General features: G+C 39.7%; 202 protein-coding genes, 4 tRNA genes, 5 pseudogenes and 1 CRISPR repeat array (1 of these 212 cut by a window edge). Of the genes and pseudogenes, 90 read left to right on the top strand and 121 right to left on the bottom strand.

Annotation, left to right across the window (positions count from 1 at the left end; translation table 11 throughout):
• From V6E90_RS19165 to V6E90_RS19125, 9 genes are all read left to right on the top strand, one after another.
• On the top strand, positions 1-150 hold the end of the coding sequence (locus V6E90_RS19165) for a TonB-dependent receptor family protein (protein WP_332606210.1). 2,058 nt of this gene lie to the left of the window's left edge; the window shows 150 of its 2,208 coding nt (coding positions 2,059-2,208); its start codon lies beyond the left edge, outside the window; the stop codon is at positions 148-150.
• Positions 151-390: 240 nt separating this feature from the next.
• On the top strand, positions 391-2,571 hold the full coding sequence (locus V6E90_RS19160) for a TonB-dependent receptor family protein (RefSeq protein WP_332606209.1): 2,181 nt from the start codon (positions 391-393) through the stop codon (positions 2,569-2,571).
• A gap of 244 nt (positions 2,572-2,815) precedes the next feature.
• Positions 2,816-5,440 carry a type VI secretion system Vgr family protein gene (locus tag V6E90_RS19155; protein WP_332606208.1) on the top strand — a complete coding sequence of 875 codons (2,625 nt, stop codon included), beginning with the start codon at positions 2,816-2,818 and terminating at the stop codon, positions 5,438-5,440.
• Positions 5,441-6,346, top strand: coding sequence for a DUF4123 domain-containing protein (locus V6E90_RS19150; RefSeq protein WP_332606207.1), 906 nt, complete (start codon positions 5,441-5,443; stop codon positions 6,344-6,346).
• Positions 6,347-6,504: 158 nt separating this feature from the next.
• On the top strand, positions 6,505-6,933 hold the full coding sequence (locus V6E90_RS19145) for a hypothetical protein (protein WP_332606206.1): 429 nt from the start codon (positions 6,505-6,507) through the stop codon (positions 6,931-6,933).
• Positions 6,934-7,035: 102 nt separating this feature from the next.
• Positions 7,036-7,458 (top strand): hypothetical protein, encoded by a 423-nt coding sequence (locus V6E90_RS19140; protein WP_332606205.1) that lies wholly within the window; start codon positions 7,036-7,038, stop codon positions 7,456-7,458.
• 102 nt (positions 7,459-7,560) lie between these two features.
• Positions 7,561-7,980 (top strand): hypothetical protein, encoded by a 420-nt coding sequence (locus V6E90_RS19135; RefSeq protein WP_332606204.1) that lies wholly within the window; start codon positions 7,561-7,563, stop codon positions 7,978-7,980.
• Between the two features lie 115 nt (positions 7,981-8,095).
• The gene (locus V6E90_RS19130) at positions 8,096-8,521 is read left to right on the top strand and encodes a hypothetical protein (RefSeq protein WP_332606203.1); all 426 of its coding nucleotides are present in this window, start codon (positions 8,096-8,098) and stop codon (positions 8,519-8,521) included.
• Positions 8,521-10,209 (top strand): T6SS phospholipase effector Tle1-like catalytic domain-containing protein, encoded by a 1,689-nt coding sequence (locus V6E90_RS19125; protein WP_332606202.1) that lies wholly within the window; start codon positions 8,521-8,523, stop codon positions 10,207-10,209. Before V6E90_RS19130 ends, V6E90_RS19125 begins: the two co-directional genes overlap by 1 nt.
• Positions 10,210-10,268: 59 nt before the next feature.
• Here the strand turns inward: V6E90_RS19125 and V6E90_RS19120 are convergent, their stop codons facing one another.
• Complete coding sequence (locus tag V6E90_RS19120; RefSeq protein ID WP_332606201.1) at positions 10,269-10,730, bottom strand: GFA family protein; 462 nt, start codon at positions 10,728-10,730, stop codon at positions 10,269-10,271.
• 29 nt (positions 10,731-10,759) lie between these two features.
• On the bottom strand, positions 10,760-11,389 hold the full coding sequence (locus V6E90_RS19115; RefSeq protein ID WP_332606200.1) for a TetR/AcrR family transcriptional regulator: 630 nt from the start codon (positions 11,387-11,389) through the stop codon (positions 10,760-10,762).
• A 110-nt stretch (positions 11,390-11,499) separates the two neighbouring features.
• On the opposite strand from V6E90_RS19115, the gene V6E90_RS19110 reads away from it, so the two are divergent.
• Positions 11,500-11,967 (top strand): hotdog fold domain-containing protein, encoded by a 468-nt coding sequence (locus V6E90_RS19110; protein WP_332606199.1) that lies wholly within the window; start codon positions 11,500-11,502, stop codon positions 11,965-11,967.
• 52 nt (positions 11,968-12,019) lie between these two features.
• Here V6E90_RS19110 and V6E90_RS19105 read toward each other — a convergent pair whose 3' ends face one another.
• Both V6E90_RS19105 and V6E90_RS19100 read right to left on the bottom strand, forming a co-directional pair.
• Positions 12,020-13,114, bottom strand: coding sequence for a fatty acid desaturase family protein (locus V6E90_RS19105; protein WP_070076810.1), 1,095 nt, complete (start codon positions 13,112-13,114; stop codon positions 12,020-12,022).
• Positions 13,115-13,128: 14 nt separating this feature from the next.
• Positions 13,129-14,196, bottom strand: coding sequence for a ferredoxin reductase (locus V6E90_RS19100; protein ID WP_332606198.1), 1,068 nt, complete (start codon positions 14,194-14,196; stop codon positions 13,129-13,131).
• Between the two features lie 140 nt (positions 14,197-14,336).
• Between V6E90_RS19100 and fabR the strand changes: the two genes are divergently transcribed.
• The 3 genes from fabR to dps all read left to right on the top strand — a co-directional run bounded on the left by fabR (position 14,337) and on the right by dps (position 16,847).
• Complete coding sequence (gene fabR, locus V6E90_RS19095; protein ID WP_016541284.1) at positions 14,337-15,032, top strand: HTH-type transcriptional repressor FabR; 696 nt, start codon at positions 14,337-14,339, stop codon at positions 15,030-15,032.
• An 86-nt stretch (positions 15,033-15,118) separates the two neighbouring features.
• The gene (locus V6E90_RS19090) at positions 15,119-16,135 is read left to right on the top strand and encodes an AI-2E family transporter (protein ID WP_005323024.1); all 1,017 of its coding nucleotides are present in this window, start codon (positions 15,119-15,121) and stop codon (positions 16,133-16,135) included.
• Between the two features lie 217 nt (positions 16,136-16,352).
• Entirely contained in the window at positions 16,353-16,847 is a 495-nt protein-coding gene (gene dps, locus V6E90_RS19085; protein ID WP_004801316.1) for a DNA starvation/stationary phase protection protein Dps, read from the top strand.
• Between the two features lie 56 nt (positions 16,848-16,903).
• Here dps and rapA read toward each other — a convergent pair whose 3' ends face one another.
• From rapA to V6E90_RS19025, 12 genes are all read right to left on the bottom strand, one after another.
• Complete coding sequence (rapA, locus tag V6E90_RS19080; RefSeq protein WP_332606197.1) at positions 16,904-19,741, bottom strand: RNA polymerase-associated protein RapA; 2,838 nt, start codon at positions 19,739-19,741, stop codon at positions 16,904-16,906.
• 144 nt (positions 19,742-19,885) lie between these two features.
• Entirely contained in the window at positions 19,886-20,530 is a 645-nt protein-coding gene (locus tag V6E90_RS19075) for an RluA family pseudouridine synthase (protein WP_332606196.1), read from the bottom strand.
• Between the two features lie 142 nt (positions 20,531-20,672).
• Entirely contained in the window at positions 20,673-21,089 is a 417-nt protein-coding gene (locus tag V6E90_RS19070; protein WP_262757575.1) for a GlcG/HbpS family heme-binding protein, read from the bottom strand.
• A 356-nt stretch (positions 21,090-21,445) separates the two neighbouring features.
• Complete coding sequence (hemL, locus tag V6E90_RS19065; protein WP_332606195.1) at positions 21,446-22,744, bottom strand: glutamate-1-semialdehyde 2,1-aminomutase; 1,299 nt, start codon at positions 22,742-22,744, stop codon at positions 21,446-21,448.
• A gap of 82 nt (positions 22,745-22,826) precedes the next feature.
• The gene (gene thiE / locus V6E90_RS19060; RefSeq protein ID WP_332606227.1) at positions 22,827-23,438 is read right to left on the bottom strand and encodes a thiamine phosphate synthase; all 612 of its coding nucleotides are present in this window, start codon (positions 23,436-23,438) and stop codon (positions 22,827-22,829) included.
• A 343-nt stretch (positions 23,439-23,781) separates the two neighbouring features.
• A CRISPR array of direct repeats spans positions 23,782-27,410; the repeat unit is 28 nt; unit sequence TTTCTAAATGGCGTATGCCGCCATGAAC.
• Between the two features lie 131 nt (positions 27,411-27,541).
• The gene (cas6f, locus tag V6E90_RS19055; RefSeq protein WP_332606194.1) at positions 27,542-28,153 is read right to left on the bottom strand and encodes a type I-F CRISPR-associated endoribonuclease Cas6/Csy4; all 612 of its coding nucleotides are present in this window, start codon (positions 28,151-28,153) and stop codon (positions 27,542-27,544) included.
• A gap of 2 nt (positions 28,154-28,155) precedes the next feature.
• A complete protein-coding gene (gene csy3 / locus V6E90_RS19050; RefSeq protein ID WP_332606193.1) occupies positions 28,156-29,169 on the bottom strand; it encodes a type I-F CRISPR-associated protein Csy3 in 1,014 nt (337 codons plus the stop codon).
• Between the two features lie 25 nt (positions 29,170-29,194).
• Positions 29,195-30,079: a type I-F CRISPR-associated protein Csy2 gene (gene csy2, locus V6E90_RS19045; protein WP_332606192.1), complete on the bottom strand. Its 885-nt coding sequence runs from the start codon at positions 30,077-30,079 to the stop codon at positions 29,195-29,197.
• A complete protein-coding gene (gene csy1 / locus V6E90_RS19040) occupies positions 30,079-31,329 on the bottom strand; it encodes a type I-F CRISPR-associated protein Csy1 (RefSeq protein ID WP_332606191.1) in 1,251 nt (416 codons plus the stop codon). The genes csy2 and csy1 overlap by 1 nt, the downstream gene beginning before the upstream one ends.
• A gap of 15 nt (positions 31,330-31,344) precedes the next feature.
• A complete protein-coding gene (gene cas3f, locus V6E90_RS19035; protein ID WP_332606226.1) occupies positions 31,345-34,722 on the bottom strand; it encodes a type I-F CRISPR-associated helicase Cas3f in 3,378 nt (1,125 codons plus the stop codon).
• Entirely contained in the window at positions 34,722-35,684 is a 963-nt protein-coding gene (cas1f, locus tag V6E90_RS19030) for a type I-F CRISPR-associated endonuclease Cas1f (RefSeq protein WP_332606190.1), read from the bottom strand. The genes cas3f and cas1f overlap by 1 nt, the downstream gene beginning before the upstream one ends.
• 116 nt (positions 35,685-35,800) lie before the next feature.
• Positions 35,801-36,172 (bottom strand): DUF962 domain-containing protein, encoded by a 372-nt coding sequence (locus V6E90_RS19025; RefSeq protein ID WP_005145109.1) that lies wholly within the window; start codon positions 36,170-36,172, stop codon positions 35,801-35,803.
• Between the two features lie 177 nt (positions 36,173-36,349).
• Between V6E90_RS19025 and V6E90_RS19020 the strand changes: the two genes are divergently transcribed.
• The gene (locus V6E90_RS19020) at positions 36,350-37,804 is read left to right on the top strand and encodes a CYTH and CHAD domain-containing protein (protein WP_332606189.1); all 1,455 of its coding nucleotides are present in this window, start codon (positions 36,350-36,352) and stop codon (positions 37,802-37,804) included.
• A 330-nt stretch (positions 37,805-38,134) separates the two neighbouring features.
• Here V6E90_RS19020 and V6E90_RS19015 read toward each other — a convergent pair whose 3' ends face one another.
• Complete coding sequence (locus V6E90_RS19015) at positions 38,135-38,767, bottom strand: hypothetical protein (RefSeq protein WP_252727897.1); 633 nt, start codon at positions 38,765-38,767, stop codon at positions 38,135-38,137.
• 105 nt (positions 38,768-38,872) lie between these two features.
• Here V6E90_RS19015 and V6E90_RS19010 point away from each other — a divergent pair, with 105 nt between their 5' ends.
• A complete protein-coding gene (locus tag V6E90_RS19010) occupies positions 38,873-39,256 on the top strand; it encodes a DUF3144 domain-containing protein (protein ID WP_016541274.1) in 384 nt (127 codons plus the stop codon).
• Between the two features lie 49 nt (positions 39,257-39,305).
• Here the strand turns inward: V6E90_RS19010 and V6E90_RS19005 are convergent, their stop codons facing one another.
• Both V6E90_RS19005 and V6E90_RS19000 read right to left on the bottom strand, forming a co-directional pair.
• Positions 39,306-42,074 carry a M16 family metallopeptidase gene (locus V6E90_RS19005; protein ID WP_023271480.1) on the bottom strand — a complete coding sequence of 923 codons (2,769 nt, stop codon included), beginning with the start codon at positions 42,072-42,074 and terminating at the stop codon, positions 39,306-39,308.
• Positions 42,075-42,218: 144 nt separating this feature from the next.
• Positions 42,219-43,037 (bottom strand): PhzF family phenazine biosynthesis protein, encoded by an 819-nt coding sequence (locus V6E90_RS19000; protein ID WP_023271479.1) that lies wholly within the window; start codon positions 43,035-43,037, stop codon positions 42,219-42,221.
• 274 nt (positions 43,038-43,311) lie between these two features.
• On the opposite strand from V6E90_RS19000, the gene V6E90_RS18995 reads away from it, so the two are divergent.
• From V6E90_RS18995 to V6E90_RS18980, 4 genes are all read left to right on the top strand, one after another.
• Positions 43,312-43,923 (top strand): DJ-1/PfpI family protein, encoded by a 612-nt coding sequence (locus V6E90_RS18995; protein WP_262757563.1) that lies wholly within the window; start codon positions 43,312-43,314, stop codon positions 43,921-43,923.
• Positions 43,924-44,179: 256 nt separating this feature from the next.
• Positions 44,180-44,782, top strand: coding sequence for a PAAR domain-containing protein (locus V6E90_RS18990; RefSeq protein WP_262757562.1), 603 nt, complete (start codon positions 44,180-44,182; stop codon positions 44,780-44,782).
• Entirely contained in the window at positions 44,779-45,489 is a 711-nt protein-coding gene (locus V6E90_RS18985; protein ID WP_065343392.1) for a hypothetical protein, read from the top strand. The genes V6E90_RS18990 and V6E90_RS18985 overlap by 4 nt, the downstream gene beginning before the upstream one ends.
• A 1-nt stretch (position 45,490) precedes the next feature.
• A complete protein-coding gene (locus V6E90_RS18980; RefSeq protein ID WP_065343393.1) occupies positions 45,491-45,808 on the top strand; it encodes a hypothetical protein in 318 nt (105 codons plus the stop codon).
• Between the two features lie 404 nt (positions 45,809-46,212).
• On the opposite strand, the gene V6E90_RS18975 is transcribed toward V6E90_RS18980, so the two are convergent.
• Together V6E90_RS18975 and icd are read right to left on the bottom strand one after the other, a co-directional pair.
• Positions 46,213-46,833, bottom strand: a complete 621-nt coding sequence (locus V6E90_RS18975; RefSeq protein ID WP_332606188.1) for a pentapeptide repeat-containing protein — start codon at positions 46,831-46,833, stop codon at positions 46,213-46,215.
• 138 nt (positions 46,834-46,971) lie between these two features.
• Positions 46,972-48,228 carry an NADP-dependent isocitrate dehydrogenase gene (icd, locus tag V6E90_RS18970; RefSeq protein WP_065343395.1) on the bottom strand — a complete coding sequence of 419 codons (1,257 nt, stop codon included), beginning with the start codon at positions 48,226-48,228 and terminating at the stop codon, positions 46,972-46,974.
• Between the two features lie 193 nt (positions 48,229-48,421).
• On the opposite strand from icd, the gene V6E90_RS18965 reads away from it, so the two are divergent.
• Entirely contained in the window at positions 48,422-49,240 is an 819-nt protein-coding gene (locus V6E90_RS18965; RefSeq protein WP_023271474.1) for an rRNA large subunit pseudouridine synthase E, read from the top strand.
• 62 nt (positions 49,241-49,302) lie between these two features.
• Here the strand turns inward: V6E90_RS18965 and V6E90_RS18960 are convergent, their stop codons facing one another.
• The gene (locus tag V6E90_RS18960; RefSeq protein ID WP_262757558.1) at positions 49,303-49,947 is read right to left on the bottom strand and encodes a hypothetical protein; all 645 of its coding nucleotides are present in this window, start codon (positions 49,945-49,947) and stop codon (positions 49,303-49,305) included.
• Positions 49,948-50,061: 114 nt separating this feature from the next.
• Entirely contained in the window at positions 50,062-52,293 is a 2,232-nt protein-coding gene (locus V6E90_RS18955) for an NADP-dependent isocitrate dehydrogenase (RefSeq protein ID WP_005202278.1), read from the bottom strand.
• A gap of 571 nt (positions 52,294-52,864) precedes the next feature.
• Between V6E90_RS18955 and paaI the strand changes: the two genes are divergently transcribed.
• A complete protein-coding gene (paaI, locus tag V6E90_RS18950) occupies positions 52,865-53,248 on the top strand; it encodes a hydroxyphenylacetyl-CoA thioesterase PaaI (protein WP_016541265.1) in 384 nt (127 codons plus the stop codon).
• A gap of 122 nt (positions 53,249-53,370) precedes the next feature.
• On the opposite strand, the gene V6E90_RS18945 is transcribed toward paaI, so the two are convergent.
• Positions 53,371-55,071, bottom strand: coding sequence for a M61 family metallopeptidase (locus V6E90_RS18945; protein WP_332606187.1), 1,701 nt, complete (start codon positions 55,069-55,071; stop codon positions 53,371-53,373).
• Between the two features lie 438 nt (positions 55,072-55,509).
• On the opposite strand from V6E90_RS18945, the gene V6E90_RS18940 reads away from it, so the two are divergent.
• From V6E90_RS18940 to V6E90_RS18900, 9 genes are all read left to right on the top strand, one after another.
• Entirely contained in the window at positions 55,510-56,829 is a 1,320-nt protein-coding gene (locus V6E90_RS18940; RefSeq protein ID WP_332606186.1) for a D-alanyl-D-alanine carboxypeptidase PBP6B, read from the top strand.
• Between the two features lie 95 nt (positions 56,830-56,924).
• The gene (locus V6E90_RS18935) at positions 56,925-58,211 is read left to right on the top strand and encodes an NAD(P)/FAD-dependent oxidoreductase (RefSeq protein WP_016541262.1); all 1,287 of its coding nucleotides are present in this window, start codon (positions 56,925-56,927) and stop codon (positions 58,209-58,211) included.
• Between the two features lie 125 nt (positions 58,212-58,336).
• Positions 58,337-58,819, top strand: coding sequence for an FKBP-type peptidyl-prolyl cis-trans isomerase (locus V6E90_RS18930; protein ID WP_004652066.1), 483 nt, complete (start codon positions 58,337-58,339; stop codon positions 58,817-58,819).
• 120 nt (positions 58,820-58,939) lie between these two features.
• A complete protein-coding gene (locus tag V6E90_RS18925; protein ID WP_332606185.1) occupies positions 58,940-60,379 on the top strand; it encodes a cryptochrome/photolyase family protein in 1,440 nt (479 codons plus the stop codon).
• A gap of 187 nt (positions 60,380-60,566) precedes the next feature.
• Positions 60,567-61,316, top strand: a complete 750-nt coding sequence (locus V6E90_RS18920; protein WP_332606184.1) for a hypothetical protein — start codon at positions 60,567-60,569, stop codon at positions 61,314-61,316.
• Positions 61,316-62,221 carry a hypothetical protein gene (locus V6E90_RS18915; protein ID WP_016541259.1) on the top strand — a complete coding sequence of 302 codons (906 nt, stop codon included), beginning with the start codon at positions 61,316-61,318 and terminating at the stop codon, positions 62,219-62,221. Before V6E90_RS18920 ends, V6E90_RS18915 begins: the two co-directional genes overlap by 1 nt.
• A complete protein-coding gene (locus V6E90_RS18910) occupies positions 62,208-63,458 on the top strand; it encodes a glycosyltransferase family 2 protein (protein WP_332606183.1) in 1,251 nt (416 codons plus the stop codon). Before V6E90_RS18915 ends, V6E90_RS18910 begins: the two co-directional genes overlap by 14 nt.
• The gene (locus tag V6E90_RS18905) at positions 63,459-65,306 is read left to right on the top strand and encodes a hypothetical protein (protein ID WP_016541257.1); all 1,848 of its coding nucleotides are present in this window, start codon (positions 63,459-63,461) and stop codon (positions 65,304-65,306) included.
• Positions 65,284-66,162, top strand: coding sequence for a hypothetical protein (locus V6E90_RS18900; protein ID WP_332606182.1), 879 nt, complete (start codon positions 65,284-65,286; stop codon positions 66,160-66,162). Before V6E90_RS18905 ends, V6E90_RS18900 begins: the two co-directional genes overlap by 23 nt.
• Positions 66,163-66,177: 15 nt before the next feature.
• Here the strand turns inward: V6E90_RS18900 and wecB are convergent, their stop codons facing one another.
• Both wecB and V6E90_RS18890 read right to left on the bottom strand, forming a co-directional pair.
• Positions 66,178-67,305, bottom strand: a complete 1,128-nt coding sequence (wecB, locus tag V6E90_RS18895) for a non-hydrolyzing UDP-N-acetylglucosamine 2-epimerase (RefSeq protein ID WP_332606181.1) — start codon at positions 67,303-67,305, stop codon at positions 66,178-66,180.
• A gap of 2 nt (positions 67,306-67,307) precedes the next feature.
• Entirely contained in the window at positions 67,308-68,522 is a 1,215-nt protein-coding gene (locus V6E90_RS18890) for a tetratricopeptide repeat protein (RefSeq protein WP_016541254.1), read from the bottom strand.
• A 230-nt stretch (positions 68,523-68,752) separates the two neighbouring features.
• Here V6E90_RS18890 and V6E90_RS18885 point away from each other — a divergent pair, with 230 nt between their 5' ends.
• On the top strand, positions 68,753-69,454 hold the full coding sequence (locus V6E90_RS18885) for a VIT1/CCC1 transporter family protein (protein WP_016541253.1): 702 nt from the start codon (positions 68,753-68,755) through the stop codon (positions 69,452-69,454).
• A 115-nt stretch (positions 69,455-69,569) separates the two neighbouring features.
• Complete coding sequence (locus V6E90_RS18880; protein WP_332606180.1) at positions 69,570-70,613, top strand: NAD(P)H-dependent flavin oxidoreductase; 1,044 nt, start codon at positions 69,570-69,572, stop codon at positions 70,611-70,613.
• 47 nt (positions 70,614-70,660) lie between these two features.
• On the opposite strand, the gene ppk1 is transcribed toward V6E90_RS18880, so the two are convergent.
• A complete protein-coding gene (gene ppk1, locus V6E90_RS18875; protein WP_016541251.1) occupies positions 70,661-72,739 on the bottom strand; it encodes a polyphosphate kinase 1 in 2,079 nt (692 codons plus the stop codon).
• A 112-nt stretch (positions 72,740-72,851) separates the two neighbouring features.
• Positions 72,852-73,526: a monofunctional biosynthetic peptidoglycan transglycosylase gene (gene mtgA, locus V6E90_RS18870; protein WP_016541250.1), complete on the bottom strand. Its 675-nt coding sequence runs from the start codon at positions 73,524-73,526 to the stop codon at positions 72,852-72,854.
• 72 nt (positions 73,527-73,598) lie between these two features.
• Between mtgA and V6E90_RS18865 the strand changes: the two genes are divergently transcribed.
• A complete protein-coding gene (locus V6E90_RS18865; protein ID WP_065343404.1) occupies positions 73,599-74,405 on the top strand; it encodes a rhomboid family intramembrane serine protease in 807 nt (268 codons plus the stop codon).
• Here V6E90_RS18865 and V6E90_RS18860 read toward each other — a convergent pair.
• Both V6E90_RS18860 and V6E90_RS18855 read right to left on the bottom strand, forming a co-directional pair.
• Entirely contained in the window at positions 74,402-76,885 is a 2,484-nt protein-coding gene (locus V6E90_RS18860; RefSeq protein WP_332606179.1) for an ABC transporter permease, read from the bottom strand. The two genes, V6E90_RS18865 and V6E90_RS18860, sit on opposite strands and share 4 nt — an antisense overlap.
• The gene (locus V6E90_RS18855; RefSeq protein ID WP_065343406.1) at positions 76,882-77,586 is read right to left on the bottom strand and encodes an ABC transporter ATP-binding protein; all 705 of its coding nucleotides are present in this window, start codon (positions 77,584-77,586) and stop codon (positions 76,882-76,884) included. Before V6E90_RS18855 ends, V6E90_RS18860 begins: the two co-directional genes overlap by 4 nt.
• A gap of 36 nt (positions 77,587-77,622) precedes the next feature.
• Between V6E90_RS18855 and V6E90_RS18850 the strand changes: the two genes are divergently transcribed.
• Positions 77,623-78,252: an arylesterase gene (locus tag V6E90_RS18850; RefSeq protein WP_332606178.1), complete on the top strand. Its 630-nt coding sequence runs from the start codon at positions 77,623-77,625 to the stop codon at positions 78,250-78,252.
• 25 nt (positions 78,253-78,277) lie between these two features.
• On the opposite strand, the gene aac(6')-I is transcribed toward V6E90_RS18850, so the two are convergent.
• On the bottom strand, positions 78,278-78,718 hold the full coding sequence (aac(6')-I, locus tag V6E90_RS18845) for an AAC(6')-Ighjkrstuvwx family aminoglycoside N-acetyltransferase (RefSeq protein WP_332606177.1): 441 nt from the start codon (positions 78,716-78,718) through the stop codon (positions 78,278-78,280).
• A 100-nt stretch (positions 78,719-78,818) separates the two neighbouring features.
• Entirely contained in the window at positions 78,819-79,433 is a 615-nt protein-coding gene (locus tag V6E90_RS18840; protein WP_004652048.1) for a carbonic anhydrase, read from the bottom strand.
• A gap of 233 nt (positions 79,434-79,666) precedes the next feature.
• On the opposite strand from V6E90_RS18840, the gene V6E90_RS18835 reads away from it, so the two are divergent.
• Both V6E90_RS18835 and V6E90_RS18830 read left to right on the top strand, forming a co-directional pair.
• On the top strand, positions 79,667-80,683 hold the full coding sequence (locus V6E90_RS18835) for an alpha/beta fold hydrolase (RefSeq protein WP_332606176.1): 1,017 nt from the start codon (positions 79,667-79,669) through the stop codon (positions 80,681-80,683).
• 24 nt (positions 80,684-80,707) lie between these two features.
• A complete protein-coding gene (locus V6E90_RS18830; protein ID WP_332606175.1) occupies positions 80,708-81,709 on the top strand; it encodes a hypothetical protein in 1,002 nt (333 codons plus the stop codon).
• A 5-nt stretch (positions 81,710-81,714) separates the two neighbouring features.
• Here V6E90_RS18830 and V6E90_RS18825 read toward each other — a convergent pair whose 3' ends face one another.
• The 3 genes from V6E90_RS18825 to nfuA all read right to left on the bottom strand — a co-directional run bounded on the left by V6E90_RS18825 (position 81,715) and on the right by nfuA (position 86,081).
• A complete protein-coding gene (locus V6E90_RS18825; RefSeq protein WP_332606174.1) occupies positions 81,715-83,025 on the bottom strand; it encodes a class I SAM-dependent methyltransferase in 1,311 nt (436 codons plus the stop codon).
• A gap of 93 nt (positions 83,026-83,118) precedes the next feature.
• Positions 83,119-85,218, bottom strand: coding sequence for a TonB-dependent receptor domain-containing protein (locus V6E90_RS18820; RefSeq protein ID WP_332606173.1), 2,100 nt, complete (start codon positions 85,216-85,218; stop codon positions 83,119-83,121).
• Positions 85,219-85,442: 224 nt separating this feature from the next.
• Complete coding sequence (gene nfuA, locus V6E90_RS18815) at positions 85,443-86,081, bottom strand: Fe-S biogenesis protein NfuA (RefSeq protein ID WP_004652044.1); 639 nt, start codon at positions 86,079-86,081, stop codon at positions 85,443-85,445.
• Positions 86,082-86,234: 153 nt separating this feature from the next.
• Between nfuA and V6E90_RS18810 the strand changes: the two genes are divergently transcribed.
• From V6E90_RS18810 to V6E90_RS18790, 5 genes are all read left to right on the top strand, one after another.
• The gene (locus tag V6E90_RS18810) at positions 86,235-86,852 is read left to right on the top strand and encodes a rhomboid family intramembrane serine protease (protein ID WP_016541241.1); all 618 of its coding nucleotides are present in this window, start codon (positions 86,235-86,237) and stop codon (positions 86,850-86,852) included.
• Between the two features lie 134 nt (positions 86,853-86,986).
• On the top strand, positions 86,987-88,669 hold the full coding sequence (locus V6E90_RS18805; protein WP_016660212.1) for an arylsulfatase: 1,683 nt from the start codon (positions 86,987-86,989) through the stop codon (positions 88,667-88,669).
• A complete protein-coding gene (locus tag V6E90_RS18800) occupies positions 88,666-89,667 on the top strand; it encodes an SUMF1/EgtB/PvdO family nonheme iron enzyme (protein WP_332606172.1) in 1,002 nt (333 codons plus the stop codon). The genes V6E90_RS18805 and V6E90_RS18800 overlap by 4 nt, the downstream gene beginning before the upstream one ends.
• Before the next feature lie 95 nt (positions 89,668-89,762).
• Positions 89,763-89,924, top strand: a complete 162-nt coding sequence (locus V6E90_RS18795) for a hypothetical protein (protein ID WP_023271466.1) — start codon at positions 89,763-89,765, stop codon at positions 89,922-89,924.
• A gap of 197 nt (positions 89,925-90,121) precedes the next feature.
• The gene (locus V6E90_RS18790) at positions 90,122-91,249 is read left to right on the top strand and encodes a helix-turn-helix transcriptional regulator (RefSeq protein ID WP_332606171.1); all 1,128 of its coding nucleotides are present in this window, start codon (positions 90,122-90,124) and stop codon (positions 91,247-91,249) included.
• Between the two features lie 9 nt (positions 91,250-91,258).
• Here V6E90_RS18790 and epmA read toward each other — a convergent pair whose 3' ends face one another.
• Together epmA and V6E90_RS18780 are read right to left on the bottom strand one after the other, a co-directional pair.
• On the bottom strand, positions 91,259-92,242 hold the full coding sequence (gene epmA / locus V6E90_RS18785) for an EF-P lysine aminoacylase EpmA (RefSeq protein ID WP_332606170.1): 984 nt from the start codon (positions 92,240-92,242) through the stop codon (positions 91,259-91,261).
• A complete protein-coding gene (locus tag V6E90_RS18780) occupies positions 92,239-93,306 on the bottom strand; it encodes a 4-phosphoerythronate dehydrogenase (protein ID WP_332606169.1) in 1,068 nt (355 codons plus the stop codon). The genes epmA and V6E90_RS18780 overlap by 4 nt, the downstream gene beginning before the upstream one ends.
• Before the next feature lie 190 nt (positions 93,307-93,496).
• Here V6E90_RS18780 and V6E90_RS18775 point away from each other — a divergent pair, with 190 nt between their 5' ends.
• Positions 93,497-93,871, top strand: a complete 375-nt coding sequence (locus V6E90_RS18775) for a diacylglycerol kinase (RefSeq protein ID WP_332606168.1) — start codon at positions 93,497-93,499, stop codon at positions 93,869-93,871.
• Positions 93,872-93,928: 57 nt separating this feature from the next.
• Here V6E90_RS18775 and V6E90_RS18770 read toward each other — a convergent pair whose 3' ends face one another.
• The 5 genes from V6E90_RS18770 to V6E90_RS18750 form a co-directional block, all read right to left on the bottom strand.
• Positions 93,929-94,666 (bottom strand): hypothetical protein, encoded by a 738-nt coding sequence (locus tag V6E90_RS18770; RefSeq protein WP_332606167.1) that lies wholly within the window; start codon positions 94,664-94,666, stop codon positions 93,929-93,931.
• A gap of 141 nt (positions 94,667-94,807) precedes the next feature.
• Positions 94,808-96,442, bottom strand: a complete 1,635-nt coding sequence (gene groL, locus V6E90_RS18765; RefSeq protein ID WP_016541222.1) for a chaperonin GroEL — start codon at positions 96,440-96,442, stop codon at positions 94,808-94,810.
• Between the two features lie 58 nt (positions 96,443-96,500).
• Positions 96,501-96,791: a co-chaperone GroES gene (locus V6E90_RS18760; RefSeq protein ID WP_004801462.1), complete on the bottom strand. Its 291-nt coding sequence runs from the start codon at positions 96,789-96,791 to the stop codon at positions 96,501-96,503.
• Between the two features lie 175 nt (positions 96,792-96,966).
• Positions 96,967-97,734, bottom strand: coding sequence for a metallophosphoesterase family protein (locus V6E90_RS18755; protein ID WP_023271433.1), 768 nt, complete (start codon positions 97,732-97,734; stop codon positions 96,967-96,969).
• A complete protein-coding gene (locus tag V6E90_RS18750; RefSeq protein WP_016541220.1) occupies positions 97,715-98,653 on the bottom strand; it encodes a diacylglycerol/lipid kinase family protein in 939 nt (312 codons plus the stop codon). The genes V6E90_RS18755 and V6E90_RS18750 overlap by 20 nt, the downstream gene beginning before the upstream one ends.
• Before the next feature lie 398 nt (positions 98,654-99,051).
• Here V6E90_RS18750 and V6E90_RS18745 point away from each other — a divergent pair, with 398 nt between their 5' ends.
• The 3 genes from V6E90_RS18745 (at position 99,052) to V6E90_RS18735 (ending at position 104,138) form a co-directional block, all read left to right on the top strand.
• Entirely contained in the window at positions 99,052-100,881 is a 1,830-nt protein-coding gene (locus V6E90_RS18745; RefSeq protein ID WP_016541219.1) for a phosphoenolpyruvate carboxykinase (GTP), read from the top strand.
• Positions 100,882-101,075: 194 nt separating this feature from the next.
• Complete coding sequence (locus tag V6E90_RS18740) at positions 101,076-101,783, top strand: hypothetical protein (protein WP_332606166.1); 708 nt, start codon at positions 101,076-101,078, stop codon at positions 101,781-101,783.
• Positions 101,784-101,945: 162 nt separating this feature from the next.
• Positions 101,946-104,138, top strand: a complete 2,193-nt coding sequence (locus V6E90_RS18735; RefSeq protein ID WP_332606165.1) for a TonB-dependent siderophore receptor — start codon at positions 101,946-101,948, stop codon at positions 104,136-104,138.
• A gap of 51 nt (positions 104,139-104,189) precedes the next feature.
• On the opposite strand, the gene glpD is transcribed toward V6E90_RS18735, so the two are convergent.
• The 3 genes from glpD to glpK all read right to left on the bottom strand — a co-directional run bounded on the left by glpD (position 104,190) and on the right by glpK (position 108,296).
• Positions 104,190-105,710 (bottom strand): glycerol-3-phosphate dehydrogenase, encoded by a 1,521-nt coding sequence (gene glpD / locus V6E90_RS18730; RefSeq protein ID WP_332606164.1) that lies wholly within the window; start codon positions 105,708-105,710, stop codon positions 104,190-104,192.
• A gap of 261 nt (positions 105,711-105,971) precedes the next feature.
• Entirely contained in the window at positions 105,972-106,730 is a 759-nt protein-coding gene (locus V6E90_RS18725; protein WP_004652022.1) for a DeoR family transcriptional regulator, read from the bottom strand.
• A gap of 51 nt (positions 106,731-106,781) precedes the next feature.
• The gene (gene glpK / locus V6E90_RS18720) at positions 106,782-108,296 is read right to left on the bottom strand and encodes a glycerol kinase GlpK (RefSeq protein ID WP_016541215.1); all 1,515 of its coding nucleotides are present in this window, start codon (positions 108,294-108,296) and stop codon (positions 106,782-106,784) included.
• A gap of 261 nt (positions 108,297-108,557) precedes the next feature.
• Here glpK and V6E90_RS18715 point away from each other — a divergent pair, with 261 nt between their 5' ends.
• Positions 108,558-108,980: a hypothetical protein gene (locus tag V6E90_RS18715; RefSeq protein WP_016541214.1), complete on the top strand. Its 423-nt coding sequence runs from the start codon at positions 108,558-108,560 to the stop codon at positions 108,978-108,980.
• Positions 108,981-109,041: 61 nt separating this feature from the next.
• On the opposite strand, the gene V6E90_RS18710 is transcribed toward V6E90_RS18715, so the two are convergent.
• The 3 genes from V6E90_RS18710 to folD all read right to left on the bottom strand — a co-directional run bounded on the left by V6E90_RS18710 (position 109,042) and on the right by folD (position 111,035).
• Positions 109,042-109,326: a GNAT family N-acetyltransferase gene (locus V6E90_RS18710; protein WP_332606163.1), complete on the bottom strand. Its 285-nt coding sequence runs from the start codon at positions 109,324-109,326 to the stop codon at positions 109,042-109,044.
• A gap of 143 nt (positions 109,327-109,469) precedes the next feature.
• Entirely contained in the window at positions 109,470-110,138 is a 669-nt protein-coding gene (locus tag V6E90_RS18705; protein ID WP_004801487.1) for a class I SAM-dependent methyltransferase, read from the bottom strand.
• 48 nt (positions 110,139-110,186) lie between these two features.
• Positions 110,187-111,035 carry a bifunctional methylenetetrahydrofolate dehydrogenase/methenyltetrahydrofolate cyclohydrolase FolD gene (folD, locus tag V6E90_RS18700; RefSeq protein ID WP_005208138.1) on the bottom strand — a complete coding sequence of 283 codons (849 nt, stop codon included), beginning with the start codon at positions 111,033-111,035 and terminating at the stop codon, positions 110,187-110,189.
• Positions 111,036-111,187: 152 nt separating this feature from the next.
• On the opposite strand from folD, the gene V6E90_RS18695 reads away from it, so the two are divergent.
• Positions 111,188-111,261 (top strand) — tRNA-Cys (locus V6E90_RS18695).
• Positions 111,262-111,269: 8 nt separating this feature from the next.
• Positions 111,270-111,355, top strand: a tRNA-Leu gene (locus V6E90_RS18690).
• Between the two features lie 129 nt (positions 111,356-111,484).
• Here V6E90_RS18690 and V6E90_RS18685 read toward each other — a convergent pair.
• Complete coding sequence (locus V6E90_RS18685) at positions 111,485-112,057, bottom strand: DUF4339 domain-containing protein (RefSeq protein ID WP_332606162.1); 573 nt, start codon at positions 112,055-112,057, stop codon at positions 111,485-111,487.
• Between the two features lie 170 nt (positions 112,058-112,227).
• Between V6E90_RS18685 and V6E90_RS18680 the strand changes: the two genes are divergently transcribed.
• Complete coding sequence (locus V6E90_RS18680; RefSeq protein ID WP_016541210.1) at positions 112,228-112,425, top strand: hypothetical protein; 198 nt, start codon at positions 112,228-112,230, stop codon at positions 112,423-112,425.
• Positions 112,426-112,623: 198 nt separating this feature from the next.
• On the opposite strand, the gene V6E90_RS18675 is transcribed toward V6E90_RS18680, so the two are convergent.
• From V6E90_RS18675 to V6E90_RS18655, 5 genes are all read right to left on the bottom strand, one after another.
• Positions 112,624-112,884 carry a YkgJ family cysteine cluster protein gene (locus tag V6E90_RS18675; RefSeq protein ID WP_016541209.1) on the bottom strand — a complete coding sequence of 87 codons (261 nt, stop codon included), beginning with the start codon at positions 112,882-112,884 and terminating at the stop codon, positions 112,624-112,626.
• Positions 112,881-114,530: a DNA repair protein gene (locus V6E90_RS18670; protein WP_332606161.1), complete on the bottom strand. Its 1,650-nt coding sequence runs from the start codon at positions 114,528-114,530 to the stop codon at positions 112,881-112,883. The genes V6E90_RS18675 and V6E90_RS18670 overlap by 4 nt, the downstream gene beginning before the upstream one ends.
• A gap of 59 nt (positions 114,531-114,589) precedes the next feature.
• Entirely contained in the window at positions 114,590-115,675 is a 1,086-nt protein-coding gene (locus V6E90_RS18665; RefSeq protein WP_016541207.1) for a hypothetical protein, read from the bottom strand.
• A 30-nt stretch (positions 115,676-115,705) separates the two neighbouring features.
• Positions 115,706-116,605, bottom strand: coding sequence for a helix-turn-helix transcriptional regulator (locus V6E90_RS18660; RefSeq protein ID WP_065343422.1), 900 nt, complete (start codon positions 116,603-116,605; stop codon positions 115,706-115,708).
• 321 nt (positions 116,606-116,926) lie between these two features.
• Entirely contained in the window at positions 116,927-118,687 is a 1,761-nt protein-coding gene (locus V6E90_RS18655) for an alkaline phosphatase D family protein (protein ID WP_332606160.1), read from the bottom strand.
• 212 nt (positions 118,688-118,899) lie between these two features.
• Between V6E90_RS18655 and V6E90_RS18650 the strand changes: the two genes are divergently transcribed.
• A tRNA-Leu gene (locus V6E90_RS18650) sits at positions 118,900-118,985 on the top strand.
• A gap of 143 nt (positions 118,986-119,128) precedes the next feature.
• Here the strand turns inward: V6E90_RS18650 and pgaD are convergent.
• The 7 genes from pgaD to V6E90_RS18615 form a co-directional block, all read right to left on the bottom strand.
• Complete coding sequence (gene pgaD / locus V6E90_RS18645; protein ID WP_016541204.1) at positions 119,129-119,545, bottom strand: poly-beta-1,6-N-acetyl-D-glucosamine biosynthesis protein PgaD; 417 nt, start codon at positions 119,543-119,545, stop codon at positions 119,129-119,131.
• Positions 119,546-119,578: 33 nt separating this feature from the next.
• Positions 119,579-120,835 carry a poly-beta-1,6-N-acetyl-D-glucosamine synthase gene (gene pgaC / locus V6E90_RS18640; RefSeq protein WP_016541203.1) on the bottom strand — a complete coding sequence of 419 codons (1,257 nt, stop codon included), beginning with the start codon at positions 120,833-120,835 and terminating at the stop codon, positions 119,579-119,581.
• A gap of 13 nt (positions 120,836-120,848) precedes the next feature.
• Positions 120,849-122,846 (bottom strand): poly-beta-1,6-N-acetyl-D-glucosamine N-deacetylase PgaB, encoded by a 1,998-nt coding sequence (gene pgaB, locus V6E90_RS18635; RefSeq protein ID WP_332606159.1) that lies wholly within the window; start codon positions 122,844-122,846, stop codon positions 120,849-120,851.
• A 254-nt stretch (positions 122,847-123,100) separates the two neighbouring features.
• Positions 123,101-123,502: a hypothetical protein gene (locus V6E90_RS18630; protein WP_016541201.1), complete on the bottom strand. Its 402-nt coding sequence runs from the start codon at positions 123,500-123,502 to the stop codon at positions 123,101-123,103.
• A gap of 365 nt (positions 123,503-123,867) precedes the next feature.
• Complete coding sequence (locus V6E90_RS18625) at positions 123,868-124,209, bottom strand: FKBP-type peptidyl-prolyl cis-trans isomerase (RefSeq protein WP_004652009.1); 342 nt, start codon at positions 124,207-124,209, stop codon at positions 123,868-123,870.
• A 30-nt stretch (positions 124,210-124,239) separates the two neighbouring features.
• The gene (locus tag V6E90_RS18620) at positions 124,240-124,770 is read right to left on the bottom strand and encodes a YaeQ family protein (protein ID WP_016541200.1); all 531 of its coding nucleotides are present in this window, start codon (positions 124,768-124,770) and stop codon (positions 124,240-124,242) included.
• A 54-nt stretch (positions 124,771-124,824) separates the two neighbouring features.
• On the bottom strand, positions 124,825-125,859 hold the full coding sequence (locus tag V6E90_RS18615) for a CobW family GTP-binding protein (RefSeq protein ID WP_332606158.1): 1,035 nt from the start codon (positions 125,857-125,859) through the stop codon (positions 124,825-124,827).
• 479 nt (positions 125,860-126,338) lie between these two features.
• On the opposite strand from V6E90_RS18615, the gene V6E90_RS18610 reads away from it, so the two are divergent.
• A complete protein-coding gene (locus tag V6E90_RS18610) occupies positions 126,339-126,533 on the top strand; it encodes a hypothetical protein (protein ID WP_016541198.1) in 195 nt (64 codons plus the stop codon).
• Positions 126,534-126,673: 140 nt separating this feature from the next.
• On the opposite strand, the gene V6E90_RS18605 is transcribed toward V6E90_RS18610, so the two are convergent.
• The 3 genes from V6E90_RS18605 to V6E90_RS18595 form a co-directional block, all read right to left on the bottom strand.
• Positions 126,674-127,189 carry an acyl-CoA thioesterase gene (locus V6E90_RS18605; protein WP_016660206.1) on the bottom strand — a complete coding sequence of 172 codons (516 nt, stop codon included), beginning with the start codon at positions 127,187-127,189 and terminating at the stop codon, positions 126,674-126,676.
• Between the two features lie 225 nt (positions 127,190-127,414).
• Positions 127,415-128,038 carry a MarC family protein gene (locus V6E90_RS18600; RefSeq protein ID WP_016541197.1) on the bottom strand — a complete coding sequence of 208 codons (624 nt, stop codon included), beginning with the start codon at positions 128,036-128,038 and terminating at the stop codon, positions 127,415-127,417.
• 72 nt (positions 128,039-128,110) lie between these two features.
• Positions 128,111-128,521 carry a J517_1871 family lipoprotein gene (locus V6E90_RS18595; RefSeq protein ID WP_016660205.1) on the bottom strand — a complete coding sequence of 137 codons (411 nt, stop codon included), beginning with the start codon at positions 128,519-128,521 and terminating at the stop codon, positions 128,111-128,113.
• A 348-nt stretch (positions 128,522-128,869) separates the two neighbouring features.
• Here V6E90_RS18595 and V6E90_RS18590 point away from each other — a divergent pair, with 348 nt between their 5' ends.
• A complete protein-coding gene (locus tag V6E90_RS18590; protein ID WP_016541195.1) occupies positions 128,870-129,205 on the top strand; it encodes a hypothetical protein in 336 nt (111 codons plus the stop codon).
• A 112-nt stretch (positions 129,206-129,317) separates the two neighbouring features.
• Here the strand turns inward: V6E90_RS18590 and V6E90_RS18585 are convergent, their stop codons facing one another.
• A complete protein-coding gene (locus V6E90_RS18585; RefSeq protein ID WP_332606157.1) occupies positions 129,318-130,205 on the bottom strand; it encodes an ArgP/LysG family DNA-binding transcriptional regulator in 888 nt (295 codons plus the stop codon).
• A 247-nt stretch (positions 130,206-130,452) separates the two neighbouring features.
• Positions 130,453-131,616, bottom strand: a complete 1,164-nt coding sequence (locus V6E90_RS18580) for an MFS transporter (protein ID WP_332606156.1) — start codon at positions 131,614-131,616, stop codon at positions 130,453-130,455.
• Between the two features lie 390 nt (positions 131,617-132,006).
• On the opposite strand from V6E90_RS18580, the gene V6E90_RS18575 reads away from it, so the two are divergent.
• Positions 132,007-132,603, top strand: a complete 597-nt coding sequence (locus V6E90_RS18575) for a LysE/ArgO family amino acid transporter (RefSeq protein ID WP_332606155.1) — start codon at positions 132,007-132,009, stop codon at positions 132,601-132,603.
• A 279-nt stretch (positions 132,604-132,882) separates the two neighbouring features.
• Positions 132,883-133,113: pseudogene (locus V6E90_RS18570) on the top strand (hypothetical protein); the annotation flags it as partial.
• A 134-nt stretch (positions 133,114-133,247) separates the two neighbouring features.
• Here V6E90_RS18570 and V6E90_RS18565 read toward each other — a convergent pair.
• The 7 genes from V6E90_RS18565 to V6E90_RS18535 form a co-directional block, all read right to left on the bottom strand.
• Positions 133,248-133,982 (bottom strand): pirin family protein, encoded by a 735-nt coding sequence (locus V6E90_RS18565; protein ID WP_332606154.1) that lies wholly within the window; start codon positions 133,980-133,982, stop codon positions 133,248-133,250.
• Positions 133,983-134,175: 193 nt separating this feature from the next.
• Positions 134,176-134,760: a TMEM175 family protein gene (locus V6E90_RS18560; protein ID WP_332606153.1), complete on the bottom strand. Its 585-nt coding sequence runs from the start codon at positions 134,758-134,760 to the stop codon at positions 134,176-134,178.
• Between the two features lie 10 nt (positions 134,761-134,770).
• Complete coding sequence (locus tag V6E90_RS18555; protein ID WP_442881270.1) at positions 134,771-135,475, bottom strand: YoaK family protein; 705 nt, start codon at positions 135,473-135,475, stop codon at positions 134,771-134,773.
• A gap of 23 nt (positions 135,476-135,498) precedes the next feature.
• Entirely contained in the window at positions 135,499-136,848 is a 1,350-nt protein-coding gene (locus V6E90_RS18550; RefSeq protein ID WP_332606151.1) for a carbohydrate porin, read from the bottom strand.
• A 103-nt stretch (positions 136,849-136,951) separates the two neighbouring features.
• Complete coding sequence (locus V6E90_RS18545; RefSeq protein ID WP_017394405.1) at positions 136,952-137,119, bottom strand: DUF1427 family protein; 168 nt, start codon at positions 137,117-137,119, stop codon at positions 136,952-136,954.
• A gap of 54 nt (positions 137,120-137,173) precedes the next feature.
• Positions 137,174-139,042, bottom strand: a complete 1,869-nt coding sequence (locus V6E90_RS18540; protein WP_008941016.1) for an amidohydrolase — start codon at positions 139,040-139,042, stop codon at positions 137,174-137,176.
• A gap of 66 nt (positions 139,043-139,108) precedes the next feature.
• A complete protein-coding gene (locus tag V6E90_RS18535; protein WP_005081173.1) occupies positions 139,109-139,795 on the bottom strand; it encodes a hydrolase in 687 nt (228 codons plus the stop codon).
• Positions 139,796-139,974: 179 nt separating this feature from the next.
• Here V6E90_RS18535 and V6E90_RS18530 point away from each other — a divergent pair, with 179 nt between their 5' ends.
• The 4 genes from V6E90_RS18530 (at position 139,975) to V6E90_RS18515 (ending at position 146,177) form a co-directional block, all read left to right on the top strand.
• Complete coding sequence (locus V6E90_RS18530; RefSeq protein WP_332606150.1) at positions 139,975-140,871, top strand: LysR family transcriptional regulator; 897 nt, start codon at positions 139,975-139,977, stop codon at positions 140,869-140,871.
• Between the two features lie 714 nt (positions 140,872-141,585).
• Positions 141,586-143,271, top strand: a complete 1,686-nt coding sequence (gene aspT, locus V6E90_RS18525) for an aspartate-alanine antiporter (protein ID WP_332606149.1) — start codon at positions 141,586-141,588, stop codon at positions 143,269-143,271.
• A gap of 56 nt (positions 143,272-143,327) precedes the next feature.
• Positions 143,328-144,923: a bifunctional aspartate transaminase/aspartate 4-decarboxylase gene (locus V6E90_RS18520; RefSeq protein WP_332606148.1), complete on the top strand. Its 1,596-nt coding sequence runs from the start codon at positions 143,328-143,330 to the stop codon at positions 144,921-144,923.
• Positions 144,924-145,526: 603 nt separating this feature from the next.
• The gene (locus V6E90_RS18515) at positions 145,527-146,177 is read left to right on the top strand and encodes an isochorismatase family protein (protein ID WP_332606225.1); all 651 of its coding nucleotides are present in this window, start codon (positions 145,527-145,529) and stop codon (positions 146,175-146,177) included.
• A gap of 667 nt (positions 146,178-146,844) precedes the next feature.
• Here the strand turns inward: V6E90_RS18515 and hisC are convergent.
• The 5 genes from hisC to V6E90_RS18490 are packed head-to-tail and all read right to left on the bottom strand — an operon-like array spanning position 146,845 to position 154,025.
• Positions 146,845-147,993: a histidinol-phosphate transaminase gene (hisC, locus tag V6E90_RS18510; protein WP_332606147.1), complete on the bottom strand. Its 1,149-nt coding sequence runs from the start codon at positions 147,991-147,993 to the stop codon at positions 146,845-146,847.
• A 10-nt stretch (positions 147,994-148,003) separates the two neighbouring features.
• The gene (locus tag V6E90_RS18505; RefSeq protein ID WP_332606146.1) at positions 148,004-149,416 is read right to left on the bottom strand and encodes an MATE family efflux transporter; all 1,413 of its coding nucleotides are present in this window, start codon (positions 149,414-149,416) and stop codon (positions 148,004-148,006) included.
• Complete coding sequence (locus tag V6E90_RS18500) at positions 149,410-150,426, bottom strand: hypothetical protein (protein ID WP_332606145.1); 1,017 nt, start codon at positions 150,424-150,426, stop codon at positions 149,410-149,412. Before V6E90_RS18500 ends, V6E90_RS18505 begins: the two co-directional genes overlap by 7 nt.
• Positions 150,423-151,814 carry a hypothetical protein gene (locus V6E90_RS18495; RefSeq protein ID WP_332606144.1) on the bottom strand — a complete coding sequence of 464 codons (1,392 nt, stop codon included), beginning with the start codon at positions 151,812-151,814 and terminating at the stop codon, positions 150,423-150,425. The genes V6E90_RS18500 and V6E90_RS18495 overlap by 4 nt, the downstream gene beginning before the upstream one ends.
• A gap of 12 nt (positions 151,815-151,826) precedes the next feature.
• A complete protein-coding gene (locus tag V6E90_RS18490; protein ID WP_332606143.1) occupies positions 151,827-154,025 on the bottom strand; it encodes a TonB-dependent siderophore receptor in 2,199 nt (732 codons plus the stop codon).
• Positions 154,026-154,242: 217 nt separating this feature from the next.
• Between V6E90_RS18490 and V6E90_RS18485 the strand changes: the two genes are divergently transcribed.
• The 6 genes and pseudogenes from V6E90_RS18485 to V6E90_RS18460 form a co-directional block, all read left to right on the top strand.
• Positions 154,243-155,004, top strand: coding sequence for an ABC transporter ATP-binding protein (locus tag V6E90_RS18485; protein ID WP_332606142.1), 762 nt, complete (start codon positions 154,243-154,245; stop codon positions 155,002-155,004).
• Positions 155,001-156,434: an ABC transporter permease gene (locus V6E90_RS18480; protein ID WP_332606141.1), complete on the top strand. Its 1,434-nt coding sequence runs from the start codon at positions 155,001-155,003 to the stop codon at positions 156,432-156,434. Before V6E90_RS18485 ends, V6E90_RS18480 begins: the two co-directional genes overlap by 4 nt.
• Positions 156,431-157,801 (top strand): DUF3526 domain-containing protein, encoded by a 1,371-nt coding sequence (locus tag V6E90_RS18475; RefSeq protein ID WP_332606140.1) that lies wholly within the window; start codon positions 156,431-156,433, stop codon positions 157,799-157,801. Before V6E90_RS18480 ends, V6E90_RS18475 begins: the two co-directional genes overlap by 4 nt.
• Before the next feature lie 59 nt (positions 157,802-157,860).
• Positions 157,861-158,829: a PLP-dependent cysteine synthase family protein gene (locus V6E90_RS18470; protein WP_332606139.1), complete on the top strand. Its 969-nt coding sequence runs from the start codon at positions 157,861-157,863 to the stop codon at positions 158,827-158,829.
• 76 nt (positions 158,830-158,905) lie between these two features.
• A protein-coding gene (locus V6E90_RS18465; RefSeq protein WP_332606138.1) for an IS3 family transposase occupies positions 158,906-160,056 on the top strand; the annotation gives its coding sequence in 2 pieces (ribosomal slippage) (positions 158,906-159,146 and positions 159,146-160,056; 1,152 coding nt in all).
• 309 nt (positions 160,057-160,365) lie between these two features.
• Positions 160,366-160,514: pseudogene (locus V6E90_RS18460) on the top strand (IS3 family transposase); the annotation flags it as partial.
• A gap of 48 nt (positions 160,515-160,562) precedes the next feature.
• On the opposite strand, the gene V6E90_RS18455 reads toward V6E90_RS18460, so the two are convergent.
• Genes V6E90_RS18455 through V6E90_RS18445 form a run of 3 tightly spaced genes read right to left on the bottom strand, consistent with a single transcriptional unit; the run spans position 160,563 to position 162,986 of the window.
• Positions 160,563-161,150, bottom strand: a complete 588-nt coding sequence (locus V6E90_RS18455) for an isochorismatase family protein (RefSeq protein WP_065343444.1) — start codon at positions 161,148-161,150, stop codon at positions 160,563-160,565.
• A 13-nt stretch (positions 161,151-161,163) separates the two neighbouring features.
• Positions 161,164-161,892 carry a pirin family protein gene (locus tag V6E90_RS18450; protein ID WP_332606137.1) on the bottom strand — a complete coding sequence of 243 codons (729 nt, stop codon included), beginning with the start codon at positions 161,890-161,892 and terminating at the stop codon, positions 161,164-161,166.
• A gap of 29 nt (positions 161,893-161,921) precedes the next feature.
• Positions 161,922-162,986 (bottom strand): alkene reductase, encoded by a 1,065-nt coding sequence (locus V6E90_RS18445; protein ID WP_065343446.1) that lies wholly within the window; start codon positions 162,984-162,986, stop codon positions 161,922-161,924.
• Positions 162,987-163,124: 138 nt separating this feature from the next.
• Here V6E90_RS18445 and V6E90_RS18440 point away from each other — a divergent pair, with 138 nt between their 5' ends.
• Together V6E90_RS18440 and V6E90_RS18435 are read left to right on the top strand one after the other, a co-directional pair.
• Positions 163,125-163,997, top strand: coding sequence for a LysR family transcriptional regulator (locus V6E90_RS18440; RefSeq protein ID WP_332606136.1), 873 nt, complete (start codon positions 163,125-163,127; stop codon positions 163,995-163,997).
• 18 nt (positions 163,998-164,015) lie between these two features.
• Positions 164,016-164,435 (top strand): annotated as a pseudogene (locus tag V6E90_RS18435) (ATP-binding cassette domain-containing protein); the annotation flags it as partial.
• On the opposite strand, the gene V6E90_RS21915 reads toward V6E90_RS18435, so the two are convergent.
• Genes V6E90_RS21915 through V6E90_RS21910 form a run of 4 tightly spaced genes read right to left on the bottom strand, consistent with a single transcriptional unit; the run spans position 164,422 to position 165,492 of the window.
• On the bottom strand, positions 164,422-164,718 hold the full coding sequence (locus tag V6E90_RS21915) for a metal-dependent hydrolase (RefSeq protein WP_159725352.1): 297 nt from the start codon (positions 164,716-164,718) through the stop codon (positions 164,422-164,424). The pseudogene V6E90_RS18435 and the gene V6E90_RS21915 sit on opposite strands and share 14 nt — an antisense overlap.
• A gap of 34 nt (positions 164,719-164,752) precedes the next feature.
• Positions 164,753-164,983, bottom strand: a complete 231-nt coding sequence (locus V6E90_RS18430; protein WP_332606135.1) for an alpha/beta fold hydrolase — start codon at positions 164,981-164,983, stop codon at positions 164,753-164,755.
• A 48-nt stretch (positions 164,984-165,031) separates the two neighbouring features.
• On the bottom strand, positions 165,032-165,292 hold the full coding sequence (locus tag V6E90_RS18425; RefSeq protein ID WP_332606134.1) for a hypothetical protein: 261 nt from the start codon (positions 165,290-165,292) through the stop codon (positions 165,032-165,034).
• Positions 165,280-165,492, bottom strand: a complete 213-nt coding sequence (locus tag V6E90_RS21910; protein WP_081409003.1) for an alpha/beta fold hydrolase — start codon at positions 165,490-165,492, stop codon at positions 165,280-165,282. The genes V6E90_RS18425 and V6E90_RS21910 overlap by 13 nt, the downstream gene beginning before the upstream one ends.
• A 296-nt stretch (positions 165,493-165,788) precedes the next feature.
• Here V6E90_RS21910 and V6E90_RS18420 point away from each other — a divergent pair.
• A pseudogene (locus V6E90_RS18420) lies at positions 165,789-165,992 on the top strand (IS3 family transposase); the annotation flags it as partial.
• Between the two features lie 599 nt (positions 165,993-166,591).
• Positions 166,592-166,966, top strand: a complete 375-nt coding sequence (locus V6E90_RS18415) for a hypothetical protein (protein ID WP_332606133.1) — start codon at positions 166,592-166,594, stop codon at positions 166,964-166,966.
• Positions 166,967-167,063: 97 nt separating this feature from the next.
• On the opposite strand, the gene V6E90_RS18410 is transcribed toward V6E90_RS18415, so the two are convergent.
• The 12 genes from V6E90_RS18410 to cpaA all read right to left on the bottom strand — a co-directional run bounded on the left by V6E90_RS18410 (position 167,064) and on the right by cpaA (position 176,854).
• Entirely contained in the window at positions 167,064-167,558 is a 495-nt protein-coding gene (locus V6E90_RS18410) for a CC0125/CC1285 family lipoprotein (protein ID WP_065343450.1), read from the bottom strand.
• A 246-nt stretch (positions 167,559-167,804) separates the two neighbouring features.
• Entirely contained in the window at positions 167,805-168,701 is an 897-nt protein-coding gene (locus tag V6E90_RS18405; RefSeq protein ID WP_065343486.1) for a recombination directionality factor, read from the bottom strand.
• A gap of 142 nt (positions 168,702-168,843) precedes the next feature.
• Positions 168,844-169,971, bottom strand: a complete 1,128-nt coding sequence (locus V6E90_RS18400) for a YqaJ viral recombinase family nuclease (RefSeq protein ID WP_065343451.1) — start codon at positions 169,969-169,971, stop codon at positions 168,844-168,846.
• A 160-nt stretch (positions 169,972-170,131) separates the two neighbouring features.
• Complete coding sequence (locus V6E90_RS18395) at positions 170,132-171,181, bottom strand: DUF932 domain-containing protein (protein WP_065343452.1); 1,050 nt, start codon at positions 171,179-171,181, stop codon at positions 170,132-170,134.
• Between the two features lie 27 nt (positions 171,182-171,208).
• Positions 171,209-171,499 carry a hypothetical protein gene (locus tag V6E90_RS18390; protein ID WP_065343453.1) on the bottom strand — a complete coding sequence of 97 codons (291 nt, stop codon included), beginning with the start codon at positions 171,497-171,499 and terminating at the stop codon, positions 171,209-171,211.
• A 107-nt stretch (positions 171,500-171,606) separates the two neighbouring features.
• A complete protein-coding gene (locus V6E90_RS18385; protein WP_159725354.1) occupies positions 171,607-171,939 on the bottom strand; it encodes a hypothetical protein in 333 nt (110 codons plus the stop codon).
• 66 nt (positions 171,940-172,005) lie between these two features.
• On the bottom strand, positions 172,006-172,629 hold the full coding sequence (locus V6E90_RS18380) for a hypothetical protein (RefSeq protein ID WP_332606132.1): 624 nt from the start codon (positions 172,627-172,629) through the stop codon (positions 172,006-172,008).
• Between the two features lie 14 nt (positions 172,630-172,643).
• On the bottom strand, positions 172,644-173,138 hold the full coding sequence (locus tag V6E90_RS18375; RefSeq protein WP_332606131.1) for a hypothetical protein: 495 nt from the start codon (positions 173,136-173,138) through the stop codon (positions 172,644-172,646).
• Positions 173,139-173,190: 52 nt separating this feature from the next.
• Complete coding sequence (locus tag V6E90_RS18370) at positions 173,191-173,340, bottom strand: hypothetical protein (RefSeq protein ID WP_171257972.1); 150 nt, start codon at positions 173,338-173,340, stop codon at positions 173,191-173,193.
• A gap of 10 nt (positions 173,341-173,350) precedes the next feature.
• Positions 173,351-173,608 carry a hypothetical protein gene (locus V6E90_RS18365; protein ID WP_065343457.1) on the bottom strand — a complete coding sequence of 86 codons (258 nt, stop codon included), beginning with the start codon at positions 173,606-173,608 and terminating at the stop codon, positions 173,351-173,353.
• Positions 173,609-174,430: 822 nt separating this feature from the next.
• The gene (gene cpaB / locus V6E90_RS18360; RefSeq protein ID WP_065343458.1) at positions 174,431-175,060 is read right to left on the bottom strand and encodes a metalloprotease secretion chaperone CpaB; all 630 of its coding nucleotides are present in this window, start codon (positions 175,058-175,060) and stop codon (positions 174,431-174,433) included.
• A 15-nt stretch (positions 175,061-175,075) separates the two neighbouring features.
• Entirely contained in the window at positions 175,076-176,854 is a 1,779-nt protein-coding gene (gene cpaA / locus V6E90_RS18355) for a metalloendopeptidase CpaA (RefSeq protein WP_065343459.1), read from the bottom strand.
• A 516-nt stretch (positions 176,855-177,370) separates the two neighbouring features.
• Between cpaA and V6E90_RS18350 the strand changes: the two genes are divergently transcribed.
• Positions 177,371-177,691 (top strand): pyrimidine/purine nucleoside phosphorylase, encoded by a 321-nt coding sequence (locus tag V6E90_RS18350; RefSeq protein WP_065343460.1) that lies wholly within the window; start codon positions 177,371-177,373, stop codon positions 177,689-177,691.
• A 23-nt stretch (positions 177,692-177,714) separates the two neighbouring features.
• Here the strand turns inward: V6E90_RS18350 and V6E90_RS18345 are convergent, their stop codons facing one another.
• Complete coding sequence (locus tag V6E90_RS18345) at positions 177,715-178,551, bottom strand: hypothetical protein (RefSeq protein WP_065343461.1); 837 nt, start codon at positions 178,549-178,551, stop codon at positions 177,715-177,717.
• A 1,012-nt stretch (positions 178,552-179,563) separates the two neighbouring features.
• On the opposite strand from V6E90_RS18345, the gene V6E90_RS18340 reads away from it, so the two are divergent.
• From V6E90_RS18340 to V6E90_RS18315, 6 genes and pseudogenes are all read left to right on the top strand, one after another.
• Positions 179,564-180,775, top strand: a complete 1,212-nt coding sequence (locus tag V6E90_RS18340; protein ID WP_332606130.1) for a hypothetical protein — start codon at positions 179,564-179,566, stop codon at positions 180,773-180,775.
• The gene (locus V6E90_RS18335; protein WP_332606129.1) at positions 180,775-181,818 is read left to right on the top strand and encodes a hypothetical protein; all 1,044 of its coding nucleotides are present in this window, start codon (positions 180,775-180,777) and stop codon (positions 181,816-181,818) included. Before V6E90_RS18340 ends, V6E90_RS18335 begins: the two co-directional genes overlap by 1 nt.
• Positions 181,819-181,897: 79 nt before the next feature.
• The gene (locus V6E90_RS18330; RefSeq protein WP_065343464.1) at positions 181,898-182,164 is read left to right on the top strand and encodes a helix-turn-helix transcriptional regulator; all 267 of its coding nucleotides are present in this window, start codon (positions 181,898-181,900) and stop codon (positions 182,162-182,164) included.
• Positions 182,165-182,572: 408 nt separating this feature from the next.
• Positions 182,573-182,836 carry a type II toxin-antitoxin system Phd/YefM family antitoxin gene (locus V6E90_RS18325; RefSeq protein ID WP_065343465.1) on the top strand — a complete coding sequence of 88 codons (264 nt, stop codon included), beginning with the start codon at positions 182,573-182,575 and terminating at the stop codon, positions 182,834-182,836.
• Positions 182,820-183,083: a Txe/YoeB family addiction module toxin gene (locus tag V6E90_RS18320; protein ID WP_065343466.1), complete on the top strand. Its 264-nt coding sequence runs from the start codon at positions 182,820-182,822 to the stop codon at positions 183,081-183,083. Before V6E90_RS18325 ends, V6E90_RS18320 begins: the two co-directional genes overlap by 17 nt.
• A gap of 54 nt (positions 183,084-183,137) precedes the next feature.
• A pseudogene (locus tag V6E90_RS18315) lies at positions 183,138-183,224 on the top strand (helix-turn-helix transcriptional regulator); the annotation flags it as partial.
• A 681-nt stretch (positions 183,225-183,905) separates the two neighbouring features.
• On the opposite strand, the gene V6E90_RS18310 reads toward V6E90_RS18315, so the two are convergent.
• The 3 genes from V6E90_RS18310 to greB form a co-directional block, all read right to left on the bottom strand.
• Positions 183,906-185,117, bottom strand: coding sequence for a tyrosine-type recombinase/integrase (locus tag V6E90_RS18310; protein WP_065343468.1), 1,212 nt, complete (start codon positions 185,115-185,117; stop codon positions 183,906-183,908).
• A 170-nt stretch (positions 185,118-185,287) separates the two neighbouring features.
• Positions 185,288-185,377: transfer RNA gene (locus tag V6E90_RS18305), tRNA-Ser, on the bottom strand.
• A gap of 96 nt (positions 185,378-185,473) precedes the next feature.
• Complete coding sequence (gene greB, locus V6E90_RS18300) at positions 185,474-185,962, bottom strand: transcription elongation factor GreB (RefSeq protein WP_005202026.1); 489 nt, start codon at positions 185,960-185,962, stop codon at positions 185,474-185,476.
• Positions 185,963-186,335: 373 nt separating this feature from the next.
• On the opposite strand from greB, the gene V6E90_RS18295 reads away from it, so the two are divergent.
• Entirely contained in the window at positions 186,336-187,445 is a 1,110-nt protein-coding gene (locus V6E90_RS18295; protein ID WP_016660197.1) for a transglycosylase SLT domain-containing protein, read from the top strand.
• A 55-nt stretch (positions 187,446-187,500) separates the two neighbouring features.
• Here the strand turns inward: V6E90_RS18295 and V6E90_RS18290 are convergent, their stop codons facing one another.
• A complete protein-coding gene (locus V6E90_RS18290; protein WP_004651955.1) occupies positions 187,501-187,884 on the bottom strand; it encodes an SCP2 sterol-binding domain-containing protein in 384 nt (127 codons plus the stop codon).
• A 196-nt stretch (positions 187,885-188,080) separates the two neighbouring features.
• Positions 188,081-188,986 carry a tRNA 2-thiocytidine(32) synthetase TtcA gene (gene ttcA, locus V6E90_RS18285; RefSeq protein WP_004651954.1) on the bottom strand — a complete coding sequence of 302 codons (906 nt, stop codon included), beginning with the start codon at positions 188,984-188,986 and terminating at the stop codon, positions 188,081-188,083.
• Positions 188,987-189,483: 497 nt separating this feature from the next.
• Between ttcA and V6E90_RS18280 the strand changes: the two genes are divergently transcribed.
• Both V6E90_RS18280 and htpX read left to right on the top strand, forming a co-directional pair.
• Positions 189,484-190,362 (top strand): lytic transglycosylase domain-containing protein, encoded by an 879-nt coding sequence (locus tag V6E90_RS18280; protein WP_081401612.1) that lies wholly within the window; start codon positions 189,484-189,486, stop codon positions 190,360-190,362.
• Between the two features lie 217 nt (positions 190,363-190,579).
• Positions 190,580-191,485 carry a protease HtpX gene (gene htpX, locus V6E90_RS18275; protein WP_016543056.1) on the top strand — a complete coding sequence of 302 codons (906 nt, stop codon included), beginning with the start codon at positions 190,580-190,582 and terminating at the stop codon, positions 191,483-191,485.
• 58 nt (positions 191,486-191,543) lie between these two features.
• Here the strand turns inward: htpX and V6E90_RS18270 are convergent, their stop codons facing one another.
• The 3 genes from V6E90_RS18270 to V6E90_RS18260 form a co-directional block, all read right to left on the bottom strand.
• On the bottom strand, positions 191,544-192,137 hold the full coding sequence (locus tag V6E90_RS18270) for a DUF4112 domain-containing protein (protein WP_023271418.1): 594 nt from the start codon (positions 192,135-192,137) through the stop codon (positions 191,544-191,546).
• A gap of 77 nt (positions 192,138-192,214) precedes the next feature.
• A complete protein-coding gene (gene mgtE / locus V6E90_RS18265) occupies positions 192,215-193,552 on the bottom strand; it encodes a magnesium transporter (RefSeq protein ID WP_016543054.1) in 1,338 nt (445 codons plus the stop codon).
• Between the two features lie 293 nt (positions 193,553-193,845).
• A complete protein-coding gene (locus V6E90_RS18260) occupies positions 193,846-196,950 on the bottom strand; it encodes an efflux RND transporter permease subunit (RefSeq protein WP_332606128.1) in 3,105 nt (1,034 codons plus the stop codon).
• A gap of 332 nt (positions 196,951-197,282) precedes the next feature.
• Here V6E90_RS18260 and V6E90_RS18255 point away from each other — a divergent pair, with 332 nt between their 5' ends.
• Together V6E90_RS18255 and V6E90_RS18250 are read left to right on the top strand one after the other, a co-directional pair.
• Positions 197,283-198,896 (top strand): phosphoethanolamine transferase, encoded by a 1,614-nt coding sequence (locus V6E90_RS18255; RefSeq protein ID WP_332606127.1) that lies wholly within the window; start codon positions 197,283-197,285, stop codon positions 198,894-198,896.
• A gap of 172 nt (positions 198,897-199,068) precedes the next feature.
• Positions 199,069-200,211, top strand: a complete 1,143-nt coding sequence (locus V6E90_RS18250) for a glycerophosphodiester phosphodiesterase (RefSeq protein ID WP_332606126.1) — start codon at positions 199,069-199,071, stop codon at positions 200,209-200,211.
• Positions 200,212-200,254: 43 nt separating this feature from the next.
• Here the strand turns inward: V6E90_RS18250 and pnuC are convergent, their stop codons facing one another.
• Positions 200,255-200,860: a nicotinamide riboside transporter PnuC gene (gene pnuC, locus V6E90_RS18245; RefSeq protein WP_332606125.1), complete on the bottom strand. Its 606-nt coding sequence runs from the start codon at positions 200,858-200,860 to the stop codon at positions 200,255-200,257.
• 371 nt (positions 200,861-201,231) lie between these two features.
• Here pnuC and V6E90_RS18240 point away from each other — a divergent pair, with 371 nt between their 5' ends.
• Both V6E90_RS18240 and V6E90_RS18235 read left to right on the top strand, forming a co-directional pair.
• Positions 201,232-202,182 (top strand): DMT family transporter, encoded by a 951-nt coding sequence (locus V6E90_RS18240; protein ID WP_332606124.1) that lies wholly within the window; start codon positions 201,232-201,234, stop codon positions 202,180-202,182.
• A 123-nt stretch (positions 202,183-202,305) separates the two neighbouring features.
• On the top strand, positions 202,306-203,907 hold the full coding sequence (locus V6E90_RS18235; RefSeq protein WP_332606123.1) for an alpha/beta hydrolase family protein: 1,602 nt from the start codon (positions 202,306-202,308) through the stop codon (positions 203,905-203,907).
• A 32-nt stretch (positions 203,908-203,939) separates the two neighbouring features.
• Here the strand turns inward: V6E90_RS18235 and V6E90_RS18230 are convergent, their stop codons facing one another.
• The 7 genes from V6E90_RS18230 to rlmE form a co-directional block, all read right to left on the bottom strand.
• Entirely contained in the window at positions 203,940-204,254 is a 315-nt protein-coding gene (locus tag V6E90_RS18230) for a DUF5713 family protein (protein WP_016543046.1), read from the bottom strand.
• A gap of 188 nt (positions 204,255-204,442) precedes the next feature.
• Entirely contained in the window at positions 204,443-205,351 is a 909-nt protein-coding gene (locus tag V6E90_RS18225) for a pyridoxal-phosphate dependent enzyme (protein ID WP_332606122.1), read from the bottom strand.
• 86 nt (positions 205,352-205,437) lie between these two features.
• The gene (locus V6E90_RS18220) at positions 205,438-207,078 is read right to left on the bottom strand and encodes a vWA domain-containing protein (protein WP_332606121.1); all 1,641 of its coding nucleotides are present in this window, start codon (positions 207,076-207,078) and stop codon (positions 205,438-205,440) included.
• 134 nt (positions 207,079-207,212) lie between these two features.
• A complete protein-coding gene (locus tag V6E90_RS18215) occupies positions 207,213-207,971 on the bottom strand; it encodes an SIMPL domain-containing protein (RefSeq protein WP_004801588.1) in 759 nt (252 codons plus the stop codon).
• Positions 207,972-208,064: 93 nt separating this feature from the next.
• On the bottom strand, positions 208,065-208,916 hold the full coding sequence (gene folP, locus V6E90_RS18210; RefSeq protein ID WP_016543041.1) for a dihydropteroate synthase: 852 nt from the start codon (positions 208,914-208,916) through the stop codon (positions 208,065-208,067).
• Positions 208,917-209,049: 133 nt separating this feature from the next.
• A complete protein-coding gene (gene ftsH / locus V6E90_RS18205; RefSeq protein ID WP_016543040.1) occupies positions 209,050-210,945 on the bottom strand; it encodes an ATP-dependent zinc metalloprotease FtsH in 1,896 nt (631 codons plus the stop codon).
• 136 nt (positions 210,946-211,081) lie between these two features.
• Positions 211,082-211,732: a 23S rRNA (uridine(2552)-2'-O)-methyltransferase RlmE gene (gene rlmE, locus V6E90_RS18200; protein WP_016543039.1), complete on the bottom strand. Its 651-nt coding sequence runs from the start codon at positions 211,730-211,732 to the stop codon at positions 211,082-211,084.
• A gap of 228 nt (positions 211,733-211,960) precedes the next feature.
• Between rlmE and yhbY the strand changes: the two genes are divergently transcribed.
• Both yhbY and V6E90_RS18190 read left to right on the top strand, forming a co-directional pair.
• Positions 211,961-212,287 (top strand): ribosome assembly RNA-binding protein YhbY, encoded by a 327-nt coding sequence (yhbY, locus tag V6E90_RS18195; protein WP_332606224.1) that lies wholly within the window; start codon positions 211,961-211,963, stop codon positions 212,285-212,287.
• Positions 212,288-212,292: 5 nt separating this feature from the next.
• Positions 212,293-212,829, top strand: a complete 537-nt coding sequence (locus V6E90_RS18190; protein WP_065343479.1) for a DOMON-like domain-containing protein — start codon at positions 212,293-212,295, stop codon at positions 212,827-212,829.
• A gap of 57 nt (positions 212,830-212,886) precedes the next feature.
• On the opposite strand, the gene V6E90_RS18185 is transcribed toward V6E90_RS18190, so the two are convergent.
• Positions 212,887-213,468 carry a hypothetical protein gene (locus V6E90_RS18185; protein ID WP_016543037.1) on the bottom strand — a complete coding sequence of 194 codons (582 nt, stop codon included), beginning with the start codon at positions 213,466-213,468 and terminating at the stop codon, positions 212,887-212,889.
• Between the two features lie 360 nt (positions 213,469-213,828).
• Between V6E90_RS18185 and carA the strand changes: the two genes are divergently transcribed.
• From carA to greA, 3 genes are all read left to right on the top strand, one after another.
• Positions 213,829-214,968 carry a glutamine-hydrolyzing carbamoyl-phosphate synthase small subunit gene (gene carA / locus V6E90_RS18180; protein WP_065343480.1) on the top strand — a complete coding sequence of 380 codons (1,140 nt, stop codon included), beginning with the start codon at positions 213,829-213,831 and terminating at the stop codon, positions 214,966-214,968.
• Positions 214,969-214,982: 14 nt separating this feature from the next.
• Positions 214,983-218,216 (top strand): carbamoyl-phosphate synthase large subunit, encoded by a 3,234-nt coding sequence (gene carB, locus V6E90_RS18175; protein WP_016543035.1) that lies wholly within the window; start codon positions 214,983-214,985, stop codon positions 218,214-218,216.
• 92 nt (positions 218,217-218,308) lie between these two features.
• Positions 218,309-218,785, top strand: coding sequence for a transcription elongation factor GreA (greA, locus tag V6E90_RS18170; protein ID WP_016543034.1), 477 nt, complete (start codon positions 218,309-218,311; stop codon positions 218,783-218,785).
• A 37-nt stretch (positions 218,786-218,822) separates the two neighbouring features.
• Here the strand turns inward: greA and V6E90_RS18165 are convergent, their stop codons facing one another.
• On the bottom strand, positions 218,823-219,170 hold the full coding sequence (locus tag V6E90_RS18165; RefSeq protein WP_332606120.1) for a hypothetical protein: 348 nt from the start codon (positions 219,168-219,170) through the stop codon (positions 218,823-218,825).
• A gap of 217 nt (positions 219,171-219,387) precedes the next feature.
• Here V6E90_RS18165 and V6E90_RS18160 point away from each other — a divergent pair, with 217 nt between their 5' ends.
• Together V6E90_RS18160 and V6E90_RS18155 are read left to right on the top strand one after the other, a co-directional pair.
• Positions 219,388-220,008: a CatB-related O-acetyltransferase gene (locus V6E90_RS18160; RefSeq protein ID WP_332606119.1), complete on the top strand. Its 621-nt coding sequence runs from the start codon at positions 219,388-219,390 to the stop codon at positions 220,006-220,008.
• Between the two features lie 233 nt (positions 220,009-220,241).
• Positions 220,242-220,679, top strand: coding sequence for a universal stress protein (locus V6E90_RS18155; RefSeq protein ID WP_016543031.1), 438 nt, complete (start codon positions 220,242-220,244; stop codon positions 220,677-220,679).
• An 81-nt stretch (positions 220,680-220,760) separates the two neighbouring features.
• Here the strand turns inward: V6E90_RS18155 and V6E90_RS18150 are convergent, their stop codons facing one another.
• Together V6E90_RS18150 and V6E90_RS18145 are read right to left on the bottom strand one after the other, a co-directional pair.
• Positions 220,761-221,261, bottom strand: a complete 501-nt coding sequence (locus V6E90_RS18150) for a hypothetical protein (protein ID WP_016543030.1) — start codon at positions 221,259-221,261, stop codon at positions 220,761-220,763.
• A 97-nt stretch (positions 221,262-221,358) separates the two neighbouring features.
• On the bottom strand, positions 221,359-221,679 hold the full coding sequence (locus tag V6E90_RS18145; protein WP_016543029.1) for an MGMT family protein: 321 nt from the start codon (positions 221,677-221,679) through the stop codon (positions 221,359-221,361).
• A gap of 90 nt (positions 221,680-221,769) precedes the next feature.
• Here V6E90_RS18145 and V6E90_RS18140 point away from each other — a divergent pair, with 90 nt between their 5' ends.
• A complete protein-coding gene (locus V6E90_RS18140) occupies positions 221,770-222,495 on the top strand; it encodes a metalloprotease (RefSeq protein ID WP_262758318.1) in 726 nt (241 codons plus the stop codon).
• Here the strand turns inward: V6E90_RS18140 and V6E90_RS18135 are convergent.
• The 3 genes from V6E90_RS18135 to V6E90_RS18125 all read right to left on the bottom strand — a co-directional run.
• Positions 222,492-224,228 (bottom strand): CapA family protein, encoded by a 1,737-nt coding sequence (locus tag V6E90_RS18135; RefSeq protein WP_332606118.1) that lies wholly within the window; start codon positions 224,226-224,228, stop codon positions 222,492-222,494. The two genes, V6E90_RS18140 and V6E90_RS18135, sit on opposite strands and share 4 nt — an antisense overlap.
• 11 nt (positions 224,229-224,239) lie before the next feature.
• A complete protein-coding gene (locus V6E90_RS18130; RefSeq protein ID WP_065343484.1) occupies positions 224,240-225,913 on the bottom strand; it encodes a poly alpha-glucosyltransferase in 1,674 nt (557 codons plus the stop codon).
• Positions 225,914-226,030: 117 nt separating this feature from the next.
• The coding region (locus tag V6E90_RS18125) for a beta strand repeat-containing protein (RefSeq protein ID WP_332606117.1) at positions 226,031-230,686 on the bottom strand (4,656 nt) is incomplete at its 5' end.

Here is a 230,686-nt window from a genome sequence, read left to right as displayed (position 1 = left end):
TTTAGTAATCAGCTCAAAGGCTTAAAAATAGCGGGTGGGATAAAGAATGTGTTTGACAAGCAATACTATACCCGCTCATCTGACTCTACAGGGGGTAAATATGTGGGTCAACCGCGGACCTTGTTCCTGCAAACTTCATATGATTTCTAAATATCAAACGCCGAACGTTTAAGTTCGGCGTTTTTATCTCTTTTGCAGTGGATAATACCCCAAACCAACAACCTTAATTAAATCAACACGTTTATTCAGTCTATCTCGCTACATTTCTCTCTTAGCAAAAAAAATTATATCTTTTATGTAATAATTGAATTAATTTTAACTAAACAATAGCTATAAATGAGAATTATAATCAATTAATATAGCGGCGCAAAATAACTCCTCCAATTTCAGATGCTCGGCAATCAACTTATGAAGTGTTCGTTTTCTCATCCTGTTGCTTTTTCAAAATTTAAACCCTCTACCCTAAGCTGTGCTATCACAGCACTGATCAGCTGCGTTGCTACGACAACATTTGCAGATGACAGCCAAAGCAATACCATACAAACACTGGCAACCATTTCCATCCAAGCTGAGGGCAACTGGTTAGAACAAGCCAATGCCAAAAAAGTGCTCAACCACCCTGGCGCTCGTACTGTAGTTGATCAACAAAGTTTGGAAGCACGCGGCACAACCTCAGTGAAAGAAGCGTTGCGTACCGTTCCCGGTGTTCAGGTCTCTGAGAACTCAGGCACCTCTGGCAGCGATGCATCTTTAAGTATTGGTGTTCGTGGTCTGACCTCAAGATTTTCACCCCGTTCGCAATTGATGATCGATGGTGTACCTTTAGCGGTAGCACCCTATGGACAACCCCAACTTTCATTAGCCCCAACGACTTTAGGCAATATGGAGTCGATTGATGTAGTTCGTGGTGCAGGCTCCGTCCGCTTTGGGCCGCAAAACGTTGGTGGAATTATCAATTTTAATACACGCAGCATTCCAGAAAATTTCGCAGCCAGTATTGGCATGACCACAGAAGTGGCTGAAAATGGCAACTTAAAAGTCAATCCCAATCTTTTTGTTGGCACAACGTTAGACAATGGCCTCGGTCTTGCTTTGCTCTACTCTGGGGTGAATGGCGATGGATATCGCGATCAAAACGACTATGCCAATATCAATGATCTACGGTTAAAAGCCCGCTATGCCTTAGATGATTATTCAAGCATTGAAGCAAATCTACATCGTTATGAAGCCAAGGTCGATATGCCTGGCGGTTTAACCCCTGCACAGTATGCGCAAAACCCATATCAGTCTTTACGCAACCATGACTATATGGAAGGCAATCGTAATGACATCTCACTCAAATATAATTATAAAAAAGACAACAATGCCTTTGAGGTCCTCGCCTACCACCTCGACAGTTATCGTGATGCAGGTGTAGAACGCAGCGGTTCTAGCCTCTATCAAACTGCCCCACGTGATTATAAAGTGACCGCCATTGAACCGCGTTATTCACATGCATTTCAGTTGGGCGATACGCTGAATGAAGTGTCTGTCGGTTATCGTTATTTAAAAGAAACGAGCAGTGAATCCGTTGATCGCGCCAATTATAACCGTAACACAGGCCCAACTGATTTTTATGGCTGGACCAAAGCGGATGGCGACACCGAAGCGCATGCCGTCTATGTCGATAACCGTACCGATTTAGGCGCATGGTCCTTCACACCTGGGGTTCGTTTCGAGCGAATTAAAACCAATGAAAACATGTATAAGTTAAACCGTGACTATTCAGTTCTGAATGGCGTAAATGCCAGCAAGTCCTATGACGCTGTGCTGCCAAGCTTTGCGGTGATGTACAAAGCCAATGATCAATGGAATATCTTTGCCAACTATGGCAAATCATTTGCACCACTGCAATATAGTCAAATGGTCAATACCGATGGCAAGAAGGGAGCTGTTTTGACTATGGATGGTTTAAATCCTGAAAAAGCAGATAATTATGAAATCGGCACCCATTATCTGGACGATTATTTATCACTTGAATTCACCCTGTTCTATATTGATTTCGCCGATCAGCTCAAGCGAGATGATGCCACACAAACCTATTCAAATTTGGGTGCAACCAAACATAAAGGTGCTGAACTCGGCTTTAAATATAATCTAGGCGCAATCAATGATACGCTAGCCAATATCTCAATGTATGCCAATACCACCTATACCAAAGCAACCGCATCAGCAGGTCAAGATTCAGGTAATGAACTGGATTTCTATTCAAACTGGATCGGCAATGCTGGGGTTGATTACAAACGTGATCAATGGACCTTCAACACCAATCTCTATGCGCAGTCGCGTCAAACTGCCTCAGGAAATAACAATGATGGTACGGGTCGTTATGGCAATATTCCGGGCTACGGTATCGTTGGTGTTCGTGCCGCTTATGACTTTGCTGATACCTCTCTATCAGGCTTAAAAGTTGGCTTAGGTGTGAAAAACCTATTCAATCATGACTATTACACCCGTTCCGCAGATCAGGTAGGCGGCATCTACGTGGGTCCTTCTCGTACCTACTATTTACAAACCTCGTTTGATTTTTAATTCGATAGAGCCGAACTTAAAAGTTCGGCTTTTTTACATCATTGAAATGATCTATCGCATTGGTTCATTTAGAACATCAGAATAAGGCAACAATTAAATAAATCACAAAAAATATTTACTTAGAGATAGGTTTATCCTTTCTTACATAACTTTTAATCTAAATGAAACAAAATGAAAACAGTTTAGAATTGTAACAGACAGGTCTTTCTGTTAAGTTTTGCCGATCAATAATAAGGCAATAATAATGTTGAATAATATCTTTAACGTCTTAGATAAATTAGGCGTTGGCACTCAAAAACGTGCGATGAGTATGCGGTTTTCAAATACAGCTCTAAATACTCAAATCATGCTGCAACGCCTAGAGGGTTATCATGGCATTAATGATGGATTATCTGTAGAACTGATCTGTTTATCGACTAACCCTTATATTGAACTCAAACAATTTATTGGATGCCAAGTTGCTGTAGATCAAGTGACAGATTCAGGCCAGCTGTTTAGAACCACGGGGATTATTACAGGCGCAAGCCAAGGGCAAAGCGATGGTGCCTTGAGTCTTTATCGACTGACGATGCAGGACGCGACCAGCTTATGGCATAAAAGACGCAACAGCCGTGTATTTATGAATAAAAGTGCGGTGGAGATTTGTGAAATCATTTTTAAGGAATGGCAAAGTAAAAGCCCATTATTTGCAGCTGGTCTTAAATTAGATAGCAGTGGTTTAAGCAAAAACTACGATATTCGTCCTTTCTCAATGCAATCGAATGAAAGTGATTATGCCTATTTAACCAGAATTTTACGCGAAGAGTCGATTAACTTTTTAATTGATGAATCGAATTATATTGTCTCAAGTAATAGCCAAAGTATCGAGCCACAAAAATTACGTTTAATTGATGATAATGCACAATTTAAGGCGCTTGAACGTCGAAGCATTCGCTATCATCGCTCTCATGCCACAGAGCAGGCTGATAGTATTACCAGCTTTATTGCACAACGCCAATTGCAACCCACCGCGATTCATGTACAGCGCTGGCAGGCGGACAGTTTAAGCCAAGAAGATGCCAGTGGTTCAGTGATCAGTTCACATCAGCACAGTGCTCAGCGAGATAATGAAAGTTTAAGTCTGGAACAAGCATGGAGTATTTCACCAGCTTGGATTAGTGATCTAAAAGGAGAAGATCAGGCCACGGCATCAGGAAATAACCAACTAGATAAACTCAATAAACAGCTGAACCAATATCAGGCCTTACAAGCAAAATATTTTACTGCGCATAGTAGTGTGCGGGATACACAGGTTGGCTATTGGTTTCTGTTAAATGAGCACCCTGAACTTGAAAAAAATCACCAAGAAGATAAAGCGTTCTTAATCCTAAGCAAGCATTTTTATAACCAGAATAACCTTCCTAAAGAGATTAAAGAGCAAGTTGAAAAACTATTAAGTCTCAGTCATTGGGCGATCAGTAAAGACAGTGAACAAGAACGCCAAGCCAATGAATTGATGCTGGTACGTCGAACGATTGCTATTGTGCCTGAATATGATCCATTGACTCACCGTCCGACCGCACATGTCCAACGTGCTAAAGTGGTGAGTGATGGTGAAGAAATCCATGTCGATGAATGGGGGCGGATCAAGGTCCGTTTTCTATTTACCCGTACAGAAGATCATGCGCATGATGGTGGTGCAGGATCGAATGACAGTGATACGGATTCGGCATGGGTGGATGTGCTCACCCCTTGGGCGGGTGAAGGTTATGGTGCGCGCTTCTTACCACGTAAAGATGAGATCGTGGTGATTGACTTCTTTGATGGCAATATCGACCGTCCCTTTGTGACTGGTCGCATCCATGAAGCACAGCGTTCACCGACTAAATTTGATCTTAAAGGCCAGCTTCCCGATACCAAAAAACTCAGTGGAATTCGTTCCAAAGAAGTTGGTGGCGAAGGCTATAACCAATTGAGGTTTGACGATACCACAGGACAAATCAGTGCCCAGTTACACAGCAGTCATGGTGCAACCCAACTGAACCTAGGCAATTTAAGTCATCCTAAAGACAAGCCTGAAAGTGAAGGTCGTGGCGAAGGTTTTGAACTCAGAACCGATCATGCAGGTGCTATTAGAAGTAAAGGACTCTATATCTCAACATTTGTCCAAGACAAAGCAACTGATATACATTTAGAGGCAAAAGAAGCCGTCCAAAACTTCACGGAAAGTTTGGATAGTATGAAAGCTCTTTCCGAATATGCAGTTAAACAGAAAGCTGAAGCTGCAGATATGCTTGCGAATATCGATCAATATATTAAAACTATTGAATCACAATGGTCTGATTTAAAAGCAACGAAAGATGCCCTAATGCTCTTGGCATCACCAGAAAGCATATCGTTAGTTTCAGGAAAAGATGTTCATATCAATGCTTTGGACAGTATTACTATGGGTGCTGGCCAATCAGTCAATGTCAGTACAGATGAACACCTTATCTTGAATGCCAAGAAAAAAGTCAGTGTTTTTGCTGGTGAAGAAGACCTAAAAATTTATGCAGCAAAAGGTAAATTTGATCTACAGTCACAAGACAATGTATTGGATGTTGCTGCGCGACTAGACGTCAAAATAACCTCCTCTGAAGGTAAAGTAGAAATTCATAGCCCGACCGAAATTGTATTTAAAGCAAAAGACAGCGCCTTAAAAATTAATGGTGATGGCGTCACTGTGATTACCCCAAATAAATTTACCGCCAAAGCTAGTCAGCACCTATTTACAGCTGGTGCAAGTGAAAGTCCTACGCTCCCATTGTTCCCGAATAATATTTGCTGGGAATGCCTCGCTCGACGGGCCGCACAACGTGGTGCTTTTATTAATAAAGGAGATGGAATGTAAATGCTGAATAATCAAAGTCTCCAAATCTTATTTAAAACATTTGAAAAGTATCCACTAGATCAGGTTGGATTAAACATTTATGCATTGGCCGATTCGGCGCAGGATAAAAAATTCTTAAAAGTTTTAGAGCACTTAAGGCAAAAATGCCTTTTGAAAGAAGCAAGTGGTGAAAAGGCGAGAGAAATCTCTCCACATTTACTGCAATTACCAAAAGACTTTACTGCACACGAATGGGAGTGGATAGAAAAGAAGATTGCTGGCACAACCAAAATGACGATTATTATCACTCCCCTGTCATTTGATTATTTATACCAACACTTACGCCATTTTTTAGATGTCGAATTCGACGGCGGCCTAGAAATGATGTTGGCTTTTTGGGATCCGCTAATCTTAGCAACTTTGCTTGGTCACAAAGCAGATACAACATTATATGTACCAGGCCCTGTACTTAATCCGCAACAAATTGAAGCTTTACTCAAACCACTTCAAAGTTGGTGGTACTGGGATCGTTCAGGCAACTTGCAAGGCATATTTGGGTTAAATGAGCGAGTTGAAGTACTTCCACTTGTAGAAACGCCACTACAGTTTTCAGTTGATCAAGAAGAAATGATGGTCGAAGCAACCTTTCCTGACAATCTGATTTATTACCTCAAACTCAATAACTCGTTTTTAGTCGATAAAATTGATGATGAAACATTATATCAGCTGGTGGTTAAGAGTATTCCTGAAGCAAGGGCTTATGATCTTTCTGGTACCCGTGATATTTTAAATTTCATCTGTTTAAAGCTGATTTATAAAGATCAATTTGAATCAAACCATGATTTACAGTATCAATTGATTCATTTGAAAGATAAAAAGTTCACAATGGATCAAGTCATGAATAACGTAATGGCAAAAACGGCCTAATACAATTTCAGTTATTTTTTAGGCCTTATTAGAATGGATCGAAATAGATTACCAAGAGAGAGAAAATGAATCACAAAGTATTATTTTTTACACTTATCATTATATCTTCGATGTTATCTGGTTGTATCGGCAACTGGGCATATGGACAAATTTAAGTCATGACACCGGTTGATCATAAAAAAGGAGTTTTAATACTTGTGCTTACCTTTGGATTAATTGGCTGTACTAGCATTGGACCAAATGCAACCTATTATATGGGAACAACCTCTTTTCATTATGATCCAAGTTATAACGCTTATATGGTCAAGCTTAATGGACATGAAATTGGTGGCGGCTTTGGAGGTGGCATGAATACCTCTCCTGTCAAAATTGGTCCACAAGAAATTACATGGGAGGAATCCAATAGTTATAAACTTCATCAAGCAAAAAACCAAGTAACTTTAACTAAAGAAGACTTAAATGGAATGAAGTACTTAGCAGTTCATCTCTATCCAGATGATACAGTTGAAGTTACGACATCTAACAATTGGCCAAATCCAACTGAAAAAGGGGTTAAACAGCTCAATCAATTAAAAAATAATAGATAGTGAGTTTATATAAATTTCTCAGGAATAATTAAAGCTATTTAATCCATATAAATCAAATACGTTTATATAGATTAAGTATTTTAAAGTAAGGAAGGAATTCCCATGAATCTAAAGAAGCTACTCCTCCTCCCGATCAGCTTAGTTGTTAGTGCTGCAGGTTGTGCAGGGATTGGACCAAATGCAACATATTCTATGGCTACTACCTCATTTAAATATGATCCAACTTATGTAAGCTACATGGTTGAATTAAATAATCATGAAATAGGAGCTGGTTTTGGTAGTGGAATGAATACATCGCTTGTAAAAGTTGGACCACAAACTATTACATGGAAGGATGCAAAAACAGGTGAACTCCACTCTGCTAAAAATCAAGTAATCATTATAAAAGAGCAATTAAAAGGTAAGAAATATTTAGCGGCACATTTATATCCAGATGATACTGTAGAAATTACGACATCTAACAACTGGCCAAATCCAACCCCCAAAGGCCTAAAATGGCAAGATGAAATGAGAAAGAATAAGTAATGGAGCTAAATAATTTTTAAGAAAATGATTAAAGCTATTTAACCCATATAAATTAGACATGTTTATATAGATTAAATATTTTAAAGAAAACAAGGAACTATCATGAATCTAAAGAAGCTATTCCTCCTCCCTATCAGCTTAGTTTTTAGTGCCGCAGGTTGTGCAGGTATTGGACCAAATGCAACCTATAATATGGGAACGACTTCATTTCATTATGATCCTTCATATAGCCCTTATATGGTAAAATTAAACGGAAGTGAAATAGGTGGCGGTGGTGGTGGAATGAATACATCGCTTGTAAAAGTTGGACCACAGACTATTACATGGAAAGATGCAAAAACAGGTGAACTCCACTCTGCTAAAAATCAAGTAATTATTACGAAAGAGCAATTAAAAGGTAAGAAATATTTAGCGGCACATTTATATCCAGATGATACAGTAGAAATTACCACGTCAAACAATTGGCCAAATCCAACCGAAAAGGGGCTAAAATGGCAAGAAGACATGAGAAATAATAAGTAATGGGGTTTAATAGTTTTTACAATACAATCATAAAATGTCTTACAAAGTTATTTAACCCATATAAATTAAACATGTTTATATAGATTAAATATTTTAAAGAAAGTAAGGAATTACCATGAATCTAAAGAAGTTACTCCTCCTCCCTATCAGCTTATTTTTTAGTGCTGCAGGTTGTGCAGGTATTGGAGCAAATTCAACCTATCATTTAGGAACAACATCAGTTAATTACAATCCAACTTATAATACTTATGACGTCAAATTAAATAATCATATTATTGGTGGAGCCATTGGATCCATGAATACATCTGCCGTAAAAATTGGTTTACAAGACGTTACATGGAAAGATGCAAAAACTGGTGAATTACATAAAGCAAAAAATCAAGTTTTTTTGAATAAAAATGATGTTAAAGATAAAAAATACCTTGTTGTTCATTTATATCCTGATGATACAATTGAAATTATAACCTCTCTTAATTGGCCAGTCCCAACGGAGAAAGGATTAAAGTGGCGAGAAAAAATTAAAAATAATGGAGCTAAATAATGTTTACAAAAACAATAATAAAGAGAACAACAGAAACCAATAGTGATGTTTCCAATACACCGCCTACCGCAAAACAGGATTGTTCAGATGTAGTCCATATTTCAGTTTTTTTTGATGGTACTGGTAATAACAAAGATGCTGATGAAGAAAAAAAGAAATGGTCGAATCCCGCTAGGTTGTGGAAATCTGCTGATCAACATGCACAAGAAAGTGAGAGTAATGGGTGTAAATCAAATTATGCAATCTATATATCTGGTGTAGGCACACGTTTTAATGGTGAATTAAGTATTTTTGAAAAAGCGTATGCTTGGGCTAGAGATAACTCTATAACTGGAGGTGGAACAGGTGCTGGGGGAAGTCGACGTTTAGATTATGGTGAAGACCAACTGAATGATGCTTTAAAGCAAGTCATGATCATCAATGCGAAAAAAGCAGAAATAGACACGGCTAAATATGCCAACGAAAAAAAAGTGTATAGCTTTGCAGAGGTCGATAATAGTTTAAAGCAACATCGTCTCATTAAAAAAATCAATATTTCTACATTTGGTTTCTCTCGTGGTGCTGCTTTAGCACGCGCATTTACCAATCAATTTATGTGGCAATGTGAATCTGATTGCGATGGTTTAACCTACGGTACAGGGAAATATCCCATCGAATTTAAATTTATGGGAATTTTTGATACCGTGGCCTCATTTGGCTTACCTGCGACCAACTTAAATAATAATTTAACTTTTGAAGGTCGGGATATGGTCATTGATGAACGCGTCAAAATGTGTGTGCATCATGTTGCAGGAAATGAGCTACGCTTTGCCTTCCCTGTTGATTTAATTCATAAAGAAAATGGGCAAATTGCCAATTCAAACTGGAAAGAACTCGTTTACCCAGGCATGCATTCCGATGTGGGGGGGGGCTATACGCCTGGCAGTCAAAATGTAAATGATAACTTTGCCCGTATTCCACTGAAAGACATGCTGGAAGATGCTGTAAGTGCGGGTGTCCGAATGTTTGACTATGACCAATTAAAAGAAAAATACGGGGCATTATTTGCTGAACAGTTTGAAATTCAGAACGAAACACAGCGTCTGTATGATGCAGTCAAAGCACAAATGCCAGCGACAGGAAAAGTTCAAGATCAAATTATCACTTCAATGAAAGTCTATTATGCGGCGTATGGGGCTTTAGCGAAACAGAAAACTGCTTCTGTCAGTCAACAAGCGCGTAGTAATAATAAAATCCGTGAATTTATTCCTATTGGCCCTTCAGATATGGCCACTGAAATGGAACGATTAGACAAACTAAAAAAACTTACGGAATCAAATAAATCTGGGGGAATAAATATCTTTAGATTATTATCCCCAGTTTCCAAAGCCTATGAATATTACTTAGGAATTGCGGATTGGCAATTTCAAAGCTGGGAAAACGGCTCAACACCAGAGATCATGGACTTTTATCAAAACTATATACATGATTCTAAATATGGTTTTATCAGCAATGCCGAACCTTTTAGTTATTTCCGTCAAAGGACTGTTTACGAGTCCCGTCGTAGCGGAAAAGGTAAAGAGGTCGACCAAAAAACTGCTGAAGATAAAGCCGTATGTAGTGTGGTCAATCAAGAAGTTAAACAAGAGGAACTTTTTGATGCTTACCAACAAGCTCAGAAAGAACAGCAATTGTTGGTTGCCTCTTAAACTTCCTCACAATAATCTCCATAAACTAAAAAGCAGAAAACACCTGTTTTCTGCTTTTTTTATTGATTGATTTCAAAATAATGTGTCAGCTCAATGCTATTGGGTAACTCATCAAATTCAGTAAGTTTTTGATGCGTCTCAGCCCAACTGGTTTTGGAGTTTACGCAAAAATTTAACTCAAGCGCTGCAACAAAATCCTCCTGAACCAGTCCCAAAGGAATCCACATCACCTTTGGGTTGATCGTTAGCGCATTCGGTACAGGTGATCCGCATTGTTTACAGAAGCTACTATTAAAGCCCGTATCTTTGATATAAGTCTGAATCAATGATTGACCTTGCTGCCATTGAAAGGATTCTGTCTGCACAAAAGTTGCAGCATTCGATGCAGCGCCACTCTGCTTGCGACATAGGCTGCAATAACAACGATACATCATTTTGATGTTTGTCAGATGGAACTGAAAGCTGATCGCCCCACACAAACAAGCCCCTGTAAATTGTATCTTCTGATGGTTTGCTCTCATCAATAATGATCCTGATCGTTGTTATCTGATTAAGCTTGGCTCAAATGTTGTAATGAATCCCAAGCTGCTTGAGCCAAAGTCTCACGATACGCTTTGGGATTAGTCACGACTTTTTCAGAGAGCCAAGCGCGGCAATAACTTTCAGTTGCACCAATCACCAAAGACATCATTAGCTCTGTTGGCACTGATTTTAATAAACTGGCATCAGCATAGTTTGAAATATAGCCAATGATGTTTTGATTTCTCAGTTTATTTTTGTCATTTAAGACTTGTCGATATTCACCCTGCCGTACACTCAAGTGAGCAAATAATAGAAACTGCGCAAACTTGGGCTGATTAGAAACCCAGTCGATATAACTATAAATCAGCGCATAGAGTAGTTCTTTGAGTGATTTTGCTTCTTTTAAGTATTGGTCACGCAATTGTGCTTGATCATCCAACGCAGCAAACACCAGTGCTGCAATCACCCCTTCTTTATTCTTAAAATGATGATAAATCGCCCCCACGCTACTGTCAGATTTGTCACGAATCATTTCAATACTGGTGGTGTCCAAACCATATTCAAGAAAGCACGACAAAGCATCCAGCAAAATCTGTCGTTTTAATAAAGACCTGCGTTGTGGATATAAACGTTCTAATAATTGCTGAGCTGCCTGCATGCTTTCATCAAAATAACCAATAATCGGAACTATTGTGTATGACTTGACCACAGCTTGTAAACAGAATTATATTCTGTTTAAGAATTTAATTCCGTATTAGGACATTTAAAATGGCAAGCACTTTAGATTTATGGAATAAAGTATCGGCCTTACCTGCAGGTAAATGGACATTCACCCGAATGTTGTGCCTTAAAGCGCCGTATTTCAGCAGTATCTCTCCCTTATTTGAGGAGCTAAAACCCAATTCTTGCAAAATCAGTATCAAGAAAAAGCGGAGCGTGCTAAATCATATTGGTACGGTGCATGCGATCGCGATGTGCAATATGGCAGAACTTGCGGGTGGGACCATGACTGAAGTGACGGTACCCACAAGCCATCGCTGGATTCCCAAAGGCATGACGGTTGAATATTTAAAGAAGGCTGAAACCGATCTGATTGCGATTGCTAGCCCTGTTGATGAGCATTACGATTGGGACAAAGCTGGTGAATACTTGGTCAATGTTGATGTCGTGGATCAGCAGAATGAAAAAGTTTTCCATGCCACTATCACCATGTGGATTTCAAAAAAGAAGAAATAAAATAAAAAAGCCCTGAAGCAAATGCATTCAGGGCTTTTTTCAACCTTATGGCTTACTTTTTAAAAGGCAGTGCATATTTAAAAATACGCCCGACCACTTCACCAAACTGCTTCACAAAGCTGGCATTGTTATAATGCAACCCATATTTTTCACACACCGCCTGTACTTTCGGTGCAACTTGACGATAGCGACGCGCAGGAATATCAGGGAATAAATGATGCTCAATTTGATGGCTCAAATGCCCCGTTAAGATATGAAAGGCTTCTGAACCAGTCAGATTGGATGAACCACGGATCTGACGCATATACCAATGCCCACGGCTTTCATCTTGCAATACGGCTTTCGGGAATACTTCAACATCTTTGGTAAAGTGACCACAGAAAATAATACTGAAGGTCCAGACATTACGAATCCCATTCGCTACCAAGTTGCCAGTAAATACTGGAATCGCAGCAGGGCCAGCAATTAATGGAAAAAACACATAGTCCTTAAACATTTGCTTGAGGATTTTCTTTTGCGCAGGCTGCCATTCACGCTTGAATTGCGCCATGGTTTTACGCTTATACAGTACTTTACCTAATTCAAGGTTTTGCACTGCAACTCCCCATTGGAACAGCAGACTGAATGGCACGATATACATCGGCTGAATCAAAGTGAATTTCGACCAACGCTGTTCAGGGAACAAACGAAATACGCCATAACCGACATCATCATCCATACCTTTTACATTGGTATAGGTATGATGCTTATAGTTATGGGTTTGACGCCAGTTATCTGAGGTTCCGACTGTATCCCACTCATAGGTTTGACCATTGAACTTCGGATCATTCATCCAGTCATATTGACCATGCATAACATTATGACCCAACTCCATGTTTTCCATGATTTTGGCGAAACCAAGCAAGCCTGTCCCGAGCAACCAAGCTGGCGGAAACCAACCTAGAAACAAACAAGCGCGCCCAGCCAAACTGCTATATCGAATGGTGGAATAGACACGGCGGATATATTTGGCATCTTTCTCGCCTAAATCGTCTAATACTTCTTGTTTGATTTGATCCAGTTCACGAGCAAAAGCATCTAATTCTGCAGCAGTTAAATCACGATTTTTGGGATTTTTAAAAAATTCCATCTTAACAGGCATGTTCATAATCAATTACTCTCTTATAGATCAATCACAAGATCAGACTGGGCTGAATTGACACAAATTTTTAATAGCTGTGTTGGTTCATTATTGGCAGCACCATTCAATAAATTTTTGGTTGCGCCTTGTGCTTTATTACAGGCACATTTATTACAAATCCCCATACGGCAACCATGATTTGGCTTGATGCCTTGATGTTCTAAGCTAGACAGAATCGATTGGCCTTTAGGAATGGCAATGGTTTTATTCGACTGCGTCAACGTAACATTCACAAAGCCCGTATCTGTGGCATCCACATCAAATTGACTCAAGCTAAAAGCTTCAGTTTGTAAGGCTGCAGCCTGTTGAAATAGGCTTTCTGCTGTTGCCGCAAAACCAGATGGTCCGCAAGCATAGACTGTGGTTTCAGCTAAACCACTGATTTGATCAACATGGCTTTGATTTAAACGTTGATCTTGTTCTTGGGTATAAAAAATTTGATAACTAAAGTTTGAAAAATTTTCAGATACTTCTTTCAGATATTCTGCATAAGCTGCATCTGCATGGGTTTTCACCCAATACATCAACTGGACGGATGTTGTATTCAATTGTTTTGACTGACATAACGCTTCAATCAAACTTAGCATTGGTGTGATACCACTCCCCGCTGCCAACAATACTAAATGAGGAGTCGCAACGGTCTGCTGCATCTCACCATAAGGTTGGCCCAAACGTAAGATATCCCCAGTCTGGCTGTCTTCAACCAACCACGAACTGACTAGGCCTTGATCCACTTTTTTCACGGTTAAACAGAGATGATCGGCATCCACCTGCATCAAGCTATAAGTACGCTCATAGTGGCGACCTGCAATATCGACCGTCACAGGGTGATGCTGCCCAGCAACACCACGAGCAACATGTCGGTTGCATTGCAGAATAAGGCTGACGGTGTCTTTTGCCACGATTTGTTTTTTTACGATTTTGGCTAGAGACTGATTAATGGACCACAATGGATTGATTTTCTGTAACCAAAAATTGGCGTCATGGCTGTTCATCACACTGTGAGCCAACGAATTAAATAGAGAATTTCTCTTTTCAATTGCTTGCATGAGCAGGTTTACTCTGGTTGTTTGCTAATTATTATACATATGTATATATATTTGTATATACACTCGTATAAGAATTTACATTTCACAAGTCCACAGACAATCGTTATAATCCCGAGTAGCTTACTTATATATTGAAAACAATGGTTCATTCTTCTTTTTTACCACTCGGCCATGACAACTTAAACGAACAAGATGTCATTCCTATGAAAACTCCTGTGCGCTCAGTAGGTAGAAAAGCAACCATTACCAAAGAAGAGTTGTTTCAAGCCACGCTCAATTTGATTGGCCCACAAAAAAGTATCGCCTCACTCAGCTTACGTGAGATTGCACGCGAAGCAGGTATTGCACCAAATAGTTTCTATCGTCATTTTAAAGACATTGATGAACTGGCAATTGCCTTGATTGATCAATCTGGCTTGGTACTACGCCGTATTATTCGTGAAGCGCGTTTACAGGCTTCAAAGCAGCAAAGCATTATCCGTAGTTCGGTTGAAGTGTTTATTCAACAATTGAATACCGACGAAGGCAATCTGAGTTTGTTATTACGCGAAGGCTACACGGGTTCTACTTCTTATAAAGCAGCGGTTGACCGTCAACTCAACTTCTTTCAGCAAGAGCTGCAAGAAGACCTAATTCGTTTAGAACGTTTGAATAACAGTAAGCTCAGTCATGCTGATCTTGCAGCCAAAGCTATTACGCAATTGGTGTTCAACATGGGTGCAAAAGTGCTGGATCTGCCTGCGGAACAACGTACTGAAGTAGCAGAACAAACCATGGTCATGATTCGTATGATTCTAGAAGGCGCGCGTCATATCAATGAAATGGAAATTGATTAATTGATCGCAGCACAATAGGATAGATGTCATCAAAATCATATGTTTGTTCTTTAACATAACAACAACTTAAACTAGGCATCTAGAGCATGAATCTACTCAGTGACCGTCAAAGTATCATCGCCAGCTTTATCCTGATGGCTTTGTTTTTAATGATGGTCATTCCCCTGCATTTACTTCCGAGTTTTTTTGCAGGTTTTCTGGTCTTTGAAATTATTAACAGTTTAAGTTCAATTGTTGAAAAACATATTGATGGTCAACGCGCACGTATCTTTATCAGTATTATCCTGGGTATTTTAACCACCTTCCTGATTGGCTTTTTTATTACCAGTTTAATTAGCTTTGTGATCTATGATTTAAAAGGGACTGGACTGAATTCCTTTAACTTTAAGATCGATCAAACACTAATTAAATTCCAAGAGGAAATGAGTCATTACCTGCCAGGTTATTTGCCGCATAGCGTGGCGGATATCAAGAATCAGATTCTGTCTTTTATCAAAAATAATATTTCGATCGTCAAAAATACAGGGACCGATATTCTGCATAATCTGGCGACAATGGTGATTGGTCTGATTGTCGGGATTTTGGTGTCGATCCAGAATTTTAAACAACATGCGCCACAACCTGCATTTAAAGCGGCTGTGCTGCATCGTATTCAAAAGCTTTCCGTTTCTTTTAAAAATGTGGTCTTTGCTCAAGTGAAAATTTCACTGATCAATACCGTATTATTTATGATCTTTGTCTTTATCGTTCTGCCAATCTTCAATATCCATTTACCTTTTGCCAAAACACTGACCATTCTGACCTTTATTTTTGGTCTACTGCCGATTATTGGCAATTTGATTTCAAATACCTTGATCATTATGGCGGGTTTGACCATTTCCCTGTCCGTGGCGGCCATCGCATTGGCCTATCTGGTGATCATTCATAAGCTGGAATATTTCGTCAATGCTAAAATCATTGGTACCAAAATCAATGCCAGTGCATGGGAAGTGTTATTGGCGATGCTGATTTTTGAGTCGATTTTTGGACTTAGCGGTCTGATTGTTGCGCCGATTTTCTATGCTTATATCAAACTGGAATGTAAAGATGCAGGGCTGATTTAAGCCTTTTTTTAACAATTCTAAAAGAAGTCTAACAGATGGAAGCATCATTCCATCTGAATCAAAACCAATAAAATCAAAAACAAAATTGATGATAAGTAAACTTACAAAAGCCTAGACAACGAAAACACTCAAGCCTCGATTCAAGCGATAAGCTAGTCATGAAATGAATGGTTTTTATTCACGATGTTTCATCACATTATAATTGAATGAGGTAACTATGAATTCTTCAACAGCGAAAGCTTTAAAAGTATATACACGTAATAATTTAGATGACTCAATTAAAGAGTCCACGGTAAAAATTTTAAATCAAATCCTTGCCAACCTGATTGACCTGTCCTTATTGACCAAGCAGGCGCATTGGAACATGCGGGGTAGCAACTTTATTGCAGTACATGAAATGTTAGATACCTTCCGTACTTCGCTCATCACCCATTTAGACAACGTCGCAGAGCGTGCGGTACAGATCGGTGGAACCGCATTAGGAACAACACAAACAGTTGCAGAAACCTCACACCTCAAGCCGTACCCTGTTGCCATTCACGCGGTACAAGACCATCTTAAAGAATTGGCGGATCGTTATGGTGTGGTCGCCAACCATCTACGCGATACCATTGACGAAATTCAAGACCCAATTTCTGAAGATATTATCCATGCAGCACTCGAGGATCTAGATCAGTACTTATGGTTCTTGGAAGCCAATATTGATCACTAAATCCATAGACATAAAAAAGAGGACCTTTGTTGTCCTCTTTTTTATTGTCGTTTCAATTAAGGCTTAACCACAACCAACACTTGAATCGCTTCTGGTGTCACAGACAGACCATCTAACAGACCTAAGCCTTCTTTCTGGAATTTCTGTAGCCGCTCAATTTCATCTTGGCGAATACTTGGGTTAAATTGTTTGAGATAGCTTAAACGGTCAATTTCATACTGCCATTTACCACTGTAGTGCTCTTTAGCCTGTTGCATTAATTCAGGCAATGATCCCTTCGCAATCTCTAAAGCTTGCGCATAGCGTGACTCAATCACTTCACGGCGTGCTTTCACCACTTGACGGCAACTATTACCATCTAGATGATGCAGGTACGGACGTAAAATACTTGGGTCGATCTTGGCAGACAAGTCCTGACCATTTTCACTGAGCAATACGCGAATCAATTGCTTCGGTAAGCTTGATGGCAAGTTCAATGCCTTCGGTGCAACCACATCAACCTTAAACCACACTTCCAACAAGACTGAACCTTGTTTTAGTGCATTCGATTTCAATAAGGCCACATTGGTACTACCGAATGATTGTGTGCGGATCATTTCCATCACACTTTCAATAAACGGATGTTCCAAAGTCAAATATTGCGCATCTTCACGAATTTGTGCCTGATCACGATAGAAGGTCGCCGTCATGCCCTCTTCATCCAAGCTAATGCCTTGAACTTGCATCTGATCAGTCGGCTTGATGATCACCGTACCATTGCTTTGCTCATCAAAGTCAATATTGGTGGATGACATGAAACGCTTCACAAACATTGGCAAAGTGGTGTTGTCATCATAATCTTCAAGCGCTTGTACAATGCCTTGCGCAACCACTGGACGACACGAGTTGTACTCAAGCAAACGGTCACGACCTGCCTGTAACTCAGCTTCCAAGGCTTGGCGCTGTACATTAACTTCTTCAAGTAGATCTTCAAACGTCTGACCTTGATCGGCCAATAAACAATCTTTTAATTCAACAATAAAATTCTCTTGTAGCGTTTGCGCCGTCGGAGAAATACTGCTGAAAATATTGAGTGCTTCGTTGTACCAACGGAACATACGTTCTTGTGCTGTGCCCATCAAATACGGCACATGAATTTGAATACGATTTTCCTGACCAATACGGTCCAGACGGCCAATTCGTTGTTCCAATACATCAGGGTTTGCAGGCAGATCAAATAAGATCAAATCACTGGCAAACTGGAAGTTACGCCCTTCCGAACCAATTTCTGAACACAATAGGATTTGAGCGCCATAACTATCTTCCGCAAAATATGCTGCAGCTTGGTCACGCTCTAATAAACTCATGCCCTCATGGAACATTGCGGTACGAATACCCGCATGTAAACGCAGAACATTTTCCAATGCTTCTACCACTGGCCCGCTGCGTGCAATCAACAACACTTTTTTGTGTTTTAAATCTTTGCGCAGCACTTCCATCAACCAAGGCACACGCGGATCATTTTCCATCCATGCGCCATCGAGTTGACCTTCTTCTGGCCACATTTGCTCACGCATTTTGCCATCAAATGACCAATCTTCTGGTGCTGGTAAAGGTGCTGGCTGACAATCACGACCTGGGAAGCCTTGAATCGCTTCACGGGTGTTACGGAACAAGATACGACCTGTACCATGACGGTCTAATAATTCATGAATCGCACGCATACGCTGTTCAGGCTGATCATCAATACGATGACCCAATAAGCCGTCCAATGCAGCAAGATGCTCTTCTGTTAATGCTTGATCTGACATCAACACTTCTGCAATTTTTGCAGTGTGTTGATATTGCTCTTCTTCATCAAGGAAACGGTCTAGACTGCTAAAACGCTGTGGATCAAGCAAACGAAGACGGGCAAAATGACTTTCAACGCCTAATTGCTCAGGTGTTGCGGTGAGCAGTAATACCCCAGCAGTTTGTTCAGCGAGTTCTTCAACCAGATCATAACGATCATTACCGCCTTCTTCTTCACTCCACATCAAATGATGGGCTTCATCGACCACCAATAGATCAAAACCTGCTTCCATGGCTTGTTCACGTAAATCATCGTGGTCAACCATCAAATCGACGCTGGCAATAATGCATTGCTCAGTCAGGAATGGATTCAGGTCAGGATCATGTTCTTTGATCGAAGCGGTACGGGTTAAGTCGAACAGGGAGAATTGCAAATTGAAACGGCGACGCATTTCAATCATCCACTGATATTGCAATGAATCAGGGACTAAAATCAGGATACGTTCTGAACGCCCTGTTTTTAGTTGTTGGTGAATGATCAAACCTGCTTCAATGGTTTTACCCAAGCCAACTTCATCGGCCAATAAAACACGTGGCGCAAAACGCTTACCCACTTCATGCGCGATATAAAGCTGATGTGGAATCAAGCCTACACGCGCACCGAGAAAACCACGTAAAGGACTGGTGTGCATTTGTGCTTGCAACAGCATCGCTTCAATACGAAGGTCATACCACTCTTTATAATCAACTTGGCTGGCTAACAGACGCTCTAAAGGTTTCGACAGCTGAATCTGCGCACCGATACGGGTTTCGTTCAGTGACTTACGTTCTTGTTCGCCATTTTCAAGGCTACGAACCACATCGTAACGCAGTACGCCATGACGATCTTCAATCGACTCAACAGTCCACTTGATGCCTTCTTGGTCTTGGACTTCATCATTAACGTTAAAGATGATGCGAGATAAAGGCGCATTGTTACGTGCATAGACACGAGTTTCATCACTTTTAGGGAATAAAATGCTGATAGAACGTTCATCTACATCAATAAGAACCCCTAAACCGAGTTCAGTTTCAGTATCTGATAACCAACGTTGACCAATAGCAAACTGCTGCAATTTTTCCACCTTTATCTCAAGTTAGCCTACATATTTTATGCCCTGACCCAAATAAAAGTTAAGGCATTTTATGTAGTTTTCAACGATGTATTTTGACACAAAGCGTAATCAAATAGCGTGCATCACATCGTGTTTCATAAAAAAGTTTTTAGACTAAAACGGTACTGCACAATCAAAGCTGAGTTGTGCACCTGTCTTAGGATGAGTGAAGCTTAACTGCGTGGCATGTAAGCACAAACGCGGATAAAGCTGTTGTTGTTCGGGTGTGGCATATAAGGTATCACCCAGAATCGGATGACCTAAATATTGCATATGCACACGAAGCTGATGTGAACGCCCTGTAATCGGAATAAGTTTAACTCGAGTTACAGCTTGCCCTTGAATTTCTAAATGTTCGATGGCTTGCCATTCGGTTAATGCCGGCTTGTGATAGGAAGCATCAACAATATGCAATGGCGGGCGGCTTGGATCATAAATCACAGGAATATCGACTGTGCCCTGACCTTCTAAATGGCCAGCAACCAAAGCTTGATAAATTTTTGAGGTTTGACGATCTTGAAATTGGCGCGAAATATTGCTCTGTCCGAATTTGGATAAACCAAACACCAAGATGCCAGAAGTATCGCGATCTAAACGATGAATCAGTAAAGTTTTTGGTTCTAATTCTAATAAACGATTGATTAAACAATCTTGTAAATCAGGTGTTTTCCCCGGCACAGTGAGTAAGCCTGCAGGTTTATGGATGACCATAAAATCTTCATCACGATGAATCAAATGTTCACTTAGAAAATCATTCAAGGTAGCCTTCCAACGACTGGATGAAAACAAGCGGGCAATCATAAAAAGCTTAGCGCTGAATTACAATGCATGACACGTATTTTTACTATTTTTTTTCGTGTTTCTCTCGATATTTCATCCAGAATCGGATTTAAAAGATGTTTTAGGCTTGTTGCTCTAGAAAATGTTGAATTGCATGTTGGGCAATTTCTGCATCTTGAAATGATTGCACGCCTGAAACCCCAACAGCCCCAACAACCTGCCCTTGATAGACAATCGGCTCACCACCTTCTAACATGCCTTTTGCTGCATTGATCGTTAAAAAGCCAATTTTTCCATCACGGATCATATCTTCTGATGCCTTGGTGGCTCTTCGGCTGACTGCGGCAGAATGTGCTTTTTCTTGGCAAATCTGTGTCGATAATACCGATGCACCATCCATACGCTTCATTATCAACAGCGTTCCACCATCATCGACAACTGCCACGCTGACATTAAAGCTGTGTGCAGTTGCATACTGCAAGGCTGCATCAACCAAAATTTCCACATCTGCGGCAGTTAAATAATGTTTAGTTTTCATCTTTTTTACTCCATTCCTATGAGTTTCTTATCAAAAGTTTGTCTAGCATACAATCTCTAGCAACGCCATACACAGCTAGCATCAGCCACAACGTTCGCCCTTGAGAACAACCGAAGACAAACGCAAAGATAGTGGATTATTCAATCATATTTAACCTGATAATACAGTAAAGATTATTTATCTTTACTGCTATTCAGAGCTTAGATAGAGCCTACAAATACATGAGAACGTAGTGAGCGTTCATGACGATCCACCCTTATTGTTTAATCAGTTAAGGGCGACCTGTTTTGAGAACTACCGAAACCATCGCCATAAAAAAAGCCCGAATAAATCGGGCTTTTTTGTGCATCACAGCGTTATTTCATTTCAGCAAAGGTTTCTTTTGCTGCCTGAATGGTCTCTGCAATATCTTGATCAGAATGCATCGATGAAATAAATCCTGCTTCAAATGCCGATGGTGCAAGATAAACACCACGCTTTAGCATGCCGTGGAAGAATTTCTTAAATGCTTCAACATCACAGGCCAACATTGAATCAAAACTGGTGATGTCTTCTTGATCGGTAAAGTACAAACCAAACATACCGCCAACTTGCTGGGTTTTAAATGGAATACCCGCTTCGTCTGCCGCAGCCTGTAAACCTGCAAGCAATTTGGCTAACTGTGCTGCAAGCTTGTCATAAAATTCAGGCTCACGAAGATGCTTGAACATCGCAATACCAGCACGCATTGCCAATGGATTCCCGGACAATGTACCTGCTTGATAAACACCGCCTAAAGGCGCGATGCATTCCATGATTTCACGTTTACCGCCAAAAGCACCAACAGGTAAGCCAGCACCAATGATTTTACCCAAAGTGGTCAAGTCAGGTTTAACGTTATAGACCGATTGTGCGCCACCTAAAGCAACACGGAAACCTGTCATCACTTCATCAATGATAAATACTGATTTGTATTCATCACAGACATCACGAATCGCTTGCAAGAAACCATCAATTGGCGTTACCAGATTCATATTGCCTGCAACAGGCTCAATGATGACACCCGCAATCTCATGACCAAATTTGCTAAAGCATTCTTTCAGCGCTTCAATATTGTTATACGGTAGCGTTAAGGTATGTTTGGCAAAATCTGCTGGTACACCTTTTGAGGTTGGCTCGCCCTCACCTAAAGTCAGCAAACCAGAACCCGCTTTGACCAAGAGTGAATCTGAATGACCGTGGTAACAGCCTTCAAATTTTACAATCTTGTCACGGCCTGTATATCCACGTGCCAAACGAATCGCAGTCATGGTCGCTTCTGTGCCTGAGCTGGTCATACGGACCAATTCAATGGATGGCATAATTTCGCAAATCGTATCTGCCAGTGTAGTTTCGTGCACGGTTGGTGCACCAAAACTTAGGCCATCTTCTGCTGCGGTTTGTACCGCTTGAATAATATCTGGATGCGCATGACCTAAAATCATTGGTCCCCATGAGCCGACATAGTCCACGTAACGCTTACCATCGACATCCCACAAATACGCACCTTTGGCCTTTTCAATAAAGACAGGCGTACCACCAACACCGTTAAATGCACGTACCGGTGAATTTACGCCACCTGGAATATGTTTACTTGCTTGTTTAAATAGCTGTTCTTGCTTTGGAGATAAACTCATAAAAGACTCAACCTAGAATCGAGGACGAGGAACGTTGTGGTTCCGAGAAACAATAAAAGTTCCGCAAAGCGGATGCATCTAATTAGTCAAATAACGTTGCCCATGCATGTACACGAGCAGGAATTTCGGCTGTTGATCGCCCTAATATATCACTAATTACCGCGCAAAGGCTTGCCCCAGCCTCAATCACGACTTGAGAATTTTCCACAGTCAGACCACCAATGGCACAAATCGGCACAGCAAATTTTTGTTTCGCCTGTTTAATGACTTCGATACCTACATTGCCCGCTTCAGGTTTGGTTGAGGTCGCATAAACCGCACCAAAGGCCACATAAGTTGCACCGTCAGCAATCGCCTTCTCCGCCAGCTCTAATGAGTTTAAGCAAGTCCGACCAATAATTACACCTTGTGCTAAACGTGTGGCAGCATCACTTATTTCACCATCAGATTGCCCAAGATGTACACCTAGACCAAATTGTTCAGCCAAAGCCAAATCATCATTAATCACAAACGGGACTTGATGCTTTTCACAAAGTGCTTTGATCTGCTCTACTTCACTTGGCTGATCTGCTTTTGCCACTTTCTTACGACGGTATTGCAGAATGGCAATCTGCCCTGTCGCTAATGCAACGTCTAATTTTTCTAATAATAGTTGGATTGGATCGTCATTGGTAATGAGATAAAGACCGCGCATGAACGTTTCACTATTCACTATAATTACATTAGCTTCAGAGTATATTCTCTTAGTGAAAATTTAAAGATAGGGAGTGTATAAGTTCTTATTAATTAACCTATCTACTCTTTGCCTCACAAATAAATAGCGTATGCCGCCATGAACTTTCAGTTGAGATCACAGGAAGTAATACGACTTTTCTAAATGGCGTATGCCGCCATGAATGACGAAGTTAAAGCCCTTGTTGCAGATCATGATTTCTAAATGGCGTATACCACCATGAACACTACGCCTTTGGACTCCTTCGCACAGCTACGTTTCTACGCCATGAGCCGCTACGTGGCGTGTTTGGATTTACCTTTTTATTTCTAAATGGCGTATACCGCCATGAACATCATCACTGCTCACATTCAAAAAAATAAAATTTTCTAAATGGCGTATGCCGCCATGAACTTGATTCTTATGACCTGACGCACCCACAAGCATTTCTAAATGGCGTATACCGCCATGAACGCTTTCTTCTGGTTTGTATTTAATCGCTTTGATTTCTAAATGGCGTATACCGCCATGAACGTGATACTACGTTCTCGATCACTGAGCAGCAATTTCTAAATGGCGTATACCGCCATGAACATGTGACCGTTTCTTATGGTTTTCTTTTCGCTTTTCTAAATGGCGTATACCGCCATGAACCATAGCTACCTCGTTACCATCCCGCACATCACTTTCTAAATGGCGTATACCGCCATGAACTTAAAAATAGAATCGTGATCTGTAAGTTTCATTTTCTAAATGGCGTATACCGCCATGAACTTTGATAGTTTTCGGGCAATTGCGCTTCATAATTTCTAAATGGCGTATACCGCCATGAACGTTTTATTCATAACCACGTATTAAGCCTTGTATTTCTAAATGGCGTATACCGCCATGAACCAATTGGCATCGTCTGCTTTTTGTTATCAATCTTTCTAAATGGCGTATACCGCCATGAACTCAAAAGGGTTAAAAATAACGTCCCCTTTTCTTTTCTAAATGGCGTATGCCGCCATGAACTCAGTATTAATTTACGGCCATATTTAAGAAATTTTCTAAATGGCGTATGCCGCCATGAACTTGCTCTTACGCCTTCGGGTGTGGATGTTGGGTTTCTAAATGGCGTATGCCGCCATGAACTCAGATTCAAAGGTGGACATAAAAATATCACTTTTCTAAATGGCGTATGCCGCCATGAACAATGGGTCTTGAGACTCTTGGCGACCATTTATTTTCTAAATGGCGTATGCCGCCATGAACACACAATCAATTCACCAGCTACGACGCCACTATTTCTAAATGGCGTATGCCGCCATGAACTACAGCCGGCACGCGTCTAGAATTTGGGTTGCTTTCTAAATGGCGTATGCCGCCATGAACACGGCAAGCAAATCTGTGTTAAGTCTGGCTCTTTTCTAAATGGCGTATGCCGCCATGAACAAGAAGCGACACGGGCAACCAGTGAAGGCGTATTTCTAAATGGCGTATGCCGCCATGAACTGCCCGTGATATCCGTGTAAACCTTACGCTCATTTCTAAATGGCGTATGCCGCCATGAACAAAGCACTGTTCACGTTCAGAGATCTGATCAATTTCTAAATGGCGTATGCCGCCATGAACTTTTAGGTGTTACTGATGAATGGCTGCTTACTTTTCTAAATGGCGTATGCCGCCATGAACGGCTGATATGCACAGTTGTATCAAGCCTTGCATTTCTAAATGGCGTATGCCGCCATGAACGTTTTGCACTTGAAATACACCTTTAAATCAGATTTCTAAATGGCGTATGCCGCCATGAACTTTTTGCGCCAAGTTCACTGGTTCTGGAGAGATTTCTAAATGGCGTATGCCGCCATGAACGCAGGTGCAGGTCGTGTGGCTACTGGAACAAATTTCTGAATGGCGTATGCCGCCATGAACGAAGAATCAACAGCTGCGGCAAGTGAGTCATTTTTCTAAATGGCGTATGCCGCCATGAACTGTTTGCGATTCATACACAGCATTTTTTGCTTTTTCTAAATGGCGTATGCCGCCATGAACGACATTCAGGAATTGACCATCAAAATCATCATTTTCTAAATGGCGTATGCCGCCATGAACATTCCGATGAAATGTAATATTTATACAAATACTTTCTAAATGGCGTATGCCGCCATGAACTCTGCCCAGTCTGGGCAAGCTGTTGTCCAGTCTTTCTAAATGGCGTATGCCGCCATGAACAAACCCCAAAAGGTACAACTGAACTTGTACCTTTTCTAAATGGCGTATGCCGCCATGAACGGAGTTATCAGCAACCTCTTTTGTTGGTGCAATTTCTAAATGGCGTATGCCGCCATGAACACTCTATGGCCGTCAAAGTAATGCATTGGATTTTTCTAAATGGCGTATGCCGCCATGAACAATCCGGATCTGCTCTTATTGCGTCTCGAATATTTCTAAATGGCGTATGCCGCCATGAACCGATAATTTCCGTGCTATGGGTATTTGCTAATTTTCTAAATGGCGTATGCCGCCATGAACGGTTTTTGCCCCTGGTTCCAGGTCTCACACCATTTCTAAATGGCGTATGCCGCCATGAACATGCATCTGCTGCATTACTTTGGTATGTCCTCTTTCTAAATGGCGTATGCCGCCATGAACTGTTGATGCTTATTTTGACTATTTTTTTTGTTTTTCTAAATGGCGTATGCCGCCATGAACTTAATTGAACAGCCCGATCAAAAACAATCTTGTTTCTAAATGGCGTATGCCGCCATGAACTAGTCATACATCTGTTCGATTCAGTTTAAATTTTTCTAAATGGCGTATGCCGCCATGAACTGCAAGAATCAAGTTTATTGATTTCTATGATTTTTCTAAATGGCGTATGCCGCCATGAACATACACAGAGCTGTCATAACGTTTATTACTTATTTCTAAATGGCGTATGCCGCCATGAACTTAAAATCCTGTACCATTTCTGCGTGATCTAATTTCTAAATGGCGTATGCCGCCATGAACTACCAGTAAAGTGAGTTGGTACTGATTCATAATTTCTAAATGGCGTATGCCGCCATGAACACATATCTAATTCGTTTACCGCATCAATCAATTTTCTAAATGGCGTATGCCGCCATGAACAAGATGGTCTCGATGGCAAAGACGGCTTAGATTTTCTAAATGGCGTATGCCGCCATGAACCATTATTAGAGCAGCCTGTTTTAACATCAGGTTTTCTAAATGGCGTATGCCGCCATGAACATAATGCAACTTACTGTGAACGCCCAGCTGGTTTTCTAAATGGCGTATGCCGCCATGAACTCATTGCTGTATTTATTTTAGGGCTTCTGACTTTTCTAAATGGCGTATGCCGCCATGAACACTACGCCTTGCGACCCTTCCGCACGGCTACATTTCTAAATGGCGTATGCCGCCATGAACCATCGAAACGAGTGAAAGACCAGCGCCAACAATTTCTAAATGGCGTATGCCGCCATGAACGCTTGGACCCATCGGCAAGAGCGCGTTTAACATTTCTAAATGGCGTATGCCGCCATGAACTTTTCATTTACAACTGCCTTCGCCCACTTGTTTTTCTAAATGGCGTATGCCGCCATGAACCAATTCAGGAAGAACGAACAGCACGTGCAGCATTTCTAAATGGCGTATGCCGCCATGAACGTATTGGCAGTGTTCTTTGCTTCATCTGCTTTTTTCTAAATGGCGTATGCCGCCATGAACTTGAACTTGTGACATGTTGAAGCTCCTAGTTATTTCTAAATGGCGTATGCCGCCATGAACACAGCGTGGTTGATGGCTCCGCTTGCTGCAAATTTCTAAATGGCGTATGCCGCCATGAACCGAGATTGATTTTAACCAGCAATTGCCTGAGTTTTCTAAATGGCGTATGCCGCCATGAACCTTTAATTAGGGTGTTCTTATGTTTGCCATAATTTCTAAATGGCGTATGCCGCCATGAACTATAAAATTATAGTAAAAATATAAGTTACAACAAGTAGTTAATATAGATTTAGGCATTTTACCCAATCAAAAAACCACTTACTGTAACTCATTGATTTTATTGAGCTGTTAAAGAGTCAAAAAATATTGGGTTAAAACTCTGGTACAGTTGAGAAACGACTTAACCCATAAGTTCCAAATGTTCCATCTTTTGCCTCATCAGCAACAGATTTACCAATATATAGGCGATATGGTCGATCTATATTTTCTTCTCGCCTAGCACTAAGACTTTTTAAACTTACATACGGCTCAACTACAGGCTGATCAATATATTGCTTAAAGTGCTGTCTAGCTTGATCCAAAGAAATATTGTGGCGTTGGGCCTGATGAGCAATACGCTCTTCTAAATTCATTTTTGGATTAACTCGAAAATAATGAGCGTAACCCGTGATTTTAGCTTGAGGTACTTCACGTGGTTGAGTGAAATGGACATAGTCCACAAACCATTCCAACCACTTCCCCATATTAAGTTGCTGTAGTTCGGCTTCTGTATTGGCAAAAATACGAATTTTCTTACCCAAAAACCCAATATTCTTCTGCTGGTTAATACGATATTGAGGAAAAGAGACACCCAAGCGGCTCTTATCTTGCTCATCGCTATGCTCTGCAAAAGCAATATGAAGTTGGGTATACACTTTTGACCAAATAAAATAAGGTGAAATTTCATCCTGATCAATTAAAGTGATTTCTTGATAATATTGCATTATTAATCCTTCGCACTTTGACCGAACACCCCACCACGTACTAAAACAGCCATAACATAATGTTCTTGTTCCAGATTTTCTAATGGCTCACCTAAAGCATATTTATCAAATAGAGTAAAAAAGTCTTTTTTCTCTTTAGGAGTACGATAAGCTTTTCCAAGATTTGTGACCGCACCATAAGGTTCAATCGCGATTGCGGTTTTTTTGTCGTCAAACTCAGTATACCAAGTATCGATTGTACGTAGCGCATTACCAATTTTTTGAGAGTGCATTGCAGCAACATCATTGACTTGATAAAGGATTTTACTCTTATCACCCTTACCTTTATCCAAAACCAATTCTTCGCTTGGATAAACTTCTTGCGCTTTACCCACCAAGGCATAAGCCTCAACTTTAATCAATAAATATGATGTTTCACCTTTTAGAGCCTGAGCGATTTGATCAGCTAATTTTTTTAATTTTTCATCAACATGATCAAAATCATGCAATGGATATTCCAAAGCATTAAATGTTATAGCGGGTTGATCATTTATTGTTACCACAACCTCTACTTTTTCTGCACCGACACGGTTACGCCATAAAAAACGAGCATTAGCAATATTGAGCGCATAACGTTTCGCAAGCTCTGTAAAGCCATATTTGTTAATATAACTTTTGGCCACAGCTTGATAAGAGTTTAAAAAAATTTCATTATTACAAGCAGATGGATTTTCAACACCACCTAATACTTTCAAAGTAAACCCAACTTTTAAAGTATCTTGATGCTCACCTAAGGCACAGGCATCTACTGTTTGTGGATTGGCATTAGTAATATCCATATCCAATTTAAGCATATCTTTATCAGTTTTATTTTTCAGACGATGTGATACTGTTCCTCGGACTGATTTAGGAATGAGTTTTAAAGCTGTTTGTTCATTGCGATTATCCCAAGTCGTTCCATAAAAATATCCATCAGATGGAACAAGTTTCTTTTCAAATGCGAGTACACTTGCGACTGCTTTTTCATTTTTAGCCATGAGTCTTTCCTTTTTCAATATCAAATTAATTTGTTGTAGCGTTTTGGCAGAGATATAAATTCTTTTCTGAATCAAAATGGTATTGCCATAACATTTGATCAAGATGTTCTATGCGATACGGCATCAAAAACTCACCCAAAGTTAAAACACTTTCGGCAAACCGATGTGGTGTATTGGCATCCCTTTGATTTTTTGCGAATCCCAACTCAGAAATTCCTTGAAAGCCAACAGCGACAGGTACAAGCCAACCTTGAGCTTTACGCTTTGAAGTCCATGTCACTTTGTTATCATCATCTACATTAGAACTATGCGTTACGTGTAAATATTCTAAAACCGCATCTAAAGCATCTTTACCTTGATTCATACTGTCTATTACGAGATCACGGCGCTCGATCAGTACATGCCCAAGCATGAGTTTATTGAGGATTGGTTTTAATTCCTTGTCATGATCTTCATCATCATCAAAATCCAGTATTTGGCAATTCTTCACCGTAAGAACATCTCCACTAGCAAATTTCATACTACAAATTAGCTCAGAAGCAAGTTCTAACAATTGCTCTCTTTTTTTGTTATTCAGACCTTCAATTTCAACTAAAAGTGAAACTTCCAAATGGCAACGGGCTTCCTCAATAAAAGCGGGGCGACTTCCATCCTTATCCAATGGATTTGCTGTACCTATAATTGAATGGACAAAATCGCCCCGTCCTTTATAGGTTTGCAAATTAAACTCATGACAACTTACCGCAACTTTAGTTAAAGCCACATCACATGCCTTAGCTTGTAATTTACGTTGCAAAGCGTGGACTGCGCCAAGCCAAGCTGTCATTGCTGGAAATCCAATAGTATATGGGCTACTCATGGCATTAGCATTGTGAAGTTTTAAATGAGAAATCAATAAAAAGTGACGCATTAGAAAAACTCCTTTGCTTGTTGTAATGAGTTTTCTACACGCTGTTTAACCTCAGCCAACTCTACTGTTCCCAGCATATAAGCATCACTAATTACTTTTTCATAACTTCGTAATATCCAACGCGCTATTTCTCGACTTAATTCGTCACGCCAGTCACCATTTTCTGCTCGCTCGACTTGATAAGCTTTATCTAGCCAAATTCGCTGTATTTTCGGTAAATTTGCGTAATAATCTTGATTTGTCCACCCTTCAATTGCATATTGTCTAGTCTTTAATGCCTGTAGTAACACTTGATCAATCACAAATTGAATAATATTTTTTACCGCATTTCTAATATCAGTATTATTTAGATCAAGCTGAATAAATTTATGTAGCTGAATAAAGCTATCATGATAATTTTTTAGATATAAACACTGCATAAAGAAATCAGTTTTAGGCAATCGAATCGTTCTTTTTTCTAATACTGGTGGGCGACTCGACAGTAAATAAGCTCGTCCTGCATTTTGGCTATTTAAAACACTAACATTCTGTGGTTGAGTTCCACCATACGCTGTTATTGTTAAATCAAATATATCCGTATAACCTATTTCGTCATGTTCATTTTTCTGACGCAATTCTTTAGATTTTTTGGTTTCTTCCGAAAAACGCATAGCATCAATTGCTTGTTTGAGTCGAGTAATTAAACCAGATGGCGTTAAAATGGATAATAAATGATATTCAGATTGATTAATTGGAAAATAGACCTGTTTTACTAGATGGTCTGTTTTTACTGAATGATCTGCGGCTTTAATTTTTAAAAATTCTGAACTCAATGCTTCAAAATTTAAATCTGCATGCGTAATTAAAGCCCGCAACTCTTGGTTGTCTTGTTCGAAGCCATCCAAAACCGTCATTTTTTCAGTAAGTGGTAAAGACAAAAACTTAAATACGTCCATTGCGGCAGCATTACCAAATACATCCAATGAGTATTCCACATTACCACTACGTAAGTAGCCATCATTGCAATGTTTCGCCTTAGCAATAAGGCTTGAAGTCTTGGCACTTGGATGACTAAACTTACTTGGGTGACTCACCATTGCAAGCTGGGTTACGCGCTTTGCTGCATCAGGTAACCATTCATTTAAACTAAATTTATCATTTGCCTGATGTTGCAAAGTTGAAGTTTCAACATCACTTTCTGCTCTTTTTAAACGATCTTTTAGCCAAAGTTCTTTACGTTCATTTAAAAATGCATGAATACTTTCTGCCATATCCTTTCCATCTTATTATTTATTTGAAACCACCAAGCCAAACTGTTCTGAATACATCAATCGTTTATTCTCATCGTACTCTAGCAACATAATCTCACCATAACGTTCCGATAGTCTTTCAATCTTTGCTTCAATATCTTCGTCATTCTCACTTAAATGATCAAGTGTCAAGCGACACAAAATGTCGTAATAATTCCTATTCAACCATAATCTTTTTTGTTCCAAATTATTTAGTTGCAAATAATAAATATTATAAAAACCGCTCCGATCAATATAATGACCAAAATCATTTTTTTCACAGAGTAGCAGTTTATGATCTCTCCAAACAACAAAAATCTGAATATTCGGAGAGCTTTGCCTAAATTGTATAAATTTTTGAGGTAAAGCTGTTAAAAACCATTTTTGGGTTAACCATGAATTTAATGGTTTTGCTCCAACTTTATTGTATGAGGTTAATATATCAGCCATTACTGCATGCTCAAGATCTGCTAGTCTTTTTCTTGCTTGTAATGGTCGATTCGTTTTTATTCTTGGTATGGCATTAATATTAAAACTCACATCTGAAATATCAAGTAACTCTTTTAAATCTTTAGTGTGTAATTGAAATTTATCATTATTAAGTTCAAAACCAGGCTTTTCAAAAGCAACCTTAGCTTTTCTTAATCCTTTTAAATTATATTGCATTAAAGCAATATTTGGCTTTTCGATATTCTGCGCCAATTTTCTGTGACGTAACACTCGCCCTGCTAATTGAATAATCGAACGATAAGATGATGGCTCTACAATTGCCCAATCAAAATCATGGTCTCGCCCAACCTCCTCCACAGGGGTTGCAACCAAAATAAAAATCACATGTTCATCTTCAATTGAATCTAGATGCTGACGAATCACATCATTTGAGAATGCCGTCGCTTGTTCGCCCTCTTTCTCTTTACGCTTTAAAACCTGATCTAAGTGTCGCTCCTGCTCACTACGTAACAACAAAACTTGACGACTATGATAGGCCATAACACGAGGCGCTATGCCCTGCGACCATTCTGCATTGAGTAAGTATTGAGTTAAAGCAACACAGGGGGGAATATTGGCAACACGTACCACACCAAAAGAGACTTTTTTACCTGTCTTAAGATCGATACTGTGATGACTCAAATGTAATCGTTCAGCATTCTGCTGAATCCGTTCAAAATACTGAGACTGCAAACTGTGATCTAAACGTTGGACTTCTTTTTCAACTACAAGATCAGCACAATCTACAATATAGGCTTTATGTTTAACAACTTGCTGAACTAATGCTGCTGTCCGAAGATCTACAAATTGATCATGTGTATTTTGATATTGTTGTATAAGCTCTTTTGGTGTATTCGAATCAGTGGTTTGAATTTTTGTTTTGAACTCATCAACCCACATCGAAACGATATTTTTATTTTTTAGCTTTTTAAAGGCAGAGTACAAAGCCCAGCCTTGCTGATAGGCATTAAAAAACCCCTCAGCCAATGCTGGAGGTATGGTTGCTGACGATATCATCACTTTTCGACCCAACATGCCTGCAAGATGCACCAGTCGGGCAATAGCAACTAAGTCTTGAGCATTAAAATCATCCACTTCATCAATGACCAAGTCTGAGGACGAAAGTCTTAAGCTCGGTAAAATATATTTGCCACCACGCTTGGTTTCAGTCGCTGCCATAATATGATCAATAGTACAGGTTAAAACAGGTTTATACAGAAATGCTTTATTACGTTGTTCTTGATTTTTAGGGAATAAAGCATTCATAAAATCGGCTTGAGGCATTGTGTCGTAATCCAGTTCATTCTCTAATAACGCCTCTAACGACTCTGAACCGATTTCCTCAATATTTAATTCGTCCTGTTGACCATTTCTAGCATGTTGATAATGCAACTCCTGCACAGCTTTTGAACCAATTAAAACGGCTAGTTCATCATTACTTAAACCAATATCATGACGGTATGAATCCCCTGTTTGTAAAGTTAATGTTCTCAAACCTAGTGCTAAAATATAACGTAATGATTGTCCGTCCTTAGATAAGGCTTGCATAATTTTCGCATTGGCAATGGTTTTTCCTTTCCCGGTACTTGCCATATTGACAACAAACCAACCCTGTTTCTCAGCCCCTTCATTTTTTTGAATGAATTGCTGAATCCCTTTAGCAGCCTGATCCTGCCATTCAAAACCTGATGGACTTTTCTTCTTTAATTTTTGAATATCGTATGCAGATTCCATATCATCTGCTAAACGGCTTAAAGACTGAGCCACACGCATAGCATTGTCACTAACTCGAACTAAATGCTCATCTAAATACTGTTTCGCTTGTTTCGTTTTTGGATCAGTATTTGCAACAAGTGATAAATTCGTTTTCCATGCTTTATCTGCTTCGCACGATGAATAATAATGATCACCCAACATTAGACATAAGCGTGCATGATGTAAAATGACTCGCCAACTCCCATCAACAAAAATCTGTTCTGATGCTTGAGCTTCCTGTAATAAACGTAAAGACCATTTTTTAATTTCTTTTGTCCATTCAACAGATTGGCTTAGCAAACCTTGCTCAAACTGAAAACACAATTTAAGTCGTTGTTGGTAATCCTTTTCCTCAAATTTATTTTGATAGCCCCAGTTTGCTTCGATACATTCAAATAATTCTGCAATACTATTTGCAGGTTCAGCAGCATATCTTTTTGAATCTTTATCTTCTTTTAAATTAGGTAAGCGATGGTGTGAAATGATCAGCCACGCGACTAATTGAGCAAATGGTGGAAGCTGAGCTAAAACTTTGGATTGATCTGATTTTTTTACAATCGTTTGCTTAAGAAGTGCCTCATCCCAACTTTGATTAATAAATAAATTTAACCATGCTTCATCAGATTCAATATTGCCTGATGATTGCACCAAAGCATTTAATAATAGGCATGAAATCCATTCATGACGTAAAGGATCACCTTTAAATTGGTTATTTTTATCGAGTAGTTTTTGCTGGAATAATACTGTTGCTTTACCCCAATCATGAAGTAAAGCAGAAACTGCAACTAATGCCTTAATTAAAGGTAAATAATGCCAGTCATTTTCCCATTTATTTTGAGCCAAACTTTTCTTTGTGGTATTCACAGGTACAATCCCCTGTTCATTAAACTTATTACGATTTCCTACAACCCACATCAATTCACTTCTACGGCGTCCACGTATCCAATGACATGAAACCGCTGTACTTTTCGTCGCAGTTTTTCTAAGTAATTTTTTGACCGCCAACAATCCATCTTCAGTGATCACCGTTTGCCATGTGTTATCACCAATCCGATCTGCAAAAGCATCGAGCACACGACGAGTTCGAGCAATCGCTTTCTTTTCACACTGAGATATAAAAGTGACTATCATCATTCGCTCTCCTGACTTGGAAAGCTTTTACACGCTTGCAACTTCACCTGCTCAAACATCCAATCCAGACAGCGATATTCTGTGAATTTTTGCAACAGTTGCTGACGGAACGCTTGTTCAGACAGCCCATCTTTGGCACAAATAAACGCCCACGGTAAAACTACCGCATCCTTGATTAAATCAGCCACATCAAAGACCAATGCACCGCGTCGGGTTTTACCATGCATAACTGCAAATGAATGACTAATACCTAAGACCCAAAGCGTTGTCGCACTGAGACCATAAGCCAAATAATTGCCATGATTCAAAAAATCATTGGCTAAATCCCCTTGCTCTGGATTACGTTCAAAACTCAACTTACAACGAGTTGCTGCAATTTTATAAAGTTGCTTGGTCATCTGCGCTTCGGCGAGGAGTAAATCACCCACTTTGGCCATATTAGGAATTTTCTTTTCATAACCAGCTAAAGCTTGCTGAATATCTAAATCATCCAGATAAAAACCTTCATCCTTTAAATCTTTGTCTCTAGCCCAAATTTTGCGGATAAATTCGATACGAGCAAATTGAAATTGCTTTGCAACATCTAAACGTTTGGCATCATCAAACCAGAAGCTCATCCAGCCCTGCATATATTCAGTTGGGCGATATTCACTTTGTGGCATTAACCATTCCACCTCACTGCCCGCAAATAATGGCGTGCCACCACCACCACAAAAACCCACCAACACACCTGCGCTACACAACATTCGCATCGCAGCCTGTGTAATGGAGGTTCCTGTGCCCAGCAAAATCACCGTGGTATTAGCAATGGGAATATTCCAATATTGGTTTTCGTTTTTTGCTTCGGTGAGATATAACACTCGCCCATCTTTTTGCATCACTCGGCAATGCTCTAAATAATAAAGATTGGCGCGTTTAGAATGTAAGATTGCTTTTAAATCAGATGGGTTCAGTTGTTCCATTCTTGTATTTTCCCTCATTTTTTTATGATCTTACTGAAACAGCGAACAATAAAAAAGCTGCCGAAGCAGCTTTGCGACACCTAATGTCGCTTTATAATTTTTAAATATACGTTGACTTAAGAATCAATTTTATCAAACTGACGATCAATCAGACTTAAACGACCACGTGCAACATCTGACAACATGCGCCAATCTGAAATAAAGCTATATAGCGGTTGTTTAAAGCTGGCAGGCTTATTATGTTCAAAGAAAAAATGCCCAACCCAAGCACAGGCATAGCCTGATACCAAGCCATACACAGCATATTTTGCCTGACGTTTACGAATGGCTTTACTAAAGAAATATAAACCAATAGAGCTGCCTGCGACATGCAAACGACGGCTGGCAATACTGCGATGTTCTGTTAAATAAAAGTGATAAAATTCATCATAGTTTTTAATCGGTAATGAAAATTCCACGGGCTTGGTAATATTCGCTGGTGCATTCATTTTAAGATCATCCTAATCGTGCAAGACTCTCCACACGTTAATGCATTTTCTGTACAAAATAAAGTCATTGCGTGCCATCCTTTTCCTGCTTAAAACAACTTTACAATGATTTTTGAGATCAACAAGTTATACTATTTTTTATATTTATCATTCTCGGTGGTCAGGAGTCATAACATCATGGAAATAGAGCTAAAATTTCAACTGCCTGAATCTAAGAAAAAAAGTGTATTACAGCTGTTAAGCAAACAAAAAGCACAAAAAATTCAGCTACAAGCAAAATACTATGATACGGCCGACCGTTTACTGGCAAAAAATTATGTGGCCATTCGTCTGCGTCAGGAAGGTGAACATTGGGTACAAACCTTTAAAGCAGCCAGCAAAAATCATTTGCAACGCATCGAAGAAGATATCTATTTAGGCAAATGTACAAAAGAACCCGAACTGGATTTATCTCTATATAAACATAATCAAACAGTCCAAACTGTACTGCGTGATGTCCTAGGCGATTCACCTGCTGAGTTATTGCTACAGTTTCAAACTGACGTCCAACGCACATTTCATGTCTTCGAGTTTGCAGGTTCACAGATTGAAGTTTGCTTGGATGATGGCGAAATCCGTACGCCAACTGATCAAGCTAAAATCTGTGAAGTTGAATTTGAATTAAAACAAGGATCAGCACAGTCTCTGATTGATTTTGCCAAAACTTGGGTCGACAAATACCAACTCTGGCTCGATGTGAGAAGTAAGGCTGAACGTGGTAATTTATTGGCTATGGGCAAAATGGTATCCCCTGCCAGCAAAGCGAAATCACTAAGCTTAGAGAAAAATGTCAGTGCTGAACAAGCAATCAAACTGATTATCGAAAATACCCTCAATCATATCTTACCGAATGCAGCAGCAATTGCCGATGGTGTAGCCGAAGCCGATCATATTCACCAAGCTCGTGTTGGTTTACGTCGTTTACGTTCTGCTTTAAAACATTTTTCGAACTGGTCTGCGCAAATTGATCCTACTTGGGAAAGTCTGTTAGCAGATATTTTTAGAGCTTTGGGACAATCACGTGATAATGATGCAATTCAAGATTCCGTTATTCCTTTAATTAAAGAAGTCTGTGATTTTGATTTTCCATTCCCTGATAATCTTGACAGTAGTGTTTCTCAGTTATTAAGCCACACTCAAACCACACAGCTATTTTTGGCATTACTCAGCTTCACTTATAGTGAGGATGAGTCTAAATCTAAACTTTCCAAACAGGCGGCGAAAAGCTTAAGTAGGCTATATCAAAAAATTCTCAAAGATGCAGCCCAATTTTCTAAGTTAGAAGTCGAGCAACAACACCGTACCCGTAAACGCGTCAAACAATTGCGTTATTGCATCGACTTTATTTCAGCGCTGTATCCAGAAAAGCAGGTTCAACAATTCTTAAATAAGTTACAGCCAATTCAGGAATATTTAGGCTTTTATAATGACCTGTTTGTTGCTGAGAAAATCTTTGAGCAACAGGCTGTGAAGCATCCGCAGTTTTTATTTGCTTTAGGTTGGGTCAAGGCACAACAACCACATGTGGCAAAAAAAGCAGATAAAAAGCTACAGGGTTTATCTGCTAAAGATATTTTTTGGGATGAGGATTGATTACTGCGCAAGGGAAAATCACTTCACTCTATTATCGTGCTGGCGGCATTGATGCCGCCACAAATAATTTAAGTCCTACAAAAAGCGGATACTCGGAAACGTCATCAGCAACCTGCGTGATATAAGCAACGTAATGTTTCTGCGATACATTTTAATAAATCCAAGAAATAGACAGGTTTTGCTGATGACAATGGTTTTGCCTACTTTGTCCGAAAACAAAGTAGGAAATCGCCTACGCGAAAACCTCCAAACTTTATATAGCTCTTGTGGCTGTGCTGTTATTTTTTAATGAAAACTAGAGTGTTAAACTATTTATTCCACTTAAATCATTTACCGATACTTCCCAAAAATCTTCCACGTTCCATTATCTGCAATCGGATCGCTATAACGATCATTACGCTGCTTACGCGGCTTATCCCGTGCATCCACCAATTTAAAATGTGGTTCTACACTCAAAATCACCCCATTCATATAAAACCGCGTTCGGGTATAGTCACTTTGACCATGCTGAAAGACATAGGTGCGCAAATCAATAAATTCACGATGCGCCACCAAAGCAGCACTATCATCACTGCCCAACCATTCCTGCATTGCAAAAATCTGATCCGTCTCAAAGTGTCCACATTTTTCTAGTAATGCTGCCACACCACGGAAAGTTTTCGACTCTTTAGCACGAGTTTTATTAATCCGAATCCGATCGACATGAAAGAAAAACAGCGGCAGATTTAAATGACTGGGTAAATGAATCGCATCTACCACGTCATCTTCCATAAAAGGCTGACATAACTGTTGTGCCCGTTCAATCAAGGGTTGCCATTGTCGATAATATTCATCCACATCTTGTTGCAGCCCATAATAAATCGGCAAGCCTTCGACATGCTCTAAATATTGGGGTGGATAAATATGCTGGCGTAATAAGGCAATATCCGTTTTTAAGCTTTGAATCGCGATCGCATCTTGCATAGTGATTATTCTAATTGCTTAGGCTATTTTAGGTTAAGGCAAAGGTTTAGTTTCGACAAGGCTTTGTCTATAATAATGTGTCTTAACTTGTCGCTGGGAAAAACCATGTCTCAAAAAATTAACGCCACTGATGTGACGGAAGAAGAAGCTTTAAATGCAGTCTTTTTTGAGCGTGCAGATGAGTTCATTAAGCTTGCCAATGATTTCTGCCGACCACCTAAAGGTCAGCAAACCAAGCCAGAAGAATTACGGGGTCAGGTCAGCGCAGCCATGTTATTCGCCACTGCCCGTTTTAATACTTGGGTCGCAGCCAATAACTTCAAAGACGGCGAAGAAATGCGTGCTGCCAAAGAACAAGTGATGTCTTATCTGCTGCAACAATTCCAAATGATGCTGGAAGATAACTTTGACGAATACTGCGAACAGTTTGAAAACTACCTACGTTTCCGCAAAAATGAAGATTTTCATGCGCATAAACATGATCACTGATTATCTCCAATAAAAAAAGCCACCTCATCGGTGGCTTTCTTTTTATGATTTACTTCAAGTCTTGTGCTTGACCATATTGGTCAGCCATGACTTCGACAAACTGATCAAGTTTGATGTATTTCTGGATGGCAGCATTGACATCTTCTTTACTCAGTTTTGCAAGCTCTTGATCTCGTTCAGCACGATCCAACAAAGTCTTGTTGCGCTCTAACTGACCTGTCAACATACCATGAATATTGCGCTCATCTTCCAAAGCCGTCACACGTTTCTTCATGATATCTGCTTTGGCTGCTTCCACTTCCTGCTCAGTCACGCCTTTGCTCAGCAACTCATTCAATACCTTGTGTACTGATTGCGAAACTTGCTCTGAACGACCAGAAGTATAATTTGCAGTGATACTCAACGTACCATCATCAATATCTGGGTCGAGGTCTAAGCCACTGCCAAAACCATACACCAGCGCATTTTTCTCACGTAACTCTTGAGCCAAACGTGATGACAATTGTGAGTTACCCAAAATATGACTGAGAATAATCAAAGCAGGCGCATCTTTATGGTACGAACCAACAGGCAATGCCAATACACTTTGATAGCTACCGAACTCACGCTGCTCTGATAAAGCATGCACTTTCTGTGCTTTATATACGGTATATTGACCGGTCACTTTTGTGAATGGTTGTTTTGCCTTCCAAGAACCAAAGGCCTTTTGTAAGGTCTTTTGCATTTTCTTGGCATCAAAATCACCTGTTACCGCAATTTGTGCATGATCGGTCTCAAAGAATTGATCATAGAATTGTTTGACTTGTGGCTGAGTGACTTCACTAATCTGCTTTTTGGCAAGCTCAGGTTCAAAGTGATAACGCATATCCCCTGGTTGATAGATTTCCAAAATTTTAGATAAAGTCATTGATGACACAACCGCAGGTTCTGTATATGGACGATCCAGTACCGACAAACTTTGATTTTTTGCCAAATCAAATTCAGTTTGCGAGAATTTCGGCTGTTTGATGACATCAATAATAAAGTTTAAGAAGTCTTCAAATTTGTCTTTTTTCGCTTGAACAACGATGGTAAAACCATTGCCATTTGAGCTGACCGATGCGCCACCGCTCGCCGCAATCGCCTTATCGGTAATTTCCTGCAAGGTATGCTTCTCAGAACCCCGTAGCATTAAATAGCTGGTTAAATCTAAAGTGACTCCTTTACCAAACAGCGCTTTCTCATCACCAAAATCCAAGCTAATGGTGGCATAAGTTTTATCATCACGTGTAGGCGTTGGGAATAACGCGTAACGAATACCATTCTTTAATTCGCCGCGCTGAATTTTCTGCTCATTTTTTTGCAATTGCTGAGCAGACTGTGCCATAAACTGGCTAACTTCTTGCTTATACACACTGGCATCTTTTAAAGGCTCAGGCTTTTCCGCAGTTTGGTCGAGCGTTTTTGGCTTTTGTTCAGCTTTCAACGTCATCGCTTTTTTCTGATCTTCAGGCGTCGGTAAAATATCACCTGAAATACGATGGGATGACACTAAAAAGTCTTTTAAGGTTTGGTTGGCATCTTTTAATTTTAAATCTTTAACAGCCTGCAAATCTTTAAAGTATTGATCCCATTGACCATGAGATGAAACTGCATAATCGCTTAGACGTGAACCCAAAGCCACCGCATCATTCATAATCGTATCCGCATCATTCTGCGTGATATTTTTAATCCGTTGCAACTCTGCTTCACTAAACTCATGGCTATTTTCTACACCTGCCGTGAGTGCATCATTGACCTTTTTGGCATCATGATTCGGTGCGTAAATTGCACCCATAAACACCAAATTAAAATCTTGATCTAACCATGTGGTCGATTGCACAGCCGTACTAATACCTGTCTCTACCATACTTTTATACAAAGTACCGCTTGGTTGCATGGTATACAGTGCAGGTGCCAAAGCTAACGCAGGCTGCAACTTGGTGTTCTTGCCATTCATATAAATATGGAATTTGGCCAAATCACTGCCCTTGTGCACCGTAAATTGACGCTGTTCAATTTTACTTGAATCCAGTACAGGCACTTGTACTTGAGCTGGTACAGCACGCGCGGGAATTGGACTAAAATATTGATCAATCTTATTCAACACTTCAGTCTTATCAAATTTACCCGAAATCACCATTACCGCATTATTCGGCGCATACCAGGTTTTATAAAACTGATTCAATTCATTCAGTTGAATGGATTTTAATTCAGGCAGATCACCAATCGGCAAACGACCCAAATATTGGTTGCCATACGCTGCTTTCCACATTTGATCCATTAAAACCGCAAACGGTTGATCCATACGGATTTCACGTTCGCGTTTTACAATTTCAATTTCAGAAGGTACAAATTTTTCTTGCAGTACCAATTTGTCCATACGTTCAGATTCGAGATATAGAATCTCATTCAACGCATTCTTTTCAGGGCGAACAATATTTAAATATTTGGTCGAGTAATAATCCGTGCTGGCATTGGTCATCAAAGTAAATTGATCTAAACGGCGCTGAAACTCATCCCCTTTGACATTCTGCGTACCTTTAAATGCCAAATGTTCCAACAGATGTGCCAAACCACCTTTACCTTTTGGATCATTCAATGAACCTGTAAAATAAACCGTATTGACGTAAACTTTGTTTTCTTTATCGTTTGGCGCAAGAATAACTCTGAAACCATTATCTAATTTATATTCTTCAATATTTTTTTCACTTTTTACGAGTACTGTCTGAGACCAAGACGTCGCACTCAACCCGATCAAACAAAGCGAGAGAGTAAGCTGCTTAAACCGCATTAACATAATTTATCCAAGTATTTATGGTGATTTAAATAAAAACGTCAAGCTATAGTAGAGAACGATTCGCATTTTTAATAGTTATGTTTTGAAAAAAGCTGTTTATTTAAACAGCTTTTATCTTTGTTTTTGCACAGTTTAAGTAAAAATTCAGATTGCCAGTTCAGCTTGCAGATACAGTTTTGCATAACCTGAAATTTCAATACGATCTTCAGATACAATGACACATTCTAAAATTCCACCTCGTTGAGACGCCTGAAAGGCCGTTAATTGAGTCTGATTCAATTTTTCAGCCCAAAGTGGAACAATCGCCGTATGAATTGATCCTGTTACAGGATCTTCATCAATGCCAATTGCTGGCGCAAAATAGCGAGACACACAATCAAACTGTCCTTCACCTCTAGCAGTAATTGCAACGTCTGGCTGAGAAGCTGTAATCGCAGTACGAATTTGTCCAAGTTGTTTTAATTTTTCCATATCAGGTTGTTCATCTAAGACATCCTGAACGGTTTCATATTCAATAATATAGGCTTGGACATTACGATAGACCGCTTTAAACGGCTTGGTGAGTCCTTCACGTAATACTTGAGGATAATCAGCAACCAATTCTGCTTTACGAATCGGGAAATTCATTTTAATTTTGCCATCAGTGTCTTGGCTAACGATAAAAATTCCCAAATCGCGTACATGAAACTGGATGGTTTCTAGCTTAGTAAAATCTTTAAATAAAACAAAAGCACTGGCTAAAGTGGCATGTCCACAAAATGCAACCTCATTGAGTGGAGAAAACCAGCGAATTTCATAATTATGCTCATCAATGATTTTCACAAAAGCCGTTTCAGATAAATTGTTTTCCATGGCAATATTCTGCATCAAATGCTCATCCAACCATTCATCAACGATGATTACACCTGCAGGATTGCCTTTGAATAATTCTTGGGTAAAAGCATCCACTTGATACATCTTCATAACACGGCACTCGCTCTATTTTTCAGTTATTTTTGAACATCTAGTCCAGAAATTATAGATACAGATTTTTCTAAATTTACGATACACCACTGCTTTTCTCATTCAGGATGCTTAAGCGTTTAAATTTTAAGCCAAAAATACGTTTCGCTTGCTAACAGATCAGGCCAAAAGTCCACTGATTTAGCATAATTCAAAATAAGCCATACAGAATATTCACAATAAAAAATTTGCAGCTGACTATGGTGTTAGCCAGATTTAATTCGTGAGAAAAGAAATGCCTATTTCTGTAAATGCCATCGTCTTTGAGGACTTTGAAACCCTCGATATTATGGGGCCTGTTGAATTATTTGGCTTACTGCAACAGCACTATCAAGTCCAGTTTTATAGTCTAAATGGCGGTCTGGTTTCCAATAAACATGGTGTTTGCATCCACACCAAATCATTCCGTGAAATCGAAACCAATGCAGAAAGCATTTTGCTGATTCCGGGCGGTATCGTGACGTTTGAACTGATCAAAAACCACGAATTTCTTGACCAACTCAAAAACTTAGCGGCACAAAGCAGATATGTTCTAACCATTTGCACAGGCAGTTCATTGCTAGCAGCGACGGGTCTTTTAAATGGCGTTAAAGCAACATCGAATAAAATGGCCTTTGAGTTTGTACAAAAACTCAATGATCAAGTGTTGTGGCAAGCTCAGGCCCGTTGGGTGATTGACGGAAAATTCTATACGTCTTCTGGTGTGAGTGCGGGTATGGATATGACCCTCGCCTTTATTCATAACACACAGGGTGAAAAAGCAGCTCAACTTTGTGCTGAAGAGGCAGAATATATTTGGAATAGCAACCCGAACATTGATCCCTTCTGTAAAGTAAAAGCTGACTAACCAACAACTGGATATCAAGATTTATGTATTATCACTTGCTGTTGGTGTGTTGGATTTCTAAACTACCTACAGCAAGACACTTATTTTAAATAAAAAAATTAACAATTTTTTTATTTTCACATTACGGATAAATAGGTACGCATACAATTCAGATAGCCTATTTTTATTAATGAAAGCTGACAACTCTATAATAAGTTAAACATGATTCCAACCCATTATATAAAAACCAATTTAATATACATAAAACACTTAATTCATGAACAAATCAGGCAATTCTTTGCATAAAAATTATAAAGGTGACAATCTTTATCCAATTATTTTAATAATCCTGGATATTCATAATATGCAAGCATTTATAACAAGAGGATGTTTTACTAATCACGGTGGCAAGATCATTGAAGGAGATGATTTTTGGCTAGTAGATGGTAAAGCGGCTCATTTAGAGGGAATGAAACATTATTGCCCTAAATGTAATGTGATTTCAAAAGCCATAGCAACGCAACGAGGTTTTATGCAGGTTAATGGCCGTAATTTAATTGTGGCTGGTGACCAAGCAACATGTGGCGCAAAGTACATGAAGATTTCAGATTTAGCTGTGCGAACTGGTGGCTCTGGTTCGGGTGCCAGTTCAGGGCAAGCAAGTAATGTTCAGAATATTATTGATCAATTAAATTTTGATGAACGTGTTCAATTGATCGATAGAGATGATAATGAACCCTTGGCAAACATCCCCTATCACCTCAAAGACTCTACTGGTAGTGTCGTAGCTTCAGGAACCACAGATGAAAATGGATATACAGAAAGGTTTCATACGACCAAAGCTGAAGATATTCACATTTTTATCGGAGAGCTGGAGTGACACAAGGAATCTGCAAAACCAATACAAAGGCTGAATCTGTACATAAACAGCCCATCAAGTTAAAAGAATATTTAATATGTGTTTATTACTACAAACCATCAAAGAGCGATGACAAGGCTTTTCAAAGAGCATCAAATCACTGGCTATCCCAACTGAAGCTAAAAAACTGCGGTGATAACTATGTATTTAAAGAGTACCAAGTTACGTCAGGACAGGACTTTAAAAAGGTTTGGGCCGAGATCTATGACGAGATAAATAAAACCGTTGCCAAAGTAAAAGAAATGCACGTTTTTAGCCACTCTAGCAAAACAGACGGCGGTAACGATGGTTTAGAGTTTTTAGGCACCAGAAACGCGAGTAATGAAGTTTTAGAGGACGGTACAATTTCCTATACTGAAATATCCCAATTAGAGAAATTGCGCTGGTCTCCAAATGCTAACTTAGTTCTACATGGTTGCAACACAGGTCTTAGAGGAACGTCTGTACAATCTATTGCGGATGTATTTGCAATTAGACAAGAAAAATGTAGAGTGCACGGTCAAAAAGGCTGGGCTTATTTTTCTCGAAAAGAAGCTGTTTATAAACGAACTTCGCCAACAGATAAAGAGATCTATTTATGGGCCTATAGTAGAGGGAATAACAGCTATGTAGGTAACGTAATCGGTGGGGAACGAATCCCAGCGTTAATTGTAGAAAAGAAGAAGTGATATGAAAGTTAAAATCTTATTTTGGGTTGCTCTCCTAAACATTATTGGAGTTGTATTCATTTATATCCTGTCTTTTATGACAAATAACAATCACTATGCTGTTTCAATTGATACATTTTTCATTTCCACCTCAGCTTTAATATTAATTATTACATTAATTCTGAAGCAGAAAATAGCAATTCTAGTTAGCATTATGGCGTTATTACTGAGTATAAGTATGAATTTATTTAATATCAGTATTAGCTATCAAAATTGGTTAGAGCGAGAGCAGCCAGAATTAGGTCATCGAAATTCAGATTTGAATAGCGAAAAAATATAATCAAAAAATAGCCTTAATAATTAAAGTTGAGGCTGTTTTAGCAAGGTATTAATTTAATTAGTTCTCAATTTGCAATATGTCACCTATTACATATCGGTCAATACTCCTATTTCCCATATTGTTTAATTTCCTATTGACCTTCAAAAAAGAGATAATACGCAAGTTCTTGAACTGTGGCGTGTCTAATATCACATATAGCCAATGTGCTATCTCCACAAATACAAGCGGTATTATTACAGATAATCTCTACACGCATTGAATTTAAGTAACCGTTTAACGGGCTTCTTTAGATCACAATGAGTCCCTTTTATCAGACTGTATTGGTCTTAAAAGGATTTAATTTCTTTTCCCATAAAAATTAGTGGTTTAGGCCACTCATTTTTATATTCAACATTCGGAGCGCTTCAATTAACCCTGACATCGAAGCCTAAATTTTCTGCAATCATTAAGGTTTGGTCAAGATTGATAATCGCCTCCTTAATCTGTGTTTCTTTCGGATCTAAAGCACTCAAATCACTGCCTCTTAAATCACACTCGGTAAAATCTGCACTATGAAGCCATGCACCAGATAAGTCGCTCTCTCGAACTGAGCTTCCATGACAACGTGCACCTGTCAAATCAGCCTCTCTTAAGCGTGTTCTCAAAAAAGAAGCTTTTTCTAAATCAGCACCTGGCAATCCAACAAAAGCCCAATCACTATCCTCCACTCGCATATGATGAAATTGGCAATTGCTAAACATACTGCCGACAAATTTACAGTCGATAAATTTACTGTCAAAGAAATTGCAGAAATGAAAAGTACAATTTAAAAATGCGCTATGCTGATGAACTGAGGCATTAAAACGTGCCCGACGGAAGGTACATTCATTAAAAATAGCCCCTGTGCTTTGTGCTTCTGATAAATCTAAGTCAACAAACAAAGTCCGCTCATATTTTTGATTACTCAGTATCTGCCCATAACAATCTAAACTGGTGATAGTCTCTGTAGTTTTTGGTGCAGCTGCACCATATTTTCGTTCAGCCATGATGTTCAATTTTTATTTTCGAATAGATCAACATATGCCATGGACGCTCGTTTGTATATGCTTTTCTTATGACTTACTGATCTCAAATTCAAATAAAAAAGAGCAGTTATACCGCTCTTTTCATTTCACATTTAGACCTTAATCTTCCATGTGTTGAATTATGGCTTGTCCAAACTCAGAACAACGCAACAAGGTTGCATTTGGCATCAAACGTTCAAAGTCATAAGTCACGGTCTTTGCTGAAATCGCACCCGAAACACCTTGAATAATCAAATCTGCTGCTTCCGTCCATCCCATATCTCGCAGCATCATTTCAGCAGAAAGGATGATAGAACCCGGATTGACTTTATCCTGTCCCGCATACTTTGGTGCCGTGCCGTGTGTCGCTTCATACACCGCAATTGCACCCCCTATATTCGCGCCCGGTGCAATTCCGATTCCGCCCACTTCGGCGGCAAGTGCATCCGAAATATAGTCACCATTTAAGTTCAGCGTCGCGATCACCGAATAATCTGCTGGGCGCATCAAGATTTGCTGTAAGAAGGCATCGGCAATCACATCTTTAATAATGATATCTTTGCCCGTTCTTGGATTTTTGATTTTTACCCAAGGCCCACCATCCAATAACTGGCCACCAAAACGCTCCATGGCGAGTTCATAACCCCACTCTTTAAATGCACCTTCGGTGTACTTCATGATGTTGCCCTTGTGTACCAAGGTCACCGAAGGCTTGTCATTATCAATCGCAAACTGAATTGCTTTACGCACTAAACGCTGTGTACCTTCTTTAGAAACAGGTTTAATCCCAATCCCACAATCTGTCGGAAAACGGATTTTGGTTACCCCCATTTCTTCTTGCAGGAATTTAATCACCTTCTTTGCTTCTGGTGAATCTGCTTTCCACTCTATCCCTGCATAGATATCTTCCGAGTTTTCACGGAAAATCACCATATCGGTCAGTTCGGGATGTTGAACAGGTGATGGAACACCTTCAAACCAGCGGACTGGACGCACACAAACATAGAGGTCGAGTTCTTGACGCAATGCGACATTTAAAGAACGAATACCGCCACCAACGGGTGTCGTCAATGGCCCTTTTATTGATATAATAAATTCACGTAAAGCATCAAAAGTTTCTTCTGGCATATAATTGCCATAAATTTTATCTGCTTTTTCACCGCAGTAGACTTCCATCCATTCGATTGAACGTTTGCCACCGTAAGCTTTTAACACGGCGGCATCTACTACTGCCTTCATTGCTGGTGTAATATCCACACCAATACCATCACCTTCAATAAAAGGGATGATTGGACGATTTGGAACATTCAGTGACAGGTCTGCATTTACTGTGATTTTGTCTCCATCAGCAGGAACCACAATCTTCTGATAACCCATTTTGTAGGTTCTCCCTCATGTATTTAGCGATTATCTCTATGCCTTCTATGGCATACTTTCGTTTTTTATTGCATGAAACAGTTTAGTTCAAAACTGGTTTTTTTGAGATTTATACGGGAAATAACAACATTTTCCCATTAAATAGAAACCGTTATTGTTATGATGCCGCCCATAACCAAAGTAGTATATTCATATGAAAGTAGTCGTATTTAACAAACCTTTTGACGTTTTGTCACAGTTTCGCGAAGATGAAAAACATCTAACAGTTTCAAGTTTTATCAAAGATCCTGAACTTCGTATTGCAGGACGTTTAGATTTAGACTCTGAAGGTTTAATGTTTCTTACGGATCATGGTGGTTTAAATCAATTCATCACTCATCCAGACAATAAAAAATATAAAACCTATCTTGCTCAAGTTGATGGTGATGTCACAGAAGAAGCAATCGAAAAACTGCAAAAGGGCGTTGAACTTGCAGATGGTATGACTTTACCGGCCAAAGCACGGAAAGTCGATCAACCTGAATGGCTATGGGAACGTAATCCACCTGTGCGTTATCGCGCCAATATTCCAACGACGTGGATCGAACTACAAATCTGCGAAGGTCGTAATCGTCAAGTACGTCGTATGACCGCTGCTGTTGGTTTCCCAACTTTACGTCTGATTCGCACTCAAATTGGTACAATTGATCTGGTCAAACTAGGTTTACAGCCAGGAGAACAACTGGAAATCGAACCTTTGCTTTATCCTGATTTTAAAGATGTTCCTGCCGATAAGCCTTATGAAGGTCGTTCTTTCGCGAAAAAATCGAATAATAAACCGCACTTCTCACGCGCTAAAGATAAAGCTCGAGAAGAAAAAGGTGAAAAACCATTTAAAGGCAAGAAAAAAGCAGGTGGTGGTACAACCCGTATTTGGCAAACTGACGATGCCGATAAACCACGTCGCAAGACCAATGGCACAACCCGTCCAAATACCAAAGCACCGCGTGGCCGTAACCGTAATGGGCGTTAGAGTTTAGATGTTTTAAAGCCCACTTTCGTGGGCTTTAAAACATGCGCTAAACAACAGATGATTCAGAATACAAACGAATAAATATCAAAAATACATTTTATGAAATAACCCAACATAAGTAAGGGACAACCATAAATTATAAAGTAATCATATTTATATTTATTTAGCTGTCTTTCACGAAGAATTTTACACCAATAAATCAAGATCGAAAGATTTACGCAGAGAGCAAAAATAAGACTGATCACTAATTTACCAACAAGTGTTGATAATGATGGAGAAAAAAACTCCCTATTATTTATAATTTTATATTTATCATTATTAATTAAGTCAAAATATTTAACTCTAACCGACTTCACCTCACCTAAATCATTAACTCGGGCTTCGTAGGCTAAATTTTCGACTTTAAAGCCATACTGATAATCACTCCACTCCCGACATAAATGAATCATAGTAGCACCACAGAAAATATCTCCGAGATAAGAACCATCATTGTAAAGCTCAAAATAGTATGTCGTTTTTTTAGCTGGGTATTTTTCTATATAAACTCTTATTTTCTCATCTGCTTCAACATATTCTTGTTTCTTTTGATAAATATGATTTTCAATAAAACTGTAAGTGGATTCCGAAACGATATAATAAGCTAGATGTAACAATAAAACAGCTGCCATAAAAACAGAGGAATGCGTATCAGCCCGAGTTTGTTCCATCTTTTACTTTAAAACCCCAAAAATCGAAAAATCCGACTCATATTAATAAAAAGCCGATGTTTTCACATCGGCTTTTTTATATCACCGACAATGTTGTCGGTGATATATCAACAATTAAAGTGACGCAAGTGTCGTATTAAACGTTGCACTTGGACGCATTACTGCATTTACTTTCGCTGGGTCGATTGCATAATAACCACCGATATCAGCAGCTTGGCCTTGAACTTGAGCAAGTTCAGCAACAATCTTCTGTTCGTTTTCAGCAAGCGATTTTGCAAGCGGAGCAAATTTCGCCTTTAACTCAGCATCTTCGTCTTGAGCAGCTAATGCCTCAGCCCAGTACAATGCTAAGTAGAAATGGCTGCCACGGTTATCTAACTCACCTGTACGACGTGATGGAGACTTGTCGTTATCAAGAAGTTTACCTGTTGCTTGGTCAAGCGTCTTCGCAAGCAATTTCGCACGGTTATTATCTTCTTTGATGCCAAGCTCTTCTAAAGATACCGCCAGTGCAAGGAACTCCCCGAGAGAATCCCAACGTAAGTGGTTTTCTTCAACTAACTGCTGTACATGCTTCGGTGCTGAACCACCAGCACCTGTTTCGTACATGCCACCGCCAGCCATTAACGGCACGATCGACAACATTTTCGCTGAAGTACCCAATTCCATAATCGGGAACAAGTCAGTTAAGTAGTCACGTAAAATGTTACCAGTGACAGAAATGGTATCTAAACCACGCGCTACACGTTCAAGCGTATAACGCATTGCACGTACTTGTGACATGATTTGAATATCAAGACCTGTGGTGTCATGATCTTTCAAGTATTTTTCAACTTTTTTGATCAATTCATTTTCGTGTGGACGGTACGGGTCAAGCCAGAAGATCGCAGGCATGCCTGAGTTACGTGCACGTGTTACTGCAAGTTTCACCCAGTCACGGATTGGTGCATCTTTCACCTGACACATACGCCAGATATCGCCTTCTTCTACATTTTGTGACATCAACACTTCACCCGTGTCTAAATCAGTAATGTTGGCAATACCCGCCTCTGAGATTTCAAAAGTTTTGTCGTGTGAACCGTATTCTTCTGCTTTTTGCGCCATCAAACCAACGTTCGGTACTGTGCCCATAGTACGTGGGTCGAAGTTACCATTCCACTTACAGAAGTTGATCATTTCTTGGTAGATACGCGCGAAAGTTGATTCTGGCATCACAGCTTTACAGTCGTAAGGTTTGCCGTCAGCACCCCACATTTTACCGCCACCACGAATCATTGCAGGCATAGAAGCATCGACAATCACGTCATTTGGTGAATGGAAGTTGGTGATGCCTTTAGCAGAATCCACCATTGCAAGTGCAGGACGGTGTTCTTGGCAAGCATGTAAATCTTCGATGATTTCTTCACGTAAAGATGTTGGTAGAGTTGCGATCTTTTCATAAAGACCAGCCATACCGTTGTTCACGTTAATACCGAGTTCGTCGAATAATTTACCGTGTTTTTCAAAAGCGTCTTTGTAGTAAATTTTCACACAGTGACCGAATACGATCGGGTGTGACACTTTCATCATGGTTGCTTTCACGTGTAATGAGAACAAAATGCCCGCTTCACGACAGTCTTCAAGTTCTTTCTCGTAGAAATCACAAAGCGCTTTCTTGCTCATAAACATTGAGTCAATGATTTCGCCATCTTGAAGTGCGACTTTTGGCTTCAGCACAATGGTTTCACCAGACTTAGTGATGAGTTCCATTTTCACATTACGTGCACGGTCTAAAGTCATTGATTTTTCACCGTGGTAGAAGTCGCCTTCATCCATGTGAGAAACGTGAGTTTGAGACCATTGTTTCCACTCGCTCATTGAATGCGGGTGTTTTTTTGCATAATTTTTCACAGCAGCTGGCGCACGGCGATCAGAGTTCCCTTCACGCAATACAGGGTTTACTGCTGAACCAAGGCATTTACCATAACGTGCCTTGATCTCTTTTTCTTCTTCAGTGGTTGGATTTTCTGGGTAATCAGGAATCGCATAACCCTTCGACTGGAGCTCTTTAATACATGACACTAACTGAGCAACAGACGCACTGATGTTTGGAAGTTTAATGATATTGGTATCTGGATCTTGTGTAAGACGACCTAACTCTGCAAGGTTATTGTTTACCTTTTGCTCATCTTTAAGGTAATCTGAAAATTCTGCGAGTACACGTACTGCAACTGAGATGTCACTTTTAACAATCTCAATGCCAGCAGGTTTTGTAAAGGTCTCAATGATCGGTAGCAATGAATAGGTCGCTAATAACGGCGCCTCGTCAGTCAGTGTGTAAATGATTTTTGACTTTCCACCAGCCATATATAGCCCCTTGTGTTGGATTGAGTTACGGATAACTGTGCTTGTGGCCCAGCTCCTAGAACCGATTTGCTTAAACAAACTTGAGAGTATCAGTGTTCATCACATGCGAGTCAACGCAATATCCAGTGATAACGACATTTCGATAAAAAATACTACAAAATGATATAATAGTAGCATCTCGCCATATATATATGCGGTCAAGTTTTGGCTTTTCAAATACAAACCACTGTCTGCTTTAAATATAGATACCGAATTGATCATTTAGCAAACAAATACATAAATTGCTAAATAACTCGTCCTATTTTGACAGGCTTAGATGAACAATTCGTTAATTCTTTAGTGGTAGGTTCAATGTAATCGACACACTTTTAAATCGATTTTATCTTTGTTAACTCACGATTTAATGACCTATACATAAGCCCAGCGAAACTCAATCACGACCTGCTTGAACGTCAAAAATATTGCGCTTTTTATCAGATCTTATCGATCATTTATCAAAACAGCATTTATGATTCGAAAAAATTAATTTATATTTAAAACCATATCATATAAAAAGATGGATCTTGCCAAGATGAATGCACTATTTCAACAAGATGCTGTGATGCAAATGATCGGTGCAAAACTAACAGCCTCAGGTCATCGTTCAGCCGCAGTCTCTTTAACAGTGAAAGAAAATCATACTCAAGGGCATGGCACCTGCCACGGTGCCATTATTTTTGCGATTGCAGACAGTGCCTTTGCGATTGCATGTAATAGTGAACAACCTGCTGTCGGACAGCATTGCAATATCAGCTATATCAAACCAGGAAAAATTGGCGATACTTTAACTGCAACAGCAAGCTTCAAAGCGCCAAGTGGACGATCTGAAATTTATGATATTACAATCGCCAATCAGCACAATGAAATTATTGCCGAGTTTAGAGGAATTTCACGCTTAGTGACTAAGCAGAAATAGATGTGCCTTTTAACGATTCACTCTCTCAAAATCAAAGTTTCAGCAGGAATAAATCCACGCTCATACCAAAATTAAATACAAAAAAGGAAGAGATTCAGCTCTTCCTTTTAATCAACACATGATTACTTCAACCAACGATCCAGCTTATTTTGATCTTCAACTTTGAGTTCAACTGTTGTCAGTGCATTCTCACCTGCTTCCAGTTCAAATTGTAAAAACTCATCACGGCGGAATGCATAAACAATAAATTTACCTTGTTGCTTTGCATACTTTGCCAACAGTTTTTCCGAAGCCTTGATGCCATCAATCGCAATAATCACATCATTGGCAGACAATCCAGCCCTTGCCGCAGCACTCTCTCGACGAAGCTGTTGCACTACCACACCTTCAGCTTTATCAACAACTTTTAAGCCAAATGGCAAAGCCTTATCTTCTTTGGTGCTATAACTTAAACCAAATTCAGGGAAGAGTTGATCCAGTGGCAATTCATCTGTGGTGTTGATCAAATGATTGATTTGCTCAATCCAGTTATCCCCTGTCAACTCATGACATAAGTCAAAAATCGTCCGATCATTCACTTGAATCCCATTTTGGGTATTTTCATATAGACGACGCATCAAGGCATCTAAATTTGAACCACGTAAGCGCAACCCCAAATCCAAACAAAGTGCCACCAAACTGCCTTTATTATAGTAGCTCGTGCCTGCATTATTCGAGTTTTCATCTTGACGATAAAACTTGATCCAAGCATCAAAGCTTGACTCAGCAACAGATTGCACCAAACGCCCTGGGTTTTGTAAATAACGGTCAATTTGCGCTTTAAGTAAATCCAGATAAGATTTTTGTGAAATCACGCCACTACGCAACAAAATCAGATCATCATAATATGAAGTAAAGCCTTCAAAAATCCACAGTAAGCTCGTGTAGGCTTCTTGATGCAAATCATAGTTGGTAAAATTTTCAGGGCGAATAAATTTTACTAACCATGAATGAAAATATTCATGGCTGCATAGACCTAAAAAGCGTTGATAATCTTTAGACGGTTCTTCTGCCTCATCCGCCTTAGGTAAATCATCACGAGGTGTAATTAAACTGGTGCTATTGCAATGCTCTAATCCACCATAACTATTACCAGTTGCCATGGTCATAAAGGTATAGTTTTGAAATGGTGCTGAACCAAAGATGTCGATTTCAGTTTGGCAAATCTTTTTAATATCTGCCTCTAAACGAGTTAAATTGGTCGTGTGCTTGCCAGAAATCACAAACTCATGCGCAATACCATTGGCTTCAAAACTAAAACGACTTTGCTCAGCCAACTCAAATGGACTATCAATCAACTGATCGTAGTTATCTGATTTTAAAGTAAAACGTCCTTTAACTAAGCTTTTGGTTGGTAAACCCGTCGCAATTTGAAAATGCTTGAGTTCATCTGGGAGAAAGATTTCCACTTCACACGGCGCTTGCTCTTGATCTTTTAAACCCAAACAAACACAAGCTGGATTGACGTATAAACGGGTTTGATCAACATAGGCCCCGCGTACCGATAAATCATAAGCATAGACATCATATTCCACCGTAATCAGTTCATGATCGGTATTGAATAAACGCCAGCGATTTTTCTCTGTTTTTTTAATGCTGAGTAAACGCCCTGCTTCATCAGATGCTTTTACCGATTCAATGTGTTTGGAAAATTCTCGAATTAAATAGCTGCCTGGAATCCAAGTTGGCAACCAAAGTTCTTGATTGGGATTGGCAAGGAAACGTAAGGTGACATGAATCAGGTGTTGGCGATAATCGTCGAACTCAATTTGATAGTGCAACATAATTTCTAATCATAAAAAATAGGAACAATTTCACACAGCTTAGCATTTTTTTACAAAGTCATGCGTAGATGTCGTAATTGTCAGCAAAAGTTTAGGGGCCATTGTCACTTTATCTGTGGTTGCGACAATGGATATTTTTTAGGCGATACAAGGCATGTCTTGTGAAATTTAGTCATTCTAAATGAACAAGGCATAACGTAGTAGCGACAAAAAATGCCACTGTCCCAAAGGGTTGTGGCTAAAATACCCTCATACTTCGTTATGAAACTTGGCAAGGGAATAGCCATTCCCTGCGTTTCATGCCTCGTCTGATTGATTTTTAGCCTACAACGCAATTCATATATAAAATGTCAATAGCCCCTAGATTCTTCAACAAAAAAGTCATAGCATTCTCCTCTCACATTTAAGGCCACCGGATCGGCACTACAAGGTATTCACGTGAAATTTCTCCTCCCCCTCTTTACGTTGTTTAGTCTCATTTGTGCAAACCTTGCACATGCAAATTTACTCAACATTGCCCCTGAAACCGTTGAAGCTCAAGCATGGTCTGTGATTGATGCTCAATCCGGACAAATTATTGCTGAGCATAATAGTCATGTTCAGCGTGCACCAGCCTCACTCACCAAGATGATGGTGGCCTATATCGCGCTAAAAGAAATTGAGGCGGGTAAATTACGTAAAGAAGACATACTGACCGCAACGCCTGTTGTTAGCACAGTCATGTGGGATGAGTCACAAATGTATTTAAAAGCAGGTGAACAGATTTCTGTTGACCAGCTTTTAGCAGGCCTCATTGTGATGTCTGCCAATGATGCAGCCGTCACGCTTGCAGAAAAAATCTCGGGCAGCGTACCGCAATTTGTGGCGCGTATGAATCTAGAGGCGCAAGCCTTGGGCATGAAAGATACGCATTTTAGTAATCCAGCTGGGATTACCATGACCGATCATTATTCTACAGCTGCTGATCTCAGCCTGCTTGCGAAAGCCATTGTGAAGCAAACCCCTGAATATTTATATTATTCAAAAATGCCAAGCTTTAGTTATAACCAACGCTTCCATCATGCAACTAATCTGGCTTTGAAAATGGACCCAACCGCTGATGGTCTAAAAACAGGTTTTACCAAAGCGGCAGGTTACAACTTAGCCCTCACTGCTGAGCGTCCAACCTTTAATCGGCATGTTGAAAAACGTCGTTTGATTGTGGTGGTGTTAGGCACACCAAGCGCAGTAAAGCGTGCAGAAGTGGCACATAAATTGATGAATTTGGCTTATACCTATACCCGAGATGAAGAAGTAATTCCAAAACAACGACTCATTGCCGAACTCCCTGTAATTAAATCGACTTTGAAAATGTTTAAAGTTGAAACACAGCAACCAACGATTGTCACCACCTCACTTTATGGTCAAGCAGCGCCGATTGATTTAAATACTTTTGATTTATTGACACAACGTATTCATTTGACTGATGCCAACCAGCAAGTCACGACCGTTGAACCGCTTCAAACGACGAATACACATATCAATATCGAACTGAATGAACAGCATTTAACTGCACCTTTGACTCAAGTCATGAACTTGGCCACGGTATCGATTTATCAAAACAACCAATTGATTCGTAGCTTACAAATTGAGAATGATGTTCAGATTGAAGAAGCCAACATTTTTCAAAAAATTATGATCTGGTTTTCTAATCTGTTCAGTTTTTTTTCAACCAACGATACTCAAAACCCGAAACTTTATCCTTTAAATCAAGGTTAAAAAAAACCTACTTTTTCTATCAAGATTACCAATACAATATTGAAAAAAGGATGGCATAATCCTGCCATCCTTTCACAAAAAAAATTAGGTTAATCATGAGTAAAACCTTACATCATATCGTGATTGTAGGCGGTGGCGCAGGTGGTTTAGAACTTGCGACACAACTAGGTGAACGTTTTGGCCGACGTAAGAAAGCCCGAATTACCCTAGTCGACCAAAACCTCACTCACATATGGAAACCACTTCTTCACGAAATCGCAGCTGGCTCACTCAACCCCCACGAAGAACAGACCAATTACTTTGCTCATGCAGAAAAACATCATTTTGAGTTCGTCCTTGGTACCCTCACTGATGTCAATAAAGATAAAAAACAAATTACGCTCTCTCCTCCACAACTTTCCAAAGAACACACCCCACTGATCCAGACACTTAACTACGATACGCTAGTGCTTGCTGTTGGCTCTGTGTCCAATGACTTCGGTACCGAGGGTGTGCGTGAATACTGTCATTTCCTTGATAGTCGTCAACAAGCTGACATCTTCCAACAGGATTTGTTCCATCTGTATATCGAAGCACAAAACCAGCCAACTGAACGTGCCTTAAATATTGGCATTGTCGGCGCAGGGGCAACGGGGGTTGAACTGGCAGCTGAACTGATTGAAACCACCAAAAACTTTTATCGTTATGGCTTAAAGAAAATTGACCCTAAACAAGTCAAAATTACCTTGATTGAAGCTTCTGATCGTATCTTGCCTGCACTGACTGAGAAAACCGCTGCACATAGTGCCAAGCAACTCAAGAAAATGGGCATCGACATTTTGACGCAACACAAAGTACAGAAAGTCGATGAATCCAATGTCTATTTTAGCAATGGCAGTGTTTTACACTCAGATATTACGGTTTGGGCCGCAGGTGTTAAAGCGCCTAAAGTTTTAGAATCATTCCATGATTTTAAACGGGACAAGATTAATCGCTTAATGGTCTATGCAACGCTGCAAACCTACTCTGATCCAAATGTATTTGCTTTCGGCGACTGCGCCAACTGTCAGTTGGATGCACGCCAACCTCCACTAGGTCCACGTGCGCAAGTGGCAAGTCAGCAGGCCACCTTCTTGGTAGATGCCATGGCTGCGCGTTTGTCGGGTTCACCTCAGCCAATGTTTAGCTTTAATGAAAAAGGGTCTCTGGTGTCATTGAGCCACAATCAAGCGGTGGGAGAACTGTTGGGCGATGTTAGCGTACAAGGTTTTATTGCCAAAACTATGTACGTCTCTTTATACCGACTACATCAAGCCAATATTCATGGTTATACCCAAGCGGGCATGCTCACCATGAAAGATTTCCTAACGCGTCGTGTCCGTCCAAAAATTAAACTGTATTGAGTTGAAATTTGATATTTCGACTCAATATTTAAGTAAATCGTTTCAAAAAGTGGAAAATAGTCAACAAAATCTATTTTTCACTTTATGATATACAGCTAAAACTATTGATGACATGGATTCAAAACATGACTGCTATTGCAAATAACCACGTGGTTTCATTCCACTACACTTTAACAAACGCTGAGGGTGAAACACTTGATCAATCTCAAGGTGAACCACTTGCATATTTGCACGGCGCGGGCAACATCATTCCAGGTTTAGAAAATGCTCTTACAGGTAAAACTGTTGGTGAAAAATTCACTGTAAACGTTCCAGCTGCTGAAGGTTATGGCGAATACAACCCTGACCTCGTTCAAGAAGTTCCAGCTCAAATGTTCCAAGGTGTGGACAACATCCAACCTGGTATGCAATTCCAAGCTCAAACTGATGACGGCGTTCAAATCGTAACCGTTAAAGCAATTGAAGGCGACAACATCATTGTTGATGCGAACTTCCCACTTGCTGGTCAAGATCTTACTTTCGAAGTTGAAATCGTTGAAATCCGTGATGCTTCTCAAGAAGAATTAGATCACGGTCACGTTCACGGTGCAGGTGGTCACCACCACTAATTCATGATTTGAATTAGATGCAAAAAGCAAAGCTTCGGCTTTGCTTTTTTATTGCCGAGCACTTTTACTAAATCAGAAAATCGCTTAAGGTCATTTCAATCACCATCTACGTTGTCAACTATGTCTCATCCCTATCAATTGATTTGGTTTCGCCAAGATTTAAGAATCCAAGATCATGCTGCGCTTTGGCATGCGACTCAGGCTGGTTCATGTCTGGCATTGGTGATCTTATCGCCTGCGCAATGGCAACAACATAATGATGCGCCCATTAAAATCGAATTTTATTTACGCCAACTGCAAGAATTAAAAAAACAACTGCATCAACTCAATATTCCTTTAATGGTTCAGACCATTTCACTTTGGAAAGATCTACCTGATTTTTTTGCTGATTTGCTCCAACGACTTGAGATTGAACGTGTCTATGCCAATGTCGAACTCGGTGTCAATGAATTAAAGCGCGATCAGGCCATCCAACAACAACTCCATCAGCAGCAAAAAGAATTCATACTTTTTCATGATCGAACCTTATTTCCTGTGGCTTCGATCCGCAATCAGTCTGCCTTACCCTATAAAGTTTTTAGCGCATTTAAAAAAACCTGTTATCAACGTTTACAGCATGGTTTACCACAATGCTACCCGGCTCCTACGCAGCAGCAACCACTCTCGCTCGATGTGTCCTATTTTCAGCTAGATAACATTCAACAATTACATCACGATTATCTAGAACAGATCCAACATCCGCATTTTGCTGAATGGCAAGTGGGTGAAGACTATGCACTCACCTTACTCGACCAGTTTATCCATACTCGCTTAGCAGATTATAAAACTGCACGTGATTTACCAGCTGTTTCAGGCACCAGTCAGTTATCTGCCTATTTAAATATCGGGATTCTTTCCATTCGACAATGCCTGCAAGCCCTGTTTAGACAACAACACGGGCATTTTGAAATTCAGTCTGAAGGGCAACAAACTTGGTTAGATGAGCTGCTGTGGCGAGAATTTTATCAACATATCTTGTTTGATTTCCCCCAAGTTTCAAAGCATCTACCTTTCCAATCTTCCACTGCAAAAATCAGTTGGCGTAATGATCATGTTGCGCTAGCAAAATGGCAACAAGGGCAAACAGGGATTCCGATTATTGATGCGGGCATGCGGCAAATGTTGGCGACAGGTTGGATGCATAATCGAGTACGTATGATCTGTGCCATGTTCTTAAGCAAGAACTTGTTGATTGACTGGCGTAAGGGAGAACAATGGTTTATGCAGCATTTAATCGATGGCGATTTAGCAGCAAATAATGGGGGTTGGCAATGGTGTGCCTCAACAGGTACCGATGCGGTCCCCTATTTCCGAGTGTTTAACCCTGTTACACAATCACAAAAGTTTGATCCCGATGGCGTTTATATTCGCCAATGGATCCCTGAACTGGCTCATCTTGATCACAAAACAATCCATGACCCTTATGCAAAGAATCAAGCCTTAGTACTAGATTATCCTAAGCCAATGGTTGATTTAAAGCACAGCCGTCTACGAGCCATAGCAGCATTTAAAACAATCTAACTCAGCTTACATAAATTAAAAATTCTTATCATTTTGACTACTGTTTATTACTCTGAAATACAGGCTATACTGTATGTTACTGTTTATAAAATTATTTTACAAAGCTAACAACAGAAAAACTATCGTCAAAACCGTAAAATAATGCTAACTTTTCCACAAAAGACATATATTAAAACTAAAAACGATTATGCAAAAAAATCCAGCTCCAGCACTCGTCTTATGGATTATCTCAGCCCAAATCTTTATGGGCATTGTTGCGTATGAATGGCTACCAGCAAGTTATCGTGGAAGTTGGGTATTTCTACTCATCTTGTTAATCTCAGGTGCGTTCTTAAATGTTGGCATGGCCATCATCGTGGGTTTACTCACGTTTATAGGCGTTGCCGTTTACTTTTTCCTCGACTTGGCCAATCAGACTTATGTCGAACGCCAATTGTTATTGTTGTTTGTACTTCCAATTACCCCGATTTTTTTGAGTGCTATCCGTCATAATATTCAAAATGCATTAAAAAGTTTCCGAGCCATTCAAAGTTATGACCGCAATTATCAACACGATATCTTGCCGCTCACTGCGTTGAAACATTTCCAAGGCGAATTAAAAAAGTTACTTCAGCTTACCCAAAAAGATCACTATAAAATCATTACGACACGTATTAGCAACACTGTCCTGATTCGTGAAATGCTGGGTGAAGATATTTGGAAAGACACACAAAATAAAATTATGGAAATCCTATCTACTGAGCGTGACAGTGTAATTTACCACTTCATCAATGAAGAACTCAGTGAAATTCAAAGTATCGTGATTCATGAAACAACCTCAGATGATACTCAAGGATTTCCTCAGTTTATTCAAGACCTTCAAGAGCTTACCGTCCTTAAACTCCAGATCGAGCTACATACTGAATACTTAGCCCCTCCAAGTAGTGAGGTGAGCTAATGTCGGTACTCCTCAATATTTGTGGTGTTTTGGTCGCCACCAGTCATTTTCCAGATACCACCTTGCAGCAATTTTATCAGCAGTATTATCACTGCCAGATTGAAACAGCTAAACAAGATCTCAGTACTCAAGTTCAAACGCCCCAAACTGTAGCAGAGCTCTTTCCACAACCTGCCACGTGGTGGCCAATTTTCACTTCCGATCAATTAGACTCTGAAAGCTTTAAACAATTGCTTGAACAAGGGATCAAGCCCGGTGTGATTTTACCCAATGAATATTTTAGCGTAGTGAAATATTATAAAATTAAAAAAGCCGTCAATGAAGGCGCTATTCCTGTTGCCTTATATCAGATGACCCATGCCAAATATTTTGCCGCCAAAGCCACGTTTTCAACGGCAATTGGCTTACGCCCTTTAGCAGCATTGATCGAAACAGGTTGGGATGAAAACATCATTGCGCAGCCTGCTGGAAGTTATATTATTCAGTCCGATCTTCCTGATGAATTGCGTATTCCCGCACGTAAAATTCAGCATCATCAGCATTATTTTTATCAAGCCATTACTGACTCCTCACAAAGCTCAGGTTATCAAGTCGTGATTAATCCACCACTTGGGATGCCCTTAAATACTATTCAATATCCTCAATTGGGTATTTCCTGGGATCTGAATCGTACAAAATTTACCAGCAGCACCGAAGGGGTTAAAACTAGTTTATTTGGCTATATTTTAATTGGGTTAAGTACAGTGGTCATTCCACTGGATTATATCTATTCAGCACATTATCCAAGTCTTCTCAGCTCCTTTGGTAGTTCGATCTCTTGGGTTTCGCTGCTGCTCGGTGGTGGACTCCTCCTGATCTTGATTATTTCAATTATCCGCAGGAGAAGAATAAATGCCCGCAATTGATATTCTTTTCTTATTCGGTTTTTTAGGCATCTGGATTCCTCAAGCCTTCTGGGCTTGGCTCAGTTTTCAGGCATGGAAGTATTCAAAAAATGCAGCCAAGGAACTGGAAAACATGCCTGTTCCCGAGCACTGGCCCATGTTAAGTGTTTTGATTCCTGCCTATAACGAAGGTGTGGTGATCGAAGATACCCTACATGCGATTGCCCAGCAGGATTACCCTGCCCATGCCTATGAAGTGCTACTGATTAATGATGGTTCAAAAGACAATACACTAGAAATTGCGGAACGGATGGCGGCCATTTATCCCTGCATTAAAATTGTCAATGTGCCGAAAGGAATGGGCGGTAAAGGTAAATCACGCACCCTAAACAATGGTTTACCCCATGCCAATGGTGAACTTATTGTGGTCTATGATGCCGATAGTACCCCTGAACCCGACTGTGTCCGTTTATTAGCCCAGACCTTACTGGCGGATAAAAAATTAGTCGCCGTGAACGGTAAAGTCCGTACCCGTAACTGGCGCGACAGTATTTTGACCCGTTTTATTGCGATCGAATTTATTTTCTTCCAATGGATTTTCCAAGGGGGTCGTTGGCAACGTTTTGAACTGTCCACCTTGATGGGCACCAACTATGTAATCTGGCGCGATGCTTTGGAAACACTGGGTGGTTTTGATGAAAAATCATTAGTCGATGATACCGAAATGAGCTTTCGTATCTTCCTTGGCCAAAGACGAATTAAATGGGTACCGTATGCAGTTGGTTGGCAACAAGACCCACCCTCGTTAAGTGTCTTTGTCAAACAGCGCTCACGCTGGACGCAAGGAAACTTTTATGTCACCAGTAAATATCTGCCAATTGCGTTGAGAAAACCGTTTCCAATCGGCATCGAAATTTTCAACAACATCATGTGCTATGTTCTCTTTGTACCGGCACTGATCTGGAGTCACATTACCTTAGCTTTAGGATTACTTGGGATTGCTGGGATTACTGTTCCCGGCCCATTCACCCTGCTTTGGGGCTTATCCTTCTGTTTATATGTCGCACAAATGTGGTTCACCTTATCTTTAGAACGAGCTAAACCTCAACTATATTTCTTCTCGGTCTTATCTTACGTAACCTATTCACAAGTGTTCTTATTTATCGTGTTTAAAGCTGCTTATGACATGCTGAAAAATAAGATTCAGGGAAATTCGTTACAGTGGTATAAAACTGAGCGTAGCAAGGAGAAAAAATAAATGAAAAATAGAACTTTACAACATCCACTTTTAAAAGCTGTAGTTGCCAGTGTCGCCCTCTCCTTGCCAGTATTTGCTTTTGCAGATACCTTGAATACATGGACCTTTGACAACATCAACACGTCCAATAAATATACCATTGAGCCGCATTTCTTCTATGTTGGCAAAGGCTCTGAATGGCAGAACATCCGTTTTAGCAGTGATTACTCTACCGAGCATTTCACTACTTTATTGGTGAAATTTGATGACAAACTGATTTATAACACCACCTTGAATGGTGATGGTACTTTGAGTTTCGATATCCCAGCAACCCAAAGCGGCTTCCATCGCCTAGATTTTATTTTACAGCAGTATTCACCCAACACTTCGCCTGCGGCTGATCGCACTACCTTCTGTAGTGAGGATGTCGATCAAGTGACTTATTTAAGCAATTCTAAGATTGAGTATATCCGTCATCGCCCCATTTATCGCTTAAAAGATTTACCTGATGCCTTGTTCAATCCTCAGGTTGTGCGGCCAACGCCTTTTGTCGGTGTGTTAAAATATAACCCAGCCAATCTCAATGAAGCTGCAATGTTAGGGCGTCTCATCAGTGCTTGGGGTTCAGTCACGCCAATCCAATGGTATGAGCAAAATGCACCAACGGAACAAGCACCCAACTTTTATATTGAAATTGTCAAATCAGCGACAGCCTTACCGAAAGGAACACTGGTTCAAATCAGTACGGCAAATGATATTCCGACCTTACAAATTCAATATGACCAACCAGAAAAACTGGTCTCCGCAATCAATGGCTTACTTAACTCAGACTATTTACAACAACTCAATACTTCGGCAACCTTTCTTCCCAATAAACTGGCAGCACCGAACTGGGCTAAAATCAAACAAATCCATACCCTTGCTGACCTCGGAATTAGCGATTTCCGTTTGAATCAAGCTGAAAAAAATCTCTTCCTTAATTTCCCTGCAGTTTGGCAACCAACCGACATTTTACAAGGCCAAATTGCATTGCGTGTGCAAAGTGGTTTATTGGAAGGCTCAAATATTACCACTTGGATTGATGGCGGTTTTGCGGGGAGTTTGAAAACAGCCAATTTAGATTCAGACCCTGTTAACCGCCAATTTAACTACTTTGCCAAGACCATTTCAGATAATACCACCTTCAACCTAAAGCTTGAAAACTCGGTTATCGTCAACTCACAATGTTTACCGACTGCGAAAGGTTCTCTGTGGATTGATACGCAAAAATCGACGGTGAAATTACCGCACAAATTGAAAAATGGTGTTGCATCTTTATCGATGACCTTTGCAACACATCCCACTATTGCGATTGACGGTAATGCGGGAAGCTTAGAAGTTGCGATGATCATCAGCCAAGTGGCCAAAAAAATGCTGATGACCAATGACCCGATTCCACTAAATCTGGTCAAGTTGGATCCAGCCAAACCTGAACTGCTCAATGTACAGGTCAATCCCAACATTTATCGCCAACAGGTTTTAATGCATCAGAGTACGCTGTACGCACCAGCAACCGTGAGTGGCTTCTTGGTAAGTTTCCATGATCAACGCTTTGATATTATTACCGACTCAATGCAAGGGGCACAAAACTTCACCAAGCTTTGGGAAAAGATTCAACAAAACATCCCAAACAATGCCAGCAAAATATTGGTGACTGAAAGCGGACAAGTCTTTATTTTACAAAAGATTATGGTCGGAAATCAAAAAGCACCTCTGGTAAAACAATCCTCCTTCTTTCTCTTGGTCGTTATAATCTCTGCTATCATGATTGTTGCAATCTTGCTCTGGTACTGGCGACAAAGACCAAATGCTAAAAATAAGGCTGACTAAAACAACGTTTTTAATCACATTTACATTATCAGCACTCTTATTTTTAGGAGGTTGTATTCATCATCTCAAAACAGATGTACACGCTCCGCACATTGAAGGTATATTCTGGCAGCCTGACTTGGCAACCACGCCACCGTCAGGCAATTGGGACTTACTTGGTGTTTCTACTTTTGTGCCACAATGGTCAGTAGTACAATCTAAATCATGGTTTGATCATGACATCGGTTTAGAAAAATGGGATAAAAACATCAATCTAAAACAGCTCCAGCAAAAAGCATGGGCTCAGCATATTTTACTTGGCCTAGCAGGAGAATATGATGAGAAGTTAGCTCGCGCCAATGTCTTAAAACTTGCTGAGAGCTCCCAAAAAATCATTAAAAACACCCAAATTATTCCCCTTAAAGGTTATTATTTTCCTGTAGAAGCCGACCCAACCTGGATCGGTGTTGATGATCTGGCCCATGCCATCCGAACTTTGCCCAAACCGCTGTGGATCAGTATCTATAGTGGAGAGCAGGCACCAGAGCATCTAGATTCTTGGCTTAAAAGCTGGTTACCAAGCCATACTGGCGTCTTCTTCCAAGATGGCGTTGGCGTTGGAACGCGTACACCACAACAAGCGCGTGTTGTATTAGAAGACCTTCAAAAAGAGTTTGGCAAAGACAATATTGTGATTGTATTAGAAGCATTTCGTCCCGTGAAAGGCGGAAAATTTCGCTCCGCCTATCCTTGGGAAGTCATACAGCAGTTGAAAGCCTACGAAGGGCAAACTGTCTATATTTTTGACGGCCCACATTATATGAACCGTATGACCGTTTATGCAGTTGCGTTGTGGTATAAACTCCGATACAACTAGAATCGACAGCGCGCATTAACGCGCCGCGATTTGGTCTAAAATGCGTTGCGAAGCCTTCCCATCTCCAAAGGGATTTGGGACATTGGCCATACGTGTATAATGGGCTTGGTCAGATAATAATTTTTCAGCTTCAGTGACAATCTTTGCTTGATCTGTCCCAACCAATATCCCTGCACCCACTTGTACGACCTCGGGACGCTCCGTTGTCTCTCTTAAAATCAATACAGGTTTATGGAATGAAGGACTTTCCTCTTGTAGTCCACCTGAATCAGTTAATATAAAAGTCGCCCGATCAATAACAGCAAGTAAGCTTGGATAATCAAGTGGCTTCACCAAATGTACTTGTGTATGTCCATCAAATTGAGCATGAACAAGGTCATGCACAGCAGGGTTTAAATGTACAGGCCAAACAAAATGCACATCCTTATATTTCTGAGCTAAATGCTGAACGGCATGGCAGATGTTCTGAATGCCCTCACCAAAATTTTCACGGCGATGAGCCGTAATTAAGACCACTCGTGCATCGGGAGGAAAATTCAAATTATGTTGCTGTAAATAATTTTGTTCAGCTCCTTTACGCTGAATCAGTTCCCGACCTAAATAGACAGCATCAACTACTGTATTACCTGTGACCGTAATTGTATTGGCAGCAATATGCTCCTGCAGTAAATTTTGCTTAGACTGTTCTGTGGGTGCGAAATGCCATTGAGTAACTCGTGAAACCAGTTGTCGATTGCCCTCTTCGGGAAATGGGTGCGCTAAGTCATAAGAGCGTAGGCCCGCCTCGACATGTGCAACTGGAATTTTCATAGAAAATGCAACCAATCCTGCCGCTAAAACAGTTGTGGTATCCCCTTGGATGATGATTGCATTACGCTGTTGTCCATCATTAAAAATACCTTCTAACTGACTTAGCCCCTGTATTAATAATTGATTTAGGCTTTGGCCTGCATTCATCATTTTCAAACGATGATCGATTTTTATTTGGAAAAAATCGATCGCATCACGAACCAACTCATCATGCTGACCAGTAAAAATAACTTCGACCTGAAAACGAGGATCTTGTTGGGCCTGCAAAATAACAGGTGCTAATTTAATCAGTTCAGGTCGTGTTCCAAACACAATTGATATTCGTTTTTTCATTGTTAGAAATCCTTATAAAAAACCAGTTCAGTGCGGGTGTTGTTATAATTTTCAGTACCATCAGCGAGCGCATCTTTGAAATAGTGTCCATACAAACGCTCAACGCGGAGTTTCACAGGCATATAATTAAACGGTTGCCATGCAACACCAGCACCATATTCAAATAAATTATTGTAATTTTCACCTTTAGAATCAGCTAAGGTATGTAGTTTTCCATAGGCTTGCACCGTACCCGCCTCACCCCGGTACAGATTAAAACCTGAACGCAGTCGCAAATCAGCAATCACGTTATAGTCCTCCCGAGAGTAACTCGCCACATTGCCATACAGATCCGTGAAATAATCATTCCATACTGTGCGTTGTTCTATCGCTGGATTGGCATACCACTCTTGATAACCGGTTACCCCACCCACCACACTTTCTCTGAACTTATCTCGATTGCGATCGATCAGATCATAACTGCCCCCCACTTCTAAATAGGCCCGAACAGGAATCGATTGCCATGGTTGATAGTTTGCCCCCACGCCAATGGTTACTGCATTTTCATCAATAATTTCTGGACGCACGCCACCTTTAGATTTGGTATCACGGTTCAAATTCACAAAGCCATAGACTTGTGCTCGACCACCCTCCAAATTTTTCCCATAGCGCATTTTTAGAGGAAAAATGAAATCGTCATAACGTGACTCATAAGACGGGGCAAAATACACATCTTTAAACGTCGCGGGAACAGATGAACCACTTAAATTCTGTACGGCTTGCTGTGCTTTCGTAGCAATTTCAGTATCTGAGGAGGTCGATAATCCTTTAAAAATGACTAAGGCTTCTTTGTTCCTTTTTTGCTGATTCAGTAAATACCCTTCTTGTAATTTCAATTGATCATCTTCAGGTGCAAGCTGCTCAGCTTTGCGCACACTCTGAATGGCCTCATCGTGTTTATTTAAACGAATCTGCAAATAGGTCAAACTTTTCCAGACTTTGATATCTAGTGGTGTGAGTTGTCCTAATTCAAGCAAAATTTTCTCAGCGTCTCGTGGCTGGCTTTGTTCAATTTTATAAAATTTATCCCAACGATCGTAAATGGGGTTGCCGGGTTTATAAGCAGCATCCCCTTCCTTTACAAAATCAGCTTCAGCGCTGAATATCTGTTGTGCAGGTAGAATTAGGCCCAAGAATAGTAGTGTATGACTCAGCAGCTTATTTTTGGAATTGTTCATCGCAAATCTCAACTAAATATACTCAGAATATAGACAATAAAAACTCAATGTAATCTAAAGTTAAAGTGTTAAATTATTCACATATTATAACCAAGTCATGGTTATGCTATCGTTAAAATACGTTATTTTATAATAGATTAAGTTTATGAATCAGCAATAGAATTTTACAAACATTCGCTACATTCACCTTTATAAATAATTAAATTCACTCGATCAAAAAGAGCAAGATTATGTCCTACTCCCAACATGCAGAACCGCACGTAATCCAACGTTCAGGCTGGCTAAGAGCCGCTGTTTTAGGTGCCAATGATGGCATTATTTCCGTCACCAGTTTAATTATGGGTATGGCTGCCAGCGGTGCCAGTTCACATACCTTATTGATTACCTGTATTGCAGGTCTCATCTCAGGTGCGACCTCAATGGCGGCGGGTGAATACATCTCGGTTAAATCACAGGAAGATATCGAAAAATCTGATCTGCGCTTTGAAGCCAAAGAACTGGAAAAAAATCCACATGCCGAACTAAAAGAACTGACGCAAATTTACATTTCACGTGGCCTAAATCCAGCACTTGCCGAAGAAGTTGCCAAACAACTGACTGAACACGATGCCCTCGGTGCGCATGCACGAGATGAAATCGGGATCCATGAAAATACTGCTGCCAATCCTGTTCAAGCGGCACTTTCATCCGCAGCATCATTTTCATGCGGTGCAGCCTTACCGATGTTGGCGATTTTACTGAGCCCTAGTTCATGGGTCGCAGGTTCTGTACTGATCACAGGGGTGATTTCTCTGGCTTTATTAGGTGCCTTATCCAGCTATTTTGCCCGTACCTCCATGCTCAAAGGCAGTTTACGCATTACTTTATGGGGCATGCTCGCTATGGCCTTTTCCAGTTGGGTCGGTTCTCTGTTTAATGTCACACCGCTTTAACATTCCTTTTAGATTTGAAAATACTGTCTATATTCAATAATTAAATAGCGATTATTATTTGCAAGCCTTTTTGTTTTTACGTTATGGTGATTGAAAAGGGAATGAGTATAGCAGCATGTCAATTTTAGAATTAGTAGAAATAAAACACCCGATTTTACTTGCGCCGATGGCAGGTGTTTCCACGCCTGAACTTGCAGCTGAGGTCTCTAACCAAGGCGGTTTGGGCTCTTTAGGACTTGGAGCCAATACCCCTGAAGCCGCCAAAGCACAAATCTTAAAAACTCAAGAACTCACAGATCATCCATTTCAAGTGAACTTCTTTTGCCATCAATCCGAGTCATTGAATCAGGAAACAGCGCAACAATGGATTGACTACATTCGTCCACAATTTGAAAAATTTGCTGCACAAGCACCGACTCAACTCAATTGTATTTATCCCAGTTTTTTAGATAATGATGACTTTCTCAATGTGGTACTGGAAACCCATCCCAAAGCCGTGAGTTTTCATTTTGGTATCCCCCATCCACATCAAATCCAAGCCTTGAAACAAGCTGGGATCATAACCATGGTATCTGCCACCAATTTAATTGAGGCGCAAGCGATTGAAGCTGCGGGCATTGATATCATTATTGCACAAGGGATTGAGGCAGGAGGGCATCGAGGTATTTTCAATCAACAATTTGATGCAGCCATCAAGACCGCTGATTTAGTACAACTGCTCGTAAAACATTGCAACACGCCTGTGGTTGCAGCGGGTGGAATTATGAATGGCGAACAAGCCAGAGCCATGCTAAAACTCGGTGCTGTGGCGGTACAATTGGGTACAGCCTTTGTTCAATGCAAAAGTTCCAGTGCCAATGCGGCCTATCGCAAAGCTTTGTTTAGCCAACCAATTACTCAAATCAGTGCAAGTCTGTCTGGTCGTCCAGCACGTGGTTTACTCGGGACTTGGCATACCCAGATTGACAGCCCTCAACGCCCGAAAGTACCAGCCTACCCTTATACCTATGACCTTGCCAAACAACTCATGAGCATTGCTGGCGGACAGCATGATTTTAGCTATGGTGCCTTTTGGGCAGGGAGTAATGTAGCGCAAATCCGAGAATTAGAAGCCGCAGATCTCGTCAATCAACTGGTCTTAGAAATGAAATCCAACTAAACCCTGCCATAAAAAACCGACCTTTAGTAGGTCGGTTTTTTATGATCTTACTTGATCGCTTCTAATAAGGTATGTTGTGCATTATGTGGCTCTTCACCTTCCACAGGTCGTGCACGATCCCAAACTCCATCGCCTTGTAATAGCCATGCTTGCTGATTATCTTTGAGATAATTCAATAAACCGAGTTGGTAGATCCGCTTTTTCAATGCTGGATCTTCAATTGGAAAACAAGCTTCAACACGGTTGAATAAATTACGATCCATCCAGTCCGCACTCGAACCGTAAATGCGTGGATTGCCATTATTACTGAAATAGTAAACGCGAGTATGTTCCAAGAACCGTCCAACAATCGAACGTACACGAATATTTTCAGATAAATTTGGCAAACCTGGGCGTAGGCAACAAATAGAACGAATAATCAGGTCGACCTGAACACCAGCTTGCGATGCTTCATACAATTTATTAATCAACTGAACTTCAGTTAAGGCATTAACTTTAATAATAATTTGCGCAGGTCGGCCTTCTTTGGCATTGGCAATTTCGTCATCAATATAATTGATCAATTGTGCATGCAAAGTGAAAGGTGCATGGAGTAGCTTTTTCGGCTTCGCCATTTTCCCCATACCAGTTAATTCTTGAAAAATACGATGTACGTCTTCGCACAGGTCTTTGTCTGTGGTCATCAAACCATAGTCGGTATAGATCCGTGCATTCGTAGCATGATAGTTACCCGTCCCCAAATGTACATAGCGGACTAACTTATTATTTTCACGACGCACAACTAAAATCATTTTGGCGTGGGTTTTATAACCCACAATACCGTATACGACCACGGCGCCCGCTTCTTGCAAAACGTTGGCCACTTCAATATTGGATTCTTCATCAAAACGAGCACGTAGTTCAATGACGGCTGTCACTTCTTTCCCATTTCGTGCTGCTTCGGCAAGGACTTGCACAATTTCTGAATCTGCACCACTGCGGTAAAGCGTTTGCTTAATTGCTAACACTTGTGGATCACGTGCCGCTTCACGTAACAGTTGAATCACAGGCGCAAACGACTCAAATGGATGGTGCAATAAAATGTCCTGCTTTTGCATTGCCGCAAAAATACTTTCCGACTTTTTAAATGCTTTTGGAATCACAGGGGTATGCGAGTCATAACGTAAATGTGGACGCTTAAAGTTCGATAACAAACGTGCCAAGTTCACTGGCCCATCAACGCGATAAAGTTGCTCTTCGTTTAAATCAAACTCATCCAGCAAGTATTCGTAAATATGCTTTGGACAGTTATGTGTCACTTCCAAACGTACAGCACGACCAAAACGGCGTGAACTTAATTCACCTTTGAGCGCTTTGGCCAAATCTTCGACATCTTCATTCAAGGCTAAGTCAGCATTACGCGTGACACGGAACTGATAACAACCTGTTGCAGTCATACCTGGGAACAAATCAGAGACATGTTCATGAATAATTGCAGACAGCATCACATGATGTTCTTTGCCATCAGTGAGTTCATCTGGTAAACGTACTACACGAGGTAATGAGCGCGGCGCTGGGACAACAGCAAGATCAATCTGACGACCAAACGCATCCTTGCCTTCCAAGGTCACAATAAAGTTTAAGCTTTTATTCACTAAGCGTGGGAATGGATGTGCAGGATCGAGGCTAATCGGAGTCAGTACAGGTGCAACTTGTTCTTGGAAATATTTCTTGATCCATGCCGATTGGGCCGGTGTTAGTTCTCCACGGCGTAAAAAGCAAATATCTTCTTCACGTAATTTTGGCAAAATTTGTTCATTTAAAATACGATATTGGCGTTCAATCGCAGCATGTGTCGTTTTTGAAATTTGATCTAAAACCTGTTTAGGTGTTAGCCCATCTGGCGTACGGCTTTCATTGCCTAAGGTCAGTTGCTCCATTACCCCTGCAACACGAATTTCAAAGAACTCATCTAAGTTACGTGAAAAAATCAGAAGGAAATTCATCCGTTCTAACAGTGGGTGAAGTGGATCGACGGCCTGTTCAAGTACACGAAGATGGAAATCGAGAATCGAAAGTTCACGATTAATATAACGGTCGTTGTAACTATATTCTATGGGCGCTGTTGTCGTCACTGCAGTATTCATACCGAACCTTGTCGCATTATCATTCATCAAGTGATGATTTAAGTATGCTGCAAAATTATGTCAATTTGGTAAAAAAGCCCAAAAATATTGGGCTTTTTTAAAATTTATTTAATTATTCTGGAATTTGTATCGCATTCATATATTTCAAAATCACTCGTTTGCGAAATTGCAGCTTGCGATCGTTGCGATTGTCTTGATAATACTTCGGATTAGGCAGTAATGCCGCCAAGAACGCGGCTTGTTCTCGACTTAAACTTTTTGAACTTTTGCCATAATAAAATTGTGCCGCTGCCTCGACCCCATAGATATTCTGACCAAATTCAACCGAATTCATATACACTTCTAAAATGCGGCGTTTTGACCACATTCGTTCCATCATCCATGTGGCAATGGCTTCTTGCCCCTTACGAATAAACGAACGTTTGTTATAAAGAAAAAGGTTTTTTGCCAGTTGTTGCGAAACCGTTGAACCGCCTGCAACCAACTCCCCTTTTTCACTATTGCGTTCCAATGCAAATTGAATCCCCGCCCAATCAAAACCATGATGATGGATAAACTTGGCATCTTCACCCGCTAAAATGGCACGCTTGAAATTATCACTAATATTGTCATAGTCACGCCATTCTTGTTTGATTGGCTTAAAATCGGTTAAATAGTCTGCCCGCATAAACATTGTAGTTTCAACAGGATGGGTACGCCACCAGACCAGACTACCAAAGATCCATAATTGAATCAGTAGAATGACGCCGATAATCAACATTACTGCGCGTGCTAAAAAGGCTTTCATTAAAGTGCATCACTCCATCGTGCAACTAATTCATGCTAAGCTATTTTTTATATCAATAACTAGCGTAAACACATGACTGAAACGACTCCACCACAAATTAATCAAAAATTGCAAATACAAACATGGTGGTTTACTGCGCTATTGATTGCAGTCAATGTCGGATTATTTGGCTGGCAGATTCTTTCAGGGGTGAATATTACCGACCCTACCCCTGTAGATGCAATTGCTTGGGGTGCAGATTTTACCCCACTCACCTTTACAGCTGAACCTGAGCGCTTATTCAGCAACATGTTTTTTCATTTTGGCATGATTCATTTAATGTTAAATATGTGGGCTCTGTATATTTTCGGCAGTGTGGCCGAACAGCTATTTGGTCGAAGCTACTATATTGGTCTGTATTTTCTAGCCGGTTTAATGGGCAGTGTATTATCAAGCTATTTAAGCATTCGTGATGGCTATGAATTGTTGCAACACTTTGATCCAAACCTCCTGCCACGGATTAGTGCCGGTGCATCAGGTGCTGTCATGGGTCTTGGTGCAGCACTGACGGTCGTATCCTTATTTCCGCCCTTGCCACAGCAACGTTTCTGGCTTGATAAGAAATCATTACTGATAATCATGGGGATTAACTTAGTCTTTGGTTTTACTGTTTCAGGCATTAATAATGCTGCACATATTGGCGGTATGATCATGGGAGCTTTGTTAGCCTCGATGTGGTATTTCAGTCAAAAAGTACAAAATAAAGGCCTATTCCAAATGATCGCCATAGGGGTTGGACTGCTCCTACTTGCTGCATTTTATTGGTATTGCACGGTGTTAAGCACAGGACTTAATCCTTTATGGCATGAAATCCTGCACCAAAACCAATTAAGTTTTTAAGACTGATTCATTTCTCTTAGGCTTTGTAAGGGTGGAATATCGCATAAATAACTCAGGCGATAACGACCAATCAAAGTACAAATAATCATCATACTCAGCGGTAAGATCAACCAAATCTCAGGATGCCATTGCACGGCCATTTGCATCCTGTGACTGGCAATCGCACTAATCACTTCAGCAAATAAACACGCCACCACACCTGACAATAATCCAATAAAACCAATCTCAAGACTGAGCATCCGTTTGAGCTTATTCTTAGCAACGCCAAATGAACGTAGCAACGCAACTTCTTTACGACGCTCATCCATCAGCACATTTAAACATGCGATCAGTACTAATATGCCTGAGAAACCAACTAAGGCAGCCAGTACTGTGACAATCTGTACCAGTACATTCACCAAGCGTTTAATTTCATCCAGAATCCGTCCGACATCAATAAATACCGTATTGGAAAATTGCTGAATCAATTGCACCATTTTCTGCTGATCAGCAGGTGGCAAATAAAAGCTACCTAAATAACTGCCTGCGTTTTCATCCATCGTTTCTGGTGAGAAGATGAAGAAAAAATTCGGACTAAAGCTTTCCCATTCGACGCTACGCAAATTCACCACTGTGGCTTCTAAGCTACCTTCAGGCAGGCTAAAACTGAGTTGATCACCAATTTGAATGCCAAGCTCATGTGCAGTTTTTTCCTCAACCGACACTTGTCCTGCTTTGCTAAAATGAGCTACGCCTTGGGTAATCACATTGTCTTTAGGATAAAGACTGGCTTGAGTCAGATTAAGCTCACGGCGTAATGAATTGTTTTGCTTAACCAACTCAGCTGCAAAGGCATGACCGTTTTTAGCAACCAATCGCCCACGAATATTGGGATACAGTGGCGTTGATTGCCAACCATTTTGCTCAATCTGTTGCTTAAACTGCGGCATATCAAATGGCGGTAAACCGTAGACAAATTGGTTCGGCGTACCCACAGGCAATTGCTGTTGCCAGCGTTGCAATAGATCCGTTCTCAATACACTCAATACCGTAATCAAGCTCAGGCCTAAAGCCAGTGCGGTGATCTGCAAAGCAGTTTGATGTGGAATCCGCACATAAGCCGCGAGAGGATGTTTCAGTTGTTTAATCGCCTTGAGGAACAGCCAAATCACAGCATACATCATTGTGCAAAGTAGTAAGATTGCACTGAGTACCAACAAGCTCAACTGGAGGTTATCACTCAGCACCAAACTAAACAAAACCAAGCTGACAATACCAATCGCAAACATTGCCACATAAGACTTGCGTGAACGCTCCTGTTGGCGAATCACCCGAATCGGAGGTGTGTTTAATAATTCCCAAATGCTTGGCAAAATAAAACCAATCAACACCATCACACTGGTAAAAATCGCAATCGGCAAGGCATAAAGTAGATCGATGACTGCGAAACTCAATTGCAGTTGTGGAATCAATTGCAGCATCAGTTGCAATAAACCATAACCCAAAGCAATCCCAATCAGACTTCCTAACACAATCGACAAAGCACTGACGATTCCAAGCAAGGCAATATAGGCCAATAAAATTTGTCGCTTACTGGCACCCAAGCATCGCATCAAAGCAATATGATCTTGGTTTTGTTGGACATAACGTTGACTGGTTAAGGCAATCGCAATACCGCAAAGTAAAATGGTCAATAGATTAGCCAGCTGCAAGAAGGTATCCAGATTTTCAATTGGTTTCATTAAGCGGGTATTGGATTGACTGGCATCTCTGAGTTTCAGTGAACTTTGCTCGCCTTCAAATTGTTGATCTGCCTGCTGTTCGGTGTCTTGTTCATTTTTTTGAGATTGTTTAAAAATCTTTTTATAGGCCTTGATTGACTCAGGTTCTCCTGCAAGCAGCAGTCGATATTCAATTCGACTTCCAACTTGAATTGCATTGGTCTTGGCAATATCAGCTTGGTGAATAATCACTGTCGGAGAGAAACCTGAAAAACCTGTCTCTTGATTAGAATCACGCTCGATTATGCCCGTGACTTTAAACTGAGCATCGGCAATTGCCAGTGGTTCACCCAGCTTGGCATGTAATAAATCCATGGCACGCTGACTTAACCAGACTTCTCCTGCTTTTATCGCCTGTGCTTTGGGTTGAATCACCAACTGACCACGCAATGGGAAATGTCCATCTACAGCTTTGACATTGACCATCACAAACTGATCTTGGGTATGTGCCATCGAGCTAAATACCGTCACAGGAGCATGCTTTAACTTCAGTTCATCTGCCTGTTGCAGCCAATTCGGCTGAATAGGGTCCTTGTCTGATAGGACTAAATCACCACCCAACATTTCGGCAGCCTGTAATGCCACCGCATTTTGGACTTGAGTATTACTAAACTTGAGCGCCGTGGTTGCACTGATTGCCAAAGACAAGGCTATAATCAGTAGATATAAGCCCCCAGTACGAAAACTTTGTAACAGTAAGGGTTTCAGGACTGAACTCATACCCCCTCCTGCAACTTGACGATTTCCTGAATTTGACCATCGGCGAGTTTGACGTGGCGTTGGCACAATGAAGCCAAGTTTTGATCATGGGTGACCAAGACTAATGTGGTGCCGAGTTCTTTATTTAAATCAAATAATAGTTGTTCAACCTCTTCCGCAGTTTGCCCATCCAGATTGCCTGTGGGTTCATCGGCAAAAATGATTTTCGGCTCGGCAATCAAAGCTCGTGCAATTGCAACACGTTGCTGCTCTCCACCTGAAAGCACTTTCGGCGTTTGCTGTGCTTGTCGAATCAGTCCAACCCGTTCCAACCATACCAATGCTTTTTGTTCAGCTTGTTTGAAATTAAAATCTGGCTGTAGCCGCAACGGCAACATCACATTTTCCAAGGCACTTAACTGCGGCAACAATTGGAAAGATTGAAAGACAAAACCAATATTTTCTAAACGGACACGGGCACGTTGTTCTTCAGTAAGCTTATGAACGGCTTCTCCACAGACCCATAATTCCCCCAGACTTGGTCGATCCAATGTCGCAAGAATACCTAATAGTGTTGATTTCCCCGAGCCCGAACGGCCAGTAATGGCAATCTGTTCACCTTGATAGATATCTAAATCTATGTCTTTTAAAATGCTCAGACTTTGCTGATTGATTTGAATGTTTTGTGTAACTTTTTGGGCAGAGATAATCGGTTGTGGCATGATGTCACGTATCCTTTAGGACAAATTTGAAATACGATGCAAAAATCTAAAGTTATCTGGTCACTATCAAAAGCAGTTGGAATCATCGCCATTGGCTTGATCCCAACACTGGTATCAGCAAAGACTATTTTAATTTTGGGTGATAGCCTGAGCGCAGGTTATGGCATCGATGTAAAGCAAGGTTGGGTGCAATTATTACAACAACGCCTAGACCAACAGTATCCGAAACAACACAAAGTGGTCAATGCAAGTGTCAGCGGTGAAACCACCAGCGGTGCATTGGCAAGACTTCCGAAGTTATTGCAAACCTATAAGCCTGAAATCGTGGTGATTGAGCTTGGTGGCAATGATGGCTTACGTGGTCAACCACCACAAATGATTCAAAAGAATCTCGCTCAATTGGTACAACTGAGCCAAAAACAGAACGCCAATGTTTTACTGTTTGGTATGAAAATACCACCGAATTATGGGACCGCCTATAGCACAGCTTTTGAAAATAATTACAAAATTGTAAGTCAGCAATATAAAGTAAAACTCTTGCCGTTCTTCCTTGAAGGCGTGGCTGGGCATAAAAACTTAATTCAGAATGACCAGATTCATCCCAATGCCAAAGCGCAACCGATTATGCTGAATGTGGCTTATCCCTATATCAAAGGCGCCTTATAGGCACCAGTTGAGTCGCTAAAGCCGCTTAGCCGATATTTTTCTTAAAATACACCACACGTTCAGTTTCATAAAAACCGAGTGCTCGATGCATGGCGTGGCTGATCTGATTATCCAACGCTGTATCCGAAGCAAACTCTGTACATGCAAACTGTTTCGCCCAAATTTCTACTTGTTGAACCAACCCCGTTGCGATACCTGAACGGCGATATTCAGGCAATACATAAATCCCTTCCAAAAAAGCCACAGGCGATGTTTGTGTGCCATTCACATATTCATACCGAATTGAAGCTTCCAACATGGCAATTGCTTGTTGGGTGTCGGTATAAGCCAATAATTGTAAGCAATGTGCCTGTGTGATCAGTTGACGCATTTCCTGTAAATGCGCTTCTTCATGATCAGGCCAGAGCAAACTTCTTAATGCCAGCCAATCTGATAATTGTGATTCAGATATCGGCATAATATTCATAGTGGAACTACGCTTTGATTGAAACACCTAAATTTTATCAATAAAGAATATAAAGTATGAATGATAAAATAATGGCGAGTCTCTCAACTCGCCATCTGCTTTAAAAATCGAAGAAACTGACTTCACCTGTTTCCAGTGAATATTCTGCTCCGACTACAATCATTTTGCCTTTCTCGATCAAACTTTCCAACACTGCCGAACCATGACGTAATTGATTCACTGAAGCAAATACATTGGAACGAACCGCATGAGCTGACAGTTTTTTCAAATCATTTTTTAAATCTGTTTGCATCAAGATTTCAACCGAAGGACGTACCCGATTAACAATCGACATCAAATTTGACGATGGCGGTTGCTGCGGGTTCATCAAGGTATCAATCGTCGCTTGAATCGCACCACAGTGACTATGCCCTAGCACCACTACGACAGCACAATCATAACGTTCTGCTGCAAACTCAACACTCCCCACCTGTGATGGCGCAACGATATTGCCGGCTACACGAATCACGAACAAGTCACCTAAACCTTGGTCAAACACCATTTCCGCAGGGACTCGGGAATCAGAACAACCTAAAACAATTGCAAAAGGATTTTGTTCACTTGCCATTTCGGCACGTTCTTGGTGAGACAATAATTTTTGTTGAACTGCCTCTCCCTTTACAAAACGAGCATTACCAGCTTTTAAACGTTCTAGGGCTTCTTGAGCAGTGAGCATGCTTAAATCCATCTATGGTTGACATGAGCAAATAGTGTAATGTGCGCCTGTTTGAAAGTCACTGACAAAAATAAAAACTCTCAGTATGTCTGCTAATGTTTTAATCAGGAAAATAATGGAAAATTGATGATTTCATTGGCAAGAATTTCCATACAGCTGTAGATTATGCAAATGACTCCTTTAGCACTTTCCCCAATAATCAATGGGCGTAAAAATAGATCAAGGACAGAACAATGAATACAAAAAACCAATTTGCAATGCCCTTTCGTAGGACACTCACTGCAGCTTTACTGACATGCAGTTTGACTACAGTTGCAATCAGCACCACACAGGCTGCGGAAATTGAAATGAGTTTCCAAAACCTACTGCAACAAGAACGTGCTTGGGCAGGCTTACAAAGTAAAACCCTAAAAGTAGGTGACATCACTTGGTCCTATAGTGAGGGCGGGCAAGCAGGTAAACCGATTGTGATTTTAATTCATGGTTTAGCAGGCAGTCGCGATAACTGGAACCGTGTCGCACGTGCTTTAACAGCAAACTACCATGTGGTCATCCCTGACTTGCCTGCCAGTGGTGAAACGCAGGTACCGAAAGATTTTGATTATTCAGTTCCCAACGTGACTGAAAAACTACGTCGTTTTGTCGAAGCAGCCAACCTCACTGGTCCAGCCCATGTGGCAGGCCATTCACTGGGTGGTTCAATTGCGATGCTGTATGCAGGTCAATATCCATTTGAAACCAAGAGCCTGTTCTTGATTGATGCGGCTGGGGTATATAAATCTGCTACCACGCCTTATCTCAAAGATCCAACCCAAGTAAGAAACATGATTGTGAGCAAAAAAGGAGACTTTAATTTCTTGATGCAACAAGCCATGCATACACCACCCTTCATTCCTAAGGAAATTGCACAAGCGCAAGAGAAAATGATGATTGGTCAGATTGAGCAAACTCAAAAGATGGTGGATCAAATCATTGCCTTGAATAAACTCTACACACCTGATTCATTTGCCTTATTGGCACGCTCAATTGATGCACCCACCCTAATTTTATGGGGTAAACAAGATAAAATTATCAATGTTGAAGTTGCACCTGAGTTAAAATCACTGCTGAAAAATGCGCAAGCGCCTGTGATCTTGGACAATGTTGGACATATGCCAATCTTGGAAGCAGATCAATTGGTGGTACAGCAATATCTACCTTTCCTCAGTAAGATTCAGGCACAAAAGCCTGCAGCAGCACCTTCACCCTAAATTTAATTAGCGATTTGAGATTTTATGTCGAAACAACCCATGATAGAACAACTGATTGATGCACAACTTGATTTTCTAGAGCAGGAGTTTGCACAAGCAGAAACGATTCAATACGAGTTTAAACAGTTCTATCATTGGTTGCGCTTACAACAATTACAGCATCTTTGGTCGTTTGAACAAATCTTTGAGCTGATTGACAAGCAGATTTTGGCCACACCAGCCAGTCAATTTTTAATCGAACAAATTGCGGAACATATTCGTTTTGCCCTGATTCATCCGATCAATGATCAAACCACGATTGAACAGGTCATTCCTGTTCTGACCATTGACTCGATTGCACAATATGTAGCAAGCAAAAGCGGCCATCGACAACGTTTGATTAAAACAGTAGTCAACAACCCTGCTTTTTCTGCATTGATTACCCAACTGATTCAGCACTCAATCCAAGATTATCTGGATAATTCCATGTCAAAACGTGTTCCTGGGGTTGGACATTTTATGAAAATGGGAAAATCAGTTTTAGAAACAGTGACCGATTCCAACTTGAATGACACGATTAACCACTATCTACAAAAGAACATTCTAAAAATCAGTCAAATGAGTGAAAAAGTATTAAATCAACATTTTAATGATGACAAGCTTTATCATTTTCAGGCCAACCTCTGGCATAAAATTAAAGTCATGCCTTTATCGGTTTTGCGTCATTATGTCGAAGTTCAGGACCTACCTAAAACAGTGGCTATGGGGCATGAAATTTGGGAACATATCCGTCAAACGCCTTACCTAAAACAGCAAGTACATGATGGCGTCTATGCATGGTATGCCCGTAATCAGGAACGTACTTTTGACCTGTTACTGCGTGACCTGAATATTGATGAGGAATTGGTTGAAAATGAACTGAGCCATTTGCTCAGCCCTGTTTTACAGCAAGTCATTACAACAGGTTATTTAAGACAACGTGCTCGCGCGTATTTAGAGAAATTTTATTATTCGGATAACATTCAAAAAATTTTAACTATTGAGTAATTAAATCATAATTTTCTATTCTCCCCCTCTCTCTGAATTGCTGTGCCGTATTGTGTTACGCATAACCAATCCAGTTGTTGATCAAACATCCATTGATTCATAGACCTCTCAAACTTGGAGAGAGTTTCGCTGTGTTGACAAGGATGAATATAACCCGCCCACATCAATACCAGCACAATTTCTGTGAGCTGTTTTAAAGGTAAATTTTGTTTAAGCATACTGGATAACTCAAGCATTGAAAGCACATTTTTATTGAGCAGCTCAAGTATCTGTTCAAATATCTGGATTGCATCTTTTATTCTACCCAGCTTAGGATCAAGGCTTAGGTCCTTTCTAACTGGAGCTGCGGGTAATAGTCCAAATTTCACCGTTGAATAATAGTTTTCTAACTGTTGTTGGTTAAGCGGCATTCTATTTTTTACATAGATATCTTGTCTCTGCAAGGTATAGCGTGCGATATCCTTAACGGTCTCTTGCAAAGTAATTAAGGGTAAGGTTTTTACCACGTTTTGAACTTCTGGTGGCAAACTGATCTTATCTAAGTTTTCAATAATCCCTGCTCCACCCACATAAGAAAGTCCTAACTTTCCAAAGCGCTGGATCATATCGGCAGAATGCTGAGGTTGCCAGTGTTCCGATAAAAAATCATGGGCAATGTAGTTTGGCTTATCCTGAGCAAGTTCAGATAATTCTTGATTCAAACTTGGAATTTTTTCAAATAATCCACTCTTCGCTGTACCAATTTTCCGAACTAAATTGAGGCTTTGGACGGCTTTGGTGGCGGAATCCCCTTGCAAATTCTTAGACGTTTCCAGCATTAACTTCTGAACTGATACCAAAGAAGTAGCACCAGGGTGGCTCATATAACTACAGTATAAAATTCCATCTTTTTTTAAAAATTTATCAACAATTTGCGCAACAATATTCTGGTTTTCAGATGAGATCCAAGACCAGACCCCATGCGTTACAATAAAGTCAAATGGCTCTATGTCAGCATTTAAAAAGCTTTCAAAATCTGCATGAATAAATTCAACATTATCAATATTGGTCGTTTCTAAACCTTCTTGTGCAACCATCAAATGCTGTTGATTAAAATCAACACCCACAAAATGACCGAGAGGATTTGCAGCGGCCGTAAGGTGTAAATGAATTCCCATTGCACAGCCAAGTTCCAGATATCGATACGGTGTTACAAGATCAGGAGCAGAAAAGCCTTTTGATTGAACAATCATATTCAGCCACAACGGCATCGTTTGTCTATGTACAAATGTTGGATAAGGTACATCTACAATATAGCCGTCTTGCGAAGAGTTCATTCAATTTACCTAAGCAGAATAATCTAATAATTCAAAAAATAGATCAGCCCATTACTTAAATAAGCTGATCTGTTTCACTACTCAAATATCGATCTAGAATCGAGTGGTGAAACCTACGTAATATGTCGCTGGCGGAGCATCACCATAATCGACACTTCCTTTGTTGACTTTGTCACCACCGATATTTTCAACGCCCGCTCTCAAGCTGAGTGAATCACTATAATCAAAATTCACACCCACGGCTCCCGTTGTTGTGGCATTTGAGAAGTATAATTCTTTCCCTGCTGAACCCGATCCTGCAACGAGATCGGCTTCGGTAAATGCTTGTTTACCTAAATATTGTACACGGGCAAATGTATTCACACGATCCGTAATATCCCAATAAACCGCCAAGTTTGTAGTAAACTCAGGAACTTGGGCCAATGATTGACCCGTTGCTTTATTTTCGGACTCTATCATATAAGTGGCATTACCCGTCACTCGTAGATAATCATTCAATGGAAATTTATAAGTCAGTTCCAATCCACTTGTACGTGCCTTTTCAACATTCGATTGACGTGTATACCAGATACCGTTAATTCGCCCGTAATAGTTGTTTACGATCATATCTTTGTAATCACTGAGGAAGTAGGTGAAATCAACACCATAACCATCCTCTTCGTAACCAAAACCAATTTCATAATTGGTACTGGTTTCTGGATCAAGATCTGGATTACCTAACATGTAGCATGATTGACCCGATTGCCAACCATAAGGTGCTAAACTTGTACAGCCCATTCCCATTGAACTTGTGCCAGATGAACCTGAACGCTCTTTTAAATTTGGCGCTCTGAAACTACGCGAAACCCCACCTTTAACAGTCCAAGCATCTGTCGGATGATAGACCCCATAAATACGTGGACTAAAGTTAGGATCATAATCATTGCTACCATCAACACGGCCGCCAAGAGTTAAAATAAAATTATCTTGTAAATAAATTTGGTCTTCAGCAAACAAAGACCAAGAATAGTCATCTGGGTTCTTATCAGGTGTTTGAATATTGCCATTTTCATCAGGGACCAATTGATTACCGATATTTGATGCATTAGAGACCTGTTCATATTTTCCTTGTGCGCCCAAGGTCAAATCATGTTTACGGTCCCAAAGCGTCAAAGGTTTATTAGCTTTTAGATCCAGAACTGTTTCACTACTTTTAGAACCACCGTCTACAGCAAAATCAGGTGTCTTATTTTCATATTGATTATAGTAAAGGTCCGCATTTGTGACTAAACCATCAGCGAAACGCCCTTCATGTCCGATACCAACATTGTAGTGCTCCATTTTATCAGCACCAAAATGTTCGGTGCCTAATTCAGCTTGCTCAGCCTCACTCAACTGTGGATTCTTCTCAATGCCATAGCCTAGATCAAAGTTAAAATCTTGGTTATCAGAAATTTTCCAGTTTAAACGGCTGGAAATATTTTGCTCTTGGTTCTCGCCAGTACCATTCTGAATACCCTCATCTGCATTTCTTTTCTTAATATTTCCGCCAAGTCTAAAACCTAAATTATCCGTAATTGGTCCAGCAATGTTTGCAGCGACATTAATCGTATCACCTCGAGAGCTACCATCAGGCTGGCTATAATCCGTTCTTAATGAGCCCGTAAGCTTATTGGGAATTTTCTTGGTAATAATATTAATCACACCACCAGCTGCTTCAGAGCCGTAAAGTGTTGACATTGAGCCTCGTACCACCTCAATTCGATCAATCATTTCTGGAGAAATCCAATCAATATCTTGCGAAATTGTATCAGGACGATGGCCTAACAATGATGAATTACCAACGCGCTTACCATCTACAAGAATTAAAGTATATTTGTCAGGGGCGCCACGAAATGCAATTTTTGAACCAGGCCCAACGTTTGAATAGCCTCCCACTGCTCCTGGTAATTCACCTAGTAAATTTGCAATACTAGAAACAGGACGTTTTGCAATTTCTTCAGAGGTAATCACACTAATCGAAGCTGGCGCATCTTTGACATTAACACCAGAACCACTCGCAGTGACAACAATCGTTTCTAACTTAACAGTTTCATCTGATTTATCGAGTGATTTACTATCTTCGTTTATGCTTTCTGCAGCATTTGCAAAGGTCATCATGCTACTTATAACTGAAACAGCGAGTAGAGATTGTCGAACTACGTGCTTGGTCATATTCCCACCTAAATCAGATTAATATTAAAATTTACTTAAAAAATCATGAGAATTTTAACAAAAATTAAATAAATAACAATAAAAATGATAATTATTATTATTTATGTATTTTTTATTTTCAGCATACACCTATTTATAGAGTAAAGAAAAATCATCTCAGTTTTGATGAGGTAATAAAAAAAGCCCTTAAAAGGACTTTTTTTATTACGTTAATTTTCTAGCAATTATTTGAAATAAGCGCCTTCTGCTTGTGTATGATCGGTTTGATCCACCACACGTTGCAACTCAGGCACATGCTGTCTTAAGGTGGTTTCTACACCTTGCTTCAAGGTGACATCAATCGCAGAACAACCTTGGCAACCACCACCGAATTTCAATACAGCAGTAAGACCGTGTTCTGGATCATTATTGACTTCTACCAAACTACAGTTACCGCCATGCCCTTCAAGACCTGGATTAATTTCAGATTGCAATACATAAGTAATGCGCTCTTCAATTGAAGCATCTGGGCCGACACGTGGCACTTTTGAGTTTGGTGCACGGAATGTTAATTGCCCACCAAAACGGTCTTTATTGTAGTCAATCACCGCATCAACCAAATACGGAATTGATGGTGCATCAACATAAGCAGGAAAATTAGGATAATCCTGTTTATAGTCCGTTGGCACCACTTCTTCAGGTGCGCTATATGCCATACAACATTCAGCACGTGGAGTACCTGGATGCTCTACAAAAACACGAACGCCAATTCCTGGGGTATTCTGCTTTGCTAATAAATCACCTAAATACTCTTGTGCAGAGGGAGTAATTAAAAGGTTTGGAATTTCTTCTGCGACAGCAGTGTTGGTGTTCTCAGTCGACATAACAATAATCCTCAAGCTGATGTCGTTATATTAACCGAAGATGGAGGGTAATAAAAAAAAATCAACCATTTTTGTAGGAATTCTATGCAAGATCATTGTTTATTAAGTTTTTAATGGCATTATTGCTTAGACACTGATCAATTTAAAACCTATATGTTACATCTACCCTTTGGTCACACTGTGACTCTGATCATTATTACCGTTGCAATCTCCTTATTGGCCTTCTCCAATCAGGCGGTGATGAACCGTTTAATTTTCTGGCCTCCGGCCATGCAGCGTGGACAATATGATCGTTTTATCACGCATGGCTTTATCCATGCCGATGGTATGCACCTCCTGTTCAATATGATTACGCTATTTTTCTTTGGCAATATCATTGAAAGCTTCTATCGTCAGTTTTTCTATGACATGGGCTTTGTTTTATTCTATTTGGGCGGACTAATTGTTGCCATTTTACCAAGCTATTTAAAACATCGCCACGATGCACGATGGGCGAGCTTAGGGGCTTCTGGTGCGGTTTCAGCAGTCCTGTTTGCTTATATCCTGTTCCAACCTTGGAACTTGATCTTCGTGTTCTTTATCCCTGTTCCTGCGATTATTTTTGCGATTTTGTATGTGGCTTACAGCATTTGGTCGGGCAAACGTGGCAATAGTAATATTAATCACAGCGCGCATCTCTGGGGTGCCGCTTATGGTGTAGTGGTCACTATCATTTTAGAGCCACGGGTTATTCCACATTTCTTGAATCAACTCAGCAAAATCCCATTTTAAATCATCTTAGAAATAAGCTCCTGTATTGGGGCTTTTCTTTTTTTTAGATTAATAATCAAATTTTAATTATTTTTATCATAAAAATCATCTCTCTAAACTCGCCCTAATTCTTCTATAAAATTAAGTCGACTCTCATGTCTCGTAACAGCCTCTTGAGCACACTTTCAATTGCATTATTTAGTCTGTCAATTTCAGCTTGCAGTGATAATGATTCCGATAATTCCAACACTGTGGTTGAAACCAAAAAACAACCCAACATTTTATTCATCATGGCCGATGACTTAGGCTATTCAGACTTAGGGGCGTTTGGTGGTGAAATTCATACCCCCAATATTGATGAACTGACCCGAGCAGGTCGTATTTTAACGGATTATCATACCGCACCAACCTGCTCACCAACACGTTCACAATTGATTTCGGGGACTGACCATCATTTAGCAGGAATTGGGGCAATGGCGGAACTCACACCAGAGCATTTAAGAGGCCAACCTGGTTATGAGGGCTATTTAAATGAGCGTTCACTCTCTATTGCTGAAGTCCTCAAAGACAATGGCTATCGAACCTATATCAGTGGCAAATGGCACTTAGGCTTAACCAATGCAACCAACGCACATGCCAAAGGTTTTGATCATTCTTTTACGCTATTGCAAGGCTTAGACCTGCATTTTAAACAAGCACCGAGTGCCTATAAGCGTAATGCAACGTATACCGAAGACGGCAAACAAGTTCCGATTTCATCCTTACCTGATGATTTCTTCTCTACCAACTACTTCACAGATAAACTGATCAGTTATTTAGAGTCAGGCAAGAACTCAGGCAAGCCATTCTTTGCCTATGCAGCGTATACAGCGCCCCATTGGCCCTTACAGGCACCTGCTGAATATCGTGATCGTTATCGTGGTGTTTATGATGCAGGCTATGATGTGATTCGCGATGCTCGGATTGCCCGTCAAAAACAACTCGGATTAATTCCAGCAAACTTTAAAGCAGCTGAACCAATCGCCACACCAAATGCACCGCAAAAATATGGCAAGTGGAATGAACTTTCAACTGAGCAAAAAGCGCTGGAAGCCCGCAGAATGGAAATCTATGCAGGCATGGTCGAAAATCTGGATGCCAATATTGGTCGTGTGATTCAATATCTAAAACGCAATAACTTATATGACAACACTTTAATTTTCTTTGTCTCAGATAATGGTGCAGAAGGCTTTATCCGTGGCAATTATGGAGCTGAGTCAGGTTTTGATAACAGCGTCAATAATGTCGGTACCTCGAGTTCATATCATTATGTCGGCCCCCGTTGGGCAGAGGTCAGTGCTGCGCCCTTCCACCTCTGGAAAGACACTGCGGGTGAAGGTGCAACCACCGCACCTGCCATTGTAAAACTGCCATACCAAACCAAGGCTCAAGCCACGCATCATGGCTTTGCCTCAGTCTTAGATGTGTTCCCAACCGTACTCGACTATGCCAATATTGCCATCCCACAAGGTCAATACAAAGGTCGTCAAATCAATACGCCAAGTGGTTACTCTTGGAAATCTGTACTCGAAAATAAAACCCAAGCCATTCGTCCAGCCAACTTTAGTTTTGCCGACGAATTACATGGCAGTAAATACGCGCGCCAAGGAGACTGGAAAATTGCACTACAAGGCAAATCAGAACTTGGGACTGGGTCTTGGGAACTGTATAACCTGAAAAATGATCGTGGTGAAACCCAAAATCTCGCTCAAGACAATCCTGCCAAGTTACAAGAGCTTGTCGATGTCTATAACCAATACACCCAGCAAAATGGGGTCAAGGAATATTTCCTTAAATGAAGTGGATTAGTTTATTTATTTCACTGAGTAGCCTGTCCCTTGTGGCAGGCTGTAGTAAAGTTAAACCCGATACAAACCTCTCCCCTCTAGATAACACGATAGTCGCGCAATTGGGTTCATTACCACAATGCCAACAGTATTCGGGTTTACCTGAGGCATGGCAAAAGAGGCAAACTGCGGGGATGGTGTGGGTTCCTGAAGGTTCATTTCAATTGGGATCAAATTTGGCCTACCCTGATGAGCTGAATTTTGGAAAATCTCAACGTCAGGTCAAAGGTTTTTGGATCGATCAAACCGAAGTCACTGTGGCTCAGTTTTCCAGTTTCATCAAAGCGACAGGCTATATCACTGATGCTGAAAAACAAAAGCAGGCTGCAGTATTTTCGCCTGATGCGAATAACCCCAAACAATGGTGGCAACTGAAAGCAGATTACACATGGAAAACGCCAAATGGTGTAGCTGGTCAGCCCCCATCACCCTCTGAGCCAGTTCGCTATGTCACTAAAAATGATGCCGAGCACTATGCCGTTTGGTTGGGTCGAGATTTACCCACAGAACAAGAATGGGAATATGCAGCCAAAGCAGGTTCTAAAACAGATACGCCTTTACATCAAGCGCCACAGGATGCGCATCAACATCCACAGGCCAATTACTGGCAAGGGGAATTTCCTTTCAACAATACAGTTGAAGATCATTTTCAAAGTGTCGCACCTGTCGGCTGTTATCCTGCCAATGCCTTTAAACTCTTCGATATGATTGGCAACGTCTGGGAATGGACCTCCTCTGTTTATCATGGCGCACATGATCAACATATGGGCAATTATACTGAACTCCGTCAGCAAGACACCGTCACGACACAGTATGTCCTTAAAGGTGGCTCTTTTTTATGCGCTTCCAACTTTTGCGCCCGTTATCGGAATAGCAGCCGCTATCCACAAGAATTTGATTTGGCCGCAACGCATGTCGGATTTAGAACCGTTTTACGCACAACCAAATGATACAAATCTCTGTTAAAAAGCTGCATCGTTCTGCTAGCTGAAACCTACTGCTCGATTTACAGTAGAAGGGAAAGCAATAACAATAGGATGTAATGATGAAAATAATACTACTTTGCTTCAGCACTTTACTGACATTGGGTTTATCCGCCTGTGCTGTGCATACCCCTCATGGCAGTGTGATTGTTGATCCAGACAACCATCATGATGGAGGTGGTGATTTTTGTCCCCCAGGACAGGCTAAAAAAGGACGCTGCTAAATTCTTCTCTGCTTAAACTCCTATTGAGTTTAGGCAGAGTCATACGCCTCACTGTTTATCCATGATTTAACACCAAACACCTTTCTGTCAGATAATTGCATAAAAAATCACATTTTTTTTCATTTAGTAATTTCATTTATTAAAAACCCATATAGACTATATGGAATATATTCAATTTATTTCGATGGGATTCTTAGATGAATTTGACCCAGCATCGCACTGTTATGGACATCTTGAATAAAGTTCAACATGCAGATGATTGGATCTTTTTTCTAGAGCAATTAAATCACTATTTTAATGTACAAGCTTCGCAACTGTTGGCTGTGGACCTTGAAGTCCAAGCACTTTCTTTTAGCGTGCATCACGGCGTCAATCTTGATACACATCAACTCGAACAAGCGGCACTCACCCAAATTCGTTTAGATATTGATGACGATCCACGTCTAAAAAAAATGCTCATCGCACCGATGAGTGGATGGATGCATTGTGCACAACATTTTCAAGAACAGGAAATAACCCAAACCCAGGTCTATCAACGCGTATTACAACCGCTCGATCTACGTTTTTGTTCAGCCATTCAGATTATTTACGATCAAAAAGTCTGTGTATTACTGGCCTTTCTCACTAATCCTGAACGCGGTGCTTTAAGTTGTACTGAACTTCAGCCAATTCATGACATTTTGCCCATCGTACAACAAAAAATTCAGCAGTATCGTCATCATTTTGAATATTCAACCATGACCTTGCTGGGCTCGCAGTTGATTCAGAAAATGAATCAACCGATTGCAATTATTAATCTGAATGGGGATATCTTAGAAATTAATAATGAAGCTGAGCAGTTACTGAAAAATAATACACAGATCCAAATCCAACAACGCCGATTTATTTTTAATGAAGATAAGCAAATCCAATTTGATCAAAACCTAATTGAACTGGAAAGAAATTACAAAAACAATCCCGCACAGACGCATCATGAACGGTCTAAAATCATGCTGCTGGATCAACATTTATTCTTAACGCTAGATTTACTCAGCCCAGATAAAACCCATAAGATTTTTGGTCTCCGCCCCGTACTACTTGCCACTTTCTCGGGACTCAAATATAAACCCAAATATCAGAAAGAGATCTGCACCCAACTGTTTATGTTCACGCCCGTCGAACATAAAATATGTGAGCAACTGCTTGAGGGCAAAACCACCAAAGAAATTGCCCTATCATATGAAATTCAGGCTGATACTGTGAAGAAGCATCTGCAAGCGATTTTCAAAAAAACCAACACCCATAGACAAACTGAATTGATTCAATTGTTGATGCAGATTTTATAAACATTGTAATTAGGCAATCTCAGCAGGAAATGCAATCACTTGGTCAATTTTGACCTGATTTATCGACACCATCAGCAAACGATCAATTCCCAAGGCAATACCCGAAGATTCTGGCATATTCGGCAAAGCTGCCAACAGATACTGATCAGTTGGGATGACTGCCAAACCCTGCTTCGCACGCTCGGCATTATCCGCGTCAAAACGAGAAGCTAAAATACCTGCATCCAAAAGCTCATCGTAGGCATTGGCTAGCTCTAAACCCTCAATATATACCTCAAACCGTGCTGCAACGGATTCACCATCCTCATCTTGTTTTACTTTTGCCAGTGATGCCATTTCAGGTGGAAAATCAGTTAAAAATACTGGGGCATCAAAACCCAGACTTGGCTCAACAAAATGCGAGAACAATAAATCCATATAAGCCAAGCGGTCATCGCCTAAGTCTAGATTCAAACCCACACGATTGGCCGTGTCTTTGAGCTGTTTCAAGCTTGCCTGTAAAGGATTAATGTCTAAACGATCCTGAAACGCATGCTTATAACTAAGAACAATAGGACGAATTTCGCCAAAACGATGTACCAAACAGGTTTCTAACAGCTCCGCAGTTTCATGCATCAAGCCTTTTAAATCCAGACCCGGTCGATACCATTCCAACATGGTAAATTCACTATTATGCTTACGACCATGCTCATCATCACGAAACACTTTACAGATTTGATAAATCGGACCACTGCCACTGGCCAATAAACGTTTCATTGGAAATTCAGGCGAGGTCTGTAAATACTGGGTATTTAATTTGCCATGAATATGACGCTGTACCTGTACCGAAGCCAAATGCACATCTGTAACGCCTGCCTGCGATAAAATCGGAGTCTCTACTTCCAAAACATTACGTTGTGCAAAGAACTGACGAATCTTGTGATACATTTCTGCACGTGCTTTTAAGGCCTCAATTGAACAGGTTGGTTGGTAGCTTTTCATTACTTGACTCATGCTTTTGGTCCACCATGTGCAGCCCATTCACGGCGTAAAGGATAATTTTTGCGGAGTAAATCAAATGCTGTTTGTTCTACTTTGCCATTTTGGATACAGGCACGAAGTTGTTGATCATCAGCTTTAATATCATAAATTTGAGTGAGATGCTGTTTAAGCACAGTTTTTAAATCTTGCTGTTTAAAATAGTGCTCTACGCTTGGCAATTGGCTTTCAAATTGCTTCGATACCTCATGCTGAAAAGTATTGCAAAAGGCTTCATAAATCATCTGCGTACCTCTGGCCTTACCTTCCAGACTATAACCCGCAATATGTGGGGTTGCTAATGCCAATAGATCCAGCAATTGCTCAGGAATCTCAGGTTCAAACTCAAATACATCTAGTATCACTTGGCGTTGAGTGTTCAAAATATCTGCCATTAATGCAGACTGTTGAATCACGGGTCCACGCGCACTATTGATTAAAATAGCAGATGGTTTCATTGCAGCTAAAGCAGCTGCATCAAATAAATGCTGTGTGGGAAAATCACCTGATCTGGTCAGGGGCACATGAATCGAAATGGCATCAGCACGTTTTAATAGTTCATCAAAAGAAACATTTTCGATGTCTGCTAGCTGTACATAAGGATCATAACCAATCACATTCCAGCCGAGGAGTTGCGCCATCACAGCAAGACGACGACCGACATTGCCAAGCCCCACAATAGCTAAAGTAAAGGCTTTATTTTTTTCCAAGAGATTGATATCTAAATGTAGCAACGCCGTAATCACATATTCTGCAACAGCTTGTGCATTACAGCCTGCGGCATTACTCCAAGCAATATGTTGTTGTTCGAGTGCCTGAATATCTAGATGATCGGTGCCAATGGTGGCACTGCCTACAAATTTAATTTTCGTTTGATCAATTAAAGCATGATTCACTTTGGTGACAGAGCGCACCAACAATGCATCGGCATCCTGTACATCAACATGGGTCAGGGTACGCCCTGCCCGATGTTGTATTTCTGCAAATTCCGCGAAGAAATAATCGGTAAATGCCAAATTTTCATCAGCGATAATTTTCATGCAGAAATGTCCTTCAATAAGTCTGCACTTATTATCCTTAGCGTGATCCCAATTGACAATTCTTAAATACATCACAGTGCCGATTAAATGACAGAAAAAGTCTAACCTTCGTACACGCATACGACATATTGCCAATTTACTGCAACATCTTTGCTCTTATACTAGAGCTTTCTATCATTCCTCAATCGTAATGAAGCAATACTCTCCCTATAAAGGCAAAAATGGCATTAAACGGATTTTAAATGCAACAGGCTATTCAGTTGCTGGGTTTAAAGCAGCTTTTCGCTATGAAGCCGCCTTCCGACAAGTCCTATTGCTGAACGTGATTCTCATCCCACTTAGTTTTTTCCTCCATGTCTCAGCTGTTGAACAGGCCCTGATGGTTGCTGTCTGCTTATTGGCGATTATTGTGGAACTGTTTAACTCAGCAATTGAAGCCGTGGTTGATCGCGTTTCTTTAGAAAAAAATCCGCTGTCTAAAAATGCCAAAGACATGGGCAGCGCCGCGCAATTTGTCTCTTTAGCAATTATTTTCTTTACATGGATGATTATTTTATTGAAATAATTTTGAGATCGAGAAGAAACAGGATGACTATTTCTTCTCTTCATTTATTTCATCGGCTTAGAATCCAACCCCGATACCAATGACAGGACCTTGTTGTACCGTATCCCATTTAAAACTGCCATTTTTATAGTCTTGGGATACATAACGGTAACCCACTCTAAAGTTTACAGGTGCTGTAAATACTTTTTGACGATAACCTAAATATGCCTGTGCGATTTGAGTCTGTTCCGTACCATAGGTATATTGAGCAGCAAGATTCCAAGGTGAATCATTATTGTAGCGAAGCCTTACTCCACCAAAATATTCATACCAATCCTCTCCAACAGAAACTTGCTTACCCAACGCCCCTAACACACCTTCTAAGTCGGTATAATTCACACCTAAACTCGGCTCAATAACCAGCCCCTGACCATCGGGAAATTGTTCATAGGCTCGGTAATAAATACCTAAATTACTAAGATTAACTTTAGTCGATAAAACCACAGGAAATGAATAAACTTGTTTTTTCTCTTCAGTTTTCACATATTGAATATCAGAGAAAATCCCCCACTTGCCTTTATTTATTTCTAAATGTCCCATGAGAGCCTGATCAAGGGCATCAGCTGTATCTTTGAAGGGCTGATCAAGTTGATAGTTCAAACCTTGATAGCCAATCACTCCATCAATATCGGCAGCAAATCCATAGATATTCAAAAAGACTTTGGTCTCCCCCGCAAAAGATTCTTTAATGCTTTCAGCATGGGCTTGGAATCCCGATAGACTGCACATCACAATGAAACAGCAAGATTTATACATGTATAGGCTCCCAGCAATTTATGTTCTATTAAATTTTTAAAGTTATAAATATGAATTAGCGTATTATCTTGGCTTTTACCATTCTACAAACGTAAAAAATCCCTGCATATGCAGGGATTTTTTGATCTAGGCTTAGATGTATTACATCATGCCGCCCATACCACCCATGCCACCCATATCTGGAGCAGCAGGTTTATCTTCTGGGATATCAGTAATCATACATTCTGTGGTTAACATCAAACCAGCAACAGAAGCTGCGTGTTCAAGTGCAGAACGCGTTACTTTAGCAGGGTCAAGAATACCCATTTCTAACATATCGCCATATTCACCAGTTGCAGCGTTATAACCAAAGTTACCTTCACCACCTTTCACCGCGTTAATTACAACTGAAGGCTCATCACCTGCGTTTGCAACAATTTGACGAAGTGGCGCTTCAATCGCACGGCGTAAAATGTTGATACCCGCAGTTTGATCTTCGTTTGCACCTTTTAAGCCATCCAATACGTTTACAGCACGTACCAGAGCAACACCACCACCCGCAACAACACCTTCCTCAACTGCTGCGCGAGTTGCATGAAGTGCATCGTCTACACGGTCTTTCTTCTCTTTCATTTCAACTTCAGTTGCTGCACCAATTTTGATGACTGCAACACCGCCTGCTAATTTAGCAACGCGTTCTTGAAGTTTTTCTTTGTCATATTCAGAAGTAGATTCTTCGATTTGCGCACGGATCTGTTGAACACGTTCAGCGATTTGTGCAGCATTACCAGCACCATCAACAATCACAGTATTCTCTTTAGAAACAGTGATTTTGTGTGCAGTACCTAGATCTTGAAGAGAAGCTTGCTCTAAAGACATGCCGACTTCTTCAGAAATCACAGTCGCGCCAGTCAAGATCGCGATGTCTTGAAGCATTGCTTTACGACGATCACCAAAACCAGGTGCTTTAACCGCACATACTTTGATAATACCGCGCATGTTGTTCACAACAAGTGTCGCAAGCGCTTCGCCTTCAACATCTTCAGCGATGATAAGCAGTGGTTTACCTGTTTTAGCAACAGCTTCTAATACCGTAATCAATTCACGGATATTGCTGATTTTTTTATCAACAAGAAGGATGAACGGATTTTCAAGTTCAGCAGTTAAAGTATCTTGCTTGTTCGCAAAATATGGAGAGATATAACCACGGTCGAACTGCATACCTTCTACAACATCTAAAGCGTCTTCGAAGCCAGAACCTTCTTCTACAGTGATAACACCTTCTTTACCGACTTTTTCCATCGCTTGAGCGATCAGTTTACCCACAGTTGTATCAGAGTTCGCAGAGATTGAACCCACTTGTTCAATTGCTTTGAAATCATCCGCTGGTTTTGCATTGGTACGGATATTTTCAACAACTGTTTTTACAGCGATGTCGATACCACGTTTTAAATCCATTGGGTTCATACCAGCAGTCACTGATTTGATCCCTTCATTTAAGATGGCTTGAGCAAGTACAGTTGCCGTTGTTGTACCGTCACCCGCGATGTCATTAGTTTTAGAAGACACTTCACGAACAAGTTGAGCACCCATGTTTTCAAACTTGTCTTTCAATGAAATTTCTTTCGCAACTGTTACACCATCTTTAGTGATGTGCGGTGCACCGAAAGAACGATCGATGACAACGTTACGGCCTTTAGGACCTAAAGTAACTTTTACTGCATCTGCAAGTGTGTTTACGCCTGCAATCATTTTTGAGCGAGCTGAATCACCAAATTTTACGTCTTTAGCTGACATGTGAAACTCCGAATCTTTTTAAATTACTGTATCTGATAATTTGTGAGTTATGTGCCGATTAGCCTTCAAGTACCGCTAAGATGTCAGACTCTTTCATGATCAAGAGCTCTTCACCGCTTACTTTTACCGTTGTACCCGCATAAGTACCAAACAATACTTTGTCGCCAACTTTAACGTCTAAAGCACGAATGCCGTTGTCAGTGATTTGACCATTACCTACTGCGATTACTTCACCTTGCGATGGTTTTTCAGCAGCAGAACCTGGAAGTAAAATACCACCAGCCGTTTTAGTTTCTTCTTCTACGCGACGAATCACAACACGATCATGTAATGGACGAATGTTGCTCATAGTTAACTCCATCAGACTTAGTCTTTTTGATTAATGTGTATCGCCAATGCATGGCAATACATAAAATTTTGATATGCCACTTTTGTGGGGTTGAAAAAAATAGCTTCAAGGGGGAAAAGAAAAAAAATTGTACTTATTAGATGTTTTTTTAAACACAACAACGAAAGCTGCTGAATTAAACAACAATTTGAGATGGGACAAAGATTTGTTCTTTCTCATCAAACCAATAATGCTCAATCTTTCCATCATCTGAAATCACATTAAAACTATTGGTTAATCCAAAGCGTAGTCGATTTGAAGTCGCTGTCCCCGCATGGATATCTAAAATTGGGTGATCAAATCCTAACTGAAAAATTTGATTTAAATCATGTACAGCAACTTTATGTAAATGCCCATGTAATAGACCGAATAAACCAGTTGCCCCCCAACGTTCTAAAGCAATTTTTCCAAGTACAGGGCAATCTTTATCACCATGCTCATTCGGAAAGGTATAAAAGGGCTGATGAAAAACCACCAGTTTTAGTTTATTCGCAGGTGCATGATTGAGCTTTTCATAGGTTTCATGAATTTGATCAAGCGAAATATGCCCACGCGTATGATATCTCCGCCGAATACTGTTCATTCCCACTATATAAAAATGTTCAGTTTCTAAAGTTGTTTCTAAGCGGCCAAAAAATGCCTGATAACGCACAAAGGGAGAGAAAAAACGATTCCAGACATGATACAGCGGAATATCATGATTACCAGGGACAACAATATAAGGAAGATTGAGAGAGTCTAGAAATTGCCGACATGCATAAAACTGCTTAAAACGCGCACGTTGTGTCAAATCTCCACTCACCACGATGGCTTCTGGGCGATGTTGCTGGCAAAATTGCTTTATCGCTTGAATGCAGCCTTCACGTTCAGTACCAAAATGCAGATCAGACAGATGTAACAGCATTCGGAACCATCACTTTTAAAGCTGATTTTTTAACTGAAAATTTTAATGGCGTGTCCATCTCCATAAGCTCTCCATCTATTGCCACCGTTAATTTTGGCTTTTTACAGTTCACCTGTATATGTTCGGCACAAAATGAATACACATCCGAAGCTTGATCAATTTTACCCTGAACCAATTTCCATAACATTTTCATTAAACTGAGACGGTCACTTTTTGCAACAACAACCCCTGCTAACTTGCCATGTGCAGCACACTCTGCAATCCTTAATTTCATATCACTCAGTTGTAGTTGGTTATTACCAAAAAAAGCCAAAGGTGTCGCAACGGGATATTGCTGCTCATCAATGGTTACCGCAAGTTTTAAAGATTTATATTCACGCAGCAATACATCTAAACCGGATGTATATGCATTCAAAGGGAATCGCCCAAAACGTTGATTATAGCGTTCCCGCTTTTTTATAAATAAGGGATAGAGCCCTAAGCTCGCATTATTCAGATAGATCTGGTCATTGATTGCAGCAACATGGACTTCTTGTATCGCCCCAGTCGCAATTACTGCTGCAGCCTGAGCAACATCAATTGGAATATTCAATGCCCGAGCCACATAGTTAAATGTCCCCAATGGCATAATTCCCATTGGGATATCCGTATGCATTAACTTTTTTGCTACGGCATTCAGTGTACCGTCTCCTCCTGCCGCAACGACGACGCCACGTAAATCCGCTTGCTGATGTCGAACTAAAACCGTTGCCATCATTTCTTCAAAGTTGATCTGTGGGTTAAGCTCAAACACCTGTATCTCAAATCCATATTGCGTCCACAAAGTCATGAGGCGTTCATATTCTTCATCCTGCTGTGCAGCATGGAATCCTGATTTTTGGTTATAAATAATCGATAAAGGCTTTAAATTTTGGCTCATGAACATCAACCTCTAGGGCGAGAATAATCATATTTTTGTTTACAAAATCAACAAATAAAAGCTTGTTTATGTAAATTTTGAATGAGCTTCATTCATATAATCAATAACAATTCTCATAAAAATAAAAATAAAATCAAGTTATTGTTTTTATTGGTGATTTATAACAAAAATAACATATATAAATAAACAAAATAGTAAAATATAAAATATAAAAACTGATAAAAAACAATTATATAAAATTAAATATACATTTTTGCATTAACAGTACCACCTATTCTTTAGTCTTATATTTTTTATGATTTTATGCTTTAATACAGCCACTTTTTTTACTTCATCTGTCTTACTGCCATCCAGTAGATAGAATTTGTACGTTGTACACACTTTAAAAAGGCATCACCATGACCCAAGTGAACGCACCAGAATTCGTTCGTCACCCTAAGCTTATTGCATGGGTGGAAGAAATTGCAAAATTAACCAAACCAGCAAAAATCGAATGGTGTGACGGAAGCGAAGAGGAATATCAACGTCTAATGGACTTGATGATCGCTAACGGCACCATGCAAAAGCTCAACCAAGAAAAACATCCTGGTTCTTATCTTGCAAATTCTGACCCTTCTGACGTTGCTCGTGTTGAAGATCGCACTTATATCTGCTCTCAAAATCAAGAAGATGCTGGCGCAACCAATAACTGGGTTGCTCCTGCTGAGATGCGCGCAAAATTAAATGGATTATTTGACGGTGCAATGGAAGGCCGTACCATGTATGTGGTTCCCTTCTCGATGGGTCCTTTAGGAAGCCACATTGCTCACATCGGTATTGAGTTAACAGATTCTCCTTACGTTGCTGTCAGCATGACAAAAATGGCACGTATGGGCAAAGCAGTTTATGACGTGTTAGGTACAGATGGCGAGTTTATCCCATGCGTACATACCGTTGCTGCGCCACTTAAAGATGGCGAGAAAGATGTTGCTTGGCCATGTAACAATGAAAAATACATCGTTCATTACCCAGAAACACGTGAAATCTGGTCTTACGGTTCTGGCTACGGCGGTAATGCACTTCTAGGCAAAAAATGCTTAGCATTACGTATTGCTTCTGCAATGGGTCGTGAGCAAGGCTGGTTAGCTGAACACATGCTTATTTTAGGCGTGACCAATCCGCAAGGTGAAAAACACTACATCGCAGCAGCATTCCCTTCTGCTTGTGGTAAAACCAACTTTGCAATGTTGATTCCACCAGCAGGCTACGAAGGCTGGAAGATCGAAACTGTAGGTGACGATATTGCTTGGATTAAACCAGGTGAAGATGGCCGCTTATATGCAATCAATCCAGAAGCTGGTTTCTTCGGTGTTGCGCCTGGTACAAATACCAAGACTAACCCGAACTGTATCGCAACCATGCATAAAGATGTGATTTACACCAACGTTGCAGTGACTAAAGATGGCGAAGTATGGTGGGAAGGTCTGACTAAAGAAGTTCCAGCAGACCTGATCACCTGGAAAGGTCAACCATACGTTGAAGGCGAAAAAGCAGCGCATCCAAACTCACGCTTTACCGTTTCTGCGGGTCAATGCCCTTCAATTGACGCTGACTGGGAAAATCCAGCAGGCGTACCAATCTCTGCATTCATCTTCGGTGGTCGTCGCGCAGATACAGTGCCTTTAGTTTCTGAAGCATTTGACTGGGTTGATGGCGTTTATAAAGCTGCAACCATGGGCTCTGAAACCACTGCGGCGGCTGTTGGCCAACAAGGTATCGTTCGTCGTGACCCATTCGCAATGCTTCCATTTGCGGGTTATAACATGGCTGATTACTTCGGTCACTGGTTAGACATGGGCAAAAAAGTAGGCGAAAAAGCTGAAGCTGCTGGTAATAAATTACCAAAAATCTTCAACGTAAACTGGTTCCGTCGTGATGCTGAAGGCAACTTCGTATGGCCTGGTTTCGGTCAAAACATGCGTGTTCTTGAATGGATCATTGATCGTTGTGAAGGCCGTGCTGATGCGACTGAAACACCAATCGGTTTGGTTCCAACTTACGAACAGTTGAACTGGACTGGTATCGATTTCTCTAAAGAGCAATTCAATACCGTAACAGCGCAAGATAAAGATCAATGGATCAAAGAACTTGAAAGCCACACTGAGTTATTCACTAAACTTGGCGCTCGCTTACCTCAAGCACTTAAAGATCGTCAAAATGAATTATTAGCAGCTGTTAAATCTGCTTAATCATAATTGACATAAAAAGGTCGCTACGGCGGCCTTTTTTATCATCTTAAATTGCAAAACTATAATAAACTAACAGCCTCAAAAGTGATTTTCATCCAGCAAAGATGAACAAATGAAGACTTTAAGATGCCAGCAAAAGTCCATTAAAAAATATAAAGAGATCCGTATCTTATCCATTTAAGCAGGAAAAAGTTATGCAACAAGACCTTACAACCGCACAAGATTTTTTAAAATTACTCCCAGACCCAGGCACTGTTTTTACAGCCAAAGACAATTTTCTGGCAAAGCATTTACTCCCCCTCATTTCGATTGACCTTGCTCAGGTCAATCCCGAATGGCAAGGCTGGATCCATTTAGTCAATCCAATTGAGCCTTATGAGTGCTACATCGGCTCAGAAACTGCTGAGTTCTATAATCAATTTGCGCATGAAAATTGGTTTATTTTACAGTTGGATGAGCAGTCTCAATATCATTGGCTGGCTGATCAACACTATTTTATTTTAGAAAATAAAAATCACCCTTTATACGCTGAAGTTTTGACTCATAGCCAAGAAATGCATGAAGATTTTCGACAGGTCAAACAACGCTTCTTAGAACAAAAAAGAGTGATTAGTACATCTGATGTCAATTATCAAAATAAAGAACCCACCATTTTACTCAATCAACTGGGTGGTGATGCTGAATACGGTAACTGGTGCTACCCAATTGAGGAACAGCTTAAACTGCAAAATATTGAACAAGATGACAATTGTTTTGTACAGATCGTTGATCAACACGAACGGCGTTACTATTTTATTGCCTCCGCATCGGGTTGGGAATATTGCAATCATGGTGCCGACAATATCTTGATGTTTTATCAACCCGAAACTCGACGCGTCCTATTTACCTTTGATTGGACATAACTTGCTCATAGGTCGCTTCTGCGGCCTTTTTCTTACTCTCTTTTCGAAAATTCCTATTAAGCCTCAAACTCGGAGTCAGTAATTCTATCGAGCTTCAGACGAAATAAATTGCAAAACCAACAAACATTAACAATAATTATAACAATAATATTTCTCATTTACATGGTTGTAGATATGAGCTTCTCCCCGCTATTCAAACGCACCCCTCTTTTTTTAGCCATCTCCACATTCGTCAGCATCAGTTCATACAGTCATGCACTTGAGGAAGGATCACAACAACTTCCAACCATCAAAGTTCAAGCATCACAAGACAGCGATGCCAGTGAAAAAACCAAAGCATATGCTATTAAAAATAGTGCAAGCGCCACCAAACTCGATATTGAAGCCAAAGAAATCCCACAAACAATTAATGTAGTAACACGCCAACAAATAGAAGATTTTGGCTTAACCAGTTCTAGAGATGTGCTCAACAATACCCCAGGCGTGACGGTTAATTCCCTTGAAACCGAACGCTCTGTTTATATGGCACGTGGTTTTGAAATTTCCAACATTTTGGTTGATGGGATTGGATTTCCTTCAGGCGAATGGAATTATAACGACACCAATCCAGACAGCTATTTTTATGATCGCATTGAAGTGATTAAAGGTGCGGATGCACTCACCAATGCTTTTGGTGATCCAAGCGCAACCATCAACTATATCCGTAAACGCCCCACCAAAGCATTCCAAGCCAATGCTGGGCTGAGCTATGGCTCATGGGATACGCAACGTTATGAGGCCGATGCCTCAGGTAGTCTGTCATCAAATGGTGCTGTACGTGGTCGTATATCTGGTTTCCAACAAACTGGTGATTCTCACTTAGACCGCTATTCTTCTGAGAAAAATGGCATTGCAGGAATTTTAGAAGCCGATCTAAGTGACTCCACCTTATTCACAGTAGGAGCTAGCCAAGAAAAAAATAAGCCCAATGCCAATAACTGGGGTGCTTTACCATTAATGGATTCAAATGGTAAACAAATCAGTTATGATCGCTCTTACAACCCTAATCCAGATTGGGCCTATTGGGACAACACATCTCGAAATGCTTTCTTTGAACTCAAACAGAAACTTTCCGAGTCCTGGTCAGCCAACCTAAACTATAACTATAATGAAAAAAATCGCGACAGCCGACTGCTCTACTATTATGGTTATCCGATGGCAAACGGCGCAGATGTCGATCTTACCGCCAAGGGCTTTCATGAAAAAAACAAACAACACAGTGTTGATCTTAATCTAAATGGAAAATTTGAATTATTTGGTCAACAACACGAAGCCATTATTGGCTATAGCTTTACCCAGAGCAAACAAAATGATGCTCAAATTGTAGGCGATATTCAAGACAGTAATATTGGCACATGTGTACGTGGTACAAGCCCAAATACTTACGAAGCCCAATGTACAACAGACTGGGCAAGTTGGACACCAAGTAATGTGTCTTGGGGCGCATTTACAAAAACAGCTGACTATACACAACGCAATCAATCAATTTATGCAGCGACACGCCTACACTTCAATGAGGATTTAAAATTAACCCTCGGTGCAAATTACGTCCAAGCCAAGAGCGAAGGCATAAGTTACGATGCACCTATGGTTTACGATGAAAATAAAGTTTCACCTTATGCAGGCATTACCTATAACTTCACTCCTGAATATACCGGTTATATGAGTTATACCTCGATTTTCCGCCCACAAACCGCCGTTGACAAAGCAACGGGCAAAGTTGCGGATCCAATTGAAGGTAAAAGCTATGAAGTCGGCTTTAAGAGTTCTTGGCTAGACAACAAGCTTACTGGGACACTGGCTGTATTTAGAACCGAGGAAAATAACTATCCGCTTCGCTCAACCGATAATCCTTCGATCAATCGTAAAGTTGAAATTAGTGACTTGCGCTCACAAGGTGTAGAAGTTGGTTTAGCCGGACAATTAACAGATCAAGTCAATGTTTCTCTCGGCTATACCCAGTTTAGCCTGCAAGATCTGAAGAATGGCGGAGCTGCACGAACTTACAACCCAACACAAAGCTTTAATCTATTAACGACCTACTCCCCTGCTCAGCTACCAAAATTAAAAGTCGGTGCAGGTGTGAAATGGCAAAGTAAAATCACCCGTTTTGACCCAAGCTATAGTACTTATCTTAAACAAAGTGATTATGCACTGCTCAATTTGATGGCAAGCTATGACATTAGTCCAAATCTTTCTATTCAAGCCAATGCCATTAATGTTACGAATAAAACATATTTAAACAGCTTTACTGATGGACAAGCCTTCTATGGCGCACCCGCCAATTACACTGTAGCATTCCGCTTTAAATACTAATTAAGCTCAATAAAAAGCCCCTTATTCAAAGGGGCTTTTTATTGAAAACTTTTAAGCCGCAACCGTGGTATTTGGCTTATTTGCTAAATAGGCATCTAAGCTTTCAATTTCAGTTGGTGCAAAGTTGAGACCCAATTTAGAACGTCTCCACAAAATATCTTGACTGGTCGTTACCCACTCAAAGCGGCATAAATAGTCCACTTCTTTGGCATACAAACCTTGACCAAAATGCTGACCTAACTGCTCAACCGACGTTGCCTCACCTAAAATATTCCAAATACGTGAACCATAAGCAGATGCCCAACGTTTTGCTAACGCTTCAGACGTATCCGTCACTTGTGCACGGATTTCATTTGCCAACTGCTCAGCAGATGCCATATTTTCGCCACCAGGCAAAGCTTCTGTTGCGGTCCAACTGCCCTTCATCTCAGGGAAGAAAGCTTTGAGCTGCTGCATGGCAGACTCAGCCAACTTACGATACGTGGTTAATTTCCCGCCAAAAACTGAAAGCAACGGCGCTTGATCATCAGACTCTTGTGACAATGCTAAAGTGTAATCACGAGTAATTGCAGATGGATTGTCCGACTCATCATCACATAATGGGCGTACACCAGCAAAAGTCGAAATAATATCAGCTTGTGTCAATTGGCTCTTAAAGTGTGCATTACTTACTTCAATTAAGTAATCAATTTCTTCTTGGGTAATTTTGACTTGCGCAGGATCACCTTGATATTCACGATCCGTGGTACCAATCATGGTGTATTGATCTAAATACGGAATTGCGAACACAATACGACGGTCATCATTTTGCATGATAAAGGCTTTATCACCTTCATACAGCTTCGGCACAATGATATGACTACCTTGAATCAAACGAATGCCATACGGTGATTTAAGCTGTAAATCTTGCTTAATGAATTGTGCCACCCAAGGGCCAGCCGCATTCACTAAAGCCTTGGCTTTGATCTGGAATTGACCTTTTTCATTTTCCAAATCAACAATCCAGTATTGACCTTCACGCTGTGCTGATAGGCAACGAGTACGTGTCACAATATCAGCGCCTTTTTCGCGGGCATGCATAGCATTTAGCACAACTAAGCGAGAGTCATCTACTGCGCAGTCTGAATATTCAAAACCACGAGTAATTGCAGTATTTAATGGACTGTCTTCTTTAAAATAAACGTTGTTCGAACCCAATAGTTTTTCACGCTTGCCCAAGTGATCGTAAAAGAACAATCCAGTACGAATCAACCATGCTGGGCGCAAATGTGGACGATGCGGCATGATAAAACGCATTGGACGGATAATGTGGGGTGCTTTTGCCAACAATACTTCGCGTTCAGCCAAGGCTTCACGTACCAAGCGAAACTCTTTATGTTCAAGGTAGCGTAAACCACCATGAATCAATTTACTGCTTGCAGAAGATGTATGGCTGGCCAAGTCATCTTTTTCACATAGGAATACAGATAAGCCACGACCCGAAGCATCTGCTGCGATACCAACACCATTGATACCACCACCGATCACAGCAAGGTCGTATATTTTGTCATTTGACTGAGGAGAAGTTTGCATAAGTCACCGCAAATGTTCATTATTGTTCAATAACGAACATTTAAACATGTAAAATGAAAACAAACAATAAAAAAACGTCAAAAAAATGCCAATTTCTAGGCATTTTTAGATAAATGGTCAAAACTGAAAATAGCAGCATTAAAACGAAGAGAATCTTTCAATATAAAGGCGGCGGATGCTTAGCGCTTAGTTCTTATTTGAAAAGACTTGAGCCAAATAGTCCTGACTCAAGAAAAGTAACAATTTTTCGAAAATGAAGATTTATTGGGCAACAATCAAGCCAACATCTAAATCGCGAATGGTTTTCATAAATTCATCATTTGGTTGTTGGTCGGTAAAAATACAATCGACTTGCTTGAGTGAGCCCAAACGAATCATGGCATTACGACCAAACTTACTGCTATCCGCAGCAAGGAATACCTGACGGGCACTCGATACAATCTCTTGCGAGACACAGACTTCTTGGAAATCAAAATCCAGCAGGGTGCCATCTTCTTCAATGCCACTAATTCCGACTAAAGCATAATCCGCTTTAAACTGTTTAAAGAAGTCTGCCGTCGCCTGACCAATCACCCCACCATCCGGACGGACACGTCCACTGGCAATCAACACCTCAAAATCTTCTTTGGTACTGAGGATTTTAGCGACATTAAGATTATTGGTAATAATTCGCAAACCCGTATGATTCAGCAATGCGTGAGCAATGGCTTCCGTAGTAGTACCAATATTGATAAATAAAGAGGCATAATCAGGAACAGCTGCAGCCACTGCGGCTGCAATCGTTCTTTTTTGTTCCAACATATGGCCAACACGCATCGTATATTCCGTGTTTTCCACACTTGAATCATGCGCTGCACCACCATGATAACGGCGAAGTAAGCCTTCATCGGCCAGTTGATTAATATCACGACGGATGGTTTGCGGCGTGACATCAAAATGCTGAGCAAGCTCTTCAATACTAATATAGCCACGCTCTCTCACTAATTCGAGGGTTTTCTGTTGGCGTAGTATCAAGCTCATGCTCATCCATCCTATGTTGTTTTAGTCATCTTTAATTGGGGTTATTTTAACTTAATCTTCCGCCCAATCACGAGTACGTCCGACTGCTTTTAACCAACCTTTATAGAGTTTTTCAGTCACATCCTGACTGCACTCTGGGGTAAAGGTATTCTCGATGGTCATTCTACTCTTCAATTCATTTAAATCCGACCAGAAACCGACCGCCAGACCCGCCAAAAATGCTGCACCCATACCTGTGGTTTCTTTCATCGCTGGACGTTCTACTGAAGTGCCCATGATATCGGCTTGGAACTGCATCAAGAAGTTATTCGCAGTTACACCACCATCGACACGTAAAGTACGCAATTTCTCACCCGAATCTTGCTGCATGGCATCTAGGACATCACGAGTTTGATAAGCAATCGACTCCAATGTGGCACGAATAATATGTTCGATGCTCACACCACGGGTGATCCCCAAAATCGCACCGCGCGCTGTTGGATCCCAATACGGTGCACCTAAGCCCGTAAAGGCTGGAACGACGTAAACCCCATTACTGTCTTTTACTTTAGTTGCATAATATTCAGAGTCGTGCGAATCATTAATCGCTTTCAGCTCATCACGCAACCATTGCACACAAGAACCGCCATTGAACACCGCACCTTCCAATGCATAGTTCACTTCACCACGTGGACCGCAGGCGATTGTGGTCAGTAAACCATGATCAGATTGAACAATGCGTTTACCTGTATTCATAAGCAGGAAGCAACCTGTACCATAGGTATTTTTTGCTTGCCCCACTTCTACACACATTTGTCCAAAGAGTGCAGCCTGCTGATCACCAGCAATACCAGCAATTGGAATCCCAATTTCTTGTCCGCTAATGGTATGGGTATAACCGTAGATTTCTGAAGAACTACGCACTTCAGGTAACATCGCTTTTGGAATATTCAGTGCTTTAAGTAACTTGTCATCCCACTGCAAAGTCTCAATGTTGAATAACATGGTGCGAGATGCGTTGGTATAGTCAGTGACATGCACTTGGCCATTGGTCAATTTCCATAGTAACCAAGTGTCAATCGTACCAAACAGCAACTCACCACGTTCTGCACGTTCGCGACTGCCTTCAACACGATCCAGAATCCACTTAATTTTTGTTGCAGAAAAATACGGATCAAGGACCAAACCAGTGACTTTATGAACATAAGCCTGCCAACCGTCTTGACGCAGTTGATTACAAATTTCATTGCTTTGACGGCTTTGCCATACAATTGCATTGTAAATAGGTTTGCCGGTCTGCTTATCCCAAATCACAGTGGTTTCACGCTGGTTAGTGATTCCAATTGCTGCAATCTGCTCACTAGAAATACCTGCTTGCGCTAAAGCTTCAACCCATACGGCGCTTTGTGTCGCCCAGATTTCCATTGGATCATGCTCAACCCAACCTGGTTGTGGGTAAATTTGCGTAAATTCACGCTGAGCAATACTGATGACATTCGCATCGTGATCCAATACGATCGCACGTGAACTGGTTGTACCTTGGTCAAATGCAACCACGTATTTCTTTTGACTATCTGTAGAGATCATGACATACCTATCCAGACTTGCTTATGTATAGTGCAATAAATTAAATGCCCGTTAAAAAACGGGCTCAAATACTACAAAAAAGCAATGACTTCTGTATTAAATAAAAAACTTGGCAGATTATATGCAAAATTGTTCGAAAACGAAAATTCTTTCTTGATATTTGAAGCTAAAAAACGATGAATAGCCTGTGTTTTAAAGATTCCTCACAATAAAAAACTTATTTTATGCGATACTAAAACCAGAAATAACAGGATCATTGATATGAAAAAAACCAATTTATTGTTAATTATGAGCGGTGCTCTTGTTCTTGCAGCCTGTCAAAGCAGTCCACATCAATACAATGGCACAACGGGTTATCAAATCGAAAATAAAACGGCCACTTCCGCGACTGTTGCCTATACTCTCGCGGCACGGAGCAATAGCGATTTAGATGAAAAGAAATTACAACATGCCTGCAAGCAAATTTTAGGTGCAGACAAGACCTATAAACTTGCAGTATTGAGTGTCAATGAGATCGTTAACCCAACCCAACAAGAGCAATACGGCGTAAAAATCGGTAATAGCCGCGCAACATTTGGCTTATCGAACTCACCCGATTTAAATAATAGTGAAGGCTATGCAACCCGTCAGGCACTTGAGGCACGTCCAAGCACTCTCAAAGTGGTTCGTTATACCTGTTCTTAATTTTATGACTTGATCAATAAAAATGGATGTATTCCATCATTGAGAATACATCCAACTCAGCCTAGCCTTTCAATACGTCATGAATCGAAAGATCTTTATCGAACACCGATTTTGCAAACGGGCATAGAGGAATGACTTTCACCTGACGTTCACGCACAAAACTAATCAACTCTTTTAACAACTTATGTCCGACACCTTGCCCACGAAATTGATCACTCACATCGGTATGATCAATAATGAGCATACTGTCTCCCGCCCATGTATAAGCCATTTCACCTGCGAGCACCTCGCCCTCAAACAGCTTAAATGCACCATGTTTCCCATCATCAGTCTGCTGGATACTCATACACCTTCCTTTTTTAAACATTCTTCTCTATAACAGCCCGAAGGCTATCTGTTTATTTCGTCTGAATGTTTTAGCATGCATACTGAACAGAGTGTGTTGAGATTTGATAACCTCAATACAATATAGCTTTTCACTAAGGCGTATTATTTGGTTCGGTAAAAACTAACATTTCTAAACTCTTTGGCTTCATCCAAATCTGGCCAAGTGCTTGCGCTACGCTCATCAATTTTTAGATATTGAGGATGACTAAAGTTTTTGACTCGACTATCCGCGACCCAAACCTCAGGTGCAAATTTTAAAAACTCATCCAGAAAGAAACGATTGGATTGGTCATACAGTACATCTGCCGCCAATAACACATCAACTTGTTCGGACTGGTACAAATCGTCCAGATACTCGAGTTCAACATCATTCAGCAAGGCATTTTCACGACATGATGCAAGACTTACGGGATCGATATCACAGCAAATGACGCGTTTAGCACCTGCCATTTTTGCCGCAATCGCAACGACACCCGATCCAGCGCCAAAATCTAACACAACCTTGTCTTTAACGTGATGCGGCTCAGCCAACAACCATTGCGCCATTGCCAGACCAGAAGCCCAACAAAAAATCCAATACGGTGTTTCATTCCAAATCCGTCGAATCACTTCATCATCTAAGCGGTCTGTTGGAAATACTGGCGGAATTAACCACAGTGAAATCGGCGTTTCAGGTAACTGCTGTGCGAGTAAATCAGTATTGGGAATCACCTGATGCAAGGCCTGTAACAAATGTTCAGGTGCTTTGGCAAATTGAAAAGTGCAACTCATATTTGTTTAATTCTAAAAAAACCCCTCTTCGCGAGGGGTTATTAATCGTTACGCTAATGCTTTTTCAGCAGCTTCTACAGTTTGACGAATCAAAGTCGTGATTGTCATCGGACCCACACCACCCGGCACTGGAGTATAAGCAGATGCGATTTCTTCGATACCAACCAATTGGATATCACCGACCCCACCGCCATCACGCGGATGGAAACCTGCATCAACTACAACTGCACCTTGCTTGATCCAGTCTTTTTGGATCAACTCAGCTTTACCGACTGCACCAACGATAATATCGGCTTGTTTAACCAATTCTGGCAGATTTTGAGTACGCGAGTGGCAAATCGTCACAGTGGCGTTGGCTTGTAAAAGCATCATCGCCATTGGCTTACCTAAAATAGCAGAGCGGCCTACCACGACAGCATGCTTACCTGCAATTTCAATTTTGTTTTCTTGCAAAATGGTCATGATGCCCGCTGGCGTTGCAGAACCATATGCAGCCTCGCCCATTGCCATACGACCAAAACCTAAACACGTCACGCCATCGACGTCTTTCGCCAACGAAATCGCATCGAAACATGCTCTTTCATCAATTTGTTCAGGCACTGGATGTTGCAACAAGATGCCATGTACATCTAGATTGGCATTTAATTTTTCAATTTCAGCCAATAATTGTTCAGTTGTGGTTTCTTTTGGAAGCTCAACTTTAAGCGAGTCCATACCAACACGGCGACAAGCATTGCCTTTCATACGCACATAAGTGGCAGATGCACCATCATCACCAACCAAAATGGTTGCCAAGATTGGGGTACGCCCCGATTTTGCTTTTAATGCTTCTACACGTACCAACAAATCCGTTTCAATTTGTTTTGCTAATGCACGACCGTCTAAAACCAATGCCACAGCGCATCTCCAAAGTGGGTATGAATCAATTGCGTAAATAATACATGATAATTTGAGCAATATTCTTTTAGATGTTGTTTTTATGTGCATATTCGCTCTAAACACTATTGTTTTTTTTTTAAAGGTTGCTAATATGTGCATCACCAAGAGATGGCGGGGTGGCAGAGTGGTCATGCAGCGGACTGCAACTCCGTGTACGCCGGTTCGATTCCGACCTCCGCCTCCATTGGTAAAGCCCGAGTGGTGAAATCGGTAGACACAGGGGATTTAAAATCCCCCGCCCACAAAGCGTGCCAGTTCGAGTCTGGCCTCGGGCACCATCTTTCAGCTACTGAAATATGGTGCAAATAAAAATCCAGCGTAAGCTGGTTTTTTTATGTCTGAATATTCCCCAATAATCTATAAGAGGCAACCTAAGTAGCCTCATGGTAAATTGTTCACTTTCAGTTTTAGCTGTAGTTTGCAACGATAAAACAAACAATCCATACGATAAAATAAGCAAGACTTTGATCTAGCGCTTTAGCACGTTGGAATAAATACACAGGCACTAACCACACCATACCTTTAAATTTTTCTGTTTTCACCCCAGCTTTGTCCAACCGTTTCTCATCTAGAATGGAAAGCATAATATTTAAGGCAATGGTAATTACAAAATAATAGCCCTCCTCTACCTTATAAGTCGCTAATTCAACATTACCCCCAGAGAATATACCTGCGATAAAATATTCAAGAAATAGCCCCAAAATAGGTGCAAAAGCCAATACCCACACCATGGTATTATTTACATGCTGTCCAGTTAATGGAGGTGGAAGAGTATTATCAACAAATTGATTCAACTCAGTTTTTTCTAAAAACACCCAATCCTTTAAACCTTTTCTCCATACCACAGTGTCTCGATGTAACCCTCCTGTTTGAATAAGATTAATCATTTGTGATTGTGAAATTGCCCCTATACGCTCCCCATTCTTTTCATAAAACCATTCATTAGCCAAATTTTCTTCAAGATTAAGGTTTTTTTCCATTATCTGCTTCCTATAAAAGTTACAGATTGAATATGTACAAGCTGTTTGACAGCTTATGTCAGTATTAAATATTTTTCTTATTTTTTTATATTTAATTTTTAAAATGACACTAGCTGTCATTCTCTTTATTTATAAATACGCCACATTAAACACCAATTAAAGAAAACATCATGATTATTGGACTTATTTTACATTATTCATCTTTGAATAAAGCAGGCATAGTTATTGATGAAAATTCTGTTCGCTATCAATTCTCTAGTGAAGAATGGCGAGAAGACATCGATTTAAAGTTGGGGTTTAAAGTCACATTTGATTTAAATCAGTATGATCAAGTCACTAACATTCGTAAGGAATGGCTTACCGTTTAAATCATCTCAAAGGCAAGAAATTAAATCTAAAATCTATTATCTGAGTACATACAGCTTTTAGTTAAAGTTTAACTAAAACCAAACTCAATCGTTCAGTTTTTTATTACCTCAGCCAATTCCACTTCAGCAGATTGATTTATCAGCTCTAAAAAATGATTAATTAAAATTATTAGAAAATCAAAAACCATAGATTTAATTTTAATCCAACTCATTTAATTGTTTACATACGATCAAATTTAACTCAATAAAATCATCCCAAACATACCGCTCTTTTAAATATTTTTTATAATAATCATCAACTCGACAAATTTCTGGTCGATTCTCATATATACCACATAAACGTGTATCTAAATCGTAGTAATGACAAACACCATCACCACGATCTAGATAAGCAGTCAATTCAGATAAATTGACATGACGGCAACATGCACCACATTGAGTACATGGAAACGGTTTCATTCTCTAGTTAGCCCCAATAACCAATTTGTTGTGCTATCCTGATTACCAGTTTCAAATGGCAAAACGATGCCTTGCTTTTCAACTTCTTGCTTCAACACTAGATTTTTTTCAAATTCTGAGCTTTTTCGCTCTAACTGAGATGCAAATTGTGATAATTCATTAAGGTCTAGTCCAAACTCTAATTGAGTTAACTCAAATATATATCGATCTAGTTCAGTATTTATTTCTTTAAAATGATCAAGAGTCCGTTCATATTTTGTTTTAAATCCATCCAAATACTCCCAAAACTTTAACATAATAGGACTTTGTTCAATAAAATAGCTCAAACCCAAGGTAATAATACCAGTTGCAAGAGCTGTAAAAAAACCACGAATCTCTGCACTTAAAAAAGGAAGTGCCTCTAATACAACTAGATTCTCATGAATTATCATCCCTGCAACAACACCTATACTCGCCGACAAAATTTTAAAAGTTGCTTTTGCAAGTTGGCCTGTACTTAAGTTTTCAGGATTAAAGAAAACTAACTTAGCAATATTAACTATATTCAACCATGTTTCACGAATCATCTTCCCCCAAATTTTTGTGGTTGTTAAAAATATATTTAATATAGTCGTCGTAATACTAGAAAATATTCCAGAAATTGTACCTGTTCCAAAATTTAATAAAAGATCTTTAAATCTTATCTTCACTCGCTCAACAATATTGATTATTGTTTCTTTCAAATCATTTAAAAAATCTAGAATTTTGAATTCAATCTTTTTATACTTTTCATAAATATTTGGTATCTGTTCTTTAAGTTCAAACCAAATTTCGGCAAAAACAAGACCAAGAGACTCTCTTAGCCCCATCTTAATTCCAGCTACACCTGCTGCATTTATACTTGCATTAAAAAATTTCGAGCTTGTATAATATGAATTAATCTGTTTTTCATTTTCAGCCCTTGCTTTTGCATCTACCTTTTTCATAGTATCAGGATTAACTTGCAGTAATTGCTCTAATCGTTCTTGCTGTACTTTTAGAGTGTTCAACGCTTGTTGATACTCATGTTTTTGTTGTGATGAATCTTGCGGCATACTCTCTAATTTGTTTTTTAACTTCTCGATATTCACCTCACGACTTGCTATAGATTGTTGCAATGGTTTCCCATCTCCTAGCAACTCTGTAATGGAATGCTTATTCTTTACCTTATTAATTGTTTCTCCAGTTACACACAAATTTGAGCTTTTATTTGCGAGCTCCACTCCATCAAGCCCTGCTAGGACTCGACCTGCATCATTATGAATTTCAACTGCTGCAATAACATGGTCTAAGTTTGTTTTTTCTTGCTTATTTTGAAAAGCAAATGTTTTATTATTTCTGTAGGCATCTTTAAGTTCACCAGATTTTTGTAATTCTTTATTTATTCTATTTGTTTCTATATAGTTTGCATGCCGATGATAAGCCTCTGAATCGTATTTTCCTCGACACTCATAATTTTGCATTTCTTGCTCTGTTGCCCATATCCCCTGCCTAACATTATGAATAGTATCAACATCACCACCTTTTTTATCTTCTAACAATAGAAAATCTAGACCAAAAGTCGTTACTAAACTTTTAGTCACAACTTTATTAATTTCTTCTGACCAATCAAATGCCTGTGCTACCATACCAACATCCAAAGTCATCCTTTACTTTATAAAAATAAAGGATGCATGATTATTTTTAATTAACGAGGATTTTTAAAATTATAAAAATCTTCACTTGCTGTTTCCAAAGCTTTATCCAATCTAGCTTTATCTAAAATCTGTATACCATCTGCATCAACTTGAATTTGAGGCAAATTATCATTACCTAAAATAGCCCCACCTTCAAAATCTCTTTTGACCTTAAATAATGGTGTCGAAATAAGCTTAGCCATAATAGCAGCGAGTATGATTCCATTTTGAATATATAAATTTGCAGTAGCGGTAAGATTTCTAATTTTTTCTTCATCACCATTTTTTACAATTTCATTTACATCCTTCAATAATTCAAAATACTCTTGAAAAATGACATATATTCTTTCTAATTCTGATGCAATTTTCTGAGCATATTGTTCTACCCTGAATAATTGCTCTTTTGCTTTATCCATTTTATCCACAGCATCAGCAATTTGTTGTTTAACATCTTGCGCATTTTCTAATGCTTTTGAACCATGTATCGCATAAGCAATACCAGCCACAGCCAATACAGGTGCAACTACAGCCCCACCTAAAACCATTGCCCCGCCAGCCATTCCCCACCCCCCAGCAGCTAGAGAGCCTCCTCCAATTGCAGCCATTGTTGCATTATATGCAGCTGCACCAGACAAAGCTGCTATTGGTGTCCCTGTGGAGGCTGCACCTAGCGCCATTACCCCACCATACACAGCAAATCCAGCTGCGGCACCAGATACCCCACCACCTACCGCCGTTCTCAAATAATCTGTTGCACTAATTGCAACCTCCTTAATTTGATTCAATTTATGCTTCGGAAGTTCAATTTTAGTATTTCCATATTTCTGAAAATTATTATTACGAAGTATCTCTTCAACTAACCGATCAAACTTATCAAAATCTTCACCTATTTTAAGTTCAAGCTCACCCAAACTCTCTAAGGCTTGACTAGTATTATTATTAACAACATCAAATACATCCTTCTTATTACGATAGAGTTTTTTTGACTCTTCAATAATATTGTCTGCACGGCTTTTGTCTTGATAACCGTCATACCCTTTTTTTGCACCAACTGCAGCAGCGATAGCAGCACCTGCTAAAATAAATGGTAATGGCATAAACCTCTCCTATCAGTTTAACTTTAATATTTACCGAGCTAAATATTTTTTTAGATCAGCTTCCAACTCATCCTGTAAATAATCAGGACTTATAATCTCCACATGTGGAATCCAATACCGTACTAAAGGCAAAAGCTGCATTGCATGACTGATTTTACAAGAAACATCCCAGCCGCCATCTTCTCGTTCTATCAGATTATCATCTTGCTCAGGCAAAAGTTTCCGTTGCTTAAAATGCGAGATAACATCTGCATGGATTTTTAATTTAACCTCAATTTTTTCTTGTCCAAACCAAATACTATTTTCATCTTCAAGCTGTTTTAATACATCTGGCTTATGTTCAAATCTTTCTAAATGGTGTTGTTCATAAGATTTGTTGATACGACTTACGCGATAAGTCCGCAATTTTCCTTTTCTTACGGCTGCTAAATACCAACTACCATGATGATGAATTAAACGATAAGGTTCTACGACACGTGACTCTCCATTATATAGAAAACCAATTTGTTGCTTCTTTTCAATTGCTTCTGACAATATATCTAATAGATGTTCGAATTTACTTGAATCTTCATGAGCATACCCCTTTGCTGCATAGGTAAGCTGACCCTGATTTAACAACTTAGTTAAAAATGGTGTAGCTAAATTTGGATATAAACTATGAATACCTGACATCTGAGCAAAGACTTTAATATCTTTTTGTTTAAACAGCCCCATTGATTTGGAGTCTAGATAATATCGCTGTTGATCATCTCGCAGTAAAACTAAATTTGCTGACTCTAAACGACCAATATCACGGAAAATAGTACGTTCACTAACATTCAGATCGTCTGCCAATGTTTTAATATCAAGTTTCATCCCACTATTTAACTTGACTAAAATCTTCGCTAAACGCTCAGCTAGTTGTCCACTTTTTTCAGAAACTTTTGCCATTATTTACCTAGTTTATTTGGTTTTACTCAATCTATGCTTATTATTCACATTACTCTGACAGGTTGTGTCACTCAGAATTAATATCTTTTATTTTTTCACTCAATTTTTATAAATCATTCCGCTTAAAATAAAACTGATATTATACTGATTAATTAATTATTTTTAGTTTTATTGTTTTTTTGAAGGACAGCAGCAGTTATTGCCAAATTTAGAAAAATAAAGTCACTTTATGACAATTAATGAGAACAACTATAAGATCTAAGAGAAACATAGATTAAAATGGCTAATTCATCGAATAATGAATTAGCCACAACAAAACAACTACGCGACTTGCTGCCCTGTTTTCAATGGCAATAAGTTTTTATCCAAGCTCAATTGATAACCACGGGTTTTATCAATCACATATTCAGGCTTTTTGATCGAATCGACATAAATCCACTGCGATTGAACCTGCGCAACATCAAATTGAACAATCAAATAGCCTCTTTGATTTAAATTGCAGTAATTCAACTCATCAATCAAAGTCGTGAATGCAAATTCAAACTGTTGCAACTGTGCCAATGGAATATTTAAGTATTTTTCCAAGCCCGGTGAAGATACTGAACTGGTTGCTAACTCTACCCCAACAAATGCACCATCTTTACTGTATAAATTTGATGACCATGCGTTATGCGTATCTCCCGCCAGCACCACGACTTTCTTCTTTAATTGCGCCAAAGCAGCATACACAATCTCACGCTCAGCAAAATAACCATCCCATGCATCCAAGTTATAGGGTGCAACCGTCAGAACACGTGCTTTTTCTTGTGTTGTTAAAGTCGGATCACCTTGTAATAATCGAATTTTCAATTTTACTAATTCAGTGATTTGGGCATTCATCTTATTTAAGGTATCTGTACTTGGATTACCCGCAGTAATTTCAGCCAAAGCAAGCAGCAGCTCAGCAGGAACCAACATCTTAGTCATTAGAATTTGCTGACCAAGCACATTCCAGTTTGCTGTCGACTGTTGCAGTTTTCCAATCAGCCAATCACGTTGGGTATAGCCCATTAGAGTACGTGCTGGATTGGTCAAATCTGCCTGGAATTTTGCAATATCCAAACCATTCGCTGTCATATAGTTGGCATAGTCCAATTGCTCATCACGCGCAATAATTCGCGTATCCAACATCGTTAATTGAACCAGATTACCAAAATCGAACTGACGATAAATCTTAGTATGTTGATCATCGACAGGACGGATTGGCATCCATTCGAAATAAGCCTGTAAAGCCGCGAGCTTACGATCAAGGAATGGTCCTTCGTTTGGCTGATGGTTTTCAGCCCCATCGCGCCATGCATCATTCGCAAGTTCATGATCATCCCAAATCACAATAAATGGGTGACGATGATGCAATGCCTGTAGATCTTTATCTTTACGATAGAGCGCATAGCGTTTGCGATAATCATCTAGTTTAATGATTTCCTTATTGTTGTCAGCTGCAAGTGTACGCCCCAGTTTAGCCGCATCTTCTGCTGCATAGCCATCTGCACCATATTCATAAATATAGTCCCCCAGATGAATAACTACATCAACATTTTGCTTGGCCATTTCACGATACACATAGAAATAACCTGCTGGATAGTTTGAACATGAACACACCGCAAAACTGACTTTTGTCGCACTGCTTGGCAATGTCTTGGTTTGTCCAACAGGTGAAACCTTATCGCCGAAGATAAACCGATAAAAATAAGACTGATCTGGTTTTAAGCCTGTGGCATCCACTTTTACAGTAAAATCTTGCGCTGCAGCCGTGGTAACTTTATCGGTTTTAATGATTTGTTTGAATTGCTGATCTAAAGCAATTTCCCATGTCACTTGCAGACGGGCACTACTCTCGCTTGGAGTCAAGCGCGTCCACAAGATCACGCGATCTTGTAAAGGATCACCACTGGCAACCCCATGTTCAAAACTCACTTGCAATGTTGCTGTTTCTTGATCTGAACTGTCATTACAGCCTGTAAATCCCGCAGATAAAGACAATGCCCCAAAACCGAATAGACTTTTTTGAATGAGTTCCCGTCGTGAAATTTTTGCTGTCATTTGGATAGCTACCTTAATTTTATCACTATAAGTAAATGATTGAAATTAATGGGCTTAGATGAAGCTTTGATCTCAATTTGATGAAAGAATCATGAAAATATGATGACAATGCTTAATTTTCATCAGATAAGCACATGAATTGATTGAAAAGAAAGCAAATAGCAAGTTTTGCTCTTGCCAAGGTTTAAAGTGTCCTCTATTATTGCGCACATGCCCGAGTGGTGAAATCGGTAGACACAGGGGATTTAAAATCCCCCGCCCACAAAGCGTGCCAGTTCGAGTCTGGCCTCGGGCACCATCTTCCAACTAGTGAAAGATGGTGCAAATAAAAACCCAGCGAAAGCTGGTTTTTTTATGTCTGAAATTTAAGACCCAGCATAAAAAAATGCCTTAATTCAAAAATTAAGGCATTCGATATTCTTGATTTAGAATAATAAATAATTACTCTACGCGAATAATTTTACCATTCTCATCGTGATGAACGATGCTGATCTTCTGCTGACGTCCTACCTGAATCTCTTGCTCCGGTAATTCGAAATAACGCGCATAATCAGGTAAGGTCTTTTCAACAGCATGCTTTTTATGCACACGTTTAGCAGGCAACAATCCCCACAACAATAATGCAACCGCGCACATAAATAATGCAGTGACACCATGCTCAATGCCATCACTAAATGCAGACATCAAACGTTGAGCAATATGCGTCTTTTGTAATTCAACCAACACCCATACTAAAATAAATGGACGCCATAACAGTAACCAACCCGCCCACATCATTGCAGTGGTGGTGGTTGAGAAGTAACGTTTATGCCATGGGAGCTGGCGACGTACATCAATAATCAAGCTATCTGCTTTCATTGCTTTTTACTCAGCAAAATGAATCTTTTCGATTCAACGAATTCCACGATCTGGGCTAATCCAACGGGCACGTTTCTCATCATTACGCAACAGCACCTTTGGAAAGGCGACGATTGTAGCAGTAATTGTGATCAACCAAAACACAAACGGGTACCAAATCATCCAATAATAATTTTTCCCTAGGTTTGGTTCATAACGACTATCCATCCATTTGCTTAAAGCAAACTGAATTAAACAGGTCGCACCTAATAAAATTCCACTACCGTATGGTAAAAATGGTGAACTCACCACCGCAAGAGCTGGAATTGCAAAGATAAAGTGCAATAACCAGATCACCGCCATGATAAGCATCAAATATGACCAAATGAGTGTCAAACATAGTTCAAACATCAACGGCCATAAAAAATTCAGTTTAGGCTTTAAAAACACATCAATATTTTTAACTAAGACCTGTGCGCCTCCCATCGCCCAACGTAGACGTTGCTTCCATAAACCATTTAAGGTTTCAGGCATCAAAATCCAGACCAAGGCATTCGGCTCAAAGCGGACATCCCAACCTGCACGTTGTAATTTCCATGTGATATCGATGTCTTCAGTCAACATATTCGGTGACCAATAATCCACTTGATGAACAGCGCTTTTACGAAAGGCCGTGATCACACCCGACACGGTAAATAACCGGCCAAAAGTACGTTGTGCACGTTTGATCATGCCGACAATCGAAGAGAATTCCCCGACTTGAATTCGTCCAAGTAAAGTCGAACGAGTCCGAATACGTGGGTTCCCCGTTACTGCGGCAACTGTTGGATCTTCTAAGAAATGTCGTATCATCCATTTAGCGGCATGTGGATCAAGCAAAGCATCACCATCAATCCCGATCAGAAATTCTGCATCGGTCATCAAGCTACCCGCTTGTAGCCCCATCGCTTTACCTTGGTTCTGTGCCAGATGTACCACACGTAATTTTTCATACTGTGTCGCCAATCGATCTAACACCTCACCCGTATTGTCAGAACTACCATCATTAATCGCAATCACCTCAAAATTCGGATAATCCAATTTGAGTGCATGGCTAATGGTTTCTTCAGCATTGTCCCCTTCATTAAAACAAGGGACTAATACCGCGACTTTGGGATACTCAGGCAAAGCCGCAGGTTGCTGATAGGGAGGATCTTGACGCTCTTTCCAATAAAAAATAATTGCGCCAACCATCCATAAATACGACATAAACAATGGATAGTAAAAAACAAATTTAATGGCATATGACCACAATAAAGCAATCCAACTCATCTACATTACTCGACTATGGTACTAATTGAGATGATTTTAGACCAAAAGCCTTATGCATAGTTTCTACATCTGGATGTCCTTTGATCGGATCATCTGGATAATAAGCGATATGCATTGCACCCTGCTCATATAAGGACTTAATCGTTGCCGCCATTTCTTCAGATGGTACTTTCTGGTCATTGCGCCAGTTTACCGCCTGTAATTCCATTACCGTCTTTTTAATGCCGTTTGGATACTGCTTCACACGATTCATAATGTCTGAATAGAATTTTGCAGGATTGTCCGATTGCTCCATATAAGGCATCGCCATAATCGCAGTAAAGTCATAACGATTTAGTGATTGCTCTAGAGATTGTGCATACCAATTTTCCGCATAAGCATTTAAAGCCACTTGCGCATAGAGATTACGAGCCGTCACCAAAAATGGCTGATACTGACGCACCTCTCCAGCCAATTCCATTGCGAAATCATCTAAATAATGGGTTTTATAAGCGGTCCACTTTTGCAAATCAGCATCATTGTCACGAATTTTAGCAAGATCTGTTGGCAAGCCTTGCTTGGCATATGCCGCCAACGCATCAGGACTGGCATCTTCATAATCTGACAAAGTCACATCATCATGGAACAACAAGCCATCAAACGGCGTTGATTTAGCCAAATCCTGATATATTTCTTTAATCGTTTGTCGTGCTGCTGGTGAGAATGGACTGAGACGAATATAGCCCATATTCAAATGCTCACCCGCTTTTGCTTGCTGGGTTTCCACTAAATCTTTCGACACTGGATCAGTTTTAGGCAGTTCCCACGCCAATAATGGCATCCATGCATATAGACGCTGTACAGGCGTACGGGTTTGAATTTGCCAAGCCACACGATTGAACAAATCTGCACGCATTGGAATATGACGATTTGGGAAATACACCATATCCGCAGAACCATTAGCATCTGGATCAGAAAAAGCCTGTAAATAGACCGTATTCACGCCCATACCATTAATACGATCAATCAAATGATCAAGATTGCGTTCTTGCTGCTTCTCATCTGGATCATAGATATAGTCCAAATCGACATGCATAATTTTTTGCGGTCGATTATTGTCATTGAGATTCAGTTCGCGGTTCTTAATCTCCTGTGCTAAAGCACTGGTTGACATATTACCCTGAATCAAAATACGACTCATATTTTGTAGTGATTGCTTGGCATGATCCGCCCCATCATCCAAAGTAATGGTAATCGGCATCCCCAACTGTTTGGAGGTTTGTACCAACTGCATATTATAGCGGCCATACGGCCAGACCATCACGCGTGGTGAACGTAAACCATGTGATTTTAAGAGGTCATTGTTCTTTTTTAAATCTTGATAAACGCGGGCTTGATAAGCTGCATCACTTTCATAACTCTTGGTTTTAGGGTCATAAATACGCGTAATCGCAGCAGGTTCTGAGTTTCCTTGTGGATTACCATTAATGCCTTGGTGTAAATGATAACTGTGGCTAGCGATTTCGACCAAACCACTGTCTTGCATTTCCTTGAGTTCATCCCAACTCAGGATTTTATTACGCTCAATCAGCTCACCACCAAAATCTACTTTTTGATTCTCTTTTGGCTCCAACCAAGATCCAACGACAGCCAAAACCACTGGAATTTTTTTCGCACGAATAATCGGATAGGCATTTTGATAAAATGACTGATAACCATCGTCCACCGTCAGCAAAATAGGTTTAGTTGGTAATTTATATTTACCTTGGTGTGCTTTGATCAGTTGATCAACATTAATAAAGTGATAGCCATTCTTTTTCAGCCAGTCGATGTGCTCACCAAACTGCTTGGCGGTGACCGCATAACTTGGAATCAGTGCATCTTTTCGATCTGTAATTTCGTGATACCCAATGACAGTCAATGTGGTTGCATCGATTTTTGGATTTGCCGCAAAAGTTGTGGTACTGGCAACCACCCCAAACACAAGACCTAAAAAAGTTTTTAACGTCGGGGACACTAAACGTGTTGTCATAGAGATATCGTCTCAAGATTAGAAATTCGCTGATCGCAGATCATGCCTGCATCATCTTACAATTTTATGGACAAATAAGATGTTTTTGATGGTCAGCTGGAAATACGGATTGTATTTATAATTTTAAAAGCTGAAAATAAACTTAAATGTATTTTTTATGAAATCAATCACATTTTAATTGAATATTTTTTGGTAAGGCCACCCCCCTATTTCAATATTTGAATTAGGGGGGATTTAAGCGTCGTCGTACGAGATTAATACTGTATTAATTGAAAGTTGGGATGGTCTGCGAGCTGCTGTAAATAGTGGCGCTCTTTTTGATAAAAATATTTATTCAGACGGTTCACCCACTCACCTCGGCGGAAGCTCTGAATTTTTTTATGCACGCCATCATAATCCAATAACACCACATTGCTGTCATTCTCCCCTACAGCTAAACGCGTGATTTTATAGTCATGTGGTGCATACTGATGCGAAGGCTGTAAAGACCTGAGGATTTCAACCTTATAATCACCATCCATCCAGTAATGTTTGTCCGTTAGCGCTTTTTCATTGACCCAAAAACCAGTCTGGGCGCCATCATGGGTATCAATCAGAAAAAAATGATCTAACTCTCTTAATAGTTCTGATGCAGTGATATCCAAATAATCATTCATATCGACCTCTACTCACTCAAATTCTTATCATTACTTTTTGCCACATTTTTATCATCGATGAACTATAGCTGACTTACCCCCATCAACCTATCGTCACCTAAAGCACAATATTTCACACCCTGAGAATACCAATTTATGCTTTAACAATAAGGGCCATAGAAAAATTGCTCTTTTAACTCAAAGATATACAGGACTGTATACAGAATCAATATATTTTTCTTGGGCTGTAATAAAATTCAGATGAAAGAAATGTTTTTAAAATCAAAATCTTATTATACAATTATTAATATTATTTTATCTTTATGATTTTAAAGCGATTTAGCCTAAAAAAACTAAACCGCTTCAATTCATTCAATCAAAACTGGTTATTCGTCGCGTGTTTTTACATCGAATAATTCAATTTCAAAAGTCAGATTAGCATTGGCTGGAATGATTTTGCCCATTTTACGTGAACCGTAGGCCAAATGTGCAGGTACGATCAACTTGCGCTTTCCACCCACACGCATACCCATAATGCCCTGATCCCAACCTTTAATCACACGACCTGTACCAATCACAGTTTCAAAGTAGTTGCCACGATCTAAAGACGAGTCAAACTTGGTTCCATCTTCCAACCAACCTGTATAATGAGTTGTGATCAAAGCACCACGAACCGCTTCTTTACCTTCACCTACCTTCAAGTCAATGATTTCTAATTCTGCACTCATTTCTATCTCTCCACATCACTCAAACTAAAATTATTGCAATTGTTGCCACTGAATGTCGACCTGTCCTTTGTCACTTAACAAAGTCCACTCACCATCCATAATATTCAACTGCAATTGCATGGTGCGTTCACATAACGCTTCAAGTGCTTGTGTGGTTTGTGGGGCCAATTGCCATACTTGCACATTACTTAAGGTTTTAATCTTGGTATTTTTCTGCCACCAATCATCCGATTGAGCGCCATAGGTCACCACTGCAACCTGTTTACAACGCGCACTGGCTTTTTTAACTTTATCTTCAGATGGACAACCGACTTCAATCCATTTCTCTAACAGCCCTGTCAGATCTTTTTGCCATAGTGCAGGCTCATCAGTTTCAAATAAATCTTTGGTAAATTCTAGACGTTCATCGGCAAAACGCGCATAAGCTAAAATACGCACCATTAAACGCTCAATGGTTTCAGAAGGATGCTGAGCAAGTGTGAGCTGATAATCTGCATAGATATGCTCATCCATATTGGCAATATTCAGATCTGCCTTATATATTGTTGCTTTTAGCGCCATAAACGATACTCTTCAATACGGTGTACTCAAATTTGGCGCTAAGCATACTCTATTTTACCCAGAAGCATGTGCGATTTGATCATGTTGATCATCAATCGGATTGATACGGCACCGCAATAATTGTGTTTCAAAAGCCAACCAGTCTCGTGTTGACTGACAAATCAGCTCAATTCGATTGTCGATGCTTTCCTCAGCCGATTTATAGTTAAACTGCTGCGGGTTAAAGTTAAAGCTTTTCCAACCTTGCTCAGTATTAAATATACCTTTAATACGCACCCAATCCTGCTGAGCACATAATAGATCCAACAAATCATAGAAGTTAAACTGCCAGCGTTTAGGCAGTTTCCAACCTGCTACCGTATAACCTTGCGTCGTTTCCACATAATGGTATGGCAGCTGTTTTATTTCAGGCAGCGGTTCAACAGCTTGCGTTTGCTGCAATCTTAATAAGGGTTGGATCTTACGTTGTACAGGTTGCTGCTGAATATCCAATTGTTGAATCTGTACTTGCCCATTTTCAGCTTCAATCCAATGCTGGACATAAGTGTCATATTCTTGTTTTAAAGCCACATAGGCTTGATGATCTGCTGCGGTCATACAATCGATATGCGACAACACCACGATTTGTGCTGCTTTTAATTGATCTGTATATAAATTCTGTTTGGCCCAGTCTTGGTCATGTAGGCGACTACCATCCACAACAATGACTAAAGCTCGCATAGCCAAACTACTCTGCCAATGCGGTTCAGTCAGTTGTTCTAATAATTGTGCGGGATGGCCTAAACCTGTGGGTTCGATAAATAAACGATCCGGTTTGCTATCACTCAGCAGGCGGGACAATGCAATTTGCATCGGTAATTGACTGCTACAACACAAGCAGCCTCCCAACAATTCTTTTACCGCATAGCCTTGTTGCTGAGTAATCAGTTGCTGATCAACACCAATCTGCCCGAACTCATTCATCAGAACTGCCCAGACCTCATGTTCTGGTTTCTGAGCCAATAAATGCTGCAATAATGTGGTCTTACCCGCTCCTAAAAAACCAGAAATAATATGGGTAGGCACTGTTTTCGGAGCAACAAGCTTCACGATAGACTCGCATTAAAAATTTATTTCATTCTAAAGCGAAAAATTGATGAAATAAAATAAAGAATGGTTTTACCCATAATTAGATACACACCCCATCAATCAAAAATAAAGTGATATAAATCACAATTAAAATCTAAAAATCTTATTTAAATATTCAATATAAATGGTTTATTCAATTAAGCATTTTTTAGAAAACCAAACTTAATGTTTAAAACACGTAAAATTAGCGATTATTTTTTAATCAAAAAAACATATTTACATACATTTTCATCCTTAATTTCTCCATCCTGTTTTACATAGCAGCTACAAAACAGCACGCAATATTTCATATTGTTAAGATAGTCGTAATAGATTGTTAAGAATATTGCCGCAAATGGGTTTGGCACATAGCATGAACCTCATGCCGAAATTGAGAGATTTGGATTAACCGAATCATCCCATGAAGGTTGTTATTTTTAAATGAAATAAGGATGCCAAACATGAAACTGATTAAAACTGTTCTTGCAACTACACTTACTCTTGCAGCAGCGTCTACATTTGCAGCACCAGTAGAAGCTCAAACTGAAGAAAAAGTCGTTGTTTCTACTCAAGAACAACCTGAAACTCAAGGTCAAGCTGCAACTGATGTAGCAGCAGCTGAAGCGCCTGCATCGACACCAGCACCAACAAACTAATTAGATCTCAAGGTTCCTCCAGTTCCTTAGACTCACATTGGTAATGATTTAACCCTTACTTCATTACCAATGTAAAAAAAAGATCGAACCATGCTGCGGTTCGATCTTTTTTGCATCAGCACTCTATTAAAAACTGAGTACTAAGGGGTTTTCTTAAAAACACTGCATGAAGGTTGATGAACTTCTTGCAACCGTATTGCCTTACGCTGCTCAGCAGCTTCAAAACGACAACGCTTCCATTCTGTATCCAAATTTAGCTGTGGAACTTCTTTTGGCTTACGCTGTTCATCTACGGCAACCATGGTGAAATAACAAGTATTGGTATGTCGAATTGTCCGCTTTTGAATATTTTGCGCTTCAACACGAATGCCGATTTCCATTGAAGTACGGCCGACATGATTGACACTGGCAAGGAAAGTTACCAATTCACCGACATAGATGGGTTCTTTAAAATTGACGCGATCAACCGACATGGTTACCACATAGCTACCTGAATATCGACTGGCACATGCATAAGCCACTTGATCGAGCAACTTGAGAATCGTTCCACCATGAACATTACCTGAAAAGTTTGCCATATCAGGTGTCATTAAAACCGTCATCGTCAACTCAGACTGGTCATCAGGTGCTTGGTTTGCTTGATCTAATTGATACATGAGAGCTCATTGAGAATGCAACATTGTTATTATCGTTCATTCATGCGCGTAAAAATATGCGCAAAATGATAAAACATCATCAATTATTTTTATATTCTATCTATCATTCAATTCAAAATTATGACAATGAAACTGTTTTTATCCAAATACGCTCTTCAAACTGATGGATGAATGAAATAAAAAACAGCTTCAATATCAGATATATTAAATCAAGCTAGAAGGTAATTAACTCAAATTAGCTGAACGGATCAGACCAACGATACCATTTACAATCATATCAATTGCAATCGTACCAATCAGCAAAGCAGATAAACGTCCGACAATATCAAAATAGCGATCGATATATTTTGCATGTTTATAGCGTAAATGATCATGACCAAACTTCATCAAGATCAAAATACTACAGGTTAGAATCAAGGTAATTGCAATAACAGCCATTGCCCCTGTAAAAGGTACACTCACCCCAGTCACCACCGCCGCACTAATTGTGCCTGGACCGATCATAAATGGCATCGCGATAGTACCCGCCAGATGTTCAGGCGCACCCCGCATTTCTCCGATCGTTTCTGCACCCTGGAATACATAACGGTAACCAATGACCAAGAAAATTAAGCCACCAAAAATTTGAAAAGATTCGAAACGAACATTCAAATAGCGACTAAAAATATTCTCACCGCCCCAGGCAAATAGAATAAATACCCCGAAGGCAATCAAACTCCCCTGTATCAAGGCTTTACTAAATACCTTTGCATCGGTATTACGGATCATCCCGACCATATAAACACTCATCAGGAAGGGATTTAGCAATGAGAAAAATAATGCAAACGCATGAATATAAGGAGAAAACATAATGGTCTCTTTCATCTGCGAAAAACTTAACTGCCTGCAATCACAGGCAACGTTTAGAATAGCAATACAAAATTAATTTAGGGCTTGCTTACAGCCTACTGTGGCATTCTTTAAAGAATCATCTTTATTCAGATCAAGATTAACCCCTAATCCCAATAGACTCATGTGAATGTTGGCCTTGCTATTATTCAACGCTTTGACTTTAAACTTGACCCCTTTATCACTGTATAGGGTGTTATCGACCAACTTTACCCGATAAGACATAACTTCCTTACGGTCATCCATACACAGCAGCCCACTGCCTTGACGGTTCAGACTTAACGCGACTGATGCAGCACCCGCTTCACCGGTCCAACTTCCAGCAAATGGAATCGGGGTTGTGGTGAGCTGGTTAAATTGAGCAGGCGACATTGTTGTAATCGAGGTACAGCCCACTAAAGCAAATGCAAAAATAACGGGGAATAAAATCTTTTTCACAACCATCACCTAAAACGATAAAAATCAAATAATTCTTAACATTTTCACATATCAGCACTTTTTTAATTTGTACTCCATGTATATGACAAGTATCGGAAATGTAAAAACAGTTTAAATAAATCCCAATCCAAGATTTATATTCAATTTCATTTTTTGAATTAGCTTTTATCAAGACAACTACAATTTAATATTTTCATTAGCATAAACCTCTCAACATTCGATAATTTTTTAAGAAAACGGAATGCCAATCTTTGGATAAAAGGTATACACGAATAAAGTTAAAATAAATAAAAAATTAAGGCTTGATTTTCATCTCGATCATCTGTAGATTTTCTTTTTGAGCGAGTGATTCAAATGACTTTCCAATCTATATTTGAAACTTTCCAGACTCTTCCGAATGGAACGGATGCCTACAAACAATTAAAAAATCAATGTGAACAAGCGATTGTTGCTGCAGAGCAGCCGCTAGAACACAGTGCTTTATTGCTGATTTATGGTTTTGCAAAAAACTATGTCTTACTTTATGAAGATCAACCTGTTACACCAGACTTTTCCAACAAAGTAAAAGCTCAGCTTTTAGCTTATATGAATGAGCTCAACCAAGCGTTAATAACCCAAGATGCAATGCACATATTAACCGCCCTTAATAATGTCTCTACCCAATATATCCAAAGCTCTAGAATATTTTAATGATTTAAAATATCGAATTTGAATCAAGCTTCTAAATCAGTACTTATACGACATGATTATAAGCAAACAATTTAGAAGCTTGGTTACGAGTTTTATTTATACTGTGGCTTACTTACGCCAAAATTAATCGAGCATATTTCACAAGATGCTCAGTCAAAAGCTGTAATGGCTTTGATTGTTGATCCCAATGATGCCAATACAGTGGAATATCAACACTAATATCAGGCAATAACCCAACCAATACTTCTGCTTTATTTTCAATATTCAGTTGTAACTCGGGCACCATACCATAACCTAACCCCAATTTAATGGCGGTCACAAAAGACTCAGAAGATGGAATTAAATGACAAGGATAAGTTCCTTTCATCAATCCATAATTTTTTTCGAGAAGATCGAAATGCATACGGTCTTTTTCATTAAAAATAATTGCGGGTGCAGCGCGTAATGTTTCTCGATGAATTCCCTCTGCAAACCATTTCTTTTTAAATTGCTCAGTTGCCATCATGCGATAACGCATCAGTCCTAAATATTCAGCATGACAGCCTCGCATTGGCTGATCTTCAATCGAAATACAAGCACTGACTGTGCCCTTTTCTAATAATGAATAAGTATGCGACTGGTCATCTGTTCTCAGCTCAATTACGATCTTTTCTTTGAGTAACACTTCCTTTAATGCTGGAAGTAACCAGGTTGCCAAGGAGTCCTCATTAGAACCAATCACGGTTTTAAAAAAGTGTGACTCCCCTGCACCCGTCAAACCATGCAATAGATTTTGTTCTAAACGTCTGATGTGCTGTAAATGCTCAAACATTTGCTGACCCGCTTGCGTCAGAACACAAGGACGACCACGAATCAGTAGCAACTGTCCCAGTTCTTTTTCCAGTGCCTGAACTCTTAAAGTCACCGCAGATGCAGTAATGCACAGCTTCAACCCTGCTTGTTCAAAACTTCCATTTTCAGCAACTGCAAAAAAGGCCTCACATTGTTTATTGTCCAGCATAATGATCTTAAAAAAATTTAGCTAAATCCAATTAATTTTAATTCTACTGAATTTTTAAAAGAAAAAAAGATGATGCTAAACCCCGTAACTTTTCTCTCTGAAAAGTTCTCATTCTTTTAGGCAATGGATCTACCTACTTTCAAGTAGGATTCTGATTTGCTTTGGCGTCACGGGGCTTTCCAAGATCGTTATTAATTTCCCCCTGATCACGACCAACGCAAAATGCCTCTGTCCTGATTGAGGTAGATCAAGCCAGTCTTTTTCTCAAATAAATAATACTAAGTAAAGCAAATGCCAAGCCGATAAAGGACGGCGCATAACCAAAAGGCGTTGCTAACAAGCCAACGATGACGGCTCCAGCTACTGCCCCTCCATAATTAAAAATATTAATACGCGCAATAATTTCATCTCGTCGACTTTCATCTAAACGACCTACAGCAGAATAGGTCAGTGGAACCAACGCACCTACAGCGACACCAGCCAATGCAAAACCAACAATAACCGTGACTAATGAATGACTTATTCCAGATAATACGCATCCGAATGCTCCAATCAGGAGCGTGACCAAAGCAACCCATGTTGCTGTTTTAAATTGCAGTAAATAATCAAGACTTAAGCGTGTGAGTAAAATTCCTATTTGATAGGCTGCATAACCTAAAGGAGCAATTGTTGCTGAACTTGCTAAAACGTCTTTGAGATAAATGGAACTCCATGTACTGATTGCAGAATCGACAGTGAACACAATCAGAATAATCACGCCAAAAATGAGAAGTTGTTGATATGGAATCGCTGGTTTCTCTTGTGGATGTATTTCTGAGGATTGTTTTTGCTGAAATAACCAGTTTCTAGAAAGTTGTGAGGTGACGAATGCAATCACCACCGCAATACATAATGCTGTCGTTGCCTCAAGTGCAGTTGAAACCGTGGCTGACATCATTAATGCACCGAAAAATGCAGCCGCAGTGTAACAAGCAAAGAAGCCACCAAAGACACTTTTACCAAGCCGTAGTTCCATCATAACCGCTTGCATATTCAGTGCTGCGTCTAAGCAACCTAACCCAAGTCCATAAAGCAAAAAACTCGCAATCATCACAATCACATTTGGACTAAATGCAGCAATTGCGATTCCGATGGCTTCAAAAATAAAACCTATCACCACGGCAAGTCGAGAACCAAGTCTGAGCGCGATACGATCAGCTAAAATTGAACCAAGCGCTGCTGCAATACATACACCAAGAATAATCAGTGATAACTGATCATCAGAAAGTCTGAAACGGCCTTTTATTGTAGGGAGTGCGGTCATCACAGTCGCATAACCCAGACCTTGTGTGGCAAAACCGAGCGCAATCACTGTCCTTGTTTTACGGAGCATTCGGTTATTTACATTTTGAATATGATGATTGAGGTCCATGCCTGACTCACTGCATTATTTTTAAATATTTGTCTGGATATTTCCTCGAACACTTCCTGTGTCGATTGTTTTTAATTTTGATCTAAAACGATTCTTAAAATAAGGGCAATAATTGAAGAATAAGGGGGGTAATTCGGACAACAATATCTAAGCTGCTTTGTTGCACTCCCACCCTCAAACCTTAAAAAAATTTAGCCAAACCAAAACAATCTTAATTTTACTGACTTTTATAAATATAAAAAGATAATAGCAAACAGTAAATTTTTAATGGAAAAAAAGCATCTAACACTTGATCTAAGCGTTAGACGAACTGCCTTTGCCTAAGCATATGCACGTTGTTTTCCATCCTAAGCCAACACAGACCACCCAATACGATTGAGGAACCAAAATATGACTGCATTTTTCTATGGGCTCGGTATTGGCTTTTCTTTAATTTTAGCCATTGGTGCACAGAATGCATTTGTCCTCAAACAAGGCTTAAAACAGCAGCATGTATTTTGGGTCTGTTTAATCTGTGCACTTTCAGATTCTATCCTAATTTATCTAGGGGTGATGGGCTTTTCAAAAATCGTGATCGACTTTCCTTTGATTGTGACCATTGCCAAATACTTCGGTGCTGCTTTTTTATTTTTATATGGTCTCAGAAACTTTTACTCAGCCATCAATAATAACTCTGCACTCAACCCCAGTGAAATTGAAAAAGACTCTTTGCTTAAAATCATTGGAATGTGTTTGGCCTTCACCTGGCTGAATCCACATGTCTATTTAGACACCGTAATTCTGGTTGGTTCGATTTCAGTTCAGTTTGCAGATCATCTGTACTGGTTTGCGGCTGGAACCATACTTTCCTCATGGATCTTCTTTTTCGCTTTAGGCTATGGCGCAAGAGTCTTATTGCCTTGGTTTAAAAAGACCAGTTCGTGGAGAATTCTAGATGTTGTTGTTGGACTGATGATGTGGGCAATTGCAACTAAATTGTTAATCTAAAATACAGAGAAATAAAAAAGCCCTTATTTTCATAAGGGCTTTTTCGTATTTGGCGGAAGCGGTGACAGTCGAATTAATAACATAAAACACTAATATATAAAAATAAAATATATTAAATTTAATTTTTTACTACTATTTTTACTTCATCACGATTTCTTTGTTTCTACTTATTCCCACAACACAATTCATATATCTACGCATATTTTAGTTCGATTTCCTATTCTATCACATTCGTTTTCTAACTCTAACAGGAGAACAATACTCACTATGGTTGGTGCAAATGACTTAGGCTATATTACCCTGAAGCAAAATCGAATAATTGCCACATATGCCTTTCTATCAACTTTCCGTGACTGGTCAGCAGACAAAACTGACTAGCCACGTGAAGTTTGTGAGCATGTATTAGCACATAAGCTACCTGATGAAGTTGAAGCAGCATATTTACCTGGGGCTTATCTTGAAAAACGTAAAGTGTTGATGAGTGATTTGGCTAAATTTCGTAATATATAAAAATAAATTGCATAAAATTAATGCTTCTACCATTTAGGGCAAAAGCATTTTTAATGAAAAAGTATTTTTTATAATTTAGAACAACCCCAAAAATCTTAAAGTGTGAATATTAGTGCCTATTCATACTTTTTATTTTATGATAGTTCCATAGGAATATCCATTAATAAAACCTGACTTTCAGAGTTAGCAATGACTGTAAAAAAGTCTGTTTCCCATACTCCAAATCCATCTCTTTTATGCAGATTTTTTTTGCTACCATCATCTAATATAATTTCTAATTCACCTTCAAGAACGAAAATATATACTCCATTTCCTCTTTTCTTTACTTGGTAAGATAGTTCAATTCCTTGATCAATTTCACCTAAACTAAACCACGCATCCTGATGAATCCATACTGCATTAGTTTCAAAATTTGGGGATAGAATTTCTTGCCATTGATTATGTATTCTTTCAGTAGCAACAAATTTTTGGTCGTAGCGTGGAGTAACATTTCTTTCGCGTGGGAATATCCAGATTTGTAAGAACTTAACAGGGAGTTGATCACTTCCATTCATTTCACTATGCCTTACTCCAGTACCAGCAGACATAACCTGAATCTCACCCTTATGAATTACTCCTTCATTTCCAATGCTATCTGCATGTTTTAATTGGCCTTCGAGTGGAATTGAAATAATTTCCATATTGTCATGTCCATGAACTCCAAAACCATGACCCGGCTCAACATGGTCATCATTAATTACACGTAAAACACCAAAGTTCATTCTTTCAGGGTCTTGATAATTTGCAAAACTAAACGTATGACGTGAATCTAACCAACCGTGATTGGCATGACCACGTGAAGATGCTTTGTGATAAACGCTTTTAGTCATAGATTTTTCCTATTACTTTTGTATATTTCAAACACGAGTTATAGCCCGTGTAGATTTGTTTGATTATATCGAGATATTTTTTACAATCTGATTATAAATCATTCGCATCTCGATTGGTTGAGTACAAAATCATTTGAAGCAGCTTCAAAATGAGCTATTGTATTTCTAGGTTACTGAGAACAAACCATAATGTTTACTCTTGCTTTTCTGAATAATAATCCTCAATATGCTTATTTGGAAAAAACCATAGTATTGCCAAAACACCTAGGATGAATAAAGTAAACTTGGTTTCTATAAAGCTTAAAAAAATAGACATCCCATACAAAACGACTGAAATAGATAGTTTAGTGTCCTTTGTTAAAAGTTTTGCAGCCAATGAGTTCTCTCCCTCATTGCGTGAAATTATTTGCTCCAATAATCGATAAGATAAAGAGCACATACACAAAATCAATGCATAAATTGCGGTTGGAATTGGGGCATAATGTGTATGAGCTGACCACCCTGTAGAGAGCGGAATCATCGTAAGCCAAAACATTAGATGTAAGTTAGTCCAAAGGATTTTCCCATTAATATTATTCACAACTAGAAATAAATGATGGTGATTATTCCAATAGATTCCGACATATATAAAACTTAAGATATAACTAAAAATAAGATTTAATTCATCTTTCAAAGCATACAAATCATAGCCCTCAGGAATCTTTAGTTCCAATAGCATAACTGTAATAATAATGGCAAAAATCCCATCACTCATTGCTTCTAATCGAAACTTATTCATCCCTTCCGTCCTAATTCGGTTGAACAAATTTCTGTTCAGCGGCCAAATATGAAAGGTATAAGACTGGTAGAATAAAGAATGCAACACTCCAAAAATCTAAATAAACATATAACACAGCACCCAAAAAAGCCCCAATGATGAAACCTAAAACAATACTTAGACTATGTTCAAGCTTGCTCCGATTGTCTATGGAACGATCTCTAAGATAGTTTGAAATATCAATGCCTAACTGGGTCGTGTTACCTGTCATCATCGTACTTGGGCTAATATGCTTAATCAATGTTTTGCTTGAGGTATTACGTATGGCCAACGCGATAAGCCCCAATCCACCAGTCACTGCAATAGTGATACTATCTGGATTAATAAAGGGTTCAAAATAAATACCAGCCAGCATAAAAGCCGTTAAAAAAATTGCCTCTGCTAAAAATAATGCACTTAAAGTTTTACTTTTTTGACCAGCTTTATCAATCAAGTATTTAGTAATTGCAACAGTCAAAATAAATAAAGGAATAGCTGCGAGTTTAATCCATAATCCTGTACCACCTTTAACCCAAGCCGCACCTGCCAAAACCAAGTTACCTGTTACGTGGGCTGTAAAAAATCCAAATAATGCGATAAAGCCAATGGTGTCAATTGCACCACCGACGATCGTTAGTAAAACAGGATCACGACATGTTTTCCAAACACTCTGTTTTCTTTCAAATTCTATTTGCATCATTTCCACCTAATTATTTTTGATTAGAAGTTTAGTCGTGTAGTGAGTCCCAATACCCACGCATCTTTGACTTCTTTAAGACCGCCTGCTTGGCGCACAAATTGGAGATTGGGACGAATCATCACACTAGGTGACCAATTAAACGTGTAATTTAGCTCAACATTTGTTTCATCATATTGAATAGGCACATACGCTGGATTTTGATAATCTGAAATTTGATTGATTTCATTTTCCAATCTCTGTCGTGCTCGTAATCGTTTATTAACATCTGTTCTTGCCACACCTAATCCCATCGAATCATTTGGTCGTGCATCAAACAAACCTTTATATTGCAAAGCAATCTGTTGTGAACTGAGTAGCTCAGAAGTAGCTTTATCATTGATATTAAAATTGAGAAAAATCGTTAACCCACGTTTAGGATCATCTGAATGCTGCGTCAACTGTTGTTGTGCAACAAACCAAGTATTATATTTACCAGAATGTATTTGTCGTTCTTGATCTGATAGCTGGGCTTCGCCTTTTGTATCTGTTAATACATCAATAGCATCAGCCGTACTATAAAAAGCGCCAAACCGATATATGCCGTTTAAACCATTCAGTTGGGGTTTCCAAACCCATTCAATTGGGATTAACACCCCTTTAGACCCATCTGTACTTAGATTAAAACCTTGACTTCGTTTTGTATTTTCAGGATTAGATTCATAGACACCTAAAGCTAAAGTTGTAGCGGAATTGAGATCATACTTAATATTTGCAGCCCAAACCGTAATTGGCCAATTATACCAGAGTTCAGAAACTGTTTTACCAACTTGAGAACCACAAAGTGTTAAGTTTTGGAACTCACAAGGTGCAGAATTGAAATCTTCCCCTATATTCATTCGACCGAGCTTTACAGTGATTCCTTGTTGCTCAAAACCCTTTTGAATCGAAGCCTGACTCAATCGCCAAACTGGGCCACGTCCGCTAATCTCTTGCACGTTACTAAATTGACTGGTTCTTGGATCAGCTATACGATCCGTAGATAATGACCGACCATCTCGTTTACTGATACTAATTTTTGCTTGAGCATTCTGCCAACCACTCAATTTCTCCAGATCTAAAGTCGTTCCAAAAGTCCATTGATTAGCATTACGAACTGTTGAATCATTATTAAAACCACCATCTATATTGGTCGCGGTTTCATTGGTGAAAGATAGATTAAAATCAATACCTTGATCAGATAGATTGGTACGCTTTCCGTTCCAATCTCCTAATAAATACTGACGATTTTGTGAATAAAATTCATCTGCATAGATATAAGTCGATGCAGTCAGACTACAAAGATAAAAACCACAAAGCGTCATTGTTCTTGTTTGAATCGAAAGATATTTCATCACTCCCCCTACAAAAGAAATTAAAAAGAGGCTAAATGTATGATTTAAAGATCTACAATACTGAATAATTTATATGCTTTTAAATCACACCTAGCGTAATAGGCTATGAAGGGAAAAAGTCTTTAATCAGAGGTATGAGTTTTTCACCCACAACCATACCCAACAATCCAACTAAAGCAACAATTGGTGGAGCTGGCGAACGTACATTTAAAACGTAATACAACACGCCGACCAACAACCCCACTCCCAAAGATAAGAGGTACATTTTCATCGCGGAAATCTCAGAGGTATGACCAATCAAGTCATACCTCAGCAAAAGAAAGGATTAAAATGCGAAGCAAGAACAGCCTAATGCTCCCCAGAAAGATTTTTTATCTTTCACAGGAACATCGAGAACCCAAGCATGACTATGACCATGCATGCCACAACTATTGGTACATGCACAAGCGGCAGACTTAGCTTGCAATGGTTGATTAGACGGCGCATTGCGATTTTCTGTAGCTCGCCAGTACCCCCCAAACTTTCTCACAGGCGACCATGTTGGCGAGGCTGGAGGTAATGGTGAATCATCCTGTTTAAATTCAGCACCCGCATATACGATTTTTCCACCTAATACGGTCATTACTGATTCAATATTCTTTATTTCTTCAGCCTCAACTGAGAAATAATCATCGGATAGCACGACTAAATCAGCTAACTCACCTTGCACCAAAGCACCTTTCACACCAGCTTCCCCTGAGAACCATGCCGAACCTTTAGTCCAAAGTTTCAATGCTGTCTGGCGATCTAACAAGTTTTTCTCATCGTACAGCGGTAGTCCACCAACGGTTTTGCCAGTGGTTAACCAATATAAGCAGACCCATGGATTATATGAGGCGACTCGTGTCGCATCTGTACCTGCCCCAACGGGAACACCTAACTCAAGCATCTTTTTCACTGGTGGCGTAGCTTTTGCAGCTGCCGCGCCATAACGATCGACAAAGTATTCGCCTTGGAAAGCCATGCGGTGTTGAATTGCGATACCACCACCCAAAGCACCAATTCGCTCTATGTTCTTTTCTGACACTGTTTCTGCATGATCAATAATAAATCTAGTAGCAAAAGGTTTGCGCTCATTGACACGTTCAAAGACATCGAGGAATCGCTCAATACTTTCATCATAAGTCGCATGAATACGGAATGGCCATTTTTTCTCAGCAAGCAACTCTACGATGCGCTCTAACTCTGCATCCATACTCTTAACTAGTTCTGGACGTGGCTCGAGAAAGTTCTCGAAATCGGCAGCAGACCATGTCAAGTTTTCACCTGCTCCATTCATTTGTAAGAACGCATCACCATCACCAGGAAAGGTCATCTCAGTCCACTTTTGATAATCCTGATATTCCTGCCCTGCTTTTTGTGCAAATAAGTTGTAAGCAACGCGTACCGTCATCTGCTCTTTTTGGTGCAGATGTTGAATAACATCATAATCTTCTGGATAATTTTGCCCACCACCACCTGCATCAATTAATGATGTAATACCTAAGCGATTTAGCTCACGCATAAAATGACGCGTTGAATTGATTTGATCATCTCGTTCAAGGATTGGCGCTTTACCCAATGTTGAATACAAAATCATCGCTGAAGGTGTTGCCAATAACAGACCAGTCGGTTCGCCTTTTTCATTGCGTTGAATCGTTCCACCAGGTGGGTCAGGCGTATCTTTATTAAAACCAAGTGCATCTAAAGCTGCTCGATTCAGCATTGCTTTTGCATATAAATGTAGAATAAATACAGGTGTATCTGGTGCGGCTTTATTGATCTCATCCAATGTCGGTAGACGACGCTCAACAAATTGAAATTCATTCCAACCACCAACAACACGTACCCATTGAGGAGCTGGTGTATTTTCAGCCTGCTCTTTCAATAATCGTAATGCATCAGCAACTGAGGGAACGCCTTCCCATCGCAACTCCATGTTATAATGCAGACCACCACGAATTAAATGTAAGTGACTGTCATTTAAACCAGGAATTACGCGACGACCATTTAAATCAACGACTTTCGTGGTCGCTGATGCCATTTTCATAATTTTATCATTATCATCTACGGCAACGACTTTACCCGCTGTAATAGCAATCGCTTGAGCTTCAGGTTGCTGTGGATTCAAGGTCGTAATTTTTGCATTTCTAAGAATTAAATCGATTTGAGACATTTTTCACCCCACCATTTTTTATGATAAGCAAAAAGAAAGGCATGAAATCATGCCTTTCATGATCTATTATTTTGCAGGAACAGGTGGCACAACTTGGTGATTCGTTGTTGTACGTTCAGGTGCTTTATGTACCATGGTATAGGCATAGTCGACACCCATACCATAAGCACCCGAATGCTCACGGACAATATTCATCACTGCATCATAAGTTTCACGGTGCGCCCAATCACGTTGCCACTCCAGTAAAACCTGTTGCCAAGTTACAGGAACAACACCCGCTTGGATCATACGTTGCATCGAATAGTCATGTGCTTCTTTAGATGTACCACCAGAAGCATCTGCGACCATATAAATCTCATAATCGCCTTCAAGCATTGCACCAAAAGCAAAAGTATTATTGCAAACCTCTGTCCACAAACCAGAAACAATCACTTTCTTACGATTATTTTTGGCGAGAGCATCACGAACTTTTTGATCGTCCCAAGAATTCATTGATGTACGTTCAAGCAAAGGAGCGTCTGGAAAAACATCCAATAATTCTGGATAGGTGTGACCTGAGAAGCTCTCCGTTTCAACCGTGGTAATTGTGACTGGAATACCAAAAACTTTTGCCGCTTTAGCTAAACCAACCGTATTATTTTTAAGGACTTGGCGGTCAATTGACTGTACCCCAAAAGCCATTTGTGGCTGATGATCAATGAAGATAACTTGGCAATTTGTTGGTGATAATTGTTCTAAAAGTGATTTGTTCATTTTCAAACTCAACATAGTAACTGTAAACAATGTAGTTCTATGAAAACAAAATGGAATGTAAAAAAATAGATGGCAAAATTGAATCAGTTTGTCTGCAATTTAAAGACAATTGAAAACATACTTGCTTAGTTCGCTCAAATGCATAAAGATAAATTTAATAGCTTTCAATTGGATAAACCATGGACAGAATCGATTGCATCAATACGTTTTTAAGCGTCGTTGAACATGGAAATTTTAGTATTTCAGCTAAAAATTTAAATATTTCAAGGGATTTAGTTTCTAAAAGAATTCAATATCTTGAGAATGATTTAAAAGTCTCGCTTTTTATCAGAACAACACGTCGAATGAATTTAACGCCCTGTGGAGAAAAATTTTATCAACATGCGAAAGTCATGATGAGTGAATTAGAATGGGCAAAATATGAAATTAGTTATGATCAGCAATATCCTGAAGGTGAGCTAAAAATCAATGCACCACTCTCATTTAGCCGAAATGTGTTAACAAATATCATCTCAGATTTTATTCAACAGTTTCCTTTCATTAAAATTGATTTGTATCTAACTGACCAGTTTATTGATATTTATGAACAACAATTTGACCTAACATTGAGAGTCGATGAGATTGCAGATAAAAACTTCCAACATACTGTGATTAATACTTATACACGTAGCTTCTATGCATCAAACAGTTATCTTGAAAAAAGAGGAATACCAGATACGATAGATGATTTAAAAAAACACGATTTCTTACTATATAGCAGCTCAAAAAACACCCACAACAAAATTACTCTAAATAAAAATGAGACAACAGAGATAATCCAATGCTATCCAAAATTTATCTGCAATAATGGAGACCTCTTGCTAGACTTATGTACCAAAGGTCATGGAATCATTTTTTTACCCGATTTTATTGCAAAAAAATATTTTGATGCTGGAGAAATTGCTAAATGTTTAGAAGACTACCATAGTCCAATGATGAACTTTTATGCTATTTATCCCAATGGTCAAAAAGTTCCAAAAAAACTGCAGATTTTTATTGATTTCTTGATTAGACAGTTCAAAAATATTAACGTTTAATTTTACTTATTGAAATCTGTTCACCAGTTGTTTGACACTTTTTTATTTTTAGAGGGGCTTATTATTATTCATCCATTAGATATCAATAAGATAGGTTTTATTACAATTCACAGATTAAGTTAAAATAAGAACACATTTCGAATTACTCCAAAATACTTAAATATAATCACCCTATTGCATTCTTTCATATCTAGATAGGGTTCTACAACACCCTTGGATATACGTCATATAAGCTACGATTGACTATCAGCCCATAAGCATCAACGTCATATATCACTTCAATACTACATTATTCAATAATAGGTAAAATTAATAAAGTTAATATTGCCGAAACCAAAATATAATGACCTAGTGACGCATTTCAGATCAGTTTGTAGACTTCATTCGAAGTTACATTAACCCGCCAATTTTTCATAAAAAATACATAAAAAAACAAAAACCTAAAATTAATTCTTAAAAATATTTCCATTTTATGTAATATTGCTTAGGCACAAATCTGTCAAAGCCGAATTTTACCGACTTTTTATTTCTTCTTACAAATTACTACAAAAACAACCTTAACTTACAAAAATTAGTTAAAAATAATCACTTAAACCAATAAAATCATTGCAATTGAATTGAACTACTATTAACTAAATTGTATTTTAAAAGTATGAAAAATAAATAAATTCCAAATGTAAATATTGATTCAATAATAAAAGTGAGATCGAGATAATGATTGAATGGTTACAAGGTGAATTAAAACACAGTCCTGAAATACTGCTGTTTTTATCATTAGCAATTGGGTTCTGGATTGGGCAATTCCAATTTGGAAAATTTCAATTTGGTGGTGTTGCTGGTTCTCTTCTCGTTGCAGTCTTGTTGAGTTTACTTGGTGTACCTATTGATAATGGCGTAAAAGCAATTTTATTCGCACTCTTTATTTATGCTGTCGGATTTGAAAGTGGTCCTCAATTTTTTAAATCACTTGGACCACAATCTATTAAAGAAATTTTATTGGCAGCATTTATGGCAATAAGCGGTTTAATTACCGTTTTAATTATGGCCAAAATTTTCCATTTAGATAAGGGACTTGCCGCAGGTCTCGCTGCAGGTGGAATGACACAATCTGCAATTATCGGAACAGCTGGAGATGCAATTTCTCGCTTAGATATACCCTTAGCTGAGATTCAAAAACTTCAAGCAAATGTTGCGATTGGTTATGCTGTTACTTATATCTTTGGTTCACTCGGCGCCATTATTATCTGTGTCAATATTTTGCCTAAATTTATGGGTCGAGAGATACACGATGATGCATTAAAAGCTCAATCTGAACGGCTAAAAGGTGCTTTTGAATTAGCACCTGGTCAAGAATTAGCAATGCCTGAAATCGTAGGGCGTATTTATAAAGTATCAAGTGCTTCAGGACTATCGATTGCTGAATTAGAAACTAAACAACCGAGTATCACAATCGAAAGATTAAAACGGAAAGATAAGTTTATTGATGTCTCACGTGAAATAACGTTACAGGCAAATGATGTTGTTTTAATTGTTGGTCGTCGTGCAAATGTCGTGGCTGTAGCGAACTCTATTGGATCAGAACTTCAATCCTCTCAAGGGATGGAAATGATCATGGATACCACAGACGTTATTTTAAGAAACTCAAAATATATCAATCGCACACTTGGTGATATTAAAGCCAATACACCCGACTATCTAAAGCATGGCATTTACATACTTGGTATTAAACATAGCGATGAAGTACAAACCTTAAATGATGACACGATACTACGGCAAGGTGATGTTGTTACCGTTTATGGTACAAGAAGCGATCTTGAGCGCTTAGTGAAAGAAGCTGGTAAAGCGTTGCCAGAAAGTCTGAAAACTGACTGGATTTTTCATGGCGCAGGCTTAGTTGTAGGTTTAATCATCGGCTTATTTGTTGTGCGTATTGGAGATGTCCCTCTCACATTAGGCGCTGGTGGCGGTGCACTCTTATCTGGCCTGCTATTCGGTTGGCTGCGTAGCCGAAATCAAGTGCATGGCAACATGCCTTTAGCGGCATCTCAATTATTAAAAGACTTAGGTCTTGCAGGTTTCGTTGCTGCAGTTGGATTGCAATCAGGTTTACAAGCCATTCAAACAATTAAAGAAAGTGGGCTATCTCTATTTATGATTGGTGTTGTCGTTACACTGGTTCCATTAATTCTTTCAATGCTTTTTGCGCGTTATGTATTGCGCTATGACAATGTTGCAGTAATGGCTGGTGCTATTTCTGGAGCGCGAAGTGCCAATCCTGCATTTGGTGGTGTTCTAGACAAAGCAGGTAATTCTATTCCAACGGTTCCATTTGCAATTACCTATGCGCTAGCGAATGTTTTTCTAACCTTACTTGGTCCACTTATCGTGGGTTTAGCTTAAATAAATTGATGATAAACAATAATTCATCAACTATACTATAATGAAGGAGACTCCCCATGGGGAATATTGATTACGCTAAATACGCAAAACTTAGCCCTTTCGAATTAAAAGATAATTTAATTGAATTAGCACAAAGTAGAACAGACCGACTTATGCTGAATGCTGGTCGAGGCAATCCAAATTTCTTAGCAACAATTCCCCGCCGCGCTTTTTTCCAATTAGGTTTATTCTCTACAACAGAGTCTGAATTTTCATTTTCATATATGCCAGAAGGCTTAGGAGGTTTTCCTCGCCCAGTCGGATTACAATCTCGTTTTGATAATTTTATCATGCAAAATCGCGATAAGCCCGGAGTTGTATTCTTAGGAAAGGCAGTTTCTTATGTTAGAGATCAATTGGGGTTAGATCCTGATGCGTTTTTACTTGAAATGGTTGAGGGTATTTTAGGATGTAATTATCCTGTGCCAGATCGTATGCTTCGCCTAAGCGAAATAATCATTAAAGAGTATATTTTACGTGAAATGGGCGTGCAAGGTATGCCTAAGGAAAATGTAGATTTGTTTGCAGTTGAGGGTGGAACTGCTGCAATGGCTTATATTTTCAACTCACTGAAAGAAAACAAAATTATTGCAAATGGTGATCGAATTGCAATTGGTACACCTGTTTTTACACCTTATCTTGAAATTCCTAAACTTAACGATTATGAACTCGAAGAAGTGCTAATCGAAGCTGATCCAAAACTCGGTTGGCAATATCCTGAATCTGAATTACGTAAACTTGAAGATCCTTCAATTAAAGCATTCTTTCTCGTAAATCCAAGTAATCCGCCATCAGTAAAAATGAGCGATGAAGGTCTAGCCATTTTAGCGGATATTGTCAAAAAACGCCCTGATTTGATTATTTTGACCGATGATGTGTACGGCACTTTTGCAGACAATTTTAAATCCCTGTTTGCCATTTGCCCAGACAATACAATTTTAGTCTACTCTTTCTCTAAGTATTTTGGTGCAACTGGTTGGCGACTAGGCGTTATTGCATTAACGAATAATAATGTTCTTGACCAAAAACTAGCTGCATTATCTAAAAAGGATAAGAAAGAGCTTGAAGAGCGATATTCATCATTAACAACTGATCCGACAAATATCAAGTTTATTGATCGTTTAGTTGCCGACAGTCGAAATGTTGCATTAAATCATACAGCAGGCTTATCGACACCACAGCAAGTTCAGATGGTGTTATTCGCTTTGTTTAACCTCATGGATTCACGTCAAAGCTATAAAAAAGCAGTAAAATCAGTGGTTCGTGAACGTGATGCGGCTCTCTATCGCCAACTGGGTGTAGAGGTTCCAGAAGATCCAAATGCTGTGGATTATTACACTCTAGTCAATTTAGAAAATACTTCACGTATCTTATATGGTGATGAATTTGCGGACTGGGTGATGAAAAATAAAAATCCGACTGAGTTACTTTTCCGAGTCGCTGATGAAACTGGTGTCATATTACTTCCAGGTTCTGGTTTTGGAGTACAACATCCTTCAGCAAGAGCATCTTTAGCCAATTTAAATGAATTTCAATATGCAGCGATTGGTGATTCTTTAAGACGATTTGCTGAAGAAGCTTATCAAGAATTCTTAGATTCCCAAAAGGCCTAATAAATAGGTTTTAATAAGAGTTTTTCTATTTTCATTAAGACCATACAGTATGGTTATGGTCCTAATGAAAGTTAAATTACATAAATCTTAGATTATTGTGGTCATAATTATGAATTATATAATCCTATATTAAATATCTACATAAAATCCACTTTATAATAAATTACAACAAGATATTTCATAAATTTATTATTCATTGAAACTAACCATATCAGATTATCTTCTACTTACATAGCAACCATTAATTAATATTTCAATATAACTTCTCAAAATGGCATAAAAATCAAGACAAATTAGCTTGACTAACGAAATTAGGATTCAGATTAAGATATACAAAAAATTTAAGAAACAGCAGCACCAAACAACAATTTACATAACAATAATTTATTACAATATAAAACATTCATTGTCTTTATATAAACAAAATTATCTAATATTTTATTACCTATGTGTCGATAATGCTAATTATTAACAATAATTTTGCTATTTTTCACACTAAAACCACAAAAATTTCTAGTATTGAAATTTTTAGCAACATATAAACAAAACTTAAGATTAGAGATTTCACCAATGACAGCAACAAATGGCTTATTAGAAAATGGCATGTTAGATCCGAATGATTCGGTAATTTTACTTATTGATCATCAAAGTGGGCTATTTAATACAGTACGTGATGTACCTGTGCCGGACTTAAGAAATTATGTAATCGCAATTGCAAAAACAGCTACATTGTTAAATATACCTGTAATTACAACTGCATCTGTACCAGATGGACCTAATGGACCTTTAATTCCAGAAATCCATCATTATGCTCCACATGCCATTTATGTTCCACGCACAGGACAAATTAATACCTGGGATAATCCTCTATTCGTAGAAGCAGTGAAAAAAACAGGTAAAAAGACTCTTATTATTGCTGGAACTCTTACAAGTGTTTGCCTAGCATTCCCCGCTGTGAGCGCACGTAAAGAAGGTTATACAGTATATTGTGTTGTAGATGCATCAGGAAATTGGAGTAAATTAGCTACAGATACTACAATTGCTCGAATTGCTCAAGTTGGAGCAATTCCAACTGATACATTTGCCATCGTTGCAGAATTAATGCAAACTTGGAATCGAGCTGAAGGCTCACGTTTTGCCGACATTCTAGCCGATCACGTATGTCCTGAATATAAGTGCTTAATGGAAAGTTTTGGTAAAGCACAAGCCGTTGTTAAAGATGGTCCGGAAACGAATCTAGATAAATATCAATAATTTTTTTAGAATAAATAATTCAAAGCCTTGTAGGTTTTGAATTATTTATTCTATGTAAATTTCCAGCATAAATATTAAAATTTATTTTTAAAGTATTTTTATAAAATTTTAACTGATTTGATAATATTACCAAATACATACAATCCTATTAATTTATATTTCTATAACCACATTATATTAAACCACTAGCATCCCTCTCCATAAAAAATTATAAGCATACAATTCAACTACATCCCTATTGACAAAACCTCACATCTGTTTTACACCCCCAACAATCGAATTAAATTCAAAATAGCTTAAAAATATGATTTTCACTAAAAAATAAATTTTACTTTAAGTGGAATTTACCAAATAATCAAAAAAAAAGAAACCTTGAAGACCTTATTTTAAAATCACATAAATTCAACAATTTCTTCTTGATTAATTATCAATCACTTATTATTAACCAAAATCAATATAATAAATATTATACATCCATAGTAATTAATTAAATTTATAATATCTAATGATTTACTCTTACCACCTCACAACACCTCAAGAGAAAAGCATTAGATAAACCTCATTTAACCACTCGCTAAAATAAAACAACAGTGGATAATTATAATAGAAATACAATTTATGACATTCCAAATAAATAAGATAAAAATAACGAATTATATCGATTAATCTAATATTTTTTTATTTCTTTTATATTCTTCATCACTTGATCAAAAGCAACTAAAAAATGTGTATTTTCATGCTTTAAACCAATTGATATACGAATAAAACTTTCATAACCTGCTTCTTTACAACCTTTGACAATGATACCTTGTTCTGCAAGCTGATCTATTACCATGCTAGTATTCGCAAAGCAGTTAATAAACAAAAAATTTGTATGGGATGGTGCTACAAAATAGTTTTTTTCAATCAAAGCATTCCGTAAGCGATCTCGCTCAGTTTTCGCATGATGAATACTTTTATTTAAATGTGCTTGGTCTAATAAAGCTAGTTTGGCAGCCTCTTGTGCCAAATAATTAATGTTATAAGGAGTACGTACTTTGTGCAATGTTTGAATAATTCGTTGGTCGGATGCGATACCATAACCAACCCGTAAACCCGCCAAACCATAGGCTTTTGAAAAAGTACGCAATACAATCCAAGGTCGTTGTTTGTGGCGCAATAATTCTAATGCATCAGGATAATCCGTATCCTCCATAGCATACTCATAATAAGCCTCGTCTATGACCAATAGCGTATCATCAGATGCATTGTCAATTAATGCACTAAGCTGAGTACAATTAAAAATATTACCCATAGGATTGGAAGGATTACTGACTAGTAACATTTTTATAGGTTGCTTTAATGCTATCAACCAAGGTTTGATATCGATTTTTGCGTATTCATCCGATGGAATTTTATGGACTTTAGCTCCCATCATTAATGGAAAAATTTCATGTAAACCAAAACAAGGGGCTTGTGTCAACACACAATCATTTGGGTTTAAAAATGACTGACATAACAACTCTAAAATGTTCTCTGAGCCATTTCCAATAATAATGTTATCAGCACAAACCGCTAAATGCTGAGCAATCTGTTGGCATAGTTCACGGCTATATGGATCTGGATAATTACCCAAAGTATGAATTTTATCTGCTAGAAATGCTATCACTTTATTAGAAATACCCAAAGGATTTTCGTTGTTTGAGAGCTTTGCAACAGATGCTAAATGATAACGTTGTTTAATGATACTCGGAGAATATCCTGCATCATATAATGGCAACTGCTTTACTTCTGGACGAATTAATTCTTCAATGATATCGGTTAGCTGCAGTGACATATAACTTCCCCTAAAAATTAGTTTTGTTTCCAGTCGTAACATCAACAGATGTTATATGCTGAAGTGTATTTAGGCGTTTATAAAAGAAATACAACAATAATAATGCCGTTATAGTAAGACCAATGCTCAACCCAAACCATACGCCATAGATACCAAGATTGAGTACTTTACTGAGTAAATATGCAGCGGGCAAACCAATTAACCAATAGCCAACTATTGATAATTGAAATGGTGTCACCGTGTCACCAATACCTCGTAAGAGGCCATTACCTATATTTTGGATCGCATCAAAGAATTGTATTAATGCAGCGATAGCCAGACCTGTAATCATTAAGCTCAGCATGGCAGGCTGTAATGCATCTTGTCTGGATATAAATAACGCAATAATTTGTTGTGGAAATAAAAGATAAATAATGGCAGTCACAGCCATACAAGCACTAGCGATAATGACCGCGATGTTACCTAGGCGTCTAACATGAGCGTGATTTTGTGTGCTATAAGATTCACTAATTAAAATCGAGGCTGCATGAGAAATACCTGCTGAGATCATAAAGATAATATAAATAATTTGATTAATTACAGTTTGTGCAGCTAGAGCATTCACACCTAACGTGCCAATTAACAGTGTTAATACGGTAAAAAATCCTGCTTCAGAAGCATATGTTGCTGCAATGGGTAGACCAAATTTCCATACCGTTTTTAATGTCGATCGATCAAATTTAAATTGGCTAAAATTGAAATATCTGGCTAATTTTGGATGTCGTAATACCACGACCAAAAACATCACAAATGACAATAAAAAAATGATAGCTGTGCTTAAGGCAATGCCCGATAAACCCATCGCAGGAAAACCAAACTTTCCAAATACCAGCACATAGTTAAACGCAATAGTTAACGCAATAGAAATAATGGTAATTAACAGTAATGGGCCAGGATATTTCAAGCCCACGGTAAAATGCCTTAAAGTTTGAAACCATAGGCAAGGTAATAGACTAGGCGCAATAATCAGTAAAAATTGCACAGTTAATGCAGCGATTTGCGCATCCTGCCCTAACCAAATCAACGGTTTTTCAAGTAATATGATGATCAATATAAACAATAATGCCGCAGCAGTTGCCCAAAAAAAACCGCTGACGAGTAAAGATCGGATCAAATGATGGTCTTGACGAGTGTTCGCTTCGGCGACCAAATTGCTCACACTGGTAACTAAACCTGTACCTGTGGTGCGAAACTGATTAAAGAGCGCAATCGCCAGCCCACCAGCGGCAATTTCTTTAATGCCCAACGTGCCTAAAAATAAAATATCAACAGTGGTCAGCGCCACATGGGCAAAATTAGTTAGAATCAGCGGTAAAGCAAGCCAAATAATGGCCTTGGTGTCTTGCCCCCATAAACCGCGTTCATTTTGTAGTTGTTCTACCATAATGTCACCATTTGTCCTAACGTTGCTTTCTGTAAGGCTTGATCTGCCAAGTAGCGTCCCAGTGCAATATCCGTGACCACCATGCCACTGTTGTAGGCAAAGACAATCTCACCTTGATGTAATTTTGCGGTTTTTGAGCCAATTAAAATATCGGGTAGTTCGGCGTGGATAGGCGGTAAATGACCATCGTCTTTAAGTAGATCGCCACAGGTTACTTTCATTTGCTCAATATCAGTAGTAATAATGCGATCTGCTGTTTGAAATACATCAGCATCAACACCATAACCAACCAAAATCGCAATAGAATTTGGCTTCATCCATTGATGTTTAACCTGTCGTTTAGCTGAAGCTCCCGCTACTCCAATGATAATGTCTGCATTATTTGCTGCTTGTTCAAGCGATGTGATAACCTCAATCTGTCGTTCTGGGAAATAGCGTTTTAACGTATTTTGTGCAGCGATAATCCCATCTTTATAATGACCAAATATTTGTAGTTTTTCTAATTGAGGTAATGCCGCGACTAATAATGGTAAAGCCATTTGACCCTGAGCACCTGTACCGACAACTAGCGCTATTTTTGCATCTGGACAAGTGGCACGTGCCATTAACGCGGATGTTGCTGCAGTGCGTAAAGGGCCTAATGTCGCCACATCCATCAGCGCAATCGGATGGCCAGTTTGATCATCACACAAGAAAATAAATGATAAAAAGTTATAGTTGTTAAATTTCCGATAGGGGTCAAACTCATACACCACTTTAAAACCGATCGTTTGGCTGACAATATCGCGCCCAACCATTGAATAGGAAATGGATTGCTCCGCTTCAGGTTGAACAATAGTTTTTTGTGGGTTTTGTGAGCCTTGGCGTAAACCAATAAATGCCGATTCCACCACCTTTAATACCATGTTTAAATCAATATCTAACTGGTTTAATTGTGACTGCGATAAGATGAGTAGTTCATTATTGGGCTGAAGAGATTGTATCTTCACTTGATTTGCACGCTCGGTCATAATGGTACCTTATGATGTGAAGCTAATGATCGGGTTGTGTCCATGTATAGCGATCGTTGATCGATATACCATGTCGGTTGATTTTGCATGAGCTCGAGGACGACTTTATGCGGAATAGGCGCTTCATGAAAAGCAGACTCATTGGAGTCCATTTGATAGCCTGCAGTATTTAAGTAAATGCAAACATCACCAATCGCAATTTGGTGTTCAAAATCAATTTTACGCCACGTTAATAAGTCTGATTCAAGGCACGTAGCACCCGCAACACAGGCCTTAAATTGTGCTGATTGACGAGGCGTATGTGTCAATACAACGGGATCAGGCAAATATTCGCTGTTAAACCATTGTTCCGATAAATTAAAGCTGCTACCGGCTACCGTCACAATCACATAATCTCGATGCGAACCGTGTTTGATGCCCTGCACTTTAAAGGCACTGATACCAGCTTGATCAAGCAATGCGCGGCCAGGTTCAAGTAATAATTGAATTTGGTTCTGCTGACATTTTTTTGCCAGATTATATTGTTCTGTCACGGGATAGGATAACAATTGGTGCAGTGCAGCAGCGCCATGTACCGTTGAACCATAAGGATAAAAATCAAAAAACTGCTTGTTGGCATGATAGTGTTTATCTTTGTTCTGTGCTAAAAATTGTTGCCAATCCAGCGTCTCAACATATTGCACCGCAAAACCGCCACCGATATTCACCCGATGACAAGCTGATAAGCCCAACTGCTGTGCTTTCACACAAAGATCAATTAACAGATCGGCATTGATGGCACGCTCAGAAATATCATAACCTGTCAGATGAAATGAAAAGCCTTCCAGTTTGACCTGCGTCGCATGTTTACAACATAGCGCTAAGGCTTGCTGAATTTCCCTATCTGTAAGACCAAAGCGACTTGTATTTTGATGTGGAGGAAAATACCGTAACAAAATACGACCTTGTTGCTGAGATGTATTCGCAAGATCAATTAAATATGCTAGCTCTGACAATGAATCAACTGCAATTAAACAACTCTGTTGTAGCGCTACCTGTAATAAGGCACGATCTTTATGGGCACCAGAAATGCCAATGCGGTCGCCTTTAACACCAGCGCTTAAAGCACGGCTTAACTCACCGCTACTAGCAACATCAACGCCAATATCCTGTTCAACACAAACCCGCATTAAGCAATCGGCTTTATTGGCTTTTTTGGCGTATAAAATGTCTGCCTGAAGTCCAAAATCTGTCAGCACCTGTTTGAAGCGTTGGATATTTTCTGCAAAGATTTGTGGAAACATTAAATGTAAAGGTGATCCAAGCCCTTGTACTAAATCTAAAACCACTGTTTGATGTTGTTGCAAAATATCAAGTACTAAAGGGTGCTGTAATGCCGTTAAACGCATAATACGCTCCCGTTAAAATCGCAGTTGAGCTGAGAATAGAACTTCCCGCGGCTGCCCTACGGCCAAGCCTCCATTAAAAGCACTGACATAATAATATTTATCAAATAAATTTTTAGCGAGTACTCTAAATGTCACAGGTATGGTGTCAATCTGAGTTTGATATTGAACGCCAGCATCCACCACGCTATAGCTTGGGATAAATCCACTATTTTGAGCATCCACAGCACGATTAGATATATAATTCACTCCACCATCTATGGATAAACCATCAATAGCAGAAATGACATAGTTCAGTCCTGTATAAGCTTTCCATTTCGGTGTGCCTTGGCTACGTTTATGTAATGTGGTTAGATCATCTACTTTGTCTAGTTCGGTATCTAAATAAGCCAAACTACTAAGTAGTTTCAGATTGTTTGTTAAGTTACCATTTATTTCGGCTTCCACACCACGGTGTTGATAGACGCCTGATTTAATATAATCGTTGTTAGTATTTAAAAAATTAGCATCCCGATCAATGTTGAATAGAGCCAATCCAATATGTAATTGATCATTTATTTTGGCTTTAAGCCCAACTTCATATTGCTCAGATTCAATGATGCCTGTTGGCTCATTAGCATTGTTAGCATTCCACGGTGCATTTTCACCACGTTCAAAGCCTTTACTATAGCTAATATAGGTCATCACATTGTCGTTTGGTCTAAACATGATGCTGGCAGCGGGAACAAATGTATTTTCTTTTTGTGCTAATGCAGTAGCAGATAAATTTTCTGATTTATACCAAATATAACGCCCACCTAACAATAATTCCCAATTCGCACTAAACCGAATTAGATCACTGGCAAAAATTGAGCTTTCATTAATTTTTCCGCTATATTCCGTGGTCTGTTTTGGGCCAAAGTCATAATGTGGTGGTTGTTTAGGATGTAAAATATTAGCGACTGACACTTGATCAACGCTCAGCGTATCACCACTTTCGACAATATCCCAAAACGGGCTTTTGTCACCATGATGTTTGTAGGCGGCACCAAAAAATAGATCGTGCTCAATGTCTCCAGTTTCTAATTTACCAGTCAAATAAGATTGAAATGAATATGCACTAAACACTTCACCACGTGACTGCGCATAACCTGCGCTACCAATATCACCATTAGGTTGAATATCAAATAAGTCCGTATAACCACCATGACGCTCAGCTCGAGAATAATTTGCCTGTGTAATCGATTGCCATGCGTCATTCAAATCAATTTCGATTTTTGCATCAACATTAACTCCTTCTGTTTGGTGTCGATACCATGATGCAGTTAATAAATCACGACGATCAATTTTTGGTGGTCGTATAAATGTGGCGGGATCAAGTGGATCACTGCGTGTGCTTTGGTCTGCTCGTAATAATGGATCACTTGTGACAGATTTTTTCGACCAATCCATATTCAACTGTAATAGAACATCATCACTCAGCCTAAAATCCGTTGCCAATCCAACGAACGCCCGCTCAAAATCACCAGCATGACGAAAATTACCATTTTTTTCATAGGCCGCATTAAAACGATAACCAAAATCACCATTTTCACTCGCATCGCTGCTATCCATTGCAATATAACGTCCATCAAAGCTACTACCCTGCGCAGTGATTGTAGTGAATGCCTGTTCAGTCGGTCGTTTTAAAATATAATTTAGCGTCCCACCAGGTGAATTAATTCCGTATAAAAATCCTGAAGGCCCTTTTAACACATCCAGCCGCTCAACATTTTCAAGTGCTACATCATGATGCGCTGCTAATGTTAATCCATCACGACGAATGGTATTAAAGTTATCAATTGCAAAACCACGCAATCTAAAGTTATCAAAGCCTGCCCCATAAGTCGCACCAGCTACAGATGGATCTTTGTTGATGACATCATAGGCCGTGCGCGCTGACTGATTACGAATGAATTGTTCATCGTAGCGCTGAATTTGAATTGGGATATCCATTGGGTCTTTGGCACCAAATGCGCCTGCATTGACAATATAGCTCTCATTAAGTGGTTTTGCTTGAATCACAATGGTTTCCAATTTTTGAATGGTATTTTCAGCACTATTGGATAAATCAGCTGCATAAACAACTGGACACAATATGGGCAGAAAACTGGTCAATAAAGTGTGTTTATAAAAACTGCGCACATTAAGCAGTTTTAAATACAAGCGATTACCAATTAATTTTTTATTAACCATAACTAGCCAAACCTTTTCATTTTTAAAATACAATTCTTCGTTTGTGAATATTTACTGAAATTAGAAGCGACTTTACAACACACAAAAAGCAATGTTATAACATTACATTAAGAAGGTTGAATTATGCTACCCCATCCACAATGAAGAATCAATTTTATTCTATGGATGAAATGAACTGGGTTAATTCAACAGCAAATGATAAAGAAGAATACTTGTTATGGCGGATCAAAGCTTGATTGTGAACAAAATGACTACACCACAACCATTAATACAATTGATTGATATAGTAGCTGGATATGGACATAAACCCATTTTGCAGCATCTTAATTTGGCAATCCATGCAGGTGAAATTTACGCCTTATTGGGCGCTAATGGCGCGGGTAAAACGACCACATTGCGCCTGTTATTAGGCTTCATAGCACCAGATTCTGGACAGGTATTAATCAATGGCATTGATGTGCCAAATCAACCGCAACAAGCTTGTCAGCAAATCGCCTATATTCCTGAAAGTGTTGCGCTATATGAGCACTTAACTGCATTTGAAAATGTCGATTATTTATTATCACTTGCCGGGCAACAGGCATCTCATGATGAGATCAGACAGGCACTTTTAGCTGCGGGCTTACAGCAAACAGCCATTGATCAGTGGGTGAGTGATTTTTCTAAAGGCATGCGGCAAAAGGTTGCGATTGCCTTGGCATTTACCCGCAAAGTACCGGTATTGTTGCTGGATGAACCAACGTCGGGCCTTGATCCTAGAGCTAGTGATGAATTTAATGGATTATTGGCGATTTTACGCCAACGCGAAGTGGCAGTTTTGATGGTGACGCATGATTTGCTCAGTGCCAGCCAAATTGCGGATCGGATTGGTTTTATTTCAGCAGGAACAATCGCAGAAGAAATTATTGCAAATGATCAGTCACCACGATTTGATATTAATTCACTACATCAACATTATACCAAATGGGCGACCTCATGAATGAGTTACAACGAGTTTGGTATATTACTTCTGATGAATGGCGTTATATCCGGCGTAATAAAGTTGCGATTTTTGCGATTGTTTTACTGATACTGCTTACTTTAACAGCGGTTATAAGCGGTGCTGAATATCAACGTGTGGTTAATGATGAACGTGTACAATATCAATCTTTAGCAAATCATGCCTTTGACGCGCAACCTGATCGACATCCTCATCGCGTGGCACATTTCGGCCATTTTTTATTTCGCCCATTGGATCCCTTGGCTGCGTTTGAAACAGGGGTTGATCCGTATACGGGGCATACCATTTTTTTAGAAGCGCACCGCCAAAATAGCGCAAATTTTAGTGATGTTAGACAATCCTCATTGTTAGTACGATTTGGCCAACTCACGCCTGCATTTATCTTACAAATCTTGGTGCCTTTACTGCTTATTTTTGTGGGTCATGCCATTGTGAGCCGTGAAAAGCAAAGTGGGACATTGCGCCTTTTGTTGAGCCAAGGTGTTCGAGTAAGAACCTTTATTTTAGGGAAGTTTTTGGCGTTAACAGGCGTCGCATTAATTAGTTTTTTGCCTGCGTCCATGGCATTGGTTTGGATCGGGTGGAGTCAATCATTATCTGCCCCTCTGATTGGCATGCTTGCATTGGCGTATTTAATTTGGTTGCTTATTTGGGTGACGGTGGTCATGCTTGCTTCGACCCTATTATTGAATGGTCGTGATGCTTTATTGAGTCTGTTGACGATTTGGTGTGTGTGCGTGATCATCATGCCACGTATCGCACCTGACATAATTAGTAAGCGCATCCCTTTAACCAGCAATATTGAAATCAATATTGCTGTGGAACGTGATTTCTTGCAGCTTGGTGATAGCCATAACCCAGATGATCCCTATTTCTCAGATTTTAAACAAAAAATCCTAGATCAATACAAGGTGGGTCGTGTTGAAGACTTACCGGTTAACTTCAAGGGTCTGTTGATGGCAGAGGGGGAGCGTTTATCTTCCGAATTATTTAATCGGTATTTAGCGCAAAATATCGAAAAACAACAATTACAAAATCATTATTTGGATCAATTTAGCTGGGCAAGCCCTATATTGGCTTTGCGTCGGCTTTCAATGGTTGCTACAGCATCAGATTTAAGAGCTTTTCATCACTTTTTAACACAGGCAGAAGATTATCGTTATCAACTGATGCAACATTTAAATGAGCTACAAACCACAGAAATTAATTATCAATATGATAATGATGGCAGCCGCATCGATCATCAACATTGGCAACAATTCAAGAGCTTTGAATACACACCATTCAATAGCAGCGATCGCATTCATAATATGCGCACACCATTCTGTGTACTTAGTATTTGGTTTTTACTTTTATTTATTATTTTAATTGTGCCTGCGAATCGTTACATGGGAAGACAAATCAGATGAATTGGATACGTTACGAAATTTTGTTGCTGCTTCGTTCAAAACTATCCGTCATGGCTCTAGTTTTCTTGTTCGCATTGGTCAGTACATCGGTGTGGTTTGGTGTTCAGGAAGTGCAGTACCAGCAACAGACGATACACGAATTACAACCCTTACACGAACAGGATGTTGGCCTGTTAATTGATCAATTTAAACAATACCCCGAAGGTGGCGATGCTGGCACTGCGGCTTATTACACCTTTTATTATACGTGGAACACACCATCTGATCTGGCATTTACAGCCGTGGGATTAAGAGATGTCGCACCGTATGTGTTAAGAATCCGAGCCTTAGCATTACAAGCACAGCTTTATGATGGTGATGCATTTAATCCCGAGTTTGTGCTCTCAGGGCGCTTTGATTTTGCCTTTGTACTGATCTATTTAGTACCATTATTCATTATTGCCTTGATGCATGATTTAGTGTCTAGCGAACACCAATCTGGCCGTTTAACCTTGCTGCATTCTTTACCACAATTTAATAATAAGCGCTGGATCAAACGGATTTTATTACGATTTACTTTAGTCCTTTTGACATTGCTAACCCCTTTTGCGGTGGGCGCCATCGTACCTCAAGCAACCGTAGCTGCAACGTTGTCATTCATGCTGATAATCATTAGTTACTGTGCATTTTGGTTCGGTATCTGCACTTTTGTAATCAAAATGGTGTGGTGTTCGGTGACCAATGCAACGTTATTGGTTGGTATCTGGATTATCGTCACTTTAATTTTACCAACACTGACCAATCTGGTGATTGTCCGATATGTGCCTGTCGCACAAGGTGTCGATTTAATTCTCACCCAACGACAGAATACACATAGTGCATGGGAAATTCCGCGTGAACAGACCATGAATAATTTTTTTGAATATCATCCACAATGGCAGGATACAGCACCATTGCCTCCTGATTTCCATTGGAAATGGTATTTTGCTTTTCACCAAATTGCAGACGAAAGTGTTGAAGACTTATTTAAACAATATCGTGCAGACTTGTATCAGCGTCAGCAATTAACCCATTATTTAGGCTGGATTTTACCAAGTGTGGGTGCACAGACCGCTATTCATCGATTGGCAAACACAGATCTAGCAGCGCAGCTTGATTATCAAGATCAAATCATAGCATTTCATCAACAAATTCGTGATTTTTACTATCCCTATTTGTTTAATGATTTGCCATTTACAGTTGCTGACTTTGTACGTCAACCCGTATTTCATGAGTCTATCAATGCGCCATCTAAGATTAGCCGAGAAAATATCCCCTTTATTTTATTATCGTTGATTATTTTTGCAATCAGCTTACTCACCTTTAATCTTAAATCAAATAAACATTAATAGAATCAAAAAGGTAAAAAATGAATACCATATCAATATCGTCTTTAGTAAAAACAAAAATGTCAGATCTCATTGGTAATACACCATTACTTGCGTTACCACTCAAATCAACGTGTGCACGCGTATTGCTTAAAATGGAGTCATTTAACCCAACAGGTACTGCAAAAATTCGTATGGCAAAACAAATGATTGATGATGCTGAAGCACGCGGTCAGTTAAAACCAGGAGGAAAAATAGTTGAATCAACTTCTGGCAATACTGGACTTGGGTTAGCCATGATTGCAGCAGAGCGTGGTTATGAATTTACGGCGGTGGTTGATCAACATGCCAGTAAAGACAAATTATATGCCATGCAAGCGATGGGTGCCAAGCTACACTATGTTGGTGAACATGATGGACTTGCTACTGCAGATCGTGATGCAACTGCTGAAAGAATCGCACGAGAATGTGGCGCCTATTGGACGGAGCAACATAATAATCCAGCCAATGCTAATGCCTATACACAGCTTGCTAATGAATTATATGACTCATTGGGCAATAAGATTGATTATCTTATCGGCGCTGTTGGTACAGGTGGCTCACTCTGCGGCACAGCACGGGCATTGAAGAGTTATCTGCCACAATTACAAGTTGTTGGTGTTGAACCCCTCGGCTCCATTATTTTTGGTGAAGATGAGCAGCATGATTATTATCAATCAGGTACAGGAACCCCTCGTGGTGCTGAGATTGGCGAATTAATAGATTATCAATTAATTGATATTGCTAAAAAAGTTTCAGATAAACAAGCCTTTGAAACGGCACGGTACCTAGCAAAACATCATGGTATTTTTGTTGGTGGCTCAGCAGGCGGTGTAATATATCAAGCACTACAACTTGCCCAAACCTTGCCAGAAAATGAAACTATGGTAGTTTTAGTATGTGATGGCGGTGAAAAATATATACATACTATCTTTAATGATGTTTGGATGAAAGATAAAAACTTACTAGATAGTTCAATCACTAGAAAATTAACCCAACTGTTAGATTAAATAGGACAATTGTGAATAGCCACCGATTTTGTAGACACTCTTTAGTTAGATAAAATGGCTAATTAACGAGGTGTTTATGAACAGTAGCAAACGATATCCTGAAGAATTCAAAATAGAAGCAGTAAAACAAGTCACTGAGAAAGGTCATAGTGTGGCCGAAGTTGCTGCACGTTTAGGAACCACCACACATAGTCTGTATGCTTGGATTAAACGTTATGATCCACAGCAACCCAAGATCACAGAACCTAGTGATCCACTTTCGGAATTAGCAAAGCTAAAGAAAGAACTCCAAAGAGTCACGGAAGAAAGAGACATATTAAAAAAAGCCGCGGTGTACTTCGCAAGTCAGTCCAAGTGAGGTATGCCTTTATTCAGGACAACCAGCGTATCTGGCCGATTCGTCGTTTGTGTTCAACTTTAGATGTTCATCACAGCGGCTATTACGCATGGTTAAAGCAGCCCATCAGTGAGACTGCTAAGAAACGGCAACAGCTTTCGGGTCTCATTAAACAGTTCTGGCTCGAATCTGGTGGAGTTTATGGCTATCGCAAGATTCACTGTGACTTAAAGGATATCGGTGAAGGCTGTGGAATTAATCGGGTACATCGGCTGATGAAAGCGGATGGGCTTAAATCACAGCGTGGCTATCGCAAGCCTAGAGCTTATGTTGGTATTCCCAATATTGTCTCCACAAACACTTTAGAGCGGCAGTTTAATCCAGCTCAGCCTAATCAGCGGTGGGTTACTGATATCACCTATATTCGTACACATGAAGGCTGGTTATATCTTGCGGTAGTGATTGATTTATTTTCGCGCCTTGTAGTTGGCTGGTCTATGAAATCGAGAATGACTACAGATCTGGTTTTAGATGCATTATTGATGGCTCTGTGGAGAAGGAAACCGAAGTGTAAAGTACTCATTCATTCAGACCAGGGCAGCCAATATACGAGTCATGAATGGCAAGCTTTTCTCAAGTATCATAATCTGGAAAGCAGTATGAGCAGAAGAGGAAATTGCCATGATAATGCTGTTGCTGAGAGCTTCTTTCAGTTGCTAAAACGAGAGCGTATTAAGAAGAAAATTTACGTATCGAGATCAGATGCTAGAGCAGATATATTTGAATATATTGAAATGTTTTATAACTCAAAACAACGGCATGGTTCCAATGGTCAACGTTCTCCATTAGATTATGAAAAGGCCCATCAAAAGATGGTTATGTGTGTCTAGAATTTTGGTGGCTATTCATACATGTATATAATTTAGCTTGTGGGCATTACAAATGTGCGGGTATAAAAGTCAATAGCTTAGAAATCAAAACATACTTACCCGAAGGCTATAGCACGGCAATTCCAAAAAAAGTTTTAGAGCGAACCATAAATGAATATGAAGACAATAAGTCTAAAAAATAATATCTATTTAAAAATTATTGTTCAAAGAGCAATGAATTCCATTGCCCTATTCCTAGAAAATCAAAGGGTTCCATGCCCTACCTTTAAGGTACGAAGATCTTCATTAACATATCACCCTAAAACCAGCAATAATGGGCGAAGTTATCGGCTACAGAACGTGATTGATGACTATCGCTGTGAAGGATTGTAATTGAAGCAGGGCTATCCTTGCCTCGGTATGACATCCGTATTGATTATATTCAGCCCTACAAGCCTCAACATAATGTATATATCGAGTGATACTATCGTACCATACATTACAGTTGAGGAGGATTACCCTATAACTTAACCTTGCAACGCTGGCATCATAACTTCTTGCACAATTTGCATACCTTCTGGAGTACTCCAATTGCCAGTCAATTCTGCGATTAATTGATTTGTGCTTGTTAATGTAACACCTGCTTTTAACATACGTTGTAAAGCAATATCGTCTGCCATTTTACTTGGAGAACCACCTGCATCAGCCACCACTTGAACTTCATAACCTTGATCAATCAAAGTTAGTGCTGGATAAACAGTACAGACATCATTCGTTACACCTGCAATGATAATACGTTTACGACCAGTTGCTATGACAGCTTTGGCAAAGTTTTCATCATCCATGGCATTAACTATACCTAAACGTTTAATACGTGCCTCAAATTCAACGGGGAAAATCTCTTTAAGTTCCTCTATCAAAGGACCCTGAGCATATTCTTCCATACTTGAGGTAAGTAACGTTGGAATATTAAAAATTTTTGCTGTTTTAGCCAACATAATTGCATGGCGTTTCATCTCTTCGAATGAGATCGAATTCACCCAACTCATAGTTCCGACTTGATGGTCAATCAACAATAATGCTGAGTCTTCGCTTGTAAATCTTTTAAAAGTCATTTGAACACCTCATTTAATTTGATAATGGTTTTGCACTAAAGAAAACGAGTTTTGCTCCTCGTTCGAGAGCTTTCAAAGAAATATACTGAGTTACTTCTTTTGCTTTAAAAATAGGAATTTGTAAATCATCAAGCTTAAAAGTCTGATCATCTATACAAACTTCGCCATAGACAGGTAAGATAAAGCCAGAATGTTCAGGTGCTAAGGTCAATATAAGTTCTGCATTTGGTTCAAAACTAATGTCCAACATTGTGACTTCAGTAGGTGGGGTCAGTGGTGATTGAACATTTTCAAAATGACCTAAAGGCACACGAACTTTAACCCCTTCTCGATGTACTGTAAGGACATCTTCAGCTTCAAGAATGAGATAGCTTGGTGCTGTTTCTCGTAAGTGCGATGGCAAGTTAATAAAGATTTGTAGGGAATGTACGGTCTTTCCTGTTTCAGCAGGAACTTCTTCATGTACGATCCCTTGACCAGCTGTAGTCCAATGTAGACCACCTGGTTTTATAAGGTTTTTAGTTCCAATTGAGTCACAATTATTCATTCCTGTTTCTGAATCAAGGAATAAATATGAAACTGCTGAAAAGCCTTGATGTGGATGGGGAGGAAAAGTCGGTCCACTCATCCAAGCATGATCAACACCAATAAATGGATTAGTTGCGTTGTACGTTCCCCTTAAGCCATACGCTCTAAAATGGCTACCAATGTTCATGCGTTCAAGTGATAAGATTTCAGACATGGATTTCTCCTCCTTTCAATTGACTTGGCTTATGTTTGAGCAAATGTTGGATAATCGATATAGCCTTTCTCTGTTCCACCAAAGAACGTCATACGATCTGCTTCATTCATGGGAGCGTTGATTTTTAAACGATCTACAAAATCGGGATTGGCTAAGATCATTTGTCCATAGGCTTCTAAATCAGCTAAACCACTTTCAAGATCATTTCCAATTTTTTCTCGTGGTTGGCCAGGGCGATTAAGAATGAGTGTTTGCGTCCAAAGATTACGAATATCTGCTAAGAGTTTTTCATTGCCTTGATGCATCACATGTACATAAACAAGTCCTAATTTATTCAGTTCTTTCACTAGATAACGATATAACTCTGGACCTTCTTCACCTTCATCAATTCCCCATATAGTTGTTCCAGGTGACAGGCGAATACCTGTGCGATCTGCACCAATCTCTTCTGCAATTGCTGTAGCGACTTCAATAGCAAAGCGAGCACGGTTTTCAATAGAACCACCATATTCATCGGTACGTGTATTGGCACTTGGAGCAAAAAATTGTTGAACTAAGTACGCATTAGCACCATGAATCTCAATACCATCTGCGCCAGCCTCAATTGCAGATTTAGCTGCATGTCTAAAGTCCTGAATCGTTTGTTTAATTTCGTCGATGCTTAAGGCTTTAGGTGTTGGAATATCTTGCATACCAGTGGCTGTAAACATACCCGTTCCTGGTGCAATGGCTGAAGGCGCAACCCCTAAACGATGATGAGGTGTATTGTCTGGATGTGACATACGCCCTGCATGCATCAATTGGATAAAGATATGGCTCCCTTTTGCATGCACAGCGTCGATTGTTTTTTTCCAACCTAGAATATGCGCATCTGTGTAGATACCAGGTGTAGCAAGATAGCCCTGTCCATCATCTGAAGGTTGGGCACCTTCTGTAATAATTAAGCCAATGCTTGCTCGTTGAGAATAATATTCTGCGGCTAACTCATCAGGAGTACCATCAAAGAGCGCGCGAGACCGGGTCATTGGTGCCATCACTAGGTGATTACTTAAGGTGTAGCGACCAAAGTTTGCAGGTTTGAATATCTTGTTCATGTCAGAATTTTCCTCTGAATTTTTACAATCAAGCTTAAATCTGATTTCATCATTACTGTATGTTCATTAGTATTAATTAATTTAAAAAAGGAATAAATAAGCTAAAATGAAAATGATTAATGCATGAATGGAACAATAATGGAAATGTTAAATGACATGGCGTTGTTTGTTGAAGTCTGTAAAGTCATGAATTTTAGAAAGGCCGCAGAGAATTTAGAAATGCCTAGTTCAACGCTTTCAAGACGAATTAGCCATTTGGAAGGAGCAATTGGTTTACGGTTGCTGCATCGAACTACACGAAAAGTTGAATTAACAGAAGCGGGGCAGATCTATTTTGAACGTTGTAAACGAATTGTAGAAGAATCGAAGCTTGCTCACGAACAATTAGGTGAGATGCTTTCTAAACCAAGCGGAACATTACGAATATCATTGCCTGTTGATTTTGGAACGATCTTTTTAACTGAACTTTTGGTAGAGTTTGCTGCGCTTTACCCAAATATTAATTTCGAAATTGATCTCACGCCTAGATTAGTTGATTTAGTTGCCCAGAATATTGATCTAGCGATTCGTATGGGCAATCCTCCTGATTCCAATCTAATTGCACATAAACTCATGCAATTCAGGGGACAACTTTTTGCATCGCCCAAATACTTAGAACAACATGGTATTCCCCAACATCCGAATGATTTGATTCATCATGAGTGTTTGAGCTTTCCAAACAATATACTTTGGAAGCTATATCAAGCTCAAGAAACAGTTGAAGTAAAGATTGGGGCTAGATTTATGCTGAATAATGTAGGCATGACACGAAAGCTATCTCTTCTTGGTCAAGGCATTTTATTTACACCTTATGAAGTGGTGCAAGATGATATAAATAATGGTTCATTATTGCCCATTCTTTCAGAATGGCAAGGCGATGTCTTGCCCGTCTATGCTCTGACAGAAACACGTTTATTACCAGCAAAAGTTCGCATTTTTATTGATTTTTTAAGGAATAAGTTATCAACTTAAATAAGTTGTTTTGAGAGTTTAGGCGCGACTCTAGTCATTAAAGGCGAGTTTACTGTTGGTATATTAATGGCCCTTCTTGCCTATAAAAATCAATTCAGTGGTCGAGTCAGCTCCCATATTGATAAGTATGTTGAAGTCAAGATGCTCAGCCTACATGGTGAGCGTCTAGCGGACATCGTTCTTACTGATCAAGAAAAAACAGATAGCTATTTATTTGCATCTGAATCGTCAGAACTACAAAAAACAGAGATAGATGTTAAATCTCTAAGATTCAGGTATTCAGAAGATGAGTCTTGGATCATTCATGGCATTAACTTTAATATTCCAGAAGGACAATCTGTAGCAATTGTTGGCCCTACGGGTTGTGGTAAAATCACGCTTATGAATCTGCTATTAGGTAACTTAACACCTGAGTACGGTGAAATTAAAATTGGTGGGCACGAGCATGTAATACTTCTTGTTTAGCAAAATTTTTCAAATCATCTATTAACTTTTCATCCTTAATATAAGGTATGGACTCATGACATAATCGACACATCGAAAATTCAGCATCTACCAAAAAATAACTAAGAGCATTCATAGCATTACTAGAAAATCGATCATTATATATCCAACTCAAGGGTACATCTGACCAATCCAATATGATATTTCGAAGTTTAATTTCGCAATCAGAAGAAGAAACTGAATGAGGCTCTTGAATACTTTTGATATGTTGATTCATTTTTTTACTCACAATTTTCATAAGCTTTAGGTATTTAAGAATATTTGCGGCTAACATCTAATATAATTTCAGCAAGCTCTTGAGGATGTTGTAAAGGAATCCGATGTGTTACTTGTGCCAATGGTATAAATTGATACTCTGCCGATACACTTAATACTGCATTTTCAGCACTACATCTATTAACAGAGGCATCTTTTTCGCCCCAGATAAATGTTGTAGGTACATGTATTCTTTTAATTAAATCCAATGATGAGGTAAATGGCATTGCACGATACCAATTTAAACTGCCTGTTAAAAATCCTGGTTTTAGTACTTAATCATTAATCCATTCCACCTCATCCGAACTTAGTCCAGTACCCATTAACATTTTTTTAAATACTGGATATTTATGTTTTATAAATAATTCTGGAAATCTTGGTATCTGAAAAAGTCCCATGTAATAAACACGTGCCAATTGATCACTAGTAAATAATGCTTTAACAAATGCAGCACTTGTGGGTACAGAGACTGTAATAAAATGATATAATCTACCTGGGTATTTAGCTGCAAAACCCCATGCTACTAGCGCCCCCAATCGTGTCCAGCCAAATATATTTTGGGTTTATTAATTAACTGGACTAATATATAAATATCGTCTACGAGTTTAGTGATACTATATGCCCAAATAGATTTTGGATATGCAGTGTTGGTATAACCACGCTGATTAGGTGCAATAGTACGATAACCTTGTTGATTAAGTATTGATGCAATATTTTCCCAACATATATTCGTCATTGGAAAACCATGTAATAGTACAATCACCTCTCCATCCAAAGGACCTTGATCTTTGACATTAAAAATTAATCCTTCGTTTTTATATTCAGTGATACGTTTCTATCCCATCATGACACTACACTCTTAATAACGATCAGATATGATTATCTTTAGCTTTGATAGTGATGATAATGATGCAGCTTGGAGCTGTCTTGACACTTTTCATATCGTTTGACTTTTTATGCCAAGTATAATCTCTCTGAAAAATGGATGTAAAAAATAGAGTTTTCTCTTAAAGAATAATCAGTAGATTCTGCATGAAAGCATCTAGATTTACAGGCAGCCAAATCATGCTCATCTAGAAGTAAGCTGAATTAAGTACACCCCTTTGCCCTGAAGATGGTATGAGGAATGCTACTTTCTATAAGTGGTGTATAAAATTCGGAGGAATGGATTAATCTCTAATTGCTCATCTGAAAGAACTTGAAGCTGAAATCATTCAGGAAGCTATAGCAAAGAAGTAGTAAAGCCATCTTGCCGATGCAAGATAACGCAAAACACACAAAAAAATATATGAGCATATGTTCTTCATAACGAATCTAATTGAAAGAAGTTTTGCAGAACGGATGGCATTACAATTGATTAATCGAAAAGACCTACTTTTTTAATTTCACCAAAACCTTTGGAACTATTCAACCTTATATTTCTGTCTAACAACTACTTGAATAAGTTATGCAACTATTCATTTTACTAAATTCGTATTTTAATAATTTAAAAATTGAGTTGATTTTTTAATTCCAGTTTTAAATAATAAACTCACAAAAATTAAGTTAATTATTGCAGTTAGATTCTTTAGCTTTCTAACTGATTCCAAATTTTTTATCTGAGAATGAAGACAAACATGACTGTAGAAATTAAAGAACTCTAGAATATAGGTAAATTTAAGTCACAAGGCTCTCATTGGAAAAAATTTTTTCTTGTCATCTTAGTAATTGCATTAATTGTAACTTTTACTCGAGATGGAGGAGGATTTTTTGGTACGTTTTTTCTTGCCTTTTTAGGCGTAAGTGCCTTGTGTACAGTTCCTTATTCCGTATACCTTCTCTTTAGAACCATGCTGATGTTAGATATAAAGAAGCTACATCAACAAAAAGAAGCCGAAATAAAAAAACATGGGTTTAACATTGATTTTTCTACAACTGGATTATTGGTCGATCAGAAAAATAGAAAACTTATTTTTACCTTAGACCCGAAACCAATTGTGTATATTTGTAATTTTGATGATGTTAGACAATGGTATTCAGGCTCAGATGTTCATGAAACCCAATATAGAAATAGTGAAGGTGCTTATGCTGGCTCTAAATCTTTAACCGTTGCTAGATATATTACTGTACGTACTGCTGATCCCCAAATACCTGAAATAAGATTCGCTGTTTCCAGTGACAGAGAACAAAGCTTATGGATAGGACGATTAGACGCACTGATTAACGGTTAATTGAAAAAAAATCCTACACCCCTTTTTTTAGTATATTAAAACAAGGGAGGGTAGGATTTTTATCTACAAGAGTTTACTTAATTAAAATATAAAAATATTAGCGCCAACTATTCGGTACTTTAAACTTCCCACTACCACTAGGCAATTCTGAGCTTAAAACATATTTAACATTAAAAACTAATCCTGGTAACACTGTATTTGGTTTCTCATTAAAACAAACATAAGTATTTCGACTTGAAGGTTTTACTAATCGATATCGTGTTCCTACACTTGAAGTATAGTAAACACCACCATCTTCCGTCATAAGACCAGTATTCGTTTTTGATGTATTTTGATCGTAGCTCTGGCTAGTATTATTAATTGCTGAATAATAGTTACATCCTAATGATTTTGAGACTTCAGCAGCTTTTCTAATTGCATATTGTGTTGCTACCGACTTCTGAGTATAACCATTCACAGATGCTTTCACTTGAAATACATTATCATCAATAATTGTACTTTCAACTCCCCCTGACGCTCCCATATTTTGATACGGAGTCGTGCATCCTTGTATTCCTAAAACACATAGTCCCACAAATAAAATTTTTTTCATGCAAATACCCAATAAATATAAAAGTTAATTACTTAAATTAAAAAAAATCCCAAACCCTTGGGGAAGGACATGGGATTACGACATTGATATTCCATTGGAGAAATGTATCGCTAAGTGTGCTTTTTATCACATACTTAAAACCAAAATAAATATTCAATCACAAAAACAATACAGTTCTGTCTATGCTGTAAACTTCGCTATCAATTCTAAATTTTATTCTCTCAACCGAATATAGAACGTCCGTTCTTAATTTACAGACTTCACACTCTGCTGCAAACCTTGCTGAATATCCTGAACATTGGTTAGGTCATGAGTCTGCTGATGTTGCTCTGGCTTTAATTCATCATTGTAAAACTCCTCTACAATATCCAAACCCTCTTCGCCATTTATCTCAAAACAGGCATTGTTATAACCCTGTCGTGCCACATGATCTAATCCCTCCTGATAAAATCCTGCTGCCTTGCTTTGTTCATCAATTTGCTTGGCTGAGGTAATCGCATCTTTCAGGTTTGTGCCATCACGTAAGGATAAATCCACGTAGTAAATCGGGGTACGGTAGCTTTGGGTAGTGCTCTTCCCCCTTAAGGTCAATTGCAATGGCAAACATGACAGTAAATTACCTGAAGCTGCTTGGTAATAACGCAGTCGAGCTGCCAAAGTACGGATACTATTAAAGCCTGTGGTTCTAAAGATGAATGAGCCAAATTCATCCGATTCACCTAAATTGACGTATAGTCTGCCATTAGGCTTACATAATCCGCCCTGTGCCAATGGACATAAATCAGGGGATGGACACGGATGTTGTTCAATCCCATTTTGACTAAGTCGTTGGCAAGTTTCGCCATTACCTGAGCAGATTAATCGTCCTGTTTGTCGGTCAAATAGGCTGTATTCTGCACGTAGATTCAGTTCTGGATCATTGAAAATCATCCGTACTGGTATGGTTCTGAGCTTTTGGTTTTGTGCTTTAGCCCGCAGTTGTTCATCGAGGGGATGTTTCACCCATCCTTCTTTGTTTTGGATTTGGCTGGTAATGGTGAATTGGTCATCACGTTCAGGCTGTCTTTTACCATTCTTTTCTACAATTTTACCAATACTGATACGGCCCAATACGGGTGGTGTGATAGCTAGACCTTTAATCATTGTGTTTTCCTCTATAAGGTTGAAGTCGTATTTGAATTTGAAGTTAATAAATTTTGAGCATAAAAAATCCCATACCAAAACAGGTATGGGATCAGTTGCTGTTTGGGTGGTTGAAATGGATTCTGGATGTTGTAAGTATGTTTTATCCACCATTTGGATAAATCTGAAAGCGTCGTGTTCCTGATTTAGTTTGTGGGAATTGCTGTAGATATTCAGGATACTGTTTAAGTAAGGCTTTACTATTGAGACTAATAGAGTCTTGAGATTTCTTCCACGTCACTGAGCCACTAGTAAATACAGCCCGTTCAGCGTCTTTCATCATCATTTGCAATTGATGTTTTAGCTCATCAAAATATTGTTGGTGTTGCTCAACTTTATGCCGCTCCTCAAGTAACTGGTTAAATAGGTAGTTAGCTTGTTCATTTTGAGTCAGGTCTTCTACTGTTAATGGAATTTGCTCAGGATAAAGCTCTTGCAAAGCTTTGGCTGCTGAATCCGAAGCATCAACGCTGGGTGGAATACCTGATTCCACGCATTGCCAGAAGTGACGTTCTGCATTAATAATGTGCTGGATCACGGTTTCATTTCGTGTGACCTTATAAATTTTAGTTTCATGTCCACAGATCAAGGCACAAATATGCGCTGCCTGTTTGCCTGTAACAGCCAGTTGATGCTGAACTTGGCAGAGGATGTAAAGCGGTACACCATTTCGCCAAAGCTTTGAGCCATATTCCCCGACCGTTTTACATTCGAGAATCTGCACTTCATCACTACCGACTACCGCATAATCAAGGTTTGCCAACATAAAGTGCTTGTCTTCATCAGGATGTTGTAAGACTGCATTGACTCGACGCACCTTATTATTGGTGTGCATGCTGTAGTATTGCGCAACCAAAGGTTCTAACTGTTTGCCCCAGTACAACGGTGCATAACCTGCACTTTCATCTTCGATGTTTTGTTGCATTCGACCTGTTTTAATCATCCATAATTCCAGCATCGACATATGGGGATTGAGTCCACATGCGGTAGCGGCATCACTACTACCAATGCCTTGTTTTCTGACCTCTAGCCATTGCTGGTAGTTCATTTGCTTGGTGTTGGCGAGTCTTTTCGCTGTCAGAGCTTTGGTCTTTCTTGGCTGTTTGTTCAGTCGGTCTCGTCTAGTTCGAGTTCCCACCTCAACCTGTTGAGTGGGCTGATTTAAGTTTGGTACATAAGGTTGTAAGGGTGGATGATTTATCGTGTTCTGAATTTGAGTATTGCTATTCATTGTAACTATTCCTGTATGAGTAAAATCGTAAAAGCTGAATTTTGGGCATAAAAAAAGCCACATCGAGGGGACGTGGCGAAAGGGGTATACGGGTTAAGCTGTACATGATGATTAAAATAGGCTTATTTTCTTAAATAAAACTTAATAATCATTCAGTCTGTTAAGCCACCATACGAAGGGCTTGTTCTAAACCGCGTTGTTTAATCGCGGCCCCTGCCCCAAACCATGCTGAATCGAGTCGGTGATCCGTACTCATGGCGCGACGTTCATGGTCGGTGAATTCTGTTATGGCGCAGAGTAATCCATAAGCCGTGTCTTTGGCTGAACTCAGTTCGGCCCCTCGTCCATGTCCGTTAAACATGGTCATGACTTTCGACATGGCACGTCCATTGGGTTCAGTTTTATTGTCTGATCGCGTTGAGCTTATTTGATTCGGCATGGCTACATTTCGATAGAACTGAATGATACTTTCGTCCTGTTCAGCCATACTGAGACTGGTATTGTTAAATACTGCATCAAAGTAGGCTGCGGCTTCCTGCTGTGTGACTTTACGTTGACTGAGTTGTTTCATTTCATACATGTGTTCATCCCATGCACGTACTGAAATCCCCAGTTGTTGTTTGACTTTCTCGGCATCGAACTTGGTACTGTGAGGCACTTTGACTACACCTGCACTGCTTTGTTGGCCTTTTAAAGCAATAGCTAAAGTGTTGTTACATACCACGCGAATAGAAGTAAATTGTGCCGTGGTTGCAAGTGTGCCATCACAAGCTGTAGCAAGGAGGATATAACCATTGCTGACATCCTTACCTTTAAGGGCTGAGGTCTGTCCAGTCTTCGCCAATGCCCAGAACTTTTTACCGCCTTTGAGTACCCCTGCTGTTTCCAGTTCAAAGCCTGATTGCTCGGTCAGATCCCGATAGAATTCTAGAATTTCAAGGGGTTGGACTTCTTGGTAGCGTTGACTGACCACCGATAGTGGTGCATGGGTATCAGAGCGATACAGCACTCGCTGTTCTTCAAAAGGCATGATAATACTTTGCCCACGATGGTTTTGTGCCATATAACTGACATTGGAGGATTCGATACGCCAGTCCATGCCCGCCTGCTGTGCCCACACTTCGATAGGTTGGTTTTGACTCAGTTGATTGCCTAAGCCATGCCATGGGGTTTGTCCGATATAGGCCATTTGTTCAAGTTGATGGGCCATGATGTTGTCCTTTTAAGTCGGTTGATTTTATTCAGGTTGTTGAATTTCAAAGTGGTCTAAGCATTGCTCACATTGGTAATGCAAAGTAATGAGGTTGTCTTCTTGCTGGATATAGAGCAGAAACATTCCTCCTGCTGCCAATCCAATGAAGCCACCAATGATGGGATTGATCCCAAGTCGTTTTGAGATTTGCATCCCCACGGTGGCTAGAGACATCGGTGAACAGGAGGAAAAGGAAATCTTGCTTCGGGCTTGTTTGTTTTGGCTTTGCCTGAGTAGTTGCACATGCGGTGAATGGCAATAGGGACATTGCGGCATGGCGTGCTCCTTTAAATATTGAAGAATTGAGGCATAAAAAAACCACGAGCATCGGCTCGTGGTTTTTAAGGTTATGTAGTATGGAGAATTTTGGTGCTTGATTGCTATTAACGCTTTACGTTACTTGCTGTGGGTTGACTGTTCTTTTTACAGGGACGGATACTTTGGATATAGGCACCATCCCCTGTATCTTTATAGAAGCCATACTTGGATTGAATTTCAAGGCACTGGCCTTTCTTGAATGGTTTTAGTTGCTTGGCGACTTGACTTGGCAATGCATAACTATTCAGGATCACTTCACCCTTAGTCGTTGGGAAGATCACGGCTTCCTCGCCATAGTGTACATTAGCCTTTAAGGTAATCTGTTCAGCCTTGGCCATTGCAGCTGTTGAGAGTGCTGAGAAAACACATGCAGTTAAAATCACTTTGAGTTTTTTCATATCAATATGCCTATATTTTTAAATCATTGAAAGGTTTAAAGTATTGCACCATGTTGATGTCTGAGACTAAGAACATGGGTAGAATTCAATCGCTGTCGCTTGTCCTGTTTGTCGGTTAAAGCCTGCTTCCGCTTTACGGCAAGTCCCATTGTCTAAATAGAAGTTATTTTCGTAGATGATCTCTGGAGTCTGCTCATTAATGATGAACGCTTTCCCCTCATCCGCACCTACGGCACCAATACGGGTATTAAAATGAGCGGCAAACTGCTCCATCATTTTTAGGTTCAGCCAATGCAGTTGCTCCTGTAAGGCATGAGGCAAATCAGCATAAGCAATCATGCCTGATGTGGCTTTCTTCTTCGCCTGAGCCTGTGTTGTTGCTTTGGCGTTTTGTACCGCTTCTAAGGCACCTGCCACTTCATCAGCACTGACTTCTAGATGCGCTGTTTGGGTCTCGGGATCTTCGGTTAAGCCTTCAATACCTGAAAGCCTATGCTCAACTAGTTCAGATGCAGCTTGAGCCATATCCGTTGTGTGGTTCTGGACTTTGGATTGTTCTAGTGCAAGTTGTGCCAACTCAATATCAGTTTTACGTTGTTGATGCTGATTAAATAAAACAGCTGCGACCACAACAATCACCGCAATACATAGCCCAAGCATCATCAGCTTGGATGTTTGAAGTTTTTGCATCATCTATCCTTCCCTTAATGCGGCCATAGGCCCTGTTCTTTAAGTGCCTTAATTTGAGGATCAATTGTCACCTCTCCTGTTCGACAGTCTGTGGTCTCACCCGTTTTTTGGTTAAATGTTTTCGACATATTCGGGTTGTCACATAACTTTTTATATTTGCTTGCGGTTGCTGCAGGTTGTGAAGCTTTGGCAGGTGCTCGGTAGCCGACTCGTCGAACAATTAAATTGTTACTTGTGCCGAATACTCTTAAGACACCACCTCCTTCCCAAGTTGCGGTATAGGCAAGCTGTTGTTCACAACCATTGGACATTGAGGCTTGAACTTCATGTACACCATAATGGCGTGTTGCAGAGCGGTAGGTACAAACACTTGTATAACCACTGCCTTGCTGTACATTGACTAAATGCGCCATGGTTTCTGCTGAACCTAATCCATAAGAAGGTGCTGCATGGCTTAGGGCACTCAAACCGCAGGCGAAAACTGCCGTAGCAATTAATTTTTTCATCATTTTTACCTATTCATTGTTCTATTCTTACTGGGTGAGGAATGACTCAATGTGGCTATGAGAACAGCCACTCCAGAAAGCTAAAGGGCCAAACAAAAGCTCGGCCTAAGAGATAGGCTTTGGAATAACCCGCAGGAAAACTCCAAATCAGTTTGATCCAATAGCCCACCATGATCAGCAAATAAGTAATAAGAACGTTCTTCATATTCAGCTCCCTATTTCAATTTCGCCATACAGGCAAAGCCTGCTTGTTGAACTTTATCCTCCCAGTCTTCAGGGAATTGCCATGGCTCTTTGATCTGTTTCAGCCGATCTACACCGTAGTGCTTTTCAACATTGTCATAGCTACAGGAACAGAAACTTCGATTGCCGCCAAAGTTACGGCAACCATCTTTAAACTCGGATTCAAATGAACTGCTACAGGCTGTGAGTAAGGCGCAGCCGAATAATAAAAATAATCGTGTTAATCTCATCTCTTCCTCTTATCAATACATATGCATGCCAGTCCATATTCGGATATGGCTTCACTGAGGTAATGTGTAAGTGAAATTGCTTTAATTAAGATTAGAACGAAATCAATGAAGTTGTTTTTATAAAGCCTAGACATGACTTATCCTGGGTAAATCCCAAGTTCATTATTCCTTTCAATCGTCATAAAGATTTCAGTGAAATCAGCAGAAGCTATGTTCTGCGATCAAGCACAGACAAATAGTGAGAAGAAAAGAAGAAGTTAAGAATAGAAATAGTACGCATGGCGGACTCCTGTATGTAATAGAAGTTCTACCAAATCACTGTCAATTGATTAGGGTGGCAGAACGAAAAGGGGTTGACAGACTGGACATACAGACCCAGCACACCCTAGGGTGTCCCCTTCCCGCCCTACCGCAACGTGAGGGGGACGAGTGGGTTTCACACAGACTTCCCCCTCAGAAGGAGTAAATCTGATGTGCTGTATGAAAACGGTCTGTCAAAACCGACTGGCAATGTAGGCCAGCAAACAAAGGATAATCAGCGATAGAGAGGGTGTCAATCTTTAAGATTTAAATGAATAAAATACAAACTCAATTCGTCTTATATTAGACCTATCTCGTTTCTTAAAATACAAAATTACTCTAGCCTGGTTTTTCAAAAATTGTAGTAGAAAAAAAATAAGTAAACAAATACCAAGTCATCGCTTGGTATTTTTAGCAATTTAGAAGACTCTTATAAATAGATCATGTCAGGGCTGAAGTGAAGAATATCTCAAATCATCATACATATTCAATTTATGTAAAAACCTCAAATACATCCATGTTTTAGTCATCATGTGCATGCAATTCTTTATCTTCAACACCTTGATCCATCACTTGCACAATACCCTGCCCATTTTTGATCTCGGCTGTATAGTTTCCTTTATCACTATAAATTTGAATAATCGTATATTGATCTTTTTGACTTTGAGTAATCGTAAAATAGTTTCGTTCTGGTATACCTTGTTCAAACTCGCCACGCCAACGTAAGATATCATCATCTACTTTTTCAATTTCAACAATTTTCCCACTACGATTGAGTCCATACTCAAGCATTTGGAACTTAACCACATCTCCTATGCTTTTGGTTTCAATGATATTTTGATTATAGTTAATAGCCATTCCTTTATTGCTTTTAGAGAGTGGTAAGGCTTCACTATTTTTCAAATCATTGTCTTGAATTTCATGAAACAAGACCATTTCTTTCTTTGCACTTTCTAACTCCTGTTTTGAAATATTCAAATTGTCTCGCGGAAAATTAGATGTGGATTGATCAGAGGAACTAAAACGATTCGATTCTTGACTTGAGCCATTCTGTGTAGATGCCCCAGCTTGATCTGGCTTAAAAAAAACAAATAAACCCACAGTCACGATAAACGTGACTGCAAGTAAAGTTAAAATTTTATAATGCTTCATATGTTTGAAAACAACTTAATTGTATTGTGAGATTCGGATAACGTTAGCATTAATGACACTAACAGCATCTTTCTTACCTTCTTCACCTAAGCGTACGCCGTATTTAGGGTTATAAAGATATGGGCTCGAATAAAAGTTTAAGTTATTTCCACCCAAAGCAGTGCTCCCCAATGGATGAGAAAAACCTGAACCGATATTGGTTGAGTCACCATGATACAAACCTAAGTTATGACCGACTTCATGACGCATTGCTGCAACTGAACAGCCAGCAATATCATTAGCACCGATCATGTTATATGAACTCGCATTGATCCAAGCCCAACCACAGCCGCCAGCGCCAGGCTCATTTCCTTGGTAATACACTCCATCCGCTAAGACACGTTTACGCTCCGCTTGAACAGTTGTATCCGAACGCCCAACATTGATCGCATCTAATAAAGTTGATGCAGGAATTTTATAAGTTAAATAGCCTGTTTGTCTTAAATAAAATTTGGCTGATGAATTTTCCGCAGTTAAATTGGTTAAATTCAATCCTTCAATCATACGAAGTTTTGATGCACTTTCACCCAGAATCGTAGAAACTTCTGGACTGTTGACTAGCAACATATCGATGGTATAACTATCAGTTACCCAACCTTGAGCGGTAAAAATAAATCGACGATTTTCACCCGTCTTAATTGTTGTGGATAAGCCGTTGGCAGCTGTAATAAAACTATCTGTGCCAGCTGTGGATGACAAAATGACCTTATCGCCAACCTGTGCAGTTGTCGGTAAATTGATGCTTTGTTTCCAATTAGAATCAGAAATATTCACTTTGAGTGTAGGCTGAGTCATATTGGGTAAAGTTGAAGCAATTGCACTGCTTGAACTAATAGTTTTTGTTGGAGCAGACATTAGAACCCAATGAGCCTTATCTGTTACATACATAAACTCATATTGGTCACCAGTTTTCAGACTCAATGTCGCACCACTATTGGTATTCGTATTATTAATTTTTGCAGCCCAAGTTGCTGTTGATTTAATAATGATACGATCACGATCATTTGCAGTAGTTGGCAATGTGAAATTTGAAACCCAATTTGCATCTGCAAAATTAACTTCCGTTACAGGTGTCGTTACAGCATTTAAGCTTGCTCCAATATCCTTAACGTTTATTTTCACGGGTTTAATAAACTCAGGAACCCATTTCTGTAAAGCAGCATTATATTTGAGCCAGTATTCACTGCCATTATTTAGATTATAACTACTCGCAAAAAGTAAGTTATCTTTCGAAATTTCAGAAGCATAAGCCGCCGTCGAAACGATTTGAACTAATGCACCGTCCATCACATTCGTTGGCAAAACAATTGTTTTTGCCCACTTTCCATCGGCAAGTGAAACCTGCTGTAATTTAACATTACTCAAGACGATTTGTTCAATTTGCGAATTATTACTTGGGCTTACAGTAGCAAGTTGAGCAACCCATTTCTTCGATGAGGAATTGTAGACAAATTGAAAAGTGTCTCCACTTTGTATTTCCAGCACTTCAATAGGTAAGTTTGTGTTTGAAGTATCTAAATAGCTTTTATAGCCCGCAGTTGATTGAATGGTTACCTTGTCTAAGTTATTCGCATTATTTGGCAAATAAATATTTTTTACCCAATTGCCATTTGCTAAAACAAATTTTAGATCAGCATAACCAGTTGGTATATTGCCACTATTCGTATTTTGATTTGGGGATAATGTAGTAGAAGCATAAACTGCTGAAGCAGTTACTAGTCCAGCTATGCAAATCACTCTAAGACTTAAATTCATTTATTCTTCCTATTTTGTGCTTTTTTTGCACATACACAATAGCAAGAAGTGCAATCCAGCTCAACATTCAATTTCAAAAAATAAAATTAACAATCAATATCTTACCAAAATCTCACTTTCTTAAAAATCTGATTATCCATTCAAAACAAATGATTAGATATCCAAATAGGCTATAGAAATTTTGCCAAGCTTGTTGTTATATGGGATTGAACTAAAAAATGAGCAATAGACCACGAAAATTTAAATCTAAATGTAAAAATTCTTTTTCTCTTAGATTGATTATAACATCCTGACCTTTGATGTATTTCCAAAAGTAGAGCATCAAACAAATGATAATTAGCGATATAGAGGATATTTTTAGGATATCGATACGTTTAGGTTATTAAACACACTTAAAAATATATTTTAATCAGTATTACAATTACTTAGTTTCTCTGCATATTAAAAATATTGAAATGAGCTACTGCAAATCATTAATATTCATCCTAATCTACTATAAAAACTAGGAACGCAACTGTGTCTGAGCAATTCGATTTTGTTTCGATTAAGAAGAAAGCTAATGTTCATTTTAATGGCACATCCATTAGCCACATTCTTGTATTAAAAGATGGAACCAAAAAAACTTTAGGTGTCATTCTTCCATCCGATGATCCTCTCACCTTTAAGACTCATTTAGCTGAACGTATTGAAATAATATCCGGACAATGCTCTGTTATAGTTGGTGATGATCCTGAAATGCAAATCTATGCTTCAGGCGAATCTTTTCAAATCCCAGCTAATAGCCAATTCAAGATTCAGACCAGTGAAGTCGTAGATTATGTTTGTCATTTTGAATAACACTTAAATCCAAAAGATTAAATTTAAGTTTTTGATGTTTTTTCTACAACTTGAGCATAAAGCACTTCCTGCTTTCTAAGTTTTCTGGCTAATATGTCATCAATAAAATCATCTGGCTTAAGCAAAAAGATACTAGGAAATTTCGAATACAATTCGTCCTTTTTTAAGGCTTCAGACCACTTCTCTAAATCTTCTTCAAGCTTCTCAATTCGTTTCGTAGTTGATTTTGGCCTTATAGAAAAAGCTGGAGACTTGGATACTTTAAACTTTTCAAGCGCTTGTCTTTCATCTTCAATTTTTTTCTTTATTTCGTTTATTCTTTCTGAAGCATAGTGATAATCAAATTCTTTAAAGGCAAGCTCGACCTCATTTATAACATGTTCAACCGCCTGTTTAGCATTTTTAAATTTACCCTGTGCTGCAACTTCTTGTCCTAAGATCTTGTAAAAAATCTCATATTTTCGATTTAGATAATTACGATTACGCTTATTAGCCCCCCGACTTCCCTTCACTCGATCTATAAAAGCACTGGGTAATCCATATAATTCACTGAAAGTATCACTATATTTGTTAAATAATAACTTCAATGTTTCAACTTTTTGATCTAGGTCAGCTGTATCATCTATATTTTCTTGCAATTGATGAAGTGTATTCATTATTTCAGCTAATAGAATACTATTGGTACATATTGCATATTTGACAGCCTGCACCCCTTCACTTAACTTTTCTAAAATCTCTCGCTTTTCAATCTCGGCATAAACCTCCTGATCAGCTCCAACACCAAAGCAATAAAATGCCTGAGCATAGAGATGTCGCTCTAATTGATTCAACTCTTCTTTGCTTGGAATACCTACATCCACTTATTCACCTAATCTAAAGTTAGTACCCGTACCATTTAAGTTAATATCTTTCAATTGTATTTCAACAATTTACTATCAAGCTCTATACCGCTTAGAGAATCATATTGAGTTTTAATATTAATACCTTCAACCACTCGGTTATTGGCTTGAATTGATCTAGCTAATCATCCAAATCACACTTCAAGCTACATCAAATCACTGATTATCTCAGTTGTAAACATAAATTTAACCCATAAAAGAATCATTGAAATAACCTTTAAAAATCAATAATAAAAATATGACGCTAGCCAAATCTTTTTAGATTTTACTGAAAATAAAACTCACTATTTAATCCAGTACACTAGTGCTCATGAGCTACTCGCTTTTGCTGATGATCTGCTATGGAAAATTAATGCTTGGACCTGCTAATCCCCGATCATCAAATACATATTTTGCACCTCAACCATTTCTGAAAAGGACACTAACTATTGAAGTGATCAACGCAACAAACGAATGAAAACGCAATGGATATCCATATGGATTTTCGATTTATTGGCGCTTAAGAGTTCGGGTTATTAATTTTAATTAATATATTAATACTTATATATTAGTAATATTTATATGAATATATTAATACTTATATATTAGTAATATTTATATGAATATATTAATACTTATATATTAGTAATATTTATATGAATATATTAATACTTATTTATTAATAATATTTATATGGATATATTTATTAGATATTGAAATGAGTTGGAGAGATTCCAGTCGATCAAACTCATTGATTGTTATCACTATCATATGAATGAGTGAATCACACATAAACTCAGACATTGAAGCCAATACAAACTAGCCCATTCTTAGCAGAAAATCAATTACGCATTTACTATGAATCGCGTCTGGAGTTTTCTCATGCCTAAATAATTCGAACCGATGAATATCCTCTTTGATCAACAGCCATTGATGACCTTTGAATCATCAATGCAGGCACTCTATTGCCTAAAATTCTGCTAAGAGGAATTATATGAATCTTCCCTTTAACCCGCTTGCTCAAGCTCTCTCTACTGCTGGTTGTTTTGAGTTATCGGATCGAGAATTACTGGATGAGCGTGAGTTGGACTTATTCCATCTCAAGTCCTTTGATAACGTGCATTACCATCTGAGATTACCTGATGAACGTCAATACACGACGATGACAGCTATCTCTCGACTATCCATCAATTGTGTGGAACATGAAACTCCTGCAATTGTGCTTCAGACCAAAATGACTGCTAAAGGTGAAATTGTTACCTATCAATATGCACCATGGTTTGAACCATCTCGCAGTACTTTTGATCAATGTATGTTATTTGAGTCAGGGCATTTTAAAGTTGGGAGTGAAATTCTCAGTTATGTTGATGCCAGATCTGCTTATCCAGATACGCCGTTATTACAGATGCTGCCTCCTGCTGGTGTTCCTTTAGAGCCTTGTCATATCGAAATAATTCAGCGAATAAACCAATTCGTAAGTCGTATTCGAGAAAACATGTTAGGTCCTGAGACTAAGCGTGAACTCAGAAAACGTAGAAAGCACTGCCGTAAGAATTACCGAAACAGTGTTAAATGGTTGGGTAAATATTTCAACACGTACAGCAAACTGCTGGTACTTCGTTTAGACCTCCACTACAAATATGATATTTCTGAATTGACCAATACCTCTCCAGACTTTAATAGTCCTAGACACAATGTACATTGTCTAATGACCATTAAAGCAGATATAGAACAGTTACTCGGTGATTTCCGCTCTGATCCTATATTGAAAGAAATTATTGGATACTATTTGAAATTTGAGCACGGGCCGTACAAGGGACAGCACGTGCATTGTATCTTTCTACTGGATGGGCACGATCATCAAAAAGATGTGAAGTGGGCTGAAAATATTGGTCAACATTGGGTCAAGCTTACCAATGGCAGAGGTACTTATCATAATTGCAATCGGAACAGCTCAGATTATAAATATCCTTGTACAGGAACGATCTCTTATGACGATCATGAAAAAATTCATAATTTGTGTCGTTGTCTCGCCTATTTAACCAAGGCTGATCAATATTTTCTTTTTGGACCACTCGCCTGCTTTCGTACCATTCAAAAAAGTGTAGCTCCTCAAGAACAATCAGGGCTTGGTAGACCACGGGAGAAAACGAGTACCCCTTTATCTTTTGATTCTGTCAAAAAGTTCTATAAGGGGAAATGCTAATGGATAAATTCGAATTATTTTATGCCGAGCACTTCCTATCGACGCTGAATCCTCAACAAGTACCTATACCTGGTTCTTTGTCCTTGGCAACACCTCATCAAGCCACACTGCATGAGATTGATGCCCTAGGAGCAGAGATGGTAAGCAAAAAATCTAGCAAGATTTTTAAGATGATGCGAAGTTTTGGTGATGCCCCTAATTTGCAATTGCTGCCTTTTGGGCTCAGATTCTGCGCCGTCCTGAACGGAATGAAATCAAATCCATATATTCTTGGCACAATTCCCTGTGTTCAACTTGCTCCAAAGATTCAACTACAAAAGGATCTTATAGAACAGCATCAATTGCCAATGATCAATCATTTACATCCCAACTTTGAAGTTGCAGTTGATATGTACATGGCGCATTACAAAATGCTTACTTTGACTCAGAAACATAAAAGTCTAGAAAATGCTTGGACACGAGAGCAAAAAAAGGGACATTGGCTTTATGAAAACTTCATAATCAAGCTATTGGGAATGGTACGCTCTTTTGATGTTTATTGTATGACCTTGATCAATGATGTCGGCAAAATCAGTCATGAGGATCTAAACAGAACTTATTTGCTATTCGATCATCATATTCAAGAGATCGTTGCAGTTGCTCATGACACTAAAAAGGCAAATATTCTGGCTATTGTTGGTAAATGGGAAGCCACTCATTTTCAACAGGTGAATCTTAACTTATTTTTCTTTGTTGCCAGAAAAACAAGTGATTTCATACCTTTTGAAGAAACCATAATTTATCAAAGTCTAAATCAATTCATCGACCAGACTGGATTAATTCACTCGGCATGGACTCCTCTACCAAATGTGATGACGCCAATTTTCTATAACGTCAATCAAATCAATATTGGTAAACGACTTCAGATTCTCAAGGCTTATTTTATTGGTACGGACCACTATGTTCGGATTTTTGATAATAAACCCTCATTTGAGGTGTTCTATCAAGCCGAAGAGCCTTTTATATACAGCAATACCCCAGCAGACAAGGCATTAGCCGAATAACTTGGATACCGTCGAGAATACAATAAATCTCAACGGTATTTGTATCAGCAAAGATTGCTGATTGAATAGGTACAAAGATATGATTGAAAAGCGCTACCGTGTAAAAGACCTCGTCAACTATCCTGAACGTCCTGCAAAGGACTATGTTGATCGGAAGGGCCGTAGAAGAAAGCTCTCACACAAGCCTGCGAGTAAGGGATTATTGAATATCGCAGAGTCGACATTTTGGAAGATGATTCGACGAGGTGATTTCCCAGAACCCACCTACTTAACAGCAAGTATGCCCACTTGGACTGAAAGCCAGATAAATGCTTGGCTTGAACTGAAGGAGCTTAAAGCTGCATAAACTGAAATAGCCTGTCTTATGACAGGCTATTTGTATTTATATCCATAATTAAAACATCAATACCTCAAAGCACAGCGACTTTGGTACAGCTTTTTCCTTCCATCTGTAGATTATGTACAAAATATTGTCTGTACAGAATATTGACACTTTAATTAATTAGACTTATAGTTAGTATGCTTAGTCGCAATTGTAAGAGTAATAAGCTAACTAGTGTCTACCTAAGTATCTAAATTAATGCCCAGAAATGAATGATGCAAATACAGCCAGCCATAGTGTCCAAATGTAATGATCAATGTATCTAAAAAGTGACCAAAATAGTGCTAAATGAAATGTCAAAATATAGTGGCGAATATCCTACAGATCGTAATTAATGACTTGTAATGCTTGAGTAATAGGAAAATTAAGACTATGCAAATTTTCACTTATACCGATGCTCGCAATAATCTGAAAACTGTTTTAGACCGTGTTATTGATGATTCAGATGTTGCAGTAATTACGAGGAAAGAAGGTCAACATGCAGTTGTAATGGGACAAGACTATTACAATAGTATAATGGAAACATTGCACCTCATGTCTTCTCCAAGTAACGCAGCACACCTATCGAAATCAATTGCAGAATTACGGGCATCTAAAGCAATCGAAAGAGAACTTTTAGATGAAACGGAAGACTAGTTTTACTCCAACAGCTTGGGAAGATTATGTGTACTGGCAAAGCCAAGACAAAAAGACTCTTAAGCGCATCAATACATTAATCAAAGAGTGTCTTCGTACTCCCTTTGACGGTATTGGCAAGCCTGAACCATTACTCGGTGATTTAGCTGGGTTTTGGAGCAGACGAATAGATGAAAAAAATAGATTAGTCTATGAAGCAACTGAGGTAGCGATAACTATTATTTCTTGTCGTTATCACTACGAATAAAAGAAGGCCTAACTTAATGTTAGGCCTTCTTTACATAAAACATTTACTACATAACCCACCTACTTAACAGCAAGTATACCCACTTGGACTGAAAGCCAGATAAATGATTGGCTTGAACTGAAGGAGCTAAAAGCTGCATAAATCAAAACAGCCTGTCGATAGCAGGCTGTTTTATTAAAATTCTTAAATTAATATCGTACTTTGTTTCTGAATTAGTACAATAAACTATCATCTTTAAGATAGAATAAATATATTTATAAATCATCGTAAATAATACATATGCTCAAATCAAAAACTCTCACTTTTTCAATATCCATTGCTCTGCTTTTGATTGGTTCTGCTTTCTTTTATAGATATGTTATTTATTTACCAAGCATCCAAAAAGAAAAAATAAGCAACTCGAAATTAAACAAGAAAAATATGACACATGTATTGATCAAGCATATCAATACTACAATGATACATGGAGCCTACGTTGTCAGGAACAATTTGAGATTGTATCTAAGAAAAATGATCTATGTATCAATACCCTAAAAAACCAAGGTGCTGATTATAAAACAGCTTCAGAACAATGTTATACCAAATACCCTTTAGGTGATTATGCCGTTGACTGCAAATCTCTTCCTTTAGATTCAGTAAAAGATATTAATATCAAGCTAGAAAAAGATAAAAACCTATGTCAGAAATTAATTTAGACACTATTTTATTCAATTAGGGTTTCTCTTTAATTAACTATTGCCTTGTTAGCTGTGCAAGTAGTTTTAGGTTAATACTGAACATTAAGAAAGCATAACAAGTTTAATTAGTAGATACCCTCTTTAACTAATTTAGCTCAAGGAAAGATTCTAAATAGTCAGCCCATTCTTGCATCATCTCCCGACGGTTATTCAGGAACTTTGTTCGATTGTATGCAGTACCATTATTGTCTTTAACCTTATGCGCCAGTTGATGCTCAATAAAATCCACACGTTGCTCAAGAATCTCATCAAGCATTGTCCTTGCTGTTGCTCTTAAGCCGTGTGCTGTTTGTTTACCACCATACCCTAAGCGTTTTAAAGCCGTATTGATGGTATTGTCTGATAGATAACTCTTTGCATCACGTCCAACAAATAGGTATTCACTATGTGGATAAAGATCAATAATCGACTCAACCAATTCATAAGCTTGATCTGACAATGGAACTACGTGCTGTTGCTTGGTTTTACTAGCTATAAATTTAAAGCATCGCTCTTCAGGATAGTAGTAACTCTTTTTAAGTTTTCTGATTTCACCAGGTCTTTGAAAAGTTAATACTGAAAGTTTTAATGCAACCTGTGTAGTGATTAAGCATCTAGCATGTAATGATGAATAGTTCCAAATTTTATTCAGCAATGGAGCTAAGTCCTGCTCTTCTGTCACTGCTGCAAAATTTCCACCTTGTGGATTAGGTAATTCAATATCTTCTATTGGGTTATATTGGATTAGCTTCTTTTTTCTAGCCGATTTAAAGATTTGGTTCAAATCTGACTTTAATCGTTTAGCTACCGATAAGGCACCGCGCTCTATAATACGCTGGAATACTTTGACTTCTAGTACATCTAAGGTGAGCTGAGGAAAACTCATATCTCCAATGTAAGGATACGCATCATGATTTAATCGACGAAGTGTTTCCTCGTCTTGTTTACCTTCTAATTCTCGTTTTTTAAGCCATTCTGCACTAACTACACGAAACGTATGTTCCGCTTCTTTCAATTTTTGATTTTTAGTCTCTAAACGTACTGTTGCTGGATCAATGCCCTGTTTGATCAATTTTTTATATTCATCACGAATATTTCGTGCTTCTTCTAAAGTGACTTCTGGATACGTCCCTAAAGACAAATCATTGCGTTTGCCAATATATGGCCGAGTATAATTAAAAATCCAGTATTTGCTGCCACTAGAGTCAATACGTAAGTAAAGATTGCCCCCATCAGGAAGCTTATACATTTTATCAGGACTTGCTTTTGCTTTTTTAACTTGTAAAGCAGTCAGTTTATTGATTCCACGTGCAGTCATAGCGTATAAACAAAAAAAATGCAGTAAGAAATTATCTTACTGCATTTTTTACTACTTTATAACTACTGATTGGCGTAGTGCGTCACAGCTTGTCATATCGTTCCGCTTCTAACTTTAACCTTATAAGTCAACAACTTATGCAGTGTTAAACAGTGTCAGAAACTTCAATGTGGCGGAAGCGGTGAGATTCGAACTCACGGAGGACTCACACCCTCGTCGGTTTTCAAGACCGGTGCATTAAACCGCTCTGCCACGCTTCCAATGGCGGCTATCATATAAATAAAAGTTCAACTTGGCAAATCTTTTATTCAAAATAATGCATCAACCGCTCAAAATAAAATCAACAGCCTGTAATTTTAAGCATTTTCAGGTTTTTCATAGCGAATGGAATTGATATACCACAGTTTTTTTCCCAAGGGTGTATGTACTTCTACTTCATCATCCACTTGTTTCCCCAGTAAAGCACGGGCCATTGGTGACTCAATCGAAATATGTTGCGGGTGATGATCGTAAATTTCATCGACCCCCACCAAACGCAATTTTTTTTGCTCCCCTGCATCATTTTCAATTTCAACCCAAGCACCAAAGTAGACTTTCCCCTCCTGCTCAGGTACATAGTCAACAATTTTTAATTCTTCTAAACGCTTTCCTAAGTAACGGACCCGACGATCAATCTTTCTAAGTATTTGTTTATTATATTGATAATCTGCATTTTCAGATCGATCTCCAAGGCTAGCGGCCCAATTCACTTTCTTGGTGATCTCAGGACGTTCATCATGCCAAAGCTTTTTGAGCTCGGCGACCAATAAATCATGTCCAGTACGCGTAATTAAATTCGATTTCATAAGCCCAAATACGTTAATACAACAGTCCATTTACAAGTTTTTGCATTGTATTCCTTATTTCGCCACCACTAAAGTGTATAAATTTTATTCTTTTCCAAATCATAGGTTTGTGATGCAACTCTCAGTTTTTTATTGTGCAAAATTTGACATTCTTAGTTTTGCCGCTTAATATGCGCCCCTAAGTTTGTTTTTGTTTATTTTTTATACACTTTGTAAATGTTGTGAAACATTTGCATCATTTTTCCCTTTAATCAATGTCATTTTGAATGACGTTCATGATTTGCCCACCCCTTATTGAATTTATCAACTTTTAAAAGTTAAGGCAGTGTTTTGCTGAACTTTTTGGGCATAAATTATCTGTAGCGGAGACAACATGCACAGTAATTCAAGTTCTGGGTCGAGGCCTAGCCTTAACTCTTTATCTTCCAAACGACCTTTTCAAGCTTTAGCCTTAGGAGTAGCCATCCTTCCTTTCAATAGCTTGAATGCTGAAAAATCACATCAATACAACACGATTGTGAACACCAATATTTTAACAGTGGTTGCGGTTGAAACCCCAACAACAGTGTTTAAAGAAGGTGAATTCCTACATGGTTTTGGTTACGATTTAGCGCGTAAATACGCACAAAGTTTAAATGTAAAGCTCGATTTTAAAACGGTTCCCGACAATGCCACGGCATTGAAATGGGTTGCACAAGGTAAAGCGAATATCGCGATGACCACAGCGAATCTGGCAGCAATTGAAAGTAAACAACTGGTTTCATTTTCAGCAAGTTGTGGTGACCAAGCAAGTTTGAGCAAAAATGGTTTAAATCCTCAGTTAAACTGGGTATTCAAACAAGCTGATGATCCGCTCACCCTGACCGCAAGTGGTTTTATCTGTCAAAGTAAGCAATCGGGTATGACCCAGCAATTGGCCTCGTTCTATAACCGCAATGTGGTTAAACCAGAGTCGTGGTCAACCATTCAAAGAGATTTGAAACAACGCTTACCGATTTATAAGGCCAGCTTTAAACAAAGCGCGTCTAAATACAATTTAGATTGGCACTTACTCGCAGCAATTGGCTATCAAGAGTCTTATCTTAAACCAAGCTCAGTTTCTCCCACTGGTGTCCGTGGTTTAATGATGTTGACCAATAGTACAGCCAAGGCAATGGGTGTGAGCAACCGCTCAGATCCTCTGCAAAGTATTCAAGGCGGTGCGAAATATTTTGATTTGATGCTAGACCAATTTGGCAATGTACCTTATCCAGATCGTAACTGGTACGCCTTAGTGGCATATAATATGGGACCTGGCGCAGTCAGCCAGATTCAAAAACGTATTCGTGCACAAGGCAAAGACCCGAATCAATGGGTCAACTTATATGACTATTTACAACGCAACCAAGCGCGAAATGGTCGCTATAAGCAAGCGGTACAATATGTAACGCGTATCCGTACTTATTTAGAACACCTCAAAACCAATAGTCGTATTGATGTCTAAATAGAGATAAAAAAAAGCTTACCACTGGGTAAGCTTTTTTTTATGGCAACAGTAATTAAGCTGTTTGCTCAAGTACTTTCTTAAATAAATCTTTTTGTTCTTGGCTTGGCTTCGCTGTTTGTAAAGCCATAAGTTGTGACATATCGCCTTGTACTTTGATTTTACCTGTCATGAATGCTTGCATTGCAGCAGCCATGTCAAATTCCAAGAATACTTTACGTAAAGTTTCAGCATCCATGTTCAAAGTAGTTTTCGCATTTGAAGATAAACCTTTTTGGATTTTACCTGCATCTAAAGCCAATTCAGTATTACCTGCTGCATCTGTTACAACCAAGTTAATCGCTAAATTCGCAAGTGCTGGTGGTAAATTTAAATCACCAGCTTCAGCAGTCAGTTTTTCAACAGTTGCAAACCAATCATCAGTTAAAAATGCAGCCATGATTATTCCTCAAATGTATTTGTTCAATTTCTTGTGCCATCTATCCAGACGACATCTCATGAAGCAATTTGCTTGTGCCCTGTTATAGCATGTAATTTTTAATTTAGGCTATGATTTTTTGTACGCGTGATTCAATTTTTAAATTTTTTATAAAAAAAAGGTACTTAAGCAGTACCTTTTAAAAAAGTTTTACACTTTACTCAGCAGCAAAACTCAGATTCACCACATCCAAACGATTTTTCAGCTCTTCTGGATCTTTCATGTCAAACTCGCGCTGCCCGTCTAAAGCTTCAAAATCGAATAGCTCACGATCCGCCAATTGCGAGGGAGAAACATTCTGTAAGGCACCAAAAATACTGTGTAAGCGCTTAGGATGCTGTTTATCCCATTCACGCAACATATCATTAATAATGGCGCGCTGTAGATTTTCTTGTGAACCACATAAGTTACAAGGAATAATCGGGAACTGGCGTAACTCAGCATATTTGATAATGTCTTTTTCTTCGACATAAGCCAAAGGACGAATCAAAATATTCTTTTTATCTGAAGAAAGTAATTTTGGCGGCATTGCCTTTAAGCTACCACCATGGAATAAATTCAAAAAGAAGGTTGCCATAATGTCATCACGGTGATGACCCAACGCGACTTTGGTTGCACCAATTTCTTGTGCAAAGCCATAAAGCGAGCCACGGCGCAGGCGTGAGCACACTGCACAATAGGTTTTACCTTCTGGGGTTAAACGTTTGGTAATGGTATAGGTGTCTTTTTCCAGAATGTAATACGGAATATTGTTTTCTTCCATATAACGTGGCAATACATCTTCTGGGAATCCCGGTTGTTTCTGGTCAAGATTCACCGCAACGATATCAAAATTGATCGGTGCAATACGTTTAAACTGCAACAAGATATCGAGCAAGGTATAGCTGTCTTTACCACCAGACACGCAGACCATGACTTTATCGCCATCTTCGATCATGTTGTAATCACGAATTGCATGCCCAACCTGACGACGAAGCTTTTTCAATAGACGATAATACGCTGAACTTGTCGGTAGTTCTGGCTTGAAATTAAATCCTTGATTGGACTCCACTGGCGCGTACATAGACGTGATTTACTCATAAACAAAAATACCGCAAGATTTTATCTCATTCCGAAAAAATGCGCATCTAAAGAATTTTTCAATTTCTTTCAATCGTCATATTTCAGTTTCATACTGGTAAAATTCTGATCAAAAAATGTCAAATTGGCCTAGATTGCTTATATTTCAAACTTTTCCACAGTTGTCCACAAAAGCTGTGGATAAATTTGTGGATTTCTTCGCTATTGACAAACTGTTTTTATCTTAAAATAAGGCTTCCCATTAGATTGATCATTTTTTAACCAATGATTTTATTAAAATAAAATCAACTAGTTACATAAGTCAAGACTTGGTTTTTAAAAAAAATATTTTAATTTTTTTTGCTGAACATTCGAACAAAAAGACTTGCTTTTTGTCCGACAGCCAAAAATAAAAAAATTGTAGCCAAAGTTCTTTTTTTACTTTTTTTTGTTAAACTGCTGTGAAGAACTTATGCTCATCCTTTCGTGAATATTATAATGATGAACAAAACAACGTATTTTTTTACCCTTTGCTTGGGGACAATCGGTTTTTTTAATGGCATAACTTCAAGTTATGCGGGGCAGACCATTTATCAATTTAAAGACAATAATGGCACTACCCTGCTCACCAATAAGAAAAAAGCCGAATACAGTCATTTAAAAGTGATTAAAGCCACCTATTATCCAGACAGTAATATCCATAGTTATAGCAACTGGGGCGCCAGTGAGGCCTCAGTACTGCCAAGCTATAGCCGTAATAAAAATGCCTTTGATCACCTGATTCGCCAAGCAGCACAACAACATGGTATTTCAGAAGGCTTAATTAAAGCCGTTATGCATACCGAATCAGGTTTCAATATTAATGCACGCTCACCGGTAGGTGCCCAAGGCCTGATGCAGCTCATGCCTGCCACAGCACGCCGCTTCAATGTCAATAATGCCTATGACCCACAACAAAACATCTTTGCAGGTGCACGTTATCTGAGCTGGTTACTTAAACGCTTTAATGGCGATACCCGACTGGCGATTGCAGCCTATAATGCAGGTGAAGGCAATGTGGATAAATATGGTGGCATTCCACCATTTCGTGAAACCCAAGATTATGTGCGTCGTGTGACCAGCCGTTATCAAAATCTTTATGCCTCAGGCTTAGGCAACTCGCTCAATACTTCCAACAACGCACCTACAAATGCCCAAGTATTGGCCCAATCGGCAAATTACACAGCCCCTGCCAATGAAACGACTGAAACCACACCAGCCCCAAGGCAATATAATCGCCAAATTATTACCCTTGACGATGGTACCTTTACCGATGCACCATCAGGAACATATACCACGACCAATGCCACTGCTTCTGCCAGAATACGCCTCAGTGATTAACAATTCAGGCCAGCTATTCTCGCAGAATGATTTTGCCTGATATTTTTTAGACAAAATTTCATTTAAGTCACTGTTTCATAGCCAATTCATCGTTTTATAGGCTAAATGTATCTGTGCCCACTTTTTGCTTGAATTTTTACAATTCGCCCTGCATATTAGCGTTATGATTTATAATTTATAAATCAGATCACTTTTTCTTTATAAGAGGGTTTTCTCAATGATGCGGATTGGTTTGTTCTTGCTAACCAACCTCGCGGTACTGGTTGTAGCTGGCATTATCTTGTCACTCTTCGGTGTCGGTAGTTACCATGGCGCGGGTGGCTTGAATCTAGGCAACCTACTGGTCATCTGTTTTGTCTTTGGTATGGTAGGTTCTTTAATTTCCTTATTCATGTCGAAGTGGATGGCGAAAAAAACCACTGGAACTGAATTAATCGACCCAAATGCACCTCGTAGTCAAGCAGAAGCTTGGTTATTACAAGAAGTCGCGCAATTATCGCAACGTGCAGGTATTAAAATGCCTGAAGTCGGTATTTTCCCTTCTTACCAATCCAATGCATTTGCGACAGGTTGGAATAAAAATGACGCCCTGGTAGCTGTTTCAACAGGTCTACTTGAGCGCATGAACAAAGATGAACTTCGTGCAGTACTCGCACACGAAATTGGTCACGTTGCCAACGGCGACATGGTGACCCTTGCATTGATTCAAGGTGTAGTGAACGCCTTTGTCATGTTCTTTGCTCGTATTGCAGGTGACTTTATTGACCGCAATGTGTTCGGTCGTGAAGAAGGTGAAGCACCAGGTCTTGCTTATTTTGCCATTACCATCGTACTCGACATCGTATTCGGTATTATGGCCTCTGCGATTGTGATGTGGTTCTCTCGTCAACGTGAATACCGCGCAGACGAAGCTGGTGCCCGTTTAGCAGGTAAACAAGCAATGATCTCTGCCCTGCTTCGTTTACAAGCAGAATCAGAAATGCCAGACCAAATGCCGAAAGAAATGAAAGCATTTGCGATTGCGGAAGGTAAGGAACAAGGCTTTAGCTTAGCGGCTTTATTCCAAACCCACCCAACTATTGAACAACGTGTTGCTGCCTTACAGCAATTAAATGTTCAATAATCAGTATCAGATAAATGATAAAGCCTCCATCATGGAGGCTTTATTTTTGCTTAAAAATCTAGTGGGCTTGAAAAGACTGATAAAATTGCCATAGATAGCTAAAACCAGCCCACACCGCGACAACCAATAAAATCAGCACAGCAATACCCAATAAATCGGGGATTCTTAACCAAATCCAACTCACGATCGGATTACGCCAAAAAGCTGATGTTTTCTGCTTTTGTTCCAGTGATTCGTGTAGAAATGGATGCACCACATGAATATCACTATGCACCTGATACTCTTCACGGATATGCGCATGTACGATTTCCAGTGTCCTGCGGCTTGGTCGAATAAAGACATCGAATACAGTGCCGACAATGGGAACAAATCCGACCAGCATATCCATAATTGCCAGCTTAAGCACACCTTTGAGTTTATGTTGCGGTACGCCCACTTCTCTGGCTTTTTTAAAGGCATATAGTGTCAAAACAAAACCCGCGATATCGCCAGCAAAAGGAATAGTACTCAATGCAGCATCGGCCCCGACTCCCTGTTTGGTAAAAGGAATCCGTACCAAACTATCCATGGTGTTGGCAAATTTGGCTAAATCACGCTCTACAGCGATGGCTTGCTGCTGAGTTAATTTTTTTTGTTCTGTTGGAGCTGTCATTCATACAACCTAAAACGATGTTTATGCTTGAGAATAAAGCAGATTTTCCATTTTGTCGGTACAATTATTATTACCAATCAGAATAAAATCATCGACGCGATAAATAAATACACCAATACCCCTGTCGCATCACAAATTGAGGTGACCAACGGCGCAGAAGCACTGGCAGGGTCAAGTCCAGCCTTATTTAAAATAAACGGCAAGCTCATACCAATCAGACAGCCCATCAGTACAATCCCCATCATACTCAGTGCCAGTACCAAGGCCACCATCTCATCACCACGGAAATAGCCCAACAATGACACGGCAACCGCCATAGTGCCACCTAAACATAATGCCACTAAGCTTTCTCGCCCTAACAAATGAAACCAGTCTTTGAATTGCACATCGCCTGTGGCTAAGGCACGCACCATCAAGGTCGAAGATTGAGATCCGGCATTCCCGCCGCTTCCCACCAATAAGGGCAAAAAGAACACCAATACCAGATTTTTGGCAATCACATCTTCATAGTGGGCAATCCCGATCCCTGACAGCAAGCTACCAAACACCAAGAAAACCAACCAAAACACCCGTTTCTGGTAAAGTTGTAGAATGGGCGCAGATTTAATACTGAGCTTAGATGATGCATTGACCGCACCAACTTTTAAGAAGTCTTCGGTTGCTTCTTCACTCGCCACATCCATCGCGTCATCGTAGGTGACGATCCCGACCATCATCTGTTGATGATCAATAATTGGCAATGCAAGCAAGTCATAACGAGCAATGGTTTTTGCCACTTCATCTTGGTCGGTATCGACATAAGCGGTTAAGACATTGGTCTCCATCAACTCGTTAATATTTTGCTCTTCAGGTGCAAGAATCAGTTGTTTTAAAGACAATACACCCAGAATTTTACGTGCTTCATCCAACACATAAGCAAAATAGATCATTTCGGTATCTGGTGCTTCAAGACGCAACATTTTAATTGCATCATTGACCGTCATATTCGGTTTTAAAGTCGCATATTCGGAGCTCATAATCGCCCCTGCTGTGCCCTCTAAATAAGATGACAGTTGGCGGATATCCTCTCTCTCCGCCTGTGCTAAGGCTGGTAATAGCGCATTTTGTTGTTCTTCATCCAAGCATTTGAATACGTCAGCACGTTTGTCCGATGACATTTCACCAATCAATTCAGCCAAGACATTTCTAGGCATGGCTTGGGCCAGTTTGACCTGTTCACTAGGAGGAAGATAGGAAAAGACATAGGCCCGATCGGGTAAATGCGTCAGCAGTAATTGACTCTGCTCAACCGCAAGTTGCGTTAATACATCGGCAATATCCACCGCCTGAAAGGTTTCAACCGATGCCAATGCAAGATCAATATGATTATTTTTAAGTGCGTCGTTTAATAAATACAAAAAGTTATTGTAGCTCATGTCTGCCTCTTCACTACAAAGCATCTGTAATGAAGGTGACTAGACGCAGCGTATTATTTTACTGTCGAATAGGGAGCTTCATTCAGATGTGAATCAAGATAAAAATGTGTAATTTGAAATAAACTACAACTCTGCGTGTCCATTTGGGGGATCAAACCTCATTCAACCGCTTATGCGGCATCGCAATACTACAAATATTTTTTTATATTCTCAACTTAGACAACAAAAATGAACAATTCGAACCTTGATGAATGGAACGAATTGTTCATTGCTGCCGCTGATTTTGACTGTGCTTAAGCCGTTTCAATTTTTACTTTTGGCTTAAACATGGTTCTTACCAACACGTACATAAACGGAATAAAGATCAGCACCAGAATCGTACCAAACACCACGCCACCAAACACACTATAGCCAATCGCTTGTCGGCTTAATGCGCCTGCACCACTAGAGAACATCAATGGAATCACACCCGCGCCGAAGGCAATCGAGGTCATCAAAATCGGTCTGAGACGGAGACCCGCAGCATGTAAAGCTGCGTCCAGTGCAGTCTGGCCTTGCTGCTGCAAACTTGCTGCGAACTCCACCATTAAAATGGCATTTTTACAAGATAGGCCAATAGTGGTCAGTAACGCAATCTGGAAGTAGATATCATTGGCAAAACCAAACCAATAACTAAACAGAATGGTTCCGCCAATCCCGAGCGGAATCGCGGCCATGACCACTGAAGGAATTGACCAGCTTTCATACAGTGCAGCAAGACAGAGGAAAATAAAGGCCACAGACACCAGATATAACCAGATTGCCTGATTACTGGACTCCTGTTCCTGATAAGACAAGCCACTCCATTCTAGTCCCACGTCTGGCATTTTATCGACTAAACCACGAATGGCCTGCATCCCCTGCCCACTACTAAAGCCATTTGCTGCATCTGCTTCCAAGCTGATCGCAGGATAACCCATAAAGCGCTCCAACATCGGTGGCGCACCTTGCCAATTAATCTGACTAAATTGTGAGAATGGCACCATCTGCCCATTGGCATTTTTGACATACCAGTAATTCAGGTCTTCGGGCTTCGAACGATACGGCGCATCCCCCTGCAAATAGACGCGTTTAATTCGTCCACGATCAATAAAGTCATTGATATAACTACCACTCCATGCCGTCGAGAGTGTGCGGTTAATTTCACTGACATTGAGACCATGAATCATCGCTGCTTTATGATCAATCTTGATATTCAGTACCGCCTGATCATCGTTGCCCTTTTTATCTAGATTTTCGACCGAAGCCAGTGCATTACCCTCTTGCTGTAAACTTCGGAAAGAGCTCAATAAGCTTTCTCGACCTAAGCCTTTGGTGTCCTGCAGCCAAAACTCCATTTTGTCAGAGTTACCTAAACCACGGATAACAGAAGGCATCAGCACCATAATACGCGCTTGATTATTTTGTGAAAAATACTTCATTGCACGCGCACGAATCTGCTGAGCGCTGTTTTCTGTACCTTTGCGATCATTCCAATGTTTCAATGAAACAAAAGCCTGCCCCAGATTTTGTCCTGTTCCTGAAAAGTTACGCCCATGAATCACCATCACGCCATTCAGGTTGGCCTTTTCATGTTCAAGGAAATAATCTGAAATTTGTTTTCCGACCTCTTCGGTCTTGCTCATCGGTGTCCCTTCCGGTAAACGGAATTGAACGCCTAACAAGCCTTGATCTTCTTGTGGTAAAAAGCTGGTTGGCAGATCACGATAAACCCAAATAAAACTACCGATCAGTAGTACGATCCCCAACAGCGAAACGATTTTTAAGTTAATGACTTTTTGTGAAACACGGAGATAACGCGTTTTAATATAGTCCAAACCCTGATTGAACTTGATCGCCCAACGTGCCTGTTTGTGCTGAGGCTTTAATAAAATCGCACATAAGGCAGGAGTTAGAATCAAAGCCACCAGCAATGAAAGCCCCATAGCAACCACAAGCGTAATCGAGAACTGGCGGTAAATAATCCCTGTTGCGCCACTAAAGAAAGACATTGGAATAAATACGGCGGTCAGTACCAAAGTAATCCCGACCAAGGCACCACTAATCTCATGCATGGACTGAATTGAGGCTTGCTTGGCACTGAGTTGCTGTTCATGCATCAGCCGCTCTACGTTCTCCACCACCACAATCGCATCATCAACCAACAAACCAATCGCCAGTACCATCGCAAACAAAGTCAGGGTATTGATGCTCATCCCTAAAACCGCTAAGACAGCAAAGGTTCCAAGAATCACCACGGGCACAGTAACCGCTGGAATTAAAGTAGCTCGCCAGTTTTGCAGGAAGATAAACATCACCAAGACCACCAGCCCAATGGCTTCAATCAAGGTTGATACCACTTGCGACATCGACTCTTTCACGAAAGGTGTGTCGTCTCGTGGATAGACCACAAAATACCCTTCAGGGAGCGCTTTTTCTAAGCGTGCTACTTCCTTATACACCGCATCGGCAACCTGCATTACATTGGCCCCAACCGTCAAGGACAGTGAAAGCCCCGATGCGGGATAGCCATTTAAACGGTTAAAGACTTGATAATTCTCTGCACCAACTTCAACCCGTGCCACATCTTTTAAATAGACAAAGCTGCCATCTGTATTGGCTTTGACAATAATATTTTCAAACTGTTCAGGTGTGCGTAATAAAGAACCTGAGGTGACTTTGGCATTTAAATATTGATCTTGAGCGGCAGGTAAATCTCCAATCGCACCTGCTGCTACCTGTGCATTCTGATTTTCCAAGGCTGAACGAACATCACTGACTTGTAATTGATAACGTTCTAGGCGCTGTGGGTCGAGCCAAATACGCATGGCATATTGCGACCCGAATACACTGACCTCGCCAATGCCTTCGATTCGGCTGAGATTTAACTCAAAGTTATTGGTTAAATAATCTGAAATATCTAAATTGGTTGAACGCCCTGATTTATCTCCCAGACCAATCACCATAAATGAATCGCTCAGCGACTTGCGGACATTGACGCCTTGTCGTTGTACATCTTCTGGTAAGCGATTGATCGCGCCATTAATCGCATTTTGCACCTGAACCTGTGCTTGATCTGGATCTGTACCTTGGTCAAAGAACAAGCTGATTCGGCTATTACCACTGGCATCACTGCTCGAGTTGAAATACAGCAGATGATCAATGCCTTTGATTTGTTGTTCTAAAACTTGGGTAACACTGTCTTCAACTGCTTGTGCATCTGCACCACTATAATTTGCCGCAACCGTAATTCGTGGCGGTGCAATATCGGGATAACGCTCCACTGGTAATTTTAGAATTGAAAACAGACCGACAGCCATGACTATGATTGCCAGTACACCAGCAAAGATCGGGCGATGAATAAAAAACTTAGATAACATGGCTGTTTTATTCCATTCTAGAAACAGTCAATTTTTCAAAAAGATAGCTAAAAAACGAATACTTTCGATCTACGATCATTACTGAGCTTTCAGGCAAACACCATCCCTATTAACATATCATTTCAAAAAGCAGAAATTGAGGAGGAATAATGGATTTTGATCAAGTTCAGCATAAATTAATGCGCTGTATTTGCACGAATTTAACAGTTTAACTGTGCTAACTCATTTAATTTACTGTGCAATCAAATACTTCTTAATTTAGAATTGACACATCCCCTCGTTAAACCGATATTAGCACGCTTAACTCCTCTCCCTCACTGTACTAGGCATATATGAAGGCCAGCTTAAAAAACTTGAATATTCTGCTGCTAATTTTGCTGCCTGCACTCATTACAGGCGGCTTGCTGATTGCCGCAGGTAATTTATCAGATGGTTTAAGGCTCGGCTTTTTGTCTCTCCCTGGTATTTTGTTTATCTATTTGGCCATTACACGGCAGAAAATATATTGGTACGTGCTTAGTATTGCCTGGTGGTTTATCGCTTGGCTAGATGCCTTGCTACGTTCCAGTACCTGGTTTTTATTCAATAGTGATAATGAAGCCTATTTTATTATTGAAGCGATTGCCAATACCAATCATCAAGAGATTTGGGGATTTTTACAGCTGCATCTAATCACGATTGCCGCAGTGGTTTTTGCTTTACTCAGCGTGCTGACTCTCTATAGTTTTTCTGTATTTAAACTGGTTAAACCTGTCCATTTTAGCCAACTCTGGCACAGTCGTATTTATCGTAGTTGTATTATCTTATTGGTGTTATTAACCATTACCAGCTATGTGATGAAGCCCTCTCGAAAAGTCCACCCTATTATTTTTTGGACTGAGTTTGAGACTAAAATTGAAGACTTTAGAAATAGAATTAAGCAGCACAAAGATGTTCATCAGCAATGGGATGTTAGTGCTCGGCAAAATCTAACATTGACCCAACAAGCAGTTGGAAAACAGACCCATGTCTTGATACTTTCCGAAAGCCTCACCAGTTTGAATTTAGGTGTTTGCGGTTATGCACGAGATACCACACCTGAATTAGCGAAACGACTGGCTGATATCAAAGTATTCTGCAATGCTTTTTCACCCTCACCATCGACTATTAATGCATTACGGGTCTTGTTAACCGAAAGTCCTGCATCTGAACATGATCAATATTCGCCTGAAAGTGTTTTAGCGTACGCACGCGCTGCTGGCTATAAGATCTACTGGCTCAGCAACCAAGATGATACCTATCTGTCCTCTTTATTTGGTTCTTATGCGGACAAGGCCGTGTATAAAAACAATCGCTCTGGACGCAGCAGTACCTCTTTAGACGAAAGCTTGCTCCCTGATTATCAGCAAGCACTGGCAGACCCGGATCCGAAAAAGTTAATTATTCTTCACCTAGTCGGTATTCATCCAAATTATAAAGAGCGTTATCCGGCCTTGTTTAATAAATTCAGCAGTGAAAGTAATGATACTGTAGAGACCGAGCTGAAGAATCGCGATATTGACCCTTGGATTCGTTCCTTACGTAATGATTATGACAATGCCGTGCTATATGAAGATTCACTGCTGGCGCAATTTTTAGATAGCTTGAGAGCCAATGCAGTACCTGACTTTAGATCATTCACGGTTGTGTCAGATCATGGTAATGAAGTTGGACATGAAATTGACTATGCTGGGCATAGTCCTAATACCAAAGCAGGCTATCAAGTTCCTGTAATTATGTGGTCAGATAAAATGCTCACCACGGGTGTCAATAAAGATAGAACCATCAATACCGCTGAACTTGATAATAATTTGATGCATATCATGGGACTCAAGGATAAGTCATCGCCTGGACAGTCTTATTGGCAAGATAAAAACTATCAATTTATCCCAGAGATCAATTGGCCGTATTGGAAGCAGAAATCCTGAAACCATACTCAACTATCCAGTTGTGATCACTTGCCCAACTGGATAGTTGCTATTAATTGCCTACATATTTCAAGATTCTTGATAATTTCATAAAAGCATCATGCAACTGTCATTGATTTGATAACTTTAACTTTCAAACTAGCCGCTTAAATAAAAAATGATGAGTTTATTCATGTTTAAAAAAGCTGCGCTTTGTCTCTGTTTGATCAGTCTTGCAGGCTGTAATGATGACAATAATAATCAAAGTAATACCACTCAACCTGAATATCAACTGCCAAAAATTTTAGTGATTGGACATCGTGGTGCCAGTGCACTTCGACCAGAACATACCCTTGCCTCATATCAAAAAGCCATTGATGACGGCGCAGATTTTATTGAACCTGATTTGGTTTCAACCAAAGATGGTGTCTTGGTCGCACGCCATGAAAATGAAATCGGTGGTACCACCAATGTGTCCACCCTCCCTCAATTTGCGGATCGTAAAAAAAGCAAAGTCATTGATGGCGTCACTTTAGAAGGCTGGTTTACCGAAGACTTTACGTTGAAAGAGTTACAACAATTAAAAGCCCGTGAACGTATTCCACAATTCCGACCAGACAACCAAAAATATAATGATCTCTATACCATTCCAACCTTAGAACAAATTATTGAACTGGCAGAAGCACATTATAAAAAAACAGGCAAAATCATTGGCCTATATATTGAAACCAAACATCCGACCTACTTCCAGCAACAGAATTTGGCAATGGAAGATGCTTTACTCAAAACCTTATCCAAATATCAATACAGCCGAGATATTGCACCTATTTATTTACAATCTTTTGAAGTTGGAAATTTAAAATATTTAAAAAGCCAGCTCGACTTACACAAGAGTGTTAAGCATGCGCAATTGATTCAACTCTACGATGCGCCAGAAGCAAAACCAGCAGATTATGTCGCGCAAAACAATCCTAAAACCTATGCAGATCTGGCAACGGCACAGGGTCTCAAAGACGTTTCAAGCTATGCCAATGGCGTCGGTCCATGGAAAGTCTATGTCTTTAAAGATGCCGCAATGACACAAACCACCTCTTTTATTGCAGATGCACATAAAGTGAATTTAAAAGTACATCCTTATACTTTCCGCCCAGAAAACAACTTCCTACCTGACACACTGAAATGTAGTGCTGATGTGACGAAAGCAGCTGAACGTTGCCCTACAGGATCGCTCAAAGAAATGCAGCTTTATTTTAAAGCGGGGGTCGACGGGGTATTTACTGATGATCCAGCCTTAGGCCGTCAAGCGGTACAGACCTATCAGGCAACGACGAAATAAGACTTAAATACACATAAAAAGGGCAGCTGAGCTGCCCTTTTATTTATAAGTGAAAGTGTTGTTTTTGTTTGACCTGTTGCCATTGCCACCAACCATAGGCCGCCAAGCCAACAAAAGCCGCATAGAGTCCCGCGGTCAGGAAAACCTCTTTGTAAATAAACATACCGACATAGATGATGTTGACAAAAATCCAGAGAATCCAAGTGGCAATATGCTTACGGCTGGTCCAATAGGTTGCAAGTAAACTAAATGCCACCAACTGTGAATCTAACATTGGTACAGCAGCATCGGTAAAATGCTTCAGAAGCAAACCAAACAGCACACCAAAAATCAGTGCCAAGCACATTTGCGCCAAAACAGTGGTCTTGGCAATTGGTTCAATCCGAATATCATGGTCTTCACGTTTGCCTTTGAGCCAGTAATAGAATCCATAAACATTCATCGCAATAAAGAAAAATTGCAGGATCGTTTCACCATATAACTTAATGCTAAAGAAAAAATAAGCATACAAACTACACGCTAAAAAATTAAACCACCAGCACCACATATTGCGTCGAATGGTTAAGGTCACACCAATCAAGCTAATCACTACCGCAAAAATTTCAAAGGCAGACAAGAGCAAACTTCTTTCAGAATTTGATGGCAACATTATGGAAAAATCTGCAATTTTAGCAATGCCCAATTGTTTATTTACTTTGCTTATATTTTTATCTTTATTTGAGAAAACGACTATTTTTCCACCTAAAGCCTATGTTATAAAAATCTAAAGCTAATTTAAGAATGTTGATATGTTCAGCAACAAAGTGTCTTCCCCACGCTTCATCATGATGTCGCATGCTATTTCTGCCCATGCAGCATGGCGACGTGTCTGCATTTTTATGCGAGGAGACTTTGTACAGCTTCATTCGATGACCCCTTAAAAAAAGCATCATTTGAATCCCAAGGTCGCCTCAACAGCGACCTTTTTTGTTGCCTATATTTTTTAACCCCATCTAGCGTTGTTATAACAGGAACCTCAACATGAGCCAGTTACCCGAAAAGAATTTTATATCCAGCACACAGATACAGCCGGCTGTGGCCCTTGTTTCCCCTCGCCTTGCTACAGTCGGTCAATTTATTGCAGTCGTGCTGATCTGGTCATTCACACCTCTGGCCGCAGTTTTGACCGTGCACGAGATTCATTGGGCTTGGGGACTATTTTTCCGATTCAGTATCGCCATTCCATTGGCATTGATTTGCCTATTTTATTTTCGACAAAAGCTTATTCTGACACCTCAGGCCTTGATCAGTTATAGCGCAGGTGCGGTTGGATTATTTGGTTCTATGACTTTTTGTTATATGGGTGCAACCCGTGTTTCATCGGGTATGATTTCAATTATTTATGGCACGGCGCCACTCTGGTCAGGTCTGATTGCCGTGTTTATTCTGAAACGTGAACACTTTTTAAAACGTCAGTGGTATGGGCTCACACTGGCACTTTTTGGTTTGTCTCTGACACTGGGGATTGGTACTGATCATATTCAATTAGACTCACTTGGGGTGTTGTATGAAATGATTGCCGTATTACTCTATGTCTTTTCCATGTTTGCCGTTGCCAAAGTTGGTGCCGAGATTCACCCGATTATCCAAACCACAGGTTCAACGCTAGTTTCATGGTTCGGTTATCTGTGCTTATTGCCTTTTTTCCTCACTGAGGCACCAACGCAGCTCCCTAGTCTACAAACCAGTTTGGCCCTGCTGTATAGCGCCTTATTTTCTTCTGTGCTGGCCATGATTTTTTACTTTCATTTAATTCAGAAACTCAATCCAACCACAGTCATGCTGATTACCATTCTGACACCTGTGTTTGCCACCTGTTGGGGCATTTGGTTTAACCATGAGCCTGTCAGCTCACATCTGGTTATTGGCTTAATGTTGCTGTGTTTCGGTCTGTTTCTTTACGCCTATCGCAATCGACCACGCCCACAATAAATATGCAAACGGCTCGGTCAGGCAACTATACCGATCCGTGATAGCATCTATTGATCGGCTCAAGTACACTGTGCTAACGCTCCGCGTGACATCACAAAGATTTGTTCAAGGATGAAATAATCGATGCGTTCTTACGTTTTATGGCTTAGCTGTAGTCTGATATTGGTGTTACAAGGTTGTGTACATGCGACGACACAACCTCATTCAATAACGCTGAAAACAGTAGAACTCAAACAGCGCTATTACCAAGCCAAAACCACTGCACCTGATGGCACGGTACTCGCATTTACCGTGTATCAACCCCATTTAACATCGAATCAAACCGCGCCTTTACTCTTACATACCCATGGCTTTGGTCTGTCTCGAATGAAACGCCCAGAGCTCAGTTTGTATGGTTTTTTATTACCCACAGGGCAAGTGGCAAAAACTGCTTGGCAAAATGGTTATTGGGTCATCAGCTATGACCAACGTGGACATGGAGACAGTCAGGGCAAAATTCGTCTGACCGATCCAGAAAAAGAAGCGCAAGATGTCATCACCATGATGAACTGGGCAGAAAAAAACTTGCCACAACTGGCCAAAAATCAAAACGGTGTCCGTACTGGTATGATTGGTGAATCCTATGCAGGTGGTGTGCAGTATCTTGCTTCAGCTTTAGATCCACGTTTACAGGCCATTGTACCGATTACCACTTGGTATGACATCGTGGATAGTCTAGCACCCAATGGTGTACCTAAAAGTAATTGGATTGGTTTTCTCAATTTAATTGGAGACTGGTGGAACTGGAATAAATTTGACCCTGAACTGAAGCAGGCGTATTTAGCTACTCAACAAGGACAGTTAAAACAGTCCACCTATGATTTTCTTAACACTCATCAAGCCAGCTGGTTTTGCAGTCACAATCAAGCACCTCAAGCTGATGCCCTGATTATTCAAGGCTTCAGGGATGTGCTCTTCCCTTTTAATGAAGGGGTTAAAGCAGCACAATGTATCCAACAGGCGCAGCATGAAGTTCATTTAATTGGAGTACAAGGAGGACATTTACAGCCATTTACCCAACATTCACCACGAGGGAACACCCCCTTTTGGTATATTGGCCAATCGGTTCGTTGTGGTGATCAACAACACTACAATCTACAAAAAACCATCTTAGATTGGTTTAACCGCAAGTTAAAAGATCAATCAGCGACTGCATCATTACCCGAGTTATGTGTCGATCAAAGTCCCGTCAATTATTTTGCCGATCTGCAACCCAGCAACAGCTATGATTTGAAAAAAACATGGATTGCACCGACAACAGCCCAAGCCGTCTTTGTGCCTATCCATACTGCCCAACAGCCTATCTCAATCACAGGTTCAGCGCTGCTAAGTTTAAACATGGAAACCACAGCGAAATATGCAGACTCGACCTTATTTATTTCCATGGCGATTAAATCCAAGATCACAGGAAAATATACGATTTTAAATGATCAAACTGCCCCATTTAATCCAGCCAAGAAAACAAGTTATGATCAAATTCGATTGGGTTTAAAGGCTCAGAATGGAAAAATACAAAGCATCGAATTACCGAGTGTATATGGACAACTCAATGAGGGAGATACGCTGGGTTTATTGATCAATAGCGAAAGTCTGTATTATCAAAAAATACAACAGCCCAAAATTGAAGCATGGATCTCAGGGCAAATTGTGTTACCAAAACTTTGGCAGGGAGCAGCTGCGAATTAGTTATTATTATAAAAAACCAACGAGAGTGAAATTTACCACTCTCGATTGGCAATCAATTCTTCCATTTCAATGTCCAGATAACCCACATCTTGCACCACCATCATCATGGCTTCAGCAATATAATCTGCGGCGGTATCATCTAAACTTGACTCCAAGTCTTCAAACTGCGGCTTCATTTCGTTAATTTCAATCAGGGTTTGATGTGCATAACGATAGATTTCAGTCTCAGATAAATCGGTACGACTGACCTTTTTGGAAAACTGCTGGATATGCTGCTTCACTTCAGCAACGAGAATATCGGGATAATATTCATCGTCAAACATCGGGAGGAGTAAATTTTCAAACATAAAAAATAATATGCAATAAAACGCCATGCTTATAACATAATCCAACCAAAATCACGATATTTAGCCATAAAAAAAGCGGTTTTTCCGACCGCTTTTTTGAACATGGATAATGATCTACTTTTTCAGGCCTTCCCTTTTGATCTGAATCATCAGCATTTTGCAAAGATGAAACACCGCCAAATTGATTTTTATAAGGCAAATTGTTGCGCATATTTTGAGAGCTGTTGATAAGTGATCGATGCACCACCACAAACAATCACCAGTACATCATCAGATGGACTAAAGTTAAGTTTTTGATCGTATAAAATAGATAAGGTTGCACCACATGCAGGTTCGACCAAGGTACGATGATCATCTAAGAATTTTAAACATGCGCTTACTGTATCTGCATCAGTAACCATTATTCCCTGAACATTTTGTTGTTGGGCGATCTTAAATGCTTGCTCACAAACCCGTTTCGCTGCAAGTGTGGTCGCAATACCTGTAACCTGATCTAAGCTAATATGCTGCCCACGTTGTATTGACATATTCAAAGATGCTGTGCCTTCTGTTTCAATCGCATAAATGGGAATGTCCAGATGATGCGTTTGTAATCCTTGAGCAACACCAGAAAGTAAGCTCCCTCCACCAACCGATAAAACCACTGCTGAAGGACGTATTCCCTCGGCAATCACTTCATCAATGATACAGGCAACGCCATCCCACAGATATTGATCATCAAAAGGATGAATATAAATGGCTTCCGCACTAACAAAAGAGAGCGCAAGTTCATTGGCTTCAATCCAAGAGTCGCCATGAACAATCACTTCAGCAGCTTCCTGTCGCATTAAATCGATTGCTTTTTGTGACGTTGTTTTCGGGACAACCACCGTCACTGCAATGCCTAACAGCTTACCCATATGCGCAACAGAAATCCCTGCATTACCACCGGAAGAGCTCACAAATTTCTTCGCGCCTTTTTCAGCATATTTTAAACAGGCATTACCCATACTACGTTGCTTAAAGGAACCTGTAGGCTGAGCAGACTCCATTTTTAACCACACATTGCAGTCATTCAACTCACTTAGCTTACTCGATCTAATCAACGGGGTCTTCATATCAACGATCATTTCTTTATTGTGAAAATCAAAGGCATTCGCGATCAGTCACTTGATGTTTCCAACCGCTTTGCTAAAAACACAGCTTAATCTTTTTTCGCGCTCAAGCTTTTGGCAATCTTGGTAAGCTCCACGAACTCCTCTCGCATTTGATAGGGGTCAGGCTTGGCAGATTGCTGTGCTAACTGGATAATTTGATCCCAGCCCATAGCACCATTATATTGTCCACCCTTTAATTGCTGCGCATAGGAAGCCACTGCAATCGCAAAACGGGTATCGTTATTTGCCTGTGCAAGGGTTTTGCTTTCAGCCTTGACTGCTTGATTGAGTAAAATACTTTTTTCTTGGTTTGGTAATTTATAGCGTAAGTTTACAAAAGCATATTCAGACTTTTTCGCTGCATCTGTTTTCGAAGATTCCTGATAACGCGAATCATTGAGCCAACCTTGCTGACCGACTGGAATGATTTCATAGATTGCGGTAACGTTATGCCCTGCGCCAATATCACCTGCATCGACTTTATCATTATTAAAATCTTCCTGCTTTAACATGCGATTTTCATAACCCACCAATCGATATTCTTTCACCGTGGCTGGGTTAAATTCGACCTGAATTTTGACATCCTGAGCTACGGTTGCAAGCGTCGATGAAAGCTGACGTTGGACTACTTTTTTCGCTTCATTTTTATTGTCGATATAGCTGTAGTTTCCATCGCCTGCATCTGCCAATTGTTCCATCAGCTGTTCGTTATAATTGCCCGTACCAAAGCCTAATGTCGTTAACGAGATTCCGCTTTTGCGTTTCTCAGCCACCATGCCTTTTAAGGTATTAAAGTCGGTAATCCCGACATTAAAGTCACCATCGGTCGCCAATAATATTCGGTTAATGCCATTTTTTACCAAAGCTTTTTCAGCTTGTTTATAAGCCAGCTGAATTGCTTGTTCCCCTGCCGTTGCGCCACTTGCCTGCAAAGCATTAATGACCGCAAGAATCTTATCTTTTTCATTCCCCGCAGTCGGTTCTAAAACCAGCTTTTCACCACTGGCATAAGTAATAATGGTGACTTTGTCTTGAGGACGTAATTGCTCGGTGAGTAAACGTAGGGTTTGTTTGACTAAAGGCAACTTATCGGAAGCATCCATACTACCTGAGACATCGACTAGAAATACCAGATTAGCAGGAGGCAATTGTTTAGTGGTGAGATCTTTGGCCTGAATCCCGATCTTAATCAACTTGGCATTTTCTTTCCACGGCGAATCAACAGTTTCAGTGGTGACTGAAAAGGGATGAATACTATTCGGCTGTGGATATTGATAATCAAAATAGTTAATCATCTCTTCAGCACGAACCGCATCGACAGGTGGCAAACGATCATCATTCAAAAAACGGCGGGTATTGGTATAACTGCCCGTATCCACATCAATACTAAACGTTGAAACGGCCTGATCAGCCACGCGATGAACCGGATTGACCTCATTGTTTTGGTATTTTTCAGTATTTTGTTCTAAACGCGGTCTTTCCATCGTTGGCATCACTGCAATATAAGATGCAGGAGCGACCATCTTACGCGTTTGAGCAAGGCCTTGATTTGACATCGTAACAGGCGCTGGTGAGACTGGCATTGTCGTTTCAATCATCACCTGATCATTGTGTTTGACAGGCATACTACAAGCCATGATCATACAACTAAGTAAGCTGAGTGTAAGTATTTTTGTAGATTGATGCATGCTTAAATTCCCAAATTCTATTTTGTCTTTTCAAATGAAATATATATGCAAAGATTGTATGCAAAAAAACAAAGATACATGGTATTCGTATGTATCTTATTAAAATCAGTTATCCTGAATCTAAAGCTTAAATTTTACTCAATTGCATAATTAATGGTCACCACCACACGGGCAATTTTGTTGATGGTGGCTTTGTCATAAGCACCGCCATAATCACTATCATCATCCGAACCACTCTCAGGCAGGATATAAAATGCACCTTGGCTGGCTGAACGCATCATCCCGACCTTTACCCCACCAACTTTGGCAAACTCATTGGCTCGGCTATAGGCATTTTTGGTGGCATTAGCAATCAAGGACATTTTGATTTCTTCAAGATTTGATACCAGATATTCAGGTTTTTGTTCAATCGAAATGCCTTTCTCATCCAACAGATAAGCATCTTTTGCCGCCTGTTCAATTTTCTTGATATCGCGACTACTGATCACCAACGATTGTAATGCGATATAGCCTTTGAACTCACGCTTAGTACGCCCCTCACCTGTATCAACTTCCTCATAATAAGAATCAGAACGTTTATTTCCGAGTTGCATATCTGCGGCTTTAAAGCCATGTTCAACAAAGAACGCCTGTAATGCTTTCATTTGTTGATCAAGTAATTGATAGGCTTCTGGAATCGTGTCAGAAGTGTGGTTAGTTTGTAAGTTGATTTCCCATCGTGCAGAATCTGCTTGAATCGGCTTTTCCGCTAAGCCTTTGACTGTAATTGAATTTTTTGTGCTATTAAACTGTTTAAGCGCATAACCCATCACACCAGCAGAAACAATAAAACCAAGACTCAGAATCAGGGCAAACACCCATAAACTTTTATATGTGATTGTTTTATTTTCCATTTTTAATATTACTCATCTTCATTATATATTTGTTATATTTAATCTGATTCAGCAAGTCAATAGAGCCTTAGCGCTCTACTGACTCAGCCCAGCTTAGTTATTTTGCATCCTGTTCCAGACTTTAATGGCATCACTGGTGGCTTTTACATCATGTGCCCGTACAATATTAGCACCCTGCTGAATACTCAATACATGCCCCATTACGCTTCCAACCGCTCGCTCCTGCGCCGGTACACCATCTAAGGCCTCTCCAATAAAACGCTTCCGCGACAGACCCGATAAGATTGGATAGCCCATTCGATTGAGTTTCCAGAACTCATTAAGTAATTGGAAATTTTGCTGTGCATTTTTAGCGAAGCCAAAACCAGGGTCAATGATGATATTTTCTTTTCTCACCCCAACTGCAACTGCTTGATCTAAGCGTTGTTGCAACTCCTGAATCACCTCTTCAGTCACATCGTGATATTGATCCAGTTGATTCATATTAGTAGGTTCACCGCGCATATGCATTAAGACCACAGGGATATTCAACTCAGCTGCGGTTTCTAAAGCCTGTGGGCGAGTTAATGCACGGACATCATTCCAGATATGCGCACCAGCCTGTACGGCTGCACGCATCACTTCAGGCTGACTGGTATCAATCGAGATGATCACATCGTATTTAGATAATGCTTCAACCACAGGAATCACACGGCGAATTTCTTCTTCTAAAGCAACGGGTGATGCATTGGGACGAGTTGACTCTCCTCCAATATCAATAATGGTTGCACCATCTTGCATCATCTGCAACGCATGTTGAATGGCTTGGTCTTTTTGATGATGTTGCCCACCATCACTAAATGAATCAGGCGTGACATTTAAAATTCCCATCACTTGGGGTTGGGAGAGGTCTAATTTAAAACGGCCACACTGTAACTGACATTGTGCTAAGGGCATCAATTGCATCAAAATGCTCCACATTGGAATCGGCTTATTTTAACAAGACAGAGATTGCTGCATAGCTGATTTATTTTCAGTTTAGGCCATAATCAAGACAAAAAAAGAGCGACCGAAGTCGCTCTTTTTATTTTATCTTGGATTAACCCATTGCTGGTAATGGTGGTGGCGTCGATGGACCATCTTTCGGTGGTTCAAATGCAGCCACTGGATTATCAGCAACATAAACTTTAGGTGGTTGTGGTTCACGCCCTTCCATAATGTCACGGATTTGATCACGATCGATTGTTTCCCAATCCATCAAGGCTTTTACCATGGCATGTGCGATATCTTTGTTATTTTCCAAGATATCACGTGCAACTTTGTACTGTTCATCCAAAATACGGCGAACTTCTTCATCTACTTTTTGTTGTGTAGCTTCAGAAATGGTACGGCTACCCACATTACCGAAGAAACCATTTTGGTTTTCATCTTCATATACCATCACACCAAGGCGATCTGACATACCATATTTGGTTACCATTGCACGCGCCATTTTAGTTGCACGTTCAAAGTCGTTAGATGCGCCAGTCGACATTTGGTTAATGAATACTTCTTCAGCAATACGACCACCAAACAAGATTGAAAGTTCATTCAACATCTTATCTTTATAATGGCTGGTCTGATCTTGCTCAGGCAACTGCCAAGTCACACCCAATGCCCAACCACGTGGCATGATCGTTACTTTATGCACAGGGTCTGTACCTGGCAAAATTTCAGCAACAATCGCATGTCCTGCTTCATGGTAAGCCGTTGCACGACGTTCTTCTTCACGAATCACCATCGATTTACGCTCAGGACCCATGTAAATCTTGTCTTTCGCATCTTCAAAGTCATGCATATCCACCGTGTTTTTATTACGGCGAGCAGCAAACAATGCAGCTTCGTTGACCAAGTTTGCCAATTGTGCACCAGAAAAGCCCGGTGTACCACGTGCAAGTACTTTAAGATCTACACCTGTCACTGAAGGTAATTTCTTCAAGTGAACATTCAAGATTTGCTCACGACCACGGATGTCAGGTAAACCAACCATCACTTGACGGTCAAAACGGCCTGGACGAAGCAAAGCTTTATCCAATACGTCTACACGGTTGGTTGCAGCAATAACGATAACGCCTTCATTGCCTTCAAAACCATCCATTTCAACAAGCATTTGGTTCAAGGTTTGTTCACGCTCATCATGACCACCCCCTGTACCAGAACCACGATGACGACCAACTGCATCAATCTCATCAATAAAGATGATACATGGCGCATGGCGTTTTGCTTGTTCAAACATGTCACGAACACGTGAAGCACCGACACCGACAAACATCTCAACGAAGTCAGAACCCGAGATACTAAAGAATGGAACTTTAGCTTCACCCGCGATTGCTTTCGCCAATAATGTTTTACCTGTACCAGGAGGACCAACCATCAATACACCACGAGGAATGGTTGCGCCTAAGCGTTTGAATTTGGCTGGGTCTTTTAAGAAATCAACGATTTCAACCACTTCTTGTTTTGCTTCGTCACAACCAGCAACGTCACTAAATGTTAACTTGATTTGATCTTCAGATAACATTTTTGCTTTTGACTTACCAAAACTCATAGGACCGTTTTTGCCACCAGCACCACCGCCCATATTACGCATGAAGAACATGAATAATAAGATGATGAGCAATACTGGGAAACTCGCAATGAGAAGTTGCATCAAAATGCCTTGACGTTGTGGCGCTGTGCCCTCAACCACTACATTTTGTTTATTTAAGCTTGGTAGCAACTCAGTGTCTTCGACTTGTGGACGAACCGTCTCAAATGAAGAACCATTGGTTTTTTCACCATTAATATTTAAACCGTCAATTGTGACTTGTTTAATTTGCCCAGCGTTCACCGCTGCAACGAAATCAGAATATTTCATCGCTGCAGGCTTATTGCGGTCACTGACGTTGCTAAAAATCAAAATCAGAACACCGAGTATGATGAGCCACAATACGGCATTCTTGAAGTAATCGCTCAAGGCTTTATTCCCATATCAATCTAATTTGATCATACCTAATCTTGGCTGACCTTCACAAAAACAGCAATGAATTTGCTTTGCAAAAAACTTAAAAGGTACAAAATGCACAATTTTTAACAACTTGGCAAGTACACTTTTATTGCAATGCCTTTTTACGACCTTGACCAATCAAAAAAACCTCTTTCGATCGAGCACGTGAAGCCGCAGGTTTGGCTGTTTTTAATACATCAAAACTATCGACCACTTGTTTTCTGAACTCATCGAATCCTGTCCCTTGGAACACTTTAACAATAAACTGTCCGTTTGGTCCGAGTACTTTTTGAGCAAAATCCAAAGCCAATTCACATAAGTAAATTTGACGAGGTTGATCAACAGCCCTATTACCTGATGTATTGGGGGCCATATCTGAAATTACAACGTCTACTTGACGTCCATTTAAAATATTTAACAATTTTTCGAAAACTTCTTCCTCACGGAAGTCACCTTGCAAGAAGGTCACATCTGGAAGAGCATCCATTGCCAAGATATCTGAAGCAATGACTAAACCATTTGAGCCAACCAGTTTACCGGCAATTTGAGACCAACTACCTGGCGCAGCGCCCAAGTCGACAACCGTCATCCCAGGCTTGATCATTTTATATTTTTCTTGGATTTCAAGTAACTTATATGCCGCGCGTGCGCGATAACCTTCCTTTTGTGCTTTCTTTACAAAAGGGTCATCTAAGTGCTCTCGCATCCACACACGACTGCTTTTAGACAATTTTTGATTGGTAATGCGTGTCGCCATAACTCACTAAATTTCAAAAAACTTCTGATGAGTCATTGTACGTGAAAATTACTCTCATTACAGTACGGATGTACTTCATTCACACGAACTTTTACAGATTTTTTTCGATCATCACCATTGGTTATTTCGGCAATTTTCACAGATTTGTTTCAAGTGACTGTCTGCTGAATCTATCTTAGAAACGGGATGCAAGTTATACTAGGTCGTTTTCCCAATCAGGTATTTTTAATGGCGGCTTTATCTATCCATGAACGTAAACGTTTACGTCAAATTGGTCATGCACTTAATCCAGTGGTAATGGTTGGTGGCCAAGGTCTTACAGAAAACGTCATTGAAGAAACAAATCGTGCGCTAAATGATCACGAATTGATTAAAGTGAAAATTGCGGGTGAAGACCGTGATGCGCGTGCTGCAGTGATTGATGCCATTATTGAAGCAACAGGTGCGGAATCTGTACAGAAAATTGGTAAAATTGTTTTGCTTTATAAAAAAGCAGCAAAGCAAAACCAACACCTGTCTAACTTGGTTCGTTTTGCTCATTTAAATAATAAGTAATTACGATGGCAAGTTATGAACTGTCTGCTTTTGATCGCTTTAGCGCCATTACGGTGGTTGGCGCGATTGAGCAACAAACACCAGCAACACTGAATGTTGGTTTTTGGGTTCGTGACCCAAATCAATTTTTGATTTACCCAGATCAAGTTGCAGCGAATCCACGCCATGACTTTTTATGGGAACAAACTTGCTATGAAATTTTTGTGGGTGTGAAAGATCAGGATTTCTATCGTGAAATCAACCTTTCCCCTTCTCAAGCTTGGCAAGCTTATCAATTTGAAGAATACCGCTTCCCAGAAGATATGCCGCCCATTGCCGCATATGATATTGAGTTGAATCATTTACAACGTACGCATTACGGTTTGAATGTCAGTTTAGATCTGTCGCAATTTATGCGTGAGCATCAACTCAAATGGGCTGATCTGTATATCGGTTTAACGGCCGTGTTAAATACCACTCAAGGTATGCATTATTTTGCAATGCAACACAGTAGCCCTCAAGCCGATTTCCATAACAAGCGCGATTGGTTACATCAGTTTTAATATCTTAAGCATAAAAAAAGCGAGAAAAATTCTCGCTTTTTTTATCGCTATGCCAAATTAGCTGGCACGTACTTTGTTCCAAGCTTCAACTGCTTGTTCTTTGGTACGTTTAAAGCTACCCACTAAAGTATCTTTATGCTTCACTGAAATCTGGCTAATGTCATCTTTCAATTCTTTGCTGACTTTAGTCAGATCTTCAATCAATGCATTTAGTTCTGTTTTCAATGCATTTTTCAATTCAAGCAAGTTACCTTGAGATGAATTAAGTTGAGTTTTAATCACCTCAATACGCTCTAAAAGATCTTGCTTGATTTGAGTCAATTGATTTTGAATGTTCTGGTTCAATTCTTTCGCTTCAGTCTCAATTTTCTCTTGAGTTTCAGCAAGTGCTTCTTTAACTTGACCCTGAGTTTCAGCAATCACTTCTTTTGCTTGCTCTTGAGTCTCAGCAATGACCTCTTTTGCCTTCGCTGTTTTTTCTGCTACCACTTCTTTCGCTTTTGCAGTTTTCTCAGCAACCACTTCTTTGACTTCAGCAGTCTTTTCAGCAACAGTGTCTTTTGCTTTTGCAGCTTTTTCCACTACAGCATCTTTCACTTCTTCAGCAGTTGCAGCAGGAGTTGTTTGATTCGCAGCCATGTTGATTACCCTCTTTATTGATTGTTGATTTTTTGGCTAGATATAAGATAAAACCACGGCCCCTCAAACTCAAAAAAAATTGTCTGACAATTTGCATAATATCTCAGAATATCGATAGAAGGATGATTGATATTGCAATAGACATTGCCCTACTGATGCTTATAAAAGAAATTGCTGAATTGTGACTTTAATAAATAAAACACATAGACTTTTCACACACTCATGCGTATAATGCGCTGTTAAGTTACAAGCGAGCAGACTGGAAGGAGGGGCATGTTTTTTTAAGACGGCCTGCCTTTTTTTATGTCTACTCGCTTTTTTACAGCCCTATTTTTGTGGTCTTAGTTCAGGAGCTTTGGTTTGAGCACCCCCGCCATTTTAGCCCTCGCAGATGGAACGATCTTTAAAGGAACGTCTATCGGTGCATCGGGTAGTACGACTGGTGAAGTCGTTTTTAATACAGCCATGACTGGTTATCAAGAAATTTTGACTGACCCAAGCTACGCGCAACAAATTGTGACGTTGACTTATCCTCATATTGGAAATACTGGCTGTAATAGTGAAGACGTTGAATCAGGTCGCATCCATAAAGTATGGGCGAATGGTTTGATTATTCGTGATCTTCCTTTATTACACAGTAACTTCCGTGCTGAACAATCACTGAGTGAATACTTGGAACAACACAATGTTGTTGCAATCGCTGATATTGATACCCGTAAATTGACACGTATTTTGCGTGACAAAGGTGCACAAAATGGTTGCATCCTTGCTGGCGAAAATATTACAGAAGAAGAAGCAATTGCCAAGGCACGTGCATTCGGCGGTTTGAACGGTTTAGATCTTGCAAAAGAGTGCTGTGATCCTGAAGGTTTCGAATGGACTGAAGGTTCTTGGACTTTAGGTCAAGGCTTTACTCAACCAGAATTTAAATTTCATGTTGTTGCATACGATTATGGTGTCAAAACCAACATCTTACGTATGCTCGCAGACCGTGGTTGTAAATTAACAGTTGTTCCTGCGCAAACCCCTGCTGAAAAAGTACTCGCATTGAATCCAGATGGCGTGTTCTTGTCAAATGGTCCTGGTGACCCAGCAGCATGTGATTATGCGATTGAAGCAGTGAAAACCATTGTTGAAACCACAACACTACCTGTATTCGGTATTTGTTTAGGTCATCAAATTTTAGCGCTTGCTTCGGGTGCGAAGACCATGAAAATGAATCACGGTCACCACGGCGCCAACCATCCTGTACAAAATCTTGAGAATGGTACAGTGATGATTACTTCTCAAAACCACGGCTTTGCTGTCGATGAAAGTACCTTACCTGCAAACTTAAAAGTGACACATCGTTCACTGTTTGACGGTACAAACCAAGGTATACATCGTACTGACAAACCAGCATTCAGCTTCCAAGGTCACCCTGAAGCTAGCCCGGGTCCACATGACTGTGCTCCATTGTTCGATCATTTCATCGAACTTATTGAAGCCGCTAAGAAGTAATTAAGGAGCGAATAATGCCTAAACGTACGGATATTAAAAGCATCTTAATTATTGGTGCTGGTCCTATTGTCATTGGTCAGGCGTGTGAGTTTGACTACTCAGGTGCGCAAGCATGTAAAGCGCTTCGTGAAGAAGGTTACCGCGTTATTTTGGTGAACTCTAACCCAGCGACCATCATGACTGACCCTGCAATGGCGGATGCAACCTATATCGAGCCAATCACTTGGCAGACAGTTGCACAAATCATTGAAAAAGAACGTCCAGATGCAGTCCTGCCAACCATGGGTGGCCAAACTGCATTGAACTGTGCCCTTGCCCTAGACGAGCACGGTGTTCTTGAAAAATATAATGTAGAATTGATTGGCGCATCAAAAGAAGCGATTGAAAAAGCAGAAGACCGTAAACTGTTTGATATCGCGATGCGTAAAATTGGTTTGGAATGTCCGAAAGCAGCCATTGCAGAAACAATGGAAGAAGCTTTGGCGATCCAAGCGGGCTTCGGCTTCCCAGTGATCATTCGTCCATCATTTACGATGGGTGGTTCTGGTGGCGGTATCGCTTATAACCGCGAAGAATTCCTTGAAATCTGTGAACGTGGTTTCGACCTCTCTCCAACGCATCAGTTACTGATTGATGAATCATTGATTGGTTGGAAAGAATACGAGATGGAAGTTGTTCGTGACAAAAACGACAACTGTATCATCGTCTGTGCAATCGAAAACTTCGACCCAATGGGCGTTCACACAGGTGACTCAATCACGGTTGCACCTGCTCAAACATTGACAGACAAAGAATACCAATTGATGCGTAATGCATCGGTTGCAGTTCTTCGTGAAATCGGTGTAGAGACTGGTGGTTCAAACGTTCAATTCGGTATTAACCCGAAAGACGGCCGTATGGTTGTGATCGAGATGAACCCACGTGTGTCACGTTCATCTGCACTTGCATCTAAAGCAACAGGTTTCCCAATTGCGAAAATCGCAGCGAAACTTGCGGTCGGTTATACCCTTGATGAATTGAAAAATGACATCACTGGCGGCGTAACACCAGCATCTTTCGAACCGTCGATTGACTATGTTGTGACCAAGATTCCACGTTTCAACTTCGAAAAATTCCCACAAGCTGAGCCTGTATTAACAACTCAGATGAAATCTGTGGGCGAAGTGATGGCAATTGGTCGTAACTTCCAAGAATCTGTACAAAAAGCACTTCGTGGTCTTGAAGTGGGTGTCAGTGGCTTTGATGAAAAAGTTGAAGCTGGTACAGCCAATGCTAAAGACATCATCTTAAAAGAGCTTAAAGTTCCAGGCCCAGAGCGTATTTGGTATGTTGCCGATGCATTCCGACACGGTTTCTCTTTAGATGACGTATTCGAAGCAACCAAAATCGACCGTTGGTTCTTGATTCAAATCGAAGACATCATTAAAACTGAAGCACAAGTGAAAACTTTAGGCTTTGGTGATTTAAACGCTGACAATATCCGTTCATTCAAGCGCAAAGGTTTATCTGACCTGCGTATTGCTGACTTGATGGGTATTTCACAAAAGCAATTCCGTAAACAACGTTGGAACTTGGGTGTTTATCCAGTTTACAAACGTGTTGATACCTGTGCAGCCGAGTTTGAATCGGGTACTGCTTACATGTATTCAACTTACGATGAAGAATGTGAAGCAAATCCATCAAACCGTGACAAGATCATGGTCATTGGTGGTGGTCCTAACCGTATTGGTCAAGGCATCGAGTTTGACTACTGCTGTGTACACGCTGCGCTTGCAATGCGTGAAGACGGTTATGAAACTATCATGGTGAACTGTAACCCTGAAACGGTTTCAACTGACTATGACACATCTGACCGTTTATACTTCGAACCAGTAACGCTTGAAGATGTACTTGAAATCGTACGTACCGAGAAGCCTAAAGGCGTGATCGTACAGTACGGTGGTCAAACACCATTGAAATTGGCACGTGCTTTGGAAGAAGCAGGTACCCCTATCATTGGTACATCTCCTGATGCAATTGACCGTGCAGAAGACCGCGAACGTTTCCAGCAAATGATTCAACGTTTACAGCTTCGTCAGCCAAACAACAGCATCGTAAAATCTGCTGAAGAAGGTATTTCTGAAGCAGCTAAAGTGGGTTACCCACTGGTTGTTCGTCCATCTTATGTATTGGGTGGTCGTGCAATGGAAATCGTCTATAACGAAGAAGAACTTAAACGTTACCTTCGTGAAGCAGTACAAGCGTCGAATGAAGCCCCTGTCCTACTTGACCGTTTCCTTGACGATGCAACAGAAGTTGACGTGGACTGCGTATCTGACGGTAAAGATGTTGTGATTGGCGGGATCATGCAGCATATTGAACAAGCGGGTATTCACTCAGGTGACTCAGCATGTTCGATTCCTCCATACTCGCTTTCTCAAGAAGTACAGGATGAGATGCGCCGCCAAACGGTTGCAATGGCAAAAGAACTTGGCGTTATCGGTTTGATGAACGTTCAGTTTGCGGTCAAAGGCGACGACATTTATGTACTTGAAGTGAACCCACGTGCATCACGTACCGTTCCTTTCGTTTCTAAATGTATTGGTGACTCTTTAGCAAAAGTTGCGGCACGCTGTATGGCGGGTCAATCGTTGGAATCACAAGGTTTCACTCAAGAAATCATTCCAACTCATTTTGCAGTTAAAGAAGCTGTATTCCCATTCGCCAAATTCCCTGGCGTAGACCCAATGCTTGGGCCTGAGATGAAATCTACAGGCGAAGTGATGGGCGTGGGTAAAACATTTGGCGAAGCATTCTATAAAGCGGTGCTTGGTTCAAATGAACGTTTACCAGGCTTACCAACTGAAGGTGAAGTGAAGCATGCCTTCTTATCGGTTCGTGAATCAGATAAGAAATACATTGCCAATATCGCGAAACAGTTGATCGAGTATGGCTTTAAGCTTGTAGCAACCAATGGTACACATCGTGTACTCAAAGAAGCAGGCATTGAGTGTGAAGCAGTGAATAAAGTGACCGAAGGTCGCCCGCATATTGTTGACCGCTTGAAAAATGGTGAAATTCATCTTATTGTCAACACAACTGAAGGCAAACAAGCTCAGTATGATTCTGCCATGATTCGTCGTGCTGCCCTCCAAGGCAAGGTGTATTACACCACGACAATTAACGGTGCTGAAGCAGTTTGCCAAGCATTTGCTGTGAAATTGCCAATGGATGTATACCGCTTGCAAGATTTACAAACTGTAGGTTAATTCTCTACCGATAAAGTCCCGTCACCTTATCGGTGGCGGGCTTTTTCTTTTTTTAATCCTGTATTTTCCCAACCAATTTAGAGGGGACCAGAATGCAACGTTATCCTATGACTCCCGAAGGCAAGGTTGCCTTAGAGAAAGAATTACAACAGCTCAAGACAGTGGATCGCCCACGTATTATCCAAGCGATTGCTGAAGCTCGTGAACACGGTGATTTAAAGGAAAATGCTGAATATCATGCTGCGCGTGAACAGCAAGGTTTCTGCGAAGGTCGTATTCAGGATATCGAAGGTAAACTGGGCGCAGTACAAGAAATTGATGTCAAGACGCTTGAGCAAAATGGCCGTGTTGTCTTTGGCGTGACCGTAACCATTGAAAATCTGGATACCGAAGAACGTAAGACTTATAAGATTGTCGGTGATGATGAAGCAGATTTTAAAATCAATAAAATCTCAGTGAACTCACCGATTGCGCGTGGTCTTTTAGGTAAAAATGAAGGCGACGAAGCAAAAATTCAAACACCGCAAGGTGAAGTTGAATACGAAATCGTAAGTGTTGAATATCTTTAATATTTAACAATAAATAAGCCTCCTATTGGAGGCTTATTTATGAACCTTGAATAGATTTTATGTAATTATTGAACTGTTGAACGATATCTGGATTACCATCGAAATATTCCTCAAAAAAATAACGATGGGTTAAAAACTCTGGTGGAGTGATATAGTACTCTCCATCTTCATATTCTTGTTTAATCCAGTTTTTAGAAATTGTTGGATCGGTGATTTCAAATAAATTTTTATCGAATAAAATTGGTTCCATCCGTTCATTGAATAAACGAAATGTGCTATCGCTGATTTCGAGCACCTCATATTCTTTGCCAATCATTAATGCATGTTGTTTCACGACATCATCATAAATATCATCGCTTTTATTTTTAAGTACCCTTACTTTCATTATTTTTCCTTAAAACTTATAAAAATATATAGCAAATGTAAACACATTCCCCATGATAAGTTTGCTCACTATCCAACGCGATGTCATTCTAGAGTTTATATTACCCAATCAAATTCAAGATGTGTGATTTGGCTGTGGAAATTTTCCTCCAACTCGCATTCTCTGCTCATTTAAAAGCTATAATGACGCAGCTTTGTTTCGGTATTTTGTCTCAGTTATGGAATCATTAATCAACTCCCCTGTTAAACATTGGTGTGAGTTCGAGTTTATTGCTAAAACGGTAAACAATCCGAATATCCATATCAAAGGCAATTATTCTTATTATTCGGCTTATTGGGATCAGGGGTTTGAACGCTGTGTGGTGCGCTATCTGCATGACAAGGTAGCTACGCCTGAGAAGCCCATTGACCAACTGCATATTGGCAACTTTGTCTGCTTTGGTGCGGAATGCGTGATTATGATGGGTGGCAATCAACTGCACCGCCCAGACTGGATTTCAACTTTCCCATTTGATACACGTAGCTTTCAACCTGCTGGTGATACAGTCATTGCTGATGGTTGCTGGATTGGCAGCCGTGCCATGATCATGCAAGGCGTTAAACTGGGGGAAGGTGCTGTGGTAGCAACAGGTGCAGTGGTGACGCAAGATGTACCGCCTTATGCCATTGTCGGTGGTGTGCCAGCCAAAGTGATAAAATATCGTTTTCCTGAACAAGACATCGAAAAACTGCTTTCCCTCAGACTGTATGACTTAGATGAAAAGCAAATTTTAAAAATGCGTGAGCAGTTGCAGACAGATGATGTGGATGCACTGATTCAATTCTTTGAGTGTGATTAAGACTACTTTTATAGATAAATCATAATGATATACGTCTTTTATTTTATGGAAATTTCATCTATTCTTAAATACATCCAAGCTTAACCATAATGCTATAAATAATAACTATCCCTATAAAAATGCTAGGTTTTATTTTCTTAACAACAGGTTTAATATAGAAATATAGTCTGTATTTTAAACAACTTTTTATTCTGAAATTCAATGCAAAATCATAAATATAAGGAGTATCCCTCATGGCTTATCAAAAAATTTTAGTGGCGATCGATGACTCTGAAATTGCAGCAAATGTCATTCGAGAAGCAGCACAACTGGCCAAAGCCTTAAACAGTGAACTGACGGTTGTAGAAGTGATGACTTTAGATCCTTATCTTGCAGATGCCTATATTCGTATGGGACAAAGCAATGATTTGATTGAACGTGTTAGAGGTTATGTTCAAGAGAATTTAACGAAAGCTGAGCAAAAATTTGAAGAACACGGTCTAACCGTTGCAACACAAATTTTGGAAGGTTTTTCAGTCCATCAAGAAATTATTGGCGCAGCGCAAAACCTAGGTGCAGACCTAATTATTATGGGTTCACATGGGCGTACAGGTTTTAAACAATTTGTACTCGGTAGTGTGGCACAAAAAGTTTTAGCAGAAAGCCATATTCCAGTATTAGTTGTACGTTAATAATTTATATTGATTATTTAGAAATATTAAAAAAGCATGATAAATATTTATCATGCTTTTTATTGTTTTATTACTGAGCTTTTAATTGATTGGTTTTGCTTTTTCTAAAACCTCTTCAGAAAGCACATTCGTTGAAACAATCGTTAATGATTGACCATTCGCTTGGAGATTTTCTTTGTTTAAGTCGTTTAAAACAACGTTGGTATCTTTTGTATTTAAACTATACATCGCCCCAGTCGCAGGATCGATAATTAATAAACCGATTATGCCACCAAATAAAATATTCCCGATATACCAGCCATTCATGCTCGAAGTAACTTTGATTTCTTTCTTTTCATAGCCTTCTTTTTCAAAAATAACTGTATATCTTTCAGGAACAAAGAAACCAGCACCACGATTCAGACTTACCGTTACAGGTGCTTTTCCAACATGAATTTTCTTGCCATCACGATTTAAAATCGTAATATCACTGAGTTCAGGTGTACTTTGGAACGTCATGGTTTGGGTTTTACCCGAGATAATACTTGCACATCCAGATAAACTCAGTGCAGCAACCCCAAAAATAACAGACAGTTTTTTCATTTAAATACCAAAATCATTTCAATGTAATTTTATGTATCCAGATTGTAAATAAACCGTAAGCTAATTTCAATATTAAATCTGATCGTCCGAAACTATTTTAAGGCTGCCAAGCAAATATTTTTAAACTGACCTTGCCATTTAATAAATATACCCCTTCTGCCTCTAATAAACTTTGCTGAACATTTTCACCTTTCTCATTGATTCGAGACACACTGATCTTGCCTTGTGAGTTAATGACGCGATACCAAGGAATCTCACTGTCTTTATCTAAATGCTTGAGTACATAACCCACTAAACGCGGATGTTTAGGCAGGCCTGCTAACTTGGCAATTTGCCCGTAACTTGCCACTTTTCCATAAGGAATTAAGGCAATCACTTCTAAAATTTGCCGATGTAGTTCATTGGTATCTTGCACCATACAAGCTCCAAAAATCTGCTAAGATAATCAAAATCATGCGAAAAGCCAGCTTTACAATAATTAAAACGCAACCATTTGAGAGAACAAAAAATGCGGTTAAAAATCACGGCCCTGACACTATTATGTCTGATCTTTAGTGCATCTTGTACCACTCAAAAAGCCCCGATAAAAAAATTACCCTATCAGTATCCGCTGGATGCCGAGCATTTGCCTGTGGTCAATGTTAGTTTTATTGTGACCAGCAATCGCCCAGAAGTAACAGCCCTAGATCGTAAAGCACAAATGTATAAAGAATTGGCGATTTTAAATCGCTATTTTGTTGATGAAAATAATCAAAAAATCTTTAAGTTTAAAATTCATCGTTACTATTCTTACCAAGATTTTAGTAAACGCAAATGTGACCTTGCCAATCAATTAAGCCAATCCAAAGCCATCGTTCCAGACAATTTACCTAGTGCGGTCAGAAGCTGCTTCCCTCGCCGAAAGAGTAAGGAAGTGCTGTTTATCATTTATGATTCTTATGGCGAAAAATTAAAAGATGCCGATATCACCAGTTGGGGATTCCGCAATCAGGGACAACCCTTTATTTTGATTGATTGGCAACGACTGAATTACCAAACTCAAGCTGCCAGTATCCATGAAATGGGACACGCCTTTGGTCTCAGTCATGTTTGCTCACCTAAAGCCACCAAGACCACACCGACCAATATTATGAGCAGTTATGATTGTCGCTTAGGCAGTGGTGGCTTACGCAATCTAGGTTTTAACAAAGAACAACTGAACATCATGCTCAACAATTACAACCAATATCCTTAAAAACAGAGCTGAAGATAATGACCTAAGTCATCCTGCCCAACAATGTAGTTTGCTGGATCTAGTTGATGGGTCAATAATGATTTTGCCTGTTCAAATTGCAATTCATCAACAACGCGAGGTTGCCAAAAGGTCTCGCGATTATGGGTATAGATTGGATATAGTCTTAATTGAGATTCAGTTAAATTGATTCGCACAATTGCCCCATACGGCAAGGCCTGATATTTTTCAAAATCACCGTTACTGTTAAACACCCCATTACCAATACCAAAAATAACGGGCTTTTGATGAATGGATTGTATCGGCTGGATAGTATGAGCGCCATGACCAATCACCACATCAGCCCCAATCTGAGTCAGGACCTTAGCCAGTTTTTCTTGCTCAGGATGGATTGATTTAAAATCCACTCCCCAATGACAAATCACCATAATTTTATGGGTTGGATGTGCTAAACGGTATTGCATCAGCTGTTCAAATAAAATCGCATTGAGACAGGCCACCCCAACACTGTTACCGAGTGCATAAAAATCATAGTCTTGATAGGCTGGTCGTCTATGCCAATAGCCATTAAAAATAGCCAAGCATTGCCCCTGATTATTTTTAATTTCTAGACATTGATGTGCCTGTTGTTGATTTTCACCTGCCCCAATAAAATCAATCTTGGCATGCTCTAGCTGAGTTAAAGTATGCTTTAGACTGGCTTCCCCAAAGTCTTTTAAATGATTATTGGCCAAACACAAGGTATTGAGATGAATACGTTTAAATTCAGCCAGGGTTTCCTGAGCTTTTGCCCCCAAAATATAGGCTTTTCTTCCATCTAAAACTGAGTTTTCTTCAAGATTAAAAACCGCTTCTAGATTAGCAATATTAATATCATCAGGGCCAAAAAATTGTTTAATTGCTCGAAAAGAATGGCTATAACCATAACGTTGCAAAGCATCATCAACGCCTTTATTTTTTCTTTTCTGGGTATAAAACTCCCCTAAATAGGTATCACCAATGAGATTAATCCATTCAGTTTTGGCTTGTAGTTGTTTAGTTGGCAATAACCCTTGTTGGAAATAATGATAATAAGGGACTAAATGATCAATTCGATGTAGCTGATCTAAGAGCAGAAAAATACCTAAGCTCTGATTCTCATGGCGATAAGAAAAAAAGTAATCGTGTTTTTGATCCTTGAGATAAAGCACTGCATCCAGCTGTGTACAGCTTGATAATGAATGGATCGGAACAATCTCCTGCCCATTGATCTTGAGTGCTTTGACAAAAACCTGCTTCAGCAATTCAATCGGCAGATTAAAGATGGATTCCGCCAAACCATAGAGTTTTTGCAGGGTGTTTTTGGTCGCATTAGGTTGATGTTGCATGCTCAATCCAAACTGCCCTGCTTTACTGGCGATTTCAATTTCTGCCTGTTGCCAATTTCCAAACAGGCGGCAACCCAAAAGCTGTTGGGCAGCATGATTTGGGCTAAAACTGAGATATTGCAATAACTGTAAAACTGAATTGCTTGGGTTCCAGATCAAATCAGAGGAATCCGTTTGCTTCACTTGGAGAGTTGAATCAACAACTATCAGATCTTCGAGTTGTAACTGGCCTTCAACAACTGCCTCTAAAGCTAAATATAATAGAATCCAAGCGGAGCAATCCGCTGTAATTTCTGTCTGCCAAATGGCATGCTGGAAGTTTTCATTGCCTAGCTGGCTGATGATTTTGATTTCTTGAGACGTACTCATCAATTTCACCCTCAAGCTTCAGCTTCAAAATGCTGAACATAGGCGACATAACCTGAAAGATTATGTTCTTGGTCATCAATCCGTACACGAAAACGATCATGCCTCACATAGAAAGCATTCAATACTTTATCTGGCCGTGCCATATACATGGCCACTTCTGGATAGAAAAATCCTGTGCGCTGGAACTCAGCCCGAAACTCAATCAGCTTTTTAAGATCATCAAACTGTGCCTTTTCGAACAAATCTCCTAAACCTAGTGCTCGAAGTCGAACAACCATTTGATACGCTGCCATCATCATTTCCAACAAAGTGGCATAGGCCGTTTTACGGTTACGGATAAATACCAGATGCCTTAAATAATTATTCAGGCCAAACTGGAAATATTTTTCTTCAGGGCAAATTTTGGTTAGTTCATTGCTACAATAGCTGAGCCAGTGATCATGATAACGATCATATTTTTTTTCAATGAATCGTTCAAACATGCATTTGACAGTTTGCAGTAATTTTTGCTCTGCATGAAGTTGATAAAGACGTAGTAAGGCCAAGGCTGCTTCACCATCATAATAAATGATGCGGAATTTTTCTTTAATCTCATAGCTTGGGTAATGTAGTACATGTGTAGTTTCACCAGCATCATTGACCATCGATAAAACACCATTGGCTAAGGCCTGCGCATAAACTAGATAGCGATCATCACCTGTGACTTCTTGATATTTGCTAAGCATTAAAATCGCTGCAGCATTGGCCCCTAGCTTAATTTCATCTAGGCCTGTGGCTTCATTACCGTCCAGCATATACGCCAATTTCGTCTGTTTCTCGATATAGAAATGCTGCAAAGCATAATCAATCGCCAACTGAATTTTTTCGATATCGGCCTGATGTGATTGAATTGCTAAAGTTTCGAGCAAGGCATACACCGACGTACAATGTCGCACTGTATTGTAGCTTCGGATTTCACGGTCATAGGCGGGGAAAAAACCATAAGCGAATCGCCCATCTCGTTGGATTTGCTGAAAAAGAAATTGTGCATTCCCTTCAATCATTTTTTTTAAATGCTGCTTTTTCGGTTCCAGTAGATAACGCACACCATTTTCAGTGAACTGACTGCGCAAAGGAATCAACTGCCCTGCCTCATAAATCACAGCATAAGTATCAAAAGTCCAAAGCTGTTGGAGTTGTTCAAGTTTAATACGGTGCTGCTGATTCGGATATTTTCTTAAAAGGCTATTATTTAAGTTTTTTTCATCAAGAAAATTAGGGCTGTTATAGCTCAGCGCACGAATAATGGCTCTGCCATATAGCTCTTGCTCTAAGAAGCAGCAGTTAAAATCTGCATCGAAACTGATTCCTTTACGATAATGATTATTATGGAATTGGTTTTTTAAAGTCTGTTCAAGATTTTGCCAATTTTCTTGTTGGATATTAAAGGCAATATCAAATTTTAGAAATGTAGGCAGCTTTTCAGTTACAGCGATTTTTTGCTCAAGAAAATTAAATAATTGCATTTGAATATCAGCAGAATCTGAGCAGGATGAGTTCCAGACTTGGCAACGTTGTGTGTGTTCTCCATAGGAACAGAAAATCACCGCTTTAGACACATCAATATGCGGCTGTACTTGCTTAAAAAAGTGTTCACTCAGCAAATGTGTCAATTGTTCAAGTGCTGAAATCGTTGTAATGCTCATATCTTTGGTTTTTAGAATTTTTAAGTGTTTTACACACCATATCACATATTTTTATGATCTTCTCAAAATGAAAAAGAGAACCCGAAGGCTCTCTTTTTTTAAAGTGAAGGATTTGGATTAGTAAATGATTTGTCCATTATTCAACAAATCATTCAGCGTTAACGGTGCTGTAATATTTGTGAGCTGTAACAATGGAGTTTCGGTATAGGTACCTTCAATCAATACGCCACCATCACGGTCTACACTGATCGTTGCAGTTTGTGTACCTGCATCGTAGCTCACCGAAACATATTGACCAATGGTTAGACTGTTTTGAGTACCAATCAACAAGTTACTTAAATCAATCTTATCCGCTTGATCATCTGTCGCTGTATTACCGACATGGAAGTCAGTCCAGATGTCTACACCACCACCTGTTGTATTACCACCTGTTGCATTGGTAACGCTCGCAGCGGTCAATGTGTTATAGATCAAGGTGTCAGAACCATTACCCAATGTGAAGACATCATTTGCAGACGTACTCACCACCAAACTATTCAACTCTTGACTCAAGTTAATCGTCAATGAAGAGGTGTATTCACTGCCATCAATCACAGAAACCAACTTGTAATCGATTACATCAGATGTTGCATTTGCAGCACTATCAAATGGTTTGTAGAAGTAAGAACCATCATTGTAGAGATACAATGTACCTTCACCTGTATTCACACCCTGACCAGCAGCTAACTCATAGCTACCTGTTGTTGAGTTAAAGACATGCAGTTGGGTACCCTCAGCAACATCATTCGTTAATACATTACCTGTAATCCAATCTGTTTGACCGTCTGGTATGTATTGGTTTAGATGCGTAGCTGTTGTAGTGACAACTGAGTCTAGAGTTACCACGCCTAAGGAAATCAAGCTAGATAAGCTAAAGACCACACGATAAGTTCCTTCTGACAGATGAGGGATATCTGCAGAGAATGCTGGAGCACCCAACACACCGGCTAAAGCCGTCGCCGAACCCGAATATGCAGTATCAACCCAAGACGCGCCAACCAATTGCTGAATTGTATATCCAGTCGTTGGGAAAGCAGACAAGCTTAATGATGCCGTATAATTCAACTGCACATGAACATCACTTACAGTATTAGCAGCAATCACAAATTGGTTAGATGTCACAGTACTGCTCAATACAGGAAGCGGTATTGGGAAACCAGCTAAATTACCGATGGTCACATTACCACTTGTTACATCTACAACAGGATCAGTGACATGCTTCATACTAATGGTTGCATCGTCAGTATCAGCAATAACCGAAGGTGCTGGAAGTGTTGCATCTGCAGAAGGATCTGCGATGTTCCAATTCACATCAACATCAGGTGAACCCACCTGGATATGTAATGTAGCGGTATCGGTTCTACCTGTTACAGGATCTACGACGGTGTAGGTGAAACTATCCACTTTACCGACATTCGCCATATTCGCTGTTGCTTGGTAAGTATAAGTACCATCTGAACCAATTGTTAATGTTCCATATGCACCAACAATCGTTGTTGGAACACCAACAATAACACCTTCAACATTGCCATTTTCTGATGTCACTGATGTCACAACAGTCGTGGTGGTAATATAGTCTGGCGTATAGTTTGGACCATATATCGCTGAGTCACCATCAGCAAGGACATTGCCTGTGATTGGATCAACAACCAATACTGGCGGCTGAGTAATATCACCATGATTCAATGTGATATCCGCAGTGACATTACCTAAAGCAGTCAGAAGTGTATTGCTTTCCATGAACAGCTCGTAAGTACCTGCACTCAAGTTATCAACCTTGAATTGAACTTCGGAACCAAAGATACCTAACAGATCAAGTACACCCGTATTGGCACTGTCAGCAATCACTGTACGACTACCGTCTGGATTGACTCGTGTTAATACCACATGTAAGCCATCGACAATCGTTGCCACTGAACCAAAGTTTACAGAGATAATCGCATCAGTAAGATGACCTGGATCTACGTCAAATGTCGCTGTACCTTGTTTAGTACCGATCACAATACCGCCAATACCGAGTAACCAGTTATAGCTAATCGCATTATCAAGGACTTCTGTGGTGACAGGATAAACCATGTCAATTTCAGCCGAAGCAACATTATCCATTGCATCCACTGGAACTGGACCTGTAATCACAGCAGGTTGAGATGGATCTGCTGGATTCCATGTCATATCGACACCGTTACTATCCAAGTGAACATAGAGAACCGCTTGTGAAGTATTGCCTGTAACAGGATCGAGTAAGGTATAAGTAAACTGGTCAACCTGTCCAAGATTTAAACCATTCGCATTTGGTGTGTAAGTGTAGTTACCATCTTGATCAATCACCAAGTTACCGTATGTGCCCACAATAGTGGTTGTACCTGTTGCACTTACTGGATCACCATTCACCATTGAGATGACAGCATTGCTGCTCGCTGCATCAACTGCCCCATTAATACCCACATCTTTGATGACATTGCCAGAGATTGGTTCAACAGAATATCCAGCAATAACATATGGATTATAAACATCCATTGTACCTGTTAATGTTCCGCCTAAGCCTACACCCAACAAGCCTTCATAACCGATAAAGGCACGATATTGACCAGCTTCCAAACCTTCAATCACCGCAGTTGCCACCCCACCAATGAGGGATAAATCAACCAATGTTGCTTCTGGATTAGTGCCACCAATAGAGACCCACTGTCCTGTTGTTGCATCATATTTTTGAACAACCAGCGAGTAATCACTCAAGAGGTTCGCAGTCAATAATCCGCTGAAAGTAAATGTTGCTGTACCTTCACGATCAGCATCAACATTGAATGCAACAGTGGCATCACCCAGCAATTGTAAATTTAATCCAGCCAGAGAAACAGCAGCGAGATAACTTGCACTTCCAAGGGCTACATCATCAGCAACTAACAATGCTTCTGGATTAATTTCCGCAACAGCAAGGTTATCTGATGCTTTCACTGAACTTAATTGGATGTTCAATGTCGCTTGAGCCGTATCACCCGTTACAGGATCTCTTAAGGTATATACAAACTGATCAGTTTGACCAATCCCTACCGCATTTGAGTTCGGTGTATAAACATATGAACCATCGAGATTGATAACCAGATCACCGAAAGCACCAGTAATTACAGTACCATCTGCTAACACAGGTTGACCATTTACTGCATTAATCACAGTTGTTGGAGTAACCACATCAGCTTGACCACTATCATTGAGGTCTACAATCACGTTACCCGTAGCCGTTTCTGTGTAGAATCCGCCAATTTGAGTGGTATCGTAGATATCCATTGTCGCAGTTAAAGTACCAAGTAAGCCGATACCTGCAAGGCCTGTATAGGTCATAAACGCACGATATTGACCTTCTTCAAGACCATCTAGAGCTACACCTGGGGTCGAACCTAGTAAAGTCAGTTTAATAATATCGGCTTGGCCACCGCCATACACTGAAGTCCATTGACCCGTCACAGGATCCAATTTCTGAACCACAAGTGAGTAATCAGCCAGTGCGTTCACACCGATGAGTGCACTATAGGTAAATGTTGCATTACCTTCTTGATTTGCCGCCACACTAAAGCCGATTGCTTCAGAGCCGAGTTGTAAATCAAGCCCTGCAAGTGAAACAAGTGCTAAGTATGTTTTGCTACCAAGTAGTGCATCATCTGAAATCAGCAATGGTTGAGGAGCAAGTACTGCCGTATCAAAATTATCGAATGCAATGATTGAGCTAGAAAGCGTATAGGTTTGTGCGTCTTGAAGCGTACTACTATTACCAGCTGTATCTGTAAAGGTTGCTATCGCCTCGATCGTTAAATCTGTATCGGCGGCAAGTTGACTACCTAGAACGCCTATGCTCCAAGTACTTGTTAAAGGATCAACCACTGCGGTGTAATTGGTTCCATTTACATTCACTTGAACTGAAGTTATTACTGCATCAGCTGGAATCGTCAAGGTACCAGTCAATGTGACTGTACCTGATACTTCCGCTGCATCGAGAACATTGTCTCCAGTGATTGCATTAATTGCAATTGCAGCAGTCGTGATATCAGGAGGTGTAATATCAATGGTTACTGATGAATCAGCGCTATCAATATTGCCCTGTGCATCGACTGCTTCTGCATGAATCGCTAATGAGCCATCCGCCAAGACTGCAACTGCTGCTGTGATGTAGCCATTGACGAGATCTGCGGCAGTCACGGTGAAGTTGTTGCCATTTACGGTCACCACTGTACCAAGCACTGCATCTGGTCCCAATGCCACGCGTGCATCGAAGCTACCATCCGCACCTAATTCAGTCGCATTCAAGATGCCGTCACCGTTTAAGTCATCTGGCACTGTGATTGCACCAATCAAGTCAGCTGGCGATGTATCCACGGTAATGGTCACATCTGCATTCGCTGTATCGATGTTACCTTGAGCATCTACAGCTTCTGCATGGATGGTGATCGGGCCATCGCCTGTCACTGCAACTGCTGCTGTGATATAGCCATTGACGAGATCTGCGGCAGTCACGGTGAAGTTGTTGCCATTTACGGTCACCACTGTACCAAGCACTGCATCTGGTCCCAATGCCACGCGTGCATCGAAGCTACCATCCGCACCTAATTCAGTCGCATTCAAGATGCCGTCACCGTTTAAGTCATCTGGCACTGTGATTGCACCAATCAAATCAGCTGGCGATGTATCCACGGTAATGGTCACATCTGCATTCGCTGTATCGATGTTACCTTGAGCATCTAC

The organism is Acinetobacter sp. ESBL14, assembly GCF_036668815.1.
GTDB classification, from domain to species: Bacteria; Pseudomonadota; Gammaproteobacteria; order Pseudomonadales; family Moraxellaceae; genus Acinetobacter; species Acinetobacter gyllenbergii.
The sequence above is the reverse complement of the archived record's forward strand: the minus strand, read 5'-3'. Positions and strand labels throughout refer to the sequence as shown.

Bases quoted from the DNA above. Each gene is read 5' to 3' on its own strand.
- V6E90_RS19160 (WP_332606209.1), top strand. From the start codon at position 391: ATGCTCGGCAATCAACTTATGAAGTGTTCGTTTTCTCATCCTGTTGCT.
- V6E90_RS19155 (WP_332606208.1), top strand. From the start codon at position 2,816: ATGTTGAATAATATCTTTAACGTCTTAGATAAATTAGGCGTTGGCACT.
- V6E90_RS19150 (WP_332606207.1), top strand. From the start codon at position 5,441: ATGCTGAATAATCAAAGTCTCCAAATCTTATTTAAAACATTTGAAAAG.
- V6E90_RS19145 (WP_332606206.1), top strand. From the start codon at position 6,505: ATGACACCGGTTGATCATAAAAAAGGAGTTTTAATACTTGTGCTTACC.
- V6E90_RS19140 (WP_332606205.1), top strand. From the start codon at position 7,036: ATGAATCTAAAGAAGCTACTCCTCCTCCCGATCAGCTTAGTTGTTAGT.
- V6E90_RS19135 (WP_332606204.1), top strand. From the start codon at position 7,561: ATGAATCTAAAGAAGCTATTCCTCCTCCCTATCAGCTTAGTTTTTAGT.
- V6E90_RS19130 (WP_332606203.1), top strand. From the start codon at position 8,096: ATGAATCTAAAGAAGTTACTCCTCCTCCCTATCAGCTTATTTTTTAGT.
- V6E90_RS19125 (WP_332606202.1), top strand. From the start codon at position 8,521: ATGTTTACAAAAACAATAATAAAGAGAACAACAGAAACCAATAGTGAT.
- V6E90_RS19120 (WP_332606201.1), bottom strand. From the start codon at position 10,730: ATGAGAGCAAACCATCAGAAGATACAATTTACAGGGGCTTGTTTGTGT.
- V6E90_RS19115 (WP_332606200.1), bottom strand. From the start codon at position 11,389: ATGCAGGCAGCTCAGCAATTATTAGAACGTTTATATCCACAACGCAGG.
- V6E90_RS19110 (WP_332606199.1), top strand. From the start codon at position 11,500: ATGGCAAGCACTTTAGATTTATGGAATAAAGTATCGGCCTTACCTGCA.
- V6E90_RS19105 (WP_070076810.1), bottom strand. From the start codon at position 13,114: ATGAACATGCCTGTTAAGATGGAATTTTTTAAAAATCCCAAAAATCGT.
- V6E90_RS19100 (WP_332606198.1), bottom strand. From the start codon at position 14,196: ATGCAAGCAATTGAAAAGAGAAATTCTCTATTTAATTCGTTGGCTCAC.
- fabR (WP_016541284.1), top strand. From the start codon at position 14,337: ATGGTTCATTCTTCTTTTTTACCACTCGGCCATGACAACTTAAACGAA.
- V6E90_RS19090 (WP_005323024.1), top strand. From the start codon at position 15,119: ATGAATCTACTCAGTGACCGTCAAAGTATCATCGCCAGCTTTATCCTG.
- dps (WP_004801316.1), top strand. From the start codon at position 16,353: ATGAATTCTTCAACAGCGAAAGCTTTAAAAGTATATACACGTAATAAT.
- V6E90_RS19070 (WP_262757575.1), bottom strand. From the start codon at position 21,089: ATGAAAACTAAACATTATTTAACTGCCGCAGATGTGGAAATTTTGGTT.
- hemL (WP_332606195.1), bottom strand. From the start codon at position 22,744: ATGAGTTTATCTCCAAAGCAAGAACAGCTATTTAAACAAGCAAGTAAA.
- thiE (WP_332606227.1), bottom strand. From the start codon at position 23,438: ATGCGCGGTCTTTATCTCATTACCAATGACGATCCAATCCAACTATTA.
- cas6f (WP_332606194.1), bottom strand. From the start codon at position 28,153: ATGCAATATTATCAAGAAATCACTTTAATTGATCAGGATGAAATTTCA.
- csy3 (WP_332606193.1), bottom strand. From the start codon at position 29,169: ATGGCTAAAAATGAAAAAGCAGTCGCAAGTGTACTCGCATTTGAAAAG.
- csy2 (WP_332606192.1), bottom strand. From the start codon at position 30,079: ATGCGTCACTTTTTATTGATTTCTCATTTAAAACTTCACAATGCTAAT.
- csy1 (WP_332606191.1), bottom strand. From the start codon at position 31,329: ATGGCAGAAAGTATTCATGCATTTTTAAATGAACGTAAAGAACTTTGG.
- cas3f (WP_332606226.1), bottom strand. From the start codon at position 34,722: ATGATAGTCACTTTTATATCTCAGTGTGAAAAGAAAGCGATTGCTCGA.
- cas1f (WP_332606190.1), bottom strand. From the start codon at position 35,684: ATGGAACAACTGAACCCATCTGATTTAAAAGCAATCTTACATTCTAAA.
- V6E90_RS19025 (WP_005145109.1), bottom strand. From the start codon at position 36,172: ATGAATGCACCAGCGAATATTACCAAGCCCGTGGAATTTTCATTACCG.
- V6E90_RS19020 (WP_332606189.1), top strand. From the start codon at position 36,350: ATGGAAATAGAGCTAAAATTTCAACTGCCTGAATCTAAGAAAAAAAGT.
- V6E90_RS19015 (WP_252727897.1), bottom strand. From the start codon at position 38,767: ATGCAAGATGCGATCGCGATTCAAAGCTTAAAAACGGATATTGCCTTA.
- V6E90_RS19010 (WP_016541274.1), top strand. From the start codon at position 38,873: ATGTCTCAAAAAATTAACGCCACTGATGTGACGGAAGAAGAAGCTTTA.
- V6E90_RS19005 (WP_023271480.1), bottom strand. From the start codon at position 42,074: ATGTTAATGCGGTTTAAGCAGCTTACTCTCTCGCTTTGTTTGATCGGG.
- V6E90_RS19000 (WP_023271479.1), bottom strand. From the start codon at position 43,037: ATGAAGATGTATCAAGTGGATGCTTTTACCCAAGAATTATTCAAAGGC.
- V6E90_RS18995 (WP_262757563.1), top strand. From the start codon at position 43,312: ATGCCTATTTCTGTAAATGCCATCGTCTTTGAGGACTTTGAAACCCTC.
- V6E90_RS18990 (WP_262757562.1), top strand. From the start codon at position 44,180: ATGAACAAATCAGGCAATTCTTTGCATAAAAATTATAAAGGTGACAAT.
- V6E90_RS18980 (WP_065343393.1), top strand. From the start codon at position 45,491: ATGAAAGTTAAAATCTTATTTTGGGTTGCTCTCCTAAACATTATTGGA.
- V6E90_RS18975 (WP_332606188.1), bottom strand. From the start codon at position 46,833: ATGGCTGAACGAAAATATGGTGCAGCTGCACCAAAAACTACAGAGACT.
- icd (WP_065343395.1), bottom strand. From the start codon at position 48,228: ATGGGTTATCAGAAGATTGTGGTTCCTGCTGATGGAGACAAAATCACA.
- V6E90_RS18965 (WP_023271474.1), top strand. From the start codon at position 48,422: ATGAAAGTAGTCGTATTTAACAAACCTTTTGACGTTTTGTCACAGTTT.
- V6E90_RS18960 (WP_262757558.1), bottom strand. From the start codon at position 49,947: ATGGAACAAACTCGGGCTGATACGCATTCCTCTGTTTTTATGGCAGCT.
- V6E90_RS18955 (WP_005202278.1), bottom strand. From the start codon at position 52,293: ATGGCTGGTGGAAAGTCAAAAATCATTTACACACTGACTGACGAGGCG.
- paaI (WP_016541265.1), top strand. From the start codon at position 52,865: ATGAATGCACTATTTCAACAAGATGCTGTGATGCAAATGATCGGTGCA.
- V6E90_RS18945 (WP_332606187.1), bottom strand. From the start codon at position 55,071: ATGTTGCACTATCAAATTGAGTTCGACGATTATCGCCAACACCTGATT.
- V6E90_RS18935 (WP_016541262.1), top strand. From the start codon at position 56,925: ATGAGTAAAACCTTACATCATATCGTGATTGTAGGCGGTGGCGCAGGT.
- V6E90_RS18930 (WP_004652066.1), top strand. From the start codon at position 58,337: ATGACTGCTATTGCAAATAACCACGTGGTTTCATTCCACTACACTTTA.
- V6E90_RS18925 (WP_332606185.1), top strand. From the start codon at position 58,940: ATGTCTCATCCCTATCAATTGATTTGGTTTCGCCAAGATTTAAGAATC.
- V6E90_RS18920 (WP_332606184.1), top strand. From the start codon at position 60,567: ATGCAAAAAAATCCAGCTCCAGCACTCGTCTTATGGATTATCTCAGCC.
- V6E90_RS18915 (WP_016541259.1), top strand. From the start codon at position 61,316: ATGTCGGTACTCCTCAATATTTGTGGTGTTTTGGTCGCCACCAGTCAT.
- V6E90_RS18910 (WP_332606183.1), top strand. From the start codon at position 62,208: ATGCCCGCAATTGATATTCTTTTCTTATTCGGTTTTTTAGGCATCTGG.
- V6E90_RS18905 (WP_016541257.1), top strand. From the start codon at position 63,459: ATGAAAAATAGAACTTTACAACATCCACTTTTAAAAGCTGTAGTTGCC.
- V6E90_RS18900 (WP_332606182.1), top strand. From the start codon at position 65,284: ATGCTAAAAATAAGGCTGACTAAAACAACGTTTTTAATCACATTTACA.
- wecB (WP_332606181.1), bottom strand. From the start codon at position 67,305: ATGAAAAAACGAATATCAATTGTGTTTGGAACACGACCTGAACTGATT.
- V6E90_RS18890 (WP_016541254.1), bottom strand. From the start codon at position 68,522: ATGAACAATTCCAAAAATAAGCTGCTGAGTCATACACTACTATTCTTG.
- V6E90_RS18885 (WP_016541253.1), top strand. From the start codon at position 68,753: ATGTCCTACTCCCAACATGCAGAACCGCACGTAATCCAACGTTCAGGC.
- V6E90_RS18880 (WP_332606180.1), top strand. From the start codon at position 69,570: ATGTCAATTTTAGAATTAGTAGAAATAAAACACCCGATTTTACTTGCG.
- ppk1 (WP_016541251.1), bottom strand. From the start codon at position 72,739: ATGAATACTGCAGTGACGACAACAGCGCCCATAGAATATAGTTACAAC.
- mtgA (WP_016541250.1), bottom strand. From the start codon at position 73,526: ATGAAAGCCTTTTTAGCACGCGCAGTAATGTTGATTATCGGCGTCATT.
- V6E90_RS18865 (WP_065343404.1), top strand. From the start codon at position 73,599: ATGACTGAAACGACTCCACCACAAATTAATCAAAAATTGCAAATACAA.
- V6E90_RS18860 (WP_332606179.1), bottom strand. From the start codon at position 76,885: ATGAGTTCAGTCCTGAAACCCTTACTGTTACAAAGTTTTCGTACTGGG.
- V6E90_RS18855 (WP_065343406.1), bottom strand. From the start codon at position 77,586: ATGCCACAACCGATTATCTCTGCCCAAAAAGTTACACAAAACATTCAA.
- V6E90_RS18850 (WP_332606178.1), top strand. From the start codon at position 77,623: ATGCAAAAATCTAAAGTTATCTGGTCACTATCAAAAGCAGTTGGAATC.
- V6E90_RS18840 (WP_004652048.1), bottom strand. From the start codon at position 79,433: ATGCTCACTGCTCAAGAAGCCCTAGAACGTTTAAAAGCTGGTAATGCT.
- V6E90_RS18835 (WP_332606176.1), top strand. From the start codon at position 79,667: ATGAATACAAAAAACCAATTTGCAATGCCCTTTCGTAGGACACTCACT.
- V6E90_RS18830 (WP_332606175.1), top strand. From the start codon at position 80,708: ATGTCGAAACAACCCATGATAGAACAACTGATTGATGCACAACTTGAT.
- V6E90_RS18825 (WP_332606174.1), bottom strand. From the start codon at position 83,025: ATGAACTCTTCGCAAGACGGCTATATTGTAGATGTACCTTATCCAACA.
- V6E90_RS18820 (WP_332606173.1), bottom strand. From the start codon at position 85,218: ATGACCAAGCACGTAGTTCGACAATCTCTACTCGCTGTTTCAGTTATA.
- nfuA (WP_004652044.1), bottom strand. From the start codon at position 86,081: ATGTCGACTGAGAACACCAACACTGCTGTCGCAGAAGAAATTCCAAAC.
- V6E90_RS18810 (WP_016541241.1), top strand. From the start codon at position 86,235: ATGTTACATCTACCCTTTGGTCACACTGTGACTCTGATCATTATTACC.
- V6E90_RS18805 (WP_016660212.1), top strand. From the start codon at position 86,987: ATGTCTCGTAACAGCCTCTTGAGCACACTTTCAATTGCATTATTTAGT.
- V6E90_RS18800 (WP_332606172.1), top strand. From the start codon at position 88,666: ATGAAGTGGATTAGTTTATTTATTTCACTGAGTAGCCTGTCCCTTGTG.
- V6E90_RS18795 (WP_023271466.1), top strand. From the start codon at position 89,763: ATGAAAATAATACTACTTTGCTTCAGCACTTTACTGACATTGGGTTTA.
- V6E90_RS18790 (WP_332606171.1), top strand. From the start codon at position 90,122: ATGAATTTGACCCAGCATCGCACTGTTATGGACATCTTGAATAAAGTT.
- epmA (WP_332606170.1), bottom strand. From the start codon at position 92,242: ATGAGTCAAGTAATGAAAAGCTACCAACCAACCTGTTCAATTGAGGCC.
- V6E90_RS18780 (WP_332606169.1), bottom strand. From the start codon at position 93,306: ATGAAAATTATCGCTGATGAAAATTTGGCATTTACCGATTATTTCTTC.
- V6E90_RS18775 (WP_332606168.1), top strand. From the start codon at position 93,497: ATGAAGCAATACTCTCCCTATAAAGGCAAAAATGGCATTAAACGGATT.
- V6E90_RS18770 (WP_332606167.1), bottom strand. From the start codon at position 94,666: ATGTATAAATCTTGCTGTTTCATTGTGATGTGCAGTCTATCGGGATTC.
- groL (WP_016541222.1), bottom strand. From the start codon at position 96,442: ATGTCAGCTAAAGACGTAAAATTTGGTGATTCAGCTCGCTCAAAAATG.
- V6E90_RS18760 (WP_004801462.1), bottom strand. From the start codon at position 96,791: ATGAGCAACATTCGTCCATTACATGATCGTGTTGTGATTCGTCGCGTA.
- V6E90_RS18755 (WP_023271433.1), bottom strand. From the start codon at position 97,734: ATGCTGTTACATCTGTCTGATCTGCATTTTGGTACTGAACGTGAAGGC.
- V6E90_RS18750 (WP_016541220.1), bottom strand. From the start codon at position 98,653: ATGAGCCAAAATTTAAAGCCTTTATCGATTATTTATAACCAAAAATCA.
- V6E90_RS18745 (WP_016541219.1), top strand. From the start codon at position 99,052: ATGACCCAAGTGAACGCACCAGAATTCGTTCGTCACCCTAAGCTTATT.
- V6E90_RS18740 (WP_332606166.1), top strand. From the start codon at position 101,076: ATGCAACAAGACCTTACAACCGCACAAGATTTTTTAAAATTACTCCCA.
- V6E90_RS18735 (WP_332606165.1), top strand. From the start codon at position 101,946: ATGGTTGTAGATATGAGCTTCTCCCCGCTATTCAAACGCACCCCTCTT.
- glpD (WP_332606164.1), bottom strand. From the start codon at position 105,710: ATGCAAACTTCTCCTCAGTCAAATGACAAAATATACGACCTTGCTGTG.
- V6E90_RS18725 (WP_004652022.1), bottom strand. From the start codon at position 106,730: ATGAGCTTGATACTACGCCAACAGAAAACCCTCGAATTAGTGAGAGAG.
- glpK (WP_016541215.1), bottom strand. From the start codon at position 108,296: ATGATCTCTACAGATAGTCAAAAGAAATACGTGGTTGCATTTGACCAA.
- V6E90_RS18715 (WP_016541214.1), top strand. From the start codon at position 108,558: ATGAAAAAAACCAATTTATTGTTAATTATGAGCGGTGCTCTTGTTCTT.
- V6E90_RS18710 (WP_332606163.1), bottom strand. From the start codon at position 109,326: ATGAGTATCCAGCAGACTGATGATGGGAAACATGGTGCATTTAAGCTG.
- V6E90_RS18705 (WP_004801487.1), bottom strand. From the start codon at position 110,138: ATGAGTTGCACTTTTCAATTTGCCAAAGCACCTGAACATTTGTTACAG.
- V6E90_RS18685 (WP_332606162.1), bottom strand. From the start codon at position 112,057: ATGGAAAAAAACCTTAATCTTGAAGAAAATTTGGCTAATGAATGGTTT.
- V6E90_RS18680 (WP_016541210.1), top strand. From the start codon at position 112,228: ATGATTATTGGACTTATTTTACATTATTCATCTTTGAATAAAGCAGGC.
- V6E90_RS18675 (WP_016541209.1), bottom strand. From the start codon at position 112,884: ATGAAACCGTTTCCATGTACTCAATGTGGTGCATGTTGCCGTCATGTC.
- V6E90_RS18670 (WP_332606161.1), bottom strand. From the start codon at position 114,530: ATGGTAGCACAGGCATTTGATTGGTCAGAAGAAATTAATAAAGTTGTG.
- V6E90_RS18665 (WP_016541207.1), bottom strand. From the start codon at position 115,675: ATGCCATTACCATTTATTTTAGCAGGTGCTGCTATCGCTGCTGCAGTT.
- V6E90_RS18660 (WP_065343422.1), bottom strand. From the start codon at position 116,605: ATGGCAAAAGTTTCTGAAAAAAGTGGACAACTAGCTGAGCGTTTAGCG.
- V6E90_RS18655 (WP_332606160.1), bottom strand. From the start codon at position 118,687: ATGACAGCAAAAATTTCACGACGGGAACTCATTCAAAAAAGTCTATTC.
- pgaD (WP_016541204.1), bottom strand. From the start codon at position 119,545: ATGAAAGCAGATAGCTTGATTATTGATGTACGTCGCCAGCTCCCATGG.
- pgaC (WP_016541203.1), bottom strand. From the start codon at position 120,835: ATGAGTTGGATTGCTTTATTGTGGTCATATGCCATTAAATTTGTTTTT.
- pgaB (WP_332606159.1), bottom strand. From the start codon at position 122,846: ATGACAACACGTTTAGTGTCCCCGACGTTAAAAACTTTTTTAGGTCTT.
- V6E90_RS18630 (WP_016541201.1), bottom strand. From the start codon at position 123,502: ATGAATGATTATTTGGATATCACTGCATCAGAACTATTAAGAGAGTTA.
- V6E90_RS18625 (WP_004652009.1), bottom strand. From the start codon at position 124,209: ATGAGTGCAGAATTAGAAATCATTGACTTGAAGGTAGGTGAAGGTAAA.
- V6E90_RS18620 (WP_016541200.1), bottom strand. From the start codon at position 124,770: ATGGCGCTAAAAGCAACAATATATAAGGCAGATCTGAATATTGCCAAT.
- V6E90_RS18610 (WP_016541198.1), top strand. From the start codon at position 126,339: ATGAAACTGATTAAAACTGTTCTTGCAACTACACTTACTCTTGCAGCA.
- V6E90_RS18605 (WP_016660206.1), bottom strand. From the start codon at position 127,189: ATGTATCAATTAGATCAAGCAAACCAAGCACCTGATGACCAGTCTGAG.
- V6E90_RS18600 (WP_016541197.1), bottom strand. From the start codon at position 128,038: ATGTTTTCTCCTTATATTCATGCGTTTGCATTATTTTTCTCATTGCTA.
- V6E90_RS18595 (WP_016660205.1), bottom strand. From the start codon at position 128,521: ATGGTTGTGAAAAAGATTTTATTCCCCGTTATTTTTGCATTTGCTTTA.
- V6E90_RS18590 (WP_016541195.1), top strand. From the start codon at position 128,870: ATGACTTTCCAATCTATATTTGAAACTTTCCAGACTCTTCCGAATGGA.
- V6E90_RS18585 (WP_332606157.1), bottom strand. From the start codon at position 130,205: ATGCTGGACAATAAACAATGTGAGGCCTTTTTTGCAGTTGCTGAAAAT.
- V6E90_RS18580 (WP_332606156.1), bottom strand. From the start codon at position 131,616: ATGGACCTCAATCATCATATTCAAAATGTAAATAACCGAATGCTCCGT.
- V6E90_RS18575 (WP_332606155.1), top strand. From the start codon at position 132,007: ATGACTGCATTTTTCTATGGGCTCGGTATTGGCTTTTCTTTAATTTTA.
- V6E90_RS18565 (WP_332606154.1), bottom strand. From the start codon at position 133,982: ATGACTAAAAGCGTTTATCACAAAGCATCTTCACGTGGTCATGCCAAT.
- V6E90_RS18560 (WP_332606153.1), bottom strand. From the start codon at position 134,760: ATGAATAAGTTTCGATTAGAAGCAATGAGTGATGGGATTTTTGCCATT.
- V6E90_RS18555 (WP_442881270.1), bottom strand. From the start codon at position 135,475: ATGCAAATAGAATTTGAAAGAAAACAGAGTGTTTGGAAAACATGTCGT.
- V6E90_RS18550 (WP_332606151.1), bottom strand. From the start codon at position 136,848: ATGAAATATCTTTCGATTCAAACAAGAACAATGACGCTTTGTGGTTTT.
- V6E90_RS18545 (WP_017394405.1), bottom strand. From the start codon at position 137,119: ATGAAAATGTACCTCTTATCTTTGGGAGTGGGGTTGTTGGTCGGCGTG.
- V6E90_RS18540 (WP_008941016.1), bottom strand. From the start codon at position 139,042: ATGTCTCAAATCGATTTAATTCTTAGAAATGCAAAAATTACGACCTTG.
- V6E90_RS18535 (WP_005081173.1), bottom strand. From the start codon at position 139,795: ATGAACAAATCACTTTTAGAACAATTATCACCAACAAATTGCCAAGTT.
- V6E90_RS18530 (WP_332606150.1), top strand. From the start codon at position 139,975: ATGGACAGAATCGATTGCATCAATACGTTTTTAAGCGTCGTTGAACAT.
- aspT (WP_332606149.1), top strand. From the start codon at position 141,586: ATGATTGAATGGTTACAAGGTGAATTAAAACACAGTCCTGAAATACTG.
- V6E90_RS18520 (WP_332606148.1), top strand. From the start codon at position 143,328: ATGGGGAATATTGATTACGCTAAATACGCAAAACTTAGCCCTTTCGAA.
- V6E90_RS18515 (WP_332606225.1), top strand. From the start codon at position 145,527: ATGTTAGATCCGAATGATTCGGTAATTTTACTTATTGATCATCAAAGT.
- hisC (WP_332606147.1), bottom strand. From the start codon at position 147,993: ATGTCACTGCAGCTAACCGATATCATTGAAGAATTAATTCGTCCAGAA.
- V6E90_RS18505 (WP_332606146.1), bottom strand. From the start codon at position 149,416: ATGGTAGAACAACTACAAAATGAACGCGGTTTATGGGGGCAAGACACC.
- V6E90_RS18500 (WP_332606145.1), bottom strand. From the start codon at position 150,426: ATGACCGAGCGTGCAAATCAAGTGAAGATACAATCTCTTCAGCCCAAT.
- V6E90_RS18495 (WP_332606144.1), bottom strand. From the start codon at position 151,814: ATGCGTTTAACGGCATTACAGCACCCTTTAGTACTTGATATTTTGCAA.
- V6E90_RS18490 (WP_332606143.1), bottom strand. From the start codon at position 154,025: ATGGTTAATAAAAAATTAATTGGTAATCGCTTGTATTTAAAACTGCTT.
- V6E90_RS18485 (WP_332606142.1), top strand. From the start codon at position 154,243: ATGGCGGATCAAAGCTTGATTGTGAACAAAATGACTACACCACAACCA.
- V6E90_RS18480 (WP_332606141.1), top strand. From the start codon at position 155,001: ATGAATGAGTTACAACGAGTTTGGTATATTACTTCTGATGAATGGCGT.
- V6E90_RS18475 (WP_332606140.1), top strand. From the start codon at position 156,431: ATGAATTGGATACGTTACGAAATTTTGTTGCTGCTTCGTTCAAAACTA.
- V6E90_RS18470 (WP_332606139.1), top strand. From the start codon at position 157,861: ATGTCAGATCTCATTGGTAATACACCATTACTTGCGTTACCACTCAAA.
- V6E90_RS18455 (WP_065343444.1), bottom strand. From the start codon at position 161,150: ATGACTTTTAAAAGATTTACAAGCGAAGACTCAGCATTATTGTTGATT.
- V6E90_RS18450 (WP_332606137.1), bottom strand. From the start codon at position 161,892: ATGTCTGAAATCTTATCACTTGAACGCATGAACATTGGTAGCCATTTT.
- V6E90_RS18445 (WP_065343446.1), bottom strand. From the start codon at position 162,986: ATGAACAAGATATTCAAACCTGCAAACTTTGGTCGCTACACCTTAAGT.
- V6E90_RS18440 (WP_332606136.1), top strand. From the start codon at position 163,125: ATGGAAATGTTAAATGACATGGCGTTGTTTGTTGAAGTCTGTAAAGTC.
- V6E90_RS21915 (WP_159725352.1), bottom strand. From the start codon at position 164,718: ATGAATCAACATATCAAAAGTATTCAAGAGCCTCATTCAGTTTCTTCT.
- V6E90_RS18430 (WP_332606135.1), bottom strand. From the start codon at position 164,983: ATGCCATTTACCTCATCATTGGATTTAATTAAAAGAATACATGTACCT.
- V6E90_RS21910 (WP_081409003.1), bottom strand. From the start codon at position 165,492: ATGACGAATATATGTTGGGAAAATATTGCATCAATACTTAATCAACAA.
- V6E90_RS18415 (WP_332606133.1), top strand. From the start codon at position 166,592: ATGTTAGATATAAAGAAGCTACATCAACAAAAAGAAGCCGAAATAAAA.
- V6E90_RS18410 (WP_065343450.1), bottom strand. From the start codon at position 167,558: ATGAAAAAAATTTTATTTGTGGGACTATGTGTTTTAGGAATACAAGGA.
- V6E90_RS18405 (WP_065343486.1), bottom strand. From the start codon at position 168,701: ATGATTAAAGGTCTAGCTATCACACCACCCGTATTGGGCCGTATCAGT.
- V6E90_RS18400 (WP_065343451.1), bottom strand. From the start codon at position 169,971: ATGAATAGCAATACTCAAATTCAGAACACGATAAATCATCCACCCTTA.
- V6E90_RS18395 (WP_065343452.1), bottom strand. From the start codon at position 171,181: ATGGCCCATCAACTTGAACAAATGGCCTATATCGGACAAACCCCATGG.
- V6E90_RS18390 (WP_065343453.1), bottom strand. From the start codon at position 171,499: ATGCCGCAATGTCCCTATTGCCATTCACCGCATGTGCAACTACTCAGG.
- V6E90_RS18385 (WP_159725354.1), bottom strand. From the start codon at position 171,939: ATGAAAAAACTCAAAGTGATTTTAACTGCATGTGTTTTCTCAGCACTC.
- V6E90_RS18380 (WP_332606132.1), bottom strand. From the start codon at position 172,629: ATGCAAAAACTTCAAACATCCAAGCTGATGATGCTTGGGCTATGTATT.
- V6E90_RS18375 (WP_332606131.1), bottom strand. From the start codon at position 173,138: ATGATGAAAAAATTAATTGCTACGGCAGTTTTCGCCTGCGGTTTGAGT.
- V6E90_RS18370 (WP_171257972.1), bottom strand. From the start codon at position 173,340: ATGAAGAACGTTCTTATTACTTATTTGCTGATCATGGTGGGCTATTGG.
- V6E90_RS18365 (WP_065343457.1), bottom strand. From the start codon at position 173,608: ATGAGATTAACACGATTATTTTTATTATTCGGCTGCGCCTTACTCACA.
- cpaB (WP_065343458.1), bottom strand. From the start codon at position 175,060: ATGAAGCATTATAAAATTTTAACTTTACTTGCAGTCACGTTTATCGTG.
- cpaA (WP_065343459.1), bottom strand. From the start codon at position 176,854: ATGAATTTAAGTCTTAGAGTGATTTGCATAGCTGGACTAGTAACTGCT.
- V6E90_RS18340 (WP_332606130.1), top strand. From the start codon at position 179,564: ATGAATCTTCCCTTTAACCCGCTTGCTCAAGCTCTCTCTACTGCTGGT.
- V6E90_RS18335 (WP_332606129.1), top strand. From the start codon at position 180,775: ATGGATAAATTCGAATTATTTTATGCCGAGCACTTCCTATCGACGCTG.
- V6E90_RS18330 (WP_065343464.1), top strand. From the start codon at position 181,898: ATGATTGAAAAGCGCTACCGTGTAAAAGACCTCGTCAACTATCCTGAA.
- V6E90_RS18325 (WP_065343465.1), top strand. From the start codon at position 182,573: ATGCAAATTTTCACTTATACCGATGCTCGCAATAATCTGAAAACTGTT.
- V6E90_RS18320 (WP_065343466.1), top strand. From the start codon at position 182,820: ATGAAACGGAAGACTAGTTTTACTCCAACAGCTTGGGAAGATTATGTG.
- V6E90_RS18310 (WP_065343468.1), bottom strand. From the start codon at position 185,117: ATGACTGCACGTGGAATCAATAAACTGACTGCTTTACAAGTTAAAAAA.
- greB (WP_005202026.1), bottom strand. From the start codon at position 185,962: ATGAAATCGAATTTAATTACGCGTACTGGACATGATTTATTGGTCGCC.
- V6E90_RS18295 (WP_016660197.1), top strand. From the start codon at position 186,336: ATGCACAGTAATTCAAGTTCTGGGTCGAGGCCTAGCCTTAACTCTTTA.
- V6E90_RS18290 (WP_004651955.1), bottom strand. From the start codon at position 187,884: ATGGCTGCATTTTTAACTGATGATTGGTTTGCAACTGTTGAAAAACTG.
- ttcA (WP_004651954.1), bottom strand. From the start codon at position 188,986: ATGTACGCGCCAGTGGAGTCCAATCAAGGATTTAATTTCAAGCCAGAA.
- V6E90_RS18280 (WP_081401612.1), top strand. From the start codon at position 189,484: ATGAACAAAACAACGTATTTTTTTACCCTTTGCTTGGGGACAATCGGT.
- htpX (WP_016543056.1), top strand. From the start codon at position 190,580: ATGATGCGGATTGGTTTGTTCTTGCTAACCAACCTCGCGGTACTGGTT.
- V6E90_RS18270 (WP_023271418.1), bottom strand. From the start codon at position 192,137: ATGACAGCTCCAACAGAACAAAAAAAATTAACTCAGCAGCAAGCCATC.
- mgtE (WP_016543054.1), bottom strand. From the start codon at position 193,552: ATGAGCTACAATAACTTTTTGTATTTATTAAACGACGCACTTAAAAAT.
- V6E90_RS18260 (WP_332606128.1), bottom strand. From the start codon at position 196,950: ATGTTATCTAAGTTTTTTATTCATCGCCCGATCTTTGCTGGTGTACTG.
- V6E90_RS18255 (WP_332606127.1), top strand. From the start codon at position 197,283: ATGAAGGCCAGCTTAAAAAACTTGAATATTCTGCTGCTAATTTTGCTG.
- V6E90_RS18250 (WP_332606126.1), top strand. From the start codon at position 199,069: ATGTTTAAAAAAGCTGCGCTTTGTCTCTGTTTGATCAGTCTTGCAGGC.
- pnuC (WP_332606125.1), bottom strand. From the start codon at position 200,860: ATGTTGCCATCAAATTCTGAAAGAAGTTTGCTCTTGTCTGCCTTTGAA.
- V6E90_RS18240 (WP_332606124.1), top strand. From the start codon at position 201,232: ATGAGCCAGTTACCCGAAAAGAATTTTATATCCAGCACACAGATACAG.
- V6E90_RS18235 (WP_332606123.1), top strand. From the start codon at position 202,306: ATGCGTTCTTACGTTTTATGGCTTAGCTGTAGTCTGATATTGGTGTTA.
- V6E90_RS18230 (WP_016543046.1), bottom strand. From the start codon at position 204,254: ATGTTTGAAAATTTACTCCTCCCGATGTTTGACGATGAATATTATCCC.
- V6E90_RS18225 (WP_332606122.1), bottom strand. From the start codon at position 205,351: ATGAAGACCCCGTTGATTAGATCGAGTAAGCTAAGTGAGTTGAATGAC.
- V6E90_RS18220 (WP_332606121.1), bottom strand. From the start codon at position 207,078: ATGCATCAATCTACAAAAATACTTACACTCAGCTTACTTAGTTGTATG.
- V6E90_RS18215 (WP_004801588.1), bottom strand. From the start codon at position 207,971: ATGGAAAATAAAACAATCACATATAAAAGTTTATGGGTGTTTGCCCTG.
- folP (WP_016543041.1), bottom strand. From the start codon at position 208,916: ATGCAATTGATGCCCTTAGCACAATGTCAGTTACAGTGTGGCCGTTTT.
- rlmE (WP_016543039.1), bottom strand. From the start codon at position 211,732: ATGGCGACACGCATTACCAATCAAAAATTGTCTAAAAGCAGTCGTGTG.
- yhbY (WP_332606224.1), top strand. From the start codon at position 211,961: ATGGCGGCTTTATCTATCCATGAACGTAAACGTTTACGTCAAATTGGT.
- V6E90_RS18190 (WP_065343479.1), top strand. From the start codon at position 212,293: ATGGCAAGTTATGAACTGTCTGCTTTTGATCGCTTTAGCGCCATTACG.
- V6E90_RS18185 (WP_016543037.1), bottom strand. From the start codon at position 213,468: ATGGCTGCGAATCAAACAACTCCTGCTGCAACTGCTGAAGAAGTGAAA.
- carB (WP_016543035.1), top strand. From the start codon at position 214,983: ATGCCTAAACGTACGGATATTAAAAGCATCTTAATTATTGGTGCTGGT.
- greA (WP_016543034.1), top strand. From the start codon at position 218,309: ATGCAACGTTATCCTATGACTCCCGAAGGCAAGGTTGCCTTAGAGAAA.
- V6E90_RS18165 (WP_332606120.1), bottom strand. From the start codon at position 219,170: ATGAAAGTAAGGGTACTTAAAAATAAAAGCGATGATATTTATGATGAT.
- V6E90_RS18160 (WP_332606119.1), top strand. From the start codon at position 219,388: ATGGAATCATTAATCAACTCCCCTGTTAAACATTGGTGTGAGTTCGAG.
- V6E90_RS18155 (WP_016543031.1), top strand. From the start codon at position 220,242: ATGGCTTATCAAAAAATTTTAGTGGCGATCGATGACTCTGAAATTGCA.
- V6E90_RS18150 (WP_016543030.1), bottom strand. From the start codon at position 221,261: ATGAAAAAACTGTCTGTTATTTTTGGGGTTGCTGCACTGAGTTTATCT.
- V6E90_RS18145 (WP_016543029.1), bottom strand. From the start codon at position 221,679: ATGGTGCAAGATACCAATGAACTACATCGGCAAATTTTAGAAGTGATT.
- V6E90_RS18140 (WP_262758318.1), top strand. From the start codon at position 221,770: ATGCGGTTAAAAATCACGGCCCTGACACTATTATGTCTGATCTTTAGT.
- V6E90_RS18135 (WP_332606118.1), bottom strand. From the start codon at position 224,228: ATGAGTACGTCTCAAGAAATCAAAATCATCAGCCAGCTAGGCAATGAA.
- V6E90_RS18130 (WP_065343484.1), bottom strand. From the start codon at position 225,913: ATGAGCATTACAACGATTTCAGCACTTGAACAATTGACACATTTGCTG.